At 65.7% G+C, this 225,738-nt stretch carries 208 protein-coding genes, 1 tRNA gene, 2 pseudogenes and 2 riboswitches (2 of these 213 running past the window's edge); of the genes and pseudogenes, 108 read left to right on the forward strand and 103 right to left on the reverse strand.

The annotated features are described in order from the left end of the window. Both AOA14_RS01630 and AOA14_RS01635 read left to right on the forward strand, forming a co-directional pair. Positions 1–223, forward strand: partial view of an MFS transporter gene (locus tag AOA14_RS01630; RefSeq protein ID WP_062900507.1) — the final stretch only. 1,355 nt of this gene lie to the left of the window's left edge; only the last 223 of its 1,578 coding nucleotides appear in the window; the start codon falls outside the window, past its left edge; it ends in the stop codon at positions 221–223. Next, a complete protein-coding gene (locus tag AOA14_RS01635; RefSeq protein WP_062900508.1) occupies positions 223–1,581 on the forward strand; it encodes an alginate export family protein in 1,359 nt (452 codons plus the stop codon). Before AOA14_RS01630 ends, AOA14_RS01635 begins: the two co-directional genes overlap by 1 nt. On the opposite strand, the gene AOA14_RS01640 is transcribed toward AOA14_RS01635, so the two are convergent. After that, positions 1,578–2,507 carry a LysR family transcriptional regulator gene (locus AOA14_RS01640; RefSeq protein WP_062900509.1) on the reverse strand — a complete coding sequence of 310 codons (930 nt, stop codon included), beginning with the start codon at positions 2,505–2,507 and terminating at the stop codon, positions 1,578–1,580. The genes AOA14_RS01635 and AOA14_RS01640 overlap by 4 nt on opposite strands. A gap of 111 nt (positions 2,508–2,618) precedes the next feature. Here AOA14_RS01640 and AOA14_RS01645 point away from each other — a divergent pair, with 111 nt between their 5' ends. Both AOA14_RS01645 and AOA14_RS01650 read left to right on the forward strand, forming a co-directional pair. Further along, the gene (locus tag AOA14_RS01645; RefSeq protein ID WP_062900510.1) at positions 2,619–3,317 is read left to right on the forward strand and encodes a pirin family protein; all 699 of its coding nucleotides are present in this window, start codon (positions 2,619–2,621) and stop codon (positions 3,315–3,317) included. A gap of 53 nt (positions 3,318–3,370) precedes the next feature. Further along, complete coding sequence (locus tag AOA14_RS01650) at positions 3,371–4,069, forward strand: pirin family protein (RefSeq protein ID WP_062900511.1); 699 nt, start codon at positions 3,371–3,373, stop codon at positions 4,067–4,069. A 421-nt stretch (positions 4,070–4,490) separates the two neighbouring features. Here the strand turns inward: AOA14_RS01650 and AOA14_RS01655 are convergent, their stop codons facing one another. The 4 genes from AOA14_RS01655 to AOA14_RS01670 all read right to left on the reverse strand — a co-directional run bounded on the left by AOA14_RS01655 (position 4,491) and on the right by AOA14_RS01670 (position 10,595). Continuing rightward, positions 4,491–5,747 (reverse strand): cation:proton antiporter, encoded by a 1,257-nt coding sequence (locus AOA14_RS01655; protein WP_062900512.1) that lies wholly within the window; start codon positions 5,745–5,747, stop codon positions 4,491–4,493. A gap of 46 nt (positions 5,748–5,793) precedes the next feature. Further along, positions 5,794–7,071, reverse strand: coding sequence for a DUF2254 domain-containing protein (locus AOA14_RS01660; protein ID WP_062900513.1), 1,278 nt, complete (start codon positions 7,069–7,071; stop codon positions 5,794–5,796). 84 nt (positions 7,072–7,155) lie between these two features. Continuing rightward, positions 7,156–8,148: a cation diffusion facilitator family transporter gene (locus AOA14_RS01665; protein ID WP_062900514.1), complete on the reverse strand. Its 993-nt coding sequence runs from the start codon at positions 8,146–8,148 to the stop codon at positions 7,156–7,158. A gap of 50 nt (positions 8,149–8,198) precedes the next feature. Next, positions 8,199–10,595 (reverse strand): membrane-bound PQQ-dependent dehydrogenase, glucose/quinate/shikimate family, encoded by a 2,397-nt coding sequence (locus AOA14_RS01670; protein WP_062900515.1) that lies wholly within the window; start codon positions 10,593–10,595, stop codon positions 8,199–8,201. 266 nt (positions 10,596–10,861) lie between these two features. On the opposite strand from AOA14_RS01670, the pseudogene AOA14_RS20420 reads away from it, so the two are divergent. Then, positions 10,862–10,960, forward strand: a pseudogene (locus tag AOA14_RS20420) (IS5 family transposase); the annotation flags it as partial. A 260-nt stretch (positions 10,961–11,220) separates the two neighbouring features. Here AOA14_RS20420 and AOA14_RS20425 read toward each other — a convergent pair. After that, a pseudogene (locus AOA14_RS20425) lies at positions 11,221–11,889 on the reverse strand (MHYT domain-containing protein); the annotation flags it as partial. Between the two features lie 81 nt (positions 11,890–11,970). Here AOA14_RS20425 and AOA14_RS01680 point away from each other — a divergent pair. Further along, positions 11,971–12,489 (forward strand): carboxymuconolactone decarboxylase family protein, encoded by a 519-nt coding sequence (locus AOA14_RS01680; RefSeq protein ID WP_234178579.1) that lies wholly within the window; start codon positions 11,971–11,973, stop codon positions 12,487–12,489. 349 nt (positions 12,490–12,838) lie between these two features. On the opposite strand, the gene AOA14_RS01685 is transcribed toward AOA14_RS01680, so the two are convergent. Together AOA14_RS01685 and AOA14_RS01690 are read right to left on the reverse strand one after the other, a co-directional pair. Further along, on the reverse strand, positions 12,839–14,161 hold the full coding sequence (locus tag AOA14_RS01685; protein WP_062900518.1) for a sigma-54-dependent transcriptional regulator: 1,323 nt from the start codon (positions 14,159–14,161) through the stop codon (positions 12,839–12,841). Then, the gene (locus AOA14_RS01690; protein ID WP_062900519.1) at positions 14,158–15,840 is read right to left on the reverse strand and encodes a sensor histidine kinase; all 1,683 of its coding nucleotides are present in this window, start codon (positions 15,838–15,840) and stop codon (positions 14,158–14,160) included. The genes AOA14_RS01685 and AOA14_RS01690 overlap by 4 nt, the downstream gene beginning before the upstream one ends. 198 nt (positions 15,841–16,038) lie before the next feature. Here AOA14_RS01690 and AOA14_RS01695 point away from each other — a divergent pair, with 198 nt between their 5' ends. From AOA14_RS01695 to AOA14_RS01710, 4 genes are read left to right on the forward strand one after another with little or no spacing between them, the layout of a single operon-like run. Next, entirely contained in the window at positions 16,039–17,424 is a 1,386-nt protein-coding gene (locus tag AOA14_RS01695; protein WP_062900520.1) for a dicarboxylate/amino acid:cation symporter, read from the forward strand. Next, complete coding sequence (locus AOA14_RS01700) at positions 17,421–18,365, forward strand: alpha/beta hydrolase (protein ID WP_062900521.1); 945 nt, start codon at positions 17,421–17,423, stop codon at positions 18,363–18,365. The genes AOA14_RS01695 and AOA14_RS01700 overlap by 4 nt, the downstream gene beginning before the upstream one ends. A 29-nt stretch (positions 18,366–18,394) precedes the next feature. Continuing rightward, positions 18,395–21,460 carry a TonB-dependent receptor domain-containing protein gene (locus tag AOA14_RS01705; RefSeq protein ID WP_062900522.1) on the forward strand — a complete coding sequence of 1,022 codons (3,066 nt, stop codon included), beginning with the start codon at positions 18,395–18,397 and terminating at the stop codon, positions 21,458–21,460. A gap of 4 nt (positions 21,461–21,464) precedes the next feature. Continuing rightward, the gene (locus AOA14_RS01710; protein WP_062900523.1) at positions 21,465–22,667 is read left to right on the forward strand and encodes a M14 family metallopeptidase; all 1,203 of its coding nucleotides are present in this window, start codon (positions 21,465–21,467) and stop codon (positions 22,665–22,667) included. A 76-nt stretch (positions 22,668–22,743) separates the two neighbouring features. Here the strand turns inward: AOA14_RS01710 and AOA14_RS01715 are convergent, their stop codons facing one another. Then, positions 22,744–22,923 (reverse strand): hypothetical protein, encoded by a 180-nt coding sequence (locus tag AOA14_RS01715; protein ID WP_062900524.1) that lies wholly within the window; start codon positions 22,921–22,923, stop codon positions 22,744–22,746. Between the two features lie 272 nt (positions 22,924–23,195). Here AOA14_RS01715 and AOA14_RS01720 point away from each other — a divergent pair, with 272 nt between their 5' ends. Then, complete coding sequence (locus tag AOA14_RS01720) at positions 23,196–24,011, forward strand: hypothetical protein (RefSeq protein ID WP_234178577.1); 816 nt, start codon at positions 23,196–23,198, stop codon at positions 24,009–24,011. A gap of 16 nt (positions 24,012–24,027) precedes the next feature. Here the strand turns inward: AOA14_RS01720 and AOA14_RS01725 are convergent, their stop codons facing one another. After that, positions 24,028–24,861 carry a TauD/TfdA dioxygenase family protein gene (locus tag AOA14_RS01725; protein WP_062900526.1) on the reverse strand — a complete coding sequence of 278 codons (834 nt, stop codon included), beginning with the start codon at positions 24,859–24,861 and terminating at the stop codon, positions 24,028–24,030. 75 nt (positions 24,862–24,936) lie between these two features. Here AOA14_RS01725 and AOA14_RS01730 point away from each other — a divergent pair, with 75 nt between their 5' ends. Further along, on the forward strand, positions 24,937–25,587 hold the full coding sequence (locus tag AOA14_RS01730) for a Crp/Fnr family transcriptional regulator (RefSeq protein WP_062900527.1): 651 nt from the start codon (positions 24,937–24,939) through the stop codon (positions 25,585–25,587). 67 nt (positions 25,588–25,654) lie between these two features. Here AOA14_RS01730 and AOA14_RS01735 read toward each other — a convergent pair whose 3' ends face one another. Continuing rightward, positions 25,655–28,900, reverse strand: a complete 3,246-nt coding sequence (locus tag AOA14_RS01735; RefSeq protein WP_082819786.1) for a TonB-dependent receptor — start codon at positions 28,898–28,900, stop codon at positions 25,655–25,657. 343 nt (positions 28,901–29,243) lie between these two features. Here AOA14_RS01735 and AOA14_RS01740 point away from each other — a divergent pair, with 343 nt between their 5' ends. Further along, on the forward strand, positions 29,244–29,756 hold the full coding sequence (locus AOA14_RS01740; protein WP_062900528.1) for an RNA polymerase sigma factor: 513 nt from the start codon (positions 29,244–29,246) through the stop codon (positions 29,754–29,756). Then, positions 29,753–30,748 carry a FecR family protein gene (locus AOA14_RS01745; protein WP_062900529.1) on the forward strand — a complete coding sequence of 332 codons (996 nt, stop codon included), beginning with the start codon at positions 29,753–29,755 and terminating at the stop codon, positions 30,746–30,748. Before AOA14_RS01740 ends, AOA14_RS01745 begins: the two co-directional genes overlap by 4 nt. A 16-nt stretch (positions 30,749–30,764) precedes the next feature. Here the strand turns inward: AOA14_RS01745 and AOA14_RS01750 are convergent, their stop codons facing one another. Then, positions 30,765–31,400 (reverse strand): TetR/AcrR family transcriptional regulator, encoded by a 636-nt coding sequence (locus AOA14_RS01750; RefSeq protein ID WP_238929710.1) that lies wholly within the window; start codon positions 31,398–31,400, stop codon positions 30,765–30,767. Between the two features lie 177 nt (positions 31,401–31,577). On the opposite strand from AOA14_RS01750, the gene AOA14_RS01755 reads away from it, so the two are divergent. Together AOA14_RS01755 and AOA14_RS01760 are read left to right on the forward strand one after the other, a co-directional pair. Further along, the gene (locus AOA14_RS01755; RefSeq protein ID WP_062902957.1) at positions 31,578–32,435 is read left to right on the forward strand and encodes a metal-dependent hydrolase; all 858 of its coding nucleotides are present in this window, start codon (positions 31,578–31,580) and stop codon (positions 32,433–32,435) included. Further along, entirely contained in the window at positions 32,432–32,857 is a 426-nt protein-coding gene (locus tag AOA14_RS01760; RefSeq protein ID WP_062900531.1) for a DUF2147 domain-containing protein, read from the forward strand. The genes AOA14_RS01755 and AOA14_RS01760 overlap by 4 nt, the downstream gene beginning before the upstream one ends. 32 nt (positions 32,858–32,889) lie before the next feature. On the opposite strand, the gene AOA14_RS01765 is transcribed toward AOA14_RS01760, so the two are convergent. Beyond that, positions 32,890–33,828, reverse strand: coding sequence for a winged helix-turn-helix transcriptional regulator (locus AOA14_RS01765; protein WP_062900532.1), 939 nt, complete (start codon positions 33,826–33,828; stop codon positions 32,890–32,892). A gap of 100 nt (positions 33,829–33,928) precedes the next feature. Continuing rightward, the gene (locus tag AOA14_RS01770) at positions 33,929–36,214 is read right to left on the reverse strand and encodes a TonB-dependent receptor (protein ID WP_238929711.1); all 2,286 of its coding nucleotides are present in this window, start codon (positions 36,212–36,214) and stop codon (positions 33,929–33,931) included. A gap of 124 nt (positions 36,215–36,338) precedes the next feature. Between AOA14_RS01770 and AOA14_RS01775 the strand changes: the two genes are divergently transcribed. The 7 genes from AOA14_RS01775 to AOA14_RS01805 all read left to right on the forward strand — a co-directional run bounded on the left by AOA14_RS01775 (position 36,339) and on the right by AOA14_RS01805 (position 44,678). Next, positions 36,339–37,310 (forward strand): NAD(P)H-dependent flavin oxidoreductase, encoded by a 972-nt coding sequence (locus AOA14_RS01775; RefSeq protein ID WP_062900534.1) that lies wholly within the window; start codon positions 36,339–36,341, stop codon positions 37,308–37,310. After that, positions 37,307–38,803, forward strand: a complete 1,497-nt coding sequence (locus AOA14_RS01780) for a carotenoid oxygenase family protein (RefSeq protein ID WP_062900535.1) — start codon at positions 37,307–37,309, stop codon at positions 38,801–38,803. Before AOA14_RS01775 ends, AOA14_RS01780 begins: the two co-directional genes overlap by 4 nt. Positions 38,804–38,805: 2 nt before the next feature. Beyond that, positions 38,806–40,497, forward strand: coding sequence for a class I adenylate-forming enzyme family protein (locus tag AOA14_RS01785; RefSeq protein WP_062900536.1), 1,692 nt, complete (start codon positions 38,806–38,808; stop codon positions 40,495–40,497). A gap of 1 nt (position 40,498) precedes the next feature. Continuing rightward, complete coding sequence (locus AOA14_RS01790; RefSeq protein ID WP_062900537.1) at positions 40,499–41,728, forward strand: acetyl-CoA acetyltransferase; 1,230 nt, start codon at positions 40,499–40,501, stop codon at positions 41,726–41,728. Between the two features lies 1 nt (position 41,729). Next, the gene (locus AOA14_RS01795) at positions 41,730–42,896 is read left to right on the forward strand and encodes an acetyl-CoA C-acyltransferase (RefSeq protein WP_062900538.1); all 1,167 of its coding nucleotides are present in this window, start codon (positions 41,730–41,732) and stop codon (positions 42,894–42,896) included. Between the two features lie 85 nt (positions 42,897–42,981). Beyond that, a complete protein-coding gene (locus tag AOA14_RS01800) occupies positions 42,982–44,190 on the forward strand; it encodes a serine hydrolase domain-containing protein (protein WP_062900539.1) in 1,209 nt (402 codons plus the stop codon). Beyond that, positions 44,187–44,678, forward strand: coding sequence for a MarR family winged helix-turn-helix transcriptional regulator (locus AOA14_RS01805; RefSeq protein WP_062900540.1), 492 nt, complete (start codon positions 44,187–44,189; stop codon positions 44,676–44,678). Before AOA14_RS01800 ends, AOA14_RS01805 begins: the two co-directional genes overlap by 4 nt. A gap of 79 nt (positions 44,679–44,757) precedes the next feature. On the opposite strand, the gene AOA14_RS01810 is transcribed toward AOA14_RS01805, so the two are convergent. Further along, a tRNA-Trp gene (locus AOA14_RS01810) sits at positions 44,758–44,833 on the reverse strand. A gap of 141 nt (positions 44,834–44,974) precedes the next feature. On the opposite strand from AOA14_RS01810, the gene AOA14_RS01815 reads away from it, so the two are divergent. Next, on the forward strand, positions 44,975–45,907 hold the full coding sequence (locus AOA14_RS01815; protein ID WP_062900541.1) for a DMT family transporter: 933 nt from the start codon (positions 44,975–44,977) through the stop codon (positions 45,905–45,907). Then, entirely contained in the window at positions 45,904–46,536 is a 633-nt protein-coding gene (locus tag AOA14_RS01820; RefSeq protein ID WP_062900542.1) for a glutathione S-transferase family protein, read from the forward strand. The genes AOA14_RS01815 and AOA14_RS01820 overlap by 4 nt, the downstream gene beginning before the upstream one ends. Here the strand turns inward: AOA14_RS01820 and AOA14_RS01825 are convergent. The 33 genes from AOA14_RS01825 to AOA14_RS01985 all read right to left on the reverse strand — a co-directional run bounded on the left by AOA14_RS01825 (position 46,531) and on the right by AOA14_RS01985 (position 81,871). After that, positions 46,531–47,739: an acyl-CoA dehydrogenase family protein gene (locus AOA14_RS01825; protein WP_062900543.1), complete on the reverse strand. Its 1,209-nt coding sequence runs from the start codon at positions 47,737–47,739 to the stop codon at positions 46,531–46,533. The genes AOA14_RS01820 and AOA14_RS01825 overlap by 6 nt on opposite strands. Further along, a complete protein-coding gene (locus AOA14_RS01830) occupies positions 47,736–49,295 on the reverse strand; it encodes a fatty acid--CoA ligase (protein ID WP_062900544.1) in 1,560 nt (519 codons plus the stop codon). The genes AOA14_RS01825 and AOA14_RS01830 overlap by 4 nt, the downstream gene beginning before the upstream one ends. A 124-nt stretch (positions 49,296–49,419) precedes the next feature. After that, on the reverse strand, positions 49,420–50,055 hold the full coding sequence (locus AOA14_RS01835; RefSeq protein ID WP_062900545.1) for a DUF938 domain-containing protein: 636 nt from the start codon (positions 50,053–50,055) through the stop codon (positions 49,420–49,422). After that, entirely contained in the window at positions 50,052–50,576 is a 525-nt protein-coding gene (locus AOA14_RS01840; protein WP_062900546.1) for a CcdC protein domain-containing protein, read from the reverse strand. The genes AOA14_RS01835 and AOA14_RS01840 overlap by 4 nt, the downstream gene beginning before the upstream one ends. A gap of 7 nt (positions 50,577–50,583) precedes the next feature. Next, positions 50,584–51,033, reverse strand: a complete 450-nt coding sequence (locus tag AOA14_RS01845; protein WP_062900547.1) for an ABA4-like family protein — start codon at positions 51,031–51,033, stop codon at positions 50,584–50,586. Between the two features lie 12 nt (positions 51,034–51,045). After that, a complete protein-coding gene (locus AOA14_RS01850) occupies positions 51,046–51,390 on the reverse strand; it encodes a hypothetical protein (protein WP_062900548.1) in 345 nt (114 codons plus the stop codon). Further along, the gene (gene gcvPB, locus AOA14_RS01855) at positions 51,390–52,937 is read right to left on the reverse strand and encodes an aminomethyl-transferring glycine dehydrogenase subunit GcvPB (RefSeq protein ID WP_062900549.1); all 1,548 of its coding nucleotides are present in this window, start codon (positions 52,935–52,937) and stop codon (positions 51,390–51,392) included. Before gcvPB ends, AOA14_RS01850 begins: the two co-directional genes overlap by 1 nt. Then, a complete protein-coding gene (gene gcvPA / locus AOA14_RS01860; protein ID WP_062900550.1) occupies positions 52,934–54,292 on the reverse strand; it encodes an aminomethyl-transferring glycine dehydrogenase subunit GcvPA in 1,359 nt (452 codons plus the stop codon). The genes gcvPB and gcvPA overlap by 4 nt, the downstream gene beginning before the upstream one ends. Before the next feature lie 3 nt (positions 54,293–54,295). Further along, positions 54,296–55,111: a glycosyltransferase family 2 protein gene (locus tag AOA14_RS01865; protein WP_062900551.1), complete on the reverse strand. Its 816-nt coding sequence runs from the start codon at positions 55,109–55,111 to the stop codon at positions 54,296–54,298. Between the two features lie 45 nt (positions 55,112–55,156). Then, positions 55,157–55,528: a glycine cleavage system protein GcvH gene (gene gcvH / locus AOA14_RS01870; protein ID WP_062900552.1), complete on the reverse strand. Its 372-nt coding sequence runs from the start codon at positions 55,526–55,528 to the stop codon at positions 55,157–55,159. Between the two features lie 3 nt (positions 55,529–55,531). Continuing rightward, positions 55,532–56,686 (reverse strand): glycine cleavage system aminomethyltransferase GcvT, encoded by a 1,155-nt coding sequence (gene gcvT / locus AOA14_RS01875; protein WP_062900553.1) that lies wholly within the window; start codon positions 56,684–56,686, stop codon positions 55,532–55,534. Between the two features lie 53 nt (positions 56,687–56,739). Further along, positions 56,740–56,859: riboswitch (glycine riboswitch) on the reverse strand. Next, a riboswitch (glycine riboswitch) is annotated at positions 56,860–56,959 on the reverse strand. Between the two features lie 58 nt (positions 56,960–57,017). After that, a complete protein-coding gene (locus AOA14_RS01880) occupies positions 57,018–57,674 on the reverse strand; it encodes a Rossmann-fold NAD(P)-binding domain-containing protein (protein WP_062902958.1) in 657 nt (218 codons plus the stop codon). After that, entirely contained in the window at positions 57,667–58,839 is a 1,173-nt protein-coding gene (locus AOA14_RS01885; RefSeq protein WP_062900554.1) for a deoxyguanosinetriphosphate triphosphohydrolase, read from the reverse strand. The genes AOA14_RS01880 and AOA14_RS01885 overlap by 8 nt, the downstream gene beginning before the upstream one ends. Continuing rightward, on the reverse strand, positions 58,836–60,584 hold the full coding sequence (locus tag AOA14_RS01890) for an SPOR domain-containing protein (protein WP_062900555.1): 1,749 nt from the start codon (positions 60,582–60,584) through the stop codon (positions 58,836–58,838). The genes AOA14_RS01885 and AOA14_RS01890 overlap by 4 nt, the downstream gene beginning before the upstream one ends. A 57-nt stretch (positions 60,585–60,641) precedes the next feature. Then, complete coding sequence (ftsZ, locus tag AOA14_RS01895; protein WP_062900556.1) at positions 60,642–62,081, reverse strand: cell division protein FtsZ; 1,440 nt, start codon at positions 62,079–62,081, stop codon at positions 60,642–60,644. Positions 62,082–62,233: 152 nt separating this feature from the next. After that, positions 62,234–63,490 carry a cell division protein FtsA gene (gene ftsA, locus AOA14_RS01900; protein ID WP_003040016.1) on the reverse strand — a complete coding sequence of 419 codons (1,257 nt, stop codon included), beginning with the start codon at positions 63,488–63,490 and terminating at the stop codon, positions 62,234–62,236. Positions 63,491–63,495: 5 nt separating this feature from the next. Next, positions 63,496–64,434 carry a cell division protein FtsQ/DivIB gene (locus AOA14_RS01905; RefSeq protein WP_062900557.1) on the reverse strand — a complete coding sequence of 313 codons (939 nt, stop codon included), beginning with the start codon at positions 64,432–64,434 and terminating at the stop codon, positions 63,496–63,498. Positions 64,435–64,444: 10 nt separating this feature from the next. Then, positions 64,445–65,371, reverse strand: coding sequence for a D-alanine--D-alanine ligase (locus tag AOA14_RS01910; RefSeq protein ID WP_062900558.1), 927 nt, complete (start codon positions 65,369–65,371; stop codon positions 64,445–64,447). Continuing rightward, the gene (gene murB / locus AOA14_RS01915; protein ID WP_062900559.1) at positions 65,368–66,267 is read right to left on the reverse strand and encodes a UDP-N-acetylmuramate dehydrogenase; all 900 of its coding nucleotides are present in this window, start codon (positions 66,265–66,267) and stop codon (positions 65,368–65,370) included. Before murB ends, AOA14_RS01910 begins: the two co-directional genes overlap by 4 nt. After that, positions 66,264–67,694, reverse strand: a complete 1,431-nt coding sequence (gene murC, locus AOA14_RS01920; protein WP_062900560.1) for a UDP-N-acetylmuramate--L-alanine ligase — start codon at positions 67,692–67,694, stop codon at positions 66,264–66,266. Before murC ends, murB begins: the two co-directional genes overlap by 4 nt. Then, positions 67,694–68,872 (reverse strand): undecaprenyldiphospho-muramoylpentapeptide beta-N-acetylglucosaminyltransferase, encoded by a 1,179-nt coding sequence (gene murG / locus AOA14_RS01925; RefSeq protein ID WP_062900561.1) that lies wholly within the window; start codon positions 68,870–68,872, stop codon positions 67,694–67,696. Before murG ends, murC begins: the two co-directional genes overlap by 1 nt. A 10-nt stretch (positions 68,873–68,882) precedes the next feature. After that, positions 68,883–70,133 carry an FtsW/RodA/SpoVE family cell cycle protein gene (locus AOA14_RS01930; protein ID WP_062900562.1) on the reverse strand — a complete coding sequence of 417 codons (1,251 nt, stop codon included), beginning with the start codon at positions 70,131–70,133 and terminating at the stop codon, positions 68,883–68,885. Beyond that, positions 70,126–71,433, reverse strand: a complete 1,308-nt coding sequence (gene murD / locus AOA14_RS01935) for a UDP-N-acetylmuramoyl-L-alanine--D-glutamate ligase (protein WP_062900563.1) — start codon at positions 71,431–71,433, stop codon at positions 70,126–70,128. Before murD ends, AOA14_RS01930 begins: the two co-directional genes overlap by 8 nt. Next, entirely contained in the window at positions 71,430–72,500 is a 1,071-nt protein-coding gene (gene mraY / locus AOA14_RS01940; protein WP_062900564.1) for a phospho-N-acetylmuramoyl-pentapeptide-transferase, read from the reverse strand. The genes murD and mraY overlap by 4 nt, the downstream gene beginning before the upstream one ends. After that, the gene (locus AOA14_RS01945; RefSeq protein ID WP_062900565.1) at positions 72,500–73,876 is read right to left on the reverse strand and encodes a UDP-N-acetylmuramoyl-tripeptide--D-alanyl-D-alanine ligase; all 1,377 of its coding nucleotides are present in this window, start codon (positions 73,874–73,876) and stop codon (positions 72,500–72,502) included. Before AOA14_RS01945 ends, mraY begins: the two co-directional genes overlap by 1 nt. Next, the gene (locus tag AOA14_RS01950) at positions 73,873–75,312 is read right to left on the reverse strand and encodes a UDP-N-acetylmuramoyl-L-alanyl-D-glutamate--2,6-diaminopimelate ligase (RefSeq protein ID WP_062900566.1); all 1,440 of its coding nucleotides are present in this window, start codon (positions 75,310–75,312) and stop codon (positions 73,873–73,875) included. The genes AOA14_RS01945 and AOA14_RS01950 overlap by 4 nt, the downstream gene beginning before the upstream one ends. Beyond that, complete coding sequence (locus AOA14_RS01955; protein WP_062900567.1) at positions 75,312–77,006, reverse strand: peptidoglycan D,D-transpeptidase FtsI family protein; 1,695 nt, start codon at positions 77,004–77,006, stop codon at positions 75,312–75,314. The genes AOA14_RS01950 and AOA14_RS01955 overlap by 1 nt, the downstream gene beginning before the upstream one ends. Then, entirely contained in the window at positions 77,003–77,599 is a 597-nt protein-coding gene (locus AOA14_RS01960; RefSeq protein WP_062768706.1) for a hypothetical protein, read from the reverse strand. The genes AOA14_RS01955 and AOA14_RS01960 overlap by 4 nt, the downstream gene beginning before the upstream one ends. Then, positions 77,593–78,585 carry a 16S rRNA (cytosine(1402)-N(4))-methyltransferase RsmH gene (rsmH, locus tag AOA14_RS01965; protein ID WP_082819788.1) on the reverse strand — a complete coding sequence of 331 codons (993 nt, stop codon included), beginning with the start codon at positions 78,583–78,585 and terminating at the stop codon, positions 77,593–77,595. The genes AOA14_RS01960 and rsmH overlap by 7 nt, the downstream gene beginning before the upstream one ends. Beyond that, a complete protein-coding gene (locus AOA14_RS01970; protein ID WP_062900568.1) occupies positions 78,582–79,082 on the reverse strand; it encodes a division/cell wall cluster transcriptional repressor MraZ in 501 nt (166 codons plus the stop codon). Before AOA14_RS01970 ends, rsmH begins: the two co-directional genes overlap by 4 nt. A gap of 274 nt (positions 79,083–79,356) precedes the next feature. Further along, a complete protein-coding gene (locus AOA14_RS01975; RefSeq protein WP_062900569.1) occupies positions 79,357–80,511 on the reverse strand; it encodes a Gldg family protein in 1,155 nt (384 codons plus the stop codon). Then, positions 80,508–80,894 (reverse strand): hypothetical protein, encoded by a 387-nt coding sequence (locus tag AOA14_RS01980; protein ID WP_062768711.1) that lies wholly within the window; start codon positions 80,892–80,894, stop codon positions 80,508–80,510. Before AOA14_RS01980 ends, AOA14_RS01975 begins: the two co-directional genes overlap by 4 nt. Further along, positions 80,891–81,871, reverse strand: a complete 981-nt coding sequence (locus tag AOA14_RS01985; RefSeq protein WP_062900570.1) for a cysteine synthase A — start codon at positions 81,869–81,871, stop codon at positions 80,891–80,893. Before AOA14_RS01985 ends, AOA14_RS01980 begins: the two co-directional genes overlap by 4 nt. A gap of 195 nt (positions 81,872–82,066) precedes the next feature. On the opposite strand from AOA14_RS01985, the gene AOA14_RS01990 reads away from it, so the two are divergent. Continuing rightward, positions 82,067–84,139: a TonB-dependent receptor gene (locus tag AOA14_RS01990; protein ID WP_062900571.1), complete on the forward strand. Its 2,073-nt coding sequence runs from the start codon at positions 82,067–82,069 to the stop codon at positions 84,137–84,139. 65 nt (positions 84,140–84,204) lie between these two features. Here AOA14_RS01990 and AOA14_RS01995 read toward each other — a convergent pair whose 3' ends face one another. From AOA14_RS01995 to AOA14_RS02010, 4 genes are all read right to left on the reverse strand, one after another. Next, positions 84,205–84,744: a hypothetical protein gene (locus AOA14_RS01995; protein ID WP_186402663.1), complete on the reverse strand. Its 540-nt coding sequence runs from the start codon at positions 84,742–84,744 to the stop codon at positions 84,205–84,207. A 29-nt stretch (positions 84,745–84,773) separates the two neighbouring features. After that, complete coding sequence (gene fabG, locus AOA14_RS02000) at positions 84,774–85,514, reverse strand: 3-oxoacyl-[acyl-carrier-protein] reductase (protein WP_003040073.1); 741 nt, start codon at positions 85,512–85,514, stop codon at positions 84,774–84,776. A 22-nt stretch (positions 85,515–85,536) separates the two neighbouring features. Then, positions 85,537–86,475, reverse strand: a complete 939-nt coding sequence (fabD, locus tag AOA14_RS02005; protein ID WP_062900573.1) for an ACP S-malonyltransferase — start codon at positions 86,473–86,475, stop codon at positions 85,537–85,539. Between the two features lie 125 nt (positions 86,476–86,600). Further along, positions 86,601–87,428: an LD-carboxypeptidase gene (locus AOA14_RS02010; RefSeq protein WP_062900574.1), complete on the reverse strand. Its 828-nt coding sequence runs from the start codon at positions 87,426–87,428 to the stop codon at positions 86,601–86,603. Positions 87,429–87,530: 102 nt separating this feature from the next. Here AOA14_RS02010 and AOA14_RS02015 point away from each other — a divergent pair, with 102 nt between their 5' ends. The 4 genes from AOA14_RS02015 to rplI all read left to right on the forward strand — a co-directional run bounded on the left by AOA14_RS02015 (position 87,531) and on the right by rplI (position 90,322). Then, entirely contained in the window at positions 87,531–88,919 is a 1,389-nt protein-coding gene (locus AOA14_RS02015; protein WP_062900575.1) for a Mur ligase family protein, read from the forward strand. A gap of 158 nt (positions 88,920–89,077) precedes the next feature. Continuing rightward, positions 89,078–89,443, forward strand: a complete 366-nt coding sequence (gene rpsF / locus AOA14_RS02020) for a 30S ribosomal protein S6 (protein WP_003040085.1) — start codon at positions 89,078–89,080, stop codon at positions 89,441–89,443. An 11-nt stretch (positions 89,444–89,454) separates the two neighbouring features. Beyond that, complete coding sequence (rpsR, locus tag AOA14_RS02025) at positions 89,455–89,679, forward strand: 30S ribosomal protein S18 (protein ID WP_003040094.1); 225 nt, start codon at positions 89,455–89,457, stop codon at positions 89,677–89,679. Between the two features lie 13 nt (positions 89,680–89,692). Then, on the forward strand, positions 89,693–90,322 hold the full coding sequence (gene rplI, locus AOA14_RS02030; RefSeq protein WP_058812625.1) for a 50S ribosomal protein L9: 630 nt from the start codon (positions 89,693–89,695) through the stop codon (positions 90,320–90,322). Positions 90,323–90,495: 173 nt separating this feature from the next. On the opposite strand, the gene trxB is transcribed toward rplI, so the two are convergent. Continuing rightward, complete coding sequence (gene trxB, locus AOA14_RS02035; RefSeq protein WP_062900576.1) at positions 90,496–91,461, reverse strand: thioredoxin-disulfide reductase; 966 nt, start codon at positions 91,459–91,461, stop codon at positions 90,496–90,498. Positions 91,462–91,562: 101 nt separating this feature from the next. Between trxB and AOA14_RS02040 the strand changes: the two genes are divergently transcribed. From AOA14_RS02040 to AOA14_RS02055, 4 genes are all read left to right on the forward strand, one after another. Then, on the forward strand, positions 91,563–92,189 hold the full coding sequence (locus AOA14_RS02040; protein WP_062900577.1) for a class I SAM-dependent methyltransferase: 627 nt from the start codon (positions 91,563–91,565) through the stop codon (positions 92,187–92,189). Positions 92,190–92,253: 64 nt separating this feature from the next. Next, entirely contained in the window at positions 92,254–92,724 is a 471-nt protein-coding gene (locus tag AOA14_RS02045; RefSeq protein ID WP_062902960.1) for a hypothetical protein, read from the forward strand. Between the two features lie 184 nt (positions 92,725–92,908). Then, on the forward strand, positions 92,909–93,154 hold the full coding sequence (locus tag AOA14_RS02050) for a hypothetical protein (RefSeq protein ID WP_062902961.1): 246 nt from the start codon (positions 92,909–92,911) through the stop codon (positions 93,152–93,154). Between the two features lie 58 nt (positions 93,155–93,212). Beyond that, complete coding sequence (locus tag AOA14_RS02055; protein WP_234178569.1) at positions 93,213–93,974, forward strand: alpha/beta fold hydrolase; 762 nt, start codon at positions 93,213–93,215, stop codon at positions 93,972–93,974. Here the strand turns inward: AOA14_RS02055 and AOA14_RS02060 are convergent. Both AOA14_RS02060 and AOA14_RS02065 read right to left on the reverse strand, forming a co-directional pair. Further along, positions 93,919–94,962, reverse strand: a complete 1,044-nt coding sequence (locus AOA14_RS02060) for an alpha/beta fold hydrolase (RefSeq protein WP_062900579.1) — start codon at positions 94,960–94,962, stop codon at positions 93,919–93,921. The two genes, AOA14_RS02055 and AOA14_RS02060, sit on opposite strands and share 56 nt — an antisense overlap. A 49-nt stretch (positions 94,963–95,011) precedes the next feature. Continuing rightward, on the reverse strand, positions 95,012–96,400 hold the full coding sequence (locus AOA14_RS02065; protein ID WP_062768744.1) for a DEAD/DEAH box helicase: 1,389 nt from the start codon (positions 96,398–96,400) through the stop codon (positions 95,012–95,014). Positions 96,401–96,733: 333 nt separating this feature from the next. On the opposite strand from AOA14_RS02065, the gene AOA14_RS02070 reads away from it, so the two are divergent. Next, positions 96,734–98,206 carry a glycerol kinase gene (locus tag AOA14_RS02070; protein ID WP_062900580.1) on the forward strand — a complete coding sequence of 491 codons (1,473 nt, stop codon included), beginning with the start codon at positions 96,734–96,736 and terminating at the stop codon, positions 98,204–98,206. A gap of 33 nt (positions 98,207–98,239) precedes the next feature. On the opposite strand, the gene rpmE is transcribed toward AOA14_RS02070, so the two are convergent. From rpmE to rpsB, 12 genes are all read right to left on the reverse strand, one after another. Continuing rightward, the gene (gene rpmE / locus AOA14_RS02075) at positions 98,240–98,467 is read right to left on the reverse strand and encodes a 50S ribosomal protein L31 (protein WP_003040127.1); all 228 of its coding nucleotides are present in this window, start codon (positions 98,465–98,467) and stop codon (positions 98,240–98,242) included. 139 nt (positions 98,468–98,606) lie between these two features. Next, entirely contained in the window at positions 98,607–99,080 is a 474-nt protein-coding gene (gene fabZ, locus AOA14_RS02080) for a 3-hydroxyacyl-ACP dehydratase FabZ (RefSeq protein ID WP_062900581.1), read from the reverse strand. Between the two features lie 6 nt (positions 99,081–99,086). Continuing rightward, complete coding sequence (locus tag AOA14_RS02085) at positions 99,087–99,770, reverse strand: OmpH family outer membrane protein (RefSeq protein WP_062900582.1); 684 nt, start codon at positions 99,768–99,770, stop codon at positions 99,087–99,089. Continuing rightward, a complete protein-coding gene (gene bamA / locus AOA14_RS02090; RefSeq protein ID WP_062900583.1) occupies positions 99,770–102,463 on the reverse strand; it encodes an outer membrane protein assembly factor BamA in 2,694 nt (897 codons plus the stop codon). Before bamA ends, AOA14_RS02085 begins: the two co-directional genes overlap by 1 nt. A 73-nt stretch (positions 102,464–102,536) precedes the next feature. Continuing rightward, positions 102,537–103,670, reverse strand: coding sequence for an RIP metalloprotease RseP (gene rseP / locus AOA14_RS02095; protein ID WP_062900584.1), 1,134 nt, complete (start codon positions 103,668–103,670; stop codon positions 102,537–102,539). Beyond that, on the reverse strand, positions 103,663–104,823 hold the full coding sequence (locus AOA14_RS02100) for a 1-deoxy-D-xylulose-5-phosphate reductoisomerase (protein WP_062900585.1): 1,161 nt from the start codon (positions 104,821–104,823) through the stop codon (positions 103,663–103,665). The genes rseP and AOA14_RS02100 overlap by 8 nt, the downstream gene beginning before the upstream one ends. Before the next feature lies 1 nt (position 104,824). Next, positions 104,825–105,502: a phosphatidate cytidylyltransferase gene (locus AOA14_RS02105; RefSeq protein ID WP_062900586.1), complete on the reverse strand. Its 678-nt coding sequence runs from the start codon at positions 105,500–105,502 to the stop codon at positions 104,825–104,827. Positions 105,503–105,505: 3 nt separating this feature from the next. Next, positions 105,506–106,150, reverse strand: a complete 645-nt coding sequence (gene uppS, locus AOA14_RS02110) for a polyprenyl diphosphate synthase (RefSeq protein ID WP_051066323.1) — start codon at positions 106,148–106,150, stop codon at positions 105,506–105,508. A 164-nt stretch (positions 106,151–106,314) separates the two neighbouring features. Next, complete coding sequence (frr, locus tag AOA14_RS02115; protein ID WP_003040152.1) at positions 106,315–106,869, reverse strand: ribosome recycling factor; 555 nt, start codon at positions 106,867–106,869, stop codon at positions 106,315–106,317. A 23-nt stretch (positions 106,870–106,892) separates the two neighbouring features. Further along, the gene (pyrH, locus tag AOA14_RS02120; protein ID WP_062768759.1) at positions 106,893–107,615 is read right to left on the reverse strand and encodes a UMP kinase; all 723 of its coding nucleotides are present in this window, start codon (positions 107,613–107,615) and stop codon (positions 106,893–106,895) included. A 115-nt stretch (positions 107,616–107,730) separates the two neighbouring features. After that, positions 107,731–108,657 (reverse strand): translation elongation factor Ts, encoded by a 927-nt coding sequence (gene tsf, locus AOA14_RS02125; protein ID WP_062900587.1) that lies wholly within the window; start codon positions 108,655–108,657, stop codon positions 107,731–107,733. Positions 108,658–108,787: 130 nt separating this feature from the next. Further along, on the reverse strand, positions 108,788–109,597 hold the full coding sequence (gene rpsB, locus AOA14_RS02130; protein ID WP_003040161.1) for a 30S ribosomal protein S2: 810 nt from the start codon (positions 109,595–109,597) through the stop codon (positions 108,788–108,790). Positions 109,598–109,919: 322 nt separating this feature from the next. Between rpsB and AOA14_RS02135 the strand changes: the two genes are divergently transcribed. After that, the gene (locus tag AOA14_RS02135) at positions 109,920–110,168 is read left to right on the forward strand and encodes a hypothetical protein (protein WP_058812614.1); all 249 of its coding nucleotides are present in this window, start codon (positions 109,920–109,922) and stop codon (positions 110,166–110,168) included. Here the strand turns inward: AOA14_RS02135 and AOA14_RS02140 are convergent. Then, positions 110,152–110,925 carry a CDP-alcohol phosphatidyltransferase family protein gene (locus AOA14_RS02140; RefSeq protein ID WP_062900588.1) on the reverse strand — a complete coding sequence of 258 codons (774 nt, stop codon included), beginning with the start codon at positions 110,923–110,925 and terminating at the stop codon, positions 110,152–110,154. The two genes, AOA14_RS02135 and AOA14_RS02140, sit on opposite strands and share 17 nt — an antisense overlap. Next, positions 110,925–111,659: a phosphatidylserine decarboxylase gene (locus AOA14_RS02145; protein WP_003040171.1), complete on the reverse strand. Its 735-nt coding sequence runs from the start codon at positions 111,657–111,659 to the stop codon at positions 110,925–110,927. The genes AOA14_RS02140 and AOA14_RS02145 overlap by 1 nt, the downstream gene beginning before the upstream one ends. 146 nt (positions 111,660–111,805) lie before the next feature. On the opposite strand from AOA14_RS02145, the gene AOA14_RS02150 reads away from it, so the two are divergent. Together AOA14_RS02150 and AOA14_RS02155 are read left to right on the forward strand one after the other, a co-directional pair. Then, positions 111,806–113,020, forward strand: a complete 1,215-nt coding sequence (locus AOA14_RS02150) for an NADP-dependent isocitrate dehydrogenase (protein WP_062900589.1) — start codon at positions 111,806–111,808, stop codon at positions 113,018–113,020. A 78-nt stretch (positions 113,021–113,098) separates the two neighbouring features. Then, positions 113,099–114,874 (forward strand): cation:proton antiporter domain-containing protein, encoded by a 1,776-nt coding sequence (locus tag AOA14_RS02155; protein ID WP_062900590.1) that lies wholly within the window; start codon positions 113,099–113,101, stop codon positions 114,872–114,874. On the opposite strand, the gene AOA14_RS02160 is transcribed toward AOA14_RS02155, so the two are convergent. Continuing rightward, positions 114,875–117,817 (reverse strand): M16 family metallopeptidase, encoded by a 2,943-nt coding sequence (locus AOA14_RS02160; protein WP_062900591.1) that lies wholly within the window; start codon positions 117,815–117,817, stop codon positions 114,875–114,877. It lies immediately after the preceding gene. Positions 117,818–117,944: 127 nt separating this feature from the next. Here AOA14_RS02160 and AOA14_RS02165 point away from each other — a divergent pair, with 127 nt between their 5' ends. After that, positions 117,945–118,763, forward strand: coding sequence for a carbon-nitrogen hydrolase family protein (locus AOA14_RS02165; RefSeq protein WP_238929712.1), 819 nt, complete (start codon positions 117,945–117,947; stop codon positions 118,761–118,763). Between the two features lie 125 nt (positions 118,764–118,888). Here AOA14_RS02165 and AOA14_RS02170 read toward each other — a convergent pair whose 3' ends face one another. Both AOA14_RS02170 and AOA14_RS02175 read right to left on the reverse strand, forming a co-directional pair. Further along, positions 118,889–119,224: a hypothetical protein gene (locus tag AOA14_RS02170; RefSeq protein WP_202988360.1), complete on the reverse strand. Its 336-nt coding sequence runs from the start codon at positions 119,222–119,224 to the stop codon at positions 118,889–118,891. Between the two features lie 73 nt (positions 119,225–119,297). Then, the gene (locus AOA14_RS02175) at positions 119,298–120,089 is read right to left on the reverse strand and encodes an NUDIX hydrolase (protein ID WP_062900593.1); all 792 of its coding nucleotides are present in this window, start codon (positions 120,087–120,089) and stop codon (positions 119,298–119,300) included. Between the two features lie 125 nt (positions 120,090–120,214). Here AOA14_RS02175 and AOA14_RS02180 point away from each other — a divergent pair, with 125 nt between their 5' ends. Then, positions 120,215–120,844, forward strand: a complete 630-nt coding sequence (locus AOA14_RS02180; RefSeq protein ID WP_062902962.1) for a DUF4126 domain-containing protein — start codon at positions 120,215–120,217, stop codon at positions 120,842–120,844. A 3-nt stretch (positions 120,845–120,847) separates the two neighbouring features. Here the strand turns inward: AOA14_RS02180 and AOA14_RS02185 are convergent, their stop codons facing one another. Beyond that, positions 120,848–122,071 (reverse strand): NAD(P)/FAD-dependent oxidoreductase, encoded by a 1,224-nt coding sequence (locus tag AOA14_RS02185; protein ID WP_062900594.1) that lies wholly within the window; start codon positions 122,069–122,071, stop codon positions 120,848–120,850. A gap of 133 nt (positions 122,072–122,204) precedes the next feature. On the opposite strand from AOA14_RS02185, the gene AOA14_RS02190 reads away from it, so the two are divergent. After that, complete coding sequence (locus AOA14_RS02190; RefSeq protein ID WP_062900595.1) at positions 122,205–124,016, forward strand: diguanylate cyclase; 1,812 nt, start codon at positions 122,205–122,207, stop codon at positions 124,014–124,016. A 39-nt stretch (positions 124,017–124,055) separates the two neighbouring features. On the opposite strand, the gene AOA14_RS02195 is transcribed toward AOA14_RS02190, so the two are convergent. From AOA14_RS02195 to AOA14_RS02215, 5 genes are all read right to left on the reverse strand, one after another. Beyond that, complete coding sequence (locus AOA14_RS02195; RefSeq protein ID WP_062900596.1) at positions 124,056–124,682, reverse strand: SCO family protein; 627 nt, start codon at positions 124,680–124,682, stop codon at positions 124,056–124,058. Further along, positions 124,669–125,154 (reverse strand): copper chaperone PCu(A)C, encoded by a 486-nt coding sequence (locus AOA14_RS02200; protein ID WP_062900597.1) that lies wholly within the window; start codon positions 125,152–125,154, stop codon positions 124,669–124,671. Before AOA14_RS02200 ends, AOA14_RS02195 begins: the two co-directional genes overlap by 14 nt. 170 nt (positions 125,155–125,324) lie before the next feature. Continuing rightward, a complete protein-coding gene (locus AOA14_RS02205) occupies positions 125,325–125,828 on the reverse strand; it encodes a DUF2244 domain-containing protein (protein WP_202988361.1) in 504 nt (167 codons plus the stop codon). A gap of 77 nt (positions 125,829–125,905) precedes the next feature. Beyond that, a complete protein-coding gene (locus AOA14_RS02210) occupies positions 125,906–126,316 on the reverse strand; it encodes a DUF2946 family protein (protein ID WP_082819792.1) in 411 nt (136 codons plus the stop codon). Between the two features lie 79 nt (positions 126,317–126,395). Beyond that, a complete protein-coding gene (locus AOA14_RS02215) occupies positions 126,396–127,724 on the reverse strand; it encodes an MFS transporter (RefSeq protein WP_003040213.1) in 1,329 nt (442 codons plus the stop codon). A 188-nt stretch (positions 127,725–127,912) separates the two neighbouring features. On the opposite strand from AOA14_RS02215, the gene cyoA reads away from it, so the two are divergent. From cyoA to AOA14_RS02280, 13 genes are all read left to right on the forward strand, one after another. Continuing rightward, positions 127,913–129,097 carry a ubiquinol oxidase subunit II gene (gene cyoA, locus AOA14_RS02220; RefSeq protein ID WP_062900600.1) on the forward strand — a complete coding sequence of 395 codons (1,185 nt, stop codon included), beginning with the start codon at positions 127,913–127,915 and terminating at the stop codon, positions 129,095–129,097. A 20-nt stretch (positions 129,098–129,117) separates the two neighbouring features. Next, positions 129,118–131,127 carry a cytochrome o ubiquinol oxidase subunit I gene (gene cyoB / locus AOA14_RS02225; protein ID WP_062900601.1) on the forward strand — a complete coding sequence of 670 codons (2,010 nt, stop codon included), beginning with the start codon at positions 129,118–129,120 and terminating at the stop codon, positions 131,125–131,127. Between the two features lie 3 nt (positions 131,128–131,130). Continuing rightward, positions 131,131–131,760, forward strand: coding sequence for a cytochrome o ubiquinol oxidase subunit III (cyoC, locus tag AOA14_RS02230; RefSeq protein ID WP_062900602.1), 630 nt, complete (start codon positions 131,131–131,133; stop codon positions 131,758–131,760). Further along, positions 131,757–132,137 carry a cytochrome o ubiquinol oxidase subunit IV gene (gene cyoD, locus AOA14_RS02235; RefSeq protein WP_062900603.1) on the forward strand — a complete coding sequence of 127 codons (381 nt, stop codon included), beginning with the start codon at positions 131,757–131,759 and terminating at the stop codon, positions 132,135–132,137. Before cyoC ends, cyoD begins: the two co-directional genes overlap by 4 nt. Next, a complete protein-coding gene (locus AOA14_RS02240) occupies positions 132,134–132,859 on the forward strand; it encodes an SURF1 family protein (protein WP_062900604.1) in 726 nt (241 codons plus the stop codon). The genes cyoD and AOA14_RS02240 overlap by 4 nt, the downstream gene beginning before the upstream one ends. Then, positions 132,856–134,163, forward strand: a complete 1,308-nt coding sequence (locus tag AOA14_RS02245) for an ATP-binding protein (protein ID WP_062900605.1) — start codon at positions 132,856–132,858, stop codon at positions 134,161–134,163. The genes AOA14_RS02240 and AOA14_RS02245 overlap by 4 nt, the downstream gene beginning before the upstream one ends. Beyond that, a complete protein-coding gene (locus AOA14_RS02250; RefSeq protein ID WP_062900606.1) occupies positions 134,160–134,690 on the forward strand; it encodes a response regulator transcription factor in 531 nt (176 codons plus the stop codon). Before AOA14_RS02245 ends, AOA14_RS02250 begins: the two co-directional genes overlap by 4 nt. Before the next feature lie 116 nt (positions 134,691–134,806). Next, positions 134,807–135,358, forward strand: coding sequence for a thermostable hemolysin (locus AOA14_RS02255; RefSeq protein WP_062900607.1), 552 nt, complete (start codon positions 134,807–134,809; stop codon positions 135,356–135,358). A gap of 1 nt (position 135,359) precedes the next feature. Continuing rightward, entirely contained in the window at positions 135,360–137,414 is a 2,055-nt protein-coding gene (locus AOA14_RS02260) for an AMP-binding protein (RefSeq protein WP_202988362.1), read from the forward strand. Continuing rightward, positions 137,401–138,156, forward strand: a complete 756-nt coding sequence (locus tag AOA14_RS02265) for an SDR family NAD(P)-dependent oxidoreductase (protein ID WP_062900608.1) — start codon at positions 137,401–137,403, stop codon at positions 138,154–138,156. Before AOA14_RS02260 ends, AOA14_RS02265 begins: the two co-directional genes overlap by 14 nt. A 22-nt stretch (positions 138,157–138,178) precedes the next feature. Further along, complete coding sequence (locus tag AOA14_RS02270) at positions 138,179–138,823, forward strand: tetratricopeptide repeat protein (RefSeq protein WP_186402636.1); 645 nt, start codon at positions 138,179–138,181, stop codon at positions 138,821–138,823. A gap of 1 nt (position 138,824) precedes the next feature. After that, positions 138,825–139,445: a class I SAM-dependent methyltransferase gene (locus AOA14_RS02275; protein WP_238929713.1), complete on the forward strand. Its 621-nt coding sequence runs from the start codon at positions 138,825–138,827 to the stop codon at positions 139,443–139,445. 46 nt (positions 139,446–139,491) lie between these two features. Then, positions 139,492–139,944, forward strand: a complete 453-nt coding sequence (locus AOA14_RS02280; RefSeq protein ID WP_062900609.1) for a potassium channel family protein — start codon at positions 139,492–139,494, stop codon at positions 139,942–139,944. Positions 139,945–139,948: 4 nt separating this feature from the next. Here the strand turns inward: AOA14_RS02280 and AOA14_RS02285 are convergent, their stop codons facing one another. Beyond that, positions 139,949–140,857, reverse strand: a complete 909-nt coding sequence (locus AOA14_RS02285) for a hydroxymethylglutaryl-CoA lyase (protein WP_062900610.1) — start codon at positions 140,855–140,857, stop codon at positions 139,949–139,951. A 137-nt stretch (positions 140,858–140,994) separates the two neighbouring features. Between AOA14_RS02285 and AOA14_RS02290 the strand changes: the two genes are divergently transcribed. The 7 genes from AOA14_RS02290 (at position 140,995) to AOA14_RS02320 (ending at position 148,228) form a co-directional block, all read left to right on the forward strand. After that, positions 140,995–142,161 carry a CaiB/BaiF CoA transferase family protein gene (locus AOA14_RS02290; protein WP_062900611.1) on the forward strand — a complete coding sequence of 389 codons (1,167 nt, stop codon included), beginning with the start codon at positions 140,995–140,997 and terminating at the stop codon, positions 142,159–142,161. 161 nt (positions 142,162–142,322) lie between these two features. Continuing rightward, positions 142,323–144,476 carry a prolyl oligopeptidase family serine peptidase gene (locus AOA14_RS02295; protein ID WP_409372275.1) on the forward strand — a complete coding sequence of 718 codons (2,154 nt, stop codon included), beginning with the start codon at positions 142,323–142,325 and terminating at the stop codon, positions 144,474–144,476. Next, on the forward strand, positions 144,473–145,024 hold the full coding sequence (locus AOA14_RS02300) for a GAF domain-containing protein (RefSeq protein WP_238929714.1): 552 nt from the start codon (positions 144,473–144,475) through the stop codon (positions 145,022–145,024). Before AOA14_RS02295 ends, AOA14_RS02300 begins: the two co-directional genes overlap by 4 nt. Positions 145,025–145,150: 126 nt before the next feature. Beyond that, on the forward strand, positions 145,151–145,993 hold the full coding sequence (locus AOA14_RS02305) for a glycine zipper domain-containing protein (protein WP_062900612.1): 843 nt from the start codon (positions 145,151–145,153) through the stop codon (positions 145,991–145,993). 178 nt (positions 145,994–146,171) lie between these two features. Then, a complete protein-coding gene (locus AOA14_RS02310; RefSeq protein ID WP_062900613.1) occupies positions 146,172–146,723 on the forward strand; it encodes a hypothetical protein in 552 nt (183 codons plus the stop codon). Positions 146,724–146,923: 200 nt separating this feature from the next. Beyond that, positions 146,924–147,463: a hypothetical protein gene (locus tag AOA14_RS02315; RefSeq protein ID WP_062900614.1), complete on the forward strand. Its 540-nt coding sequence runs from the start codon at positions 146,924–146,926 to the stop codon at positions 147,461–147,463. 327 nt (positions 147,464–147,790) lie between these two features. Further along, the gene (locus tag AOA14_RS02320; protein ID WP_062900615.1) at positions 147,791–148,228 is read left to right on the forward strand and encodes a PilZ domain-containing protein; all 438 of its coding nucleotides are present in this window, start codon (positions 147,791–147,793) and stop codon (positions 148,226–148,228) included. 88 nt (positions 148,229–148,316) lie between these two features. Here the strand turns inward: AOA14_RS02320 and ctrA are convergent, their stop codons facing one another. Both ctrA and AOA14_RS02330 read right to left on the reverse strand, forming a co-directional pair. Next, complete coding sequence (gene ctrA / locus AOA14_RS02325; RefSeq protein WP_003040277.1) at positions 148,317–149,024, reverse strand: response regulator transcription factor CtrA; 708 nt, start codon at positions 149,022–149,024, stop codon at positions 148,317–148,319. Positions 149,025–149,160: 136 nt separating this feature from the next. After that, positions 149,161–150,087, reverse strand: a complete 927-nt coding sequence (locus tag AOA14_RS02330) for a LysR family transcriptional regulator (RefSeq protein WP_062902968.1) — start codon at positions 150,085–150,087, stop codon at positions 149,161–149,163. A gap of 124 nt (positions 150,088–150,211) precedes the next feature. Here AOA14_RS02330 and AOA14_RS02335 point away from each other — a divergent pair, with 124 nt between their 5' ends. The 7 genes from AOA14_RS02335 (at position 150,212) to AOA14_RS02365 (ending at position 154,527) form a co-directional block, all read left to right on the forward strand. Continuing rightward, positions 150,212–150,910, forward strand: coding sequence for a pirin family protein (locus tag AOA14_RS02335; RefSeq protein ID WP_062900616.1), 699 nt, complete (start codon positions 150,212–150,214; stop codon positions 150,908–150,910). Positions 150,911–150,997: 87 nt separating this feature from the next. Continuing rightward, on the forward strand, positions 150,998–151,600 hold the full coding sequence (gene wrbA / locus AOA14_RS02340; RefSeq protein ID WP_062900617.1) for an NAD(P)H:quinone oxidoreductase: 603 nt from the start codon (positions 150,998–151,000) through the stop codon (positions 151,598–151,600). A 5-nt stretch (positions 151,601–151,605) separates the two neighbouring features. After that, the gene (locus tag AOA14_RS02345) at positions 151,606–152,430 is read left to right on the forward strand and encodes a DODA-type extradiol aromatic ring-opening family dioxygenase (RefSeq protein ID WP_062900618.1); all 825 of its coding nucleotides are present in this window, start codon (positions 151,606–151,608) and stop codon (positions 152,428–152,430) included. A 7-nt stretch (positions 152,431–152,437) separates the two neighbouring features. Continuing rightward, positions 152,438–153,121: an RluA family pseudouridine synthase gene (locus AOA14_RS02350; protein ID WP_062900619.1), complete on the forward strand. Its 684-nt coding sequence runs from the start codon at positions 152,438–152,440 to the stop codon at positions 153,119–153,121. Then, positions 153,114–153,515, forward strand: coding sequence for an alternative ribosome rescue aminoacyl-tRNA hydrolase ArfB (gene arfB / locus AOA14_RS02355; RefSeq protein WP_003040293.1), 402 nt, complete (start codon positions 153,114–153,116; stop codon positions 153,513–153,515). The genes AOA14_RS02350 and arfB overlap by 8 nt, the downstream gene beginning before the upstream one ends. A gap of 12 nt (positions 153,516–153,527) precedes the next feature. Next, on the forward strand, positions 153,528–154,115 hold the full coding sequence (locus AOA14_RS02360) for an SOS response-associated peptidase family protein (protein WP_062900620.1): 588 nt from the start codon (positions 153,528–153,530) through the stop codon (positions 154,113–154,115). A gap of 88 nt (positions 154,116–154,203) precedes the next feature. Beyond that, a complete protein-coding gene (locus tag AOA14_RS02365) occupies positions 154,204–154,527 on the forward strand; it encodes a PilZ domain-containing protein (protein WP_062900621.1) in 324 nt (107 codons plus the stop codon). Here AOA14_RS02365 and AOA14_RS02370 read toward each other — a convergent pair. Next, complete coding sequence (locus AOA14_RS02370; protein ID WP_003040303.1) at positions 154,524–154,949, reverse strand: EVE domain-containing protein; 426 nt, start codon at positions 154,947–154,949, stop codon at positions 154,524–154,526. The two genes, AOA14_RS02365 and AOA14_RS02370, sit on opposite strands and share 4 nt — an antisense overlap. Before the next feature lie 152 nt (positions 154,950–155,101). Here AOA14_RS02370 and AOA14_RS02375 point away from each other — a divergent pair, with 152 nt between their 5' ends. Beyond that, positions 155,102–156,031 carry an isopenicillin N synthase family dioxygenase gene (locus AOA14_RS02375; protein ID WP_062900622.1) on the forward strand — a complete coding sequence of 310 codons (930 nt, stop codon included), beginning with the start codon at positions 155,102–155,104 and terminating at the stop codon, positions 156,029–156,031. A gap of 42 nt (positions 156,032–156,073) precedes the next feature. On the opposite strand, the gene AOA14_RS02380 is transcribed toward AOA14_RS02375, so the two are convergent. Both AOA14_RS02380 and AOA14_RS02385 read right to left on the reverse strand, forming a co-directional pair. Then, positions 156,074–158,971, reverse strand: coding sequence for a M16 family metallopeptidase (locus AOA14_RS02380; RefSeq protein WP_062900623.1), 2,898 nt, complete (start codon positions 158,969–158,971; stop codon positions 156,074–156,076). A 43-nt stretch (positions 158,972–159,014) separates the two neighbouring features. After that, a complete protein-coding gene (locus AOA14_RS02385) occupies positions 159,015–160,139 on the reverse strand; it encodes a GGDEF domain-containing protein (protein ID WP_062900624.1) in 1,125 nt (374 codons plus the stop codon). Positions 160,140–160,315: 176 nt separating this feature from the next. Here AOA14_RS02385 and AOA14_RS02390 point away from each other — a divergent pair, with 176 nt between their 5' ends. Further along, positions 160,316–162,310, forward strand: a complete 1,995-nt coding sequence (locus AOA14_RS02390) for a lipoxygenase family protein (RefSeq protein ID WP_062900625.1) — start codon at positions 160,316–160,318, stop codon at positions 162,308–162,310. Between the two features lie 157 nt (positions 162,311–162,467). On the opposite strand, the gene purC is transcribed toward AOA14_RS02390, so the two are convergent. Next, positions 162,468–163,247, reverse strand: a complete 780-nt coding sequence (gene purC / locus AOA14_RS02395; RefSeq protein WP_003040316.1) for a phosphoribosylaminoimidazolesuccinocarboxamide synthase — start codon at positions 163,245–163,247, stop codon at positions 162,468–162,470. Positions 163,248–163,481: 234 nt separating this feature from the next. Between purC and AOA14_RS02400 the strand changes: the two genes are divergently transcribed. The 3 genes from AOA14_RS02400 (at position 163,482) to AOA14_RS02410 (ending at position 167,077) form a co-directional block, all read left to right on the forward strand. Beyond that, on the forward strand, positions 163,482–164,405 hold the full coding sequence (locus AOA14_RS02400) for a crotonase/enoyl-CoA hydratase family protein (protein WP_062900626.1): 924 nt from the start codon (positions 163,482–163,484) through the stop codon (positions 164,403–164,405). A gap of 287 nt (positions 164,406–164,692) precedes the next feature. Then, positions 164,693–165,091, forward strand: coding sequence for a DUF3597 domain-containing protein (locus AOA14_RS02405; protein ID WP_062902969.1), 399 nt, complete (start codon positions 164,693–164,695; stop codon positions 165,089–165,091). A gap of 129 nt (positions 165,092–165,220) precedes the next feature. Continuing rightward, a complete protein-coding gene (locus tag AOA14_RS02410) occupies positions 165,221–167,077 on the forward strand; it encodes a DUF885 domain-containing protein (protein ID WP_062900627.1) in 1,857 nt (618 codons plus the stop codon). Between the two features lie 70 nt (positions 167,078–167,147). Here AOA14_RS02410 and AOA14_RS02415 read toward each other — a convergent pair whose 3' ends face one another. The 3 genes from AOA14_RS02415 to AOA14_RS02425 are packed head-to-tail and all read right to left on the reverse strand — an operon-like array spanning position 167,148 to position 169,644. Next, positions 167,148–167,504: a hypothetical protein gene (locus AOA14_RS02415; RefSeq protein ID WP_062900628.1), complete on the reverse strand. Its 357-nt coding sequence runs from the start codon at positions 167,502–167,504 to the stop codon at positions 167,148–167,150. A 37-nt stretch (positions 167,505–167,541) separates the two neighbouring features. Then, positions 167,542–167,994 carry a hypothetical protein gene (locus AOA14_RS02420; protein WP_062900629.1) on the reverse strand — a complete coding sequence of 151 codons (453 nt, stop codon included), beginning with the start codon at positions 167,992–167,994 and terminating at the stop codon, positions 167,542–167,544. Between the two features lie 48 nt (positions 167,995–168,042). After that, positions 168,043–169,644 carry a phosphoenolpyruvate carboxykinase gene (locus AOA14_RS02425; protein WP_062900630.1) on the reverse strand — a complete coding sequence of 534 codons (1,602 nt, stop codon included), beginning with the start codon at positions 169,642–169,644 and terminating at the stop codon, positions 168,043–168,045. Positions 169,645–169,890: 246 nt separating this feature from the next. Here AOA14_RS02425 and AOA14_RS02430 point away from each other — a divergent pair, with 246 nt between their 5' ends. The 8 genes from AOA14_RS02430 (at position 169,891) to AOA14_RS02465 (ending at position 175,960) form a co-directional block, all read left to right on the forward strand. Further along, positions 169,891–170,601, forward strand: a complete 711-nt coding sequence (locus AOA14_RS02430) for a response regulator transcription factor (protein WP_062900631.1) — start codon at positions 169,891–169,893, stop codon at positions 170,599–170,601. Next, positions 170,591–172,183 carry a sensor histidine kinase gene (locus AOA14_RS02435; RefSeq protein WP_409372276.1) on the forward strand — a complete coding sequence of 531 codons (1,593 nt, stop codon included), beginning with the start codon at positions 170,591–170,593 and terminating at the stop codon, positions 172,181–172,183. Before AOA14_RS02430 ends, AOA14_RS02435 begins: the two co-directional genes overlap by 11 nt. 59 nt (positions 172,184–172,242) lie before the next feature. Then, positions 172,243–172,689, forward strand: coding sequence for an HPr kinase/phosphorylase (locus AOA14_RS02440; protein ID WP_003040343.1), 447 nt, complete (start codon positions 172,243–172,245; stop codon positions 172,687–172,689). Further along, a complete protein-coding gene (gene rapZ, locus AOA14_RS02445) occupies positions 172,686–173,624 on the forward strand; it encodes an RNase adapter RapZ (protein ID WP_062900633.1) in 939 nt (312 codons plus the stop codon). Before AOA14_RS02440 ends, rapZ begins: the two co-directional genes overlap by 4 nt. Before the next feature lie 38 nt (positions 173,625–173,662). Further along, positions 173,663–174,067, forward strand: coding sequence for a PTS sugar transporter subunit IIA (locus tag AOA14_RS02450; protein ID WP_062902970.1), 405 nt, complete (start codon positions 173,663–173,665; stop codon positions 174,065–174,067). Then, positions 174,064–174,342: an HPr family phosphocarrier protein gene (locus AOA14_RS02455; protein ID WP_003040349.1), complete on the forward strand. Its 279-nt coding sequence runs from the start codon at positions 174,064–174,066 to the stop codon at positions 174,340–174,342. The genes AOA14_RS02450 and AOA14_RS02455 overlap by 4 nt, the downstream gene beginning before the upstream one ends. Positions 174,343–174,346: 4 nt before the next feature. Further along, positions 174,347–175,177 (forward strand): TrmH family RNA methyltransferase, encoded by an 831-nt coding sequence (locus AOA14_RS02460; protein WP_062900634.1) that lies wholly within the window; start codon positions 174,347–174,349, stop codon positions 175,175–175,177. Between the two features lie 72 nt (positions 175,178–175,249). Beyond that, positions 175,250–175,960 (forward strand): META domain-containing protein, encoded by a 711-nt coding sequence (locus AOA14_RS02465; protein ID WP_062900635.1) that lies wholly within the window; start codon positions 175,250–175,252, stop codon positions 175,958–175,960. A gap of 37 nt (positions 175,961–175,997) precedes the next feature. Here the strand turns inward: AOA14_RS02465 and AOA14_RS02470 are convergent, their stop codons facing one another. From AOA14_RS02470 to AOA14_RS02480, 3 genes are all read right to left on the reverse strand, one after another. After that, a complete protein-coding gene (locus AOA14_RS02470; protein ID WP_062900636.1) occupies positions 175,998–177,353 on the reverse strand; it encodes a DNA recombination protein RmuC in 1,356 nt (451 codons plus the stop codon). A gap of 85 nt (positions 177,354–177,438) precedes the next feature. Continuing rightward, the gene (locus AOA14_RS02475) at positions 177,439–179,070 is read right to left on the reverse strand and encodes an alkaline phosphatase D family protein (protein WP_062900637.1); all 1,632 of its coding nucleotides are present in this window, start codon (positions 179,068–179,070) and stop codon (positions 177,439–177,441) included. A gap of 55 nt (positions 179,071–179,125) precedes the next feature. Continuing rightward, positions 179,126–180,259: a DUF3667 domain-containing protein gene (locus tag AOA14_RS02480; protein ID WP_062900638.1), complete on the reverse strand. Its 1,134-nt coding sequence runs from the start codon at positions 180,257–180,259 to the stop codon at positions 179,126–179,128. A gap of 79 nt (positions 180,260–180,338) precedes the next feature. Here AOA14_RS02480 and AOA14_RS02485 point away from each other — a divergent pair, with 79 nt between their 5' ends. The 16 genes from AOA14_RS02485 to rplQ all read left to right on the forward strand — a co-directional run bounded on the left by AOA14_RS02485 (position 180,339) and on the right by rplQ (position 193,309). Continuing rightward, positions 180,339–181,634 carry a glutamate-5-semialdehyde dehydrogenase gene (locus AOA14_RS02485; protein WP_062900639.1) on the forward strand — a complete coding sequence of 432 codons (1,296 nt, stop codon included), beginning with the start codon at positions 180,339–180,341 and terminating at the stop codon, positions 181,632–181,634. Then, a complete protein-coding gene (locus AOA14_RS02490; RefSeq protein WP_062900640.1) occupies positions 181,598–182,293 on the forward strand; it encodes a nicotinate-nucleotide adenylyltransferase in 696 nt (231 codons plus the stop codon). Before AOA14_RS02485 ends, AOA14_RS02490 begins: the two co-directional genes overlap by 37 nt. Beyond that, a complete protein-coding gene (gene rsfS / locus AOA14_RS02495) occupies positions 182,290–182,700 on the forward strand; it encodes a ribosome silencing factor (RefSeq protein ID WP_082819794.1) in 411 nt (136 codons plus the stop codon). The genes AOA14_RS02490 and rsfS overlap by 4 nt, the downstream gene beginning before the upstream one ends. Positions 182,701–182,732: 32 nt before the next feature. Further along, positions 182,733–183,161, forward strand: coding sequence for a 23S rRNA (pseudouridine(1915)-N(3))-methyltransferase RlmH (locus AOA14_RS02500; protein ID WP_003040374.1), 429 nt, complete (start codon positions 182,733–182,735; stop codon positions 183,159–183,161). Then, positions 183,158–184,381 (forward strand): murein hydrolase activator EnvC family protein, encoded by a 1,224-nt coding sequence (locus tag AOA14_RS02505; protein ID WP_062900641.1) that lies wholly within the window; start codon positions 183,158–183,160, stop codon positions 184,379–184,381. The genes AOA14_RS02500 and AOA14_RS02505 overlap by 4 nt, the downstream gene beginning before the upstream one ends. A 134-nt stretch (positions 184,382–184,515) precedes the next feature. Beyond that, positions 184,516–185,904 (forward strand): S41 family peptidase, encoded by a 1,389-nt coding sequence (locus AOA14_RS02510; protein ID WP_058813107.1) that lies wholly within the window; start codon positions 184,516–184,518, stop codon positions 185,902–185,904. 16 nt (positions 185,905–185,920) lie between these two features. Further along, positions 185,921–186,403: a disulfide bond formation protein B gene (locus tag AOA14_RS02515; RefSeq protein ID WP_062900642.1), complete on the forward strand. Its 483-nt coding sequence runs from the start codon at positions 185,921–185,923 to the stop codon at positions 186,401–186,403. Beyond that, complete coding sequence (locus AOA14_RS02520; RefSeq protein ID WP_058813105.1) at positions 186,400–186,921, forward strand: demethoxyubiquinone hydroxylase family protein; 522 nt, start codon at positions 186,400–186,402, stop codon at positions 186,919–186,921. The genes AOA14_RS02515 and AOA14_RS02520 overlap by 4 nt, the downstream gene beginning before the upstream one ends. A gap of 84 nt (positions 186,922–187,005) precedes the next feature. Beyond that, positions 187,006–187,608, forward strand: coding sequence for a hypothetical protein (locus AOA14_RS02525; RefSeq protein ID WP_058813104.1), 603 nt, complete (start codon positions 187,006–187,008; stop codon positions 187,606–187,608). A 362-nt stretch (positions 187,609–187,970) separates the two neighbouring features. Then, positions 187,971–188,291: a hypothetical protein gene (locus tag AOA14_RS02530; RefSeq protein WP_234178554.1), complete on the forward strand. Its 321-nt coding sequence runs from the start codon at positions 187,971–187,973 to the stop codon at positions 188,289–188,291. 59 nt (positions 188,292–188,350) lie between these two features. Continuing rightward, positions 188,351–189,694 carry a TldD/PmbA family protein gene (locus AOA14_RS02535; RefSeq protein ID WP_062900644.1) on the forward strand — a complete coding sequence of 448 codons (1,344 nt, stop codon included), beginning with the start codon at positions 188,351–188,353 and terminating at the stop codon, positions 189,692–189,694. Between the two features lie 12 nt (positions 189,695–189,706). After that, positions 189,707–190,498: an inositol monophosphatase family protein gene (locus AOA14_RS02540; protein WP_062763912.1), complete on the forward strand. Its 792-nt coding sequence runs from the start codon at positions 189,707–189,709 to the stop codon at positions 190,496–190,498. 202 nt (positions 190,499–190,700) lie between these two features. After that, positions 190,701–191,069 (forward strand): 30S ribosomal protein S13, encoded by a 369-nt coding sequence (gene rpsM / locus AOA14_RS02545; RefSeq protein ID WP_003040400.1) that lies wholly within the window; start codon positions 190,701–190,703, stop codon positions 191,067–191,069. Between the two features lie 106 nt (positions 191,070–191,175). Next, positions 191,176–191,565, forward strand: coding sequence for a 30S ribosomal protein S11 (gene rpsK / locus AOA14_RS02550; RefSeq protein ID WP_003040416.1), 390 nt, complete (start codon positions 191,176–191,178; stop codon positions 191,563–191,565). Positions 191,566–191,668: 103 nt separating this feature from the next. Then, the gene (locus AOA14_RS02555; protein ID WP_003040418.1) at positions 191,669–192,727 is read left to right on the forward strand and encodes a DNA-directed RNA polymerase subunit alpha; all 1,059 of its coding nucleotides are present in this window, start codon (positions 191,669–191,671) and stop codon (positions 192,725–192,727) included. Positions 192,728–192,886: 159 nt separating this feature from the next. Next, positions 192,887–193,309, forward strand: a complete 423-nt coding sequence (gene rplQ, locus AOA14_RS02560; RefSeq protein ID WP_003040421.1) for a 50S ribosomal protein L17 — start codon at positions 192,887–192,889, stop codon at positions 193,307–193,309. A gap of 97 nt (positions 193,310–193,406) precedes the next feature. Here the strand turns inward: rplQ and AOA14_RS02565 are convergent, their stop codons facing one another. Further along, positions 193,407–194,408 (reverse strand): NAD(P)H-quinone oxidoreductase, encoded by a 1,002-nt coding sequence (locus tag AOA14_RS02565; protein ID WP_234178552.1) that lies wholly within the window; start codon positions 194,406–194,408, stop codon positions 193,407–193,409. 113 nt (positions 194,409–194,521) lie between these two features. Here AOA14_RS02565 and AOA14_RS02570 point away from each other — a divergent pair, with 113 nt between their 5' ends. The 7 genes from AOA14_RS02570 (at position 194,522) to glnA (ending at position 203,788) form a co-directional block, all read left to right on the forward strand. Next, a complete protein-coding gene (locus AOA14_RS02570) occupies positions 194,522–194,719 on the forward strand; it encodes a DUF1192 domain-containing protein (protein WP_062900646.1) in 198 nt (65 codons plus the stop codon). A 138-nt stretch (positions 194,720–194,857) separates the two neighbouring features. After that, positions 194,858–195,997: an energy transducer TonB gene (locus AOA14_RS02575; RefSeq protein ID WP_062900647.1), complete on the forward strand. Its 1,140-nt coding sequence runs from the start codon at positions 194,858–194,860 to the stop codon at positions 195,995–195,997. A 187-nt stretch (positions 195,998–196,184) separates the two neighbouring features. Then, positions 196,185–198,521, forward strand: coding sequence for an ATP-dependent Clp protease ATP-binding subunit ClpA (clpA, locus tag AOA14_RS02580; protein WP_058813119.1), 2,337 nt, complete (start codon positions 196,185–196,187; stop codon positions 198,519–198,521). Positions 198,522–198,605: 84 nt separating this feature from the next. Continuing rightward, the gene (gene map / locus AOA14_RS02585) at positions 198,606–199,445 is read left to right on the forward strand and encodes a type I methionyl aminopeptidase (protein WP_062900648.1); all 840 of its coding nucleotides are present in this window, start codon (positions 198,606–198,608) and stop codon (positions 199,443–199,445) included. Between the two features lie 109 nt (positions 199,446–199,554). Beyond that, positions 199,555–201,735 (forward strand): PQQ-dependent dehydrogenase, methanol/ethanol family, encoded by a 2,181-nt coding sequence (locus AOA14_RS02590; protein WP_062900649.1) that lies wholly within the window; start codon positions 199,555–199,557, stop codon positions 201,733–201,735. A gap of 229 nt (positions 201,736–201,964) precedes the next feature. Continuing rightward, positions 201,965–202,303 carry a P-II family nitrogen regulator gene (locus AOA14_RS02595; RefSeq protein WP_003040441.1) on the forward strand — a complete coding sequence of 113 codons (339 nt, stop codon included), beginning with the start codon at positions 201,965–201,967 and terminating at the stop codon, positions 202,301–202,303. 72 nt (positions 202,304–202,375) lie between these two features. Next, positions 202,376–203,788 carry a type I glutamate--ammonia ligase gene (gene glnA, locus AOA14_RS02600; protein ID WP_058813096.1) on the forward strand — a complete coding sequence of 471 codons (1,413 nt, stop codon included), beginning with the start codon at positions 202,376–202,378 and terminating at the stop codon, positions 203,786–203,788. A gap of 78 nt (positions 203,789–203,866) precedes the next feature. On the opposite strand, the gene AOA14_RS02605 is transcribed toward glnA, so the two are convergent. Then, positions 203,867–204,529 carry a hypothetical protein gene (locus tag AOA14_RS02605; RefSeq protein ID WP_062900650.1) on the reverse strand — a complete coding sequence of 221 codons (663 nt, stop codon included), beginning with the start codon at positions 204,527–204,529 and terminating at the stop codon, positions 203,867–203,869. Continuing rightward, entirely contained in the window at positions 204,529–204,738 is a 210-nt protein-coding gene (locus AOA14_RS02610) for a helix-turn-helix transcriptional regulator (RefSeq protein WP_003040449.1), read from the reverse strand. Before AOA14_RS02610 ends, AOA14_RS02605 begins: the two co-directional genes overlap by 1 nt. A gap of 178 nt (positions 204,739–204,916) precedes the next feature. On the opposite strand from AOA14_RS02610, the gene AOA14_RS02615 reads away from it, so the two are divergent. From AOA14_RS02615 to AOA14_RS20345, 4 genes are all read left to right on the forward strand, one after another. Further along, positions 204,917–206,230: a M20/M25/M40 family metallo-hydrolase gene (locus tag AOA14_RS02615; RefSeq protein ID WP_062900651.1), complete on the forward strand. Its 1,314-nt coding sequence runs from the start codon at positions 204,917–204,919 to the stop codon at positions 206,228–206,230. 92 nt (positions 206,231–206,322) lie between these two features. Further along, on the forward strand, positions 206,323–207,762 hold the full coding sequence (locus AOA14_RS02620) for an aldehyde dehydrogenase family protein (protein ID WP_058813093.1): 1,440 nt from the start codon (positions 206,323–206,325) through the stop codon (positions 207,760–207,762). Between the two features lie 137 nt (positions 207,763–207,899). After that, positions 207,900–209,132 (forward strand): bifunctional glutamate N-acetyltransferase/amino-acid acetyltransferase ArgJ, encoded by a 1,233-nt coding sequence (gene argJ, locus AOA14_RS02625; protein ID WP_062900652.1) that lies wholly within the window; start codon positions 207,900–207,902, stop codon positions 209,130–209,132. A gap of 61 nt (positions 209,133–209,193) precedes the next feature. After that, on the forward strand, positions 209,194–209,448 hold the full coding sequence (locus AOA14_RS20345; protein ID WP_202988363.1) for an SEC-C metal-binding domain-containing protein: 255 nt from the start codon (positions 209,194–209,196) through the stop codon (positions 209,446–209,448). A 47-nt stretch (positions 209,449–209,495) separates the two neighbouring features. Here AOA14_RS20345 and trxA read toward each other — a convergent pair whose 3' ends face one another. The 9 genes from trxA to ahcY all read right to left on the reverse strand — a co-directional run. Beyond that, complete coding sequence (gene trxA / locus AOA14_RS02630) at positions 209,496–209,816, reverse strand: thioredoxin TrxA (RefSeq protein ID WP_003040459.1); 321 nt, start codon at positions 209,814–209,816, stop codon at positions 209,496–209,498. 41 nt (positions 209,817–209,857) lie between these two features. After that, positions 209,858–213,325, reverse strand: coding sequence for a double-strand break repair helicase AddA (addA, locus tag AOA14_RS02635; protein WP_062900653.1), 3,468 nt, complete (start codon positions 213,323–213,325; stop codon positions 209,858–209,860). Next, entirely contained in the window at positions 213,322–216,282 is a 2,961-nt protein-coding gene (gene addB, locus AOA14_RS02640) for a double-strand break repair protein AddB (RefSeq protein ID WP_202988364.1), read from the reverse strand. Before addB ends, addA begins: the two co-directional genes overlap by 4 nt. A 124-nt stretch (positions 216,283–216,406) precedes the next feature. Beyond that, positions 216,407–217,126, reverse strand: coding sequence for a nucleotidyltransferase family protein (locus tag AOA14_RS02645; RefSeq protein ID WP_062900654.1), 720 nt, complete (start codon positions 217,124–217,126; stop codon positions 216,407–216,409). Between the two features lie 4 nt (positions 217,127–217,130). Beyond that, positions 217,131–218,123 carry an aminoglycoside phosphotransferase family protein gene (locus AOA14_RS02650; RefSeq protein WP_238929715.1) on the reverse strand — a complete coding sequence of 331 codons (993 nt, stop codon included), beginning with the start codon at positions 218,121–218,123 and terminating at the stop codon, positions 217,131–217,133. Beyond that, positions 218,108–218,557, reverse strand: coding sequence for a tRNA (adenosine(37)-N6)-threonylcarbamoyltransferase complex ATPase subunit type 1 TsaE (gene tsaE / locus AOA14_RS02655; protein WP_062900655.1), 450 nt, complete (start codon positions 218,555–218,557; stop codon positions 218,108–218,110). Before tsaE ends, AOA14_RS02650 begins: the two co-directional genes overlap by 16 nt. Further along, positions 218,554–220,902 carry a sensor histidine kinase gene (locus AOA14_RS02660; RefSeq protein ID WP_409372277.1) on the reverse strand — a complete coding sequence of 783 codons (2,349 nt, stop codon included), beginning with the start codon at positions 220,900–220,902 and terminating at the stop codon, positions 218,554–218,556. Before AOA14_RS02660 ends, tsaE begins: the two co-directional genes overlap by 4 nt. Positions 220,903–221,090: 188 nt before the next feature. Beyond that, the gene (locus tag AOA14_RS02665; protein ID WP_062900657.1) at positions 221,091–224,168 is read right to left on the reverse strand and encodes a TonB-dependent receptor domain-containing protein; all 3,078 of its coding nucleotides are present in this window, start codon (positions 224,166–224,168) and stop codon (positions 221,091–221,093) included. A 158-nt stretch (positions 224,169–224,326) separates the two neighbouring features. Beyond that, positions 224,327–225,738 carry the 3' portion of an adenosylhomocysteinase gene (ahcY, locus tag AOA14_RS02670; RefSeq protein ID WP_409372288.1) on the reverse strand. 25 nt of this gene lie beyond the right edge of the window, so only the last 1,412 of its 1,437 coding nucleotides appear in the window; its start codon lies off the right edge, out of view; its stop codon occupies positions 224,327–224,329.

Raw genomic sequence — 225,738 nt, forward strand, 5'->3', positions numbered from 1 at the left:
GGCGATGCGCCGCATTCGCCGCCGCGACGGCGCAATCCATTGGGGTGTTTACGAGGATACCGCGGCGCCCGGCACAGTGGTGGAAACCTTCACCGTCGAAAGCTGGCTTGAACATCTGCGCCAGCATGATCGCGTCACCAACGCCGACCGCGTGCAGCAGGACGCGCTCGCTGCCTTTCTGAACGGCGAGGCGCCAGTCGTGCGCCATTTCGTCACCCGCTGATGCGCCACCTCCTGCTCCTCGCCGCGCTCGCGCCCGCAACGGCCTTTGCGCAATCGGTCGAGCAGACCAATTTGCGCTACGACGAGGATTGGTCGCTTCTGCGCGACGTCCCGCGCGAAGGCTGGCGGCAGCCCAAATATGTGCCGCTCGATGACACGGGCGATGCCTATCTGACCCTCGGCACCGAAGCACGGGCGCGCTTCGAGGGCTTCGGCAACAATCTGTGGGGCGATCCGCCGGCGCCCGACGATGGCTATCTCTGGCTGCGTGTCATGCCGCATGCGGATCTTCACGCCGGCCCGGCGCGCGTCTTCGTGCAGGGTATCGCCGGCTATGCACGCGGTGTCGCTGCGGGCAAGGGCCCAGCCGACGAAAGCGGGATCGACCTGTTGCAGGGTTTTGCCGACGTCCGCGTCGCACTGGGCGGCGCCGGCAAGCTGACACTGCGCGGCGGGCGTGAACTCGTTGCGCTCGGGTCAGAGCGCCTTGTCGGCATCCGCTATGGCCCCAATATCCCGCAGGCTTTCGACGGCGTGCGCGCAATCGCGGATATTGGCCCGGTCCGCCTCGACGCATTTCATCTCCGCCCCGTGGCGATCGGTGCCGGCGATTTCGACGACCGCACGTCAACGACCCGGCGGCTCGACGGGCTTTACGTGACCGTCACGCCCGCCAAGGACATCGGGGTCGACGCCTATTGGCTGGGATATTCCAATGAAGCCGCGCGCTTTGCCAGTCGCGCCGGGCGCGAGATGCGCGACACATACGGGCTGCGCTTCTTCGGACGCCGCGGCGACCTGGGCTGGAATTGGGAAGCGATGCTGCAGCGGGGCCACTTCGCGGGCGACCGTATTCGCGCCTGGTCGCTCGCGACCGAAACCAGCTGGAGCTTTCCGCAGGCGGCCCTGAAGCCGCGCCTGCGCCTTCGCGCAAACATCGCCAGCGGCGACCGCGATGCCACGGACGACAGACTCGGCACCTTCAATGCACTATTCCCGAAGGGCAAATATTTCGGCGAACTGTCGCCGATCGGGCCGCGCAACATCATCAACCTCCATCCCAGCATCGATTTCGACCTTGGCGATGGGGCGTCGCTCGAACTCGTCGCCGCACGCTTCTGGCGCGAAAGCCGCGGCGACGGCATCTACGACATACCGGGCGGCCTCATCCGTCCCGCTGGCGGCAGCGAAGCGCGCCACATCGGCGACCAGCTGGAAATTTCGGTTGCTTGGCAAGCGACGACGCTTCTGTCCTTCGCCGCCTCGCTCTCCGCCTTTCGCCCCGGCTCTTATATCCGCGACACGGGACCAGCCCGCACGATCCAAATGGTTGGAGCCGAGGCAATGCTGAAGCTCTAGAGATCGATCATCCCGGCAAGCTCGGCGTCATCCTGTCCGAGCTCGACAAATTGTTCGAGCAGCCACAATGCCGCCGGGCCGGGCGGCGTGTCACGGCGCCAGACGCCCGCAAAGCGATAGGTCCCTCCTGGATGATCGGGCATCGCAAGCTGGATCAGCGTTCCCGTGACAAGATCGGACTCGATCATCGGCAGCGGCATATTGCCCCAGCCTATGCCTTCGCGCAGCAACGCGTGCTTGGCGCCGAGATCGGCAAGTCGCCAGGTCTTGGGACTCATCACCGAATAGTCGCGCCCCTCGGTGAACCGCGATCGGTCGGTCAGGACAAGCTGCGTATAGTCGCGTCCCGCGCCCGGCGGGATACGTTCCATCCGGCTAAGCGGGTGGTCAGGCGCGGCGACCGGGACCATTGGGATCGATCCCGCCGCTATGCATTCGACCCCCTCGACCCCGGCGGCCAGCGGCCCCGATATGCCAAGGATCGCCTTGCGATCGAGAACCATTGCGGTAATCGCCCCGAGCGCTTCGACATGAAGCCGCAGCTGCACCGTCGGGAACTCGGCCGCAAAAGCACGCAGCACCTTGCCGAGCCTTTCGGACGGCAGCATCACGTCGACCGCGAGATCGACCTCGGCCTCCAAGCCGTCGAGCATCCCCTTTACCTTGGCGCGCAGGCCATCGATACCGACGGAAATCGCGCGAACTTCCGACAACAGCGCGCGGCCCGCGACGGTGAGCTGCGGTTTGCGCGTTCCCTCGCGTTCGAAGAGCGTGAGGCCGAGCTGCGCCTCAAGATTGGAAATACCGTAGCTGATCACCGAAACCGCGCGATTGAGCTGACGACCCGCCGCCGCGAAGCTGCCCGTGTCGACGATAGCAAGGAAGATGCGAAGCTGGTCCAGCGTCGGGGTGCCGGGATTGTTCACTTTTCCACTTCCTCGAACAGTTCGATGCAATTTATCCCACTGAACCAAATGGCGGGCAATGTCTAAAAGCTTTTCAACGGCAGCCACCCCGGCGCGCCCTGGAGACACAAAATGATCGAACTTCGCCCTTTCGACAGCCTTGGAGGCGCCAATCACGGCTGGCTCGACGCCAAGCATCATTTCTCGTTCGCGGGCTATCACGATCCCGCGCGCACCAGCTGGGGCAATTTGCGCGTCTGGAATGACGACACGATCCAGCCGCAAACCGGCTTCCCGCCGCATCCGCACCGCGACATGGAAATCATCACCTATGTCCGCGAAGGCGCGATTACGCATCAGGACAATCTCGGCAACAAGGGCCGTACCGAAGCCGGCGACGTGCAGGTCATGAGCGCCGGAACGGGTATCCGCCATTCGGAATATAATCTCGAGGACGTCACCACGAAGATCTTTCAGATCTGGATCGTTCCGACCCGCAGCGGCGAAGCGCCGCAGTGGGGCGCCAAGCCTTTCCCCAAGGGCGAACGCTCGGGCAAATTCGTCACGCTCGCCTCGGGCTACGACAATGACAATGACGCGCTGCCGATCCGCACCGACGCGCGCGTCGTCGGCGCGACACTGCGGGCCGGCGAGACGGCCGAATATCCGCTCGGCAAGGACCGCAAGGCCTATCTCGTCCCGGCGAGTGGCGCGGTGCAGATCGACAACCTCCGCGTGAATGCACGCGATGGAGCCGCAATCAGCGATGTGGACATATTGCGCGTAACAGCGATCGAGGACAGCGAGATCGTCCTCGTTGACGCAGCATGACGACAGGTTGGAGCGTCGCCATCGCGGCGGCGCTCCACCCCAGGAGAAAATAGATGATCCAGTTCAGGGATCGCGGCGCGCGTGGTCGTCACCAAGGCGGCCAGATCGACGCCCATCACAGCTTCTCCTTCGCTGACTATAACGACCCAAGGCATATGGGATTCCGGGCTCTTCGCGTGCTTAACGAAGACCGCGTCGTCCCCGGCGCTGGCTTCCCCGAGCACGGCCATCAAGACATGGAGATCGTGACAATCGTCCTGAAAGGTGCCGTTGTGCATCGCGACAATCTGGGCAACAATGCGATCATTCGCGCGGGCGAGGTGCAGCGGATGAGTGCCGGCACCGGCATCCGGCATAGCGAGCGCAACCCCAGTACCGACGAACCCACCCATCTGCTCCAGATATGGATTATTCCGGCCGAGGCTGGCGGCGCGCCTTCTTACGAACAAAGGTCGTTTGCCGACGACGGTGCGCGCAACCGCTGGGTCACGATAGCAAGCGGTGATGCGCGCGACGAATCGCTGACGCTGCGGCAGGACGCGGTGATGGACGTCGCGCGCCTTGACGACCGCCATATCCTAATGCGCTCGCTCGACCCGACACGCGGCTATTGGGTTCAAGTCGTCGCAGGAATCGTCAGCCTCAACGGAACCGAAATGCGTGAAGGCGACGGCGCCGCGGTCACTTCGGAAGACAGACTTGCGATCGAAGCGGAAACCGACGCGGAGGTGCTGCTAATCGATCTACCTTGACCCGTACGGTACGCCGAAGCCCCGATCACAGCAAGGAAAATGACCATGTGGTCAAGCATCGACCCCGCCGACCGAGCGGCTCCTGTCGACTTCGACTGGCTCTTCCCCGCAGATCTTCAGCGTGTATTCAACGCGCGTGACGCCGGACTGCGGGCCGCTGCAATTAAGACATCAATGTCGCGGAGCCGATAATGTTCGAGGCTGATGCCTTGCGATCTGCTCCCGAGGCCGACGGCGTCTACCACCACGGCATAGGGGCAATGCTCGGGCATGCGGGACCCCTATCCACTCCGCATATGGTGACGGGAAAGGGATGTCGGCGAAATAGTCCACGGCAAAATAGCTCGCCTTTGAATAGTGCTGAACTCAACGGTCTAACTCCCCGCTCTGCCAGATGCTCTATCACCGTCGCGCCCTGGCCCTAGGACCGCGCTTCGCGCCATTTGATGGCCCGTCCGATCGTACCGCCCTGCACGATGACCGAAAAGAGAACCGCAATATAGGTTGCCGCGAGAATATAGGGGCGCTCCGGGCCGTCCGGCAGGCCGAGTGCGAGGGCGATTGATATGCCGCCGCGCAGCCCGCCCCAGATCAGCGTAATCGGCGCCAGCCTGCCCAGCGGGAGCAAGGTTCGCATCACGCCCAGAGGGGCCAGCACGGACAGGCAGCGGGCGGCAAATATGAGCGGAATCGTGAGTGTACCCAGCAGAATAATCCGCGTGTCGGAGGGAATGGTAACGACCTCAAGCCCGATCAGCAGAAACAGCAGCGCGTTCAGAATGTCGTCGATCAGACTCCAGAATTTGAGCAGATAATCGCGCGTCATGTCACTCATCGCGTGCGCGACGCCGTGGTTGCCGATGATGAGCCCCGCGACGGCCATCGCGACTGGACCGCTGACGTGCAGCTGGCTGGCAAGAGCGTAGCCGCCCATCACCACTGCGAGGCTGATCATTACCTCGGTCTTATACTCATCGATAGACTGCATGGCCCTGAAGGCTGTCCAGCCGATGACAAGGCCCAGAAGAATCCCGCCGCCCGCCTCGGCCACGAACATCCGCAGGGCGTGCGGCGGCGAAAGGGGGGCGCCGCTTGCCGCTGTAGCAAGTAGAATCGCGAATATCACGACTCCCACGCCATCGTTGAACAGGCTTTCCCCCGCCACGGTCGCCTGCAGCGTGGGTGGAACGTCGGTTTCGCGCAGGACACCCATGACGGCGACCGGGTCGGTCGGGCTGATGAGCGCCCCGAAAACCAGGCACCAGATCAGGGGTATGGCGATACCCATCCAGCCGGAAAGCAGGTGAAGTCCGGCACCGACGAGCGCCGTCGAAAGAAGGACGCCGATCGTCGAAAGCGCCAATATTGCCCAGCGCCCCCTGCGCATTTCGGTCCAGTCGACATGGAGCGCGCCCGCGAACAGCAGGAAAGAGAGCATCCCGTCCATCAGCGCTGCGTGGAAATCAATGCCGGCGATAAATTTCACGATTTCGTCCGCCACCGATGGCCCTGACAGCAAACGGTCGAGCGCGACGACGAGAAGCGACGCAACGGCGCCCATGATTGTCAGGCCTATACTGGTCGGCAGGCCGATGAAGCGGTGATTGATATAGGCAAGCGCCGCCGCGAGGACGATCAGGATTGCCGCCGCATCAAAGGGCGTGATGACGAAGCTCATCGGGTCCCTTCCTTTCTTGCTGTCCGCTGCGGCCGTTGCACCGCTTCTATTTGTCGGGCAGCGCGTCGACCCAGGCCGCGCGTTTCTTGAGGCGGTCGAAATCATGGTCGAACATCCCGGCCTTGCCTGCCCGTTCGAGCGCCCGCGCCGCGTGCGACCGCGCGCAATCTGCATAAAGCGCCCGATTGTTCCTCGCCAGCGCCTCGAGGGCGAACTGGAGGCGCATCTGGACTTCGACCAGTGCCGCACCGTCGCGGGCGATCGGATTGAAGAAATCGTCGAAGAGGTCGCGCGCTGCCAGATCATGGGCGTGAAGCCTCTCGAAACAGGGCTCCTGTGGCTCGGACCGGGCATCGCCATAGGCGAGCATGACCCGCAGCCCGGCACCGATGACTTCGATTGCGGTGCCCGGGTCGTTGACCGCGGGCGACAAGGCTCGCGACGCGATTTCGGAGAGTACGATCAGCCCGAAGCGCGGATCCTGATCATATTCGCGATCGGCACCAATGGTGATGCATTTGGCGATCCGGGCGGCGCAGTCATCGTGCGCGGGCGGCGACACGTAGGCGACGGGGCGCGCGGCATGAACGAAGGATCCCGCGACAACGTCTATATGAATGGTAACGCCGGCATCGGCGGCGATGTCGGCGAGCGCGGCCATGTCGATGTGCCGAACATAACCGACGTCCGGGCACATAACTTCGGACGCGCCATAAGGGATCATCATCCAGGGCCGCGCCCCGAGGCGCGGGCGGTTCCCCCATTGCCCCGCAGGCGCTGTCGCGGCCTCTTCGACACGCTTGATCGTGTCGCCTACGCGCCCGAACTTGCCCAGTTGCTCGATCCAGCGCAGCAGGGTGCCGGCAATGATCAGGAGGACGGCAAGCGTGGCGCCGAACAGGATGATGCGGCCCTTGTCGCTGTAGAAGCCGGCGGCAATGCCGATGATCCCCACGATGCTGAAGAGGAAACTGCCGATGAAGGTCGCGAGCGTGTTTTGCGCGACAGAATCGCTCAGCAGCAATTTGGTCGACCGAGGGGTGACGTTAGCCGCCGCCGCCGAATAGGCCGACACCATGACCGAAAGCGAAAAGGTCGTCACCGCCAGCATGCTCGAAGCGAGGATATCGAGGATATTGCCGACCGAGCCTGCCGCCAGAGTGAGGTTGAAGTCATAGGGGATCAGGGGCTCGGCTATCGCGGCGAGCACCGCAGTTGCTACCGCCGCGAGGCTGAACATTGCCGCGCGGACCCATATCTGCTTCCTGAACTGGCGCAGCAGCCAGCTGGTCCGGCCGATGAACGGCCCGTCGAGCGGCATCATTATGGCCTTCCGAACGCCGTGGCAGCGTGCCGTGTGGGCGGATATTGCACCTTCATCCTCCTGTCGCTGCTGCCGTTCCCTCGGCTATCGGGTGGAGGGAGCGCTGCCGGTATTGGTAGCACAGGCGGACGCCGACTGCATCAGCCGCGCATCCTCGCGCCGTTCAGGCCGGATGTAGATGGAGCTGATGTCGGGGGCGGCCGCCTTGAGTTCGGCCTCGATCGCCGCGATGAGCGTCTCAGCGTCGCCCATGCGCAAGTCATCCTCGAAATCGACGCTCACCGCGACGAATATCGCCTTTGGCGCGGTGTGAATGGTGCGGACATGGTTGACAGCACTGACGCCCGCACGCGCGCCCACCGTCTGCTGGATCATGGCAATCAGCGCCGGATCGGCGGCTTCACCGATCAATAGCCCTTTCGCTTCGCGGGCCAGCAGCGCGGCAACTGCGGCGAGGATGAGGCCGATCGCGATCGATGCGGCCCCATCGATCCGCGCATCGCCGGTCGCATGACTGAGCCAGACTCCTGCCGCGGCGATGAGGAGCCCGGCAAGCGCCGCGCTATCCTCGAACAGGACGATGAAGGCCGCGGGATCCTTTGACTGCCGGATCGCCTGCCACCAGCTGCGTCCGCCGCGCCCGGCATCGAAAGCCCGCACGGCCAGCGCCCAAGATGCACCTTCGAGCAGGAAGGCAATCGCGAGTACGATATAGTTTATCGCGGGATCGCGAAGCGGAGCAGGAGCGCGGATATGGATCCAACCCTCGTAGATCGACATGCCCGCGCCCGCCGCGAAGATGAGGATCGCCACCACGAACGCCCAGAAATAGAGTTCGCGGCCGTAGCCGAAGGGATGGCGGGCATCGGGCGAGCGGCTCGCCCGGCGCTGGCCATAGAGCAGCAGCATCTGATTGCCGCTGTCGACGAGCGAGTGAATGCCTTCGGAGGCCATCGATGAGGACCCGGTGATGGCGGCGGCGACCAATTTGGCCGCAGCGATGCCAAGATTGGCGAAGAGCGCGCCAAAGAGCACGATATTCGCCTTTAGATGACGAAGGGAAAGCGTGTTACTCATCGGTCCACCCCGACGAGCATCGACGGCCTGACTGTCAACATATCCCGCGATCAGGGCAGCGCATAGGCCACGACCTCATCACCGACGGGTGTCTCCATGAAATGATGGCCACCGGCATAGATCACGAGATACTGTTTGCCATTGGCTTCATAGGTCATCGGCGTCGCCTGCCCGCCTGCGGGCAGCACGTCGGACCAGAGCGTTTTTCCGGTCGCAAGATCGATTGCCCGGATCAGATTGTCGGTAGCCGCCGCGACGAAGATCAGACCGCTCGCCGTCACCACGGCGCCGCCATTGTTCGGCGTGCCGATGGTAACGGGCAGCATCGAGGGGATGCCGAACGGACCGTTGGTTCGGGCGGTGCCGAGCGGGCGGTCCCAGATCGTCTTGCCGGTCGCGATGTCAATCGCGCGAATGCCCCCATAGGGAGGCTGCTTGCACAGCAGCCCTGTAAAGGGCAGCCGCCATCCGGCGTTGACGTCGATCGCATAGGGAGTATGCGCCTGGGGATCGCCTGCCCCTTCGGCTCCGCCGATATTGCCGCGTGCCTGATCGCGCGGTGCCCAACCCATTTCATTTGCTTTGCGCCGCGGCACGAGGCGGACATAGTTGGGCATGTCGTTATAATTGGCAACGATCACCCCGCGCGCGGGATCGACAGCGACCCCGCCCCAGTCCGTGCCGCCGTTGTAGCCGGGATATTCGATCGAGCGCCGCATGCTTTCGGGAGGCGTGTAAAAGCCCTTGTAGCTCGCCTGGCGGAACTGGATACGGCAGATCATCTGGTCGATCGGCGACATGCCCCACATATCCTTTTCGGTAAGGTCGGGCTTGCGCAGCGTGTGCCAGAGCGACACGATCTGCGTCGGCGCGCGATCCTTGGGCTCGACGCCGCCGCCGGGCGCCCTGATCGTCCCGATCGGGGTCAGCGGCTTGCCCGTTCGCCGGTCGAGCACGTAGATGTCGCCCTGCTTCGACGGCAGCACGATCGCTGGCACGGTTCCGGTCGCCCCCGGATAATCGATCAGTGTCGCCTGCGCACCGAAATCATAATCCCACACGTCCTTCTTGACCGCCTGGAAATGCCAGCGCGGCTTGCCCGTCGTTACGTCGAGCGCGACGAGCGAGGTTGCAAATTCATTCTCCGCGGGGCGCCGCAGGCTCGAATAATAATCGGCCGCGGCATTGCCCATCGGCAGATAGACGAGGCCAAGAGCTTCATCGGCCGAAGCGATCGTCCACATGTTCGGGGTTCCCCGCGCCCATGTTTGGCCTGCGGGAGGATAGCCGTCCCAATCGGGATGCATCATGTCCCATGCCCATTTGAGCTTGCCGGTTACCGCGTCGAAGCCGCGGATCACACCCGATGGTGCCCAGCGGTCCTGTCCGTCGAGCACCTGGTGCCCGGTCACCACGACCCCGCGCACTATCGTCGGTGGCGAGTTGATCGAGACATAGCCCGGGGGCGTGTTCCCCATGCCGATTTTGGTATCGAGCTGACCGTTCGCGCCGAAATCCTGGCAGGGTCTGCCGGTGGCGGCGTCGAGGGCGAAGAGCCGCGCGTCAAGCGTTCCGAAGATGATCCGCCGCGCGCAGGGCTGACCGGCAGCTGCTGTCGGAACGGCATAATAGCTCACGCCGCGGCAAGCCGCTGTATAGGGGATTGCATCATCGGGGACCTTCGGGTCGAAACGCCATCGCTGCTTGCCGGTCGCCGGGTCGAGCGCCATGACGATATTCTTCGGTGTGCAGATGTAGAGGCTGTCGCCAATCTTGAGCGGCGTATTCTCCGCGCCATAAGTCCCTTTGGCGGCGCTGGACGGTAGATCGCCGCTATGGATCGTCCAGGCGCGCTTGAGCGTGCCGACATTGGCGGGCGTTATCTGTGCGAGCGGCGAATAGCGACGCGCGCTTTCGGTGCCGCCATAGGCAGGCCAGTCGACCCCGGTCTGCATGAGCGCCGGGTCGGTCATCGCCATCCGGCTCGCCGGCAACGGCCCGAGCGGGCGCGATGCATTCAGCCAGCCAAGGGTGGCGCCGCCTGTGGCCAGCAGGAGAAGGACGAGCCCGCTTCCTGCAAGCGCAAATCGCCAGCGCCGGGGCCGCGCCGACAGCGCGGCCATCGCGAACAGCACAGCGACAAGGAGCACGGCCGGCGCGACGACGCGCGGTACGAGCGCCCAGCCGTTGCCGCCCACTTCCCAGAACGCCCAGAGCAGCGTGAACAGCATGACGGCGCCGTAAAGCCAGCCGCCAAGCATCCGCCCGCGCATCAAGAGCAGGCCCGCAGCCAGCATTGTAGCGCCTGTGGCAAGATAATAGAGGGACCCGCCGAGCAGCGCGAGCCAGAGCCCTCCTGTCACAAGCACAAGCGCAATGAGTGTCAGGAGCGCGCCGACGAAGAGCGCGATAAGGGGAGCCGGAAAAAGCGTGCGGAAGCGGATCATCGCCAGTCCTTCTTGTGGGGCGCGTATAAAGCACCGGACGCGCGGCAGGGCGGCCGCATCGCGCACCCCGACAAGGCAGTAACACGCCGCAGCGCCGAACGATGCGTCGCGCCGAAGTAAATGTTGCGCGGGCGGGCCTCCCCCGCGACCGCGCCGCCGACAGATATTCAGGGGCGGGCATTATTCTGGGAGACCTAGGCCGTGTTGACAAAAGGGATTCCCAAGCCCGCCTCCTTCTGATTCAAGACTGCTTTTGAGGAGCAGTCATGGGTCGCGGGGATTTGTCGGATGCGGAGTGGGAACTGATCGGGCCACTGCTGCCGCCTGAGCGCGGCCGTTGGGCGCGGCCCGCGGGCGATAACCGGTCGGTCAGCAGCCGATCGAGAAAGGCGCCAATAAGCACGAGGCCGATAAGCGCGATCGTCGCGACGACGGTTGCGGCGACGAGCCAGCCATCGCCGGTTCCGGCCGCCGGAGGCCCGCGGGCCGGATCGGGCACGAGCAAGGTCGCCGACATGGCGGTAAAATGCAGCAGCAGCACCGCCGCGACCGCCAGCGACGCGGGCAGCAGGATACGCCATTTTTCCTTGAGCTTGCCGAACAGCCAGAAGGCAGCGACAAATATCATCGCGGTAAGCACGAAGGCAGCGGCGATCGCCGGCCAGTCGTATTGCACCGCGACCGGCGCATCGATCGCGGCCATCCCGGCAAAATGCATCGCTGCGACCCCGATTGCCGCCATCAAGCCCGCCATCCCGCTCGCGGCGGGCCGAAATTCCCTGCCGAGAACAAGAAAGGCCGACCAGAAGGCGAGGATCGCAATGACGACCGAAGTTGCGGTCATCCCGGGCGCGAAACGCAGCGGGACCGCGCCGCGATAGGCCAGCATGGCAATGAAATGGGTTGCCCAAACGCCGACCCCGGCGGCCAGCGCGGCGATCGCGAGCCATTGACGCCGCCGGGCATCGACGCAGTCGAGCGATCGGCCGAGCAGGAGGAAGATCGCGGCGCTCCCCAATATCCAGACAAAAGCCGCGAGAAGGACGAGCCGCATGTCATGCTCGCCTGAAATGCATTCGAGAACCTTGAACATCGAGCTGCCCCTTTCACAAGGCGTCCGGCTTGCCTGCAAAGCGGTAAATCGCCTTCTAGCAGCAGCGCGCGAGACTGGTCCGAATTGAATGTTTGCCGCGCGCTCCCAATCAAAAATGCAGGTTGATTGCTTGCCCATGTCGATTTGCCGGTGGGTCGGCGCGCCGGGCTGGCGTGGAGTTGGGAACCGCGATCCTGCCATTATGGACGCAAAAGCCGGTCTCCCTGCGCGGCAAGCGGACAATGGCTTTAACGGGACTGCAGACGAAATTTTTCGGCTGCGATGTCACAGTCTGCCTCTCTCCCTCGTCAAGCAGGTGATGCCGCCACCGGCTCGACAGGAAAGGATGATGATATGAAGCGCTTGAACTGGTCCGAAGTCGCTCCCGCCGGAGCCAGGGCATTCTTCGGCGTGCATCAGTATGTGACAAACAGTAGCGCGCTTCCTGCAGAATTGATCCACCTGGTCTTCCTCAGGGTTTCCCAGATCAACGGCTGCGCGCATTGCATCGATCTGCACACGCGAGACCTTCTCCAGACCATGCCGGTCGACAAGGTCGCTCTGCTTCCCGTGTGGGAAGAAGTCCCTCACCTTTTCCCGGAACAATATCGCGCAGCGCTCGCTTGGGCGGAAGAGGTCACGCGCATCAGCGAGACGCATGCGTCCGACGCAGCCTATGCCGCCGCGTCCGCCGCATTCGAGGCGAAAGATCTTGTCGATCTGACAATCGCGATCGCTGCAATGAACGCCTTCAACCGGCTGGGCGCGCCCTTTCGCCTCCCGGTGGCGGCGAAGCCCTGAGCACCGGAACGCAAGCCTGCGAGCCGGCTCCTGGCCCGCGCTGGCCGAACCGGTCCGATTATTTTAGCAGGAAAAGCGGACGCTAGGCCGCTGCGAGCGGAACAAGAGCGCTGCGCCGATGAGCACGAAGCAGAGGCATAATGCATATTTCCACGCGAAGCGCTGCAGATCGCCCAGCTCGATCCCGAGAAGAGCACATTTCATATAGACCGCCGCGACGAGCGGGCTGGGCCACATTAAGGTCACACATCCAGAAACCAATAATTCGACATTTTGTTTCAATATATTAATGGCTTAGATAGGCTCCGGAAGCCGCGCCACCGTTCCTCCTCCGATACGACAGTCCGAATTACCGTCGATAATCCTTGGCCCTGAGGCCATATTTCGTCAATCGGTCGTAAAGCGTCTTGCGCGGCAGCGACAACCGTTGCTGCACCTCGTCCACCTGTCCCTTTGCATCGCGCAGCGCGTCCTCGATCACTGCGCGTTCAAAGCGGGCGACCAATTCACGTAGGCTTTGCGGCTCCGCATTGTAGGCTGAGCCCTGTGCGATTCGCGTCAGACCAGTGGCGAAGTTGCGCGCAAAGGTGCGCAGTTCGCGTATATTGCCCGGCCAGTCGTGACTCAGCAGATGGCGCCACTCGGCCTCGCCGAGTTCGCTTGTCTCCAGTTCCAGTTCGGCCTCGAACGCGGCCACAAATTCGCGGAAGAGATCGGGAATATCCTCGCGCCGGCTGGCCAAATTGGGCAGCGCGATAGCAATGCCGCCGAGCCGGTGGAGCAGTGCGGGATCGAGCGGCCGCGCGCCTTCTCCTTCGCCCGCGCTGCGCGAGATGGCGATGATACGGACGTCCACCGAACGTGGTCGCTCGGCGCCGATCGCGAGGAAACGGCGCGTGTCGATCAGGCTCAGCAACTGCCCTTTGGCGCGCTCGGGAATGCTCTCGATCTCGTCGAGAACCAGCGTGCCACCCTGCGCCCGTTCGACGAGGCCCGACCGTGACAGCGCCACCGAAGGATCGCGCCCGAACAGGATCAGATTCGCGTCGTCGTGCATCAGAACGCCTGCATCGACGGTCACGAAAGGCCGGTCACGCCGCGGGCTGAGGTCGTGGACCAGCCGCGCGACGAAATTCTTGCCCACACCCGTCGGCCCGGAGATCACCAGATCAACATCGGCACGCGCCACTTCGGCGATCAGGCGCTGCAGCCGCTCGGCGGTCTGCGAGGAGCCGCCGATCCGCCGATGCTCCCGCTCGCGCAGCACGTCGCGCAGGCGCCGGTTTTCGAGCACCAGCGCGCGCCGGTCGTGCGCCCGGCGGATCGCATGCACTAGCCGCGAGACCGAATAGGGTTTGGTAAAAAAGTCCGCCGCACCATTTTTCATCGCCTCGACGGCCATCGCGACATCGCCATGCGCGGTCGTGAAAATCACCTGCATTTCGGGATCGAGCGCGCGCAGATGGTCGAAAAAGGCGATCCCGTCCATTCCGGGCATACGGATATCGCTGACGATCACGCCGGCAAAGGCGGGGGTGACGGCACGCAGCGCGGATGGAGCGTCGGCGTGGGCCGACACCTCGAAACCTTCGAGCGTCAGCGCCTGCACCGTCGCCTCGCGCAGCGTCTCGTCATCCTCGACGAAAAAGATCGTGGGCGGCGCGCCGGTCATGCGCGCGGGATCGTCATGACGAAGGTCGTCGCGGATGCGTCCGCTTCATAGGCAAGCTCGCCGCCAAGATCGCGCATGATGTCGCGCGCGATGACAAGTCCGAGGCCGAGGCCGTCGGGCTTGGTCGTCGCGAAGGGCCGGAACAGATCGTCGGCCTGCGCCAGCGAAAGCGGCGTCCCGCTGTCGATCACGCGCAGACAGACGGCATCTCCCCCTGCCTCGACGGCGACGGTCACCCTGCCCCCTTCTCCGGCGGCATCGAGCGCATTTTGCAGCAGGTTGACCAGCACCTGTTCGAGCCGGACATGTTCGGCGGCGACGACGACCTGCGTTGCCTCCTCGGGCGGCAGGGCAATGGCGACGTGCATCGACCGGATGCGATCGCGCAGCAGCAGCAGCGCCCCGTCGATCGCCTCGCCGAGCGGCATTTCGCGGCGGTCGGCGGGTTGCCGCCGGCTGAAGCGCCGCAGTTCGCCGGTGATCCGCCCGATCCGGTCCGCCAGATCGACGATGCGGGCAAAATTGCCCGACGCCTGCTCGACTTCGCCGGCCGCGAGCATCTTTTGCCCATTTTCCGCAAAAACCCGCGTCGCAGCGACCGGCTGCCCGATCTCGTGCCCGACGCCGGCCGATATCTGGCCGAGCGTCGCCAGTCGGTTGGCCTGCGACAGCTGTTCGCGCAGCGTGCGGGTTCGCTCGTCGAGCAGCGCCTGCGCTCGCGCATCGCGGCGGCGGCGCATCACGACGCCCGTCGCAGCAAGGGCCGCCAGCACCAGAAAGCCGAGCGCGAGCGCCAGCCGCCCGGTCGCCACCGCCGCATCGACGCGCTGCGCCGGATCGGCGAGAAGGTGCAGCACCCATCCGTCGGGAAGGATCGGCTGCCGCGTGTCGAGCAGCGGGATGCGCACCGCCTCGCCCTCGTTGGGCGAAACGATCGCGAGCGGGCGCAGCGTCCGAATGCCGAACTGCCGCAGATCGGCCTCGGCGTCGCGCGCGTAGGCGCTCGCGCCTTGGGCCAGATGAAACCGCCAACGCTCGTCGCTTGCCAACAGCACCACCCCGTCGCGATCGGTCACATAGACGCGCTGGGCCGTGTCGCGCCAACTCCTCTCGAGCCCGTCGAACTCGACCTTCACTGCCACCACACCCAGCGGCGCGGCGCGCGTCCCGATGCGCCGCGCGATGTAGAGCCCCGGCTCGCGGCTGACAGTGCCGAGCGCGAACTGGGTGGCCGAGCCGTTGGCGAGCGCATCGTGAAAATAGCGGCGAAAGGCATATTTCGACCCGACGAAACTGGTCGGCAGCCGCCAGTTGCTCGCCGCGAGCGTCGTGCCGTCGGCGCGCATCACATAGATCGCCGCCGCCGCCGATTGGCGCGCAAGCGCCTCGAGCCGCCCGTTGAGCGGCGCCACTGAAGCACCGTCGCCCGCGGCCAGCGCGCGCACCTGAGGATCGTCGGCGAGCGCGATCGGAAGCAGGCTGAACTTGTCGAGCTCGCTGCGCAGGCTCGACGCCAATATCGCCGCATCGTTACGCGCGAGCCCGGCCTGCTCGGACAGCGCGCGATCGTGCATTACCCGATCGGTGATCGCGACCGCGAGCGCGATGACGAGCAAGGCACATAGCCCCGCAGCCAAGGCCCAGCGCCGCGCGCGCAGATCGATTCCCAGCACCGTCATCGGCCGATTGATGTGCGAATATCCGCACTTTGTATATCCAAAATATGCGGAAATCTGCACAAAACTGATAGGAGATCATCGTAAGCTGTTGTTTTATATAGAGCCGAAGGAAGGCAGCGCGATCGTTGCGCCCGCCGCGAACCATCCTAGAATTCCCGCAACAGCCGGTTCGAGCCGGCGGACAGGGGACAGGATGGCATGGGGTCGATCAGCATCGCGGCAGATAAAGGCATGGCCGGACGCAAGCGCGTACCGCTCTATCGCCAGCTCTATTTCCAGGTTGTCGTGGCGATTTTGCTCGGCGCGCTGCTGGGGCATTTCTATCCCGATGCCGGCGAGGCGCTGAAGCCGCTGGGCGACGGCTTCATCAAGCTGGTGAAGATGATCATCGCGCCGGTGATCTTCCTGACGGTCGCGACCGGCATTGCCAGCATGAAGGACATGTCGTCGATCGGCAGCGTCGCGGCCAAGGCCTTCATCTATTTCCTGACCTTTTCGACACTGGCGCTCATCGTCGGCCTGGCGGTCGCCAACATCGTGCAGCCCGGCGCCGGGCTCAACATCGATCCCGCCGCGCTGGATACCACCGCAGTCGCGACCTACGCGCACACCGCCGATGAACAATCGCTCGCCGGCTTCCTGCTCAACATCATCCCGACGACGCTGTTCAGCGCGATGACCGACGGCGAAATCCTGCAGATTCTGCTCGTCGCGATCCTTTCGGGCGTCGCAATCTTCACGACGCGCCCCAAAAGCGACCTCGTGCTCGATCTGCTGACGTCGTTCAGCGAAGTGATCTTCAAGCTTGTTCACATGCTGATGAAGTTCGCGCCGATCGGCGCGTTCGGCGCGATCGCCTTCACCATCGGCAAGTTCGGGATCGGGTCGCTTGCCAGCCTCGCGACGCTCGTCGCGACCTTCTACCTCACCTCGCTGCTGTTCGTGATCGTTGTGCTCGGGTTGGTCGCACGCTTCACCGGCTTTTCGATCTTCGCGCTGATCCGCTATCTTCGCGAAGAGCTGCTGCTGGTACTGGGCACCTCGTCGTCTGAAGCGGCGCTGCCCAGCCTGATGGAAAAGCTCGAAGTCGCTGGCTGCCGCAAGACGGTGGTCGGGCTCGTCGTGCCGACCGGCTATTCGTTCAACCTCGACGGCACCAACATCTACATGACGCTCGCCGCGCTGTTCATTGCGCAGGCGACGGGCATCCACCTGTCGCTCGGCGAGCAGCTCGCGCTCGTCCTTGTCGCGATGGTCAGTTCAAAGGGCGCGGCCGGGGTGACCGGCGCGGGCTTCGTGATCCTTGCCGCGACGCTCTCGGTCGTCCCGTCTGTTCCCGTCGCGGGCATGGCGCTGATCCTCGGGATCGACCGCTTCATGAGCGAATGCCGGGCACTCACCAACTTCATCGGCAATGCGGTGGCGACGATCGTCGTCGCCAAATGGGAAAAGGCGCTCGACACCGATCGGCTGGCGGCGGCGATGGCCGGCACGCCGATGGCGCTGCCGAGCGAGGATAGCGAGCGCCACGAACGCTCCGGCCCGCACAGCCTTGCGATGGCCAAGTCAGGAGAAGGCGCATGATCTCGCGGCGGTCAATCCTTGCCGGCAGCGCGGCGCTCGCAGGTGCCTTCGGCGCTGCCGGATCGGCCCCGGCGCTTGCCTTTGCGGTTGAGGAAATTCCGCTCTGGCCCGGCAAACCGCCGGGGGGCAACGGACCCAGCGGTCCCGAAAAGATCGGCGGCGCGGGGTCCGGCTATGGCGCAGTCTCGAATATCGCGACCCCGCGGCTGCGCGTCTACCGGCCCAATATCGCCAACGGCCGCGCGGTGATCGTCTGCGGTGGCGGCGGCTATTTCCGTATCCAGCTGTGGAAGGAAAGCACGCCCGCGGCGAAATGGCTCCAGCTGCACGGCTATACCGTGTTCGAGTTGATCTATCGGCTTCCGCGCGACGGCTGGGACGCAAGCGCGCCCTTCGCCGACGCGCAGCGGGCGATGAAGATCGTGCGCACCCGCGCCGCCGATTTCGGCATCGCGCCCGACCGCATCGGAATCATGGGCATGTCGGCGGGCGGGCACCTCGCAGGCTTCACTGCGCTGCGGCCCGACCAAAAATTCTACGACGGCACCGATCGTTTCGAAAACGCCCCGGCACGCCCCGACTTCGCGGCGCTGCTCTTTCCGGTGGTGCAGTTGCGCAAGCCGTTCGACACGACGCGGACGCGGCGCGAGATGATCGGCGAGCATCCGACCAAAGTCGCCGAAGATGCCTGGTCGCTCGATACGTTGGCGAACAGCGACGCGCCGCCGATGATCCTATTTTCGGCATCCGACGATCCGATCGCACCGCCCGGCCATAATCTGTCGCTGTTCCAGGCGATGCTCGCCAAGGGCGCGAAGGCCGAGCTGCACATTTTCGAGGAGGGCGGCCACGGATGGGGCCTCGGCACGCCCGACCAGATCCTCAGCCAATGGCCCGATCTGTTCGAAGCCTGGATGACCAGGCGGCCATTCGATCGATGAATACAGACAACAGGGGAAGGGAAATATCCATGCGTGCAATCACCATCGCAAAGCTGGCGCTACTCTGCGGACCGAGCTTGCTTGCGGCGACCGTCGCACAGGCACAGGAACCGCTCACCGCCGAAACCGCGGCGGACCAGAGCGCCGACCAGCCGGCACCGCCCGCAGACGCGAATGAGGCGATCGTCGTTACCGGCTCGCAGATTCAGGGTGCGAAGATCAACGACGTCCTGCCCGTCACGGTGCTCGACGAAACGGCGATCGAAAACACCGGGGCGTCGTCGGGCGACGAGCTGTTCCGGGCGATCCCGCAGGCCGGCACCGTCGCGTTCAACGAACAGAATTCGTCGACCGTCAACAATGTCCGCGGCGACGTCGGCTCGATCAACCTGCGCGACCTCGGCACCGGCAACACGCTGCTGCTGATCAACGGCCGCCGGATGACGCTTCACCCCGGTTTCCAGACCGAACTGCTCGTGCCCGTGGTGAGCTCCGACACCAACGAAATCGCGCCAGGCAGCGTCAAGCGGCTCGAAGTGCTGCGCGACGGCGCGTCGGCGATCTATGGCGCGGACGCGGTGGCGGGCGTAATCAACACCGTCCTCAAGGGCGACATGAAGGGCGGCTTCCTCGAAGGCGACTGGCGCGCCTCCGACGGCACCAGCCTCTACAGCTACCAGATTTCAGGCGGCTATGGTTTCGACTTCGGCGGCGGACGCGGCAACCTGACCGTCTATGGCGGCTATTTTTATGAGAACGGGCTATCGAATGCCGCGCGCGACTATGCCGCGGACGATAATCGCCTGCCGCTGGTCGAAGGCACCGATTTCGAAGGCGACGCGTCGTTCAACAATCGCAACACCTTCGGTCCGTTCGGGCAATTCGACATCCAGGGCTCGTCGCCGTCGAGCCGGACGCCGATCGGCGACGATGATTTCTATCTCCAGCCGTCGAGCTTTCCCGGCTGCAAGATGGACTTCGGAGACGGCCTCTGCGCCCGGAACGGCACGACGCCGACCACGGACGTCCGCTACAACACGATCTACGGTAACAGCCTGATCAGCCAGAAGCGTCGCTACAATGCGATGGCGTTGCTGAGTTACGAACTCAGCAACAATGTCGAGGCCTATTTCGAAGGCAGCTTCTACCGGTCGGAAAACAACCGTCAGCTCGACGCTTCGGCCATCCTGAGCGCGGTGCCGGTCGGCATTTCGAAAAATGCCTATTGGAACCCGTTCGGCCCGGTCGGCAGTCCCAACCGCCTGCCCGGCACCACCATCGCCGCGAGCGGTGTGGATGTCATCATGGAGCGCTATCGCTTCGTCGATGTCGGCAATCGCGACGTATCGGTCGACAAGAATGTCTATCGTCTCGTCGGCGGGCTGCGCGGCAATATCGGCGCGTGGGACTTCGATACCGGCTTCGTCTATTCCGAAGCGAAGCTCAACGATGTGACGCGCAACCGCGTGTCGCTCACGCTGATGCAGAACCAGATCAACCTGACGACGCCCGACGCCTATAATCCCTTCAACGGCGGCTGCGTCACCTCCGATCCCGGCATCGGCGACTGCACGCCCAACCCCGACTCGTCGATCGATCCCTTCCGTATCGACGTCTACCGCAAGGGCGGTACCAGCCTCGCGCTCGGCGATTTCAAGATCAGCCGTAACGATCTGCTGTCGCTGCCGGGCGGCGATCTGGGTATCGCCGCGGGCGTCGAATGGCGCCGCGAAACCTTTTATGACGACCGCGATCCACGGCTCGACGGGACGATCACCTTCACCGACAGCGTGACCGGCGAAGTCAAGGGCAGCGACGTTGCGGGCACCAGCCCCTCGCCCGATACCAGCGGCTCGCGCGAAGTCTATTCGGCCTTCGCCGAACTGCTGGTGCCAGTCGTCAGCCCCGAAATGAATATCCCGCTGATCAACCGCTTCGATGTCCAGCTTGCCGGCCGCATCGAGCATTTCAAGGATATAGACGAAACCGCTGCGGTGCCGCGCATCGCCGCATCCTGGTCGGTCTTCTCCGGCGTGACCTTCCGCGGCGCCTGGTCGCGCGGTTTCCGCGCGCCCAATCTGGTGCAGGTCAATGACGCGGGAACGACGCGGTCGAACACGCGCGACGATTTCGTCCTGTGCCAGGCGCAGCTCGAGAAAGGGCTGATCTCCAGCCTCGGTTCCTGCACCGGCGCGGGCACCATCAGCTATCGTTCGGGAACCGAGAACCTTAAGCCCGAGGACAGCACCAGCATCAATCTGGGTATCGTGCTCGAACCGCGCTTCATCCCGGGGCTGACGCTGACCGCCGATTACTGGCGCGTCAAGCAGACCGGGCTGGTCGGTACGTTCGGCGATGACAATGCCATCGCGCTCGACCTGCTGCGCCGCCTGAACGGCAGCAGCAACCCCAACGTCATCCGCGCCGATCCGACCGCGGAGGACATTGCGCTGTTCACCGGCACCAGCCTCGCCCCCGCAGGCAAGATCACCCAGGTGCTCGACCCCTATCTCAACCTCGACAGCCGCGTCTCGAAGGGCTGGGACTTCGGCCTGTTCTACAAGGTCCCCGATTTCGGGATGGGCAAATTCCGCCTGAGCCTCAACGTCGCGCATCTGATGAGCTTCGTCCAGTCGGCGGGTCCCGACGGTCAGGAAATCATCGACGGCATCGCCTCGGGCGTCCTGCCGCTCGACGTTACTGTCGGCGGTCTGGGCGAACTGGTCGAGATCGAGGGTCGCCCGAAATGGCGCGCGACCGGCGCGATCAACTGGGGAAGCGGCCCGGTCGATATCGGCCTGTTCGGCCAATATACGGGCAAGGTATATGACACGAGCGTGATCCGCGACGTGCTGATCGATTCCGACGATCCGAATGCAAACTATTACCCGGTGCACGATCAGTTTACGCTGAACCTCTCGGTCGCCTACACGATAAAGAATGACACCCCGCTCGACGGCACCCGTTTGCGCTTCGCGATCAACAATCTGTTCAACGAAGATCCGCCGCTGGCTGACGAAGATTATGGCTTCTTCAGCAGCCTCTACACCGCGCGCGGCCGCGTCTTCCACGTCGAGTTGCGCAAGAAGTTCTAGCGCAATGCGACTGTCCAGCGCCCTGGCGCAGCGCGTCGCGCTTGCGCTGGTCATCGGAGGGACGGGGGCGTGCAGCGGCACACCCCCGCTTCCGCCGCCCCTCGCCGCCGCGACGGTCGAGCGCGGTTCGGGATGCACGACGAGCACGGTGCGGATCGACTTCGATTTCGACGAAGCGCCCGCATCGCGCTGCGTCATCCGGGGCGAGCGATCGTTCACGATATTGATCGGCCCCGAACATGCGCCGCCGATCAACCCGAGCCCCTGGTACGCCTTCCGCTACCGGGCGAGCGGGTCGGCGGACATTTCGGTCGAACTCGACTATCTTGGCGCGGCGCATCGCTATGCGCCCAAATTGACCGTAGGCGGCACCGCCACGCCCCTTTCCGCCAGCGTTGCGGCGGACGGGATGAGCGCCACGCTCTCGCTGCCCGCCGGCGAAGGGATCGTCAGTGGGCAGGAATTGTTCGGCAGCGACCGCTATGATGCGTTGCTCGACCGGCTTGCGGCGCTACCCGCAGCCGAGCGGCTGACACTTGGCGCGTCGCTCGACGGTCGGCTGCTATCGGCGGTCCACATCGGCGACACGAAGGCGCCGCGGCTCGTCGTCTTGATCGGACGCGCCCATCCGCCCGAAATTACCGGCGCGCTCGCGATGGATGCCTTTTTGCGCGCGCTCGCGGACGAGATCGCCGCGGGGCGCGTCGACACCGCAGCGACGCAATTCCTTATCCTGCCCTTGCTGAACCCCGACGGTGTCGCGCGGGGTCACTGGCGCGCGAACCGCGGCGGCGTCGACCTCAATCGCGACTGGGGCATCTTTTCGCAGCCCGAAACGCGCGCGGTCAAAACCTGGCTTGATCGCCTGCCCGCAGGCGTGCGCCCGGTCGCCATGGTCGATTTCCATTCGACGCAGCACAGCCTCTTCTATGTGCAGGGCGCCGACGAAACGACGCCCGCGGAGGAGGCGTTCCTTGCAGCATGGCTTGGCGGGAAGGAGAAGGCGCTGCCCGGCTATCCCTTCACGATCGAACGCCGCAACGCCAACCCCGGCTCGGGCACGTCGAAAAACTGGTTTCACGCGACCTATGGTATCCCCGCCTTTACCTATGAAGCCGGCGACGAGGCCGACCGCCCCGGAATCGATGCCGCCGGAGAGAAACTCGCACGCGCCTTTCTGAGCGCACTTCCGCTCCTCGCTCGATAATCTTCCGGCGCCGGACGCCGAAAGGCCGGTCCGCATCGGCGGACCGGCCTCGGCGACCGGGAACTGACGCTGGCGATCAGCCCTTGGTTGCGGCCTTCTTTTCGGCCTTCTTCATCTTTTGCGCGTGGTGCGTCGCCTTTTTCGCGGGCTTCGACGTCGCCGCCTTGGTCGGCGTCGCGTCAGCGGCGAAAGCCGAGCCGCTCACCATGGCGAGCGAAAGGACGGCGGCGGCAGCGAGTTTGCTATAGTTACGCATGAGACTTCCACTCCTTGACAGTTCAACCACCCGCAATCGGGGGCTGTCAGGGCGGCCGATCCGTTCCAGGGACGGGGGAAACGGTTCGGATCGGCCTTGCCCGACGACCGATCAATAGACCCGGGGCCCTGCCCAGCCGATGGCGGCGGGATTACAAGTTGGTCATCTGTCGGCGCGCTCAGGTCGCGGCGAGCGACCGCTTAGCGAGTAGCGCCCGCTGCGGGCTTGCAGGCACCCTTGTCAAAAATCGCCCTCCCGCCTATCGCTCGCGCGTGCCTCCCCGGCCCGCGACCAGCGCGCGCCGCCACCGAAGATTGCGTCCGCTGAACCCTGTTCCAGCCACTCCCTACGTCGAACAGCTCAGCATCGGGGCGGGGCGCCGGCTGTTCGCGATCGGCCTCGCTGTCCTGATTCCGGCGCTGCTGCTCCTGCTGCTTCTCACCACGGGCCTGGGATCGCTGCCCGACAAGCAGCAGGAACGGATCACCATGGTGAGCCTGGAAGCCGCCGAAGTCGCCGAGCAAGCACCCGAGTCCGCCAGCAAGGCGCGCGAACAGCAGAAGGAGGCGCCGACGCCGCCGGTGACGAGCCCCCCCGTTCCGGCGCCACCGCCCACCCCACTGCCGCCACAAGTCCCGCAGCCCGCGACGCCCCCGCAACCACCAGCGCCGCCAGCCACCCCGCCGACGAAACGCATCGGCGTCCGCCTCAACAGCGGGCAGTCCTTTGGCCCGCCAGACAGCGGCGGGTCGGCGGCATCGCGCGACACGCCGCGCGTGGGGAGCGCTCCAAACGGCGAGCCGCTTTATGCGGCGGCATGGTATCGCGAGCCGAGCCGCGACGAACTGCGCGGCTATCTGTCCACCGCCAGTGGGCCGGGATGGGGGCTGATCGCCTGTCGCACCGCCCCCGAGTTTCGCGTCGAGGATTGCGTCGGGCTCGACGAATATCCGCAAGGATCGCAGATCAACCGCGCGGTGCTGGCGGCGGCGTGGCAATTCCGCGTGCGGCCGCCGCGGGTCGGCGGGCGCTCGATGGTCGGGGCCTGGGTCCGGATCAGGATCGATTACGGAATCGAACGACCCTAGGGTCTGGCCCCATAAATCAGGCGAGCGGTTCGCCCGAAATGGTGATGCGGTGCATCAGGCGGCGATGGCCGTGATAATCATTCATCGCATAATGCCAGGTCGACCGGTTGTCCCAGATTGCCAGCGATCCGGGCGCCCATTGGACGCGGCAATGAAACTGCTCCTGCATCGCGACCTGATAGAGATAGGTGAGCAGCGGCACGCTCTCCTCGCGCGTCCAGCCGTCGAAATGCAGCGTGAAGGCCGGATTTACGTACAGGATCTCGCGCCCGCTTTGCGGGTGCCGGATCACCACCGCATGCACCGCGCGCGTTCGTTCCTCATGCCCCTTCAGGTCGACACCCTGATCGGTCTTCGAATAGAGGCCATCGGCGCTGTAGATATGATCGGCCGAGTGGACGGCGCGAAGCGTCCGCAACATGTCCTTCAGGCCCGGTGACAACGAATCGAAAGCCGCGCCCATCCCCGCGAACAATGTATCGCCGCCGCTGGGCGGAGTTTCGCGGGCGAGCAGGATGGAGCCCATTGCGGGGATCTGGTCATAGCTGTGATCGGTGTGCCACCCGCCGCCGATATTGGTCTGCTGGCTCTCCGACTTGCGGACCTCCGCAATTTCCGGGTGCCCGCCATTTGCAGGGAAATATTTGTTGATGTCGATCTCGCCCCAGCGGCGGGCGAAAGCGATATGCTGTTCGGGGGTGAGCGTCTGATCGCGCACGAAGAGGACGCCGTGCTCGGCGACGGCCTGCCGCAGAAGCCCGATATCCTGCTCGTCGAGATGGTTCAAATCGATCCCGGTCGCTTCGACACCGACGTGCGGCGACAGGGGGTGCATCTGTATCGACGTCATGGAACTCTCCCGCATTATCCCGGCGACGATAGCGCAAACGCTGGCATTCAAATGCCACCTTCGTTACAATTCTTCATGACGATCGGCGATCAGCTCCGGCAATGCAGATGGTTTTGCCGCTGCGATCCTGCGGTGCAGCAGGCGATCGCCGCCGATGGCCGGCTGGCAACGCTCGCGCGCGGGCAATGGGTCTATGGCGAGGGGGACATGGCGACCGGCATCGTCATCGTGCTCGACGGGATGCTGCGCCTCGAAGCCGCGGCGGGGGAAAAGATCGTGCTGGTCGGCATCGCCCGCGCCGGCGACGCCTTCGGTCAGTCGCGCCAGATAGGCGGCGGTCCGCGTATCGTGACCGCGATCGCCAGCCGGCCGAGCCGCGTCCTGACGATCAGCGACACGATGCTCGACCGGATCGGGCATCGCCTCCCCGCGCTCTGGAAGGCGACGAGCGAACTGGTGTACGGGCAACTCGACGCCAGCGTGCACGGGCTGGCGCAGATGCTGTCGCTGAGGCCCCGCGGACGCATCGCCGCGCGGCTCCTGACCTTCGCGCGTGACGCCGAGGTACCGCTCAGCCAATCGGATCTGGCCGAACTCTGCGGCCTGTCGCGCAAGGTCGTGAGCGCTCATCTTGCCGCGCTTGAGCAAGCGGGCGCGATCCGGCGCGGCTATCGCACCATCCGCCTGCGCGACATGGCTCAGTTAAGCCGTCTGGTCGGTGCTTAGCAGACCCGAATCCCAAAAAAGAAGGGCGCGCCCGAAGACGCGCCCGAGGCGGAGCGGCCGTGCCGGATCAGAACCGCTTGGTGACGTTGAATCCGATGATCCGGGGGTCGAGCGTGAAGATATTCGCGCTCAGCCCGGTGTCGTCGCTGTTGGTAAAGGTGTTTGTGATCGGCGTGTCGTTGAACAGATTCTTGACATAGAGTTGCACTGCGAACTGCGATTTCGGTCGCTCGATCGTGATCGCCAAATTGGCGTTGTCCCAGGCGCGAAGCCGATCATATTCGGTGTTGTATATGCGCGCATAGCTTTTCGCCTGGCGATAATAGTCGCCGCGCAGCGTGACATTCCATTCGCCGGCAAAGACCGTGTATTGCGCGCCGATATTGAAGGTATAGCGCGGTGAATTGGGAAGTTCTTTTCCGCTGAGGTCCGCATAAAAGCCGCGCCCGCCATTCGGCGCGTCGATCAGCGGGTCATAGGTAAAGCCAAGGAACTGGTCCCAGCGCAAATTTGTCTCGACATTCGGGTTGAAGCTGCCGTAGCGCGCCGACCCCGCACAAAGCGCCGAGAGCATGAAGTCCCCGAGCCCGCCCGGCCCCGCAAAGAAGGATGAGAGGATCGCCTCGACCTTGTCCTTGGGCGCGATGCAGTTCGACGGCACACCGAGCTGTGGACGCACGACGACCCAGTCGGGATTGCCCTGCGTTCGGTTCATCACGTCGATCGACTGCTCCCCCTTGCCGATCCGCGTGCGCAGATAGCCGAAGTTGGAATCGACACGGAAGTTGCGCGAAGGCTGCCACGCCGCTTCAAGCTCGAGTCCCCAGGTCGTCGCGTCGAAATTTTCGTTGAGCGAGATGCGATCGACGATCTGAGAGACCTGATAGTCCTTGTATAGATTGAGGAATGCGGTCGCGTTGAGCATGACCTTGCCGCCGGCGAGACTGTTCTTCATCCCGATCTCGAACGCATTGACATATTCGGGCTCGAAGGTTTCGGCGAGCGGCTGGTACTGGATTACCTTCGGGTCGATGTCGACGCGTGGCGGATTGGAGCCCCCACCCTTGTAACCACGCGAATAGGACGCATAGACCAGCGTGTCGTCGGTGAACGACGTCTGCGGCGACCAATCGACGACAAGACGACCGGTGAAGGCATTCCATTCCTGGTTGATCGGCGGAAGGGCCGGATAGCCGCGACTTACGCGGCCGCCGCTCGAGGGGCCGCTTTCGGTTCCGAATTTGAACCCACCGAGCAAAAGCTGGCTCGGAATCGGGGTCGAACGCTTGCGGTCGTTGGTATAGCGCGCGCCGGCAGTGATCTTCACATCATCGGCGATCTGCCAATAGGTTTCTCCGAACAGCGCCCATGAGCGCGTCTGCACGACATTCTTGCTGCGGAAATAATTATGGCCCTCGCCGTTGATCTGGTCGATCGGATTGGGATCGACATAGACGCATTCGCGAAATTCGTTGCCTGCATCGCAATTGCGGGTGCCCGTCCCGATCTCGCCGGGCGCATCCTCGCGATTGTAGAAATATTCGGCGAGCAGGCTGAACAGGTTGCTGAACACATAATAGTCGTCCTGCGATTTGAAGTTCAGCGCATTCGCTCCCACGCTAAAGTTGAAGGGGCCGCTGAAATCGGACTGAAGCCGGAGTTCCTGCGTCCACTGACTGTTCCGCGACTGGCTGACGTCGACGGCGAGCATCCGGTCGGATGGACCAAGCTGCGGATCGGTGTAGACGCCGCCGGGCGTCGGCCCCGGTATGTTGTTCGGTCTGCCGAGCACGTCGACGAGCCGCGGGTCCAGTGAATCAGCGAAGACCGGAGCAGAGACGAAGCGGTTGTAATCCTGCGACGAATAATAGCGATCGCGCGCATAGGCGGTTTGCGACACCAGCTTGAGATCGCCGAGACCGGCCTCCAGATTGAGCTGGAAGACGTCGTTTTTGGCGCGAAATACAGGATCGTAGCTTGTCGAAATTTCGCGCAGATTGCGCGATTGATTGATCCCTGCGTAGGGATCGGACAAATTGTTGACGATCGGCACCGGCGCCAGGCCCAAGACGGGATCGGGCAGCAGCCCGACGTCGATCAATCCCGCTGTGTAATAAAAGGCAAAGCTGGTCGCGTTCGGTGCGCCAAAGGCAGCCTCGCTGTAGAGCGATCCCGGAAGGCACCCCTGGCTCAGCTTGCCGCGAAGATGATCGGGAACCGGGGTATCGCCGACCATTTCGGGGCCGGGATCGCGGGTGCAAAGCTGCTTGCCAGTCCGCGATCGCCGATCCTTCTCCTGGAAATGCTGCCAGACGAAATTCGCCTTCAGGTTATCGCTCGGCTCCCACTGCGCCGACAGGCGCGTCGACCACAGATCGCGGTCGTTGACGTGACGATTGGTAAAGCTGTTGTAGTCGAAGCCTTCGCGCTTCGTCATGGCCGCGGCGCCGCGGATCGCGAACCGGTCGCCCAGCGGGATGTTCAGCATCCCGTTGAGGCGCATCGTCCCAAAGCTGCCCACCTCGGCCTTCGCCAGACCCTCGAAGCTGTATTTCGGCATTGCGGTGATAATATTGACGACGCCTCCCGTTGCGTTGCGGCCATAGAGGGTACCCTGTGGGCCGCGCAGCACCTCGACGCGTTCAAGGTCGAAAAACTCCTGTTCGAACAATCGATTGCGGATCAGCGGCGTATTGTTGAAGCTTACCGCGACGGCCGGGTCGCTCGACGCGGATATCGCTTTGGTCCCGATCCCGCGGATCGTGAAATCATAGCCCGAAAAATTGCTCTTCGAAAAATTGACGTTGGGCACCGCGCGAACGAGTTCGGCCCCTCCTTCGACCTTCTTGTCGTCGAGTGCCCGCGGCGTGAAGGCACTGATCGCAATCGGAACGTCGATGATCTTTTCCGCACGCTTCTGGGCGGTGACGATGATTTCATTGTCGCCGTCGGTCACCGCCGCGGCGGTCGGGGTCTCGTTTCCCACAGGCTGCACGACGAAAATATTGCCCTCACGGCGATAGCCCAGCCCGGTTCCGCGGAGCAGCACGCGCAACGCGGTTTCGGGATCGGACCGGTCGCTATATCCGCCGCTGCGCTTGCCGTTGACGATCATAGCGTCGGCCATGATTGTCATGCCGCTCTGTAACCCGAAATCCCGCAGCGCGCGGCCCAGCGGCTGGGCGGGAATCTTGTAGCTGGTCGCTTTGTCCTGTCCCTCGCGCGCCTGCGCCGTGCCGACCGATAGCGCGAGGCATCCGATGGCGACCCCGCTCAGAAAAATCTTGCGCAACCCACATGCCCGAAATTGCATGCTTCCTCTCCCTAGCCCATGTTCCGCGGGTCTTCCCGCTAGATGCGACGGAGTTCCCTCCCGTCATATGCTAGACGCCCATCCCCTTGTTTCGGGGGGATGAGTGCGTGATAATTTTCAACGATGTTAATGTTAACAACGCACCAACGCATGATAAAATTGTACAATTATGGTTATTTGCTCCCCCCTCTCTTCGCGCGCGGGCGTCTATCTTAACGAGCCTTGCCCCGGTTTGCCGGGTGAGGAGGAAAAATGGATTGGACCGATAGCTCAATGACGGCGATGAAGGCGATCAACGCGCAATGCCTTTGCGGGCGCCCCTGCCGAGCGGGCACGGTCTGACATGGGCGTGCCGCGCCCTGACCAGGACCTGGAGGCGTGGATGCACGCCTATGGTCCGGGATTGCGGCGCTATTTCCGGCGGCGGGTCAACGACGGGGACGTAGATGATCTGGTGCAGGACGTATTTCTGCGCCTGCAGGCGGCTCAGTTCGGAACGCCAGTGGAAAATGTCGAAGGCTATCTGTTCGCGACCGCGCGGAATGTGCTGATCAGCCGCTACCGCAAACAGGCGCGCAGCAGCGCGGTCCTCCAGGCGGCATGGGCGGACGGCGTCGAAGAGGCCGACCAGCTTTCGCCCGAACGCATTGCGATCGGCCAGGAGGAATATCGCCGCGTGGTGGCGGCGATCGTCAATTTGCCTCCACGGGCGCGACAGGCGTTCGAATTGCACCGGTTCGAACATCTGACCTATCAGGCGATTGCGCAGCGCATGGGGATCACCAAGGATTCGGTGAAGGAATTGATGCACCGCGCGCTGGTCAGGATTGCCGAAGAAATGGAGGCCGAACTGTGAGCGCCACCGACCATGGCAATCGCGCGGCCGCGCGTTCGGAAGCCGCGCATTGGCTGAACCTGCATCTTGCCGGCGACATGACGGTCGACGACGAACGCCGCTTTCACGAATGGCTCGATCATTCCGACTTGCATCGCGACGTCTATCGCCGGGTCGAACGGGCGTGGGCGCTTGCGGGCGCCGCTGCCGACGATCCCGCGTTCGCAGCGTCGCGCGCGGAGCCGGACATCGACGACAGACCGTCTTCACGCCCTATGGGCTGGTGGATGGCGATCGCGGCGTCGATCTTGCTTATGGTCGCCGCAGCTTTTTTGGCGCCGCCGCTGATGCGCGGCGAACCGGCGCAGCTTGCTCAGACATTCCGTACAGAAACCGGACAGCGCAGCACCGTCACCCTACCCGACGGGACGGTGGTAACGCTCGATTCCGAAACCGACATGCGGTTTCAGGAGCGCGGTGGCCGGCGCTTGGTCGAACTGATCGGCGGCCGGGCCTTTTTCCGGGTCGCGCACGACAAATCGCGTCCCTTCATCGTTCATGCGAACGGCAAGAGCGTTCGCGCCGTCGGCACAGCCTTCGAAGTCAGCCTCGATGGCGGCAATGTCGTCGTGGTTCTGGCCGAGGGTAAGGTGCGCGTCGAGGAGAGCGCCTCAGGGACCGGTGATGGCGCCGATATGGTCCCCGGTCGCAAGCTGACGATCGGGACCGATCGCAATTGGACCCTGCGGCGTGTCGATGTCAGCAAGGAAACGAGCTGGACCGAAGGTCGCCTCGTCTTCATGCAGGACCCGCTGGCCGAGGCGGTTGACCAGATGAACCGCTATTCAATCCGCAAGCTGACGTTCGCAAACGGCGTGGTGCCGGATCGCCGCATTGTCGGCGTGTTCGAGGCGGGCGACGTCGACGGGTTCGTCAAGGCCATGGAACTCAACGGCATTGCGCATCGCGTGTCGACATCCGACGATAGCATCCTGCTCGCGGCTGGCCCCTGACCCCTGGATACTGACCCTAGTCCTCGGCCAGCCCCAGAAAGCCGGGAGACAGGAACAGCGGCAGAAAGCGGGTGACGAGATCGCGCATCGCATCATCCTTCTGGCCCAGCATATCGCGTAGATAGGGGCCGATCACCGCATCGCCGAACGCGCTGACAGCTACCATCAGCACTGCGGCGCGGACGCGCTCGCGCGCGGCGGCATCCTTCGACTGACCGAGGATCGCGGTGACGAGCGAACCGACCGCTTCGCGGATCGGCTCGAGGCGGCCGACATCGCCCGACAGAACGATCCACGCCGCGAGCGGCCCGGCGCCGCCCTTGTCAAAGGCATCGAAAACATTATCGGTAATCGTGCGCGGCGCCGCATCGTCGGTTTCCAGCAGGTCGACGACATTATCCAGCGCGCCCGTCAGATCCTGGATCATCGATCCCATCAGCGCCGATTGCAGACCCGCCGCTGAACCGAAATGATGCAGCACATTGGCGTGCGACATGCCGATTGCTTCGCCGACGTTGGCAAGCGTCACGGCACCCGGACCGCCGTCGAGCAGCAGACGACGCGCCGCGGCCAGCCCTTCTTCGCGCACCTCCGCGCCCGATCGCTTGCGGCGTTTCGGGGCGGGCCGCGCCATCTTGTACATTCGCGCCATCGCTCTTTCCTCCACCTGCGGTCCACATGGCCTTAGACCAATGTACGCAAGCGAAACAGCCTTCCGATCGGCTTCCGAAAAAGCCGTTCTGAAACAGGATAGTAGCATCTCTTGCGAATGGCGAATATTTGCATTATAAACATTGATGTTAATGTTGATGATTCGCAGGAGCTGTTCATGACCCTCGATACGCCCACGCCTCCTGATCTCAGGATCGAGAAGCGCGACATGAAGTTCGGCCGCGAGCAGGCCCCGCCGCGCTGGTGGCACAGCGGCGACCCCGGTCGCACCGCCTTTTTCAACGCGCTGTCGTCCACCTTCCCTGTCGGCGAGAAATTCTTCATGACATCGGTCCGGCAGTATCGCGAAGGCACGCCGCAGCCGCTGCGCGGCCAGATCGACGATTTCATCTATCAGGAATCGATGCATTCGCGCGAACATGTCGTCTTCAATCGCCAGGCCGAAGATGTCGGTTACGACATCGCCCCACTCGAAGAACGCGCGCGCCGGACGATCGCATGGGCGAAACAGCGCCCGCCGCTCCAGCAATTGGCGGCAACCTGCGCACTCGAACATTTTACCGCGACGCTGGCGCATGACGCGCTCGCGAATCCCGGGCATCTGGGCGGCGCGAGCGAGGAAGCGCGGCGTTTGTGGCGGTGGCACGCGATCGAGGAAATCGAGCATAAGGCGGTCGCCTACGACACCTATCTTCATGCAACGCGTGACATGATGCCGCTGCGGCGCTGGTTGAAGCGCTGCGCCGTCATGGGCGTTACGACTTTGCGCTTTCACTATGTGATTTTCCGCAATACCGCAGATCTGTTGCGGCAGGACGGGCGCAACGACTGGACGACGTGGCGGCACTTGCTCGCCTATCTCTATGGAAGGCACGGCCTGATGCGGCATCTGCTCAAAGGTGTGGTCGGCTATATGCGGCCGGGCTTTCATCCCTGGCAGCACGACGACCGCCCCCTCCTGGCCGAAGCGCTCGCTTTGCTGAACGCGCCCGCGAGCCGGGAGCAGGCGGCATGAGCCGCCGCGCGATTGCGATGGGCCTCGCTGCCGCCGCCGCTCTTGCCCCCGCAAGCGCCATGGCTGCCGATCCCGTTGGGCTGTGGGCGACGGGCAGCGAAGGCGGACGGGTCGAAATCTATCGCTGCGGCGCGGCGCTATGCGGCAAGGTGGTCGATGCAAAGCGGCTGCGCGCCAATCCCGATCTGCGCGACGTGCGGAACGGCGATCCCAAGCTGCGCCAGCGTCGGTTGATGGGGCTGGTCGTGCTCCAGAATTTCAAGGGCGGCCCGTCCCAGTGGAAGGGCGGCCCCGTGTACGACCCCGAAACCGGCGACGGAGCGTCGCGCGGCGAACTGCGACTGCTCGGCAACGGCAAGCTGGAAGTGAAGGGCTGCCTCGCCTTTTTCTGTCGAACCAAGACGTGGACGCGGCTTAACTAGCGCGGCTGCGCATTACTATCGGCTCCGGACGCTCATTCGATCTCGAACGTCAGATTGTGGATGCCGATTTCGCCGTCGCAATGGTTGCAGGCAACGATCATCCGAAGGTCGTGGCCGCATGGCTTGTGCGTCAGGATCAGCGGCGGGCCGCGTTCGTCGGAAAACCAGCGGTCGCCCCACTGGAGCAGCGCCAGCAATACGGGATAAAGGTCGCGGCCCTTTTCGGTCAGCCGATATTCGACGCGGTCGGCGTGCGCCGAATAGGGAATGGTGCGCAATATGCCCTGCCGGATCAGCCGTTCGAGGCGGCCGGTCAGGATATTGGTCGCCATCAACGTGTCGCGCTGAATGTCATCGAAGCGGTTGATGCGCGTGAACATCGCGCGCACCACAAGCGTCGCCCATCGATCGCCGAACAATTCGATCATCGTGTCGACCAGCGGGCGCCCGCCCGGGCGGCGCGCCGTCACCGCGCCGTTGAAGCGCCGGCGTTCATAGTGCGGAACGACCTGGGCCAGCCCCGGCCCTTCGCGCCAGTCGACGTCGCGCGGGTCGATTTCCTTCCGGCAATGGGCGCATATCGGCGTCGGCTCGGTTTCCGCGCCGCACGCGCTGTGCCGCAGACGAACGCGAAAGTCGCGGCTTGCGGCTTCCCAGCGATGCTGCCAGCGCAGCATCATCAAGGCGTTGGGAAACTGGTCGCGCCCCTTCTCGGTCAGCGCATAATAGGAACCGCGCCCTTCCTTCTTCGGCCGTTTGGCAAGGCAGTCCTCGTCGACCAGCTTGCGCAGCCGTCCGCTGACGACCGATCGCGCGAGCCCGGTCCGCGCCACGAATTCGTCGAAGCCATGGGTGCCGAGAAAGGCCTGCTCCATGATGAGCAGCACCGGAACGTCGCCGACGACATCGAGCGCGCGCCAGATCGAACAGGCGCGGATGGTGCGATCTTCTTTCACGGCTGATGCGTCCATTGCTGGGCCCGCCCTACTCCGCGGAACAGCACGCGACAAGGCCGGTCCGACGGAAGATGGGCGGTGCCCGCGCCCATGCTTCCGTCGGGGGAGAGCTGGTTCAAAAGCGCCCCGTAACCTGCACCGCAATCGTTCGCGGCCGATCGACGATCCCGTTATAGGCATTGCCCGCCCCGCCCGTAATCGTCGTCGCAAGCGGCATCGCGCTGCCGGTCTGAAGGATCCGCTGGTCGGTCAGATTGCGGCCGATCAGCGCCACTTCCCAGCGATTGTCGATCTGTCCCAAGCCGATGCGGGCGCCAAGCTTCGCATAGCTGCCCTGATAGGTCCGCGGGTCGAGGTTCGCCGCCGCGATATAGGAGGAGGAAAAGTCGGCGTTGACGTTGAATGACAGCTTGAGGTCGCTGCCGACCGGCGTCCAGTAATCGACATTGAGATTACCCGACCATTTCGGACTCAGCGCGTTACGCTTGCCGCTATAGTCGCAGAAGCCACCCGGTCCCGGCGTCTGCAGATAATAGCATTGGCCGTCGGTGAAGTTGGTGAATTTGAAATCGAGATAGGCGATCGCGCCGCTGATGGTCAGGCCTTCGGCGAGCGCCGCGCGAAAATCCGCTTCGATCCCCTGCGTCCGCGCCGCCGCCGCATTGCGGACGTTGAAGTTGAGCGTCCCGTCGAAGATGTTGACCTGCAGATCCTTGTATTTGGTGCGATAGAAGGACAGGTTGAAGGCGACGTCGCGGCCCTTGTATTTCAGCCCCGCTTCGAAATTGTCGGCGCTTTCGTCCTGGAATTCGAACGCGCCGGGCTTGGCGACCGTGGTCGACGTCGGCAGCGAGTTCGACCGGATGTCGAAGCCGCCAGCCTTGGTTCCGCGCGCGTAGGACGCGTAGAGCATCAGGTCGTCGGTCGCGTCGAACTGGACGTTGACCATCGGATTGAAGCTGTCCTCGCTCAGCTTGCCGGCGATGCTGTGCGCCTCGATGTTGAGCGCGCGGAACACCGCAGCGACGACGGCAGCGGGCGCGGTGCTGAGCGGGCCTTGCACGATGGCGAGCGATCGGCGGCCGCTCTTCTTCTCATGGTTGAAGCGCGCGCCGGCGGTAACGCGAAGCTGGTCGGTCAGCGACAATTCGCCTTGCGCAAAGGCCGATATCAAGTCCGACGTCTGGCTGTAGTCGCGGTCGTTGCGCGTGTCACCGAGCGCGTTGAACGGTGCGCCCAGCCCCAGGAAGGTCGGATTGAAGAGGGTGAAATCCTGAACGTCCAGCTTGGCGTGCTGATAATAGACCCCGCCGATATAGTTGAACGCCTCGCCGCCGGGCGAGGTCAGGCGGAGCTCTTGCGAAAACTGCCGATAATCCTCGCGCAAATTCGTACCGTCGAGAAAGCTGATCCCCGAAAAGTCGACATCGACGATCTCGCGCGTCTTATAGTCGAGCAGCGACGTGACCGAGGTCAGCGTGTGCTCGCCGATTTCCAGATCGGCGTTCAGCGTCGCCCCGAACACCTTGTTGCGGCTTTCATAGCCATTATCCTCGCGCACATAGTCGGGGACGGTGCTGACGAAGAAGGGGCCCTGGAAGACCGCATTGTAATTCCCGACCGCGCCGAACACGTCGCGTGGCTGGCCCTTCATCGCGAAGTCTGCATATTCGAGCTTCAGTTCGGCCGCGAGCGGCCCGCCCTTGTCGAACTCCACCTTGCCGCGGACATAATATTCATCGACGTTGGGCTCGTTGCGCTTCAATTTCTGGTTGTAGAAATATCCGTCCATCGAGCGATGATAGCCAACCACGCGCGCTTCGATGCCGTCGCTCAGCGGCCCCGACAGAACGCCGGTCAGCTGCAGTTCCTTGTGATTGAATTCATAGAGGCCGCTCACCGTCCCCTCGAATTCGTCGGTCGGGCTGCGTGTCGTGATATTGACCGCCCCTGCGATTGCATTCTTGCCGAACAGCGTCGGTTGGGGGCCTCGCAAAACCTCGACCCGCTCCATATCGACGAGCGGCAGGCGCGAAAGCTGGTCGCGTCCATAATAGACGCCATCGACGAACATCGCGACCGACTGTTCGAACCCCTTGTTGTCGCCCGAGGCGATGCCGCGGATCGCGATGCGATTGGCGATCGCGGTCTGGGTGATCTTAAGATTCGGCACCGACGAACTGATCTGCTCAAGGTTGGTCTGCCCATAGCTTTCGACCTGCTTGCCGCTGACCGCGGAAATCGAGATCGGCACATCGGACAAGCCCTCGGCGCGCTTCTGGGCAGTAACGATGATGTCGTCGAGGCCGCCCTGGCTTTCGGCGGGGGCCTCCTGCGCGAACGCAGCCGCGGGACCGGCAAGCGCCGACGCAGCCAACAGCATGGCAAGTGAATGCTTCATGATTCTCCCTCTCCCCACTGCCGGCGACGGGCCGGCATGTTTTGCTTGCAAATGCCTCTTGAACGGGCATAAGTTCTGTTACGCAAGTTAGTATCACTATGCAAGTAAGTTTTGGGAGACAGGAATGAAGCCGAAGCACGGCCTTCCCGCAGCTTTGACGCGCAATTTGCGCCTGCCCGCAATCGCGGCGCCGATGTTCCTCGTCTCGGGCCCTGATATGGTCATCGCCGCCTCGCGCGCCGGAATGATCGGCAGCTTTCCCGCTCCCAACGCGCGGACGACCGCCGATCTGGAAGCCTGGGTGAGCCGCATCGATGCGGCACTCTCGAACGATCCCGACGCCGCCGCCTGGGCGGTCAATCTGGTGGTGCATCCGTCGAACAGCCGGCTTGCCGACGACCTCGCCTGCGTCGTGCGGCACAAGGTTCCGCTCGTCATCACTGCGCTCGGCAGTCCCGCCCGCGTCGTCGAGCAAATCCACGCCTATGGCGGCATCGTTTTCGCCGACGTCAATTCGGTGGGCTTCGCCCGCAAGGCCGTGGCTGCGGGCGTCGATGGACTGGTGCTCGTCGCGGCGGGAGCCGGCGGCCATACCGGCGCCACCGCCGGTTTCGCCTTTGTCGAGGAAGTGCGACAGTTCTGGGACGGGCCCTTGGTGCTGGGCGGCGCAATCTCGACCGGCCACGCGATACGGGCCGCCGAAATATTGGGAGCCGACTTCGCCTATCTTGGCACGTCGCTGATCGCCTGCACCGAGAGCATGGCGGCGCAGCCTTACAAGGACATGGTGGTCGCGGCAGGCGCCGAGGACATCGTGCCGTCGAACGGCATCACCGGCGTGACCGCCAACTGGCTGAAATCGAGCCTGATCGCTGCGGGCTACGACCCAGCGAACATGCCCGAGGACAAGCGCCCCAATTTCTCCGATGCGCAGGACGACGCCAAGGCATGGAAGAATGTCTGGTCTGCGGGTCAGGGCGTCGGCGCGGTGCGCGCGACCGAACCCGTCGCGGACATCGTCGACCGTCTCTTGAAAGAATATGATGCGGCCGCCGCCAGGCCGCGCTTTGCAGCCGCCGAAGGAGTCATCGCATGACCGCTCAGCTTGTCGACACGATCCGGACCACCGTTCAACCGAACGACCATCCCTATATGAAGGGCGCGTGGCGGCCGACCTACAATGAGTGGAATGCGGTCTTCGCCAATGGCGATGTCGAGGTGATCGGCACGATCCCGACCGACATCGACGGCGTTTACGTCCGCACTGGCGAGAACCAGATTCACGAACCGATCGGCCGCTATCATCCCTTTGACGGTGACGGCTTCATCCATGCGATCTCGTTCAAGGACGGCCGCGCGAGCTATCGCAGCCGCTTCGTGCGCACCAAGGGGTTCGAGGCCGAGAAGGAAGCCGGCCGCTCGCTCTGGGCCGGGCTGATGGAACCGCCGCACAAATCGACCCGCCACGGCTGGGGTGCGCAGGAATGGCTCAAGGATTCATCGTCGACCGACGTCGCGATCCACGCGGGCAAGATCATCTCGACCTTCTACCAGTGCGGCGAGGCCTATCGGCTCGACCCGTTCACGCTCGAACAGTTCGGCACCGAAAGCTGGGTGCCGCTCGACGGCATTTCGGCGCATTGCAAGGTCGATCTCGCGACCGGCGAACTGATGTTCTTCAACTATTCGAAGCACGCGCCCTATATGCATTATGGCGTCGTCGGCGCAGACAATAAACTCAAACATTATATTCCCGTGCCGCTCGCCGGACCGCGGTTGCCGCACGACATGGCATTCACCGAAAATTACACCATCCTCAACGACATGCCGCTCTACTGGAACGCGGAACTGCTCGAAAAGAACCTGCACGTCGTCCAGTTTCACCCCGACGAAAAGACGCGCTTCGCGATCATCCCGCGGCACGGAACCCCTGAGGATATCCGCTGGTTCGAGGCCGAACCGACCTACACGCTCCACTGGCTCAACGCGTGGGAGGAAGGCGACGAGATCATCCTCGACGGCTATTATCAGGAAGAGCCGATGCCCAAATCCTATCCCGATGCTCCCGAGGGGCTGGAGCGGATGATGGCCTATCTTGACCAGGGCTTGCTCAAGCCGCGCCTTCATCGCTGGCGCTTCAATCTCAAGACCGGAAAGACGACCGAACAAAGGCTCGACGAGCGCGACCTCGAATTCGGCATGTTCAACCAGCGCTATGCGGGCAAACCCTATCGCTATGCCTATAGCGCCATCCCCGAGCCGGGCTGGTTCCTCTTCCGCGGCCTCGTCAAGCATGACCTCGATGCCGGCACGAGCGAGGAGTATCTTTTCGGCCCCGGCCGCTTCGGCAGCGAAGCGCCGTTCGCGCCGCGCATCGATGCCAAGGACGAGGACGACGGCTATCTCGTGTCCTTCATCGCCGACCTTGAAACCGACACGTCCGAATGCGTGCTGGTCGACGCGAAGAATATCGCGGCGGGGCCGGTGTGCCGGATCATCCTGCCAGAGCGCATCTGTTCGGGCACACACACCGTCTGGGCGAGCGGCGATGACATAGGCATGGGTCCGAACAGCGTGCTGGCCGGCTGACGATGATCGTCGCGGGAGAGGATAAAAGGCGGCGCTACCGCGAAAGTGGCTGGTGGGGCGATCGCACCTTCGACGATCTGTTCGCAGCCAATGCGGCCGCCCATCCGGACCGGCTCGCACTGGTCGATGCCCCCAATCGCGGCGGCTTCGCTTTCGGCGATCCGCAGCGGTTGACCTATGCCGAGCTGACGGCGGAGATCGATCGGCTCGCGGGCGCGCTCGTCGCGGCGGGGATCGGCAAGGATGATGTACTGCTCGTCCAGCTTCCGAACATCAGCGAGTTCGTCGCGCTCTATTTTGCGGCGGCGAAGATCGGCGCGATCGTCAGCCCGGCGGCGGTGCAATATCGCAGCCATGAGCTGAAAGGCATGATCGGCGTGGTCGAACCCAAAGCCTTCGTCTGCGCGACGCAAATGAAGGGTTGCGATCATGTCGGCGTAGCAGCGCCGCTGCTGGATGGTATCCGGCTGATGACCTTCGGCCCCAAGGCGCCCGTCGGCGCGATCGACCTGTCGACCGCCAGCGGCGACGCCGAGGCTCTTGCAGCCCATGTCGCCGCCAACCCGGTCGATGCCGACGACATCTTCACCATCTGCTGGACCTCGGGAACCACCGGCGTGCCCAAGGGCGTCCCGCGCAGCCATAACCACTGGATCGCGGTCGCAGGGGCAGGATACGAGGCGATGAAGGTCGGGCCGGGCGATGTCCTGCTCAACCCCTTCCCGCTCATCAATATGGCGAGCATCGGCGGCATCACCATGTGCTGGCTGACCAGCGCGGGCACGATGGTGCTGCATCATCCCTTCGATCCCGGCGTCTATTTGCAGCAGATCGCGACCGAACGGCCGAGCCTGACGATCGCCCCGCCCGCCGTGCTCAATATGCTGCTGCAGAATGAGGCTTTGCTGGCGAGCGTCGATCTCTCCAGCCTGCGCGTCATCGCCTCGGGTTCGGCACCGCTAGCGCCCGCGATGGTGCGCGGCTTTCAGGAAAAGCTCGGCATCGTCATCGTCAACGTCTTCGGGTCGAACGAGGGGATGAGCTTCATCACCGGCGAGGGCGACATGCCCGATCCCGACAAGCGCGCGAGCCTGTTCCCGCGCCGCGGCACTTATCGGCGCCCCTATGGCGAGGGCCGCGCGCCCAATATCGAAAGCCGCCTCGTCCCGCCCGGCGGCGGCGATCCGATCGAGGCGGACGGCATCTCGGGCGAACTTCAAATCCGCGGACCGACCTTGTTCGAAGGCTACCACAACGTGCCCGAGCGCACCGCCGAAGCCTTCACAGCCGACGGCTGGTTCCGCACCGGCGACCTGTTCGAAATTGCCGAAGGCGGCGATTTCTACCGCTTCGTCGGGCGCTGCAAGGATCTGATCATCCGCGGCGGCGTGAACATCTCGCCCGAGGAGATCGACCAACTCTTGGGCGGCCATCCCTTGCTGGCCGAGGCCTGCTCCTTCTCGCTGCCTTGCGCGAAGATGGGCGAGCGGATCGGGCTCGCCTATGTCCCGCGCGGCGGCGTGGATGTGGGGCTGTCCGACGTAACCGACTATCTCCGCGAAAAGGACCTCGCGGTGTTCAAACTGCCCGAACGGCTGTTCCGCTTCGACGCCTTGCCGCGCAACGTCACGAACAAGGTGATGCGCAGCGAAGTGCGCGAAATGGCGCTCGCCACTCTCGAAAAGGAAGCCTGACATGGCGAAAGATGTCTTCATCCTCGGCGGCGCGCAAACCGACTTCGCGCGCAATCTCGAACGCGAGGGCGGCGGGTTGTTCGAGCTGTTCCGCGACGTTGCGGAGGCCGCCTTCGCTGCGACCGGTATCGAACCCCGCGAGGTCGAAACCGCGCACGTCGGCAATTTCGTCGGCGAACTGTTCGCGGGCCAAGGCCAGCTCGGCGGCTTCTTCGGCCATGTCCACCCCGACCTTGCGGGCATCCCCGCCTCGCGCCACGAGGCCGCCTGCGCCTCGGGCAGCATTGCGATCCTCGCCGCAGCGGCCGAGATCGAGGCCGAGCGCTATGGCCTCGTGCTCGTGCTCGGCATCGAACTGATGCGCAATGTGCCCGGCCAGCGCGCCGCCGAATATCTCGGCGCCGCCGCCTGGGCCGGGCGCGAGGCGCAGGAGGCGCGTTACCTGTGGCCGTACATGTTCGCGCGCGTCGCCGAGGAATATGACGAGCGTTTCGGGCTCGATCGCGCGCATCTGCGCGCCATTTCGGCGAATAACTTCGCCAATGCGAAGAAGAACCCCAACTCGCAGACGCGCGGCTGGGCGGTGACCGACGATCATCTCGGCGAGAATGATGAGGTCAATCCGCTGATCGAAGGAAGCCTGCGCAAATCCGACTGCGGACAGGTGACCGACGGCGCTGCCGCCATCTTCCTCGCCTCGCGCGAGGTTGCCGAGGCTTATGCGAAGCGCCGCGGCATCCCGCTCGAAAGCATCCCGCGCATCAAGGGCTGGGGCCACGCCACCGCCCCCCTGCTCTATTCGACCAAGGTCGCCGACAGTCGCGGCGGCGACTATGTCTTCCCCAGCGTGCGCAAGGCGATGATGGACGCGCTGCGCCGCGCCGAGATGCCCGATATCTATGCCTGCGACGGGGTCGAGGTGCATGATTGCTTCTCGATAACCGAATATATGGCGATCGATCATTTCGGCATCACCAAGCCAGGCGAAAGCTGGCGCGCGGTCGAGGACGGGACGATTGCGCTCGGCGGCAAGCTGCCGGTCAATCCGTCGGGCGGGCTGATCGGGCTCGGCCATCCGGTCGGCGCGACGGGCGTGCGGATGCTGCTCGACGGCTGGCGGCAGGTAACGGGCAATGCCGGCGACTATCAGGTCGAAGGCGCGCGCAATTTCGCGACCTTCAACGTCGGCGGCAGTGCCACGACCGCAGTCAGCTTCGTCGTCGGCACCTGATTTGACCGACGTCTATATCTACGACGCGGTGCGGACACCGCGCGGCAAAGCGCGGCCGGACGGCGGCCTTGCAAAGCTCAGCCCGCAGGAACTGGTTCGCCAGCAGATCATCGCGCTGCGCGCGCGATGCGGCGATGCGGCGGCCGCGCCCGACGCGCTGCTGCTCGGCTGCGTAACGCAGAGCGGCACGCAGGGCGGCCACATCGCGCTGGTCGCCAAACTCCACGCCGGTCTGCCGCACGAAACCATCGCACACAGCATCAACAATTACTGCGCATCGGGCCTTTCGGCCATCGGCCAGGCGATTGCGAAGGTGGCGAGCGGCGAGATGAATTCGATCCTCGCCGGCGGCGTCGAATCGATGAGCAGCGCGCCCTTTCTGGGCGACCGGGCGAGCTTCTACACCAACGCCGAGTTGCCGCCGCATGCTCGCTTCGTTCCGCCGGTTCTCGGCGCCGACCGGCTCGCCCATGCCGAAGACATTGCGCGTGCCGACCTAGACGCTGTCGCCCTCCTGTCACAGCAGCGCGCGGTGGCGGCGGAGGACAGCCTGGCGCTGCAACGCTCGCGCATCGACACCGGGGCGCTGTCGCGCGAGGAATGCCTGCGCCCGCAAACCAGCGCGGAGACCCTCGCCGACACACCGCCAGCTTTTGGCGACCTGCAGGATCAATATGCTGGGGCGCTCGGCGGCGTGCGCTTTGCGCCGCTGCACAGCGTCGCCCACACGCCGCCGATCTGCGACGGCACCGCCCTCGCGCTTCTCGGAACCGACGGGCTCGGCGACGCCCCGCGCGCGCGCGTCGTCGCCTTTGCCGAATGCGGCGGCGATCCGGCCGCGTCGCTGACCGCCGGCTTCGCCGCGATGGACAAGGTATTGGCACGCACCGGACTGACGATCGACGCCATGGATCGCATCGAATTCATGGAAGCCTTCGCGGTCACCATCGCCAAATTCCTGCGCGATTATGATGTCGATCCGATGCGGGTGAACGTCGGCGGGGGGCATCTGGCAAAGGGACATCCAATGGGCGCCAGCGGCGCGATCCTGACGTCGGCACTGCTCGACGCGCTCGATGCGTGCGACGGGCGTTTGGGGCTCGTGGTCGTAACGGGCGCGATGGGGGTTGGCGCCGCCCTGATCGTGGAACGGATCGATCGCTCCTGACGCAGCGGCAATGCGACGGCGAGTGCATAGGGACGCGCGAATTACCTGTCTTGACAATATATGTAGGTGCCTACATTGATAGCCAATGATCGATGATCCTTCGGCCGCATCGACGGCGTCCATGCATGCGGCGGTTGGCCGCCGATCCTTTCTTGCCGGAGCGCTTTCGGCCGTTGCGCTCGCGCCACCAGCGCTCGCGCGCTCCCCCGCCGCCGAGAACCTCGACCGCTTCCTTGCGGACCAGAGGCGCAGCGGCGGGATGACAGGCCTTGCCGTCGGCCTTGCGCGATCGGGCAAAGTGCTGCTGTCGCGAACCTGCGGCCATGCCGACATTGCCATGCGGCGGCCTGTCACCGTCGATTCGATGTTTCACCTCGCGTCGGTGACGAAAACGATTACCGCCACCGGGATCATGATGCTGGCGGAGGAGGGACGGCTGGATATCGACGCGCCGATCAACCGCTACCTCGACTTCGCGGTCGTTTCTCCGGCAGCGCCCGAGCAAAATATTACCGCGCGCCACCTTCTCATGCACATGTCGGGCATCTCGGATGCGACCTATTATGCGGTCGATTTCCGGACGCACGGCGGCGATTCGCCGCTCGCACTCGGCGATTTCCTGCACAGTTACCTGGTTCCCGGCGGAACACATTATTCTGCGACCGGAAGCTTTTCCGGCGCGCCACCGGGACGGGCCTATGACTATTGCAACGTCGGCTATGGCCTGCTCGGCTATATCGGCACGCGCGTCGCCGGCGTCGATTTCAGGACCTATCTGCAGCGCCGGCTGTTCAGCCCGCTCGGCATGGATCATCTGTCGTGGACCCTCGCCGATGTTCCGGCCGCGCTTCGCGTCACGCCCTATGAAAGCGACGCGCAGCGTCTTGTCCCTGTTGCGCCCGTCGGATTTCCCGATTGGCCTGCGGGCATGCTCCGCGCCTCGATCTCGGGCCTCATGCCCTTCGTCGCGGCGTCGGCAAATCGCGGCCGCACCGGGTCTCACCGGATGCTCGCCGAACCCTCGATGGATGAGATGCTCCACATGCAAAAGCCGCCAGGTCTGCCGGTTTGGCTGACCGGTCAAGGGCTCGGCTGGATGGAATCCGAGGGCGAAGGCGCGCCGCGCATCAATCATTGGGGCGGCGATCCCGGCGTTTTCACGGCGGTCTACCTCGATCCCGCGACGACGACCGGGATCGCAATCCTCACCAACGGCTCGGCGACCGCATCCAGCAAAGCCGCGATCAAGGCCATCGCACGCAAGTTGTTCACGCTCGGGAACGCGCTCTCATGAGCGAACAACCCGATTACAGCCGACTCGCCGGCGGCGCGGCACTGGGCGCCAGGCTGCGCCGGCTGTCCGAACGGATCGATCGCGAGAGCGCTCAACTATACGCCGCATACGGCATCGAATTCGAGCAGCGATGGTTCGGGATTCTCAATCAGATCATGCGCAACGGGCCGATGACCGTAGGCGACATCGCGTCGGCGCTACGTCTAACCCATGTCTCGATAAGCCAGGCGCGGCGTTCGCTGGAGGCCAAGGGCTTCGTCCACAGTCTCACCGACGGCAAGGATGCGCGAAGACGTCCGATAGCGCTGACGCCGAAAGGCGAGGCGCTGACCAGAGAACTCGCCGGACTCTGGCAGGCGCTCGGCGCCAGCGCGGCCGAACTCAATGCCGAAGCCGGCGATCTGATACCGCTCCTCGACCGCCTGGACGATGCGCTGGCGGAGCGCTCGCTTCTCGACCGCGCTTTGGCACATGCGGCGCGGCCTTGAGCGCGACGGCACGAAAGCCCCTATCAATTACAATATTCGCTGGAACGGCGCACACTTCGAGAGCCGCCGTGGTCCGGCCTGGCAGGGGCAGCAGGATTCGAACCCGCGACCCTCGGTTTTGGAGACCGATGCTCTACCAGCTGAGCTATACCCCTAGGCCGGAGTGCGCCCTTAGCCGTAACGGGGGGCCGCGCGCAAGGGGATTGCACGATCGATCCCAACATTGTTGTCGCCGCTTGGCTCGGGCCGGAACCCTAGCTTGCAAAGCATCGGCAGGCTGATATGCGAAACGGCGCATGAGCACCGCCCCGTCCCCCGAGGTTCCGCAGCATTATCTGGGCGGCATCGCGCTGCGGCTGCTCGCCATGCTCAGCCTCTCCTTGATGTTCGTGCTCGTGAAGCGGATCGACGCCGCGGGCATCCATATCGTCGAGAGCCTGTTCTGGCGGCAGGCGATCGTGCTGCCGATGCTCGTCGGCTGGGCGCTGACGCGGGGCGGCCTTGCCATCTATCGCACCCACCGGATCGGCACCCATGCGCGGCGAGCGATGATGGGGCTGACCGGCATGGCGCTCAACTTCGGCGGGATGATCTTTTTGCCCATGGCCGAGGCGACGACGATCAACCTGTCGGTGCCGATCTTCGCGGTGATCTTTGCCGCGCTGTTCCTCCGCGAGCCAACGGGGTGGCAGCGGTGGAGCGCCGTGCTGGTCGGTTTCCTTGGCGTCCTGCTCGTCCTCAATCCGACGACGCTCGTCGCGCAGGGCTTCACCGGCCATCACGGGCTCGGCACGCTGATTGCGCTCGGCGGGGCGGTGATGACCGCGCTGATCACGATCCAGGTCCGCGATCTGGCGCGCACCGAAAGTCCGATGACGATCGTCTTCTGGTTCAGTCTGATCTCGATGCTCCCGCTCGGTCTGGCGCTGCCGTTCGTGATGACCGCGCATGGCGCCGGCGAATGGGCGTTGCTGATCGGGCTCGGCCTGCTCGGTGCAGTGGTGCAATTGTCGCTGACCGGCGCGCTGCGCCTCGCGCCTGTCGCGGTGGTGACGCCGATGGATTATTCGAGCCTGCTGTGGTCGATTGCCTGCGGCTGGTTCTTCTTTGGCACCCTGCCTGCGGAGACGACCTGGGTCGGCGCGCCGCTGATCGTCGCGAGCGGGCTGTTCATCGCCTGGCGCGAGCATCGCCTGCATATCGAACGGATGAAGGATATCACCGCATGACCCCGCCCATCCTCTACCATTGCCCCGATGCCCGCTCGCTGCGCTGCCTGTGGGCGGTCGAAGAGGTGGGCGCAGACGTCGACCTGCGCGTCCTGCCCTTTCCGCCGCGCGCCTTTGCGCCCGAATATCGCGCCGTCAATCCGCTGATGACGGTGCCGGGCTGGGTCGAAGGCGGACGGGTGATGACCGAATCCGCGGCCATATGCGAACGCATCGTCGAGGACAGTGCGCTCGAGGTGCGCCGCGACGAAGCGGATTATTGGGACTATCGCAACTGGCTGCACCGCAGCGATGCCACGCTGACCTTCCCGCTCGCGGTCATGATCCGCTACACGCGCGTCGAACCCGCCGAGCGCCGGCTCGCGCAGGCGGTCGACGATTACAAGGCCTTCTTCGGCGGCCGCGCCAAGAGCATCGAGGCGGCGCTCGCCGACGGGCGCGACTGGCTGGTCGCCGGCCGTTTCACCGCCGCCGACATCGTGATCGGCTATGCCGCCTTCCTTGCGACAACGCTGGGCGCGGCCGACGTGCTGGGCGAAGCGACGACCGACTGGCTGCATCGCTGCACTGCCCGCCCCGCCTTCCTTCGCGCCCGCGAACGCCAGCGCACCGACGCGCCGCAGCTATAGCCCCAGCATCAGCTTGGCCATGATATTGCGCTGAATCTCGTTCGACCCGCCATAGATCGACGCGGCGCGACCGTTGAAATAGCGCGCCGAAGCGGTGAGATCGTCTTCGGGTCCGACGAAGGGCAGATTGCTGCCCGGCGCGCGCGCCGCGAACTGGTGCGGCGCCGCGTAGGGACCGGCGATGTCGACCGCCAGTTCCTGTATCCGCTGCTGCGCCTCGGTTCCCTGCACCTTCAGCATCGATGACGCCGGACCGGGGCTGCGCCCGAGCGCGATTGCCGCCATCATCCGCTGCTCGGCGGCATGGATCGCGTGGACATCGGTATAGAGCCGTGCGAAACGCCGCCGGATCGCCGGATCGTCAAGCAAGGTGCCGCCCTCGCCGAAATCGCGCGCCGCCGCGCCGGCCAGCAGGCGATCGAGCGCCGCGGTCAGCCCCGCAGCGTAAGCCGCCGAGCGTTCGAACTCGAGCAGATATTTGGCGACGCCCCACCCCCGATCCTCTTCGCCGAGCCGCCCCGATTGCGGCACGCGGACATTGTCGAAAAAGACCTGGTTGAAATCATGGTCGCCCGACAGCGTCAGGATCGGCCGCACCTCGATCCCCGGCAGCGTCATGTCGAGCAACAGGAAGGTGATGCCCTGTTGCGGGCGGCCGTCACGGCTGGTGCGCACCAGGCAGAACATGCGGTTCGCGAAATGGGCGTGCGTCGTCCAGATCTTCGACCCGGTCAGCACATAATCGTCGCCATCGCGCTCGGCGCGGAGCGACAGGCTGGCAAGATCCGATCCTGCCTGCGGTTCGGAATAGCCCTGGCACCAGAAATCCTCGCCCGACAGGATACGCGGCAGATAATGCGCCTTCTGCTCGGGGGTGCCGAAGCGCATGATGCACGGCGCGACCATGCGCAATCCCATCGGCGACAGGCTGGGCGCGCCGGCAGCGGCGAGTTCGGAATCGAAGATATGCCGCTGTGTCTCGTCCCAGCCGGTCCCGCCATATTCGCGCGGCCAGTGCGGCGCCGCCCAGCCATGGCGATGCAGGATCGCCTGCCACGCCATCGCATGCGGCTTGTCGACGAACACGCTCGTCGCGCGCGCCGCGGCGTCGCGCAGATCGTCGGTCAGATTGGCCGCAATCCAGCCGCGAACCTCCTGCCGGAAGGCCTCCCGCCCCTGCCTCTGGATCGGATCGGCCGTCAATTCACCATCCGCTCATAGCCTTCCCAATAAGGGGCGCGGAGATCCTTGCGAAGAATCTTGCCGCTGGCGTTGCGCGGCAGCGCCTCGATCACGTCGACGCTGCGCGGACATTTGAATGGCGCTATGCGCTCGCGCGCCCAGGCAATGATGTCGGCCTCTTCCACCGTCGTCCCGGGCTTGGGCACGACGACCGCCTTGACCGTTTCACCCCATTTGAGATCGGGGATGCCGATCACGGCGACTTCCTGCACCGCCGGGTGGCCGTAGATCGCGCTTTCGACCTCCGCCGGATAGACATTCTCGCCGCCGGTGATGATCATATCCTTCACCCGGTCGTGGATGTAGAGATAACCGTCCTCGTCCATATAGCCGGCGTCGCCGGTGTGGATCCAGCCGTCGCCCGTCATCGTGCGCGCGGTCGCCTCGGGCAGGTTCCAGTAACCGAGCATATTGTTCGAAGAGCGCGTGACAACCTCGCCCACCGCGCCCACGGGCATATCCTGCCCGTCGTCGCCGATGATCCTGATCTCCACGCCGGGCAGCGGCTTGCCCGCCGACCGCATGCGCTTGTTGCCTTCGGGATCATGATCCTCGGGCGGCAGCATGCAGATGGTGCCTGTCGTTTCGGTCATCCCATAAGCCTGGATGAATTCCGCCCCGAACATCTTGATGCACTGGCGCAGCAGTTCGAGCGGGATCGGGGCCGCGCCATAGAGGATATATTTGAGCCGGCTGTAATCGACCGTGCCGCAGCGCGGGTGGAGCAGCAGCATCTGAAGCGCCGCGGGAACGATGAAGAAGCGCGTCACGCCATGTTGTTCGACCGCATCGAAAACCCCGTCGGGATTGAATTCGGCGAGGATGATGCCGGGCAGCCCTGCCGCCAGCGCCATGATCCCAAGCCCCGTTCCGCCGATATGCGCGCAGGGCATCGCGACAAGCACCGCCTCGTCATCGTCCCATTTCGTATAGGCCAGATCGGCGTCGGCCGAGTTTTTCCGCAACGCGAACAAATTGCGGTTCGACAGCACGGCACCTTTGGGACTGCCGGTGGTCCCCGAGGTATAAAGTTGCAGCACGGCATCGTCGGGACCGGACGGGGTGAAGGGCGCGCGCGGCGTCGCCTCGATCAGCGCGCGTGCCTCGGTATCGCCGACGATGCGCGGCGCATGGTCGAGCTTGCCCGCCAACTGATCGGGCACCGCGTCGAAACCGGGGCCGGTGAAGACGATCTTCGCCCGGGTATCGTTGATGATATAGGCCCATTCGACGGGCGAAAGCCGCCAGCCGATCGGCGCCATGACGATCCCGGCGCGCGCGGCGCCAAAGAAGAGCGTGAAATAGAGGTCGCTGTTCTTGCCGATCCACGCGATGCGATCGCCCTTCTCGAGCCCCGCGGCGCGCAGCGCGCTTGCCACGCGCGCCGTCCGCTCCTCAAGCTCGGCATAGGTGAACAATCGGTCCTCTTCGCGCATCGCAATGCGCGACGGCCGGTCGGCGGCCCAGTGGGTGATGAATTCGTCGAAACTGACAAGGTCCGAAACGTCGGCAGCCATCGATCCTCTCTCCTCGAATCGCGTTGCTATTTGCAATCGAGAAGGACGCTAAAGCTTCGGCGGCCAAGGTAAAGCGCCGAACGCCCAACCTGACAGCAGTGACAGCTTGGGCGCGCCGCCGGACTCAGCTGTGTTTGCGGAACAGCAGCATCAAATTGTTCGCCGGCATGGTGCGGCGCTCGGTTAAGCCAAATCCGTGCGGCGCGGCCGCATCGACGACCGCCTCCACTTCGCGCAGCCCCCAGGCGGGATTGCGGCTGCGCAGGCTCTCGTCAAAGGCAAGGTTGCTGTCGGCGGTCGCGACATCGGCTTCGAGATAAGGGCCGTAAAGGATCAGAGGGGCGCCCGATCCCAGCAATCGCGCCGCCCCCGCGAACAAGCCCAGCGTCGCCGCCCACGGGCTGATATGCACCATGTTGATGCACAAGAGGGCATCGGCATGTCCCAGCGGCCAGTCCGGCGCCGATGCGTCGAGGTGCAGCGGCGCGGCGATGTTCGGCAGCCCTGCCTCGGCGCTCCAGGCCGCGATCGAGGCGAGCGCGGCTGGGTCGGGGTCGCTCGCCTGCCAGTCAAGCTTCGGGAAGGCGGCGGCGAAATGGACGGCATGCTCGCCCGAACCGCTCGCCACCTCAAGCACCGTGCCCGACGCGGGGAGCCAGTCGCCGAGCACCGCGGCGATCGTGTCGCGATTGCGCAAGGTTGCGGGGGCATGGCGCTTGTCGCCCTCGCCGCCGTCCGAAGGCGTCCACGGCCCCTTCATCGCCGCGACGAACGCGCTGCCGCGAGCAGGCGCCGGGCGCGCAGCGCGATCTCGACCCGCTGAAAAACGATGAAGCCGAGCGCGAAGGCCATCAGGATATCGGTAACGGCCATCAACCCCGCCTGTCCGTGGCCGGCGACGCCTTCGGCCATGTTGCGCGACACACCCCGGATGAAGATGAGCGCGACGAAGAAAAGCAACGCTGCGGGCGACACGGTCTGGCTGAGTTCATGCGTGTCGGGATCGACCGCAACCTGCATCAACTTGCCGCGCATCCAGCCGAGGCCGCTGCCGACCGCGAGCGCGACAAGGCACCATATCCACACCAGTCCGTGCGGCGGAGCGTTCCAGAAAATGAAACCCAGCAATAGCGCGTAGAAGGTCGGCAATATCCAAAGGCGTTCGAGCCGCAACCGCCGTGCCTTGCCGACCGAGCGCAGCCTAAAGAACAGCACGAGCAGAACGACCCCGGCGGGGATCAGATAATGCAGCAGCGGCGACGGGGCGGTTCCGGCGTTCATGACCGCCTCACTTCGCCTTTGCCTGCGCCCGCGCGCGACGTTCGCGCACGATCAGCCACGCCAGCAGCCCGACCGGCCCGACCATCAGCGTCAGGAACAGGAAAGGGAACTGGACGATCCGGCTGAAACCCTTGGCATCGGCATCGCGGGCAATCCACATGCCCGTGAACAGGTCGAAGGCCAGATAATGCGTCCAGCCGAGCGCCGCGCCGCCGGGACTGTCGAATAATTTCATCACCCCCGCCAGCGTCGTGAAATTGCCGCCGCCGGTTCCGCCGGCATCGATCGTGCCGGAGAGGAAGCCGCCGAGCATCACGGCATAGGCGAGGCAGAGCAGGAAGACCCCGGCATAGAGGATCAGCGCCAGCACTTTCGGCCCGCGCGGCGCGAAGGCGAGAAGCAGCCAGCCACCGATCGCCCAATAATTGGCCAGCAGGAAAACGCTATCCCAGCTCATCGCTTTTCCCCTTCAGATCAGTCCGCCGACGCCGAGAAAGATGATTCCGCCGAACAATGCAACCAGCCCCGCCGACAAAATCAGCAGCGTCATTCGCGCCGCGGCCCGCCGCCGCATCACGACGAAGGCGGTGAGCAGCGCGAAACCCAGCGCGATGAGCGGCGCATAGCCGAACACCCAGTGGTGCGCGAGCGCGCGGCGGGGCCGGACGATTTCCCATTGTTCGGCGACAAGGCCGTAGCCGGTTACCGCGGCCAGCCAGATCGCGGCGAAGACGACGAGCGACAAGGCGGCGGCGAGACCGCAGCCGCCCCGGCGCGGCGCGGCACCGCTTTCATCCTCGCCCGCGGCGCGCATCAATCCTCCCAGCGAAGCACCGGCTTGCGCGCCGCCAGCGTCTCGTCGAGCCGCGCGCGCGGGGCGAAATGCGGCGCCGACTTGAGCGCCGGATCGCCGTTCTTTGCGCGAAGCGCGATGCTGCGCAGCGCACCGACGAACTGGTCAAGCACCGCCTTCGATTCGGTCTCGGTGGGTTCGACGAGCATCGCGCCGTGGACGACGAGCGGGAAATAGACCGTCATCGGGTGATAGCCTTCGTCGATCAGTCCCTTGGCGATGTCGAGCGTCGAGAAGCCCTCGGCAAGCCCGCGATCGCTGAACAGCGCCTCGTGCATGCATGGTCCCGACGCGGCGAAGGGCGCATCGAGCACATCCTCCAGGCTGCGCAGGATATAGTTTGCGTTGAGCACCGCATCCTCGGCGACCTGCTTCAGCCCGTCGGCCCCGTGGCTGAGAATATAGGCCAGCGCGCGGGTGAACATGCCCATCTGGCCGTGGAAGGCGGTCATGCGACCGAAGGTGTCGGGGTGCTCGGCGCCCGCGCTTTCTTCCTCGACCAGCTTGAAAGACCCGTCGGCGTAGCGCGCCGAATAGGGGATCGGGCCATAGGGCGCGAGCGCCTTCGACAGCACGACCGGCCCCGAACCGGGACCACCGCCGCCGTGCGGGGTCGAAAAGGTCTTGTGCAGGTTGATGTGCATCGCGTCGATGCCAAGGTCGCCGGGGCGAACCTTGCCGACGATCGCGTTGAAGTTGGCGCCGTCGCAATAGACATAGCCGCCCACCGCGTGCACCGCGTCCGAAATCGCTTTCATGTCGCGTTCGAACAGGCCGCAGGTGTTGGGGTTGGTGATCATCACGCCCGCCACATCGGGGCCGAGCCGCGCCTTGAGCGCCGCGAGATCGACGCGCCCCTCCGCGGTCGCCGGAATATCCTCGACCGTGAAGCCGGAAAAGGCAGCTGTTGCGGGATTGGTCCCATGCGCGCTTTCGGGGACGAGCAGCACCCGCCGGTCCTCGCCGCGCGCTTCGAGCGCCGCCTTGATGCACAGGATCCCGCAAAGCTCGCCGTGCGCGCCCGCCTTGGGCGACATGGCGACGCCGTACATGCCGGTGAGTTCGATCAGCCACACCGCGAGTTCGTTGATGACCGCAAGCGCGCCCTGCACCGTTTCCTGCGGCTGGAGCGGATGCACGTCGGCAAAGCCCGGCATCCGCGCGACCTTTTCGTTGAGGCGCGGGTTATGCTTCATCGTGCAGCTGCCAAGTGGGAAGAGGCCGAGGTCGATCGCATAATTCTGGCGCGACAGGCGCGTATAGTGGCGCACCGTTTCGGACTCGCTGAGCCCCGGCAGGCCGATGGGATCGCGGCGCATCAGCGCGCCGAGATCGGCAGCGGGCGCCGCCTCGTCGAAGTCGACGCCGGTGGTCGCGGTCGAGCCGATCTCGAAGATCAACGGCTCCTCGAGCAACAGCGCGCGGTTGCCGGTAAATGTCGCGGTATCGGCGGCACCACCAGCGCCGTGCATTTCGGGGCGCCAGCCGGCGGGGTTGAGCGCGGTCATGCCAGCACCTCCTTCAGCGCCGCGGCAAAGGCGGCGATATCCTCTTCGGTCGCGGTTTCGGTGACGGCGACGACCAGGCCGTTCGCCAGCGCGTCATTGTCAGGATAAAGGCGCCCGAGCGACACGCCGCCGAGCACGCCCTTTTCGGCGAGCTTGTGAACCGTCGCGCGCGCGTCGACGGGCAGCCGCAGCGTGAATTCGTTGAAGAAGCCGCTGTTGACGACCGACACGCCCGGTACTTGCGCCAGTTCGGCCGCTGCCACCCTGGCGCGCCCGTGGTTGATGCCGGCAAGCTGCCGCAACCCCGCTTCGCCGAGTAAGGTCATGTGGATGCTGAAGGCCAGCGCGCAAAGCCCTGCATTCGTGCAGATATTGCTCGTCGCCTTCTCGCGCCGGATATGCTGCTCACGCGTCGACAGCGTCAGAACGAAGCCGCGCTTGCCATTGGCATCGACCGTCTCTCCGCACAGCCGCCCCGGCATCTGGCGGACATATTTCGTCTTGCACGCAAACAGGCCAACATAGGGACCGCCGAACTGGAGCCCGACGCCGATCGCCTGCCCCTCGCCCACCACGATATCGGCGCCCATCTCGCCCGGCGACTTGATGAGACCCAGGGCAACGGGTTCGGTAACGACCGCGATCAGCAGCGCACCGGCCGCCTGGCATGCCGTAGCGAGCGCGCTCATGTCGTCGATGCGGCCCAATATATCGGGATATTGAACGACGACGCAGCTTGTATCCTTGTCGATAGCGGCGGCGAGCGCGGCCCAGTCGGTACCGGCTTCAAGCGTCGGGTCGCCGTCGACAAGCTGGTCACCGGTATATTTCGCCATCGTCCGCGCGACGCTGCGATAATGCGGATGGAGGCCGGTCGAGAGCAACGCCTTGCCGCGCTTGATGATGCGCCGCGCCATCACGATCGCCTCCCAGCAGGCAGTCGAGCCGTCGTACATGGACGCATTGGCGACGTCGGTGCCGAAAAGACGCGCGACCTGCGTCTGGAACTCGAACAGCATCTGCAGCGTGCCCTGCGCGATTTCGGGCTGATAGGGCGTGTAGGCAGTCAGAAACTCGCCGCGCTGGATCAGATGGTCGACACTCGCGGGCACATGGTGGCGATAGGCGCCCGCACCGAGGAAGAAGGGACCGTCGCCGGCGGCGCGATTCTGTCGCGCGAGCGCTGCCATATGGCGCTCGACCGCCAGTTCGCTGGCATGACCGGGAAGGCCGGCGATCGGGCCGTCGAGCCGCGCTTCGGCAGGCACGTCGACGAACAGATCGTCGATCGAGGCAGCGCCGACCGCCGCGAGCATCGCGCTGCGGTCATCGGGCGTGAGGGGGAGGTAACGCATGAACTACTCCGTCGAAGAAGCTGATTTTATGGCAAGAAGCTGGGCCAGATCGGGAAGCGATCCGGTAAAGATCGCCGGCCCGCTGTGCGTGGTCTTCACCCAGGGGGCGAGCCAGATGCGAAGCCCCGCATCGCGCACGCGGCGGCAAAAGGCATAATCGTCCGACAACTGCGCCCGCGTGTCGGGTTCGATCATCGGCAGGAAATAGGCATAGGCCTCCTCGCCGATCCCGTGCGCGGCGCGCTCGGCGGGATCGGTGCGGAAGACCAGTTCGGGATGACGCGCGCGCAACCTGTCGAACACGTCGCGGCGGATCATCATCATCCCGCTGCCGACCCGCGTCAGTTCGACCAGATCGGTGAGCGCGAAGGATTGGTCGGGATGCAGGAAATGCAGCGCAAACTCCCCCGAAAAGCGCCCGAGCGCCGCCGGATCGGCGTCACCCAGCCCGGCTTTGGCGGCCAGCGCCGCATTGCGCCAGTTGAGCATCCGCCGCGGACAGGCAGCCCCCAGAATCGCGCAATCGTCGCGGCCGACCATCGCGCGCAGCATCGCGAATACATCCTCGGCACCGAAGTCGATGTCGGCATCGACGAACAGCATGTGGGTGCAGTCGCTTTCCGCGAAGATCGCGGCGAGCATGTCGCGCGCGCGCGTCACCGACGGCTGGTAGAGGATGAACTCGAACCGCACCGTCAGGCCGATCGCCTGCGCGCGTAACGCAAGGTCGAGCAGCGCGCGGACATAGCTACCCTGCGCCCCGTCATAGATGGGCGTCGCCACCATCAGGCGGCAATTGGCAAGCGCAGGGTCCGTCATGGTCTTGCGGCCTTTCCCCCTCCCGCGACCGGAAGGAGTTTGCGATCACAGATCGGCGATGAATTCCTTGTACGCCTGCGCATTCATCAGCCCGTCGAGCTGGCTCTTGTCGCTGAGCGTCATGCGAAAGAACCAGCCTTCGCCTTCGGGGTCCGAATTGACGAGCGCGGGGTCCTCCTCAAGCTGGCCGTTGCCTTCGGTGACGGTGCCATCGACGGGCGCGTAGACGTCGCTCGCCGCCTTCACCGATTCGACCACCGCGGCGTCGCCGCCCTTCGACAGTTCGGCGCCGGTGTCGGGAACCTCGACGAAGACGATATCGCCGAGCTGGCCCTGCGCGAAGTCGGTGATGCCGACCGTCGCCACATCGCCATCGACATCGATCCATTCATGCTCTTCGGTATAAAAACGCGGCATCGATCAGCCTCCCTGTTTGCGCACGTAACGATGTGGAACGAAGGGCATCGGCGTCACCGTCACGGCGACGCGCTTGCCGCGGACTTCGGCGGCGAGCGCCGTGCCGGGCTCGGACAGGCCGGTGGGCACATAGCCCATCGCTATGGGGGCGCCGACGCTCGGCGCAAAACCGCCCGAGGTGACGACACCGACTTCGCGGTTCCCGTCGAAAATCTTGGCGCCCTCGCGCACCGGCATCTTGCCATCTACGGTCAGGCCGACGCGCTTGCGCGGACTGCCATCGGCAAGATGGCCGAGGATGCGCGCGGCGCCCGGAAAGCCGCCTTCCTCGCGGCGGCGCTTGCTGATCGCAAAGGCCAGATCGCCCTCGACGGGGTCGATGCCTTCGTCGAGGTCGTGGCCGTAAAGCGGCAATCCCGCTTCGAGCCGCAGCGAATCGCGCGCGCCGAGGCCGATCGGTTTTACCGCCTCCTGCGCGCACAGCGCATCGGCGAGGGCCGAGACGTCGCTCGCCGGCACCGAAATTTCGAACCCGTCTTCTCCGGTATAGCCCGAACGGCTGATCCCCAGCCGCACGTCGCCCCACAGATAGGGGCCGGCCTGCATGAAGACGAGGCGATCGACGGGAAGAATATCGGAAAATTCGGGAACCACGCCGAGCGCCGTCAGCGCGGCCGCGGCCTTTGGCCCCTGCAGCGCAAGCAGCGCCTGTTCGTCGAGCAGGTTCATCTCGATCTCGTCGGGCAGATGTTCGCGCAGATGCGCGATGTCGTCCCACTTCACCGCGCCATTGACGACCATGTAGAGGCCATGCCCCGTATTGGTGACCATCAGATCGTCGAGGATGCCGCCATCGTCGGCGAGCAGCAGCGAGTAGCGCATCCGCCCCGGCTTCAACGCCGAAATATCGCCCGGAACCAGCGCCTCGAGCGCTTCGGCGGCGCCTTCGCCGCTGAACACAAGCTGCCCCATGTGGCTGACGTCGAACAGACCCGCATTGTCGCGCGTCCACAGATGTTCGGCCATGATGCCGTCATACTGGATCGGCATGTAATAGCCGGCGAATTCGACCATCCGCGCGCCCCTTGCACGGTGCCAGGCGTCGAGCGGAAGCGTTTCGATCGCGACCGTTTCGGCCATTTCTTCGGTTTCGCTCATATCGGCCTCCCGTCGTTGACATGACGCGGCGCGGCCCGATGCCGTTCCTTCGCCACGCCCCCTCTGTCACGGGAACCTGAGAGTTTTCGTCCATGCGCCCACGATGACGGGTCGGCATGGAGTTACCCCTTCGGTGGTCCGGGCGACGCCCGAACGCTTTCCAGAGTGTCCGTTCCAGCCGCGCGGTCCGTTGACCTGAGAGTTTCCGGGGCGGTTGCTCCTTCGGTGGCGACGGCCGGTTTCCCTGCCCCCGCGCTCTCCCGCGTGGCCGGTCGAATCTCTTGGAGAGGCTCGACAGACGCCTGAGCCTTGGCGCTCGCCTTCGGCAGAGTCAATCGGCGAGCTGTTGCATCGCGTCATTTTCGTGGACGAAGTGTCCAGGCGCCGCGAGCGACGCCGCGGCTACGATCGCGCGCGCCACCGTTTCGGCCGGAATCGAGCGATAGCGGCGCAGCGATCCGTGCAACAGCGCGTCGGTGAACGGCGCGGCAAGCATCGCCAGCCCCTCGCCAATCCGCTTCGGCCCCCGCCGGTCGCCGGTGAGCAGGCCGGGGCGCATCAGGTCGAGCCGCAGGAAATTGAGCGCGCGCAGCTCCTCCTCCACCTCACCCTTCGTCCGCAGATAGAAGTTCGCGCTATGCGCCGCCGCGCCGACGCTGCTGACCGCGATCATGTGCGCCGTCCCCGCCGCCTTCGCCGCACGGGCGCAGGCGAGCAGCAGATCATGATCGACCGCGCGAAACGCGTCCTGCGACCCCGCCTGGCGGATCGTGGTGCCGAGGCAGGAGATCAATATCCCGGGTCGCTCCGCCGCGATGATCTCGGCCCATTCGCCCGGATCGGCGGTCATGGCGCGATGGCCGGCCCCCGCCTCGACCAAGCGGCGCGCCAGCAGGGTAAGCGGCAGGGAATGGCCGCAGCGGGCAACCGCCTGTCCGACAAGCCCCGTCGCTCCGATCAGAAGCGCGCGGGGTGCGGCATCAGACATGCGCCAGCGCCTCGGGCACCGCGGCCCGCCCATTCATCTCAGCAAAGCGATCGATCGCGAATCGGTCGGTCATCCCGGCAATATAGTCGCCGATGTGGCGCACCGTCGCCCCGTCCGTATCGGGCAGCCGCGATGCCCATTCCTCGCCCATCAGCGCAGGATCGTCCCTGTAGGCCGCAAACAGCCCCGAAACGACGGTGCGCGCCGCGTCGGCGGCCGCGATCTGCGACGGATGGTGATAGAGGTTCGCATACATGAAGCGTTTGAGATCGCGCTCCTGCCGCGCCAGCGTATCCGAAAAGCCGCCGAGCGTGCGGCCCGCCGCGCGCACTTCCGCTACGCTCTCCACCCCCGCATCGGCGACATTGGCCTTGGTCGCGGCGATCACGTCGTTGACCATCACGCCGATCTGGTCGCGCACCAGCTCGCGCAGCAACCGGTCGCGCGGCGCGCCCGGAAAGCGGGCTTCGACGAGGCGGAAATTCTCGGCGACGAAGGGCTGCGCCATCAACTGGTCGATCGTCAGCAGTCCCGCGCGCAGGCCGTCGTCGATGTCGTGATTGTCGTACGCGATGTCGTCGGCGACCGCCGCCACCTGCGCCTCCAGGCTGGCATGGCTCGTCAGGTCGAGCGGAAATTCCGCGTCGATTTCCGCCAATGCCCAGCCGGGGTGACGCACCGGACCATTGTGCTTCGCCAACCCCTCCAGCGTCTCCCACGTCAGATTGATGCCATCGAAGCGCGGATAGGGACATTCGAGCCGCGCGAGCGTGCGCAGCGTGTGCCCATTATGATCGAACCCGCCATGCGCCATCATCGCCGCTTTCAGCGCGTCCTCGCCCGCATGACCGAAGGGCGGGTGACCGATGTCATGGGCAAGGCACAAGGCCTCGGTCAGATCTTCGTTCAGCCCCAGCGCCCGGGCGATTCCGCGACCAATCTGCGCGACTTCGATGCTGTGCGTCAGCCGGACGCGATAATGGTCGCCGTCGGGCGCGACGAAGACCTGCGTCTTGTGACGCAGCCGGCGGAAAGCGATCGAATGGATGATGCGGTCGCGGTCGCGCTGAAAGGCATCGCGCGGCCCGCGCACGACGCGGCCCGGTTCGTCATGGCGGCGTCCGCGTGTCGCCCTGGGGTCACTCGCACAGGCCGACAACGTCATTTGAAGAGATCGACCTCTTGCCCCGCATCGCTGGTAAAGACGAAACCATCGCCGCCCGCCTTCTTATATTGCGCGAGCCAGTCGGCAGCCGCCTTCTTGTCCTTGAACGGCCCCACGAGCAGGCGGCGGGTGCGGCCCCATTCGGTCGAGCCGCCATCCTTGCCCTTGAACAGCGCGGCATTCTTTTTGGCGAAGCGGTTGAAATCGAAGGCGAGCGCCTTCTGGTTCGACCCCGCCGCAACTTGCACCCAGATGCGCGAGGGATTGGCCTTTTTCTTCGCGGCCTCTTCCTTCGCCTTGGCGTCGGCCTCCGCCTTGGCCTTGGCCGCGGCTTCTTCCTTTTCGCGCTTTGCCGCTTCGGCGGCATCTGCCTTGCGCTTGTCCTCGACCAGCTTGGCAAGCGTATCGGCGCCGACCGCGCCGCTGGTGCGCTCAAGCTCCTCGGGCGGAATCTCGATCGAGCTGACGATCTGCGCCAACGAGGCGAGCGGAGCCGCAGCACTCGGCGCTGGCGTGGTCGTCGCCGACGGCGGCGCAGCGGCAGCGGCCGGCGGCTGGCCGACATCGCTCAGCGAGAAGCCCGGACCGACCGGACCGGCACCGCTGTTCACCGCGACGCCCACCGGTTGGGCCGCCGCTGGCGCCGGTGTCGGCGCGGGAGGCTTCGCTGCCGGGACGGACGGTGTATCAGCACGGCGCACCGGCACGGCGGCTGGCGGCTGCGCCAAGGTCGGCGCAGGCGCTGGCGTGGGCGCAGGTGTCGGCTTCGGGGTCAGCGTCGGAGCCGGTCGCGTCGCCGGTGGCGGCGTGGCAGTGGCCACCTGCACCGGTTTGCCCTTGTCGCCGCGCCGTTTGCTCGGCGTCGAAGTCGGGGAAGGCGCTGGTGTCGGGGCCGGAGCGGCCGCAGCGATCTGCACGGGCTTGCGCACCGGGCCAAGTTCGCCAGCCGGGAAGCGCCCGAAATGCGCGGCGGCGGCCTGCTGCGCCGGATTGAGCCGGTCCATCTGGGTTAGATAGGGCAAAATGCTCTGCGCCAGCAGCGCCGGCATCGTCGCCTTGACGATCTCGGTCGCCTCGTCATTGCGGCCGTTGATCGCTAGGATCATCGCGCGCGACCGCCATGCGGCACGGTCCTGCGTGCGAAGCTGCGGCGTGAGGAGCTGAATCGCGCGGTCGGCCTGCCCCGTGATGCCGAGCGAGATCGCATAGCGGCGGATCACTTCGTCGCTCGGCGCGATCGACAGGGCGAGTTGATAATCGCGCTGCGCCCCATCCTGCTGGCCCAGCAAATCGCGCGCAAGCCCGCGGTCGGCAAGGAATAGCCGCTCGGGGGCGCCGAGAAGCTGCGCCTCGCCGAAATAGTCGAGCGCCCGCGACGGCTTTTCGAGATGGAGCATCGCCGACCCGAGCGCCGCCTTGACCCCGCCGTCGCGCGGGCTCGCCTGCTCGGCACGGGTCAGAAAGCCGAGCGCGGCGCGATAATCCTCCAGCTCGATCGAAGCGCGTCCGGCATCAAGCAGCGCGGCGCTGTCGGCGGCGTTCGAGGCGAGCCGAGCGATCGCCGACGACAGCATCGTCCGCGCGGCGGTGCGTTTTTCCATCGCCGCCTTGGTGGCCGCATCGGGCGGTGTCACCTGAAATGCATGCGCCGCTGCGAAGGGGGCAGCGGACAGGAACAGCAGGCCGAGCGCGCCGACATGAAGTCGAACGCGCCGCGGCCCCGCCGTCAATATGGATCGCCGCATGGGCAAATCATCCCGTGTTCGGGCCGCCTGCCCATCGGGCGGCCGCGATGAACCCTGTTACTGGTTGTTCTGACGGCCCAGGAAGCGCGGAATATCGACTCCGTCTTCCTTGTCGCCTTCTTCGGCAGGGGCCGAACCGCCACGCGACAGACGCGACATGCGTTCGAACAAGGTGCCGCCACCGATCGGCCGCGCAGGCTCGGCCGCGGGGGCCGGGTCGGCAGCCGGCGCGGGCGCCGGTTCGGGTGCATCAAGTACGAGCTCGTCGCTGGTATCGTCATAGGTCGCGGCGACCTGCGACAGTTCCATCGGCTCTTCCTCGGCCGGCGCCGGTGCTTCGGCCGCGGGAGCATCGCCCAGCGAGAAGCCCGGTGCGGGGTCGGTGTCGACTTCGGGTTCCGCAGCTTGGACCGGCGCTTCCACAGCCGCCGCCTCGACCGGCTCCTCGGCAAAGGGCGCCGGCGCCGGGCTGCGCGCGGGGGCGAAGGAGAAGCTGCGCGCCGCCGGTGCCGCCGGAGCCGCCGCGTCGCCAGAACCGTCGATGCCGGTCGCGACAACCGATACGCGAATCTTGCCTTCCAGCCCTTCGTTGAAGGCGCTGCCCCAGATGATGTTGGCGTCGGGATCGACGAGTTCGCGAATATGGTTCGCCGCTTCGTCGACTTCCATCAGGCGCATGTCTTCGCCGCCGGTGATCGAGATGATCACGCCCTTCGCGCCCGCCATCGACACGCCATCGAGCAGCGGGTTGGCGATCGCCTTCTGCGCAGCTTCGAGCGCGCGACCGTCGCCTTCGGCTTCGCCGGTGCCCATCATCGCCTTGCCCATTTCGCGCATCACGCTGCGCACGTCGGCAAAGTCGAGGTTGATGAGGCCGGGCATGACCATCAGATCGGTGATACCGCGCACGCCCTGCTGGAGCACTTCATCCGCCATGGTGAAGGCTTCCTTGAAGGTCGTGTTCGGGTTGGCGACCAGGAAGAGATTCTGGTTGGGAATGACGATCAGCGTGTCGACATGGTCCTGAAGCTCGGCAATGCCGGCTTCGGCCGACCGCATGCGGCGGTTGCCCTCGAAGGTGAAGGGCTTGGTCACGACGCCGACGGTCAGAATGCCGCGGTCGCGGGCCGCCTTGGCGATGACCGGAGCCGCACCGGTGCCCGTGCCGCCGCCCATGCCGGCCGCGACGAAGCACATATGCGCGCCGTTCAGCGCCTCTTCGACCTGCGCAATGCTTTCCTCGGCCGCCGCCCGGCCGACTTCGGGACGCGAACCCGCACCCAGACCCTGGGTGATCTGCGTTCCGAGCTGGATGCGACGCTCCGCCGGCGAGGCGTTGAGCGCCTGCGCGTCGGTGTTGGCGACGACGAAATCGACGCCCTCGACCTTCGCCGCGATCATGTTCGCGATGGCATTGCCCCCCGCGCCGCCGACGCCGATCACGGCGATACGCGGCTTCAGTTCATCGACCTGCGGCGGGCCAATATTGATGCTCATCAACCAATCTCCCTGTAGCGGCGGACCAACGCCGCTTCCCTCACCTTGCGACCCATTCGGGCGGTAGTCCGGCCGCCCGTCATTGATTTATCGCATTGCACTATTGTGACGCCGGAATCACCCAAAAAATTAACCTTTCGCGCAACCGCGCGTCAGAAACTGCTCTTCAGCGCGGTGATAAGTCGGTTGATGATCGACGACCCCTTGGGACGGTACACATCCTGCGCCATCGTGGGCAGGTCGCGCAGATCCACGGGATCGGATGCGGCATAAAGAACCAGACCGGCAAGCGTCGCGAAAGCCGGTCCCGAATGGGCATCGGGCAGGCCGTGCAAGCCGCGCGGTCGCCCGACGCGCGCCGCCCGGCCGAGTGCGATCTGGGTATAATCGGCGATGCCTTTCAGATCGGCGCCCCCGCCGACGAGCACGACCTGGCGGCCGATCGGGCCGACGAAGTGAAGATCCTTCAGCGTCCGTCCGATGTCGCCCATCATCTGGTCGAGCCGCTGGCGAATGACCGAGATCAGCTGCGCGCGCGTGATGCGCGGCGCATCGCTGCCCGCGGGCGCGCCGGGATCGAGTTCGATCAAATCATTGTTGTCGCGCGGGCTGGCCGAGGCCGAGCCGTAGAAGCTCTGCAGCCGCTGCGCCTGGCTGCGCCGGATACCGAAGGCCGAGGCGATGTCGTCGGTGATGTCGCTCGCCCCGAACGGCAGCGAAACCATCTCGACGAGCATTCCGCCCGCATAGAGCGATACCGTCGTCACCGCCGCGCCGAGCTCGACAAGCGCCACGCCAAGGTCGCGTTCTTCTTCCGACAGGCAGGCGAGCCCCGCCGCGATCGGCGAGGCGACCACCGCATTGACGTCGAGATGCGCCTGCCGCACCGCGGCTTCCAGATTTCGCACCGGGGCGCCGTCGGCCATGATGATGTGGATGTCGACGCCCAGCCGGTCGGCGTGCAGGCCGATCGGATTCTTGACGCCGGTCAACCCGTCGAGCGTGTAGAGCGCCGGCTGCGCGTGCAGGATCATCCGCCCTTCGGGATCGATCCCCGCGCGCCCGGCGGCGAGCAGATCGTCGATATCTTCCTGTTCGATGCGGTGACCGCCCAATTCGCTCTCGATCGGGGCGACGTCGCTCAAGAGGCTGCCCGCCGAGAAGCTGACCCAGACGTCGTCGATATTGAGACCCGCGATACGCTCGGCCTGTTCGATCGCCTCGCGCACGATATGCTCGGTCTGCTCCATGTCGGCGACATAGCCGCGCTGGACGCCGCGGCTTTCGCGCTGGCCGGTGCCGAGCACGTGCAACTGCCCGTCGGCAGTCTGGCCCGCGATGAGCGCACAGACCTTCCACGACCCGACATCGAGCGCGGTGATAATCTTTTCGATGCGCGGCGGCGCCATCGCTTCTATCCCTCGTTCGCCTGACCCGCCGACACCGCGTCGGCGGCGGCACGCGCGTCGTCGATCTTCGACGGCGCCACCTGCCCTTCGTGCGGCATGCGTAGCACGAAACGGCTGGGGTCGCGCATGTCGAAACGCAGGATGCCGCGGCCAAGGAGGCGGTTCGCCCCGTCCATGTGCGCGAATTTCGCGAGCGCCGCCTTCGCTTCGGCATCGCCTTCGGGCAGCGACAGCGTTTCGCCGCTGCGGAAGCGCAGATCCCAGCGGCGGTTGCCGACCCAGGTCGCGCCCGCGAGCAGTTCCTTGAGCGAACTGGCCTCGGCGAGCAGCGCGTCGAGATCCTGCGCGCGCCGATTGGCATTGGGGCCGATGACGAGCGGCAGGTCGGGCATGGTCGCGACCGTCACGGGTTCCAGGACGACCCCGCTGTCGTCGATCAGCGACAGGCGGCCGTCATTCTGCCAGATCGCTGCCGGGGTGCGCTCGACGATATCGACGACCAGCGTATCGGGCAGGCGGCGCGACACGCGCGCATCCTTGATCCAGCCATACTGCATCAGGTCGCGGCGCACATCGTCAAGCTCGACCGCGGCCATCGAGCGGTCCTTCTGCGCCAGCGCGATATCATAAACCTTCAGCCGGTCGATGCGATCGGCACCGACCACTTCGACCTTCTTTACCTGAAATCCGGCGCGCCCGACCGCCTGCGCCCACTCTTCGTGGATTTTCGCGGTCACACCCGTCACCTCGGCACCGAGCACCAGCACGCCCGCCAGGCCGATACCGATCGTCCAGTTGGCGACGCGCTGAAGCTGCGCCGGGCTGATCGGCAAGGCGTTGATGACCATGTTGAGGCGCGAATGCTTGACCGACCGGCGCCTTTTGGGCGCGCGCGACGGACGGCGCGGCGGCGCCTTCGCGCGTTTGATCCTGGTGCTGCTCATACTCCGCTGCTCATGCCAATGCTTCCCCCACGATGCGTTCGACGAGTTCGGCATAGTCCATGCCGATGGCGCGCGCCTGTTCCGGCACGAGGCTGAGCGGTGTCATCCCCGGCTGCGTATTGACCTCGAGCAGGAAAATGCCCGCAAGTCCATGCTCGTCGTCCCAGCGAAAATCGGAACGCGACGCGCCCTTGCAGCCGAGCAGGCGATGCGCTTCGACCGCCAGATGCTTCATCCGCTGCGCAACGTCGGCGGGGACATCGGCAGGACAGACATGTTCGGTCAGACCGTCGGTATATTTGGCGTCATAGTCGTAGAATCCCGACTTCACGCGCAGTTCGGTGACACCGAGCGCCTCATCGCCGAGTACCGCGACGGTCAGTTCGCGCCCCTTGATGAAAGGCTCGGCGAGCAGCCGATCGAACTCCTGCCACGGCCCCACAGCTTCGCGCGCAATCGGGTTGCCGTAGTTGCTGTCGTCCTTGACAATCGCGACGCCGACCGACGATCCTTCGTTGACGGGTTTCAGGACATAGGGGCGCGGCAAGGGATCGGCTGAAAACAGGCTTTCGCTGTCGACCATCGTCCCCGTCGGCATGGGAATACCATGCGGCACCAGCGCCTGTTTCGTCAATTCCTTGTCGATCGCGATCACCGACGTGACGAGCCCGCTGTGGGTGTATTTGAGGCCCATCAGGTCGAGCATGCCCTGCACGGTGCCGTCTTCGCCCGGAACGCCGTGGAGGGCGTTGAAGACGACATCGGGCCGCGCTTCGGCAAGCCGCTGCGCCACATCGCGGCCCATGTCGATGCGCGTGACCTTGTGCCCGCGGCTTTCGAGCGCGTCGGCAACGCCCTTGCCGCTCATCAGCGACACTTCGCGCTCGGCGGACCAGCCGCCCATCAGCACGGCGACATGCCACGGACCCCGGCTCACTTCGCCACTCCCACGCGCTGAATCTCCCATTGCAATTCGATGCCGCTCTTCGCCTTCACCCGGCGGCGGACTTCCTCGCCGAGCGCTTCGATGTCGGCGCTCGTCGCCGCACCGGTATTGATCAGGAAATTGGTATGCTTCTCGCTCACCTGCGCGCCACCGATGGCGAAACCGCGGCAACCGGCCTCATCGATAAGCTGCCACGCCTTGCGACCGTCGGGGTTCTTGAAGGTCGAGCCGCCGGTCTTCGAGCGCAGCGGCTGCGACGCCTCGCGGCTCGCCGAGATGCGGTCCATTTCGGCCTGGATGGCTTCGGGTTCACCCGGACGCCCGCGGAACGTCGCGCCCACGACGACCGCACCTTCGGGCAATTCGCTGTGGCGATAAGTGTAGCCCAGATCGGCAAGCGGCAAGGTCCGGCGCTCGCCCGAGCGCAAGACGATGTCGGCCTCGACCAATATGTCCTTGACCTCGCTGCCATAAGCGCCGCCGTTCATCCGCACGAAGCCGCCAACGGTGCCGGGGATCGACCGCAGGAACTCCATCCCCGCGATCCCTGCGTCGCGCGCGGTCGACGAGACGAGGATGCCCGAGGCACCGCCTCCGCAGCGCAAGCTGGTCGCGTCGACGGCTTCGACCTTAGCAAAGGCCTTGCCGAGCCGGACGACGACGCCCGGAAAGCCGCCGTCGCGAACGATGAGGTTCGAGCCAAGGCCGAGTGCCATCACCGGAATCGCGGGATCGAGGTCGCGCAGGAAACCGGCAAGATCATCGGCGTCCTTCGGCTCGAACAGCCAGTCGGCAGGACCGCCCGACTTGAACCAGACGAGCGGCGCCAGCGGCGCCTTTGCGGTTAGCTTGCCGCGGACCGCCGGAAGCGTATCGGCGGTGCTCATACCGCCTCCACCGCGCTCGCCAGCCCCGCCGCCATCTTGGTGATGTCGCCTGCGCCGAGGCAGATGATCATGTCACCCGCGCCGAGCGTTTCGGTGCGGATCGCGTCGGCGATCGTTGCAGCGAGCGCGCCGGCGTCGGCAACGGTCGATGCATGGCGATGGCCGCGGTCGCGCAGCCCCTGCGCCAGCGCATCCGACGACACGCCCTCGATCGGGCTTTCGCCCGCTGCATAAACGGGCAGTGCGAGCACCATGTCCGCGTCGTTAAAGGCCTGCTGGAAATCGTCCATATGATCGCGCAGGCGGGTAAAGCGATGCGGCTGGACGACGGCAACGACGCGTCCCGCCCCGGCACCTTCGCGCGCTGCCGACAGCACGGCCCGGATCTCGACCGGATGATGGGCATAATCGTCGATCACCGTCACGATGCCGTCCCCGGCTGCAATCTCGCCGACCTTGGTGAAGCGGCGCTTGACCCCGGCAAAGCCGTTGAAGCCCGACGCGATCTTTTCGTCCGACACGCCCATGTGCAGCGCGACCGCAATCGCCGCGAGCGCGTTCTGGACATTGTGGCGCCCCGACATCGGCAGGTGGATACCCTCGATCGTACGGCTATTGCCGTCGCGGTCGCGCACGACGACGTCGAAGCGATTGCCGTCGGGCCCCGGTGTCACATTGGTGCCGCGCACGTCGGCCTGCGCCGAAAAGCCGTAGGTGACGATGCGGCGGTCGCGGATGCGCGGGATGATCGCCTGCACTTCGGGATGGTCGAGGCAGAGCATCGCCGCGCCATAGAAGGGCACATTTTCGATAAACTCGACGAACGCGTCCTTGATCGCGTCGAAGCTGCCATAATGATCGAGATGTTCGGGATCGATGTTGGTGACGACCGCGATCGTCCCGTCGAGGCGCAGAAAGCTGCCGTCGCTTTCATCGGCTTCGACCACCATCCAGTCCGACGCACCGAGCCGCGCGTTCGAGCCGTAATTGTTGATGATGCCGCCGTTGATGACGGTCGGGTCGATGCCGCCCGCATCGAGCAAGGCGGCGACCAGGCTGGTCGTCGTCGTCTTGCCGTGCGTGCCCGCAATCGCGACGGTGGATTTGAGGCGCATCAGCTCGGCGAGCATTTCGGCGCGGCGGACGATCGGGATGCGATGCGCGAGCGCGGCCTCGACCTCGGGGTTGCCGCGCTTCACCGCCGTCGAGGTCACAACCACGGCGACGCCATCGACGTTCGCGGCTTCGTGCCCGATCGCGACTTTGATGCCGCGTTGGCGCAGGCCCTCGACAACATAGCTATCAGCAATGTCGCTGCCCTGCACCTGATAGCCAAGGTTGTGCATCACCTCCGCGATGCCCGACATGCCGATGCCGCCGATCCCGATGAAGTGGATGATGCCGATATCGGTCGCAACGCCGCGCATCAGTTCGCCTCCCGCCGCGCGGCGGCGACACCCGAAGCGGCGCGCTGCGCGCCGGCACCAACGCGGATGACATCCATCATCGGCGGCGCGGCAAAGCTTTCGACAAGGTCGGCAAGGTCGCGGGTCGCATCGGGCAGGCCGCAGCTCGCCGCCCGGTCGGCAGCTTCTTCGAGCGCACCGGGTTCGAGCGCCATGCGCTGGATATGCTTGGCGAGCGCAGCGGGATTGAAATCGCTCTGCTGGATCGAGATCGCGCCACCCGCCGCGACGAGATCGCCGACATTATAGGTCTGGTGATCGTCCATCGCGTGCGGATAGGGCACGAAAACCGCCGGCCTGCCGGCGCAGGCCAGCTCGGCGACGGTCGACGCCCCCGCCCGCGCTATGACGAGGTGCGCCCAGCGCAGCCGCTCGGGAAAGTCGGTGATATAGGGAGCACACTCGGCCGCGACGCCAAGGGCGGCATATTTGGCGCGCACCGTTTCGATGTCAGTCTCGCGGCATTGCTGGACCACCTGCAAGCGGTCGAGCAGCGCGCGCGGGAGCATGGCGACGGCAGCGGGAACGACGTCACTCAGCACCGTGGCGCCCAGACTGCCGCCGACGACGAGCAGACGAACGATGCCGTCCTCGGGCAGCGGCGGATAGCCGTCCTCGCGGATCGCGATAATTTCCTCGCGCACCGGATTGCCGATCAGGTGGCGCTTGTCGGCACAGGCGGGCGGGAAACGGCAGATATGATGGTAGGCGACCGCAATCGCATCGACCCGTCCCGCCATCAGCCGGTTGGTCCGGCCCAGCACGGCATTTTGTTCGTGGATGACGCTGGGCGTCTTGGTCGCGCGCGCCGCGAGCAGGCTGGGCAGCGACGGATAGCCGCCGAAGCCGACGACCACCGCCGGGTCGAAATCGCGGATCAGGTCGATCGCCATCGCGCGCCCCTTGCGGATCGCCAGCGCCGCCTTCACCCAGCCGACGGGACCGCCCTGAACGCGGCCGGCGGGCAGAACATGCGTTTCCAGCTCGGCCGGCGCGCCCGGAATCCTGAGGCCGCGGTCGTCGCTGACCAGCGCGACGCGGTGCCCGCGCGCGATCAGTTCACCCGCCAGCGCATAAGCGGGCAGCATATGGCCGCCGGTGCCTCCGGCGGCGAGTAGATAGTGGCGCGTCGCGGTCATGGCCGGGCCGTCATTTCCTGTTCCAGTTGCGGGTCATCGATACCCGCGCCGCATAGGGGTTTCGCCGGGTCAGCGACAAGAGCAAACCCATGCCGATCGACAAGGCGATGAACGACGAACCGCCATAGCTGATAAAGGGCAAGGTCATCCCCTTTGACGGAAAGAGCTGGGTATTCACTGCCATGTTGATCGTCGCTTGCCCGCCGAACTGCGCAATCAGACCCGCGACGGCGAGAATGAGAAAGCTGTCCTCTTCGTCGAGCAGCCGCACCAGAACGCGGACGATGATCGCCAGATAAAGGACGGCGATGGCGATGCAGGCGATGATCCCGAATTCCTCGCCGATGACCGAGAAGATATAGTCGGTGTGCGCCTCGGGAAGCTGGAACTTGGCAAGTCCCGCACCCGGCCCCGTGCCGATCAGCCCGCCGGCGGTCAGCGTCGCATGCGCCTTGTCGACCTGAAAGCTGTCGCCCTCGGCGAACAGCCAGATGTTGATGCGCTGCTGCGCCACCGGGTAGAAGAAATAGGCAAGGACCAGCCCCGCGAGTCCCGTGCCCGCGAGCCCCGCCATGATCCGCATCGACAGGCCGGCGACCATGACGAGAACGAACCATGTCCCCGCGAAGATGATCGTTTGCCCCAGATCGGGCTGGCTCATCAGCAGGATCGCGATGATCCCGGTAAAAACGAAGGACAGCGGCACGACCGGCAGATTCTGATCGTGCAGCCGCAGCGACAATATCCAGGCCAATGACACCGCGAAGAAGGGCTTGAGAAATTCCGACGGCTGGAGGCGGAAGATGCCGCTGCCAATCCAGCGCTGCGCGCCGTTCACCGTCGTGCCGATCAGCGGCACCATGAACAACAGGAAGACGAAGGTGATCGTGCCATAGATGGCAAAGCGCCGCGCCTGCGGTTTGGGCAGCATCGATACCGCGAGCATGACCGGCACGCCGACCATGACCCACATGAGCTGGCGATAGAAATAATACAGCGGATCGAGGCTGGCGGTCGCAGTCGACAGCTTCTGCGCGGCGACCGGCGATGCCGCCGCCACGGCGACGAGGCCGATGGCGATCAGCATCGACACAAGCAACAGCAATACGCGGTCGATTTCCCAGAACCACAGGCCCAGCGGCGTGCGGTCGGCGCGGCTGAGGCGCGGGCCGCGGCGCTTCGTCGTCCGCGGCGTCGCGATGACGGGCCGCTCCGTGACCGCATCCATATTGTCCGCCCCCCCGTTCATATCGTCATCCATTCCCCAACGCCTGCACCAGTTCGCGGAAGCGATCGCCGCGCTGTTCGTAATCCTTGAACTGATCGAACGAAGCGCAGGCGGGCGACAGCAACACGATGTCGCCGGGCGTCGCAGCGGCGGCGGCGGCTGCGACCGCGGCGGCCAGATCGCCCGACCGTTCGACGGGCAGCGCGTCGCCGATCTCGGCCGCGAAAGGCTCCATCGCCTCGCCGATCAGGTAGGCGCGCTTGACGTGGCCGAACCAAGGACGACAGGCGGTCAGCCCGTCGCCCTTGGCCTGCCCCCCGGCAATCCAGTGGACACGCTGGTCCGGCGCCGGCGGAAATGCCGCCAGCGCCGGTGCAGCGGAAGCCGCGTTGGTCGCCTTGCTGTCGTTGAACCAGCGGACGCCAGCGACTTCGCCGACCAATTCCATACGGTGCGGGAGCGCGCGATAGCTCGCGAGTCCGCGTTCGATCTGTTCGTCGTTCAGCCCCAGCACGCGGCATACCGCGATCGCGCACACGGCATTCTGCGCATTGTGCGGACCCTGCAGCGCGGGCCAGCGCGCCTGATCGGCGGGATCGATGTCCTTCGCCGAAACGCGGTGGAGCCGGTGATTGATGCGCCCCGCGATCATCCGCGACGGGTCATCGTCGACCGCGACGATCGCGACCTGATCGCGGTGCTGGAGCGCGAACAGCCGCTCTTTCGACGCGGCATAGCCGGCGAAACCGTCATAACGGTCGAGGTGATCGGGGCTGATGTTGGTCAGCACGGCGACATCGCACGCCAGGCTGTGCGCCAGGTCGATCTGGTAGCTCGACAGTTCGAGCACATAGACGCCGTTTTCGGGGAGCGGATCGCGGGCAAGGATCGGCAGCCCGATGTTGCCGCCCATCAGCGCCGGAACGCCCGCGCTTTCCAGCACATGGGTGACAAGCGCGGTCACCGTCGATTTGCCGTTGGTGCCGGTGATGCCGACGATGCGGTGCGGCGGCAGATCAGCCGCGGCTTCGGCAAACAATTCGATATCGCCGAGGATCGACACACCGGCTTCGCGGGCATGGTCGGCGATGGGATGGCGGTTGAGCGGCACGCCCGGCGACACGACGACGCCGGCAAAGCCGACAAGGTCGATCTCCAACGGATTGCCGATGTCGGCGCCGAGCGCCATCGCGGCATCGCGCGCCGCTTCGCGCTCGTCCCACGCGGTCACCCCCGCGCCGCTGGCGATCAGCGCCTCGCAGGTCGCCAGCCCCGAGCGCGCCAGTCCCAGCACCGCATAGCGCCGACCGGCAAAGGCGCGCGCGGTGATCACCGCAGCTTGAGCGTCGCGAGTCCGGCGAGCGCGAGGACGATCGAGACGATCCAGAAACGGACGACGACGGTGGATTCGGGCCAGCCCAATTGTTCGAAATGATGGTGGATCGGCGCCATGCGGAAGATGCGTTTGCCGGTCCGTTTGTACCAGAAGACCTGGATGATCACCGACAAAGCCTCGACGACGAACAGCCCGCCGACCAGCACCAGCACCAGTTCGTGCTGCGCCGTCACCGCAATCGTCGCTAGCGCGCCGCCGAGCGCGAGGCTGCCCGTATCGCCCATGAACACCGCCGCGGGCGGCGCATTGAACCACAGAAAGGCAAGGCAGGCCCCGATGATCGCGGCGGCGAAGATTGCAAGCTCACCTGCCCCCGGCACATGGGGAATGCCCAGATAGCCCGCGAATTTCACGTTACCCGACAGATAGACGATGACGAGGAAAGCAAGGCTGGCGATCATCACCGGAAAGGTCGCGAGCCCGTCGAGCCCGTCGGTCAGGTTCACCGCATTGCCGAAACCGACGATCAGCACCATCGCGAAGACATAATAGAGCGGCCCCAGGGGAATATAGACTTCGCTGAAAAAGGGCAGATAAAGGTCGGTGCCGGTCCGCGATACGATCAGCAGCACCGCGATGCCCGCAATCACGAATTCGACGAGCAGGCGCACGCGCCCCGGAATCCCGCGATGGCTCGACTTGGTCACCTTGTCGAGATCGTCGAGAAAGCCGACCAGCGCGAACCCGCCGGTGACGAAGATGCAGGCCCAGACGAAGCGGTTGGACAAATCCATCCACAGCAGCGCCGAAATCATTAGCGAGATCAGGATCATCAGCCCGCCCATCGTCGGCGTGCCCTTTTTCGCAAAATGGCTTTGCGGTCCGTCCTCGCGGATCGGCTGCCCCTTCCCCTGCCGCATCCGCAGCATGAGGATGAAGCGCGGCCCGATCCACAGACCGATGATCAGCGCCGTCGCAACCGCGGCGCCCGAGCGGAAGCTCAGATAGCGGATGAGGTTCAGAACCCCCGGAAAGCCAAGCCATTCCGCCAGCCAATATAGCATCAATAATCCCCATTGGTCAGCGCGGTCACGACATGCGACAGTCCCACGCTGTTCGATCCCTTAACCAGCACCGTATCGCCGGGCCGGATCAAGGCTCCCAGCCGCCCTGCCGCAGCCGAGTGGTCGGCCACATGCTCGAAATCGATCCGCCCCTCAAGCGCTTTGGCGAGCGGCGCCATCTCTTCGCCGACAAGCAGGGCGAACTGCACACCAGCTGCGACGAGCGGAGCGGCCAGACCGGCATGATAGGCCTCGCCGCCGTCGCCAAGCTCCTTCATCGCGCCCAGAATCGCGACCCTGCGCGCACCGGATTCGCTGCCGAGCTGGCCGATGGTTGCGGCCATCGATGCGGGATTGGCGTTATAGCTTTCGTCGATGACGAGGATCGAACCGCCCGGCACCTCGACGCGGGTGCGCGCGCCGCGACCCGCAAGACCGCCCATCTCGGCGAAGGCCAGACCCGCGGCGGGCAGGTCACCGCCAACCGCCTTGACCGCAGCAAGCACCGCCATCGCATTGGCCACCCAATGCGCGCCGCCTTGCGCGATGACGAAGCAGAGCAGCGCGTCCTGAACCTGTGCCGTAACGAGCGATCCCCCCTGCCCGTCGGGCAACCAGTCGACCGCGCGCACATCGGCCCCTTCGCCCAGCCCGAAGCTGACGACATGCGCCGCATGCTGTTCGGCCTTGGCGCGCAGCCGCGCGTAATGCGGGCTGTCAAAGGGAAGGATTGCGGTGCCGCCCGGCTCCAGCCCCTCGAATATCTCGCCCTTCGCGTCGGCGATCGCTTCCTCGCTGCCGAAAAATTCCATGTGCGCAGGCGCGATGGTGGTCACGATGGCGACATGGGGGCGTACCATCCGCGTCAGCGCCGCCAGCTCGCCCGCATGGTTCATCCCCATTTCGAAGATGCCGAAATCGGCGGTCGAGGGCATGCGCGCCAGGCTCAAGGGCACGCCGACATGGTTGTTGTAGCTTTTGACCGAACGGTGCGCTTTGCCCGGGCGAAAGCGGTCGAGCGCCGCGAACAGCGCCTCCTTGGTCCCCGTCTTGCCCGCCGAGCCGGTGACGCCGATGATCCGCCCATGGCTGCGCGCGCGCGCCGCGGCGCCGAGCGCGTTCAACGCTGCGGCGCTGTCGGCGACGCGGATGTGCGGAAAGTCGATATCGTTTTCGCAGATGATACCCGCTGCGCCGGCAGCAATCGCCTTGTCAATGAAGTTATGGCCGTCGGTCGCCTCGCCCTTCATCGCGACGAACAGGTCGCCCTTCGTGACTTCGCGCGAATCAAAGGCAACACCTTGCACCGTGAAATCGGCGCTAGCGGTGCCGCCGCACGCCGCCGCGATCGCGCGCGCCGTCCACAGCGGGGTCATGCCGCCACCTCGCGCGCGACGCTCACATCGTCGAAGGGGATGATGCGCAGCGCGTCACCGCGTCCGACAATCTGCCCCTGTTCGTGCCCCTTGCCTGCGACGCAGATAATGTCGTCGGCGCGCGCCATCTCGATCGCGGCAGCAATCGCGGCGCGGCGGTCGCCGATCACCTGGGCACCCGGCGCGCCTTCGGCGATGGCGGCGCGGATCGACGCGGGATCTTCGCCGCGCGGATTGTCGTCGGTGATGATCGCGATATCGGCCTTGGCGGCGGCGATGCGGCCCATTTCCGGGCGCTTCGCCTGATCGCGGTCGCCGCCCGCACCGAACACCAGGATCAACCGCCCCGTGGCGTGCGGCCGCAACGCATCGAGCGCCGCCTCCAGCCCGTCGGGGGTGTGGGCATAGTCGACATAGACGGGGGCGCCCGCGCGCGTGATCGCCGCACGCTCCAGGCGTCCGCGTACCGGCTGGAGCCGCGCCAGATTGGCGAGCGTCTGCGCACCATCGCCGCCGGTCGCGATGACCAGCCCGGCCGCGACCAATGCGTTGGCGGCCTGATAGGCGCCGATCAGCGGCAGATCGAATTTCTGCGTCAGAGCCCCCGCCGCAACGGTCAGCGTCTGCCCGAGCTGCGTCGGCGTCCGCGCGACAAGGCGGAGTTCCTCACCCTTCGTTCCCACGGTAAGCAGACGCAGTCCGCGCGCGCGCGCCGACTCTACCACTTTGGACGAATGGGCATCGTCGGCCCAGACCACCGCGGCTCCGCCGGGTTCGACAACCTCGGTGAATAGCCGCAACTTGGCGCCCAGATAGGCTTCCATCGTGCCATGATAATCGAGATGATCGTGGCTGAGATTGGTGAAGGCCGCCGCCTTCACCGGCAGGCCTTCGGTGCGATATTGATCGAGCCCGTGGCTCGACGCCTCGAAGGCCGCATGGGTCACGCCCTCGGCCGCCAGGCCCGCCATGTTCGACAGAAAGGTCACGATGTCTGGCGTCGTCAGTCCGGTGACGACCCGGTCGGCGCCGGTGGTCACGCCAAGCGTTCCGATCGATGCTGCGTGAAGGCCCGCCATTCGCCAGAGCTGACGCGTCATCTCGACCGTCGAAGTCTTGCCATTGGTGCCCGTGACCGCGACGCAGGTTGCGGGAAAACGGTGAAAGAAGCGCGCCGCAAGCCGCGCGAAGGCGCGCCGCGGATTGGCATCGGCGATATGCACCGCGCCCTCGACCACGGCTTCGGGCCGCGCGACGACGGCGACGGCGCCCGCCGCCACCGCGGCGGCAATAAAGTCCTCACCGTTGAATTTTTCGCCGACGAAGGCGCCGAAGACATTGCCCGGCGCAACCTTGCGATGATCGATGGCAAGCCCGGTCACCACCGGACCGTCCCCATCGACATGATCGCCGCCGGTCAGCGCCGCGAGCCGCATTATTCGCTTTCCCCGTTCTTCCACAGCAGCGGCGTCAGTTCCGACACGTCGACGTCGCGGCTTTCGTCAGGGAACACGCCGAGCATCGGTCCCGCACGCATCACTACCTTCTTGACCACCGGCGCGGCGGTGTAGCCAGCGGTGCGCTGCCCCGAGCTGAAGGCGTTGCCCTTGGGTTCGTCGATCATCACCAGCACCACGTAACGCGGATTGTCCATCGGGAAGACGGCGGAGAAGGTCGACACGAGCGAATGGCGACGATAGCCGCCGGCGCCCGGCTTTTCGGCGCTGCCGGTCTTGCCGCCGACGCGAAAGCCCGGGGCGTCGGCCTGGCGGCCCGTGCCGTCGGACACGATCAGGCGCAGAAGCTGGCGCATCCGCGCACTCGTCGATGCCTTGAACACGCGGCGTCCCTGCGGCGGCGCCTTGTCGCCCAGCTTCAGGATCGTCGCCGGACGCCAGATGCCGCCGTTGACCAGCGCGGCATAGGCGCTGGCAAGGTGCAGCGGAGTGACCGCAATGCCGTGGCCATAGCTGGTCGTCATAGTCGACAGCCGGCCCCATTCGCGCGGCCACAGCGGGAAGGCACGCTCCTTGAGTTCGATTTCAGGGCGCTTGTTGAATTCGAGGCTACGGAACATCGCCTCCATCTTTTCCTTGCCGAGCTGGTCGGCGATCTGCGCGGTGACGATGTTCGAGCTGTGGATGAGCGTTTCGGGGACGTTGAGCCAGCGGTTCATCATGTGCGAATCGCGGATGCGGAAACCGGCGATCGCCAGCGGCTGCGTTGCATCATAGCGCTTCGCCATGCTCGTCACGACGCCATTGTCGATCGCGGCGCCGATCGAGAGCGGTTTGACGACCGATCCAAGCTCGTAGAGATTATAGGTCACGGCGTTGCGCCGCGTCGTCGGATCGCTACCCGCCAGCTTGTTCGGATTATAGGTGGGCAGCGACGTCATCGCCATCACTTCGCCCGTGTGGACGTCGAGGATGATGCCCGCCCCGCCGATCGCCTCCAGATTGGTGACAGCGTTCGACAACTCGCTTTCGAGCACGCCCTGCACGCGCGCGTCGATCGACAGCGTCAGCGGATCGCCGCGCGTCGCCTTGTCGATCAGCCGCTGGTCAAACGCGCCCTCGACGCCAGTGACGCCATGGCCTTCGGCGTTGGTGAAGCCCAGCACATGCGCCGCGAGCGACATCTGCGGATAGAGGCGCTCCTTTTCGCGCGGAAAATCGAACCCTACATCGCCGATGGCATTCACCGCCGCCACCTGATCGGGCAGCGCCCGTCGCCGGATATAGGTCGGGCGCGGGCCCGTCAGCTTGGCGAGCAGGTCCTCGCGCGTCATGTCGGGAAAGATCTTGTGCAGTTCGTCGGCGAGATACTGGCGATCGTTGAGCAGTTTCGACGGCATCACACGGATCGAATAGCCGTCGATCGTCCGAGCGAGCGGCACGCCATTGCGATCGACGATATCGGCGCGCGCGGGCACGAAGGCCGTGCTGTTGCCGCCGCGGCCGGCATCGCTATCGAACAGCGCAAAATAGAGCAGCCGCACCGAAACGAGGAAAAATGCCGCCATGAACAGCAGCATGAGCATCATCAGCCGCTGTTGCGCGGTCAGCAATATCTGCTGCCGCACCCCAGCGGTTCGAACCCGGGTCGGACGGACGACCAGCGTGTTCATTGGCCCGATTTGCCCTCCTTCGCTTCACGCGCCGCGGCACGCTTGAGGTCGGCGAGCGTCGATTCCGCAAGGAGCTGGTCCTCGATCATCTTGAGCTGTTCGCGGCGACGCGTCGGCGCCAGACGCGGCGCGCTGTCGCTGCGCACCGGCGTTTCGGCCTGCGCCAGTACGACGGGCTTTTCGGCGGCCGGCTTCGCCTCGGCCTTCACCGGCGTCGCGGCGGGTTCGGGTGTTCCGACGGGGCTGACCATTGCCATCAGCACCGGCGCGACTTCATTGGCGCCGCGAGCGCGCGGCAAACCGTCGAGCGAAGCAAGCTGGCGCTCGCTCGACAGATATTGCGAGGCATCCGGCGCCGAGTAGCCGAAGCTGTCGGCGTTCCACTGTTCGAGCTGGCGCATCGAAGCGCGCACCGCGAGTTCGGATTCAAGGTAGCGGATATTGTCGCGCGTGCGCTCGATCTGATGATTGATGCGCGCGAGTTCGCTGCGCGTCGCAGCGACCTTCAACGAGACCGGATAGAGCATCATCGCGAAGATGAGCACGAGCAGCACCAGGCCGATCCCCTGAAGCTTGCGGGCCGCCATCAGCATGAGATTGCCTCCTTCGTCGTCAATTGGGTCGGCCAGGCCGGGGCTGCGGTGCGCACGGCGCTGCGCAGCGTCGCGGAGCGCGCGCGCGGGTTGCGCGCCTCTTCGGCCTTGCCGGGGCGCACCTTGCGCGCCGGCGGCTGAAAGGTGGCGGCCCGCGCCGCTCCGATCGGCGCGGGCCGGTGGCGCGAGCCGGCGGCGTCGCCGCCGCTACGCTCGCGCAGAAAGTTCTTCACGATCCGGTCTTCGGTGCTGTGGAAGCTGACCACGGCAAGCCGGCCGCCGGGGCGCAGGACGCGCTCCGCCGCGGCGAGCCCCTCCATCAGTTCGTCGAGCTCGCCGTTGATGTGGATGCGGATCGCCTGAAAGCTCTTCGTTGCCGGATCCTTGGGCGCGCCCGGCGGATGGCGCAGCGCCTTGCGGATCACCGTCGCCAGTTCGCCGGTGCGCGACAGCGGGCGCGCAGCGACGATTGCCCGCGCGACGCGGCGCGACTGACGTTCGTCGCCATAATGATACAGCACGTCGGCGATCTCGGCCTCGTCGGCGCGATTGAGCCATTCGGCGGCAGTCTCGCCCTCCTGCGCCATGCGCATGTCGAGCGGGCCGTCCTTCTGGAACGAGAAGCCGCGCGCATCGCGGTCGAGCTGCATTGACGAAACGCCGATGTCGAAGGTGATGCCGTCGACCGCGCCGATGCCCCGTTCGGCGAGCAGGCGGTCTATTTCGCCGAAGCGGCCGTGGATCAGCATCAGCTTGCCGTCGGCTTCGGCGACGAGCGCCTGCCCCTCGGCAATCGCATCGGGGTCGCGGTCGCACGCGATCACCTCGGCCCCCGCGGCGAGCATCGCACGCGTGTAGCCGCCGGCGCCGAAGGTCGCGTCGACATGCCGCTCGCCCGGAGCGATGGCAAGGGCGGCGATGACTTCTTCGCGGAGGACCGGATCATGGCGGGGATCCCGAGGCAGGTCGGGGGAAAGATCGGTCACTTGCGCCCCTTCCCCTTCGTCTCTTCCCAGGCCTTGGCAAGTCGCTGGAGCACCGGATCGGCATCGACGCAGTCAGCGAGCGTCGGCAGCCACCATACTTCGAACCGGCGGCCCGACCCGACAAAGGCGGTCGCGCCGGCATCGCCGACGCGGTCGCGCGCGGTAAAATTGGGAAGGAAGCGCCCGCTGTCGTCGAGCGTATAGGCCTCGGTATAGCTGAACCGCTTCTTGAACGCCTCGTCCTCGTCGAAATCGATATTACGGGCGAGCGCGGTGTCGCGGTCGCGCTCGATCTCGTCGGTCAGGCGATCATATTGATCCTGGCCATAGGCGACCAGACAAGGCAGCTTTTCATGGAAACCAACCCAAAGCACGCGCTGACCGTCCGCATTGAGGGGCACATTATTGCGGAACTGCGAAGGGACGGCGATGCGTCCCTTGCCATCGATCGCGGCGAAGTTGGTACCCGAGTACCGGCCGGGCGTCACAACTGCCATCGCTGAAGCCCCCCGTTTCGCGCCTCCGGACAAAACTTCCCCGTCCGCGAGAATCGCAGGATTTCGCGCCAAAAGACTCGGGTGGAGATTGCCCCTCTCCGATTCCTGAGTATCAAGAGTCGATTAGGGTGAAAAGGGGTATTTTAGGGTGAAACAGGGTAATTGCGCCCCAAATGGGCAAAAATGTGCTCAGTTGATCAAGCAAAGCGGGCTCCGGCGCCGAAACGCCAGCCGCGGGAAGCCGAAATTCGGGTTGTAATGGGGCCGCGACCTCTCAGTCGGCGGCGGCGCCTATCCAGAGCGGGCGCAACCAGCCGCGCGCGTCGGCTCCGCGCAAGCGCGCATCCAGCCACTCCATCGTGTCGGCATGGCGCAGATGCGCCGCCCAGCGGGGCTGCGGCTGCCAGAGCGGGGCGAACAGCATATCGGCGTCACCGACCAGCCACGCTTCGCCCTGCCCGATCCGGCAATGGAGCAGATGACCGCCCGCGATCCGCACGCAGGCAGGCGGCACCTGCGTAAAGCGGCCGGCGCTGAACAGCCGCAGGCGGGCGCCGCCGACATCGACGGCGATCGGCCTTGTCTCGGCATTGGGCGCCGCGGCGAGCGTGATGCCCCAATGGTCGAGCAACGGGGTGAGCAGACTCGTCACCGGCGGATTGCGCGGATCGCCCAGCGGGTGGCGCGGCGGCCAGCCCGAAAGCGCATCGGCGAGGATCACCGCGCGCCCGCCGCCACGCACAAAGGCGTCGATCGCGACAAGATCGCGCGGTGCAAGCGCGGGGGGATGCGCGAGCAACAGGGCATCGCCGCGCGCGAGCGGGTGGTCGGCAAGACTGTCGACGAGCCGCAGCGGCCCGCCGCGCGCGATCCGGTCGAGTGCGGGGTCGTCGCGGGCACCCTCGGCAAGCATCGCGGCCAGATCGCCGCCCGACCAGCGCAGCGGCAGGCTTGTCATCATCGTCACCGGCACGGCGCGCGGCGCCGGAGCGCGATAGGCGATCTCCAACAGCCCGTGTGCGGCGGCAAACCAGCCAAGGATCGCGGCGGCAATCAGCAGCACGCGAAAAATCCCGCGCGGCCGCGCGGCCTGGACCATACAGTCCGCACCAACTGCCATCACACTCCCGCCAACCGCGCTTAGCACGAGTTGCAGCCAGGGGAAGGCTCCCGCGAGCCAGACCGCGAGCAGCGCCTGACCAATCAGCGTCAAAGCAATGGCGACGCCAAAGGCGGCTCGGCGTTCAGTTCGGGAGGCGCGGCGCGCCGTCCACGCCAGCGCCGCCAGCGGCAACGGCCATAGAGGCAGCAGCAGCGCGGGATCGATCCGCCCGAGCATCGCCTGTCCGCCGACGAACCAGCCGAGCGCCAGCACCAAAGCCGCCGCCAGTGCGCCACGCAGCAGAGCGCCGGGAGGCGGCAATGTCACTGTTTCGACTGGCGAACGCGCTCGAGTTCAGGATCGGGTTCGAGGTCGGGGACGGCGGGCGCGGTCGGCACCTTCGCCGCCGGGTCGTCATTCTGCTCCTTCGAAACCGGCTGCACGCCCAGTTCCTCGAGCGGCGCGCTCGCGGGCTTCTGGTCGGCGCCCGGCACCTTGACCTCTGCCGCAGTGTCGGGGTCGGCGGCGGCGCGTTCGCGCGCCCGGTCGCCGATCAGTCCCGCCATCCCGACGAGCAGCAGGACGGTCAGCACCCCGGCAATGCCGATCTGGAGCCGCCGCATCGCATCGTGCGGCGGCGGCGGTGGCGCTTCAGCGGGCGCCGCGGGGTTCGGCGCGATCGCTGGCTTGATCTCGGGCTTGCTGCTCATGCTGCCGCCTCGGCGAGGCCTTTGCTCGCCAGCCATTCGGGATTGTAGAGCGTCGACAGATAGCGAAAGCCGCTGTCGCACAGGATCGTCACGATGCGCTTGCCGGGACCAAGTTCGCGCGCGAGCGCCATCGCGCCCGCGACATTGATCCCCGACGACAGGCCGACGCACAACCCCTCGTCGTCGAGCAGGCTGCGACAGACCGCGAGGCCTTCGGCATCCGAAATGCGGAATTGCGTGTCGATCGGCGCGCCGTCCAGATTGCCGGTGATGCGGTTCTGCCCGATGCCTTCGGCGACGCTCGACCCTTCGGGTTTCAGCTCGCCGCACTTGTAGTAATTATAGAGGCCGGCGCCGTGCGGATCGGTCAGCGCAATGGTGATCCGCTCGTCCTTGGCCTTGAGGCCCAGGCCGGTTCCCGCGATCGTGCCGCCGGTCCCCGCCGCGCAGGTGAAGCCGTCGACGCGCCCCTCCATCTGCTGCCAGATCTCCTCGGCGGTGCCGCAGATATGCGCCTTGCGGTTTGCGATATTGTCGAACTGGTTGGCCCAGATCGCATTGTCGGTTTCTTCGGCGATGCGGCGCGAGGTGTGGACGAAATGGCCGGGGTTTGCGAAGGGCGCCGGCGGGACCAGCACCAGCTCGGCACCAAGCGCGCGGATCGTCGCCATCTTCTCGGCACTCTGATTGTCGGGCATGACAATGATCGTCCGGTAGCCGAGCGCGTTGCCGACGAGCGCCAGCCCGATACCGGTGTTGCCCGCCGTGCCCTCCACGATCGTCCCGCCCGGCCGCAGCAGGCCGTTCGCTTCGGCATCGCGGACGATGTAGAACGCGGCGCGATCCTTCACCGATCCGCCGGGGTTCGCATATTCGCACTTGGCCCAGATTTCGCAGCCCGTGGCTTCGCTGGCGCCCCGCAGCAACACGATCGGCGTGTTGCCGATCAGGTCGAGGCTGTTCTTCGCATTGATCATGTCCTTGATCTAGGCCCGCGCCCCTGCGCCTGCAAGACAGCTTCGCTTGCGGCTTGTATGGCCGCGCTTTGTCGACGAACGGGGCACCGGCGCCGACCAACGACGGGATCCGGTCCCAGCGCGGGGTTGCATCTGTAACAGTATATCATTACTGCGCCCGTCGAACTCGTCACGATATAACAGGAAATTGTCGCCATGCGCTTGCTCCCCGCCACCAGCCTGACCCTCGCCCTGCTCCTCTCCACCCCCGCTTTCGCGCAGCAGGGCGCCGCCCAGTCGGGCAGCGACGATGATTTTCACACCGACCAGGGCATCGTCGTCACCGCGCCCTATGTCCGTAGCCTCGACATCCTGGGCAATGTGTCGGTGATGCAGGGCGAAAAGCTGGCACAGGATATTCGCGGCCAGATCGGCGACACGCTCGCATCGCAGCCCGGCGTATCGTCGAGCAGCTTCTCACCCGGCGCGTCGCGCCCCATCCTGCGCGGCTTCTCCGGCGAACGCGCCGCGGTCCTTGTCGATGGCCTCGGCGCGATCGATGCGTCTTCGACGTCGGCCGATCATGCCGTGTCGATCGATCCGCTGACCGCCGATCGTATCGAAATTCTGCGCGGCCCGTCGGTGCTGCTCTTCTCGAGCCAGGCCGTCGGCGGGGCGGTGAACGTCTTCGACCGCCGTATCCCGCGCGCCATCCCCGAAAGCCCCGCCCACATCGATGCGCTCGCCAGCTATGGCACCGCGGCGCAGGACAAGAGCATCGGCGCCTCGATCGACGTGCCGCTCGGCCAGCGCTTCGTCGTCCATGCTGACGGCAATTATCGCGATTCGAACGACGTGCGCGTCGGCGGGCTGATCTATGCGCCTTCACTGCGCGCGCATCTACTCGACCTCGCCGCCGATGCGAGCGCCGGCGGCGACGCCGAGGAAGCGGCGCGGCTGACTGACGCCGCGAACAGCCGCGGCCGCGTGCCGAACAGCCAGAGCACGAGCAAGAGCGCCGGCGTCGGAGCCGCCTTCGTCGACGACGGCGGGTCGCTCGGCATCAGCTTCGGCTACCTCGAGGACGAATATGGAATCCCGCCGCGCGCCGACATCAACGAGCTGCCGACGATCAAGGCGCGCCAGTATCGCGTTGATGTGCGCGGCGAGGTCAATCTGGGCGACGGCCTGTTCGACAAATTGCGTATCCGCGGCGCCTATGCCGACTATGCCCACACCGAATTCGACGATGGTCAGCCCGGCACGCGCTTCACCAATCGCGGCATCGAGGCGCGCGCCGAACTCGCCCAGAATGATCGTGGCGACTGGCGCGGTGCGAGCGGGGTCCAGTACAGCTTCCGCGATTTCGCGGCGATCGGCGACGAAGCCTTTCTTCCCGCCAACGAAACGACGCGCCTCGCCGCCTTCACGCTGCAGGAGCTCGAACGCGGCCCGGTGACGCTCGAAGGCGCGCTGCGTTTCGAAAATTCCAAAGTAGCGGCGAACAGCATCGGCTTCGACCGCTCGTTCGACAGCCTGTCGGGCGCGGCCGGCCTGTCGTATCAGCTCGCCGACGGCCTTAAGGCCAGCGTGTCGGTTTCGCGTAGCGAACGCGCGCCCTCGGCCGAAGAGCTGCTCTCGGACGGGCCGCATGCCGCAACGCTGACCTATGAACGCGGCAACCCCGATTTCGCCAAGGAAACGAGCTGGGGCGGCGAGGCATCGCTCAAGTTCACCCGCGACGGCTGGTCGATGGGGCTGACCGGCTATGCAAGCTGGTTCGACAATTTCATCTATGAAACCGACACCGGCCTGATCGCCGACGACTTGCCGCTGTTTGAATTCCGCCAGAACAAGGCGCGGGTATGGGGATTTGAATTTCAGGGCACCGCCCCGCTGGCGCAGGCGGGGGGCTTCAACTTCGTTGCCGACGCGACCGCCGACATGACGCGCGCCAAGATCGTCGACGGTCCCTATGTCCCGCGCATCCCGCCGCTGCGCATCCGGGGCGGGCTCGAAGCGCAGAGCGACCGCGTCGATGCACGCGCCGAGGTCGAATGGACCGACGACCAGACCCGCATCGCGCCGTTCGAGACCGCGACCAAGGGCTTTACGCTGGTCAACGCCTCGCTGACCTGGCGCCCGCTTCCCGACACGAAGAATCTGTCGCTGACGCTGGCAGCCGACAATATCTTCGACGTCGATGCCCGCCGCCATGCGAGCTTCACCAAGGATTATGTGCCGCTTGCCGGCCGCGACATCCGCATTACCGCGCGCGCCAGCTTCTGACCGCGTGCCGAAAAAGGGGCCGGGTTTCCGTGCGAAACCCGGCCCTCTTTTTTGCCCCTTGGCTTCTAGTGGCTCAGAAACTGCTGGCGGCGGTTCCAGTAAATTGAACTGGCCGCGGCATAGGCGCCGACTTTTTCCCATACCGATTGATCGACGCTTTCGACATCGACGCCGGCGGCGGTATAGGCATTAATGATCGTGTTGATCTGATCCTCGGTCATCTCGCTGCTGAGATCCGGGTTGGCCCCCTTCGGCCCGAAGTCGAGCGAGCGATCGACCGGGTCGACCGACAGGCCGGCCTTCCTGATCTGACCTGCGAACCATTCGCGCGACACGCGGGCAAGATTATAGTCGAAATAGACATCCTTGCGATCGGCCGCGATCCCGTTCTTCGTCATACAGTCGGTCGAGAGCGCACCGAACTGTTCGAACAGCGGCCGCGCGGCGTCGCTGTCACTACCCGCCATCGCCGCGCCGATCTGCGCGCGCAGGTCGGGCGAAACCGTCTTGGCGACGCAATCGAGCGCGGCTCCGTCCTGCGCCAGCGCGGCGCCGGGCACGCCCGCGAACCCGAGTGCAACCGCCGCTATCCAAATCCTTGTCATTTCTGCTTTTACCCCCTGAAACGCGCCCCTCAGGACAGCATGGCCATGCCGCCGTTCACGTGCAAGGTCTGTCCGGTGACATAGCCCGCTTCTCTCGACGCGAGATAGACAACGGCGGCGGCGATATCGCTCCCCTCGCCCATGCGGCCCGCGGGGATGCGCTGGTTGAGCGCTTCCTTCTGCGCATCGGGCAAATCGTCGGTCATCGCAGTTGCGATGAAACCGGGAGCGACGCAATTGGCAGTGACGCCCCGGCTCGCCAGTTCCTGCGCCAAGGCCTTGGTCATGCCGGTCACGCCCGCCTTCGACGCGGCATAGTTCGCCTGCCCCGGATTGCCGGTGGCTCCGACGACGCTGGTGATCGAGATGATGCGGCCGAAGCGCGCCTTCATCATCGGCTTGGCGGCAGCGCGCGCGAGGCGGAAATTGGCCTCGAGATTGATGCGGATGACGTCCATCCACTCTTCGTCCTTCATCCGCATGATCAGATTGTCGCGCGTCACGCCCGCGTTATTGACGAGGATATCGAGCTGACCAAGCGCCTCGACCGCGGAGGGCACGAGTGCGTCGACCGCCGCGGCATCGCCCAGGTTGCACGGGAGCGCGACATGATCGCCGCCCAGACTATCGCGAAAGGCATTCAGCTTGTCGGCATTGGACCCCGACACCGCAAGCCGCGCGCCCTGCGCCGCAAGCGCCTGCGCGATTGCGGACCCGATGCCGCCACTGGCGCCGGTAACAAGCGCGGTCATACCGGTGAGATCGAACATATTATTCTCCTGGAATCCGTTTTCAGAGCGTCTTGAGCAATGCCTCGATGTCGTCCATCGATATCACGCTCACCGTCTCCACATCACCCGATGCGCTGCGCTTGACCATCGGGCCGAGCACCTTGCCGCCGAATTCGACGAACTGTGTCACCCCGATTGCTTCCATGGCGCCGACGCTTTCGCGCCAGCGGACACGGCCCGTCACCTGTTCGACGAGCAGGTTGCTGATGGTATCGGCATCACTCACCGGACTGGCGGTGACGTTCGCGATCACCGGCACCAGCGGCGCCGTCGGCGGGTTGGCTCCTAGCGCCTCGGCCATCGCATCCGCGGCGGGCTGCATCAACGGGCAGTGGAAGGGTGCGGACACCGGCAGCAATACGCCGCGCTTGATGCCATAATCCTTTACCATCGCCACGGCGCGCTCGACTGCGCCCTTGTGGCCCGAGATGACGACCTGCGACGGATCATTGTCGTTGGCGACGGTGCAGACCTCGCCCTCGGCCGCGGCGTCGGCGAGCTTCTGCGCAGTGTCGATGTCGGCGCCGAGCAGCGCCGCCATTGCGCCGACCCCGACGGGGACCGCCGCCTGCATAGCCTGCCCGCGCGTTTTCAGAAGCCGCGCAGTCGTCGCCAGGTCAAAGGCACCGGCAGCGCACAGCGCGCTATATTCGCCGAGGCTGTGGCCCGCGACATAAGCGGCCTTGCCCGACAGCGTCACGCCGCCGTCCCGTTCGAGCACGCGCAGCGTGGCGATCGCGTTCGCCATGATCGCGGGCTGGGCGTTTTCGGTCAGCGTAAGCTGATCTTCCGGCCCTTCGCTCATCAGCTTGAAAAGATGCTGGCCGAGCGCCTCGTCGACCTCCTGAAACACCTCGCGCGCATGCGCCGACGCCTCGGCGAGCGTCTTGCCCATGCCCACGGCCTGGCTGCCCTGACCCGGAAAGATGAATGCGCGCATGACCTAGCCCCTTCTCGTCGGCCCCGCGAAGGCGGGGGCCGCTGTCGTTTTACACCTTGCCGTCGACCAGGCCGACGACGCCCCCCGCCTTCGCGGGGGCGACGGAAAGTGCCGCGCCTATTCGCTCACCCCGCGCGATGCAAGCCGAAGGGCACGACCTTGTTGGCCACGTCATGGCCGATGTCGGCGCGGCCAAGCCAGGTGATGCCGGTCCGCGCGCACCAGTCCTGCGCGATTTCCTCGGCCTCCATTCCGAACGGCCGGTCGTTTTCGGGAATGTCGCTGACGCGTCCCAGCCGGATGCCCGCCAGACCGCGCGGCGCCAGACAGGTCGCGACATGGAAAAAGGCGCGGTCGAAGGCGTAGAGATATTCGCTCACTTCTTCGACGATCAGCAGATGCCCCGACAGATCGGGCTCGAGCGGCGTGCCGAGAAGCATCGACAGCGTCATCAGGTTGAACGCGGCATGGCGCGCGCCGTGCCGCAGGCCGGGCTCGCAGGCCGCCGGATCGCGCGCGACGAGCCAGTCGAGCGCCCGCGTCACCGCCGCTTCACCGCCTTCGCGCCGGATGTCGGCGACCATCGGGCCGTGCGCGACATGATCGAAGCCCTCGCGGTACAGGCAGCCGAGCAGATTGCCCTGATCCGAATAGCCGAGATAGGCCTTGTGGCGCGCCGCCTCGCCCATGGCGGCGACGGCATCCTCGGCGATGCGGCAGGCACCATAGCCGCCGCGCGCGAACCAAATCGCGTCGATGTCGGGGCGGTTGGCCATCGCCACCAGCGCTTCGCGCCGCACCGCATCGGCGCCCGCAAAATGCCCGTGAACGACAAAGCATTGCGGATCGAACACCAGTTCGACCTCGGGATAGCCCAGCGCCGCAATGGCCCGCACCGCTTCCGCATCGTCGGGAAGAATGGGGGTGGAGGGGGCAATGATGCCTATGCGCATGACTTGAAATAACCCAACGATCCGTTCGCATCGAGCGAAGTCGAGATGCCCCTCGGCCTTGCGCCAGTTGCAAACCCTTCGCCAACGCCATATCGCGCCGGCATGGCCGAAAACAAATCCTATTTCTTCTGCGGCATCGGCGGATCGGGGATGCTGCCGCTCGCGATGATTGTCGCGGCGCGCGGCGCGGCGGTCGCGGGGTCCGATCGCAGCCGCGATCAGGGTCGCAGCGCCGACAAGTTTCACTGGATCGAAAGCCGCGGCATTGCGCTGTTCCCGCAGGATGGCAGCGGCGTTGCCGCCGGGCAGACGCTCGTCGCTTCGGCGGCGGTCGAGGACAGCGTGCCCGACGTCGCAGCGGCAAACCGGCTCGGCCTGCCGCGCCTGACGCGCGCCGAACTCAACGCGGCCCTGTTCAACGAAGCGGGCCGCGCGGTCGGCGTCGGCGGGACAAGCGGCAAGTCGACCGTCACCGGCATGATCGGCTGGATCCTCGATCGCGCGGGCGCCAATCCCACCGTGATGAACGGCGCGGTAATGCGCAATTTCGCCGACGATCAAACCCCCTTCGCTAGCGCACTCGTCGGCGATACCGCGACTTATGTCAGCGAAGTCGACGAAAGCGACGGGTCGATCGCCCTCTACCAGCCCGACGTTGCGGTCGTCACCAACATCAGTCTCGACCACAAGAGCCTTGCCGAACTGCACAGCCTGTTCGGCGATTTCGCGGCCAAGGCGCGCGTTGCCGTGGTCAATGCCGACGATCCCGAATCGGCGCCGCTGCTGGCGGGAGGAAACGTCCTGCGCTTTGGATTTTCGGAGAGCGCCGCGATGCGCGGCAGCGACTTCGAGGCGCTTCCCGACGGGTGCCGCTTCAAGGTCCATTTCGCCGGCGACACCCACGCGGCGGTGCTGCGGATGCCCGGCCGACACAATGCCGCCAATGCGCTCGCCGCAATCGCCGCCGCGCGCGCGCTCAACATTCCGGTCGTCCGCTCGGTCGAGGCGCTCGCCAACTTCGCCGGGCTCGCGCGCCGGTACGAGGTGCTCGGCCAGGCGAACGGCGTCACCGTGATCGACGATTTCGCGCATAATCCCGACAAGGTCGCCGCGACGCTCGCCGCAGTTGCCGAGCTTCCCGGCCGCGCTTTGCTCTTCTTCCAGCCGCACGGCTATGGCCCGCTCCGCCAGATGGGGCGCGAGCTTGCCGCCAGCTTTGCGCGCGGCATGCGTCCCGGCGACCGGCTCTTCGTCTGCGATCCCGTCTATTTCGGCGGCACCGTCGATCGCAGCATGGGGAGCGAAACGCTCGTCGCCGACATCGTCGCGGGCGGTGCCGACGCTGTCCATGTGCCGGTCCGCGCCGATTGCGGCGCTGCGATGGTGCAGGAGGCGGCGCCCGGCGACCGTATCCTGATCCTCGGCGCGCGCGACGACACACTCACCGATTTCGGGCGGGAATTGCTGGAAAAGCTTGCATCGCGCGCTTGATTAATCCCCGCGAATCTGTATAGGCGCGCTCATTCGGGGCGAGGCCACGTTGCCATCGCCCCGTTTGCTTTGCACCAATACGCAAAGCCGGACGACAGCCGGAGGGGTTTCGCGATTGGCGCGAAATCAGCGATCGGCCAAATCGAAGGACGCAAACCATGCCGTTTTACGAGCATGTTTTTATCGCGCGTCAGGATCTGAGCCAGGCTCAGGTCGATGCGCTCGCCGAAGGCATCACGAACATCGTGACCGAATTTAAGGGTCAGGTCCACAAGACCGAAACCTGGGGCCTGAAGCAGCTCGCCTACAAGATCGCGAAGAACCGCAAGGGTCATTACGCGATGCTGTCGGTCGAAGCGCCGGGCGAAGCCGTCGCCGAAATCGAACGCCAGGCGGCAATCAACGAAGACATCATCCGCTGGATGACCATCAAGGTCGACGAACTCGAAAAGGGTCCGTCGGTAATGATGCGCAAGCAGGAACGTCGGGGCGGCCGTGGCCGTGACCGCGACGGCGAAGAATAAGGAAAACGACCATGGCACGACCCTTTTTCCGTCGCCGCAAGACCTGCCCCTTCAGCGCGAAGGACGCACCGGTCATCGATTACAAGGACGTCCGCCTGCTCCAGGGTTACCTGTCGGAGCGCGGCAAGATCGTCCCGTCGCGGATCACCGCGGTGTCCACCAAGAAGCAGCGCGAGCTGGCGAAGGCGATCAAGCGCGCCCGTCACATCGGCCTGCTCCCCTACATTGTGAAGTAAGGAGCGCGGACCGATGGAAATCATCCTGCTCGAACGCATCGAGAAACTGGGCGGTATCGGCGACGTCGTCACCGTCAAGAACGGCTTTGCCCGCAACTATCTGCTGCCCAACAACAAGGCACTGCGCGCGAACGAAGCCAACAAGAAGCTCTTCGAAGCCAACCGCGCGAAGATCGAATCGGACAACGCCGACCGCCGCGCCGCGGCAGAAGGCCGCGCGAAGGACATCGACGGCAAGCAGGTCGTCCTGATCCGTCAGGCGTCGAACACTGGCCAGCTTTACGGTTCGGTTTCGGTGCGCGACATCCTCGACGCGCTGATCGAAGACGGTGCGACGAACCTGACCAAGGCGATGTTCGAACTCGAACGTCCGATCAAGTCGCTCGGCCTGTTCGACGTCAAGGTGAAGCTGCATCCCGAAGTCGCGGTCACCGTGGGCGTCAACGTCGCCCGCTCGCCGGACGAAGCCGAAATGCAGAAGCAGGGCATCGACGTCATTGCCGCCATGTTCGAAGAAGAACAGGCTGCGGCGGCTGCGGTTGCTCTCGAACCCGACAGCGAAGACGAATTCGACGACGCCACCCCGCCGTCGGACGCTCCGGCCGCGGAAGCGCCAGCCGCTGACGAGGACGAAGACGCTTAACGCATCTTCGGCTCGCACGAAACAAAAAGGCCCCGGAACCACATCGGTTCCGGGGCCTTTTTCGTGCGCGGGCTATTTCGGGAGACCGGCTTTGGGGTGGGAGCCTGCGCCGGGATGACGATGGAAGAAAAGTCGGCCAACCTCCACAATCGGTCGCTGTCCGCCCTCAGCGTTCAAGCATCAACCATCGCATGATACTCCGCTTCCGCAAGGAAGCGTTCGGCGTCGAGTGCGGCCATGCAGCCCATACCCGCCGCGGTGATCGCCTGGCGATACACCTTGTCGGTCACGTCACCCGCCGCGAAGACGCCCGGCACCGCGGTCAGCGACGTGCCCGGCGTCACCGCAAGATAGCCGTCGGCGTCGAGCGGCAGCTTGCCCTTGAACAATCCGGTCGAGGGGCTGTGGCCGATGGCGACGAAGCCGCCGTCGGTGCGCTCGTGGCTCGCCTCGCCCGTTACCGTGTCGATCAGGTCGACTCCAACCAGCCCCGCCGTCCCTTCGCCCGCGACGAAGCGATCGACCTTCTTGTTCCAGAGCACCTTGATCTTCGGATTGGCGTGCAACCGGTCCTGCAGGATCTTTTCGGCGCGCAGGGTGTCGCGACGGTGGATCAGCGTCACGTCGTCGCTATGATTGGTCAGATACAGTGCCTCTTCGACCGCGGTATTGCCGCCGCCGATCACCACCACCTTTTTGCCGCGATAGAAAAATCCGTCGCAGGTCGCGCAGGCCGAAACGCCCTTGCCGCCCAATTCCTGTTCGCCGGGAACGCCCAGCCATTTCGCCTGCGCGCCGGTCGCGATCACCAGCGTTTCGGCGACATAGACGTCGCCGCCGTCGCCGATCAGACGGAACGGCCGCTGCGACAGATCGACGTCGACGATCGTGTCCCAGATCATGCTGGCGCCCACATGCGTCGCCTGCGCCGTCATCTGCTCCATCAGCCAAGGGCCCTGGATCACTTCGGCAAATCCGGGATAGTTTTCGACGTCGGTGGTGATCGTCAACTGCCCGCCCGGCTGCAGCCCCTGCACCACGATTGGCTGCATCCCGGCGCGCGCCGCGTAGATGGCGGCCGAAAGCCCTGCAGGGCCGGAACCGAGGATCAGCATCTTGGTGTGGTGCGTGGCGGGCATGACGGTCTTTCGTTGTTGGCGGCTATGAGCGAGGACGCCCAGATGGGTGTTGCCAATCGCGCTAGCAAGGGACAGGCTGCACGCCAAGGGGAGAGACGGGAATGGCGAGTTGGTGGGAACGTCATGGGGTGCCGCGGCTGATCAAATGCGCCTGCTCGCAGGGGCAGATCATGAAGGCGCGCAGCAAGGTGGTGCCGGCGGCATCGGGCGACGTGCTGGAGCTTGGCTGCGGCGGCGGCATCAATATGGAATTTTACGATTGGAACCGGGTGACGCGCTTCACCGGGCTCGATCCGTCGCCCGAACTACTCGCGATGAGCCGCGCGGCGGCGCAGGCGCGCGGCATCGCGGCGACGATCGAAGGTGGCATCGGTGAAGCGATGCCCTTCGAGAGCGGCCGATTCGACACCGTCGTCACTACCTTCACCCTCTGTTCGGTGCACGATCAGGCGGCGGTGCTGGCCGAGATCCGCCGCGTGCTCAAACCGGGCGGAACCGCCTTGTTTCTGGAACATGGCGGCGCCCCCGACGCGGGGGTTGCGCGCTGGCAACGGCGGATCGAGCCCGTCTGGAAACGCATCGGCGGCAATTGCCATCTGACGCGGCCGATCGCCGACGCCTATGCGGGCGCGGGCTTTGCGGTGGAACGGCAGGCGGCACATTATATGCCCAAAACCCCTCGCCCTTTCGGCTGGGTCGAATATGGAACCGCGCGCGCTCCTGCCTGATTACCGAGCGCAGCAATTCCTTAATATGGGCCGCCTAGACTTGGGGGCGAAGGATCGGATTCGCGTGCGTCATCAATACCCTCTTCCGCTGCATCACAGCTGGCCGCTTTTCGAGCGGGGACATCATTTCGATCTGGGCTGGGTCGACCGGCGATCGATCCGTCCGCCGGGCCGCACGCCAGCGATGGCCGACGACGCGGCCGCAGTCATGGAGCGCCACGGCGTCGGCAGTTGGACCTGCGACCTTGCCGACGATCATCTTGTCTGGTCCGACACAGTCTATGACATCTTCGGTCTGCCGCGCGGCGTCGAAGTCGCGCGCAGCGATGCCGTCGCGCTCTATCGCGAGGAATCGCGCGCCGCGATGGAAAAACTGCGCGCGCACGCGATCACCCATCGTCGCGGCTTCACCCTTGATGTCGCGATCGAAGCGTCGCGGCGCAAACCACGCTGGGTCCGGCTGATCGCCGCACCGGTTTGTGAAGACGACCGCGTGGTTGCGCTGAACGGCTTCAAATATCTGATCGGCGCTTAATTCGAACCCGATTCTCGTTCCGGCATGGCCACTCCCGGTTCCTATCCACGAAACCCGCTTCATAGACGGTCAATTACCGCCGCCCTTCCCTAACATGTCGGATTAACTTACAGTTTACCATAAGCCGGTGGCGGCGAATCCCTGATTTGCGCCACTGGCACATCCCTTGCTTCGGATGGTGGCGATGCTGAAGAAAATCGGACGGCTGTTTATCATCAAGACCAGGTTCGAGGCCTGCCTGATCATCTATGCATTGGCGGCGGGTGCCATGGCGCGCGGAACAGCCTATCTGCATGAATTTCCGGGGTACGGCGGCCAGTTGCTGCTCGTCGCGTGCAGCGGTTCGGTATTTCTTGCTGGCGGCAAAATCTTCGACTGCCTGCGCTACGAGCAGGCCGAAAGGCGGGCGGCCGAGCCACCCGCCGGCTAGGATCAGGAAACTGGCGAGGTGCTTCCGTCCACGGCCAAAACATGCCAAAGCCATGGGCATGAGCAGGATCAGCGGCCGCCCGGTCATCGGCACCGAACATCTTTATGGCCTCGCGCTTCGCACGGCGCGCTGGCGTAAAGGCAGCACCGGGGTGCCGTTGCTGTTCCTCAACGGGATCGGCGCCGACATCGCCGCCGCGGCACCGCTGCTCGCGCAGATACATGGGCGCGAGGTGTGGACGCTCGACATGCCTGGCGTCGGCGGGTCGCCCGACGCAATCCTTCCCTATACCGCGCCGACAATGGCCGCGATCGTGATGGAGATTGCCGAACGCTTCGGCCACCCGCAGCTCGACCTTGCCGGCTTCAGCTGGGGCGGTGCGTTGGCGCAGCAGATCGCGGTGCAATTTCCGGCACGTATCCGGCGCATGGTCCTGATGGCAACGACGCCGAGCGTGGGGGCACCGGGAATCGGGTGGGCCGCGCTGCTCGACGACGACATGCTGGCGAGCGGACTGAAGCTTCCCGCCGCAACGCCGCTTGGCCTCACTTATCAGGCGATGGCAATGGCCGGCTGGACCAGTGCGCCTATGCTGCCGCAGCTCAAGAACATGCCGACGCTGATCCTGATGGGCCGGCGCGACGGCGTCGTGCCGGCCGCGCACGGCCAGGCGATCGCCGACCTGATCGACGGCGCGATACTGGAAGTCGTGCCGGGGTCGCACCTTTTCCCCTTCACCCACGCCGCGAACACGGCGGCGCGGATCAGCGCTTTTCTGGAGCAGCCGGCAGAGGCGACGGCGGAGCAAGCCGCCGCGTAAGGAAATCCGCGATCGTCATCGCGGTGGCGTCGGGCGCTTCCTCCATCGGCAGATGGCCGACATCGTCGAGCAGAAGGACCTCCGATCCCGCAATCCGGTCGCGAAAGGTCAGCGCGGCGCTCGGGTTGATCAGCCGGTCCCGCTTGCCGAAAAGGATGAGCACCGGCACCTTTATCTCGCCGATCCGGTAGGCCATCGCGGGCTCGCGGTCGAGCGTGGCGCGCAGCGCCGTCGCCTCGCGATTGCCCGGAAAGCGGAGCAACTCCCAATAGCGGTCGACCATCGCATCATCGACGATGCCGGTTTTCGCGACCGATTGGCGGAGCGACTTTTCGACCAGCGAGCGCGGCGTGATCTGTCCGGCGAGCCAGCGTCCGACCGGATTTTTGAGAAGCCGGAAGCCGAGATTCGATTGGGGCGCCTTTTCGGCTTTTCGCAGCGGCATGCCCGCCGCATCGAGCAACAGGAGCGCATCGACGCGTCCCGGCTCGGCGAGCGCATAGCGCCACGCCACCCAGCCGCCCATCGAATTGCCGCCCAGGATGAAATGATCGAGGCCGAGCTTGGCCGCCACCACATCGACCGCGGCAATCATCCCCGCAGCGCTGTAATCCTTGTCGGGCGTGCCGCCGGTCAGGCCATGCCCCGGCAGATCGAGCGTCACGATCCGGTAATCGCCGCCGAGCCTTTTGACGAGCGGCTCCCACGTCTGAAGGCTGCTGTTCGACCCGTGGAGCAGCACGATGGTGCGGCCGTCGCGCCTGCCCTGATCGCGATAATGGATTCGCTGCCCTGCCGGCCCCGCCGCGAAGCTCGCGTCGGGGCCGCCATATTTGGCGATCATGGCATCGCGGTCGGTGTCGGGCGTGCGCAGCGCAAGGAAGATCGCTGCGATGACGAGCAACACCGCCAGCGGGATGAGCACCCGCTTGCGGCGGAAGAGCGGCCGCCGCGGCGGCAGCGGTTCATATTCGTCGTCGTCGATCATCGTCCGTCCCCTCGACCCGCGCGCAAACCTAGCGTGCCGGGGGCGGGCGTCAACCGACCCGCTTCACCGATCCCTTGTGCGCCCCGACCCCGCCGCGCGGACGAAAGCGACGCTTGCGCTGCGGCTGTGCGCCGTCGCCGGCCGCTGCCTCGCGGCGCGGGCCGCGATGGCCGCCGTCGCGCGAACCGCCCTCGCCATGCCCCTTGCGGCGCTGCGCATCGTCGCGCTGGCGCTGCGGGTCACGACCCTTGCTGCCGGTGTCGCGCGGCGGCTGTGCCGGCTTGGGCAGATTGCGAACCATCTCGCCGAAATTGTCGGGCAGCTTCGCCGGCTCGGCCTTGGTCCGCGTCACGCGTTCGATATCGCGCAGATAGGGGCGCTCGTCAGGCGCGACAAAGCTGATCGCAACACCCTCCGCCCCGGCGCGCGCGGTGCGGCCGATGCGGTGAACATATTGTTCGGGGACGTTCGGGATCTCGAAATTGATCACATGGCTCACCCCCGACACGTCGATGCCGCGCGCTGCAATGTCGGTCGCGACGAGCAATCGGACCTGACCCGAACGGAACGCCTGCAGCGCGGTCGTGCGCTGCGCCTGGCTCTTGTTACCGTGGATCGCAAAGGCTTCGATGCCCGCGCCCTTCAAATGGCGGACGACGCGGTCGGCGCCGTGCTTCGTGCGCGTAAAGATCAGGGCGCGGTCGATGTCCTCGCTACGCAGCACATGATGGAGCAGCGCCTGCTTTTCCTTCTGCTCGACGAAGGTCACGCGCTGGCGAATCTTTTCGGCAGTCGTCGCCTGCGGCGCGACCGACACGGTGACCGGATCGTTCAGGAACTGATCGGCAAGGCCCGCAATCTCCTTCGGCATCGTCGCCGAGAAGAAGAGATTCTGGCGCCGCGACGGCAGCAGCTTGGCAACGCGGCGCAGCGAATGGATGAAGCCCATGTCCATCATCTGGTCGGCTTCATCGAGAACGAAGATTTCGACATCGTCCATGCGCAGCGCACGCTGATCGATCAGGTCGAGCAGGCGGCCCGGGGTGGCGACGAGAATATCGACGCCCTGCGCGAGGTCACGGATCTGCTTGTTGATCGGCACGCCGCCAAACACGGTCGAAACGCGCAGCTTGGTGAAACGACCATAGTCGCGGCAGCTTTGCGCAATCTGCGCCGCGAGCTCGCGCGTCGGCGCCAGCACCAGCATGCGGCAGCCGCGCGGATTGGCGCGATGCGGATAGGTCAGCAGATGGTGGATCGACGGCAGCGAGAAACCGGCCGTCTTGCCGGTACCCGTCTGCGCGATGCCGCATAGATCGCGGCCCTTCATCAGCGGCGGGATCGCCTGCGTCTGGATCGGGGTCGGGGTTGTATAATCCTTGGCGGCAAGCGCGCGATTGATGTCGGCGTGCAGGCCAAAGTCGTTGAAACTCGTCATAACATACTCTCAATGGGCGACGCGCACAGCGCCCGTTCGCATCGAACGGACGGCGCACGGCCGCGGGTTCGAAACGACCCGCGTGAAAGGGTGCCTCAAGGGACAAAGCGCGGTGCCGGCTCGTCCCGCGCTGGCGGCCTTTACGGCGCCTCGGGCGGGAAAATCACGCTGCCGGTGGTTGCGGCGGTGAAGTCCGCCATGCTGCGCTGCACAAGCATATGGCGAATATTACGCGAAATTGCAAGATGATTACTCGGGCCGGGATTGCCCCCCTCGCCGGTTCGTGCTGATCTTGATCCTGCAAGACCGAATAAAGGGGAGAGCCGGAGCGCCATGCCGGAAAAGATTATCGTTATCGACGAAGGCACGACATCGACCCGCGCCATGCTTTTCGACGCGAGCGGCACGCCGCTCGGCAGCGCGCAGCGCGAGTTTCGCCAGCATTATCCGGGCCCCGGCCTCGTCGAACATGATGCCGAGGAAATATGGCAGGCGACCCTCGCGTGCACGCGCACGATGATCGACAAGGCGGGCGGCGCGGCCAATATTGCCGCGATCGGCATCACCAACCAACGCGAAACGATCGTGTTCTGGGACCGGACGACCGGCCGGCCGCTCGCCCCCACAATCGTGTGGCAGGATCGGCGGACCGCCGCCGATTGCGCGAAGCTCAAGGAGGCCGGTCACGAACCGGCGGTACAGGCCAAGAGCGGTTTGCTGCTCGATCCCTATTTTTCCGGCAGCAAGATCGGCTGGGCGCTGCGCAACTGGCCGCAGTTGGCCGAGGCGGGCGATCGGCTTGCCGTCGGGACGATCGAATCCTATCTCGTCTATCGCCTGACCGGCGGCGCGCATGTGACCGACGCGACCAATGCCTCACGCACGCTGTTGATGGCGATCGACGGCGATGAGGGCTGGGACGGCGGCCTGTGCGACCTGTTCGGCGTTCCCATGCGACTGCTGCCCGAAATCGTCGATTGCACTGCCACGGTCGGCACCACCGACCCGGAGCTGTTCGGCGGCGCGATCCCGATTGCGGGGATGGCGGGCGACCAACAGGCGGCAACGATCGGCCAGGCCTGTCTGGCTTCGGGCCAGACCAAGGCAACCTTCGGCACCGGCGCCTTCATCCTGTCGGCGAGCGGCACGGAACGGCCGCATTCGGCCAACCGGCTGCTCGCGACAATATTGGTTCAGGAAAACGGGCGCCGCAGCTATGCGCTCGAAGGATCGGTATTCGTGGCGGGAAGCCTGATAAAGTGGCTCCGTGACGGCCTCGGCCTGCTTGCGAACGCAGGCGAGAGCGAGGCGCTGGCCCGCTCGGTTCCGGATAATGGCGGTGTCTATCTGGTCCCCGCGCTTGCAGGACTGGGTGCACCGCACTGGCGACCCGATGCGCTCGCTGCAATATCGGGGCTGAGTTTCGCGAGTGGCAAGGCGCATGTCGCCCGCGCCGCGCTGGAAGCACAAGCCTATCAGGCGCATGATCTGAAAGCCGCCTTCGCGGCCGATGGCGTCGATTGGGCCGATCTGCGGATCGACGGCGGCATGGCGGCGAACGACTGGATGGCGCAGGATCTGGCCGACATGCTCGCCTTGATCGTCGAGCGGCCCGAATTTGTCGAAAGCACCGCCCTCGGCGCCGCGATGCTGGCGGCCTGCGGCGCAGGACTCTACCCCGACCTCGCCACCGCAGCGGGGACGATGCGCGGGCGTGCGACACGCTTCATCCCGGCGTTGAACGACGCGCAACGCAAAACGCGCCTTGCCGGCTGGCAAAGCGCGCTCGCGAAAATTTTGACGTGATCGTCGCTCCCGCGAAGGCGGGGGCAACGTCGATCAACGCTTGAGGGTAAGACCGCCGAAGCGCTTGTTGAACTTGGCGACCTGACCGCCCTGATCGAGCAGGCGCTGGTTGCCGCCGGTCCACGCCGGGTGCGCAGTCGGGTCGATTTCGAGCGTCATCACGTCACCTTCGCTGCCCCAGGTCGAGCGCGTCTGATATTCGGTGCCGTCGGTCATCTTGACCGTGATCATGTGATAAGCGGGATGGATGTCTTTTTTCATGTCTTAAGCTCCTGTGCCGCTGGTTTCCGACCAGCGGCGTGAGTCGGTACGATCCCCGCAGGGGGCCGCGAAGCGGCTGCCCCTAACGACGAACGGAAGGAATTGCAACCCGCCGTATTGCCGGGCGGGCGCGTATCATTCAATCGCTGGGCGGGTCGGCGATCATCGCGGTGAACTGGCATTCGGTTGCCAGTTGATCGCCCAGCATCGCCCGGCCTTGGAACTTGCAGATGTTCCGCTTGGCCTGCAGGATCGTGACGTGCAGGTCGAGCAGATGGCCCGGCTCCACGGGTTTGCGGAACTTAACCCCGTCGATCCCCATGAAATAGACAAGCTTGCCCGACCCCGCGAGACCCAGCGATTCGATGGCGAGCACCCCGCCCGCCTGCGCCAGTGCCTCGATAATGAGGACACCGGGCATGATCGGCCGGCCGGGAAAATGACCCTGGAAAAAGGGCTCGTTGATCGTGACCGCCTTCACCGCATGGATGCTGGTGTCGCGGACCATCGATTCGACGCGGTCGACGAGCAGCATCGGGTAACGATGCGGAAGCAGACTCAGGATCCGGCGGATATCCGCCGGACCCATCGTCTTGTCGTCACTGTCGGTCATGCGCGCTTAGCGGGTGACCGGCGGCGTGCCGCCCGACGCGGCCGGCTGGGCAGCCGCGGCGGCGCGCGCCTGGTCCATCGCCTGCTGGTTCTTCTGCTGCACGAGCTGGCCGGGCTTGTAACCCGCCGGCGGCGTGATCGACACGTTCGGCAGAATGCGGTTAAGTTCGGTAACGACCGCATCGGTGATGTCGGTGCTCGGGTCACGCGCCAGCACGGCGTCGGGCTGCAGCAGCAGGTCGACCTTCTTGGCGGTCATCGCGGCGCGGATCGCCTCGTTCATGCGAACGCTGATCTGATCCTCGACATAGGCGATCGCGAGGTCGACGGGTTCGCCGATCTTGTTAAGCTCGGCGGAAGCCGCCTGGCGCTTGTCCTGCACGGCCTTGGCAGCGGCCTGGAGCGCAGCCTGATTCTGCGGCGTCTTCTTCGCTTCCTCATTATATTTGGCCACCAGCACGTTCAGTTCGGCCTGCAGCGTCTGACCGCGGGTTTCCTGCTGGTCGATCTGCGCCTTGTAGGTCGTCTGGATCTGCTGCGATGCGACGGTGAAGGCGTTCGAACGCGAGGCCGCGACGCGAACGTCGGCGAGCGCGACCGATTTTGCCTGTGCAACGGCCGGAGCCGACAGAAGCGGCGAAACCGAAAGCGCGGCAATGGCGAGCGCCGAGGCGGCAATAATTTTCTTCATCAGAATTGTGTTCCTACATTGAATGAGAAGCGTTTCGTATCGTCACCCTCTTCTTTGCGAAGGGCGTAAGCGAAGTCGATCCGGAAAGGACCAAACGGAGAGTTCCAGTTGACGCCGGCGCCAATCGCGACGCGCGGTTTCCAGCTGTCGCCCAGATAGCGTTCCTCGAATGGTGCCAGCGGCGTGAAGCCGTTGGTGGCGTCGCAAGTGGTATATTGCCCAGTCGGCGTCACCACACCGGTCGTTGTGTCGGTGACGACGGTCTGACTCGCAAATGTCGTCGCGCCGGTCGAGGCATTACGGCAAAGATATTTGGTGATACCATCGGCCGGGTCTCTGAAATCGGCCAGCGTTGTCAGCGTCGGGCGCTTAACGCCCCAGACCGACCCGAAGTCGAGGAATACCGACGGGCGAAGGCCGAGCTCCTTGGCGCCGCTGCCGAGCGGAATATCGACCTCGAACCGCCCCTTGTAATAGGCGCGTCCGCCCAGGGCGTCGTCGACGCGGGCATTGTCCGACGTGTCGAGGATCGGGTTCATGGGATCGGTCAGATCGACATTGCCGTAGCGCACGACGCGGGGGCCGACGCCGCGGATGTCGAAGCCGCGCAGTTGCGGTTCGCCAAGGAAAAAGCGGTCGGTCAAACGCACCTTGTCGCTGGTCGGCGACGGAGCATCGCCAAGGGGATAGATATAGCCGCCTTCGGCCGAGATGTTCAGGATGAACTTGCTGCCGAGGTTGAAATGCTTGCTCGCCGTCGCGGTCGTCCGGACATACCGAACACTGCCGCCGAGGCCGGCAAAATCCTGTCCGAGCGTGAAGGACTGACCGCGCGTCGGGCGCAGGCGGTTGTCGCGATCGTCATAGGCGATGGTGTATCCTACGAGCGACGTCGTGCGCTTGCCGATCGCGTCGCAAAGATAGCGGCCGGCGACCAGCGGGTCGCAATTGCCCCCGAAATAATAGAGATTCTTGTCGAGCGTCACATCGTCGAGATTGAGGCTGTAGCGGCCGAACACCGACATGAATTCGGTAAGCGGAACACCCATATTGACCTGGAAGCCCGTCGTAATCTGCTGGAAGGTCGTCTGGCGGTTGTTGTTGATGAAGTTGAACGAGTTGAGGTCGCGGCGATAGATGCTGCCGCCAAGCGAGATGTTGCGGTCGAACAAATAAGGCTCGGTGAAACCAAGTTCTACCGACTTCGAATAGCTCGAATAATTGACCGATGCCTGAAGCTGCTGGCCGAGACCGCGGAAGTTGCGCTGGCGGATCGACGCCTGGAGCAGAAAATTCTCGATCGACGAGAAACCAGCGGAAAGCGACAATTCGCCCGTTGGCTTTTCCTCAACATTCGTTTCGAGGATGATGCGATCTGGAGTCGAGCCTTCCTTGCGCTCGATCTCCAGCTTGTCCTGGAAATAGCCAAGGCTGTTCAGGCGGTTCTCGGTGCGCTTGACGCCGAAGCTGTTGAAGGCGTCGCCTTCGTTGAGGCGAAACTCGCGGCGCACCACCTTGTCATGCGTCAGCGTGTTGCCGTTGACGTCGATACGCTCGACATAGGTGCGCGGACTTTCGCCGACGTCGAAAGTGATCGCCATCGTCCGCGTTTCGGGATCGCGGCGGAATTCGGGATTGATGTCGGCGAAGGCATAGCCGAAGAGGCCGGCGGTTTCGCTCAGGCTTTCCACCGTATCTTCCACAAGCTTGGCGTCGTACCAGTCGCCCGTCTTCATCGGCAGCAGGCGCTTCAGCGTCTCCGGCTTGAAGTCGCGCAGCTGGCTCTTCACGTCGATGTCGCCGAATTTGTAGCGCTCGCCTTCTTCCACCACATAGGTGATGATGAAGTCCTGCTTGTTGCTGGTCAGCTCCGCCACCGCCGAAATCACGCGGAAGTCGGCATAGCCGTGCTGGAGATAGAAGAGGCGCAGCTTCTGCTGGTCATAGGCCAGACGATCGGGATCGTAGGTCGTGTTCGACGACAGGAGATTGCCGAGGCTGGCCTGCTTCGTCGCCATTTCGCCGCGCAGTTCGCCGTCGCTGAACTGTTCGTTGCCGATGATGTTGATCTGGCGGACCTTCGACTTCGGCCCTTCGTCGATCTCGAACACCACATCGACGCGGTTCTGATCGAGCTGGACCATCTTGGGATCGACGGTCGCGGCGAAGCGGCCCTGCCGCTTGTAGAGTTCGATGATGCGCGCGACATCGGCGCGGACCTTCGAGCGGGTGAAAATCTGCCGCGGCGCAAGCTTGATCTCGGGCCGGATCTTGTCTTCCTTCAGCCGCTTGTTGCCTTCGAGGATGACGCGGTTGATGACGGGGTTTTCCGTCACCTGGATCGTCAGCGCGCCATTGTCGTCGCTGATCTGATAATCCTTGAACAATTCGGTCGACGCCAGATCCTTGAGCGCCTGGTCGAGCACCGAACGGTCATAGGGCTGCCCCACGCGCAGGCGCAGATAGGAGAGGATCGTCTGCGCCTCGAGCCGCTGGTTGCCAACGACGGTGATCGTCTTGATCGTCGCCGCGGTCGGCGCCGCCTCGGTCGGCGGAACGGGCAGCGTCGATGTCACGGGCGGCGGGGTGACTTGCGCCAGCGCCGCAACCGGCCACGCCAGCATCGACCCGGTCATAAGCACCGCGGTCAGTCGCGTCCGTGCCGAAAATTTCTGTGAAGCCACACCGTTCATCCCGCAAAAATCCGTATCCCTGCGCCCAGGCCCCGCTCCGGCCCAAGTGCGCGCTCTCCCTGCCTTAGTCTGGCTATCCAATCAAGCGGGCGATCCTGTCCCAAACGCCAATTGAGCCCAAATCGTTGAAAGTCACGACCAGCATCAACGTCACGATCACCGCAAAACCGAATCTGAACGCCCACTCCTGCGCCTGCGGCGGTGCCGGCCGCCGCCGAATTGCTTCATAGCCGTAGAAAAGCAGATGGCCACCATCGAGCATGGGCAATGGCAACAGATTTATGAACCCCAGATTGATGGAAACGAAAGCGACGAAGAAGATCAGGCTGGAAAGCCCCAGCGTCGCCATCTCGCCCGATTGTTTCGCGATCTTGAGCGGGCCGCCCATTTCCTTGACCGACCGCTGCCCGGTGAGGAATTGCCCCAATATATCCCCGGTCAACCGCACGATACCCCAGGTCTGGGACGCGCCAGCCTGAACGGCCGCGAGCGGATTGACAGGTTCCAAGGCAATCTCGCCCGACCGGATGCCGATCACCGCGCGTTCGCCCTTGTTGCCGAAGCGATCGGTTTCGGTGATGACGCGCGGCCGCAGCAGCACATCGATGCGTTCGCCGCCGCGCTGGATCGCAAGCTCGGCGGGTTTGCCAAGGTCGAAGGCCACCGCCATCGGAATGTCGTCGAATTTCTCGATCGCGCCGCCGTTGATCGCCACGATCCGGTCGCCGACCCGCAGATCGGCGGCTTCGGCCGCGCTGCCCGGCTCCACCGCGCCGACGACGGGGGGCGTCGTCGGGACGCCATAGGCCATGTTGAAGGCGGCAAAGATCGCGATGGCGAACAGGAAGTTGGTCACCGGCCCCGCGAGCACGATGAGAGCGCGTTTCCAGACCGGCTGCGCGGGAAAGCTGTGCGAGCGTTCTTCGGCGGGCATGTTTTGCCAGTTGGCGTCGGGCTGGCTCACCGCATCACGGTCGCCCGCGAACTGGACATAGCCGCCGAGCGGCAGCCAGCCGATCTTCCATTCTGTGCCGCGCTTGTCGGTCCAGCCGAGGATCTTGCGCCCGAAACCGATCGAAAAGGTGTCGGCTTTCACGCCGCACCAGCGGCCGACGATGTAATGGCCATATTCGTGCACGAACACGAGCGGGCCGAGCACGACCAGAAACGCAAGAATGGTGAACAGGAAACCGGGCGACTCAAGCATGTTCGAGTTGGTCCACAAAATGCTGCGCGACCGCGCGGGATGTCGCGTCGACGCTGAATATGTCCTGAAGCGCGCCCGGCACGGCGGGCGCATCGGCATCGAGGACGCGCTTTACCGTGTCGATGATTACCGGAAAGGATATCCGCCCTGCAAGGAAAGCGGCGACCGCCACCTCGTTGGCGGCGTTGAGCTGCGCGGGCCGCGCGCCGCCCTCGGCGATCGCGGCGCGGCAGAGCGCCGTTGCCGGGAAGCGTGCTTCGTCGGGCGCTTCGAAATCGAGCCGCGCGATGGCGGCAAGATCGAGCGGCGCGCACGGCGTCGCCATACGCTGCGGCCAGGCGAGCGCGCTCGCGATCGGAATGCGCATATCGGGCGATCCAAGCTGCGCCAGCGTCGAACAATCGACATATTCGACGAGGCTGTGGATCACCGATTGCGGGTGAACGAGGATTTCGATCCGGTCGAGGCCGACGGGAAAGAGATGATGCGCCTCGATCAGTTCGAGGCCCTTGTTCATCATCGTCGCCGAATCGACGCTGATCTTGGCGCCCATCGACCAATTGGGATGCGCGACCGCCTGCGCCGGGGTGACGCGCGCCATCGCCTCGGCCGACATGGTGCGGAACGGGCCGCCGCTCGCGGTCAGAATGATGCGTCGCACCTGATCAAGGCGCCCGCCCGCCAGGCACTGAAAAATCGCATTATGTTCGGAATCGACCGGCAGGATCGTCGCGCCGGACCGCTGCGCCGCCGCGATCATCAACTCGCCCGCCGACACCAGCGATTCCTTGTTCGCGAGCGCCACGTCGCACCCGGCTTCGATCGCCGCCATCGTAGGCGCGAGCCCGGCGGTACCGACAATCGCGGCGAGTACGAGATCGGCCGGCAACCGCGCAGCGTCGACCAATGCGTCGGCGCCCGCCGCCACGCCGATATGCGTGTCCGCCAGCGCCGTCTTGAGTTCGTCATGACGCGCGGGATCGCCGATCACGGCGACTTCGGGGGTGAACTCGCGCGCCAGACGCGCCAGTTCGGCAACGTCGCTGTTGGCGCTGAGCACGACGATCTGCCACGCGTCGCGGTCGCGGCGTACGAGGTCGAGGGCCGATTGCCCGACCGAACCCGTTGCGCCAAAGACCGAGAGGCGGCGCATGTCAGCCGGCCGCCCGGACCGCGATCTGGCCCGCGACGGCGAGCGCACCGAGAATGAGCGCGACCGGCAGCAGGCCGTCGACGCGGTCGAAAATGCCGCCATGCCCCGGAATCAGCTTGCCCGAATCCTTGACCCCGGCGCGGCGTTTCATCCAGCTTTCGCCAAGGTCGCCGAGCTGCGCGAGGAGGCCCATGAACAGGCCGATCCACAGCGGGACACCGATAATCTGGCCGCGGTCACCGATCGTCGCGCTGGCAATCAGCGCCGCGATCATGCCGCCGACGAGCCCTGACCAGGTTTTCGAAGGGCTGATCGTCGGCGCGAGCCGCGCGCCGCCAAAGGCGCGTCCGGCAAAATAGGCGCCGATGTCGGTCGCCCAGACCATGCCGAACACCCACAGCGCCGCCGTCATTCCCAGATTCTGCCGGATATACCAGAGCCCGCCGATCGCACCGATGACGAGCAGCAATCCGAGCGCCGAGAAGGCCGCCTTGCCGCCGCTGCCGAGCCCCATCGCGCGGACGAGCTGGAACCATTCGACCAGCAGCAGCGCGCCGCCGACGAGCAGCAGCAGGCCGAAGGCGATGCCGCCGAACCACAGCGCGGTGCCGGCGATCGCGAACAGGATGATCGCCGACCCGATGCGCACCCACAGATCCGACTTCGCTGCGTCCGCCATGCCTTATAATCCTCCGAAACGGCGCTCGCGCGCCGCAAAATGATCGAGCGCCGCCTTGAGGTCGGCGGGTTTGAAATCGGGCCATAGCCGATCGGTGAAATAGAGCTCGGCATAAGCCGCCTGCCACAGCAGGAAATTCGACAGCCGCACTTCGCCCGACGTGCGGATCAACAGGTCGAGCGGCGGCATGTCGGCGGTGTCGAGATGCGCCGCGATCGTCTCGGCGCTGATCTCGCCTTCCGCCGCGGCGGCCTTCGCTGCCCGCACCAGTTCGTCCTGCGCGCCATAATTGAGCGCGACCGCCAGCGTGGTGCGCCGGTTATGCGCGGTGCGCGCGATCGCATCCTCGATCAGTGCGACGACATCGGGCGCGAGCGCGCGCCAATCGCCGATGATCTTGAGCCGCACGTCATTGGCGGCAAATTCGTCGATATCGCTGACGATGAAGCGCTTGAGCAGGCCCATCAGATCGCTGACCTCGTCCTCCGGCCGCTTCCAGTTTTCGGACGAAAAGGCGTAGAGGGTCAGCGCTTCGATCCCCAGGTCGCCGGCCGCGCGCACAATCGTACGCACCGCCTCAACCCCCGCGCGATGACCGGCGATGCGCGGCAGGTGGCGCTTCTTGGCCCAGCGGCCGTTGCCATCCATGATGATGGCGACATGGCGGGCATCGTGATGCGTTTCGGACACCGGAAAAGCCTAAGACTCCGTTCGCCCTGAGCTTGTCGACGGGCCGTTCTTTCCTGGGCAAGAAAAGGACGGGGCTTCGACAGGCTCAGCCCAAACGGCCGAGAGGGCAGCGCGGAGGAGCACTAGCCCAGAATTTCCTTTTCCTTCGCCGCCGCCGCCGCATCGATTTCGGCGATCGTCGCGTCGGTCAGCTTCTGCACTTCGGTTTCGGCGCGCTTGCGCTCGTCCTCGCTGATTTCCTTCTTCGCCTCGTCCTGCTTCAGATTGTCCATGCCGTCGCGGCGGACATTGCGGGCGGCGACGCGCGCCTTTTCGGCATATTGCCCGGCAAGCTTCGACAATTCCTTGCGGCGTTCCTGCGTCATTTCGGGGATCGGCAGGCGGAGAAGCTGACCATCGACGATCGGGTTGAGGCCGAGCCCGGCCGAGCGGATCGCCTTGTCCACCGGGCCGACGTTCGACTTGTCCCACACCTGCACCGCCAGCATCCGCGGTTCGGGCGCGCTGACCGAGGCGACCTGGTTGAGCGGCATATGGCTGCCGTAGACCTCGACCGTCACCGGATCGAGCAGCGCCGAATTGGCGCGACCGGTGCGCAGCCCCGCAAGGTCGTGCTTCAGCGATTCGACCGCGCCGTGCATGCGGCGTTCCAGGTCGGCCTTGTCATATTTCGCCATCTGTCTTTCCTCTCTTGATCGTTTCAGGCCGCGCCGCCGACCACGGTGGCGACGCCCTCGCCGGCCAGCACCCGCGCCAGATTTCCGGCTTCGCGAATGTTGAACACGACGATCGGAATATTATTGTCGCGGCACAAGGCCACCGCGCTCGCGTCCATCACCTTCAGATTGTCGGCGAGGACACGGTCATAACTCAGGCTGTCGTAGCGCACCGCGCTCGGATCCTGTTTCGGATCGGCGTTATAGACGCCATCGACGCTGGTGCCTTTCAGCAGCGCATCGCATTTCATTTCCGCCGCGCGCAGCGCCGCGCCGCTGTCGGTCGTGAAATAGGGTGCACCGACGCCCGCGGCAAAGATGACGACGCGGCCCTTTTCGAGGTGGCGTTCGGCGCGGCGGCGGATCACCGGTTCGCACACCTTGTCCATCTCGATCGCCGACTGGACGCGGGTCTGGACGCCGAGCTGCTCGAGCGCATTCTGCATGGCAAGCGCGTTCATCACCGTCGCCAGCATGCCCATATAGTCGGCCTGCGCGCGGTCCATGCCCTTCGCCGCCCCCGCCATGCCGCGAAAGATATTGCCGCCGCCAATGACGAGGCAGATTTCGAGGCCGCGATCCTTCGCTTCCTTGACCTCGGCCGCCATGCTCGCGACCGTTTCGGGATCGATCCCGAAGGGCGTCGGCCCCATCAGCGCCTCGCCCGACAATTTGAGCAGGATGCGTTTCATGCCGGGCAATGCCATGTCGGGGGGAACCTCTTGCAAACTCGTAATATGCGAATGGCGCGCACCCTAGAGAGAGTGCGCGCCATTGCCAAGCGGACTGCGGCGCCCCAGGCGCAGCAATCCGGTTCTGCTTTTAGACGCCCGCGGCGGCGGCAACTTCGGCGGCGAAGTCGCTCTCTTCCTTCTCGATGCCTTCACCGAGCTGGAAGCGGATGAAGCCGGTCAGCGTGATCGTCGCGCCGACGTCCTTGCCCGCAGCGGCGACGACTTCGGCGACCGGCGTCTTGCCGTCCATCACGAAGAGCTGCGACAGCAGCGCATTTTCCTTGCGGAACTTGGCGATCGAACCATCGACCATCTTCGCGACGATCTCGGCCGGTTTGCCCGACTGGGCCGCCTTTTCTTCCGCGATCGCCCGTTCACGCGCGACGAGATCGGCGTCGAGATCGTCGCCGTTCAGCGCCAGCGGGTTGGCGGCGGCGACATGCATCGCAAGCTGCTTGGCCAGCGGTTCGAGAACATCGGCGCCAGCGGTCGATTCGAGCGCGACGAGCACGCCGATCTTGCCCATGCCCGGCGCCGCGGCGTTGTGGACATATCCGGTCACGACGCCCGAGTTCACCGACAGGATCTCGGCGCGGCGCAGCGACTGATTCTCGCCGATCGTGGCGATATTGTTGGTGAGCTGTTCGGCGACCGTGCCGCCCGTCGGGTAGCCGGCAGCGGCGAGCGTTTCGATGTCGGTGATGCCTTCGGCGAGCGCAACCTGCGTCACGTCGCGAACGAACGCCTGGAACTGTTCGTTCTTGGCAACGAAATCGGTTTCGCTGTTGACTTCGACGACGGCGCCCTTGGTGCCGTCCGCGGCAACGCCGACCAGACCTTCGGCAGCGACGCGGCCGGCCTTCTTGGCCGCGGCGGCGAGGCCCTTGGTGCGCAGCCAGTCGATCGACGCTTCGATGTCGCCGTTGTTTTCGGCAAGCGCCTTCTTGCAGTCCATCATGCCTGCGCCGGTGCGGTCGCGCAGTTCCTTGACGAGAGCGGCCGTAATTTCAGCCATCGGATGTTCCTTTCAAAAGGGCGGGCGCAATTGGACCCGCGGGACGCCCGCGCGCATGGCGGGGCGATAAGTCAAAGGGATGACAGGGGCGACCGCCGGTCGGCGCGCCGCCCCGTCATGCCGCACGGGCTCAGGCGTCGGCCTGGCGCTCGGTTTCGGCAGCCGCTTCGGCCGGGACCTGTTCGTCCTCGGTCAGCACGGGCTCGGCAACGGGTTCGACCGCCGCACCCAGATCTTCGCCGCGATCGGCGCGGGCCTGCTGGCCGCCGCGGGTCGCCGCCTGGGCAACCGCTTCGCAGTAAAGACGGATCGCGCGCGCCGCATCGTCGTTCGCCGGAACGGGGAAAGCGATGCCATCGGGCGAGACGTTCGAATCGAGGATCGCGACGACCGGGATCCCAAGGACGTTGGCTTCCTTGATCGCCAGCTCTTCCTTGTTCGCGTCGATCACGAACATCACGTCGGGAATGCCACCCATGTCGCGGATGCCGCCGAGGCTGAGCTCGAGCTTGTCGCGTTCGCGGGTCTTGTTGAGCACTTCCTTCTTGGTCAGACCCGAGGTGTCGCCCGAAAGCTGTTCTTCGAGCGACTTGAGGCGCTTGATCGAGTTAGAGATCGTCTTCCAGTTGGTGAGCATGCCGCCCAACCAGCGGTGGTTGACGAAGTGCTGACCCGAAGCGCGGGCCGCATCGGCGATCGGGCCCTGCGCCTGTCGCTTGGTACCGACGAACAGCACCTTGCCGCCGGCGGCCGAGGTCGACGAGATGAAGTCGAGCGCACGCGCGAAGAGCGGCACGGTCTGCGACAGGTCGAGGATGTGGATGCCGTTGCGCGCGCCGAAGATATACGGCTTCATGCGCGGGTTCCAACGGTGGGTCTGGTGGCCGAAGTGGGCGCCAGCTTCGATAAGATTCTGCATCGTGACGACAGGAGCCGCCATAGTCTTTCTCCTTCCGGTTAGTCCTCTGAAAGGCAAGAACCGAGCGATCCGCTAGAGAATCATCCCGGCACCGGTATGTGCGCCTTCCATGTGGAATGGGCGGGCCGTTAGACGGCTTGCCCGCGAAAAGCAAGGCCCAAGCGTCGATTAGCCCCCCTATTGGCTCGGCGCGCCTTGCACCGCGCCCGACTCAACTCATCGACAAAACATAACGCTTCGCCGCATTAGCATTGAGAACAAATAGAGAACATGGAACGAAAAGGTCAGCAAAACCGTAGCTCCGGGCGAAGGTTTCGCACAGGGAAGCCGAAAGGACAAGAAAATGGTTCAGGTCGCCGCCGCTCTTCTCTTCGCAAGTGCCGCCGGACTGGGTGTGCTGGTGATTCTCGCCATGCTGCGCACCAATGGCGATGCGATCTTGTCGGCGCTTGCCGGCGAAGGCGCCTTCCCGCACGGCTCGTCCCCGCAGACCGGCCCGGCCGCGACCGTCGTGCCGCTGCGCCGCCGCGACATGCCGCGCGGCGTTCGCACCCCTGTTCGCGTTCAGCCGCTGATCAGCCGCGCCGCCTGACTTTCGCGTAGCTCGCAAGTCCGAAGGGCAGCAGAGCGACATAGAAGACGCAGATCGCAAGCAAGGTCGGCCACGGCGCGGTGACGAGCGCTGCGCCGAGCAGCCCCACCCCCGCCAGCGCGAACAGCCGCCACGACCGGCGCAGGCGGATCGACGACCAGCTGTATGTCGGGATTGCCGAGATCATCAGCATCGCGACGCCAAGCGCCCACGGCATGACGACATACCATTCGCGGAACATGTCGTTGCCGGTCGAAAGCCAGAGATAGACGGGAACAAAGGCAAGGCCAGCCCCCGCAGGCGCCGGAATGCCGGTGTTGAAGCCCGCCGACTTGTGCGGCTGGACATCGGCGTCCATCCGCGAATTGAACCGCGCCAGCCGCAGCGCGCAGCCGACCGCGAGCGCCAGCGCCGCAGTCCAGCCGAACTTGGGCGCGTCGTCCAGCGACCACAGAAACAGGATCATCGCCGGCGCAACGCCGAAGGCAATGACATCAGAGAGGGAATCGAGTTCGGCGCCGAATTTGCTCTGCGCGCGCAGCAGGCGCGCGATGCGCCCGTCCATCCCGTCGAGCACCCCGGCGAAGATCACCGCCGCCAGCGCCTTTTCCCATTCCTCGCCGATCGCGAAACGCACGCCCGTCAGGCCGAAGCACAGGGCGAGCGCGGTAATCGCGTTGGGCGCAAAGGCACGCAGCGGGATGCCGCCGATACGGCGCGGGTCGACACCCGTCCGGGGATCGCGATCGCCCGCCATTATTGCCCGATGCCGTCGATCGTGTCGCCCTTGCCGAGCCGGGCAACAATCGTTTCGCCGGCCAGCGTGCGCTGCCCCAGCAACACCTGCGGCGCGGTGCCTTGCGGCAGATAGACATCGACACGGCTGCCGAAGCGGATCAGGCCGACGCGTTGGCCCGTCGCAAGCTCGGTTCCCATGCTCACGAAGGGCATGATGCGCCGCGCCACCAGCCCCGCAATCTGGGTGAAGCCGATGCGCACCCCGTCAGCGCGTTCGACGACGAAATGCTGGCGCTCGTTTTCCTCGCTCGCCTTGTCGAGATCGGCGTTCACGAACTTGCCGGGGATATAAACGAGCTTGCGCAGCGTCCCGGCAACCGGGGTACGATTGATATGGACGTCGAACACGCTCATGAAGATCGATACGCGCAGCATCGGCGCATCGCCCAGCCCGTCGGCCCCAGCGATTTCGGGCGGGGGCGGGACTTCGGCAATCTGGGTGACGAGCCCGTCGGCAGGCGCGATGACCAGGTCGGCACTGGTCGGCGTCACGCGCACCGGGTCACGGAAAAAGGCGCCGACCCACGCGGTGATTCCGGCCATCAGCCAGCCGGCGATTTCCCAGCCGAGCAGCCAGAAACAGACGGTGACGATCGCCGCGATCAACAGGAATTTGCGGCCCTCGGGGTGAATCGACGGCCAGCGCCACTTGATGCCGCCGCCGGGGCGGTTGGAAGAGATGGTGGTGGACATGCCGATTGTTCTAGGGCGCGCATCGAGCACTGACAATCGCTTATCCCGCCCCGCCCGCTCGCGGGACGGCACCACGGCGGTTGAACATTGCCCCGGCTTTGCCTAAGGCCCCCTGCAATTCGACTCCCCAAGGAAAAGGCAGCAGCATGGGCAAGATCAAGGTAGTCAACCCGGTCGTCGAACTCGACGGCGACGAAATGACGCGGATCATCTGGCAGTGGATTCGCGAACGGCTGATCCTGCCCTATCTCGACGTCGACCTGCATTATTACGACCTCGGCATCGAGGAGCGCGACCGCACCGACGACAAGATCACCGTCGAAGCCGCCAATGCGATCAAGAAATATGGCGTCGGCGTGAAGTGCGCGACGATCACCCCCGACGAAGCGCGCGTCGAGGAATTCGGCCTCAAGAAGATGTGGAAGTCGCCCAACGGCACGATCCGCAACATCCTGGGTGGCGTCGTGTTCCGCGAACCGATCGTCATCAAGAATGTCCCGCGGCTTGTCCCCGGCTGGACCGACCCGATCGTCGTCGGCCGTCACGCCTTCGGCGACCAGTATCGCGCCACCGATTACCGCGTCCCCGGTCCCGGCAAGCTGCGCCTGGTGTTCGAAGGCGAGGACGGCACGATCATCGACGAGGAAGTGTTCCAGTTCCCCTCGTCGGGCGTCGCAATGGCGATGTACAATCTCGACGATTCGATCCGCGATTTCGCGCGCGCCAGCATGAACTATGGCCTCGCGCGCGGCTGGCCCGTCTATCTGTCGACCAAGAACACGATCCTGAAGGCCTATGACGGCCGCTTCAAGGATCTGTTCGAGGAAGTCTATCAGAACGAATTCAAGGCCAAATTCGAAGCAGCCGGCATCATTTACGAGCATCGCCTGATCGACGACATGGTCGCCTCGGCCCTCAAATGGTCGGGCAAGTTCGTCTGGGCCTGCAAGAATTACGACGGCGACGTCCAGTCGGACACGGTGGCACAGGGCTTCGGCTCGCTCGGCCTGATGACCAGCGTGCTGATGACGCCCGACGGCCAGACCGTGGAATCCGAAGCCGCGCACGGCACCGTCACCCGCCATTACCGCATGCACCAGCAGGGCAAGGCGACCTCGACGAACCCGATCGCGTCGATCTTTGCCTGGACCGGCGGGCTCAAGCATCGCGGCAAGCTCGACGGCACGCCCGAGGTGACGAAGTTTGCCGAAGACCTTGAGCGTGTGTGCATCGAAACCGTCGAAAGCGGCAAGATGACCAAGGATCTGGCGCTGCTGATCGGTCCCGATCAGAACTGGCTGACCACCGAGGGCTTCTTCGAAGCAATCGTCGAAAATCTCGAAAAGAAGATGGGCTCCTGAGCCAGCGGGCTTAAACAACCGAAAAGGTTGGGATAGGCATCTAGCCAATCGGGGCCGGCCTGCATAAGGTCGGCCCTTATGGTAAGTGAACAGGACACATCGGCTATCGGCAACGCGCTGGTGGTGCTGGGGGCGGCGGGAATCGTCATCCCGGCCTTTGCGCGCTTTCGCATCTCGCCGGTGATCGGGTTCATTCTCGTCGGGCTGCTCGTCGGGCCATCGGGGCTCGGGGCGCTCGCCGCCGATTATCCGTGGCTGCGGCACATCACCATCGCTTCGAGCGAAGACATCGCGCTGTTCGGCGAATTCGGCATCATCCTGCTGCTCTTTTCGATCGGGCTCGAACTGTCGTTCCGACGCCTGTGGCAGCTGCGCAAGCTGGTCTTCGGCATCGGGGCTGCCGAACTGTTGCTGGGCGGCGCGATACTGGGCACGGCGCTGTTCCTGCTGGGCGATCATTCGACCGCCGCGGCCTATGGCCTCGGCATCGCCCTCGCCCTCTCATCGACGGCGCTGGTGCTGCCGATCGCGGGCACCAAATCGGCCGTCGGCCGCGCTTCCTTTGCGATGTTGCTGTTCGAGGATCTGGCGATCGTCCCGATCATCTTCGTTCTCGGCGCGCTGTCCCCCATCGCGGCGAGCGACAATACCGAGCTTATGCTGACGACGCTGTGGCAGGGCGCGCTGGTCGTGGCGATCCTCGCGGTCGCGGGCTGGTTCCTGCTGCCGCGCATCTTCGCGCAGGCCGCGCGCGCAAAGGATCCCGAGCTGTTTCTGGCGGCGAGCCTGCTGGTCGTGATCGTCGCGGCGCTGGCGACCGCCGCGGTCGGCCTGTCGCCGATCGTCGGCGCGCTGCTGGCCGGCCTGATGATCGCCGAGACCGAATATCATAGCGAAGTCGAAGCAATCACGGCGCCGTTCAAAGGCCTCGCGCTCGGCGTGTTCCTGATCAGCGTCGGCATGGGGCTCAACCTCAAGACGATCGCGGCGCAATGGCCCGAGCTGATCGCCGCCGTAGTCGGCGTGGTCTTGATCAAATCGATCGTGACCGCGGCGCTGCTGCGCTTTTCGGGCGCCGCGCGGCGCGGCACGGCGGCCGAGGTCGGATTGCTGATGGCCAGCCCGTCGGAAACGACGCTGATCGTTCTTGCAACGGCGCTTCAGGCGCAGCTCATCAGCCGCACCACCGCCGAATTCTGGCAGCTCGTCACCGCAATCGGCCTGACGATCACGCCGCTCCTCGCCCGCGTGGGCCACGATGTCGCGCGCCGGATAGAGATGCGCAGCGGCGACGCGCAGGAAGAAGAAACGCCCGAAGGCCGTACCGTCGTCGTCGGCTTCGGCCGCGTCGGGCGCACCGTCGCCGAATTGCTGCGCGAACATCAGCGACCCTATGTCGCGGTCGACGCCGATATCGACACCGTCGCGGCTGCGAAGCGCGACGGTTTTTCGGTCCGTTTCGCCGATGTGGCGCGCCCGGGCAGCCTCGACCGGATGGGGATCGAAAATGCCGACGCGATCGTGCTGACGATGGACGATCCGGTGCAGCAATTGCGCATGACGCGCCAGCTTCGCCAGAAATATCCCGAGCTGCCGATCATCAGCCGCGCGCGCGACGCCGATCATGCCGCGGCGCTCTATCGGGCCGGCGCCACCGACGCAGTGCCCGAAACGCTCGAAAGCTCGCTGCAACTCGCCGAAGCGGTGCTGGTCGATCTGGGCGTTGCGATGGGCCCCGTCATCGCCTCGATCCACGATGTCCGGGCGCGCATGCGCCACGACATCATGACCAAGGGCGAGCTCGCCGACGAACCGCGCATCCGCAAGCTGCGCCGCCCCGAAGGCAGCGCCTGACTATTTGCCGCCGCCGATCGCCCCGCCATCGAGCGCCGCCGCCTGCGCCAGCGTCATTCCCTTCGGCAGCACCGCCAGCGACCATTTCCGCCCCGGCACCAGATATTGCCGCGCCAGACGCTGAATATCGGCGGCGCTGATATTGGTCACATCGTCCTCGATCGCCATCGCCGCCTTGATATAGCGCGGATCGCGCGTCGCGCCCTCGAGCAGATACATCCAGTAGAGATTGCCGGTCGTCGCGCGCGCGACCTGTTCGCGGATCGGCCCGGCATTGCGCGCGAGTTCGTCGGCGCTGACGGGCCGCGCGACGAGATCGGCGGCAATGTCGTCGGCGATGCTATAGAGCCGGTTAACGTCCTTCGGCGCCAGCAGGCTGCCGACCAGCAGATAGCCGCCGCTCTTTTCGAAACCCGTCGGCCAATGGCTGTCGACGACCGGGCCATAGCTTGCGCCCTGTTCGGCGCGCAGCCGGTCGAACAGGCGGTCGTTGAAGATCGCAGCGAGCACATCCATCGCCCGCGCATCGCGCATATTGTCGATCCCGCCGCTCGTCGGCCAGGCGATCATCGCCGCCGCCTGCCCCTTGTCGCCGGTATGATAGGCAACGAACGGCTTTGCATTATGCTGCGCGAAGGCGACGCTCTGCCCGCCCGCCGGTGCGAGCGGCTGGCGCGGCGCAAGCGCTCCGAAACTTTCGGCAAGCAACTGCTTGTAATCGACCGATTCGAGATCGCCGAATATCTGGACCTCGATCGGGCCGCTCTTGAGGCGCGGTTCCCAGAAAGCGCGGAAGGCGGCGGGCGTAAGCCCTTCGATCGCGGCGCGCGACGGCGGCGCCCAGCGCGTGTCGCCGCCCGCCAGCCAGCCGCGCAGATTGCGGTCGAGTACCGCATTGGGCGTCGCGTCATTGAGGTCGAAACCGGTCAGCAGGCCAACGCGCAGCCGCTCGATCGGCGAGGCATCCCAGCGCGGCGCCGCGAGCTTGGTCGCCATGAGGCGCAGCTGATCGCGCAGATCGGCGGGGTTGCTCTCTGCGGTCATCTCAAAGGCGTCGTCGTCGATATCGAAGCCCATCTGGATCTGGCGACCGTTGGTTGCCTGGTCGAGCTCGTTCTGGCCCCACGGACCGACACCGCTTGCCATCAACGCATAATCGCCGGTCCACAGCAGATTGGGTGCGTTCCCCGCGACGCTGCGATTGCCGCTGCCGAAGCGGACGTTGACGCGCACCTTGCCGGGTTCGACCTTGTTGTCGGCCACCAGCGCGGTCACGCCATTGGCGAATTCGAGACGCTGGACATGCAGGCCGGGGAGCGGCGTTTCGGATTCGATCGTGCCGGGATGCCCCAGCGCGGGAAGCTGGCTGAAATCGACCTTGGCCGCCGCGACGCGATCGTCGCGCGCGGTGACGGGCGCGGCAAGCGCGGCCAGCAACGCCTTGTCGCCGCCTTCGATCGGCGTCGGCGTCGTCAGCACGAGCCGCGTGACGGGCGCCGCGAAAATCGCCCGGCTGATGTCGAGCATCACCTGCGGCGTCGCCGACGCGCGGATCGCGGCGAACATATCGACCTGCCCCTTGGGGCTCGTTACCGTTTCGCCGATATCGACCGCGCGGACCATGTCGTCGGCGAGGCGCGATCCTGGCTCGTTGGGCGCATTTTCCAGTTCCTTGCGCAGAAAAGCCTCGATCTCGTTCGCTTCGCGGTCGATGTCGGCCTGCGACGGCGGGGTCTGGACGGCATCGGCGATAACCCCGCGCACGTCGGCAAGCGCGGCCTTCCAGTCGCCGAGCGGCACGATTTCGGCCGAGGTGACATCGGCGCTGCGGCTGACATAATCCTGGCTGACGGTGGCAACCAGATAGCTGCCGCCGCTGCGCGCGCGATTTTCCAATCGGCGATTGACGAGCGCCTGCGCGAGATATTCGAGATAAAGCCGCCGCGTGTTTTCGACGGTGTCGATGCGCTTTTTCCACGGCCGGATCATCGCGAGCGTCAGCGCGAGCGGCTGGTTTGCCTCGACGATTTCCTTCGCGACCGGTTGCGACGGATCGGGCTTGCCAAAATCGGGCTGCGCCGGGTTCGGTCCGGGCTCCTTCCAGTCCCCGAAATATTTGCCGATCAGCGCGGCGAACTGTGCGGGGTCGCCATCGCCGACCATCACGACGACGGCGCGGTCGGGACGATACCAGCGATCGTGAAACGCCTGAACGCTTTTCGCGCTGGCGGCACCGAGCGCCGCGGTCGTCCCGATCGGCGACCGTTCGCCGAGCAATTGCCCGGCGAACAGATGCCCGCTCGTCGCGTCGGCGATACGCTTTTGCGGCCCGTCCTGTTCGCGCAGTTCGGACAGCACGACGCCGCGCTCGGCCGTCACCGCGGCATCGGTGATCCGCGGTTCGCGCACCATGCCCGAGAGCAACTTCATGCTTTCGTCGAGCGTCGTCGGCGTGACGCTGGGCAGATCGAGCTGATAGACGGTCTGCGTCGGCGTCGTTTGCGCATTTGAATCGCTCCCGAAGGTGACACCGAAACGCTGCCAGATGCGCTTCGTCTCTCCGTCGGGAATATGCAACGAGCCGCGAAATGTCAGATGTTCGAGCAGATGCGCAAAGCCGCGTTCGCTGTTCGATTCGAACATCGACCCGACATCCATCCGCACCCGGATCGACACCTGACCCGGTGGCACGCCATTGTTGCGAACGGCGTAGCGCAAGCCATTGGGGAGAACCCCGAAGCGCCAGCCCTCGTCGCGCGGAATATCGCTGCCTTCATAAAGCCAGTCGCTTGCTTGCCCCGCGAGCGTCGATGCGGCCGCCGGTGCCGGAGTCGATTGCGCCGTAGCGAGCGGCGCGATCAGGAGCGCCAGCGCGCTGGCGCAGGCCGGAAGCAGGAAAAGGGAAAGCGATCGACGCGCGGTCGACGGGGGAGAGACGGACATCGCGGCTATTTATCGCTTTCGAACCTTGCTGGCCACTGAACTGTCACAGCTTGTCCTTCGCGAAGGAGGCGCCTAGCCAGAACCGATGCAACGCCCACCGCACGCCCCGGTTGCCGCCATCGTTCAAATGACCAGCGGAATCGATCCCGACGCCAATCTGCGGGTGATCGATCGCGCGCTGGCCGCGGCGGCCGCCGAAGGCGCCGCGATGGCCTTTTTCCCGGAGATGTCGCTGCTGCTCGACCGCGACCGGCAAAGATCGGCTGCGCATATGCAGCGCGAGGCCGACAGCCCGTGGCCCGCAGCGCTCGCGGACATGGCGCGGCGCCACCATATCTGGCTCCACAGCGGATCGATGCCCCTGCTCGCCGACGGCAGCGAGCGCCGCGTCAACCGCAGCCATGTAATCGACGACAAGGGCGAGATCCGCGCACGCTACGACAAGATCCACATGTTCGACGTGACCCTGCCGACGGGCGAGAACTGGACCGAGTCGGCCGCCTATGCGGGCGGTGACGCGATTGTCCTCGTCGATACGCCGCTTGGCCGGCTGGGCTTTTCGATCTGTTATGATCTACGCTTTCCCGAGCTCTATCGCGCCCTCGTGGACGGTGGCGCCGAACTGATCGCGATCCCGGCCGCCTTTACCGTGCCGACCGGCGAAGCGCATTGGCACCCGCTGCTCCGCGCCCGGGCAATCGAAACCGCCTGCCACGTCATTGCGGCGGCGCAAGCGGGAACGCACGCCGACGGGCGCGCGACCTTTGGCCACAGCCTCGCCGTCGATCCCTGGGGGACGGTGCTGATGGACGTGAGCTTGCAAAAGGATGACGGCGCCGCGGGCTATGATATCGGCTTCGTGGCAATCGACGCGCAGGCGCGGAAACGGGCTCGCGACGCCATCCCCCTCGCCCGATCGCGCTCGGTGCGGAATATAGAGATTTAGGCCGGGGGCTCTAGGCCGGGGGCTCTAGGCCGGGCGCTGTCACCGCGCAGAAGACAGCCTGCAGAATCACAAAGGGCTCCGAGCAAAGCCCGGAGCCCTTTGGTATCGGTTTGACCCGGAGCCTGTTACGGGCTGGTCGGGCTGTCTTCGTTGTTATCCGAAGCGATGATGATACCGCCGATGATAGCCGCGAGAGCGACAACAGCGATGATCCAGCCGGAGCCTTCCAGCTTGCTTTCACCGTTGAGTTCCGAATTGGCGCGTGCCGAGTCGAACGACTGAGCCGAAGCGGCGATCGGCGCCGCAAGCATCGAGGTCGCCGCGAGGGAGATCGCAGCCTTCTTAAGCAGGTTCATCTTATTCTCCGTCCACTGGATATATCGTCTCGATCCACACCGCGAAATGGCTTCCCCGCCATGGACCTGCCCGATCGGTTTAAGCGTAATTGCCGTCGATTGCAATCACCATTTCCCTATTTCGGTACTAGTTAGGAAATTGCTAAATATTGCAAAAGTTGCGCAGCTGGTCGCGATTCTAACCCCGCCTGACTTGCTCGAACGCTTCGCTCGTCACGGGATAGCCCAGATGACCCGGAATGCACAGATGCGGGGTGCCGTCCCGCTCCTCTATCCACGGCGTTACCAGTTCGACCGGATAATTTTCCGCGTGGCGCGCGAAGCCCGCAAAATCGTCGGCCTGCGCGATTCGTTCGAGGTTGCGGCGCGTGGGAAAGATGACCGACACCTCGCCGCGATCGGCGAGCGTCAGCGTATCGCGGGCGCTGGACCAGAATATGTGGCTATGCTCGGCCTCCTCGACCGTCAGTTCGTGCCCGTGCGGCGGCGCCGCAACGGCATAGAAGCGTGTGTCGAAGGTTCGCGCTTCCTTGAAATTGGGGCACCAGCGCGCAAAGGGCACCAGCCCGCCGAGCTGGATCGGCGCCCCATGCGCGGCCAATATGTCCGACAGCAACGTGCCGCCCAGAAGCGCGCGGCGAACATCGGCAAGGTCGGGTTCGGCAAGGTTGGGCAGCCCGACGCCAAGCCCCGTTTCCTCAAGCGTTTCGCGCAACGCAGCGACCCGCGCCGCGCCTTCGGCCGGATCCTCGCCAAAGCCGTAACGCTCGGCGACCAGATGATCGTCGGGATCGACGCGACCGCCGGGAAAGACCACCGCCCCCGCCGCGAACGCCATGTTGCTCGCGCGTTTGACCATCAATATCTCGTCGGGATCATCGTTGCCGGAGGGCCGCATGATGACGAGCGTGGCGGCCGGGATGGCCCCGTCGGGTAGCTTGGGCGATTGCGGTGGCGCGAGATCGGTCATGAAAATTCGATAACTAGGCTTTGCGCGCTTGTCATCTGCCATTGCCGCCAGCGACGACGGCCCCATTGCCGCGGCATTCAAGAGGGTGCAAGATGCCGCAACTTGGCGCGGCCGGAGGCAAGGCAATGGGATTGGCCGAAATATTGGGGGTCGCGGGCAGCATCAGCCTGTTGTCGGGCTGGCGCCTCTACCTCACGATCCTGGCGACCGGCGTCGCGATGCATTTCGGCTGGCTGCCGCTGCCCGAACATTTGCAGGCGCTGCAGATATTGGCGAACCCCTGGGTCATGGGCGTCGCCGCAGTCGGTACGCTCGCCGAGTTTCTGGCCGACAAGATCGCGTGGGTCGACAGCATCTGGGACAGCGTACACGGTATTGTCCGCCCGCTCGGCGGCGCGTTGCTGACGCTCGCGCTCGTCGACAGCGCCGATCCGGCGTGGCAGATGATCGCTTTCATCCTCGGCGGCGGCGGCGCGCTCATCAGTCACAGCGCCAAGGCAACGACCCGCGCGGTGGTCAACATCAGCCCCGAACCCTATAGCAATGCCGCGGTATCAACCGGCGAAGACGTCGCGACGACGGGACTTCTCGCGCTGGTAATCGCCTTTCCCGCGGTCGCCATCGTCATTGCCCTATTGCTGCTGATCGCCGCTGTCCTCGTCATCATTGCGCTGCGAAAATTGCTCCGCAGCGTCAGAGGCGGGCTCAAACGCGCGCTCGGCGACCCCGCAGACGCCCCACCGCCCATCGTCTGAGCGTCAGGCGGTGAGCAATTCCTTGAGGGGCGTTTCGCCATCGGCGAGCTGCTCGGGGGTTGCGGTGGTGCCGGCGGTGACGAGCATGCGGCCCTGGACATAGTCTTTGGTGGCATTGACGCAGTCGAGCGCGATGACCTTGCCGGCCTTCAGGTAGACGACCGAGAAGCTGCGGCTGGCGGGATCGCCGCGCAGCACCGCCTGGTCGTGGTCCGTCGAGAGGCCGACAGTCTGGAGCTTGAGGTCATATTGGTTCGACCAGAACCAGGGGATCGCATGATAGGGCGCTTCGGCGCCGCAGATGCCCTTGGCCACGACATTCGCCTGGTCATTGGCATTCTGCACCGATTCGAGGCGGATCACCGCGCCTTCGGCAAAATCGTTCGCATGCGCCGCGCAGTCGCCGATCGCATAGATGTCGGGCAGGCTCGTCCGGCAGAGCGGATCGACCAGCACGCCGTTGCCGCCCTCGGCCCCCGCCGCGAGCAGCGGTTCGACCGCCGGCACGATGCCGATGCCGACGATGACGAGATCGGCGGGGATCACCGCGCCATCCGCCAGCCGCACGCCAGTGACATGCGTGTCGCCCTCGATCGCCGCGACCTGGGCGCCGAGCCGCAGGTCGACGCCATGAGCGCGGTGCTCCTTCTCGAAGAAGCGCGACAGATCCTTGCCCGCGACCCGCGCAAGCACGCGGTCCAGGGCCTCCAGCAGCACGACCTTCTTGCCCGCCTTGGTCAGCACCGCCGCCGCCTCCAGCCCGATATAGCCGCCGCCGATCACCACGATCTGCTGCGCGCTTTCCGAAGCCGCCTTCATCGCGTCGGCATCGGCGCGCGTGCGCACCCCCTGCACGCCGGGCAGGTCGCCGCCGGGGATCGGCAGCATCCGCGGATGGCCGCCGGTCGCCCAGACGAGCTTGCCATAGCCGATGGTCTCGCCGCCGTCGGTGGTGACGCGGTGCGCGGCCGGATCGACCGCCACGACGCGCTTGCCGAGCAGCATCGTCACGTCGCGCTCGTCCCAATAATTAGCGGGGCGCAGCTGGATGCGCTCGAACTCTTTCTCGCCTGCGAAATATTCCTTCGACAAGGGCGGCCGCTCATAGGGAAGCTCCGCCTCCTCCCCCACGATCGCTATGCTCCCGGTAAACTTCTGCGTCCGCAGCATGATTGCCGCCTGCGCGCCCCCGTGGCCCCCGCCAACTATCAACACGTCGAAGTTCATGGTCCGCCCATCTCCCGGATCGCTGCTTGCGCTGCGCGCCCCGTGACACGCACGGCGAGGCTGCGCAAGCGCGGGCTGCGCCGATCGCCGCATTAACATTTCCCAATCGATGCGATCCTATTAGGGGGGCAGCATGCGTTTGGCGACAATCACCAACTGGGCCTATGCCGCGACGGTCGTGCTGACGATCGCGTCGAGCACGACGATGCTGCTGGCCTCGAACGCGACCGACCGCGAACGGGCGGCGGTCGAGCAGCGATACCGGCTCGATCAGGCGACCGCGACGCTGGAGGAGGATGTTTTCCTGCTCAGCGACCGGGCGCGACAATATGTGAACACCGGCGATCCGACCTATCTGGTCGGCTATCGTTCCGAAGAGGCGGCGCTCAAATCGGTCGAGGAGCGCATTTCTCATATCGGCGATGCCGGGGCATCGACCGGCGAGATCGAAGCGTTGGCCGATGCGGTGCGGCTCGCCGATCTGCTCCATGACGAACAGCATGCGGCAGTCGCCTCGCACGAGGGCGGCGACGAAGCGAAAGCGCGGCAATTGCTGTTCGGTGCCGAATATGAACGCCAGCTCGACCGCGCCGAACTCGAACTCAAACGCTTCCGCGACCGGCTCGACGCGCGGGTCCAGTCGCAGGTCAATTCCGCGACCGAGGTGGCGCGGCTGTGGAAGGGCATTTCGGAGATCACGCTGGCGCTGACCGCATTACTGGTGCTGTGCGTGCTGTATTTCGTCTTCAAGCAGCGCGTGCTGCACCCGGTCGTCAAGCTGAGCGACGTCGTCAACCGGTTGGCGGCGCAGGACTTCGCCGCCGAGCCGCCCGCCTTCGACCAGGTCGACGAGATCGGTGACATGGCGCAGGCGATCCGCATTTTCCGCGAAAACGGGTTGGAACGGCAAAGACTGGAAAGCGAACGCGACGCCGATCGCGCGATGCGTGACCTGCTGTCGCGGATGACACAGCGGCTGCAGGGCTGCGACACGATGGACGATCTGAAAGACGTCGTGCAACGCTTTGTCCCCGAAATAACGCCGGGGCTTGCCGGGCGCCTTTATCTGCTCGACCGCCAGCGCAACATGGTGGTCGAGGCGTGCGGGTGGCAGAACGCCGGCCATTCGCGCGCAGAATTTTCGGCGCTCGCCTGCTGGGCGCTGCGCCGCGGACTGCCGCACCGTCCCGCGGGCGACAATGTCGATGTGCCGTGCGACCATGTCGACCGCAGCGATGCCGCGGCGCCCATCGACACGCTGTGCCTGCCGCTCACCGCGCAGCGCGAGACGCTGGGCCTCCTTTATTTCGAAGCGCCGGCGGGCAACCCCGGCGCGCTGTCCGGCCCCGAAATCTATCTCGATATGCTGGCGGAGAATATCGGGCTGGCGATCGCCAATCTGCAATTGCGCGAAACGCTGCGCGAATTGGCACTCGCCGACCCGCTGACCGGCCTGTCGAACCGCCGCCAGCTCGACCAGCTGCTCGGTATCCAGATCGCGCAAGCCGAACGGCTGGGGCAGGATCTGGGCTGCCTGATGATCGACGTCGATCATTTCAAGCGTTTCAACGACGTCCACGGACACGACGCGGGCGACACGGTGCTGCGCGAAGTCGGCAAGGTGCTGGCGGGCGTGAAGCGCGATGCGGGCCTCGCCTTTCGCTATGGCGGCGAGGAGTTCATGCTGCTCCTCCCCGGCCTGTCGGTCGAGGGCGCGACCGAGCGCGCCGAGGAAATCCGTACCCGCGTCGCCGCACTGGCGCTGGGATCGGAGGCTGGGAATATGGGGCCGGTAACGGTGTCGATCGGCGTTGCGATCACCCCGCTGCACTGCCCGCCCGACCGGCTGGTCCGCACCGCCGACGCCGCCCTGCTGCGCGCGAAGGCGATGGGCCGCGACCGGGTCGAGGTGGCGCAACAGCGCGATTCCTTCGCCGCGGTCTGACGGGCCGCGCCGCGAGGGCGCGGCCCGCCGAAGCCAGGATCAGGCAATGATGCGCTTCAGCTTTTCGAGCGCCGTCTTGTCATTCTCGTGATAGTCGATGGTGGTGACGAAGTGGCCGTCCTTGTCCATCAGATAGATGGCGGCGGTGTGATCGACCGTATAGTCGCCGCCCTCAATCGGCACCTTGCGGACATAGACGCCATATTCCTTCTGGATTTGGGCAAGCTGGGCATCGGTTCCGGTCGCCCCGATGATCGGCGTCTTGAACAGCGCGACATAGCTGCCGATGTCGGCGGGCCGGTCGTGCTGCGGATCGACCGAGACGAAGACGATGTCGAACTTCATCCCGTCGGGACCGAGTTGTTCGCGAAGCTGCGCCATGCGCGCGAGGCTGGTCGGGCAGACGTCGGGGCAGCGGGTGAAACCGAAGAAGATCGCGAAGGGCCGGCCCTTCAGCGTCCGGTCGGTGAGCGTCGAGCCATCGGCCGCGGTGAGCGTGAAAGGGCCGCCGATCGCGGTGCCGGCGGAGGCGGCCGGCGCGCTCTTGCTGCCGTCTCCGCCACCAACCGCCAATATGACGCCGAAGACTGCGGCGACGGCGACGAGCACCCACAGGATGCGACGAACGACGACCATCGGCGGGGTGCCGCCCTCAATGTCCGCCATGACCGCCCTCCATCGGTGCGGTCGATGCGATCGGTTGCACCTTGAAGCGCACGGCGACCTTCCCCTGCCGCGCGAAGACCAGCGTCGCGGGGATCATGTCGCCCTGCTTGAATGGCTTTTTGAGGCCCATGAACATGATGTGATAGCCGCCGGGCTTGAGTTCGAGCGTGCCACCCGCCGGGATGGCGAGGCCGCCGTTGACCCGGCGCATCCGCATCACCCCGTCCTCGACCTTCATCATGTGGATCTGGACGTCGGCGGCGGCGGGCGAAGTCGCCGAGATGAGCCGGTCTTCGGTCTTGCCCTTGTTCGTTATGGTCAGAAAGCCGCCGCCGGCCTTTTGCCCCGGCGCGGTTTCGCGCGACCAGGGGTGGCCGATGGCGAGCGCGCCGGCGGCGACGCCGTGCGCGAGCAGCGGCGGCGCGGCGACCAGCGCCGTTGCCGCCAACATGATGCGGATTGAAGGTTTCATCGAACGATCTCCTGTTGAAAAACTATTGTCTGCGCGGGATGCGCGGCGGCCCAGTTTTGAGCGGCTGCCGATCCGACCTGCATCAGCAGGCACAGACCGACAGCCGCCCAGCAGCGGCGGCGAAACCGGCGCAATGCGGCAATGCGGCGAGGCGGAGATGGGGCCATGTCCTACCTCATGTGGTTGCTTGCCGCGAGCGCACGGGCGAGGATCGGGGCGATCTCGCGCCGCTCGTCGAGGTTCAGGCAATGCCCGACCTCGAAGCGCTGCATTCGGTGGTGGAAGACGAGTCGGCAGTCGGTCGGCCCGCGCCGCTCCAGCTCGAAGCGAAGCCAATAGGACGGCAGGTCGACGGCCGCCCTGCTGCGCCCGCGCCAGACGAACCGGCCATCCGACAGTTCGAGCCATTCCTCGGGCGGCGGATTGCGCTGGTGCCATTCGAGCGCCAGCACCAGCGCCGCCATCGTCGACAACGCGAACAGCGGCACGAGCCAGCGCCCCTGCAGCGCTGGCAGGATCGCCATCGCCATGAACAGCAGGATCAGAACGGTAAAGGTCTCGCGCCCGTGCTCCGTCAGGCGCGACCGGTTCTCGCGCATGCGCAGGCGGATGCCATCGGGCGCATCGAACGCGGACGCTTCATCGTCCGCATGCCACCCCTCGGGACGGCGCATTATTTCGTACATGGACAATCTCCGGCAGGACCGCGCGATCAAGGCGCGCGGCTGTCCGACACAGCGGGTTCAGCGTGTCAGGCGTGCGCCGGAGGGCCGCGCAGCGGCGGGCGGAGACGGGAAAGACGACGCAGCGGCGGCACCGGAAGCGGCGCGAAACCGAGCGCGAACAGAAACGCGATCGCCGCAAGCAAAAACGCCGGATCGGCGGCGGCGACGGCGCCATGTGCGAGCGCGGTAAAGGCGCATTCGCCCTTGCCGCCATGCTTGGCGGGCACATCTTCGCTGCCCTTTTCGAAGGGAATCACGATCTGCTGCGCGAGCGCCTGACCGCCGGGGTCGGAACACAGGACGACGTCGATCGTCCGCGATGCATCATGGCCGGGCATATAGCCCGCGGGAACCAGCGCTTTCGAAAGCAACGCCAGCGCGACCAGCCACATGGCCAGCCCGCGATGACGTGCAATCCAGGCGCGTACCCCCGTCATTGGTCCCCTTTACGCTGGCGCGCGACGCTTGTCACCGGCCGCGCGTACCGCGGCGGCCGGACAAATTGTCTCAGGCCGATCAGCCGATGGTGCGCGCCAGTTCGCGGTTGAGCCACAGGGCGACGAGCGTGCCGACCGCGCCCGACAACAGATAGCCGCCGGCGGCGATCAGGCCGAAGCTGCTCGACAGCCAGAGCGCGACCATCGGCGCGAAGCCCGCGCCGAACAGCCAGGCAAGGTCCGAGGTGAAGGCCGATCCGGTGTAGCGGTGCCGCGGCAGAAATTCGGACGAGAGCGCACCCGACGACTGGCCGAACGACAGCCCGAGCAGCGCGAAGCCCAGGATCATGAACACCGCCTCGCCCGCTTCGCCCGCGTCGAGGAGTTGCGGCGCGAAGCCGCTGAACGCGGCGATGGCAGCGGCGGTCGCGCCCAGCACGGTGCGGCGGCCGAAGCTGTCGGCGAGCCGGCCCGACGCGATGATCGCGAGCACGCCGACGAACGCGGCCACCGCCTCGATCATCAGGAAGCGCGCCGGTGTTTCCTCGGTGAACAGGAACACCCACGACAGCGGGAAAACCGTAACCATATGGAAGAGCGCAAAGCTGGCGAGCGGCGCGAAGGCGCCGGTCAGGATGACCTTCCATTCCGACCGTACCGTTTCGGTGAGCGGCGCGGGTTCGAGCGACTTGTCCTCGAACAGTGCGGCATATTCGGGCGTGACGACGATGCGTAGCCGAGCGAAAAGCGCGACGACGTTGATCGCGAAGGCGACGAAGAAGGGATAGCGCCAGCCCCAGTCGAGGAAATCCTGCGCGGGCAGCGCCGAGATCAGGAACATGAAGAGCAGGCTTGCGACGATCAGGCCGAGCGGGGCGCCGAGCTGCGGAATCATCGCATACCAGCCGCGCTTGCCCGCCGGCGCGTTGATCGCGAGGAGCGAGGCAAGCCCGTCCCACGACCCGCCGAGCGCCACGCCCTGGCCCATGCGGAACAGCGCGAGGAGCAGCGCGGCGCCGATACCGATGGATTCATAGCCGGGCAGGAAGGCGATCGCTGCCGTCGACCCGCCGAGCAGGAACAGCGCGGTCGTCAGCTTTGCGCCGCGGCCATAGGCGCGGTCGATCGCGGTGAAGATCACCGTGCCGACGGGGCGCGCGACGAAGGCGAGCGCGAAGATCGCGAAGGACCAGAGCGTCCCCTGCAGCGGATCGAGCTGCGGAAAGATCAGCTTCGGGAACACCAGCACCGATGCGATCGCATAGACGAAGAAGTCGAAAAATTCCGACGTGCGCCCGATGACCACGCCGATGGCGATCTCTCCCGGCGCGATCGGATGGCCGTCATCGTGAAGCGCGCGGGCGTCCCGTTCGGCCTGGGTGGTGGTGGGCGCGGTATCGGCAGACATGGATAGGCGGTCCTGCATCGGGCGCCGCCGCCGGCATGCGCGACGGGCATGCACGGAGGGATGGCGCGAGTCGGGTTATAGGGCGCGGCGCCCCTTCATGAAAATGCCCCTGCGTCATTGATCACGATCAAGGGATTGGACAAAATGTCCTATGTGCGGTGCAGCAAAGCGGGCCTAGGCGCGCCGCCATGCCAGAAAAGCTCTCCCGTCCGTCCACCCGATTCCGGTTGCTGCCGCTGCTCGCGGTGTTTCCGCTGCTCGCCGGTTGCAACATGGTCGTGCTCGATCCTGCGGGCGACGTCGCCCAGCAGCAGGGCAATCTGATCCTGGTTTCGACCGTGCTGATGCTGCTCATCATCGTGCCGGTGATGGCGCTGACGATCTTTTTCGCCTGGCGCTATCGCGCCGCGAACAAGGCCGCGACCTACAAGCCCGACTGGGACCATTCGACGCAGCTTGAGCTGGTGATCTGGGCAGCGCCGCTGCTCATCATCATCTGTCTGGGGGCGGTGACATGGGTCGCGACCCATTTGCTCGATCCCTATCGCCCGCTGGCGCGCACCGCGCCGGGTCAGCCGGTCGCGGCGGCGACACAGCCGATCGACGTGCAGGTTGTCGCGCTCGACTGGAAATGGCTGTTCATCTACCCCGAACAGGGCATTGCGACGGTAAACGAGCTGGCGCTGCCCGCGCATCATCCGGTGCGGTTCCGCATTTCGGCATCGTCGGTGATGAACAGCTTTTACATCCCCGCGCTTGCCGGCCAGATTTATGCGATGCCGGGCATGGAGACGAAGCTCCACGGCGTCTTCAACCAGACCGGCGACTTCACGGGCTTTTCGGCCAATTATTCGGGCGCCGGCTTTTCGAACATGCGCTTCGCGGTGAAGAGCCTCGACGATGCTGGTTTCGCCGCCTGGGTCGCCGCCACAAAGGCCGAGGGCAAGACGCTCGACCGCAACGCCTATCTCGCGCTCGAAAAGCCCAGCGAAAGGGCGCCCGTACAGCGCTTCGCGGCGGTCGAACCGCAGCTATTCGACGCCGTGGTCAACATGTGCGTCGAAGCCGGCAAGATGTGCATGCACGACATGATGTCGATCGACGCCGCGGGCGGTGCCGGCATTGCGGGCATCCACAATGTTCGCAGCCTGGCCTATGACAAGTTCGCCGCGCGCGGCTCCGAGCCCGGATATTGGGGCAAGCGCTATGTCGCCGCGCTGTGCAGTGCGCCGCTGATGGCGAAGGCCGACACCCCCGACGCCGCGCCGGCGAGCCAGGCGCCGCTGACGGGCGCCGGCCTGCCCAGCCCCGGCAAGCGCGCCGCACCCGCGCAGACCGCGCTCAACGCCGCCTCGCCCCGCCCGCTTTCCTGATTTTTGTCGCCGAGATCGCCATGACCCCGCACCCCGCCCCCGAAACCGGCCCTTTCCTCGGCCGCCTGTCGCTCGACGCGATTCCGATCCACGAACCGATCCTGATCTTCACTTTCGCCGCGGTGGTGATCGGCGGGATCGCGGTGCTCGGCCTGATCACCAAATTTCGCCTCTGGGGCTATTTGTGGAAAGAGTGGTTCACCACCGTCGACCACAAGCGCATCGGGATCATGTACATGATCCTGGGGCTGATCATGTTCCTGCGCGGCTTTGCCGACGCGATCATGATGCGGTTGCAGCAGGCGATGGCGTTCGGCGGGTCCGAAGGCTATCTGAACGCGCACCATTATGACCAGATCTTCACCGCGCACGGGGTGATCATGATCTTCTTCGTGGCGATGCCCTTCATCACCGGCCTGATGAACTATATCGTCCCGCTGCAGATCGGCGCGCGCGACGTCAGCTTTCCCTTCCTCAACAATTTCAGCTTCTGGATGACGACCGCGGGCGCCGTGCTCGTCATGATCTCGCTGTTCGTCGGCGAGTTCGCGCAGACGGGCTGGCTGGCCTATCCGCCGCTGTCGGGCATCGCCTACAGCCCCAATGTCGGGGTCGATTATTATATCTGGGCGCTGCAGATCGCGGGGGTCGGCACCACGTTGTCGGGGATCAACCTGATCGTCACCATCCTGAAGCTGCGTGCGCCCGGCATGGGCCTGATGAAGATGCCGGTCTTCACCTGGACCAGCCTGTGCGCGAACATCCTGATCGTCGCGTCCTTTCCCGTGCTGACCGCGGTGCTCGCGCTGCTGACGCTCGACCGCTATCTCGGCACCAACTTCTTCACCAACGACTTCGGCGGATCGCCGATGATGTATGTGAACCTGATCTGGATCTGGGGGCACCCCGAAGTCTATATCCTGATCCTGCCGCTATTCGGCGTGTTCAGCGAAGTGACCTCGACCTTTTCGGGCAAGAAGCTCTTCGGCTATACCTCGATGGTCTATGCGACGATCGTCATCACGATCCTGAGCTACCTCGTCTGGCTGCACCATTTCTTCACCATGGGATCGGGCGCGAGCGTCAACAGCTTCTTCGGGATCACGACGATGGTGATCTCCATCCCGACGGGCGCCAAGCTCTTCAACTGGCTGTTCACCATGTACCGCGGCCGCATCCGTTTCGACCTGCCGATGATGTGGACGGTGGCCTTCATGCTGACCTTCGTGGTCGGCGGGATGACCGGCGTGCTGCTCGCGGTTCCGCCCGCCGACTTCGTGCTGCACAACTCGCTGTTCCTGATCGCGCATTTCCACAATGTCATCATCGGCGGCGTCCTGTTCGGCCTGTTCGCGGCGATCAACTATTGGTGGCCCAAGGCCTTCGGCTTCAAGCTTAACGTCTTCTGGGGCAAGATCAGCTTCTGGTGCTGGGTCGTCGGCTTCTGGCTTGCCTTCATGCCGCTCTATATACTCGGCCTGATGGGGGTGACCCGCCGGATGCGCGTGTTCGACGATCCCAGCCTGCAAATCTGGTTCGTCATCGCCGCCATCGGCGCCGCCGTCATCGCGGCGGGGATCGCCGCCATGCTCGTCCAGTTTGCGGTCAGCATCTGGAAGCGCGACGAACTGCGTGACGAAAGCGGCGATCCGTGGGGTGGCCGGACGCTCGAATGGGCCACCAGTTCGCCGCCGCCCGACTATAATTTCGCTTTCACGCCGGTGATCCACTCGCTCGACGCATGGCACGACATGAAGACGCGCGGTGCCGAGCGACCGGTCGGCGGCTTCCGCGACATCCATATGCCGAGCAACACCGGCGCCGGGATCATCCTTGCGGGGATCAGCCTGGTGATGGGTTTCGCGCTTGTCTGGCATATCTGGTGGCTCGCCGCGCTAGGCTTCGTCGGCCTGGTCGGCGGTGCGATCACCCACACCTTCAACTACAAGCGCGACTTCCATATCCCCGCCGCGACAGTGGCCGAGGTCGAGGATGCGCGCACCCGCCAGCTTGCGGCGGCCGGAGCCTGATCGATGAGCAGCACCACCCTCCCCGCCGTGGGCGAAGCGCCCGCCTTCTACGAACTCGACGAGCATCCCCATCCCGAAGGGCACAGCACGATGCTGGGCTTCTGGATCTATCTGATGAGCGACTGCCTCATCTTCGCGATCCTGTTCGCCTGCTATGCGGTGCTCGGCGGCAATTATGCCGCGGGGCCGGCACCCAAGGATCTGTTCGATCTGAAGCTGATCGCGCTCAACACCGCGATGCTGCTCCTTTCGTCGATCACCTATGGCTTCGCCGTGCTCCAGATGCAGCAGGGCAAGGTGAAGGGGACTCAGTTCTGGCTGGCGATCACCGGTCTGTTCGGCCTCGCCTTCCTGAGTATCGAGCTATACGAATTCCACCATCTGATCGAACTTGGCGCGACGCCGCAGCGCAGCGCCTTTCTGTCGGCCTTCTTCACGCTGGTCGGGACCCACGGGCTGCACGTGACCTTCGGGATCATCTGGCTGGTGACCCTGATGATCCAGCTCGGCAAGCATGGGCTGATCGCCGCGAACAAGCGTCGCGTCATGTGCCTGTCGATGTTCTGGCACTTCCTCGACGTCGTGTGGATCGGCGTCTTCACGATCGTCTATCTGATGGGAATGCTGCGATGAGCGCGAACCACGACCACCACGCCGCCGACCACGCGCATCACGAGATCGAGATGCCGCACGCGTCGATGCGCGATTATGCGATCGGTTTCGTCCTGTCGGTGATCCTGACCGCCATCCCCTTCTGGATGGTGATGACGATGCCGCTGTCGACCGGTGTGACCGCGGCGATCATCATGGGCTTCGCGGTGGTTCAGATCGTCGTCCACATGGTGTATTTCCTGCACATGACGCCGAAGGCGGAGGGCGGCTGGTCGATGACCTCGCTGCTGTTCACGATCATCGTCGTCGTGATCATGCTGGCGGGGTCGCTATGGGTGATGCACCACCTCAACACCAATATGATGCCGATGCCGCACGACATGAGCCAGTTGCCGTGACCCGGCCGCGCCGCGCGGCCTTTGCCGCGGCGGCGCTGGTCGTGGCGGCGCTGCTCGCGGCGCTGGGCGTCTGGCAGCTCGAACGGCGCGAGTGGAAACATGCGCTGGTCGCGGCGGTCGATGTGCGCATCCACGCCGCCCCCGTTCCCGCGCCACCACCGGCCGCATGGCGCGGCATCGACGCGGCCCACGACGCCTATCGCCGCGTCACCGCGACGGGCCGCTTTCGCCACGACCGCGAGACGCTGGTTCAGGCGGTCACCGATCGCGGTGCCGGCTATTGGGTGATGACGCCGCTCGAAACGCCCGGCTTCACGCTGCTCGTCAATCGCGGCTTCGTGCCGCGCGAGCGCCGCGATCCGGCAACGCGCGCCGCGGGCAATACCGCCGGACCTACGACGGTAACCGGACTGCTGCGGGTGACCGAGCACGGCGGCGGCTTCCTGCGCGCCAATGATCCCCACGCGAACCGCTGGTATTCGCGCGACGTCGCCGCGATCGCAGCGGCGCGCGGTCTCGGCCGCACCGCGCCCTATTTCGTCGATGCCGACGCTGCGCCGAACCCCGGCGGCCTGCCCGTGGGCGGGCTGACCGTCGTCAAATTCCCCGACAATCATCTGGTCTATGCGCTGACCTGGTTCGCGCTGATGCTGCTCGCGCTGTTTTTTACCTGGCGGCTGTGGCGTCCGGGCGCCGATGCGTCCAATATGCCGGACGAATGAGCGAAGCCACGGCCCCACCGATCGCGCTTCCGGCGGCCGACGCCGGCCAGCGGAACATGTCGCTGCTGATCCAGCTGCGCTGGATCGCGGTCGGCGGCCAGCTCGCGACGATCGAGGTCGTCAACGGGCTGATGGGCATCAAACTGCCGCTTGCGCCGCTGCTCGGCGCGATCATCGTCCTCATCGCGATCAATCTCGCCAGCCTCGCGCGGCTACGCGGCGGCCATTCGGTCGCCAACCGCGAGCTGACGGCGGTGCTGCTGTTCGATGTCGCGGCGCTGGGGTGGCAGCTTCACCATAGCGGCGGCCTCACCAACCCCTTCGCCTCGCTGTTTCTGCTTCAGGTGGTGATGGGCGCGATCCTGCTCACGCCGCGTTCGTCCTGGGCCGTGGTGGCGGGCGCGATCGTTGCGATGGTCGCGCTGCGCATCGATCCGACGCCGCTCGTCCTGCCGCAACCCTATGCCGCCGATCCGCTGGCGCTCTATCTCAAGGGCAGCCTCGTCTGCTTCCTGTTGATCGCGGTGCTGCTCGTCGCCTTCGTCACGCGGATGAGCCGCAACCTGCGCGAACGCGATGCGGCGCTGGCCACCGCCAGCCAGCGCGCGGCGGAGGAGGATCATATCGTTCGCATGGGCCTGCTCGCCTCGGGCGCCGCACACGAACTCGGGACGCCGCTGTCGACGCTTTCGGTGCTGATCGGCGACTGGCGCGCGGCGCCGCGGTTGGCGGACGACACCGAATTGCAGGAGGATCTGGCGGACATGGATGCGGCGGTCGGCCGCTGCAAATCGATCGTCAGCGGCATTCTGATGTCGGCGGGTGAAGCGCGCGGAATCGCACCGCAGCTAACGACTGCGCGCCGTTTCGTCACCGACATCGTCGACGACTGGCGCGCCGGGCGCCTGCCTGGCACGCTCGATTTCAGCGACCGGATCGGTCCCGATGTCGATATCGTCTCCGACCCCGCGCTGCGTCAGGTGATCGACAATGTCATCGACAATGCGGCCGAAGTCTCGCCCGACTGGATCGGACTCAGCGCACTGCGCGACGGCGAGATGCTGGTGATCGAGATCGCCGACCGCGGCCCCGGATTCGATCCCACTATGCTCGAGACGATCGGTCAGCCCTATCGGTCGACCAAGGGCCGCCCCGGCGGCGGGCTCGGCCTGTTCCTACTGGTCAATGTCGTGCGCAAGCTGGGCGGTCTGGTCAGCGCCGACAACCGCGATGCGGGGGGTGCGGTGGTGCGGATCACGCTGCCGATCGCGGCGATCGCGCGGGGCGAAGGGAGAAGGGGATGACCGAACGGCGCCTGCTAATCGTCGAAGACGACGAAGCCTTTGCGCGGACGCTGAAGCGGTCGTTCGAACGGCGCGACTATGATGTGCGGGTGGCGCATGGGCCCGAGGGGCTGGATGAGCTGCTCGCCGGATTCCATCCAGATTTCGCGGTGGTCGACCTGAAGCTCGGCGCCGCATCGGGTTTGGGCTGCGTCCAGACGCTGAGCGCCTTCGACCCTGCGATGCGCATCGTCGTCCTGACGGGATTCGCCAGCATCGCCACCGCGGTCGAGGCGATCAAGCTCGGCGCCTCCTATTATCTCGCCAAGCCGTCGAACACCGACGATATCGAAGCCGCCTTCGGCCGCGCCGAGGGCAATGTCGACGCGCCCCTCGACGGGCGCCAGTCCTCGATCAAGACCGTCGAATGGGAGCATATCCACCAGACGCTCGTCGAAACCGGGTTCAATATTTCCGAAGCCGCCCGCCGCCTCGGCATGCACCGCCGCACGCTGGCGCGAAAGCTGGAAAAGCGGCAGGTTCGCTGAACGCGGGCACCGCCGGTTTGCCGCCGTTTCGGGGCGCCCCACCGGAAAATTTTCGCATTCCTTTGCGGGGTGCGTGTCATCGCGGCGTCTCATCCCTGTAACATAGGGAGATTGGCATGACGCCAGGCGACGACTTCGGAATGATCCGCCAACGGTATCGCGATTGCTTCGCTGCCGAACTGTCCCCCGGCTTTTCCGACTATATTCATCGTCCTGGTAGCGACGGATCGACCGCCGCGCTGGGCTATGCGCGCGCCGCCGATGCGCCACTATTTCTGGAAGCCTATCTCGATGCGCCCGTCGAAGAGCTGGCGTCGATCGCGCTGGACCGGCCCGTTGCGCGCCGCCAGATCGTCGAGATCGGCAATCTGGCAGCCGTCAATCCGCTGGCGATGATCGCGCTTTGGGGCGCGGCGGCGAACGATCTTGCCGCGCTTGGCGATGTCGCGGTCGCGACGCTGACCGCCCCGCTGCGCGCCATGTTTCGCCGCATCGGCATCCCGATCGCCGCCATCACCCCTGCCCGCGGTGAGCGGCTGGGATCGGCGGCATCGGCGTGGGGACGCTATTACGATCAGGATCCGTGGGTCTGCGCCGGCAGCATCGCCGACGGGCAAGCCGCCATCAACAGCTTCCTCGAACGCCGCGCCGCGCGGCAGGCGGCCTGACATGACCATATTCGACATTCTGACCGCCCAGGCGGCCGCGCGCCCCGATGCCGTCGCCATCGATGCGCTCGACGGCCAGCCGCTGCCCTATGGCGCACTGCGCGATCGCGTCACGGCGCGTATCGCCGACCTCGCGCCGCGACTGCAACTGGGCGTCCCGGTCGCGTTGCAGCGCGACCATGGCCGCGAAAGCGCCGAACTGGAACTCGCGCTCCTCGCGGCCGCCATTCCGGTGCTGTCGCTTCCCGGCTTCTTCACCGCCGACCAGTCGCGCCACGCCACCGGCCTGTGCGGGGCCGTACCCGATCCGACGATCCGTTCCGTCGGGTCGGGCAAGCCCCGCCAGTCCGCGCCCGTCCCCCTCCCCGGTGGGACGGCGCGGATCAGCTTCACCTCGGGGTCGACTGGCACGCCCAAGGGCATCTGCCTTTCGGCCGACCATATGCTCACCGTCGCCCGCGCGATCGTCGCCGCGGTCGGGACCGAGCACGCCGGACGGCACCTCGCACTGTTGCCGCCGGGCATCCTGCTGGAAACGGTGGCGGGCTTTTTCCCGACGCTGATCGCGGGCGGCACCTATGTCTGTCCGCCGCAGGCCGAGATCGGGATGGCCGACCCCTTTCGGCCCGATTTCGCCAGGGCGGTCCGCCTGATCGCCGAACAGCGCATCACCTCGCTGATCCTGGTTCCCGAATATCTCGACGGCATCGTTCGCGTCATGGAGGCGGCGGATATCCGCCTGCCGCTTTTGACGCTGGTCGCGGTCGGCGGTGCGCGCACCCCTGTCCCCTTGGTGGAGCGCGCCCGCCGACTCGGCCTGCCCATCCGGCAAGGCTATGGCCTGACCGAATGCGCATCGGTCGTGTCCCTGCAGGACGCAGCCGATGACGATCCGACGTCGGTCGGCCGACCGCTTTCCCATATGCAGGCGCGTGTAGCCGACGATGGCGAGATCGTGCTCGAGGGTCCGATCTGCCTCGGCGCGGTCGGCGGCGCTGCGCCGCACGCGCCGCTCCACACCGGCGACATCGGCACGATCGACGCCGCGGGACGGCTGCACATCGACGGGCGGAAATCGAGCCTGATCATCACCAGTTTCGGCCGCAATATCTCGCCCGAATGGGTCGAGGCTGCGCTCACTCGGCAACCGGCGATCGCGCAGGCAATGGTGTGGGGCGACGGCCGACCGGCGCCCGAAGCGCTGATCGTGCCGGCCCATGCCGACGCCGATCTGGATGCCGCGGTCGCCGCCGCCAATGCCCTGCTGCCGGCCTATGCCCGCGTCCGCAGCTGGCGCGAAGCCGCGCACTTCACACCGATGAACGGGCAGCTCACCGGCAACGGCCGCCTGCGCCGCGCCGCGATTGCCGCCGCCTATCTGGACGGCACGGCCGACTTTTTCACCGAACTCGAGGCGCAAACGGTGCGCGAGCGCCTGCGCTTCCTGACCATTCCGCAATTGCAGGCGGGACTGACGGGCACGATCACGCGCGACGTGTACCTCGCCTATCTGGCGCAAGCCTATCACCATGTCAGCCACACCGTCCCGCTGATGCAGGCGGCGCGCGCGCGGCTCGGCGGACGCCCTGCGATCGTGGCCGCGCTCGACGATTATATCGCCGAGGAAACCGGCCACGAGGAATGGATATTGTCCGACATCGCGGTTGCCGGCGGCGACGCCGCGGCGGTGCGCGCCAGCGCACCTGCGCCCGCAACGGCCGCAATGGTCGATCACGCCTATCGCCGGATTGCGACGGGCAATGCCATGGCCTTTTTCGGCATGGTCTATGTCCTTGAAAGCGTCAGCGTAGCGCTGGCGACGCGCGGCGCCTCGGCGGTCGCGAAGAATCTGGGACTGCCGCCGCAGGCCTTCACCTATCTGACCTCGCACGGGGCGCTCGATCAGGATCATATGGCCTTTTTCGCAGAGCTCGTGAACGGGCTCGACGATCCCGCCGACCGCGCGGCGATCCTGGGGATGGCGCGCGAGATGTTCGCGCTTTTCGGCGGGGTTTTCGCGGGCATCGAAATGGAACCGGCGCGTGCGGCGGCTTGACGGACAGCGAGTCGCCATCACCGGCGCCGCTGGCGGCCTCGGCGCCCCCGTCGCCATTCTGCTTGCGCAGGCTGGTGCCCATACGATCGGTATCGACCGCAGCGAAAGCACCGCGTGCCACGACAGCATCGTCACCGATCTTTCCGACGACGATGCGCTCGCCGCGCTGGCCGAACGGCTGGCGGGCGACACCCCCGATATATTGATCAACATCGCCGGGGTCATGCGATTCGGCCTGCACGAAAGCCAGCCCGTCGAGGCGCTGGCGCTGTGTTACCGGATCAATCTGCTCGTTCCCGCGGTGCTCGCCCGGGCGGTCGCGGCGCCCATGCGGCAGCGCGGGAGCGGGCAGATTGTCAATATCGGATCCGTGCTTGGCGCTATCCCCTACCCCTGGTTCGCCGCCTATTCGAGCAGCAAGGCCGGGCTCGCCGCGTTCAGCCAGGGATTGCGGCGCGAATTGGGCGGCAGCGGCGTCAGCGTGACGCACGTCAATCCGCGCGCCGCGCGCACCGCCTTCAACAATGCCGAGGTCAACCGCTTCCTCGAAATTACCGGCATGAAGGCCGATGCCCCCGAATGGGTCGCGCAGCGGATCGTCGCCGCGATCCTTGCCCGGCACCCCACGCTCAGCATCGGCGCGATGGAGCGCGTCTATGCCGCGCTCAATGCCATTTCGCCGCGGCTGATCGACACCGGCCTCGCGCCGCAGATCCGGCGCGCCCGCGCAGAATTTTCGTGAAGCACGACAAAGGAGTAGCCCGATGAAACTGCAGATGACGCGCGCCGCGGCGGTCGCGGCGATGGTGCTCGCGGCCGTGCCGGCCGTGGTGATGGCCGGTGCCGCCGAAGATGTGAAGTCGATCAACGACGGCTGGGCGCACATCGTATACGAGGTGCACGGATCGAGCACCCAGACCAAGGCACTCGACGCGCTCGCCAAGCAGGCCGCCGTGCTGGTCGCCCGCTATCCCGGCCGCGCCGAACCTTTACTGTGGCAGGGCATCGTCACCAGCGAGCAGGCGAACCGCGCCAACATCTTTCACAAGCTGGGCCTTGCGACGCGCGCGCGCGACATCATCGCCCGCGCCTATGCGCTCGATCCGCATGCCGCCAAGGGCGGCGCGGCGATGAGCCTGGGCGTCCTCTATTACAAGGTGCCGGGATCGCCGATCGGCTTCGGCGACACCGACAAGGCGCGCAAGCTGCTGAAGGAAGCGCTCGCGCAGGATCCGGGCGGGCTCGACGCCAATTATTTCTACGGCGACTTCCTGCTCGATCAGGGCGACAAGGCTGGCGCCCGCGCCTTTCTGCAAAAGGCTTTGCGCGCGCCGCACGATGGCACGCGGCCCGTGTGGGATGCCGGACGCCGCCGCGAGGTGCAGGCGCTGCTCGCCAAGACGCGCTGACATGGCAGCCCGCATGGCCGCCGCCTTCGCGGGACAGCTCGCGCGCCCGCGCGGTATCGCAGGGCGGCTGCTCGGCCGGGCAATGGATCTGGCGAACCGCCGGCCGACGCGGCTCGCGATCGACCTGCTGGCGCCGCGCGCGGGCGAACGCGTCATCGACATCGGGTGCGGGACCGGCGCCGCGCTTGCGGCGGTGCGGCGCCGCGCCGACGTGGACGCTGCGGGGATAGACCCGTCGCCCGTCATGGCCGCGATGGCCGCGACCCGGCTGGGAGAGGGCGCCGATATACGCTGCGCCGAGCTTGCCGCGATGCCCTTTCCGCCGACCTCGTTCGACGCCGCGCTGCTGCTTAACATGCTTTATTTCTGCGATCCCGACGGCCGCGACCTTGCGCCTCTCCACCGGATATTGCGGCCCGGTGGCCGCGCGGTCGCCTATGTCACGCACCGCGACACGATGCGCGACTGGTCTTTCACACGCGTCGGCTTGCACCGGCTTTATGACGAGGCGGCGCTGGAGCGCATCTTCATGGGCGCGGGCTTCGCGCACAATCGCATCACGATCGCGCGCGTCGCAATCACCCCTTCGATTACGGGGTTGCTCGCGCGGGCCGCGCGCTAGGGTCAAAGCCGCTTGCGCGCGGAAGGCAATCTGGGTGAATAGGCGCATGACGCTTATCCATCAGCTCATGCTCGCCACGCTCGTCGTCGGGACGACGGTCATCGTGCACCTTGTGGGGCTGGCGATCCTGCTCGCGGTCCTGCGCCGCTATCGCCGCGCCGAGCGCCGCGTCCTGATCGTTCTGCTGAACGGTGCCGCGATCCTGGTCGCCGCTTTCGGGCTGTTTGCGCTGCATTCGGTCGAGATATGGATATGGGCGGGGGTGTTCCAGTGGCTCGGCGCCTTCGCCGATTTCGAGCATGCGCTCTACTTTTCAACCTCGACCTATGTGACGATCGGATATGGCGATATCGTCCTGCCGCCCGGTCTCCGCATCCTGGGCGCGATCGAGGGGGCGAGCGGCATCATCCTGATCGGCTGGTCGACCGCCTTCTTCTTCTCGATCGTCGATCGCATGAAATTGCTCGAACGCCATTTCGACGCCGACCATCCCCGCTGAGCGCTCAGGACGCCGGAAAGGCCGGCGCCTTGCTGACCATCGCGGGCAGCGGACGCCCCATCACCCCGGTGAACCATGCCGCCGCCTCGACGAGGTCCAAGAGCGCGAGACCGGTCGCGATGCCGCTGCGTTCGAGCATATAGACGACATCCTCGGTCGCCACATTGCCCGCCGCGCCCGGCGCGAAGGGACAGCCGCCGAGCCCACCGAGCGAGGCATCGACGATCGTCGCCCCTGCGGCGACCGCCGCCCAGACATTGGCAAGCCCCGACCCGCGCGTGTTGTGAAAATGCACGCGCACCGGCAGCGGCCCAACCGCTTCGCGCACGCGCGCGACCGTTTCGGCGACCTGTGCAGGCACCGCGACGCCGATGGTGTCGGCGAGCGCAATCTCGCGCGGCTGCGCATCGGCGACGCGCTTTGCCATGTCGATGACGCGCCCCATCGGAATCTCGCCCGCAAAAGGACAGCCGAAGGCGGTGGCGATGGTGATCTGTGCGCTCCGTCCCGCGGCATGGGCGAGCTCGACTATTTCGATCGCCGCCGCGAGCGATTCGTCGGAGCTTTGCCCCTGGTTGCGGATGCCGAAGGCGTCGCTGGTGACGCAGACCGCGCCCAGCTCGTCGATCCGCCCCGTCGCCAGCGCACGCTTGGCGCCGCGACGGTTCAGCACCAGCCCGATATAGATAACATCGTCGCGATCGGGCAGCATCGCGACCAGCTGCTCGGCATCGGCCAGCTGCGGAACGCGGCTGGGATTGACGAAGCTCGTCACCTCTATCCGCCGCGCGCCATAGGCGATGGCGCGGCGGACCAGCTCGGCCTTGTCGGCCGTCGAAACGACGGTCTTTTCATTCTGCAGCCCGTCGCGCGGTCCGACTTCGACCATTTCGATGCGGGTTTTGCTGGCCATTTTCGCGCCTCGGTTCAAATGCTGTTAAAGCGGGGTTGAAAATTACATAGTATTCTAAGTATAAAGAGTCCATGGGCTGCGTTCGACGGGTCGCCGGCTAGGGCGACTTAGAGGATCGGAGCCGCGAAAGGAACGACATGACAGACAGCAACAGCGGCGGGGGAGCGCTGGACGGCCTTCGGGTGGTCGAAATGGGCCAATTGATCGCGGGCCCGTTCTGCGGCCAGCTTCTCGGCGACATGGGCGCCGAAATCGTCAAGCTGGAGCCGCCCGAAACGGGCGACCAGATGCGCCATTGGGGCCAGGGCGACCGGCCGAGCTGGTGGCGCGTCATCGCGCGCAACAAATATTCGGTCGCCGTCGACCTACGCAGTGCGGAAGGCCAGCAGCTCGCCCGCGACCTCATCGCCAAAGCCGACATATTGATCGAGAATTTTCGCCCCGGCACGCTCGAAAAATGGAACCTCGACCCCGCAGAGCTGCGCAAGACCAATCCGGGCCTGATCGTCGTGCGCGTATCGGGCTATGGCCAGACCGGCCCCTATTCGGCGCGCGCCGGATTCGGCGGCATCGGCGAAGCGATGGGCGGCTGGCGTGGTATCGTCGGCTATCCCGACCTGCCGCCCGCGCGCATGGGCGTGTCGATCGGCGACACCCTGGCCGCGACCTATGGCTGCCTCGGCGCGCTCGCGGCGCTGCATCACCGCAACAAGACCGGCGAGGGCCAGATCGTCGACTCGGCGCTTTACGAGGCGGTGTTGCAGGTGATGGAATCGACCGTCGCCGATTATTCGGCGAGCGGCACCAAGCGGCGGCGCACCGGGTCGACCCTGCCCGGCATCGCGCCGTCGAACGTATATCCCTGCAAGGACGGCGAATATCTGATCGGCGCCAATCAGGACGCCGTTTTCGCGCGGCTTGCCGCGGCGATGGGCCGCCCCGAACTTGCGAGCGACGAGCGCTATGCGACCCACCGCGCGCGCGGTGCGCGGCAGGAGGAACTCGACGCGCTGATCGGCGAATGGACGCGCACGATGACGATCGCCGAACTGGAGGCGAAGATGATCAAGGCGAGCGTCCCCGCCGGCCGCGTCTATGATGCCGAGGATATGCTCGCCGACCCCCATTTCGCGGCGCGCGAGGCGCTCGTCACCGTTTCCGACGCCGAATTGGGCGAGGTGACGATGCAGGGTGTCTTCCCCAAATTGTCGGACACGCCGGGCAGCGTGCGGCGCCCCGCCCCGCTCACTGTTGGTCAGGACAGTGCCGACGTTCTCGAGCGGTGGCTCGGCCGCCCGGCCTAGGGTCGAACGGGCAGCAGAAGAGACGCGCGGGCGCCTTTACGCCCCGAACGCTGGTGGCATGGCCGCGCCGCGATCTTCCTTGCAAATCCCCTTGCCCGTCAAAAAGCGATGCTTACAGTGTCGCGCACGATTATTACCCGAACAATGAGGATCGCCTTGCCATGCCCCGTAGCAAATTTCGCGCGCCGCTCGCGCTGGTCGCCCTGTTCATGACGCCCGCGGCGGCGCAGGCGGCCGAAGACGCCGCGGCGGCGGCGCCTGCGCCCGCGCTGCCCTATCCGGCCACCGAACGCGGCGACACCGTCGATCCGCAGTTCGGCGTCAATGTCGCCGACCCCTATCGCTGGCTGGAAGACGATGTTCGCGTCAATCCGAAGGTCGCAACCTGGGTCGCCGAGCAGAACAAGGTGACCGACGCCTATCTGGCGACGCTGCCCGGCCGCGATGCGTTCAAGGCGCGGATGACCGAGCTTTACAATTACGAACGCTTCGGCCTGCCGCGCAAGGCGGGGTCGCGTTATTTCTACACGCGCAACGACGGGTTGCAGCCGCAATCGGTGCTGACGGTGCGCGAAGGGCTGACCGGCGAAGGCCGCGTGCTGATCGATCCCAACACATGGGCCAAGGACGGCGCGACCGCGCTCGCCGAATGGACGCCGTCGGAAGACGGCAAATATCTGCTCTATTCCGTGCAGGATGGCGGCACCGACTGGCGTATCGTGCGCGTGATGGACGTCGCGACGGGCAAGGATACCGCCGACGAGATCCGCTGGGTCAAATTCTCGTCGCTCGATTGGGCGAAGGACGGCAGCGGCTTTTACTATTCGCGCTTCCCCGAACCCAAGGAAGGCGAGGCCTTTCAGTCGCTCAACGAAAATCACGCGGTCTATTTCCACAAGCTCGGCACGCCGCAGAGCGCCGACGTGCTGATCCATGCGACGCCCGACCAGCCCGAACTCAATCACGGCGCGCTCGTCACCGATGATGGCCAATATGTCCTCGTCGTTTCGTCCAAAGGGACCGACGAACGCTTCGGCCTGACACTGCATCCGGTGAAGGGCGGCAAGGCGATCACGCTGGTCGACGATTATGCGAACAATTGGGAATATGTGACCAACCAGGGCACGCGCTTCACCTTCCTCACCAACAAGGATGCGCCGCGTCAGCGCCTTGTTTCGCTCGACATTCGCAAGCCCGCGGCGCTCACCCAGATCGTCGGCGAACAGGAGGGGACGCTGGTCGGCGCGTCGCGCGTCGGCGACCGCATCATCCTGTCCTACCTCGGCGATGCCAAGTCGGAGGCCCGGATGGTCGCGCTCGACGGCAAGCCGGTGGCGAACATCAATCTCGGCGAGATCGGCACCGCGAGCGGTTTCGGCGGCAAGCCCGGTGATCCTGAAACCTTCTACGCCTTCTCCAGCTTTGCGCAGCCCACGACCATCTATCGCCTTGATACGGTAAGCGGGAAGAGTGAGATTTTCGAGGCGCCGAAACTGACCTTCGATCCCAAGGATTTCACGGTCGAACAGCGTTTCTACACGTCGAAGGACGGCACCAAGGTGCCGATGTTTCTGGTGATGAAAAAGGGGCTCGACCGGTCGAAGGGATCGCCGACTTTGCTCTATGGCTATGGCGGTTTCAACGTGTCGCTGACCCCCGGCTTTTCGCCCACGCGGCTCGCCTGGGCCGACAAGGGCGGGGTCGTCGCGATCGCGAACCTGCGCGGCGGCGGCGAATATGGCAAGGCGTGGCACGACGCCGGTCGGCTCGCCAACAAGCAGAATGTCTTCGACGATTTCATCGCGGCCGGCGAATATCTGATTGCTGAAGAAATCACCGGCCAGGGCGAACTGGCGATCGAGGGCGGGTCGAACGGCGGCCTGCTGGTCGGCGCCGTCACCAACCAGCGCCCCGACCTGTTCGCGGCCGCGCTGCCCGCTGTGGGTGTGATGGACATGCTGCGCTTCGATCGCTTCACCGCGGGCCGCTACTGGACCGACGATTATGGCTATCCGTCGAAAGAGGCCGATTTCCGCAATCTGCTGAGCTATTCGCCCTATCATAATATCAAGGGCGGCCGCACCTATCCGGCGATCCTGGTGACGACCGCCGACACCGACGATCGCGTCGTACCGGGTCACAGCTTCAAATATACCGCCGAGCTGCAGCACGAGGATATCGGCTCCAAGCCGCACCTGATCCGCATCGAGACGCGCGCCGGCCATGGCTCGGGCAAGCCGACAGACAAGATCATCGCCGAGGCGGCGGACAAATATGCCTTCGCTGCCAAATGGACCGGCCTCGACGTTGAATGATCGCGCGGCGGCGGCGGACGATAGCGTTCGCCGCCGCCCACCAGCCGAAAGCCATCGCCTTGTCCTACGCCCTCTCCTTCACCGCCACCGATCCTGCCGCGCTGTGGGCGGAGGCGGCCGACGCCGCCGCCGGTCTCGTCGCGGGTGAGCCCGATGCGATCGCCAATATGGCCAATGTCGCGGCGCTGATCTGGCAGGCTGTTCCCGATCTCAATTGGGCGGGCTTCTACCGCTTCGACGGCACCGAACTGGTGCTCGGCCCGTTCCAGGGCAAGGCGGCGTGCATCCGCATCCCGCTCGACAAGGGGGTGTGCGGCGCCGCGGCGCGGCTGCGCAAGACGCAGCGGGTCGAGGATGTCCACGCCTTTCCCGGGCATATCGCCTGCGATGCGGCCAGCCGCAGCGAGCTGGTGGTGCCGATCGTCGCCGAAGGCCGCCTGATCGGCGTGCTCGACCTCGACAGCCCCTCGCCCGCGCGCTTCACGGCCGACGATCAGGCGGGCGCCGAAGCGCTGATCGCTCGCATCGCCGCCGCGCTCGCGGGTTAAAGCTGCGTCAAAATGGGACGCGATCCGCACGGTTAACGGATTCGCGGAAAAGCGCCGATTTTGCTAACAGACTGTTAACCAAGCCATTGCCCCCACGGGCGATTCCGCTGGAACAGGGAGTTTAGCATGCGCACCGTTTTGTTGTTGGGGGCTGCCGCCGCATCGTTGCTGCTGGCCGGCCATGCGACCAGCGCCGAGGTCACCAAGACCCAGACCACCGTCGTCACGACCACCGACGAAGCGGCCCCGCGGCTCGACTATGAGGCGCCTTCCGCGCCCGATGTGCGCGTCTACACCGGCTATCCCGACCGGATGCCGAGCGAAGTCGAATATCGCCACATCGACGGCTACCAGTCCGAAGGCCGCTGGACGGGTACGTGGAACGGCACCTACGAAGATCGCGACGGCCGCCGTTACGAGGGCAGCTATGAAGGCAGCGTCGAGGGGCGCACCGGCGCCGACTATCCGCCGCCGCCCTATTATCAAGGCGGTTTCGATCCGCGCGAGGACATGGAAATGGGCCGTCGTTGCGGCCATGGCGGCGCGGCGACCGGTGCGGTCGTGGGCGGGATCGTCGGCGGTGTCGTCGGCAATCGCGTTGCCGGTCATGGCGACCGTACCGCCGGCACGCTGATCGGCGGCGGCGTCGGGGCGCTCGCCGGCGCAGCGGTCGGCAGCGAGGCGGACAAGAAAAAGTGCGACGAATGGTGGGCGCGGCGCGGCGGTGCCCATGGCGGCTATTATCCCGGCCATCCCGGCTATCCGGGCGGCTATGCCTATAGTTACGGCTATGGTTATGGCTATTACACGCCGGGCGTCGTCGTCACGACGATCATCAACGGCCCGCCGGTCGTCACCGAACGCGTCGTGACCACGACCAAGACCTATTATGAAAATGTGCCGGTGCGGAAACGCTATGTGGCCAAGCGGAAACCGAAACCCAAAGCCAAGCCGCGCTGCGTCTGCTGACGTGCCCTGAACTGGTCTGGTCGCCAGACTTGGCTTAGTGAGGCCCGCCGATCCGTCGAGGAACGGCGGGCCTTTCCTTTCGCCGCCCTTTCGCCACGGTTCAGCGGCGTGAAAGCATGGTGCGCCTAGATCATCGGGCGACGGCGGACGCCCCTGTCCGCGTTCTGGAGTGACTGAAATGCGCAAGATGACCGGCTTCACCGCAGCGGCGGCGGTTCTGGTTACGACGGTCGGGCTCAGCGCGACCCCCGCCGAAGCACGCGGACGCCACGGCGGCTGGCACAATCGCCACGACGACGGGATCGGCGCCGGCGAGATCATCGGCGGTATCCTGATCCTGGGCACGATCGCGGCGGTTGCCAGCGCGGCGAGCAAGCAAAGTCGCGAGACGCGCAACCGCGACTTTCGTTACGACCCGCCCTATCGCGACGATCGCGCGCAGGACGCCCCCGATTATCAGCGCCGCGACGATCGCGGTCCGGACGGATATGGCACCGGCGACGCCTATCGCGGCGGAGAGATCGAGCAGCGCGCGGCCGATGCCTGCGGCTGGGCGGCCGAGGGCGAAATGGGCGACGATGCCCGCGTCGAAAGCATCACCGACACGCGGCCCGCGAACGGTGGCGACGGCTGGTACGTCACCGGAAACATATCGCGCCCGGGCGGCGAGCTGCACAGTTTCGGGTGCAGCTATCGCGGCGGGCGCGTGGTCGACGTCAGCATCAACTGACCCCATTGCCATTGGATTTTCGGCCCTTCGCCAGCGATGGCGGAGGGCTTTTCTCTGCCCGCCTCCGTCAAGCTGAACCCACGCCGAACCAAGGCTGAACCGCAGATAAGCGCCGGGTTCAGCACCGCGTCACGGCGCCTTCGCTATCAAGGGGCATCGCAGGCCGCACGGGTGCCGCCTGCAGAATAGGAGACCGAACCATGGCGAAGAAGCCCATGAACTGGACCAAGGCCGCAATCGGGGCGGCCACCGCCGGCGCGATGTTGAGCGCCACCCCCGCGCTCGCGCGCGACCGGTACGATCACCGCGACCGCGACGGGATCGGTGCGGGCGAAATCATCGCCGGCGCCGTCGTCCTCGGCGGCCTCGCCGCCATCCTGTCGGCCGATAACGATCGTTACGACCGCTATGACCGCAACGATCGTCGCTATCGCGACCGGTACAATGATCCGCGATACGGCTATGGTTATGATTATGGCCGCTATGGCAACAGTCGCGCAGCGGTCGGCCAGTGCGTCCGTGCCGTCGAGCGCGGCACCAGCCGGTATGGCCGCACCGACGTGACGCAGGTCACGAGCATCGATCGCAAGCGCGACGGCTATCGCGTCAAGGGCCGCGTCGTCGTCAACGAAGGCTGGCGCGGACGCTGGGGCCGCGGCGGTTCCTATGATCGCGGCAAGTTCAGCTGCGACGTGCGGTATGGCCGCGTCGTCGACGTCGATTATTCGGGTCTGCGGTAACGCGGAGCCCCTTCTCCCGGCCCGCCCGCGCCTCGGCGTGCGGCGGGCCGCCTTGCACAAGAGCGTTGCCGGGCGCGGTTAACGCGGCGGTGGGCCGGAGGCGAGCGGCCCGGCCCACGCTCGGCAGGTCGCCAGAATATTCCCGCGTCAATTCAGATGCTTCGTGTCCGAAGCATATCGGTGGCGCCCGCACTCGGTCCGTCGCAAAAGTCGCGAAATCCGAAAAGACGCTATACGAAAATTTACCTTCTTTCGTTATGCGCGGAGATGGGACCACAATAACCGCCTGACGTGGGTGACAGGCGGCAGAAGCTTATTGGGTCGCCCATGCCGAATTTCGAGGCCGATACCGCCTCAACGGCTTCAGCCGAAAAGCGCCAACCGCGCCAGTCGCGACTGGTGAAGGCGTCGCTTGCGTGCGACCGCCTCGGGCGCTTCGATGTGACCCTGCGCAATATTTCCGAAACCGGCGTTGGCGGGCAGTCGCCGCATGTGCTGCAGGTTGGCGAGCGGCTGACCGTCTATCTTCCGGGTCATCAGCCGATGGAGGGCGTGGTCCGCTGGGTCAGCGACAAACGCTTCGGCCTGCAGACCGAACGGACGATCGAGCCGGCACGGCTGCGCGCGGCGCACGCCGATCAGCTCGTCGCCGCCGACAGCAAGGCCGAATTCCAGATCATGGCGCCGACGCAGATGTCGACCTGGCGCCCGGGACTGCGGCAGGTTTCGTCGCTGCCGGGTCATTACGGCAAACCGAAGATCTGACCCGCGCATCGCCGCGCCACAAAGGAAAACCGGCGCGGATCGCTCCGCGCCGGGTCCCCCGTTGATTGATTTTCGTCGGTAAAGCGCGTCAGGCGACCCGGCGCACTTCATTCCCTTCTTCGTCGATATCGCGCAGCACATAGCCGCGACCCCAGACCGTCTCGATATAATTTTCGCCGCCGCACGCGAGCGCGAGCTTCTTGCGCAGCTTGCAGATGAAGACGTCGATAATCTTCAATTCGGGCTCGTCCATGCCGCCATAAAGGTGGTTCAGGAACATTTCCTTGGTCAGCGTCGTGCCTTTGCGGAGCGAAAGCAGCTCCAGCATCTGATATTCCTTGCCGGTCAGATGGACGCGGACGCCATCGACTTCGACCGTCTTGGTGTCGAGATTGACCGCCAGCTTGCCCGTCTTGATGACGCTCTGGCTATGGCCCTTCGAGCGGCGGACGACGGCGTGGATGCGCGCGACCAGCTCGTCGCGATGAAAGGGCTTGGTGACATAATCGTCGGCGCCGAAGCCGAACGAGCGCACCTTGGAATCCATTTCCGAAATGCCCGAAAGGATCAGCACCGGCGTCTGCACCTTTGCGGTACGGAGCTTTTTCAGCACGTCATAGCCGTGCATGTCGGGCAGATTCAGGTCGAGCAGAATGATGTCGTAATCATAGAGTTTGCCAAGGTCCAAGCCCTCCTCACCCAGATCGGTGGTATAGACGTTGAAGCCTTCGGTCGTGAGCATCGTGTCGATCGCCTTCGCGGTCGTCGGCTCGTCCTCGATCAGCAGTACGCGCATTAGGCACCCCTTGACTGTTTCCCACGATGGACCCGCAACCCGTCCGCGGCTCCCTCGCAGTGCCACCAACGCCCCCGTTGCAGGGCTGGCGGAACATTAACCATGAAACTTGTGAAGGGAAAAGGTTAATTTTGATTTAACCCGCAGAAATCCACGAGTCGCGACCCGCGCAGCTGCGTTTCAGCGTATCGGCGAGATAGTCGGACAAGGCCCGTACCCGCGCCGGGCGGAGGCGCGACGGTGGCGACAACAGGTGCAGATAGGCCTGCGGCAGCGACCAGTCGGTCAGGATCGGAACGAGCCTGCCGGCGCGCAGTTCGGCGTCGATGATGAAGTGCGGCAGCACCGCGATGCCGCCCCCCGCGACCAGCATCGGCACGATCACATCGCCATTGTTCGTGAACAGCGGGCCTGCCGGAACGATCGTCGCTTCCTCGCCTTCGCGGTGGAAGCGCAGCGGCCGCGCCTTTTCGCGGTGGCCGTACCCAGCGAGCCGATGCCCCGCGAGTTCGAGCGGGTGGCGCGGCGTGCCGTGGCGCTCGAGATAGGCCGGGCTGGCGATCACCGACGTCGGGATCGGCACGATGGTGCGCGCGAGCAGGCTGCTGTCGTCGAGGCTGGCGACGCGCAGCGCGAGATCGAAACCTTCGGCGATCAGATCGTGGCGCGCATCGCTGAGCGTCAGTTCGATCTCGACCGCCGGATGCTCGGCCATGAAGGCCGCGAGCGGCGCGCCGAGCACCTTGATCCCGAAACTCATCGGCGCCGCGAGTCGGATCGGCCCTGCGAGGTCGAAGCGGTCGCCATGCGCCGCCTCGGTCGCGGCGGTCGCGGCGGCGACCATTGCCCGCGCCTCTTCGAGCAGCCCGGCGCCCGCCGTCGACACGGTCACCGACCGCGAACTGCGATGGAGCAAGGTGATCCCGAGCGATGCTTCGAGCCGGCTGACCGCCTTCGACACGCTGGCCTTCGACAGGCCGAGCGCGCTCGCCGCGGCGGTGAATCCGCCGCTGTCGGCCACCGCCACGAAGCAGGCCCAGCCTTCATAATCGGGAAGCGCCACAACATCCTCCAATTGGAAACGATAGGTTTCGATCTACGCTATTTCAGAAACAAATGCATCGCCTATCTTGGCCTCAACACGCCGCCCCCGATGTCCGGGATGGCGGCCAGAAAGGAGATGCCCGATGATCGACATTCGCAAGTTCGACACGCTGGGCCACGCCAATCACGGCTGGCTCGACGCCCGCCACCATTTTTCCTTCGCCGGCTATCACGATCCCGACCGCATGGGCTGGGGTGCGCTGCGCGTCTGGAACGACGATGCCATCGCGGCGCAGGCCGGCTTCCCGCCGCACCCGCACCGCGATATGGAAATCATCACCTATGTCCGCACCGGTGCGATCAGCCACCGCGACAGCATGGGCAACAGCGGCCGCACCGCGGCCGGCGATGTCCAGGTGATGAGCGCCGGCACCGGGGTGACGCACAGCGAATTCAACCTCGAGGACGAGGAAACCACGCTGTTCCAGATCTGGATCATCCCCGATCGCGATGGCGGCAATCCCGGCTGGGGCCAGCGCGAATTTCCGCAGGCCGACCGTTCGGGACGCTTCGTGACGTTGGCCAGCGGGATCGAGGGTGACGACGACGCGCTGCCGATCCGCGCCGATGCCCGGGTCGCGGCCGCGACCGTGACCGCGGGTAGCCGCGTCGCCTATGATCTGGGCGCTGGCCGCAACGCCTATCTGGTCGCCGCCAAGGGCCGAATCCGCATCAACGGACAGGATGCCGATCCGCGCGACGGCATCGCGATCCGCGATGTCGGAACGATCGAGGTCGAAGCGCTCGACGATGCCGAACTGGTGCTGGTCGACAGCCTCTGATCCCACCCCCTCGGGCCGCCGCCTGCCATCCCCCTCCCTTGCGGCGGCGGCCCACCCCTTCCCCTCCCGACTGAAAGGAAACCGAAGATGGCAAAGATTTTGGTGCTCTATTATTCGAGCTATGGACATATCGAGCAGATGGCCGACGCCGTCGCCGAAGGCGCGCGCTCCGCGGGCGCCGAGGTCGATATTCGCCGCGTCGCCGAAACCGCGCCCGAGGCGGTGGTGAAGGCCGCCGGCTTCAAGACCGACACCGCGCATCCGCTGCTCGGTGATCCCAAGCAGCTTGCCGACTATGACGCGATCGTCGTCGGTTCGCCGACCCGCTTCGGCCGCATGGCCAGCCAGATGGCGAGCTTCTGGGACACCGCCGGCGGCGTCTGGGCGCAGGGTCTGCTTACCGGCAAGGTCGGCGCGGCCTTCACCTCGACCGCGTCGCAGCATGGCGGACAGGAAACCACGCTGTTCAGCATCCTGACCAACCTCCTCCACTTCGGCATGACGATCGTCGGACTGGACTATGGTTATGCCGGGCAGATGGGCGTCGATGAAGTCAAGGGCGGTGCCCCCTATGGTGCGACGACGCTCGCCGATGGCGACGGATCGCGCCAGCCGAGCGAAGCCGATCTCGGCGGTGCCCGCTATCTGGGCGAACGCGTCGCGAAAACCGCGGCGAAGCTCGCGGCCTGACCCCGATGCGCCGTCTGCCGAGCCTCTTCCTCTCCCACGGCTCGCCGATGATGGCGCTCGAGCCCAGCCCGGCGCGGGACTTCCTCGCCGGGCTGGGCGCCCGCTTGCCGCGTCCGCGCGCGATCCTGGTCGTCTCGGCGCATCACGATGCACGGTTCGAGGGCGGCCAGGCGACGGTCACCGCCTCGCCCGCGCCGCCGACGATCCATGATTTCGGCAATTTCCCCCAAGCGCTGTTCGACATGCGCTATCCCGCACCGGGCGATCCGGCGCTTGCGCAGCGGGTCGTGGACCTGCTCGCCGCTCATCGCCTCGCCGTCGCCGCCGATCCCGACCGCGGGCTCGATCATGGGGCCTGGGTGCCCCTGTCGCTGGTCTATCCCAAGGCCGATATTCCGGTGGTCCAGCTTTCGATCGCCTCGCATGCGCCGCCCGAATGGCATTATGCGCTGGGCCGTGCACTCGCGCCGCTTCGCGATGAGGGCGTATTGCTGATCGGTTCGGGCAGCATCACGCACAATCTTCGCGCACTTTTTTCGGCGCGCCTGCCGATCGACGCACCCGCGCCCGCATGGGTCACCGGCTTCACCGACTGGGTGGCCGGACATATGGCGGCGGACGCCGTCGACGAGGTGCTGCACGCTGTAGAACGCGCGCCGCATGGCCGCGACAACCATCCGACGATGGATCATATCCTGCCCTTGTTCGTCGCGATGGGTGCGGGTACGGCAGCGGACGGCCTGCACGCCGCACGGCTCCATGCCAGCACGACCTATGGCCTGCTGGCGATGGACGTTTACGCTTTCGGCGAAGGGGCGGCCCGCCTATAGGCGAGAGATGCTTCTTTCCGACCATATTCTCTTCCTCGATGGCGAGGCGCTTGTCGTCGACAAGCCCGAAGGCCTGCCCGTCGATCCGCCGCGCGACGGCAGCCTCAGCCTCGAAAACCATCTCGACGGCCTGCGCTTTGGCTTCAAGCGCTGGCCGCTCGCCGTTCACCGGCTCGACCGTGACACCTCGGGTTGCCTGCTGCTCGCGCGCAATCCCAAGGCGCACGGCCGTTTCACCCGCGCTTTCGAGGGGCGCGAGGTCGAAAAACAATATCTCGCGATCATCGACGGCGTGCCTGATGGCGATGGCGGCACCATCGACCTGCCCCTCGCGAAGACGTCGACCGCGGAGACCGGCTGGCGCATGGTTGTCGATCCGAATGGCAAGCCATCGGTATCGCACTGGGAAAAGCTTGCCGTCGTCGACGGGCGGGCGCTGCTGCGTTTCCGTCCCGAAACCGGCCGCACCCATCAGCTTCGCGTCCATGCGCTCGAGGGGCTGGGTCTGCCGATCGCCGGCGATCCCGTGTACGGCAACGGCCGCGGCAAGGACCGCACCCTGCTCCACGCCGAGCGGTTGGTGGTAAAACGTGACGTCAAGCCGTCAATAATTGCCGAAGCCCCCTTCCCCGCGCGCTTCGCCGCGCTCGGCTTTTCGCCACCCGAAGGCGCCGCCCCGACCCGTGGCTGACATTCCCGAAGCCGCGATTTCGGAAAAATTCCTAGCCGGCACCGGGCCGGGCGGCCAGAATGTCAACAAGGTCGCGACCGCGTGCCAGCTTCGCGTCGATGTGTTCGCTCTCGGCCTCCCGCCCGACGCCTACCGCCGGCTCAAGACGCTCGCGGGAAGCCGGATGACGGCGGCGGGAGAACTCGTGATTCTCGCGCGCAGCTATCGCACCCAGGAAGCCAACCGCGCCGATGCGCGCGCGCGGCTGAACGAGCTCGTCGATGCGGCGCTGGTTCGGCCTGAAAAGCGGATCAAGACAAAGCCGAGCAAGGCGGCCAGGGCGCGCCGCGTCGACGGCAAAAAGGCGCGCAGCGCGGTCAAATCGATGCGCGGACGCGTGCGATCGACCGACTAGGGCCGGGCGCGCATGCACCTCTATCGCCTCGACGTGACCGCCGAAATCGCCGCGCAGGCGATCGGTGCCGATTCAGGGCGCGATCCCTGGGCCCGCGGCTATGTCACCCCCGGACGCCCGGCGCCGGTGGTCGTCGGCGACGGAAGCGCGCAGAGCCGCCCGTGGCTGCGCCCCAAGCTGTGGGGCGTCCCGCCGCCGCCGCGCGGCGACCAGCCGGTGACGACGGTGCGCAACCTTTCGAGCCCCTTCTGGATCGGCACGCTGCGTCATCCCGAACTGCGCTGCCTGATCCCCGCGACCCGTTTCGCCCTGTGGTCGGGGACGGCCGGCGCGCGGCAACAGCTGTGGGCCGCGCCCGCCGACCAGCCGGTCTTCGCCTTTGCCGGCATCCATCGCCAGGGCGAGGATTGGCCGAGCTTCGCGATCCTGACCGTCGAACCGAACCGCCTGCTTAGCCATCACGGCGCGCAAGCGATGCCGGTCATCCTCCGCCCCGGCGATTATGCGCGCTGGCTGACCGCCGACTGGCGCGACGCGGCCAGCCTCGTCCGTCCCTTTCCGGGGCAGGAGATGACGCTGGCCGAAGACCCCATGGTATAGGCGACTTTCACCAATTCCGTCGACTTTGCGTTCACCAGCGCGGCGCTAAAAATGCGAATCGATAATCCGACCAGTGGGATTGAATACAGTGGCCAACGCCTGCACGACCGACACCGAAGAGCTTTCGCCGCAAGCGCGCCGCGCCGAACGCGCCACCGTCCGCGGGCGCGCGCGCTATCGCGAAGCGGGCTTCAACCCATTCGACGTCGAACTGTTCGACCTGTCGTCGACGGGCTTTCGCATGATCACCTTTTCGCGGCCGCAGATCGGCAAGCAGATATGGGTCAACCTGCCGGGCCTGCAGCCGCTCGAAGCGGTGATCCGGCGCGCCGACGGCAACAGCTTCGGCTGCGAATTCGTCTACCCGCTCCACCCCTCGGTGGCGGCGCACATGCAGTCGAAACTGCGCTAAGCTTCCGGCTTCTCCGACTTTTCCAATATATGCTTCCACTCGTCGGGCGTCACGCGCCCGACCGACAGGCGCGACAGGCGGATAAGGTCCATGTCGGCAAGCTTGGGGTCGGCCTTGATCGCCGCCAGCGTCACCGGATGCGCGAGCGGGCGCACGGGCGCGACGCGCACGATGACCCACGGCGATCCTTCCTCGGCGGTTGGGTCGGGCGCGCTTTCCTCGGTAATGCGCATGATCCCCACGCATTCCTTGCCGATATTGCTGTGATAGAACAGCGCCTCGTCGCCGACCTTCATCGCCATCATGTTCAGCTTGGCGCTGTGGTTGCGCACGCCGTCCCACATCCCCGTGCCGTCCTTGACCAGGTCGTCCCAGCCATAGACGTCGGGTTCGGATTTCATCAGCCAATATTGCTTGCCCATGGCGGGGGCCTAGCCCAGCGCGCGCCGACGCGAAAGCATCCTTTTCCTCTTTCGCAACCGCCCCGACCCGCCTAAATCCTGATTCATGTCAAAGACGCGCCCCGGCGGGACCGGCATGGCGCGCCACAGCACCAACAAATGGACACCCCCTTATGACCGCTGCCGTTCCCGTTATTTCCATGTCGCTGTCCGACGATCGCTTCGCCCAGGATTTCGGCGGATCGTTCGAACGCTTCGGGTTCGCGATGATTACCGATCACGGCATCGATCCGGCGCTGATCGACGATGCCTGGACAAAAGCGAAGGAATTTTTCGCGCTCCCCGAAGCGGCGAAGCGGGCCTATCATATCGCGGGCGGCGGCGGCGCGCGCGGCTACACCCCTTTCGGCACCGAAATCGCGAAGGGCGCGAAGGAAGTCGACCTCAAGGAATTCTGGCATGTGGGCCGCGACCTGCCCGCCGGCCACCCGCTCGCCGCGCAACAGCCGAACAATGTCTGGCCGGCCGAAGTCGCGGGTTTTCGCGAGATCTATGACCGACTGTTCGCCGAATTCGACCGCGTCGGCGGCAAGCTGCTCTCCGGGATCGCGCGCTACCTTGGCCTCGCCCCCGATTTCTTCGACGACACGGTGAAGGACGGCAACAGTGTGATGCGCCTGCTGCATTACCCGCCCGTCGAAGGCCCGGCGAAGGGCATCCGCGCCGAGGCGCATGAGGATATCAACACGATCACCCTGCTGCTCGGTGCCGAGGAAGCGGGCCTCGAAATCCTCGACAAGGATGGGAGCTGGCTTCCGGTATCGCCGCCCGCGGGCGCCATGGCGGTCAATGTCGGCGACATGTTGCAACGGCTGACCAACAACCGCCTGCCCTCGACCACGCACCGCGTGCGCAATCCCGACGCCGGCCGCGCCAGCGTTGCGCGCTATTCGATGCCCTTCTTCCTGCACTTCCGTTCGGACTATCCGATCGTGACGCTGGATAATTGCATCGATGCCGAGCATCCGAACCTGTATCCGACGCCGATCACCGCCGACGAATATCTGCAGGAACGGCTCCGCGAAATCGGGCTGAAGAAATAGAACCGGGCCGCGGCCGCCCCGTGGGGCCGGCCGCGCGTCTCGCTATTTTCCGGCCTTGTCGCTGATCGCCCGGATCACTAGCGCCTTGTCGTCGACAAGATAGCGCTTGGCGAGCGCTTCAAGCTCGGCCGGCGTCGCAGCCTCGACTGCCGCGATGCCGTTGCGGCTGCGGTCGAGCCGGTCGGCGCGGCTCGTCGCCTCGGCGACATAGGCCAGCCAATAGGCATTTTCGCGCCGCGCCTTGGTCATCGCCTCGACCAGCGGCTTGCGCGCGCGGTCGAGCGTGTCGGCATCGACGGGTTTGTCGCGCAATTCCTTGGCGATCGCGAAGATCGCGGCGCGCGTCGTCGCCAAATCCTTGTAGTCGACATTGCTTGCGGCGACGAGCCAGCCATAGCCCGGATATTCGTCCGACAGGCTGGCTCCCGCCGACGGGCTGTAGGTTTCGCCCAGCTTTTCGCGCAGTTCGTCGGTGAGCATGAGCTGCATCACGCGCGACAGCAGGTTGAGGCGCATCGCCTCGGTCAGGTCGCTGTCGTCGCGCGCCGGCCAATAGACGCGCAGTTCGGCCTGGTCGGCCGGCCCCTTGTGGATCAGCGTGCGCTCGCTGTGATCGACCGGATAGTCGCGCTTGCGCGCGTCGCTGTGCGGATCGAACGCCGCGCGGCGTTCGGGCAGCGCGCCGAAGGTCGCCGCAATCGCGTCGATCGCCGCCTGTTCGTCGATATCGCCGACGACGCCGATCTCGATCGCGCCATGATCAAAGCTGTCGGCGACCGCCGCTTTCAATTTGCTCCAGTCGAGTGCCATCATCGTCGCAAGCGGCGGCGTCTCCTCGCGCGGGTCGCCATTGGCAAGGATGCCGGCGCTGTCGCGCGCCATCACCGCGCCCGGCGTCGCATCATTGGCGGCATATTGCTGCGGCAGATAGCGACGGATCAGCGCGAGCCCGTCGGCGCGGTAGCCGGGGTGCGTCAGATAAGCCGCCATCAGTTCGGCCTGCGCCGCGAAATCGTCGGGCGAGGTGACCGCTTTGCCCCCAAAGGCATCGGTATCGACGCCGAAGCTGGGGCTGACCGTCTTGCCCGCAAAAATGGTGCGCAGATCGTCGAGGCTATGCGCCTCGAGCCCGCCGAGGCTGATCGATCCCGCAAGCGCGACCTTGGTCGGGTCGTCGCGCGTCGCGAGCAGCGTCCCCCCGTCGACGCGCACCGACAGATAGACCTTGTCCTTCTGGAAATCGGTCTTCTTGATGTTGAGCATCACATTGTTGGCGAAGCGGATGCGCCGGATGCCGAGGTCGTCGATGCGATCATCGCTGACGACCGTGCCGGGCGTGCCGAAATTGTCATAGGCAAAGGCCGCGCTCCGTGCCTGCGCCGGGGGCGTCACCGCGACCGCGCGCGCCGTGTCGAGCGCGGCAAGGATCGCCTTGTCGCCGCCCTCGACGGGCGTCTTGGCAGTGACGCGCGCGAGCGGCGGGCTGAAGCCCTCCATCCGATTGCGGAAGGCCGCACTCACCGCATCGGCCGACAGCTGCGGCGCGACGGCATCGAACAGCGCCTGCGAGGTTTCGGGACGCACGACGACATAATCGCCGTCGGACGCGTCGACCAGCACATCGGCGAGCGCGTCGCTCCGCCGGGTCGTCACGCCGGCGACGGCATTCTTGAGCGCGGTGCGCCGATTGGCGATCTGTTCGTTGACCTCGGCCTGGGTGAAGCCGAACTGGACGGCGCGGCGCAGCTCGCGCTCGATCAGGCCGAGTGCCTCCGTCCACGCCCCTTCCTTGGCGATCGCCCCGACCGTAACCTGATCGAAGACCTTCCACCCGTCGGCTTCACTGAAATAGCCCGCGAGGATCGGAGAATTCTCGTCGAGCGCAATCTTGGCTAGCCGGCGGCTCAGGATCGCTTCGCCGATATCTTCGGCTAGCTTGCGCGCGCGCTTCGCCTTGGTGTCGGCTTGCTGCACCCAGGGTTTGAAGCTGGCGATCGTCACCGAATCCTGGATCGCCGGATCGACGAAGGATTCGGCGGCGACAGGGCGCTTGAAATCGAGCGTCCCGATGTCGGGATCAGCACCAGCCGGTCCGCGGCCCTGCCAGTCGGCGAAGCGCGCCTTGATCTTCGCCTCGACCGCGGCGGGATCGAAATCGCCGACCATCACCAGCGTCGCCCGTTCGGGCCGGTAATAGCGATCGTAAAGGTCGCGCAGGCGCGATGCGGGGGCGGTACGGATCACCTCTTCGGTACCGATCGGCATCCGGTTCGCGACCGTCATCCCCTTCATCTGGAAACCGAGCTGATCGACGATGTTGCGCAGCTGATAGGTATCCCGCGCGCGGCGCTCCGACAGGATGACACCGCGTTCGCGGTCGACCGCGGCGGGGTCGATCGTCAGTTCGCTCGCGGTTTCCCGCATCAGCATCAGCCCGGTGTCGATCAGATCGTCCGACGCGTTGGGCAGATCGAGCTGGTAGACCGTCTGATCGAAGCCGGTCGAGGCGTTGGTATCGGCCCCAAAGGCCAGCCCCTTCCTTTCGAGCAGCTTGATCATCTCACCCTCGGGCACATGGGTCGAGCCGTTGAACGCCATATGCTCGATGAAATGCGCCAGCCCGCGCTGATCCTCGGCTTCGGCAAAGCTGCCGACGTCGAAACGCATGCGCAGGACGACGCTGTCCTTCGGGGTGCTGTTCTTCAACAGCGCATATTTCATCCCGTTGGGAAGAACGCCGAAGACGATATTTGAATCGACGGGCACATCGCTGGCCGCGAAATTCCAGGCCTTGGCCGCGGCGGTCTGCGGATTGACCGGAACGACCTGCGCTGCGGCGGGGGCGGCGGCGGGTTTCGCGAGAACCGGCGATATGCTGACGGCGATAAGGGCAAGGGGCGAGAGCGCGGTCGAGATGCGCCAGAAAATGGTCCGCTTCATGGCGACCGGTCTGACCGCCCCATATGGGGCGGTCAAGCCCGCATCAGCTTGCGATGCCGATGCTTTCGACCGGCGACATGTCGGGTCGACCAGCCGCCTTTGCTGCATAGAGGGCGCGGTCGGCGGTGTCGAAAAGCCGGCGCGCGCTGCCACCGTCGCCGGGCCAGTTGGCGACGCCGACGCTCGCGCCGACGCGCAATGGCTGGCCGCCGATGCGGTAGGGCGCGACGAGCGCGGCGAGCAGATGATCGGCAAGCGCGGTGGCAAGCAGCGGTGAACGGCGCGGCACCAGAATGGCGAATTCGTCACCCCCCTGCCGCGCGACCAGCGCATGATCGCCGCACGCCCGGCGCAGCCGCGCCGCGACTTCGCACAGCAATTGATCGCCGGCGGCATGGCCGTGCCGGTCGTTCACCGGCTTGAAGCCGTCGAGATCGAGCAGCGCGATCGCGAATATCTCGCCATCCGCCGCGCGCGCGATTTCTTCCTCCAGCCTCAGGTCGAACGCACGCCGGTTGGGCAGCCCGGTCAGCGCGTCGCTATGCGCCAGATCGCGCATCTGCCGCTGCAATTCCAGCAGGTCGACAAGCTGGCCATGCTGCTGAAGGATCATGCGCACCAGGAACATCGTCGCGACGACCAGGCTGGTGCCCGCCGCAATCTCGGGCGCGTGGCCGGAGGTCAGCATCAGATAGGCGATCGGCACCATCCCGATGCCCAGATTGAGCAGCGCTGCAAAGCGCGTCGATGACAGGCAATAGGCGGTCGCCAGCGACCCCATCGCCATGATCATCGCATAATAGCTGTGATTTTCGGGCGGCGCGGCGAGCCAGTTGACCACCGTCCAGCTGCTGCACATCGCGCCCATCGTGCCCGACACCCACGCTGCCTCGACGATCACCCGCCGCGCGCGCCGCGGGCTCATGCGCCGGCCACGATAATGCATCTGCGCAGCGAAGCCGAGCAGGCACACCGCCGCCAGAACGACCGGAAAGCCGATCCGGATGATCGGATGGACGCTCGGCATGCCGCCATAGATGGCGGTCGGCGTCGTCGCCGCGAGCATCAGAAAAAGCATCGGGGTCAGCGTCTCGATACGATTGGCGCGCAGAATCGCGACATCGTCCCGGATCGCGTCCGGCAATGGCGGAAAAAAGCGCCGCCGCATCCATGCTATAACCCCCGTCATTCCGGCTGGGTATCAAGCGGGAGTAAAGCATGCGTTAAACAAAGGAAGGATTGTTTTTCATCGCCCTAACCGGGCCGCCCCCTCCCTGCGGCATGCCAAAAATTAACCATGTTCTGCGATCCCTCGCGCCGCGTTCATGTCGCAGGAGCTTTCGCATGTCCTTCCCTTCGCCCGATTTCACCGCCCCCAGCCAGATCGACGGCGCAATCCTTCCGCCCGCCGCACCCAGTCTGCCGCAGCAGGACACGCCGGCGGAGCAGGCCGCGCGTGCCGCGCAACTCGCTGCGACGCGGCAGGTCTATATGTGGACGACCGACGAGCCGTCGCTTCCCGGCGTTCCGCTCGCGACCGATGTGCCCAAACAGGATATGCCGACGATCGCCTGGTTCGCGATCCTGATCGGCGTCGGGCTGGCGATCGTGCGCAATGCACTCGCGGTGAAGCTGGACGGCGTCGACAAGGGCGAACTCGATACCCCGCGCAGCACCTATGAAGCCGCGCTGGCCGAATGCGACGCGATCGAGCTGTCGACCGCGCGCATCGCGGCGGGCCATGCGATGAAGGATGGCACGTCGCTCCTCGGCCATTTCGTCGATGAGGTCGAACATGTCGTGGCCGCGGTCGAAGCCGACACGCAGCTTGCGAAGCTGGAGGCGCATCGCCAGCGGATCGAAGCGCTGATCAAGGTCAGCGCGGCCGAAGTGGCGGGCCTCGGGGGAAGCGCGCCGCGCAGTCTCGACGCTTATCGCGCCCTGTTCCGGACGCTGCCCGTTCCCGGTGTCGCCTATGATTTTCAGGACGATGCCTGTTTCGCGCGGCTGCGCGTTCAGGGACCGAACAATATGCTGATCGCCGCGGCGGGCGACGCGCTCCCGACCAATTTCCCGCTCAGCCCCGCGCGCTATGCCGCGGTGGTCAATGGCGACACGCTGGACGCCGCGCTTGCCGAGCGCCGGCTGTTCCTGCTCGACTATGCCGAACTCGCAGTGCTGACGCCGGGCACCTACGGCAGCCTTGCCAAATATGTCTGGCAGCCGATTGCGCTGTTCGCGGTGCCGCCGGGCGGATCGGCACTCGTTCCGGTCGCGATCCAGTGCGGGCAGGATCCCGCGCTGCATCCGATCTTCACGCCCTCGGCCGCCGCCGATGCGCAATGGGGCTGGGAGATGGCGAAGCTGGTCGTTCAGGTCGCCGACGGCAATTATCACGAACTCTTCACGCATCTGGCGCGCACTCATCTGGTGATCGAGGCTTTCGCGGTCGCCACGCACCGCCATCTGGCCCAGGCGCATCCGCTATGGGCGCTGCTCGTTCCGCATTTCGAAGGGACGCTGTTCATCAACGATCAGGCCGCGACCTCGCTGATCGCCGCGAACGGGCCGATCGACCATATTTTCGCAGGCACCATCGCATCGAGCCAGGCCGCGGCGGCCGACGACCGACTGGCCTTCGACTTTTACGGCAAGATGCTGCCAGCCGATCTGGCCGCACGCGGCGTCGGGACCGGATCGACGCTCGCCGACTATCCTTATCGCGACGACGCGCTGCTGGTGTGGAATGCGATCCGCGAATGGGCGCGCCAATATGTCTGGCTCTATTATACCGACGATAACGCGGTTGTCGGCGACACCGAACTCGCCGCCTGGGCCGACAGCCTGGCCGGCGAAGCGCGGATCAGCGGCTTCGGCCCGATCGCAACGCGCGACCAGCTTGCCGATGTCTGCACGATGGTGATGTTCACCGCGAGCGCGCAGCATGCCGCGGTGAATTTCCCGCAAAAGGACATCATGGCCTTTGCGCCCGCCGTCACCGGTGCGGCGTGGCAGGCGGCACCCGACCGCGAGCGCGGACTGGACAAGCCGGGCTGGCTCGCGATGATGCCACCGATGGCGCTGGCGCTCGAACAGCTCAACGTGCTCGAACTCCTGGGTTCGGTGCATTACCGCCCGCTCGGCGACTATCGCAGCAACAGCTTCCCCTACCCGCCCTGGTTCCAGGACCCGCGCGTCACCGCGCCCGAGGGGCCGCTCGCGTGGTTCAAGGGGGCGCTGGCCAATGTCGAAACCGCGATCGCCGCGCGGAACGCGCAGCGGCGGCAGCCCTATCCCTATCTGCAACCCAGCCTAATTCCGACGAGCATCAATATCTGAGGCAGCGTCAACGACAAAACTTCGTCATGGCGAGCCCGGCAAGGCCGGGTGAAGCAATCCAGAGCGGTTTACGCGCGCTCTGGATTGCCGCGTCGCCCTCGGCTTTTCGCTATGGTGCCGCTGTAAACGCTCAGGCGCGCGCGGAGTCGGGGCGGCCTTAGCTGCCCTTCTTCTTGCGGTGCGTTTCGAGGTCGAGCACCGCATTGTCGCCGCCTTCGGGCATCAGGCCAAGGCGCCGCGCAACTTCCTGATAGGCTTCGACTTCGCCGCCGAGGTCGCGGCGGAAGCGATCCTTGTCGAGCTTTTCATTGGTGTTCATGTCCCACAGGCGGCAGCCGTCGGGGCTGATTTCGTCGGCCAGGATGATGCGGCTGTAATCGCCGTCGTAGAGCCGTCCGAATTCGAGCTTGAAGTCGACGAGGCGGATGCCGACCGCCGCGAACATGCCGCTCATGAAATCATTGATGCGGATCGCCATGTCCTGAATGTCGTGCAGTTCGTCCTGGCTGCACCAGTTGAAGCAGGCGATATGTTCTTCGGCGACCAGCGGATCGCCAAGCGCATCGTCCTTGTAGCAATATTCGATCAGCGTGCGCGGCAGCGGTGTTCCTTCCTCCAGCCCGAGGCGCTTCGACAGCGTGCCCGCCGCGACATTGCGCACGATCACCTCGATCGGGACGATCTCGACTTGACGGATCAGCTGTTCGCGCATGTTGAGGCGGCGGATGAAGTGCGTCGGCACGCCGATATTGCCGAGCAGCGTGAAGACATGCTCCGAAATCCGGTTGTTGAGCACGCCCTTGCCGTTGATCGTGCCGCGCTTTTGCGCGTTGAACGCGGTCGCATCATCCTTGAAATACTGGATCAGCGTGCCCGGTTCGGGGCCTTCGTAAAGGATTTTCGCTTTGCCTTCGTAGATCTGGCGGCGACGGGCCATGGCGCAAACACTTTCTGCCGGAACCAAAAGAATGACCCCGGCGAAAGCGACTCAGACAGAGCCGCGGCGCCGGGGCGATGGCGGCCCTATAGCGGCAAAGTGACGGCGCGTCACCCGTCCGTGTCGCGGGCCGGCCAAGCCTAAAACCGCATCTTTACGCTTACGTCCACGTAAACTTATGCTTGCACTCGCACGCCGCGCTTGCGACGCTGGGGCGAAGCAAGGGAGAGAGCCATGGGTTTCGAACAGATTCGTCTCGACAAGCATGAGGGTATCGCGCTGCTGACCCTCTATCGCCCCGACCGCATGAACGCCTTCACCGGCGAGATGATGCAGGAAATCATTACCGCGCTCGACGAATGCGATGCCGATGATGGCGTCCGCGCGGTGATCTTCACCGGTCACGGCGAAAAGGCCTATTGCGCAGGCGCCGATCTGGGCGCGGGCGCCGCGACCTTCGATTATGACAAGCGCGCCGACAAGCAGGCGCTGCTGCCCGACGGCACCCCGGCCAGCCCGATCGGCGAAGACGGCACGATCAACTGGTCGCACCCGCTGATCCGAGATGGCGGCGGCCGCGTGTCGATGCGCATATTCGAAGCGAAAAAGCCCGTCCTCGGCGCCATCAATGGCGCCGCAGTCGGCATCGGCGCGACGATGACGCTGTCGATGGATGCCCGGCTGGCGAGCGACAATGCCCGCTACGGCTTCGTCTTCGCGCGCCGCGGCATCGTCCCCGAAGCGGCATCGAGCTGGTTCCTGCCGCGCCTCGTCGGCATCCAGACCGCGCTCGACTGGTGCTATTCGGGCCGGCTGATCCCCGCCGCCGAAGCGCATGAAAAGGGGCTGGTCCAGTCGGTCCATACGCAAGGCGAGCTGGTCGACGCTGCGATCGCCAAGGCGCGCGAGCTGACCGGCGACAGCGCTCCGGTATCGGTCGCGCTGACGCGGCACATGATGTGGCGGATGCTCGGCGCCCCGCACCCGATGAGCGCCCACCGCTGGGACAGCCGCGTGATCTTCGCCCGCGGCCGCAGCCCCGATGCAGCGGAAGGCGTGACCAGCTTCCTCGAAAAGCGCGCGCCCAACTTCACCGCCAGCGTCTCCAATGACTATCCAGCGTTCGGGGAGTTCGAGGACGCACCGCCCTATAGCTGAGGCGACAGGCACGTCGTGTCAGGGCCGTTCGGGCTCTGACCCCGGCGTTCCGGCGCTAGCCCCAGCACGCGTACCATCGCCATTTGATGCCGCCGACCGGCTGCAGAATGTCGGTGAGATTCATGCAAATTCTCCCACCGCGGCGCGGGATCGAACTCAGCCGATGGGGGTTGGTATAGCAGCGCGGGCACCGAGGGGGAGCGGTTCATTCTCCTGTCATCCACCCGCCGCATAAATGAGTCTGGCGCGCTTCGAGCGAAGCACCGGGCCAAAGTGGGAGCATGAACATGAGCATTTTCAGCAAGATAAAAGACGCGATCTTCGGAAAGAAGGCCGAAGTCGCTACCCCCGCTCCAGCGACACCGGCAGCCCCCGCCGAGGTACCCGCTGGCCCGGCCGCGGCCGCGGCGCCCACTGCCCCGATCAGCGAAGTCGATGTCGAGGCGATCCTCGCCACCGAAGCCGCCAAAGTGGCACAGCCGCTCAGCTGGCGCACTTCGATCGTCGACCTGATGAAGCTGCTCGACATCGATTCGAGCCTCGCCAATCGCAAGGAGCTGGCGCAGGAACTGGGCTATACCGGCGAACTCAACGGCAGCGCCGAAATGAATATCTGGTTGCACAAGGCCGTGATGCGCGAACTTGCGGCGAACGGCGGCAAGGTTCCAGCCGACCTGACCGACTGACAAAGCGCCGATAATTTTCGACCGGGGCCGGGCGCACGGGGTGCGTTTCCGGCCCCTTTCGATTGACCCGGGGCCGCAGCGGCTCCAAATGATTTCTTCAGAAACGAGAATATCCAGGGGAGCCGCCGAATGCCCGAAGCCTTTGCCACGCCCGTCAGCCGCCGTCAGACGATTGCTACCCTAGGCGCCGGGGCCGCGGGGCTGGCCTTGGCTGCTCCGGCCCGCGCCTTCGCGTCCGCGGTCAGCGGCGATGGCGCGGCGGGCGCCGACGCACTGCTGACCTCGATCGCCGACAATCTCCTCGCCCATTCGCCCGAAGGTGCTACCTCGCTCGGCATCGATACCGGCGCGCGCGCCGCGATGCGGGCGCAGCTCGGCGATCGATCGGCGGCGGGGCAGCAGGCTCTGGCGGCGACGCTGAAGGCCGATCTGGCGCGCGTTCGCGCCTTCGACACGGCAGGGCTCGACCATGCGACACGGACCAGCCTTGCGGTCGTCGACAGCGCCTATGACGTCGCGCTCGCCGGCTTCGCGCAGCCCTATGGCGATGTCGCGGTGGGCGGTTGGCGCAACACGCCCTATGTCGTCATCCAGAATGTCGGCGCCTATCTCGACGTGCCGAAATTTCTCGACAGCGACCATCCGGTCAAGGCCAGCGCCGACGCCGAGGCCTATCTTGCCCGCCTCGCCGCCTATCCCGCCGCGCTCGACGGCGAAACCGAACGGCTCAAGGCTGCCGCCGCCCAAGGCCTCATCGCCCCGGCCTTTCTGATCGACAAGGCGGTCAAGCAGTTGGAGGCGAGCCTTGCCGACGCCCGCGAAGGCGGCGGGCTGGTCGAGAGCCTCGCGTCCCGGACGCGCGAACAGAATATTGCGGGGAACTGGGGTCCGCGCGCCGAGACGATCACGCGCGAGACGGTGGTACCGGCGCTCGAACGCCAGCTTGCCGAACTCAAGGCGCAGCAGCCAAAGGCGACGATGGACGCGGGCATGTGGGCGCGTCCGCACGGCGACGAATTCTATGCCTGGGCGCTGCGCGCATCGACCACGACGCGGATGACCCCCGATGAGGTTCACAAAATGGGTCTGGAGCAGCTCGAAGAGCTGCACGGGCGGATGGACCCGATCCTTCAGAAGCTCGGTTATACGCAAGGGTCCGTCGGCGACCGGATGAACGCTCTGGCGAAAGACCCGCGCTTCAAATTCCCCGACAATGACCAGGGCCGGGCCGAGATCGTCGCCTATATCCAGAGCTGGCTGAACAAGATTCGCGCCCAGCTGCCGCGCGCCTTCCGCACGATGATGAAGGGCAATGTCGAGGTGAAGCGCCTGCCGCTCGCCGAAGAACCTGGCGCGCCCGCGGCCTATGGCGGTGCCGGATCGATCGACGGATCGATCCCCGGCCGCTTCTGGATCAACCTGCGCACGACCGATCTGCACAGCAAATATTCGCTCCCCGACCTCGCGATGCACGAGGCGATCCCGGGCCATGCCTGGCAGGGCGAATATGCCAACAAGATGCCGCTGATCCGCTCGATGCTCGCCTTCAACGCCTATTCCGAGGGCTGGGCGCTCTATGCCGAGCAGCTTGCCGACGAGCTGGGGCTTTACGACGATTTCGAGGTCGGACGGCTCGGCTATCTTCAGTCGATCGCCTTTCGCGCCTGCCGCCTCGTCGTCGATACGGGGATCCACGCGAAGCGCTGGACGCGCGAGGAGGGCGTGCGCTTCTTCGTCGAACGCAATGGATCGAACCCGCTGGAGGTCGCGAGCGAAGTCGATCGCTATTGCAGCTGGGTCGGGCAGGCCTGCGGCTACAAAGTCGGCCACAGCGAAATCGTCCGCCAGCGCGGCCGCGCACAGACCGCGCTCGGTGCGAAGTATGACCTGCGCGATTTCGACGACACCGTCGTGCTCGGCGGTAATGTGCCGCTCGACGTTCTCGCGAAAAATGTCGACGAATATATCGCGGAAACGAAGGGATAGTGCCCGGAAAAAGGCAAGGCGATCCTTCGCTGACGCTATCGCCGACGGTAGGCGGACCTGACGGGTTCGCCTATTTCTTCCCGAACAGCGAGCCTGCGATGCCGCCCAGGTCGTTGAGCGGGTTGCCGTCGCGATCGCGGTCGAGCGCACCGAGAATGCCGGCGCCGCCGTCCTGCTGGACCATCTGCGCAAAGCGACCGAGCGAGCCTTCTCCGCCAATCTGGCCGATGATCTCCTGCAACTTGTCGAGCGGCAGGCCGGTGGTCGCGGCAGCGCCTTCGGCGGTGTCACCCTGCATCGGGTGATGCTTGGCGAGCGCGGCAATCGCCGATTCGACATGCTCGGGCGACAGACCGACCTTGGCGGCAAGGTTGGCCACCGTGTCGTTTCCGGAAATCTGTCCGAGAATATTGTCCAAGATGCTCATGGCTGCGCTCCTTCGCTTCGAGTCGGAACCGACGCTATCACGGCGCAGGCAGCGGCGCGAGGTCCGGCGGGACGAACCCGCGCCGCGCCGGCACCGAAAAGAGCAGGTCGCGGCTGTAGAAGCGCAGCGGCCAGTCGCGCGCGCCCATCGGCGATCGCAGCAACGCATTGACGCGGCTGGTCAGGCCCGTCTCCGCCGTTTCAGCGAGGAACAGCCGCACCCCCGCGACATAGGCGCGGGTGATGCTGTCGTGATAGCCCTGCGTGTCGTCGTTCACGCCGCCCACGCTTTCGTTGAAGCGGCGGATGATCGGCGCAATTTCGGCATCGACGTCGATGTCGGGGCGCTCGCTCAGCAACCAGAGGCACGCCGCCAGATGCGCCTCGTGCGTCCACGCCTCGCGCGGCAGGGTGCAGGCGAGCAGGCCTGCACCGATCGCGCGAATATCGGCATCGCGCTCGAACAGGCGCGGGGTAAAGTCGGTGGCCATGGGTCCAGTCCTTCCGGGTGAATGAGCACCCGGAAGTTTCCGGGTCAATCAGGCCGCGACGGCGGCCTGCGGTGCGGCGTTACGGACGCCCTCGTCGACATGGTCCGCAAATTGCGCGAAATTGTCGATGAATTGCTGCACCAGCGTTTGCGCCGTGCGGTCATAAGCCGCCTTGTCGGCCCAGGCTTCGCGCGGATCGAGCAGGCCCGAATCGACGCCGGGCACCGCAACCGGAACCATGAAGCCGAAATTCGGATCCTTGCGGAATTCCGCATTGTTCAGGCTGCCGTCGAGCGCCGCGTTGAGCAGTGCGCGGGTCGCCTTAATCGGCATGCGGCTGATCCCGTCCATCGTCGCCATGCCGCCGGTCCAGCCGGTGTTGACGAGCCAGCATTCGACGCCGCCCTTGGCGATGCGCTCCTTGAGGAGATTGCCGTAGACCGACGGATGACGCGGCATGAAGGGCGCGCCGAAGCAGGTCGAGAAGGTCGCCTCGGGCTCGGTCACGCCGATTTCGGTGCCCGCAACGCGCGCGGTATAGCCCGACAGGAAGTGATACATCGCCTGATCGGGGGTAAGCTTCGCGATCGGCGGCAGCACGCCATAGGCATCTGCGGTGAGCATGATGATATTCTTGGGCACCGGGCCCATATTCTTTTCCGACGCATTCGGGATGAAGTCGATCGGATAGGAGCCGCGGCTGTTTTCGGCGAGGCTGTTGTCGTCGAGGTCGAGTTCGCGCGTCGCGGGGTCGATCACCACATTTTCGAGCACCGTGCCGAAACGCTTCGTCGTCGCGTAGATTTCGGGTTCGGCCTCCGCCGACAGGCGGATCATCTTGGCGTAGCAGCCGCCTTCGAAGTTGAAGACCGCGGTGTCCGACCAGCCATGTTCATCGTCGCCGATCAGCGTGCGCGAGGCGTCGGCCGACAGCGTCGTCTTGCCGGTGCCCGACAGGCCGAAGAAAACCGCCGTATCGCCGTCGGCGCCGATGTTCGCCGAGCAATGCATCGGCATCACACCCTGCACCGGGAGGAGATAGTTGAGGATGCCGAACACCGACTTCTTCATCTCGCCGGCATATTGCGTGCCGCCGATCAGGATCAGCTTTTCGGAGAAATTGACCGCGATCACCGTTTCAGTGCGCGAACCATGCTTCGCCGGATCGGCGCGGAAGCTCGGCAGGTCGATGATAGTGTATTCGGTCGCGAAGGACGCCAACTCCTCGGCCGTCGGACGGCAGAGCAGCGTGCGGATAAACTGGCTGTGCCAGGCGAATTCGGTGATGACCTGCACCCCGACGCGATATTCGGGCTGCGAGCCGCCGAACAGCTGCTGGCGATAGACGCGGTCGCGCGACGCGAGATGGGCAAAGAAATCGGCCTTGAGGGCAGCGAAATGATCGGGCGTCATCGGCACATTGGTCTTGCCCCACCAAATGGTGTCTGCCGTTTCGGCGTCCTGGACGATGAACTTGTCCTTGGCGCTGCGCCCGGTGTGCTTGCCGGTTGCGACGACGAGCGGGCCGTCCTTGGCGAGCAGGCCCTCGCCATTGCGTACGGCATCCTCGACGAGCTGCGCGGTGCCCCAGTTTTCGGCCACATTCGCTTTGGTTTCGACGGTGTCGGTGCCGATCACAACCTTGGTCATTTGCTTCGCCTTTCCTCTGCGCCGCGCGCACCTTTGCATAGGTATGCAGGACATGCCATGCGAAAGCGATGGGCCCGCATGAACATGGGGTGCCGACGTCACGCCGATTCCGAAATCCCGGCCGCGTTAGCGATAGCCGAGGCCGAGGTCAAAAGATTAAAAGGTGAATCGTGGGCGGGACGTGCGCAGTTGTCGCTGGCCGGCAGATCGGCTAGTCCGGCGCCGGGTCCGCCCAATGGAAAGAGCATGACGGCAACCATCGCGCTGGTCGACGACGACCGCAACATCCTGCAATCCTTGTCGATCGCGCTTCAGGCCGAAGGCTTCGTCACGCGCGTCTATTCGGACGGCGAAGCCGCGCTGAAGCCGCTCATCGACAATCCGCCCGATCTGGCCGTCTTCGACGTCAAGATGCCGCGCATGGACGGGCTCGAGCTCCTGCGCCGCCTGCGCGAGAAAAGCCAGCTTCCGGTGATCTTCCTGACCAGCAAGGACGACGAGATCGACGAGGCGCTGGGGCTCGCGATGGGTGCCGACGACTATATCTCCAAACCCTTTTCGCAGCGGCTGCTGATCGCCCGCATCCGCGCGATCCTGCGCCGCGTCGACCTCAACCGCAATGCGGCGGCGGCGGACGACGAGCCTGCGGCCGAACCGATCGTGCGGGGCCGGCTCGCGATGGACCCGGCCCGGCACAAGGTGAGCTGGGGCGGCAAGGATGTGACGCTGACCGTCACCGAATTCCTGATTCTGGAGACGCTCGCCAGCCGCCCGGGCATCGTGCGCAGCCGCAACCAGCTTCTCGACGCGGCCTATCAGGATGATGTCTATATCGACGATCGCACCATCGACAGCCACATCAAGCGCCTGCGCCGCAAGTTCCGCGAGGTCGATTCGGACTTCGACGCGATCGAGACGCTCTATGGCGCGGGGTATCGCTTCTCCGATGATGGCTGACGCGTCGATTGCCGAACAGGAAGAAGCGCCGCTCGTCTGGTCGGCGCGCTGGTCGCTCACGACGCGCATCCTGGCCGTCAACATCCTAGCGATCGCGCTGCTGGCGGGCGGATTCTTCTATCTCGATACCTATCGCACCCGTCTCGTCGATACGCGCATTTCCGAAATGCAGGACCAGCTCGGCCTGCTCGACAGCGCGCTCGAGGCGGCGCGCCCCGACCAGCGTGCGCGGCTGATCGGCGAATTTACGCGCACAACCGAATCGCGGCTGCGCTTCTATGCTGCCGATGGCCGCAAGCTGTCCGACAGTTTCGATCATGGGCCGCCGACCTATACGCTGCGCGATCCCGATTTGCAGGCGTGGCAGCGCGATGCGGCGCGCGCGATGGACCGCGGCATCGACTGGATCGTCGGCGCGCCGAGCTACCCCGAATATACCGAACCGGCGCACGACACGCTCGCTGCCTGGCCCGAGGCCGAAGCGACATTGCGCAGCGGCGAAGCGCAGGCGCGATTCCGCTATGCCCCCGAACGCACCCCGCTGCTCAGTGCCACCCGCGTCGTCGATCTGGAGACGCCCGAGGTGATGCTGATGACGCTCAACGCGCGCGACATCACACGCACGGTGCGAGCCGAGCGCTTCCGCCTCGCGATCGTCATCGCGATGGTCGTGATCGCATCGGTCCTACTGTCGCTGTTTCTGGCGCGCACGATCGTCCGCCCGCTGCGCCGGCTGGCACGCGCGGCCGTTCGCGTCCGGCTGGGCCGCGCGCGCGAGGTGGTCGTCCCCCGCCTTCCGAGCCGCCGCGACGAGATCGGCACGCTGGCGCGCGCGCTGAGCGACATGACGCAGGCGCTGCGCGAGCGCATCGACGCGGGGGAACATTTCGCCGCCGATGTGACGCACGAGCTCAAAAATCCCATCGCATCGGTGCGATCAGCGATCGAAGGGCTGGGGCGCGTCACGTCCGACGCGCAGCGCACTCAGTTGCTCGCCATCGCGGACGAGGATGTCCGCCGGCTCGACCGCCTCGTCACCGACATCAGCGACGCAAGCCGGATCGACGCGCAATTGTCGCGCGCGTCTTTTGAACCCGTCGATGTCGGGCTGATGATCGAATCGATGCTCGCCGCGCGCTGCGCCCGCAACAGCCAAAGCGAAGATCGACCTCGCATCGCCTTTGCGCGGCCGCGCAAGGGGACGACTGCGGTGATGGGCGACGGCCATCGGATCGAGCGGGCGATCGACAATGTCATCGACAATGCGATCAGCTTCTCGCCCGCTGGCGGCCTCGTCTGTATCGCCGCCACCCGCCTGGGCGACGAGGTCCATGTGCGGGTCGATGACGACGGGCCGGGGATCGAACCGTCGCAGCGTGAAGCAATTTTCCGCCGTTTCCACAGCGAACGGCCGTCGGGGGAAGCGTTCGGCAAGCATAGCGGGCTGGGCCTCGCCATCGCGCGAACGATCATCGAGGGGCATGGCGGCACCATCTCGGCGCGCGACCGCGACGACGGCCGGCCCGGCGCCAGCCTGCTGATCACCCTGCCCGCGCGCGAAGGCTCCGATCCCACGGGCTGAATTTGCCGCGGGCGCCTATCGCCTTGCAGCCCCGCTTCGTCGCCGGTAAGCCTGCACCCATGTTCCCGAGCAGGACCAGGGCCGAGATCCACAATATCCATGCGAGCTGCGTGGCAGCAGGCAATGGCGGCGTCCTGATTCTCGGCAATTCGGGCCAAGGCAAGTCGGACCTTGCACTCCGCCTGCTCGACCGGGGCGCGCGGCTTGTCGCCGACGACCGCTGCGACATCTGGTACGAGCGCGGACGCCTGTGGTGCCGCCCGCCCGAAAATCTGGCTGGAAAGCTGGAAGTGCGCGGCATCGGCATCATCGAGCGACCGTGGACCGCTCCGGTGCCGCTGGCTCTCGCGGTCCGGCTTACAGACCATTATGATCGCATGCCCGCGGTGAATCAGGTCGAAATGGTCGTCGGCCATCCCCTGCCCGCGCTGCTGCTTTCGGCCTTCGAAGTATCGGCCCCGATCAAGATATTGCTCGCGCTCGAACGACTGGCGCCGGCTGCATGAGCGATCCCGCCGCGCCGCGTCTGCTGCTCGTCACCGGCCTTTCGGGCGCCGGCAAGTCGACCGTGCTCAAGGTGCTGGAAGATCTGGGGTGGGAGGTTGTCGACAATCTGCCGCTCGCGCTGCTCGACGCACTGATCGACGCGCCGGTGCAGCGCAGCGCGGCGAACCGGCCGATCGCGGTGGGCATCGACAGTCGCAGCCGTGGTTTCAAGCCGGCGCTGCTCGTCAAACGCATGAAGGAACTGCGCGAAGCGGGCGGGCGCGACATGCAGACGCTGTTTCTCGATTGCGCAGGCGCCGAACTCGAACGGCGCTTTTCGGAGACGCGCCGCCGCCACCCGATGGCGGAGGACCGCCCCGCCGCGGACGGCATCGCGCGCGAACGCGAGATGATGGAGCCGCTCCGCCGCTGGGCCGAGCATGTCATCGACACGACCAACTATACGAGCAACGATCTGCAGCAGGAGGTGCGCCAGCGCTTCGGCGGCGGCGGCGACGATGCACCGGTGCTCAACATATTGAGCTTCGGCTTCGCGCGCGGGTTGCCGCGCCACGCCGATCTGGTGTTCGACATGCGCTATCTGCGCAATCCGCACTGGGACGCGGCGCTGCGCCCGCACACCGGGCTCGACCCCGACGTCGCCGCCTATATTCGCACCGATCCCGCTTATGAAGCGACGGTGACGCAGATCGAAACCCTGCTCCTCACCCTGCTGCCGCGCTACCGCGCCGAAGGGAAAAGCTATGTCACCATCGCCTTCGGCTGCACCGGCGGACGCCACCGTTCGGTCCATGTCGCCGATCGGGTTGCCCGAACGCTACGCGCCGCGGGCCATGAGCCCACGGTGACCCACCGCAACCTTGACTCGGCCCCGCAAGATGGGCTTGAGGGCAAGCCCCCGCCCGCATCTCCCGCACCCGGCGGACAAACATAAGGGTCTCGCTTTTCATGCCCACCGATAAAGCCCTGCCGCTGCTCGGAATGGTTCTCGTCACGCACGGCCGCCTCGCCGAGGAAATGGTGACGGCGATGGAACATGTGGTGGGACCGCAGCGCGCGGTGGCGACTGTGTGCATCGGCCCCAATGACAATATGGAAGTGCGCCGCGGCGAAATTGCCGAGGCGATCCAGCGCGTCGACGAAGGGCGCGGGGTCGTCATGCTGACCGACCTGTTCGGCGGCACGCCGTCGAACCTTGCCATCAGCCTGCTGGAAAGCGGACGAACCGAAGTCATTGCCGGCGTCAACCTGCCGATGCTCATCCGGCTGGAAAGCGCGCGCAAGACGATGGACCTGCGTGCCGCGGTGATCGCGGCCAAGGAAGCGGGCCAGAAATATATTTCCGTCGCATCGGAAATGTTGGGGGTGGGGCCATGAACCAGATCAGCGAAACCGTAGAAATCACCAACCAGCGCGGCCTGCACGCCCGCGCCAGCGCCAAGTTCGTTACCTTCGTCAGCCGCCTGCCCGAAACCGTGTCGGTCGAGGTCGAAAAGGGCGGGTCGCGCGTTTCGGGATCGTCGATCATGGGATTGATGATGCTCGGCGCGGCGAAGGGCGACAGCATCACCATCCACACCAGCGGCGACGGCGCCGAAGCCGCGATGCTCAAGCTCGTCGGGCTGGTCAAGGACAGCTTCGGCGAGGATTGATCCGATGGCCCCGACCGGCCAGCAAAACGCCCGCCGTTCCCGAATCGAAAGCCTGTCGAACCCGCTCGTAAAGCGGATGCGGCTGTTGCGCGAAAAGCGGCATCGCCGCGCCGAAGGGCTGTTCCTGGCCGAAGGGCTGCGCATCGCGACCGAAGCGCGCGAGGCGGGCATATTGCCGCGCTGGCTGTTTCTGGCCGACGAGGGCGCCGCGCATCCGCTCGCGCGGACGCTGATCGACGCGACGCTGGCGAGCGGCGGAGAGGTGATCGACACGACGCCGGCAATCCTCTCCAAATTGTCGGGCAAGGACAATCCGCAGACGATCGTCGGCATCTATGCCGAGCCGCGGACCGCGCTATCCGACCTCGACCGCGACGCGGCGCCGATCTGGCTGGTTGCCGAACGGCTGCGCGATCCCGGCAATCTGGGCACCATGCTGCGCACCGGCGACGCGGTCGGCGCCGGCGGGTTGATCCTGCTCGGCGAATCGACCGATCCCTATGGTGTCGAAGCCGTGCGCGCGAGCATGGGGGCGATCTTCACCCAGCGGCTGGTGCAGGCCGAATGGGACGAGTTTCTGCCCTGGCTGCGCAGCGGGCGCGGCGAACTGGTCGCAACCTGGCTCGGCGACGACACCAAGGATTATCAGGCGGTGCGTTATGCCGCCCCCACCTTCATCCTGATCGGCAATGAATCGCAGGGCCTGCCGCAAGCCTATGCCGAAGCCGCCGACGTGCGCGTAAAAATGCCGATGATGGGCAAGGCCGACAGCCTGAACGCGGCCGTTGCGGCCGCGGTCATGGCCTATGAAGTGCTGAACCAGCAGCGAAGCTGAACGCCGGCCATGCAACCTGTTCAGCGGCCGGCCATTGGACCCGAGGTAACCGCCGCCGCGAAAGGATTTGTCATGAAGATGCTGCTTGTCCCCGCCCTCGCCGCCGCAGCGACGCTTGCCGGCTGCGCTGCCACCGGCACCGGACCCGCGACGCCCGCTCCGCCGGCCGAGGCCTATATGGCACTAGGGACCGAGCCGGGCTGGACGCTGGAAATCACGCCCGCGCGCCTTGCCTATAATGGCGATTATGGCGCGACGCGCATCGCGGTCGCCAACCCCGGCGCGCGGCCGAGTTTCAACGGCGAGCGCTATGTGACCGGCCGGCTGACCGTCGATGTGACGCACAGCGCGTGCAGCGACGGGATGAGCGACCGCCGGTATCGCGACACGGTGACCGTCACCGCCGACGGCAAGACGGTGAATGGCTGCGGCGGCGCGATCTTGCCGCCCGCCGACCTTACCGGCACCAGCTGGACCTTCGTGTCGATTGGTGGCACGCCGGTCGCCGCCGATCGCCCCACCGAGCTGTTCTTTGAGGGAGGACGGATGAGCGGCAGCGCGGGCTGCAATCGCTTCGGGGGCAGCTATGCCGTCAAGGACGGCATGCTGACCGCAGGACAGCTTGCGGCGACGCTGATGGCCTGCCCCGGCGCCGGCATGGCGCAGGAACGCGCCTTCTTCGACCTGATGAAAACGCCGGTGCGGCTGAGCTTCCCGTCCGACGGCACGATGGTGCTGACCGGCGAAAGCGGCCAGACGGCGGTGCTGAAGCGCGTAATCTGACGCGCCATATCGCTTCCGCCCGCGCGGGGGCGACAGGTCATTCGCTCGCGTCGTTTACCGCAGCCGGTGCCGCCGCAAGCTTCGCCAGCGGCCGCGCCGCCTGTTCGGCAACGGGCAGCACGGGAATTTCCTTGCCGCCCGTCTCGACGTCGAGCGCCTCGAAACGCTTCGCCTGCGTCAGCACCTGGCTTTCGAAGCTGCCCACAAAGGCGTTGTAGGCGCCGGTCGCCTGATCCAGATTCTTGCCGACGCGGGCGATATGCCCGCCCATCGTCGCCATGCGCGCATAAAGCTCCTTGCCGAGCGCGGCGATCTCGCGCGCCTGCCCCGCCAGCTTTTCCTGCCGCCAGACCGCCGCGACGGTGCGCGCAATCGCGATCAGGTTGGTCGGCGTGGCGAGCAGCACCTTGCGGTCGAAGGCATAATCCCAAAGCTCGGCGTCATGATCGAGCGCGGCGGCGAGGAAATGTTCGCCGGGAACGAACATCACCACATAGTCGGGCGTGTCGTCGAACTGGTTCCAATAGGCTTTGGCGCTCAGCGTGTTGACGTGCGCCTTCATCGCCGCGGCATGTGCGGCGAGATGCGCGGTCTTTTCGGCTTCGTCGACCGCGCCGAACGCGTCCTGATAGGCGTTGAGCGACACTTTGGCGTCGATGACCAGGCTTTGCCCGCCCGGCACCTTGACCACGACGTCGGGACGCAGCCGCCCGCCTTCGCCATCGGCGACGCTTACTTCGGTCTGGAAATCGGCATGTTCGGACAGGCCGCAGCTTTCGAGCACATTGCGCAGCTGTTGCTCGCCCCAGCGGCCGCGCGCCTTGGGCGCGTTGCGCAGCGCGTTGACCAGCTTCGCCGCCTCGCTCGACACGCGCTCGGTCCCTTCGCGCATGGCGGCGATCTGGCCGTGCAGCAGCCCGAAGGCGTCGCGACGTTCGGCCTCGACCTTGCCGACCGCCTCTTCATATTTGGCCAGCCGTTCGTGAACCGGCTGGAGCAGCGCCTTCAGATTCTGCCCCGCGCTTTCCTCACTCTGGCGGAACCGCTGATCGGCACGTTCGAGGAAGTTTTTCTGCGCCTCGCCCAGCATCGCCTGTCCGACCTCGCGGAATTGCGCGGTGAGCGCCGCCTGTGCCTCCTTGAGCTGCGCGATCTGCGCGTCGTGGGCCGCGTCGCGCGCCTTTTGTTCGGCGAGCAGCGACGCGAGCTGGATATCGGCGGCCTTGCGTGCCTCCGCTTCGGCGGCGAGATCGGTGACGGCGACCCTGAACCGTTCGGCGAGCCCGTCGCGTTCGGCCTTGAGCCCGCCCGCCTGCCGTCCAGCGAACAGCCAGCCGATCACGGCACCGACGACAAGGGCGGCAACGACGGCTAGGAGCAGGGGCAAGGTCATCTGCGGAACATAGGACGAACGCAGCGCGCTTGGCTAGCCGCTAATTTAGTGACCCGATCTGCCGGAGGCTCCCTCGCCCGGCGCGTCAGCCCTTGTCATAGGCATTGCGGCCGCGCGTCGCGGTCATCCGGTGCGACGAGGCGAGCGCGCGGTCGTGGCTGCGCACCGAGCTGACGAAATGCCAGTCGGCAGTGACACGCTCGGGCGTCAGCGCCACCGTCGCATAGCCGCGATCGCGCGTGTTCGCCCAGCGCAGCTGCGGCGACGTGGCGCGCAGGGCGGCGACCCGTATGTCGTCGGGGATGGCCGGCGTGTAGCTTTCGAACCCCGGCGAGGTGACGCTGTGTCCGCCGACCTCGATCCCCGCCGGTCGGCCGCCATGCGTCAGGTCGAAGGCCCAGGCATTGTGGCTGTCGCCCGACAGGGTGACGAGATTGGCGCCGGCGCGCTGCGCCGCGGCGAGCAGGCGGTCGCGCGCGGCGGGATAGCCGTCCCAACTGTCCATATTGAGCGGCAGCCCGGCCTTGGCGGCGAGCTGACCGATCTCGACCCGGCGCTGCACATAGTCGGGCAGGTTGGCGCCGAACCAGTTTTTCGATTCGGGCGGCGTGAACAGGCTGCCCATGACAATCTGCTGCGCGCAGACCTGCCAACGCGTGCCAGATTTCGCCGATGCCGCGAAGCCGTCGAACAGCCATTTTTCCTGCTCACTGCCCAGCAACTGCCGCGCTGGGTCGCGATAACCGGTTTCGGCAAATTGCTTGAGCGCGGCGGCCGCGTCGCCCTTGTCGGCAAGGATGTCGCCGATCTCGAACTGCTTGTCGCGCGCGGTGATGCGCGTTTCGGGCAGGAAGATCGTCGCCAGATCGCCGACCTGATAGCTGCGCCAGCGCGCGCCGCCGACCGGCATCCATTCGTCATAGGCGCGCATGGCGGCGGCTTCGCGCGCGCTCCAGTCGCCCTCGTCGGGTTGGTGGTTTTCGGCCCCGCCCTTCCAGGTGTCATTGGCAAATTCATGATCGTCCCACTGCGCGACGATCGGGAACAGCTGGTGAAGGCGCTGCAAATCGGCGTCGCTGCGATAGGCGGCATAGCGCAGCCGGTAATCGGCGAGCGCGATCAGCTCGTTCGAAGGCTGGATCAGGCGGCCGGGCACCGCCTCTTTCGCCGACGGATAGGTGCCGACCTTATATTCGTAGAGATAATCGCCGACGTGAACGACCAGATCGATGTCCGAACGGGCGGCCGCATGGCCATAGGCGTTGAACCAGCCGAAGGGCAGATTCGCGCAGGAGAACAGCGCCAGGGTGAAGGCGCCCGCTGCCCCTTCCGGCAAGGTGCGCGTACGCCCCGTCACCGACATCGTGCCGTCGGGCGCGACAAAGCGATAGAAATACCAGCGGCCGGGCTCGAGACCGTCGACGCGCAGCTTGGCGGTGTGATCCGCGTCGCCGGCGGCGGTGACGCTGCCGCCACCGACGATGCGCACGAAGTCGGCCGTGTCCGACACCTCGGCCGTCAGCGCGGTGTCGGCCGCAGCGGCATAGCGCGTCCATAGCAGCACCGACCGCGGACCGGGCTCGCCACTCGCGACCCCGTGGGTGAAGCCCTGTGCCGCCATCGCCTGCGCCGCGCCAGGCAAGGCCATGGCGGCAAGCCCTGCCGTGCCGAGCTTCATCAGCAGGCGGCGATCCATTTCGGCCCAAAGCTGGTGCATCGATTTTCCTCCCGTCTCGCCGGGTCTGTGCCCGGCTTTCATGACAATTATGCGCTCACCCGCTCATACCGAGCGCGAGCAACAGCAGCATGAAAGCGATGACCGCGAACAAGCTGAAGAAAAGCAGCAGGGTCGTCCGTGCAAGCGCACCGACGCGCGACGAGCGATAGGCGCCGCGAAGCTGGCGATACATGTGGAACGGAACATAGAGCATCGCGAAGAAGGTCGCGAGATCGCCCAGCAACGTCAGATTGAGCAGCCGCACCACGACGAAGAGTAGCAGCATGAAGCTGATCGAATAGGTGACGAAGACGAAATGGTCATAGGTGTGGAAACGCCGGCTGAACGGATAGAGCAGCCACATGAAGGGCAGCGACAACGGGATCAGCGCCCAGGCGAATTTATAGGCGTTGGCCTGCAATTTGTAGAGAATCAGCGCCGGGTTCGCGAACGCCTTTTGCAGACCATGGTCGATGAAGGGCACCCCCGTATCGACCTTGTTGCGCGTGACGAAATCGGCGCTGGTCTTCACCTGATCGACGGGGTTGTCGAGAACCGGCGGCCCCGCGGCGCGGTCGGCCGTGCGCTCATCCTTGCTGCGGCTCCGCGAAATGCCTAGATAGTCGGCACTTTTCTGAAGAGTGGCGCGCTCGTCCTGCAATTCCTGGCGCTGCGCCGCGGGGAGATCCTTTTTCGCAAGTTCGGTATCGATACGGTCGACCTCGACCTGCATGCTGTCCTTGATCGCGGCCGATCGCGTCTGTTCGGCCGCGGCCTTGTTCAGTTCCTCCCCGACACCGCCGCCCGCGCCGACCATCGCCAGCACCGCATACGTCAGGAACACCGCAAACAGGAACAGCGCCAGCGGCGAAATGAAGCTCGCCCGCTCGCCGTGAATGTAGCGGCGCGTCAGATCGCCAGGCCGCCATGTCAGGAGCGGCAGCGTGTTCCACAGCTTGCCCTCGAAATGAAAGATGGCGTGAACCAGATCATGTCCGATCGCGCCGAAGCTGCGATGGACATCGGCCTTCTGCCCGCAGCGGTGGCAGTGCGACCCGCGCAACACCGTCCCGCAATTGAGGCAGCGGGCGCCCGCGTGCGCGCTGCCTTCGCCATGCCCCGGCTCGATCGCGCGGCCTGCAAGCCCTGCCGTGATCGCCGCCCCGAATGCTTCGATGTCCCCGCTCATGCGCCCTGACTAGTGGGCCGAATGACCTCGTGCAACGGGGCTTTCGGGAATCACGCCAAAAGTGATATTGGCCCGTCGCATGAACGCTGAAACCTCCACAGCCCTCGGCGCCGCGCTGCACCATAACGACGCGGATACGCTGATCGCCGACATGGGCGCACGCGCACGCTTGGCAGCGAAGGCGCTCGCGGTGGCGACGACAGCCGAAAAGGCCAAGGCGCTGCGCACGGCTGCGGCCGAGCTGCGCGCGCGCGCCGCGACGATCCTGGATGCCAATGCGCGCGATATGGAGGCGGGGCGCGAAGGCGGCCTGTCGTCGGCGATGATCGACCGGCTGCGCCTCGACGAGAATCGGCTCGCCGCGATTGCCGACGCGGTCGAGGGTATTGCCGGCCTGCCCGACCCGGTCGGCGCCGAAATCGACCGGACCGAGCGCCCCAACGGCATGACGCTGGCCCGCGTGCGCGTTCCGCTGGGCGTCGTCGGCATCATCTATGAAAGCCGCCCGAACGTCACCGCCGATGCTGCGGCGCTGGGGCTGATGTCGGGCAATGCGGTAATCCTGCGCGGCGGCAGCGAGGCGGTTCACTCGAACCGAGCGATCCACGCCGCACTCGCCGCGGGTCTCGCCCAGACCGGCCTCCCCACCGATGCCGTGCAACTGGTGCCGACGCAGGACCGCGCCGCGGTGGGAGCGCTGCTCCGCGCGCAGGGCCTGATCGACATCATCATCCCGCGCGGCGGCAAGGGGCTGGTCGCCCGCGTGCAAGACGAGGCGCGCGTACCCGTGCTCGCCCATCTCGACGGGATCAATCATCTCTATATCGACGGCGCCGCCGATCCCGCCAAGGCGGTGGATCTTGCGGTCAACGCCAAGATGCGCCGCACCGGCGTCTGCGGCGCGACCGAAACGATCCTGATCGACCGGGCCTATCCCGCGCCGCTTGCCATCGTCGACGCGCTGATCGCCGCGAGCTGCGAAGTGCGCGGCGATGCCGCCATCGCGGCGCTCAGCTCCCATGTCACGCGCGCGAGCGCGACTGATTGGGACTGCGAATATCTCGACGCGATCGTCTCGATCGCCGCGGTCGACGGGATCGAGGGCGCGCTGTCGCATATCGACGCCCACTCCAGCCACCACACCGACGCGATCGTCACCGAGGATGTCGCGACCGCCGAGCGGTTCCTGTCCGAAGTCGACAGTGCGATCGTCATGCACAACGCCTCGACGCAATTCGCCGACGGCGGCGAGTTCGGCCTTGGCGCCGAGATCGGAATCGCGACGGGACGCCTCCACGCACGCGGCCCCGTCGCACTCGAAGGGCTCACCACCTATAAATGGCTGGTGCGCGGGAGCGGGCAGGTTCGACCCTGACCCGTCCGCTTACCACCGGCCTCCTCGGCGGCAGCTTTAATCCCGCGCATAGCGGGCACCGCGCGATCAGTCTTGACGCGATCGATGCGCTGAGGCTCGACGAGCTGTGGTGGCTCGTTTCGCCCGGCAATCCGCTCAAGGCGCAGGCGGGCATGGCGCCGCTTGCCGCCCGGTTGGCCTCGGCACAGCGCATGGCGCGGCGCTCGCCGATCCGCGCCACCGCGATCGAGGCCGAGCTGGGTACGCGCTATACGGTCGACACGCTGCGCGCGCTCATCCATCGCTATCCGAATCGGCGCTTCATCTGGATCATGGGCGCCGACAATCTGGTTCAATTGCCTCGCTGGCGCGACTGGCGGGAGATTGCGCGATTGATGCCGATTGCGGTTATCGCGCGTCCGGGCTATAATGGCCGCACCCATGCTGCAGAGGCGATGGGTTGGCTGCGGCGCTTTGTCCGGCCCGCGGACCAGAAACGTCTTTGGACAGACTGGAGACCGCCTGCCCTCGTGTTCCTGCGTTTTTCGCCCGATGTGCGATCCGCAACTGCAATACGGCAGGCCAACCCCCGCTGGTTCGAAAGCTATGCAGGCCGCGCGCTGCGCGACCCTGTCACGCATTCGCGGCTGGCCATGGATGAAAGGAATGAAACCGCTTGATAGCCGCCAGTAAGGATGCCGCGCCCGGCGCCGCGTCCGCACCCAAGTCTTCGGACGACAGCGTGGAAAGCCTCCACGCGCTGATCCTTCACCAGCTGGACGAGGATCAGGCCCAGGAAACCATTTCCATCCCGCTTGTCGGCAAGAGCAGCATCGCCGACCATATGGTGATCGCGAGCGGTCGGTCGACGCGCCATGTGTCGGCAATCGCCGACAAGCTGGCGCAGCGGATCAAGCAGGAAACGGGCCGGCCGGTCCGCGTCGAGGGGCTGCCCAATGCTGATTGGGTGCTGATCGACGCCGGCGACGTGATCGTCCACTTGTTCCGTCCGGAAGTTCGCAGCTTCTATAATCTCGAACGCATGTGGTCGTTCGGCGATGCACCGCCGGTTGCCGCGGTAAATTGACGCCTTTGCCTCGCTAACGTAGGCGAGGCGTCATGTTGCTGCACATCATCGCGCGCGGGCGCATCGGGCGCGGGCCCGAGGCCGAACTGGTCGAGCGCTATATGAAGCGCGTGACCTGGGCGCAGAAGATTTCGGAGCTTCCCGACACCGGCGGCCGCGTGCCCGCCGCACCCGTCGGCAGTCGCACCGTGCTGCTCGACGAAGGCGGCGAACAGATGTCGTCGCTCGAATTCGCCAAACTGCTGGAAAAATGGCGCGACGGCGGCGTACGCGAGGCACGATTCTGTCTTGGTGCCGCCGACGGCTTCACCCCCGACGAGCGCGAAGGGGCCGACAAGGTCATCGCCTTCGGCCGCGCGACCTGGCCGCATCTGATGGCGCGCGCGATGCTCGCCGAGCAATTGTGGCGCGCCACCAGCATCGTTGCGGGCCACCCCTATCACCGCGAAGGCCGCCAATGAGGGCCGCCTTGCTTGTCGTCGCCGCCTTTGCGGCGATCGCCGGCGGCGCGCTGGCGTTGGCGCAGAGCGACGTTTTCGATCCCGCCGCGATTGCGGCGCGCGAGCGCCAGCAGCTGCTCACCGCCAAGGCCCAGTCGGCCGCGGCAATGCGGCGCAGCGCGGTGCTTGAAGCGCAGGCAGGTGCCGCGCGCGACGAGGCCGACAGGCTGAAGAAACGCAGCGCCGCCCTCGCCGCGCGGATCCAGTCGGCCGAGGCCGACATCGACGCGGCGGAGGCGCGCGTCGCACTGGTCAGCCGCCGCCTTGCCGATCAACAGACGCGGCTCGCCGAACAACAGCAGCCCCTGCTCGCGCTCACCGCATCGCTCCAGCAATTGAGCCGCCGCCCGCCGGTGAGCGTGCTCGCGCAGCCGGGCTCGCTGCGCGACATGGTCCACGCGCGCGCCGTACTCGACGCGGTGATGCCGGTGATTCAAGAGCGCACCGCGGGAGTCCGGCAGGAACTCGCGCGGCTGCGCACTACGCAGCAGCAGCAACGCGTCGCGCTGCAGGCGCTTTCGGCAAGCAAGGCACAGCTTGCCGAGCGGCGCGACGCGCTGACGCGGCTCGAGAATGAAGGCCGGCTGCGCTCGCGCGACCTGATGAGCAGCGCGCAGCTCGAGGCCGACCGCGCGCTTGGTCTCGGCGAAAAGGCGCGCGACATCGTCGATCTGATGGACGCGCTGGAGGCCGACGCAGCGGTGCGCGGCGAACTCGCCGATCTGTCCGGGCCGCTTCCGCGCCCCGCCGACCCCGCCAGCGCGGCCCCGCAGGCCGCGCCCGTCGCGCCGGCCGCAAGCCGCGGCGCGGACCTCGGCGCGGGCGCCTATCGCCTGCCGGTCGTCGGGCGCATCGTTGCGGGGCTCGGCGAAGTGAATGACAGCGGCGTCCGCTCGCGCGGCATCACCGTCGCGACGCAGCCCGGCGGTCAGGTGGTCGCCCCCGCCGCGGGCCGCGTGAGCTTTGCCGGCGATTATCGCGGCTATGGCAAGATCGTCATCATAGACCATGGCGGCGGCTGGACATCGCTGATCACGGGAATGATCGCGCTGTCGGTTTCGGTCGGCGACACGCTGGACGCCGGGGCGCCGGTGGGCCGCGCGGGGTCGGACGACAGCCGCATCACGGTCGAACTGCGCCGCGCCGGGCGCCCCGTCGATCTGGTCGCGATGCTTGGCTGACGCCGCCGCCGTTAACGCGCCGTTCGGGCGACCTTTGCTAGGGCAATCGCGCGCTTGACGCCGATGCAAAGGCATTGGACGATGGCTTGCCGGGGATTATAGTGCGGCCTGTTCCGCGTGACTGAAAGACATCCATGACCGAATCGACCAAGACTCCCGCCTCCCCGAAGCGCCGCTTCGCCTTCTGGCAGGGGGCTGCCGCGCTCAGCACGCTCGCGCTCGTGCCGCTCGCAACCGGCGCGATGGCGACGGTCGATTCGAAGACCACCGAGGAAATCCAGCGCTTCATGGACGTGTTCCTGGAAGTGAAGGCCAATTATGTCGAACCGGTCAGCGACGACAAGCTGATCGAAGGCGCGATCAACGGCATGCTCGCCAGCCTCGATCCCCATTCGGGCTATCTCGACGCGCGCGACTATTCGACGCTGCGGACGCAGACCGATGGCGAATATGGCGGCTTGGGCCTGTCGGTGACGATGGAGGACGGCGTGGTCAAGGTGATCGCGCCGACCGCCGACACACCGGCCGACCGCGCGGGCATCAAGGCCGGCGACTATATCACCCATATCAACAAGCAGCTCATCTTCGGCATGACGCTCGACGAAGCGGTCGAACAGATGCGGGGCCGCCCCGGCACCGAGGTCGAGATTACGGTCGTGCGCGAGGGCCAGGACAAGCCGATGGAGCTGACCCTGAAGCGCGAGATCATCGACGTGAAGCCAGTGAAGTGGGAGGTCAAGGACGATGTCGGCGTGCTGACCATCGCCAGCTTCTCCGCCGACGCGGGCCGCGACCTGCGCGCCGCGATGGTCGCGGTCGAAAAGTCGCTCGGCCACAAGCCGCGCGGCTGGATCGTCGACCTGCGCTCGAACCCCGGCGGCCTGCTCGATGAGGCAGTGAGCGTCAGCGACGTCTTCCTCGACCGCGGCGAAATCGTCTCGCAGCGCGGGCGCCGCAAGAATGATATCGAACGCTTCTTCGCCGAACCCGGCGACCTTGCGCAAGGCGCGCCGCTGATCGTGCTGATCGACGCCGGATCGGCTTCGGCGTCCGAAATCGTCGCCGGCGCGCTGCAGGACCAGCACCGGGCGCTGATCATGGGCGAACGCAGTTTCGGCAAGGGATCGGTGCAGACCGTGCTGCCGCTGACCGATACCACGGCGCTGCGGCTGACGACGGCGCGCTATTACACCCCGTCGGGTCGCAGCGTGCAGGAAGGCGGGATCGAGCCCGATATCCGCGTGCCGCAGCTGTCCGACCCCGACTATAAGGACCGTCCGCGCTTTCGCGAAAGCGACCTGCGCCGCCATCTGATCAACGAGAAAAAGGTCGACAACAGCCTGCTCGAAAAGGACGAGAAGGACGATCCGCGCTTCACCGCCACCGCCGAGGAGCTGAAGGCCAAGGGCATCGAGGATTATCAGCTCTATTATGCGCTGCAGACGATCGGTCGCATCGGCCCGTCGACTTCGCGTATGGCGCAGGCGACCAAGCCCGCCGCCAAGCCGACGACGCGCAACTAAGAGGGGCTGACCGACGATGCGAACTTCGCGTTACGCCGCGCCGCTTGCCGCGCTTGCCATCCCGCTGGCGCTCTATGGCGGTGCGCTGGTGTCGCAATTCGGCTTCGGACTCCACCCGTGCGAGATGTGCTACTGGCAGCGCTGGCCGCATCAGGCGGCGATCGTGCTGGCGGCGCTGGCACTGCTGCTCTCCCGCAATACGGCGGCGATGCGCGGGCTGACTCTGCTCGCCGCAATCGCCATCGCGATCAGCGGCGTCATCGGCGTCTTTCACGCCGGGGTCGAATATGGCTTCTGGGAAGGGCTGACGACGTGCAGCACCGGCGTCAGCGGACCGGTATCGCTCAGCGACATCATGGCGGCGCCCATCACCCGCTGCGACGTCCCGCAATGGACGCTGCTCGGTGTTTCGCTCGCCGGTTTCAACGCGATCTTCTCGCTCGCCGGCGCGGCGCTCGTCTTGACCTTGCTGCGCCGCCGTCCCACATCGGCGGCATGATGACAGCTGACCGCAAAACGGCCTCGATGATCCGCGTCGATCAGGCGGGCGAATATGGCGCGACGCGCATTTATGCGGGTCAGCTCGCGGTGATGGGCGACCGCCATCCGATGGCGCGCGAGATCGCGCATATGGCCGAACAGGAAGAGCGACACCGCAAATTTTTCGACGCGATGGTCGCGCGCCGCGGCGTGCGCCCCACCGCGCTTCAGCCTTTCTGGAACGTCGCAGGCTTCGCGCTCGGCGCCGTCACCGCCGCGATGGGGCCGCGCGCCGCCATGGCCTGCACCGCCGCCGTCGAGACCGAGATCGATCGCCACTATCGCGAACAGCTTGATACGCTGGGCGACAGCGACCCCGAACTGAGCGCAGCGGTTGCCGATTTCCGCGCCGAAGAGCTGGAGCATAAGGAAGCGGCGATTGCCGCGGGGGCCGAAAGCGCACCCGCCTATCCGTTGCTCAGCCTCGCGATCCGCGCGGGCTGCCGCGCAGCCATCGCGCTGTCGAAGCGTATCTGATAGGGTTCCACAGGGAAAGCCTGACCGTTCAGCGCGGATGCAGGCAGCGGGTGGCAAGCCGCCCGAAACGAAAAGGAAATGACGATGACCCGCCTGCCGCTTGCCATGCTGATCCTCGCCGGGGCAGCGATCGCCCAGCCCGCCGCCGCGCAAGATACGGGGCCGGTGGGCCCCGCGAATGAGAAGATCAATCAGGTCATCGTCTATGGCAACGACAAATGCCCCGAGGCGAATGGCGATGAAATTCTGGTCTGCGCCGTGTTGCCCGAAGGCGACCGTTACCGCGTCCCGCAGATTTTCCGTGGCGGCGACCCGCTCGACCCGCGCAACGAAGCCTGGGTGAACCGGGTCGTATCGCTCCAGCGCGTCGGCCGCTTCGGCACCGACAGCTGTTCGCCGGTCGGACTCGGCGGCTTCACGGGCTGCACCCAGCAATTGCTCGCCGGCGCCAAGGCCGAACGGCAGGCCGCCGACAAGACCGACTGGCAGGCGATGATTGCTGACGAGCGCGCCAAGCGCCTCGCCGGGATCGATGCGGCCGCCGACACGGTCGAAGCAGCCGTCGTCGCCGAGGAAAAGGCGCTGGCCGACCGGCAGAAGCAGGCCGAAGAGACCGCGCCCGCAACCGACGCACCGGCAACCGACAATCCCGACGCCGAACCGCTGCCGGTCCCCCCGCCGCGCTGATTTGCGGCACGGCGCGCGGCGCGCGCCCCTCTCTACCGCTATTTTCGACTCGGGCAGAGTTCGGCCTCGCGACCGGGGCTGATGGCGCGCGCCTTCGCGCCCGGCTCCCGGTGAAACAACCGAATCTGCCGCAATATCAGCCGTCGGACCCGATTTTGTTGCGATTCTGCGGTGAATCGAACCCGAAAATTAACGAATCGCTGGCAACCTGTCTTGACTTGGGAATTTTCGGCTGAAAACTTCGCATTTATGGGAATCGCCAGCCGGGGAGGCTGAAAAACAACATGGCATCGACCTTCGAACCGCGCCTTTGGCGCCGCGCTACCGCCAGCGTTCCACCGGCACGCAGTCTAGGTCGTCGCATGACCTGGCACGCCGCCGCCGCGCTGATCGTTTTTGCGGCCCTCCAGGTCTGGCTGGTCATGAGCGCGGTTTCCGCCGGCGCCCCGTCGATGCTGGCGGTCGTGTCGCTGATCGTCGTCCTTGCGCTCGCGCTTCCCGTCGCGCGCTCGACCGAGCGGCGCTGGTATCATCTGAGCCGCCAGGCGCTGGCAAGTTGGGGGCTGCACGCCCGCTTCCGCCGCGATGTGCGCCGCCTGTGGGTTGCCGCGATCACCCTGCCCTTCCTGTGGGTCAGCGGTGCGATGGCGGCCACCGATGCCATCGCCGCCATCGCGCGCTGAAGCGCACGTCATCCGACTTTGATTTTGACGCCCCGCCGCGCGCCGTATAGGGCGCGGCCATGCTGAGTGTTTCCGAAGCCCTCGACCGCGCGCAAATGCTTTGCGCCGCCGCGACCAAGGCGGGCGCCGACGCCGCCGACGCGCTTTACTATTGCAATGCCGCGACCTCGGTCTCGATGCGGCTGGGCGCGCTCGAGGATGTCGAGCGGTCCGAGGGGCAGGATATCAGCCTGCGCGTTTTCGTCGGGCAGCGCAGCGCCAGCGTCTCGACCGCCGACATGGATGCCGCCGAACTGGCGAAGCTCGTCGAGCGCTGCGTTGCCATGGCACGCGAGGCGCCCGAAGATCCCTATGCGGGCCTCGCCCCCGCCGACCGCCTGTTCACCGGCCCGGTCCCCGATTTCGATCTCGACGACGGCAGCGAAGCCGATCCCCAGGCGCTGCGCGAGGCCGCGCTGGCGGTCGAGGAGGCTGCGCGCGCCGTCGCCGGCGTCACCAACAGCGAAGGCGGCAGCGCGAGCCACAGCCGCACGCGCTTCGCGCTCGCGACGAGCCATGGCTTCGCCGGCGGCTATGGGTCGAGCGGGCACAGCCTGTCGGCGAGCGTCATCGCCGGCGAAGGCGCGGCGATGCAGCGCGATTATGGCTGGCACAGCGCGCATCATCTGTCCGACCTCGAAAGCGCCGCCGAAATCGGCGCGCGCGCCGGAACCCGCGCCGTCGCGCGGCTGAACCCCGGCAAGGCGCCCGTCGGCAAGGTGCCGGTCGTCCTCGATCCGCGCATCGGCAGCAGTATCGTCGGCCATCTGCTCGGCGCGATCGCCGGCCCCGCGATCGCCCGCGGCACCAGCTTCCTGCTCGGCAAGGAAGAGCGGGCGCTGTTCGACAGCGCAATCGTCGTGCGCGACGAACCGCATCGTCCGCGCGGGCTGCGCAGCCGGGCCTTCGACGGAGAGGGCCTGCCGACCGCCGCGCGCGATATCGTCGCCGATGGCCGCATTACGGGGTGGCTGCTCGACACCGCGTCGGCGAAGCAGCTCGGGCTCGAACCGACCGGCCATGCGAGCCGCGGCGGCGGAGCGTCGGGGGTCTCTGCCAGCAATCTGCATCTCGCGGCCGGGTCGATTGCGCCCGACGCGCTGATCGCCGACATCGACCGCGGCGTCTATATCACCGAACTGATCGGCCAAGGCGTCAACCCCGTGACCGGCGATTATAGCCGCGGCGCATCGGGTTTCCTGATCGAGGGCGGGCGGATCGCCGGCCCGATCGCCGAATTCACGATCGCGGGCAATCTGATCGACATGTTCGCCGCGCTGGTCCCCGCCGACGATCTGGTCTTCCGCCACGGCACCAACGTGCCGACGCTGCGCATCGACGGCATGACCGTCGCCAGCAGCTAGGCCGGCCGCCCGATGCCCGCGCGCAACCTGGAAGCCGTGATCGCCGCGACGCGCGAGGTCGGCGACATGGCGATGGCGCGCTGGCGCGGCGAGGGCAAGGCAGTCAATGTCTGGCACAAGTCGGAAAATAATCCGGTCAGCGACGTCGATCTGGCGGTCGATGCCCGGTTGAAGGCGGTTCTCGGCGCGATGGTGCCGGAGGCCGGATGGCTTTCGGAGGAAACCGCGGACAACAGCGACCGGCTGTCGCGCCGTTTCATGTGGTGCGTCGACCCCATCGACGGCACCCGCGACTTCATCCGCGGCCGTCCGGGCTGGGCGGTGTCGGTCGCGCTGGTCGTCGACGGCGCCCCCGAAATCGGCGTGCTCTACGCGCCCGCGCTCGACGAACTGTGGGTCGCCCGCAAGGGTCAGGGTGCGACGCTCAACGGCGAAACGCTGCGCGCCAGCCGCCGGATGATCTTCAACGGATCGCGCGTTCCCGCCGACAGCCTGCCCAAGATCGACCGCGACCTCATCATGGTGACAAAGCCCAACAGCATCGCGCTGCGCATGGCGCTGGTCGCCGACGATCGCGCCGATCTGGTCGCGACGCTGCGCTGGGGTTTCGAATGGGACGTCGCCGCCGCGGCGCTGATCGCGACCGAGGCCGGCGCGACCGTCACCGACGCCTTTGGTGAGCCGCTCGTCTTCAACACGCCGCGCGCGCAGGCCTTCGGTGTCATCGCGAGCGCGCCGGGCATTCATGGCGCGGTCGTCAACCGGCTGCACGACCGGGCGGTGGCGCTGACCGCCGATGATTGAGGCGCGCCCCGGCAGGCTGCAAAAGCCGCCGCTTCGCTTGACAATTCGCCCGACTCACCTTAATTGCGCATCCATTCCAACACCCTGACCGGACGGCGAAACGCTCAGCGCGTCTTCGTGGTCCGTTTTTTGCGTTGGAAAACAGACGCTTTGAGATAGGGCTCGTTTGCCAGCGAACCCTGTGGAGCAGGAGAAAGAACAGATGGCACGTATCGCGGGCGTAAACCTGCCCACCAACAAGCGCGTAATCATCGCGCTCACCTACATCCACGGCATCGGCCGCAAGACCGCCGTCGACATCGCCGACAAGCTCGGCATCGACCACACCCGCCGCATCCAGGACCTGTCGGACGCCGAAGTCCTGCAGATCCGCGAAACGATCGACGCCGACCTCACGGTCGAGGGTGATCTTCGCCGCAACACGGCGATGAACATCAAGCGCCTCATGGACCTCGCCTGCTATCGCGGCCTGCGTCATCGCAAGGGCCTTCCGGTCCGCGGCCAGCGCACGCACACCAATGCGCGCACCCGCAAGGGCAAGGCCAAGCCGATCGCCGGTAAGAAGAAGTAAGAGCAGAGATTCGTCCGGGGGACGGATTTCCTTATTTCTCCGCCGGAGGTCGCCATCGCACTGGCACCACCGGTCGTTTTCAGGATTTAGGGTTTAGGAATTCAAAATGGCTCGTGAACCGCAGCGCCTTCGTCGGCGCGAACGCAAGAATATCTCGTCGGGCGTCGCCCACGTCAACGCGACCTTCAACAACACGATGATCACCATCACCGACGCGCAGGGCAATGCGATTGCCTGGTCGAGTGCCGGCATGATGGGCTTCAAGGGCAGCCGCAAGTCGACGCCCTATGCAGCGCAGGTTTGCGCCGAGGACGCCGGCAAGAAGGCCGCCGAACATGGCGTCCGCACGCTGGAAGTCGAAGTGAAAGGCCCCGGCGCCGGTCGTGAATCGGCCCTGCGCGCGTTGCAGGCGGTCGGTTTCCACATCACGTCGATCCGCGACGTGACGCCGATCCCGCACAACGGCGTACGTCCGGCCAAGCGCCGCCGCGTCTGACGTTTCCGGACTGGCGGTCTTCGGGCCGCTCTGCCGTCACCATATCTAACGCAGGACAGGCTCGACCCGCCCCGCCCGTCCCGCCCAAAGCAAAGGGAAGTCCATGACTGTCAATATCCGGAACTGGCAGGAATTGAAGAAGCCCAGCAACCTGGAAATCAAGGCTGGCAGCGACAGCAAGCGCAAGGCCACCTTCGTCGCCGAACCGCTCGAACGCGGCTTTGGCCTGACGCTTGGCAACGCGCTGCGCCGCGTGCTCCTGTCGTCGCTCCAGGGTGCGGCCATCACGTCGATCAAGATCGAGAACGTCCTGCACGAATTCTCGAGCCTGGCCGGCGTGCGCGAGGACGTGACCGACATAGTTCTCAACGTGAAGCAGATCGCGCTCAAGATGGAAGGCGAAGGCCCGAAGCGGCTGCAGCTTTCGGCGACCGGTCCCGCGACCGTCAAGGCCGGCGACATCATGGTGTCGGGTGACATCAAGGTGATGAACCCCGATCACGTGATCTGCCACCTCGACGACGGGGCGACGCTGAACATGGAACTCGTTGCCGACACCGGTAAGGGCTATGTTCCCGCGACGGCCAACCGTCCGGCCGACGCGCCGATCGGCCTGATCCCGGTCGATTCGCTCTACTCGCCGGTGCGTCAGGTCGCCTACAAGGTCGACAATGCTCGCATCGGTCAGGAACTGGACTATGACAAGCTGTCGCTGACCGTCGATACCGACGGCACCGTGACCCCGGAAGATGCCGTCGCCTATGCTGCGCGCATCCTCCAGGACCAGCTTCAGGTCTTCGTCCACTTCGAAGAAGCGATGAACGACAGCGGCCTCATCGGCATGGCGGCTCCGTCGGCTTCGACCGAGGAATCGGACGTCAACCAGCTCAACCGCTTCCTTCTCAAGAAGGTCGACGAGCTCGAACTGTCGGTTCGTTCGGCCAACTGCCTCAAGAACGACAACATCATCTACATCGGCGACCTGGTCCAGAAGACCGAGGCCGAGATGCTCCGCACGCCGAACTTCGGCCGCAAGTCGCTCAACGAGATCAAGGAAGTGCTCTCGTCGATGGGTCTGCGCCTCGGCATGGACATCCCCGGCTGGCCGCCGGAAAACATCGAGGAAATGGCCAAGAAGCTCGAACAGGAGCTACTGGGTTAAGTCCCGAACTGTTCCCCGGCGAAAGCCGGGGCACAGGTGCAACGCTGAATCTGGACCCCGGCCTTCGCCGGGGAACACAAAGGGAAAAGGGCTCCCCCGCAAGCGGGCCTGGCTTGGGGTTCCGTAAAACGGCCCCTCTGACAAACGAAGGAATGGATTATGCGTCATAAATCGGGTGGCCGGAAGCTTCAGCGCACCGGCGCGCATCGCATCGCGATGTTCCGCAACATGTCGGCTTCGCTCATCAAGCATGAGCAGATCACGACGACCGTCGCCAAGGCGAAGGAACTGCGTCCCTATGTCGAAAAGCTGATCACGCTCGCGAAGCGTGGCGGCCTTGCCAATCGCCGTCTGGCGATGAGCCGTCTGATGGACGAAGCGCAGCTTCAGAAGCTGTTCGACGTCCTCGCCGAACGCTACAAGGACCGCAACGGCGGCTACACCCGCATCATCAAGGCCGGCATCCGCGCTTCGGACGCCGCGCCGATCGCGATCATCGAATTCGTCGACCGCGACGTCGATGCCAAGGGCCAGGATTCGGGCCCGGTGCTGACCGACGAGGAACTGGAAGACGCGGCCTGAGCCGAACTTTCCATCGACACAAGGTCAAGGGCGGCGTCCAACCGGACGACCGCCCTTTTTCTTGGCCAGCCGCCGGGGACCAGCGCGCAGCAAGCGATTATCCGATCTTGAGGACGATCTTTCCGACGTGCGCGCCCGCCTGCATCCGCGCGTGCGCAGCGGCGGCATCGGCAAGCGGAAAGGATTGATCCATCGCGGGCTTCCAGGCCCCGCTGGAAAGGCGCGGCCACAACGTCTTGTGAATCTCGTCGGCCAGCGCGGCCTTGAAGTCGGCGCTGCGCGCCCGCAGCGTCGATCCGGTCATCGTCAGGCGGCGGCGCATGAGCTGCGACATGTCGATTTCGGCTTTCGCGCCCCGCTGGAAGGCGATGGTGACGTGCCGCCCGTCGTCGGCCAGACACGCAAGATTGCGCGGCACATAATCGCCGCCGACCATATCCAGCACGACATCGACCCCCGCCCCGCCGGTAAAGCCCTTTACCGCCTCCACATAATCCTCGGCCGAATAATCGATCGCGAGGTCGGCGCCGAGCGCCCGCGCCGCGTCGCATTTGTCGGCGCTGCCGCAGGTGACGATGATGCGGATATCGAATAGCTTGCACAGGCCGATCGCCGTCGTTCCGATACCGCTGGTCCCCCCGTGGACGAGCGCTGTCTCCCCTTCCTTGATCCAGCCGCGCTCGAACAGATTATGCCATACCGTGAACACCGTTTCGGGCAGTGCCGCCGCTTCGGCCATGGTGAATCCTGCGGGAACGGGCAGCACGCTGCCCACGGGCGCGACGCAATATTCGGCATAGCCCCCGCCCCCGACCAGCGCGCACACCGCCTGCCCCAGCATTTCGGGATCGCCGCCCGGTCCGGTCGCGACCACTGTCCCGGCGATTTCGAGGCCGGGAAGGTCCGACGCGCCGGGCGGCGGCGGATAGAAGCCCATGCGCTGGAGCACGTCGGGACGGTTCACCCCCGCCGCGGCGACGCGGATCAGCAACTCGCCCGGCCCCGGCCGCGGCACGGGTCGCTGCTCGGCAACGAGCACTTCGGGGCCGCCGGGTTCGCGGATCGCGACGGCGGTCATGCTCTCGGGCAGGCTGGTCACGCTAAATCCCCCACTTTGTTCGATTTCCCACTCGTCCCGCCTTATTGACAGCCGCGGCGCGGGGGTCAACAGTTCGCGCCCCACAAGGCCGCAATTCGACAGGGAGGATGGCCATGGACGACGACGACCTTCCCCGCCGCCGCGACGATGTGCTGACGGCGCTCGCCAAACAGTCGCTCGACCCCTTGTCGGTCGCCGAACTCGACGATCGGCTTGCGGTGCTGGAAGCCGAGATAGCACGCACAAAGGCGCACAAGGCGGCAGCGGGCAGCTTCAAGGCAAATGCGGAGGCACTGTTCCGCAAAGGATGACGGGGCGGCCGTCGCTGCAGCGCCATGAATCTGCAGGCAAAAGCGGCCGATTTGGCGGGGTCGACTCTTGCCCGCCGCATGGGCTCTGCCTAGCCTGTAGCCGAAATTTTCCCCCGAAATCAGGAACGGAACGAGCCCATGCCCCTTATTGTCGCGCTTTCGATTGCCGCCCTGGCCAGCACGCCGCCACCCCCTCCGCCCATTGTCATTCCGGCTCCTGTCGACAAGTCGCCCCTTCCGCTGCTTGAGTCTGCCGACGGTTGGCCGGCGCTGCTTTCCTGGGATATCGCCGATGCGCGCTGCAGCGACGGCGCCCTCGACACTGCGGGCGTAAAGGCCGTCCTGCGCGCGATGTCGAACCGGCCGATGCGCACCGCCGCCCAGATAATTTATCGTTTCGACATCGACGCCGACGGACGGCCGATTTCGATCGAGAGCGACGGGTCGCCTGGCGCTCTTGGTCAGGATCTACCGGCATCGCTGGCGGCAAGCCGTTTCCCGGTCGGGCAAGCCCGCACCCGATGCACGATACGCTATCGCATCAGCGCGCAGGCGGTCGGCGCCGCTGCACCCCCGGATCTGCTCGCTTATACGATGACGCCGATTTCGGGACCGTTGCCCAAAGAGGGATGGGCGCGCATCCGCGACATCGGCACTTGCGCCGCACCGCCGCGCCCCCGGCCGCTCCTTCGCGCCTTTCCGGACTTTTCGAAAATCCCGGCGACGCGGGGACGAAAAGACTGGTCCTTTGTCCTTTACGACACCGATGCGAAAGGGCGCCCCGTCAACCTGAAGACATTTGCGACGTCGGGCAATCGGGAGCTCGATGCGGCGGCGCGCGACGCCGTGGCACGATCGCGCTTCACCGGAGGCGTTCGCACGCAATGCCTCTACCCTTATCGGCGGGCGCCAGAGACGGTATCACCGCCGCCGATTCCCGATGCCGACGCATTCAGGCCGCAGGGCGCGACCTGCGGCGACGATCGCGCGTGGGACCGCAAGCCGGCCCTGATCTACCCCGCCGCTTATCGCCGGCGCGCAGTCGAAGGCTGGGCGGTGCTGACGTATGACATCGCCCCTTGGGGTGAAATCGGCAATGTCAAGGTTGCCGCGGCGCAGCCTGCTGCCGACTTCGGCACCCAGGCGCAGCGAATGCTCCTGTCCGCGCGGGCCGCGGCTTCGCCGCAAGGATGGACGGGCTGCGTCGAGCGGGTCCGTTTCCAGATGGGAACGGCGCAGGACGACGATGACAAACCCGACTCCGACGACGCGACCTAGCGCAGGCCCTGTGATTGAGCGGCGTCGCGCCCGCCAAATCGCAACGCTGCGTTAACCATAAGACAAGCCTGTCATCGTAATTTCACACGAGCTTCCGCTTTTCCCTTGCGGAGAGACGGGAGCATCGCCACGTTGTGTTCCTAGGGGCGGCCTCTCCCCGGCACGTCCCCGCAAGGAGATGAAGACCATGCCGTCCTTTTCGGAGTCCCTCGAAAAGACCCTGCACAACGCGCTGAAGGCCGCGTCGGAGCGCCACCACGAATATGCGACGCTGGAGCATCTGCTCTACGCGCTGATCGACGACGAACATGCTGCCGAAGTGATGCGCGCGTGCGGCGTCGCGCTGGGCGAGTTGCAGTCGGCGGTGGTCCATTATCTCGACACCGAACTCGACAGCCTGAAGGTCGAGGGGCACAGCGACCCCTCCCCAACCAGCGGTTTCCAGCGCGTCGTCCAGCGCGCGATCCTGCACGTCCAGTCGTCGGGCAAGGATGAGGTGACGGGCGCGAATGTCCTCGTCGCGCTGTTTTCGGAGCGCGAGAGCTATGCGGTCTACTTCTTGCAGCAGCAGGATCTGACGCGGCTCGACGCCGTTTCCTACCTCAGCCACGGGGTCGGCAAGGGCGGCAAGCCGTCGCCCACCGCCGAGCCCGAGGAAAAGGAAGAAGCGAAGGACAAGAGCGAAGGCAAGAACAAGAAGGAAACCGCGCTCGACCAGTTCACGGTCAACCTCAACGAAAAGGCGAAGGGCGGCAAGGTCGACCCGCTGATCGGCCGCAGCGCCGAGGTCGACCGCACGATCCAGATCCTTTGCCGCCGCAGCAAGAACAACCCGCTCTATGTGGGCGACCCCGGCGTCGGCAAGACCGCGATCGCCGAGGGCCTCGCGCGCAAGATCATCGAGGGCGACGTGCCCGAGGTGCTGAAGGAAGCGGTGATCTATTCGCTTGATATGGGCGCGCTGCTCGCCGGCACGCGCTATCGCGGCGATTTCGAGGAGCGGCTGAAACAGGTCGTCTCCGAACTCGAAGGCATGCCGCACGCGATCCTGTTCATCGACGAGATCCACACGGTGATCGGCGCCGGCGCGACGAGCGGCGGCGCGATGGATGCGTCGAACCTCCTGAAGCCCGCATTGTCGGGCGGTGTGATCCGCTGCATCGGTTCGACCACCTACAAGGAGTTCCGCAATCATTTCGAGAAGGACCGCGCGCTGCTGCGCCGGTTCCAGAAGATCGACGTGATCGAACCGAGCATCGAGGACACGAAGAAGATCCTCGCCGGCCTGCGCGACGCGTTCGAGAGCCATCATAATGTGAAATACACCGCCGACGCGATCAACGCGGCGGTCGAGCTGTCATCGCGTTACATCAACGACCGCAAGCTGCCCGACAAGGCGATCGACGTGATCGACGAAGTCGGCGCGATGCAGATGCTGGTGCCGCCGTCGAAGCGCCGCAAGACGATCACCGCGAAGGAGATCGAGGCGGTGATCGCGACGATGGCGCGTATCCCGCCGAAATCGGTGTCGAGCGACGACAAGAAGGTTCTCGAAACGCTCGAGACCGACCTCAAGCGCGTCGTCTTCGGTCAGAATACCGCGATCGAGGTGCTGTCGTCGGCGATCAAGCTCAGCCGCGCCGGGCTGCGCGATCCCGAAAAGCCGATCGGCAATTATCTGTTCAGCGGCCCCACCGGCGTCGGCAAGACCGAGGTCGCGAAACAGCTCGCGCATCTGCTCGGCATTCCGCTCCAGCGGTTCGACATGTCCGAATATATGGAACGCCACTCGGTGAGCCGCCTGATCGGCGCGCCGCCGGGCTATGTCGGCTATGACCAGGGCGGCCTGCTGACCGACGCGATCGACCAGAACCCGCACTGCGTGCTGCTGCTCGACGAGATCGAGAAGGCGCATCCCGACCTGTTCAACATCCTGCTCCAGGTGATGGACAATGGCCGGCTGACCGACCACCACGGCAAGACGGTCGACTTCCGCAACGTGATCCTGATCATGACGACCAATGCGGGCGCGAGCGACATGACGCGCGAGTCGATCGGTTTCGGCACCCAGACGCGCGAGGATGCGCAGGAAGAGGCGGTGAAGCGCATGTTCACCCCCGAATTCCGCAACCGCCTCGATGCGATCGTCCCCTTCGGCTATCTGCCGCCGGAAGTCGTGGCGCGCGTTGTCGACAAGTTCATCCTGCAACTCGAACTGCAGCTTGCCGACCGCAACGTCCACATCCAGCTCGACGACAAGGCGCGCGAATGGTTGACCGCCAAGGGCTATGACAAGCTCTATGGCGCACGCCCGATGGGCCGCCTGATCCAGGAAAAGATCAAGCAGCCGCTCGCCGAAGAACTGCTCTTCGGCAAGCTCGTCCACGGCGGCGAGGTCAAGGTGAAGCTGAAAACCGGCGAGGATGCCAAGGTCGGCAATCCGCTGAGCTTCGAAATCACCCCGGCGGCGCCCAAGGCGAGCAAGGGCAAGGGCAAGGCCAAAGCTGAGAAGGCGGCAGAGTAGAAACCGCTTCAACCCCTCCCGCTTGCGGGAGGGGTTTTGTTTGACCCCCTCGCTTTTTGGGGCTGCGGCGCCTATATCACCGGCATGTACAACTACATCTCCGTAACCGCCGACGAAGCGGCCACCCCCGCCCCCGTCCGCGACGGCACGATCAAGCTTCACGACGAATCCGGCTTTGCCGGAATGCGCAAGGCCGGCCGGCTGTCGGCCGAGATTCTCGACGCGCTCGTTCCTTTCATCCAGCCCGGCGTGACCACCGGGGCGATCGACGATCTGGTGCGCGAGATGATGCTTGCGGGCGGCGGCATTCCCGCGACGCTGGGCTATCGCGGCTTCACGCATAGCTGCTGTACCAGCATCAACCATGTCGTGTGCCACGGGATTCCCGACGACAAGCCGCTGCGCGAAGGCGATATCGTCAATGTCGACGTCACCAGCATCATCGACGGCTGGCATGGCGACACCAGCCGCATGTATCTGGTCGGCGAAGTTCCGATCAAGGCGCGGCGGCTGGTGGACGTGACCTATGAATGCCTGATGCTGGGCATCGAACAGGCGAAGCCCGGCAATACGATGGGCGACGTCGCGCACGCGATCCAGAGCCACGCCGAACGCCACCGTTATTCGGTGGTGCGCGATTTTTGCGGTCACGGGCTCGGCCAGATGTTCCACGATGCGCCCGAAGTGGTCCACGCCGGGCGCCCCGGCACCGGCCCCGAGCTGAGGCCCGGCATGTTCTTCACCATCGAACCGATGATAAACACCGGCAAATATGCCGTGAAGATGCTTGCCGACGGCTGGACCGCGGTGACGCGCGACCGGTCGCTTTCGGCGCAGTTCGAACACAGCATCGGCATCACCGAGGACGGCTGCGAAATCTTTACCGCAAGCCCCAAGGGACTCAACACCCCGCCCTGGGCCTGAAACCTGCCAGACTTTAGGTAGAACACCCTAAATTCCCGCTTGCGAATCCGCTTCGCCCGGCGCAGTCTTGACGTGAACGTCAAGCATAGGACGTCGAGGGAGAGCGAATATGGCGAAACGGGTCATGGCGACCGCGCTGCTTTGTGGTGCGGCCTTGGTTCTGGCGGGTTGCAACGCGTCGAAGTCGGGCGGCACGGGCAGGTCGCTCGACGATGCCGAGAGGGCGAGCGAAGCACTGCTCAAGACCGGCGGCAACGGCGACAACTGGGCCGGCATCGGCTATGGCTATGACGAGCAGCGCTTCAGCCCGCTCACCGACATAAACGACAAGAATGTGGGCGAGCTTGGCATTGCCTGGTTCGCCGATCTTGAGGACGCGCGCGGACAGGAAGCCACCCCGGTCGTCGTCGATGGCACCCTTTATGTCAGCCACGCCTGGTCGAAGGTCGACGCGTGGGACGCCGGGACCGGCAAGAAGCTCTGGTCCTTCGATCCCAAGGTGTCGGGCGACCGCGCGGTCAACGCCTGCTGCGACGTCGTCAACCGCGGCGTCGCGGTATGGGGCGACAAGCTCTTCGTCGGCGCACTCGACGGGCGGCTGATCGCGCTCGATCGCAAGACCGGCAAGGAATTGTGGTCGACGCAGACCTTCGATCCCCAAAAGCCCTACACGATCACCGGCGCGCCGCGCGTCGTGAAGGACATGGTGCTCATCGGCAGCGGCGGCGCCGAATTCGGGGTGCGCGGCTATGTCACCGCCTATGATGCCGATACCGGCAAGGAACGCTGGCGCTTCTACACCGCGCCGAACCCCGAAAAGAAGAAGGACGGCGCCGCAAGCGACGACATCTTCGCGTCGAAAGGCAATGCAACCTGGTCAGACCAAGGGGAATGGAAGACGTCGGGCGGCGGCGGCACGGTGTGGGACGCGATCGTCTATGACAAGGATCTCGACCAGATCTATCTCGGCGTCGGCAACGGCAATCCGTGGAACCATGGCACGCGTTCGAACGGCGAAGGCGACAACTGGTTCCTCTCGTCCGTGGTGGCGCTCGATGCGTCGACCGGCAAATATAAATGGCATTATCAGGAAACGCCCGGCGAGAGCTGGGACTATACCGCGACGCAGCCGATCATCCTTGCCGAGCAGGCGGTGAACGGCACGCCGACCAAAGTGCTGTATCATGCACCGAAGAACGGCTTTTTCTTCACGATCGACCGGACCACCGGCAAGCTGATCGACGCCAAGCCTTTCGTCGACGGGATCAACTGGGCGACCGGCTATGACATGGCCACTGGCCGGCCGATCGAAAATCCCGACGCGCGCTTCTACAAGACCGGCAAGCCCTTCATCGCGATCCCGGGCGCGCTTGGCGCGCACAACTGGCATCCGATGAGCTACAACCCTGCTACCGGCCTCGTCTATATTCCGGCGCAGCAGATTCCGCAGGGCTATATCCAGGATATGGATGAGCTGGACCGGCGCAAGGTACTCGGCTTCAACATCGGCGCCTCGCTGACCGCAGCGATGCTCCCCGACGACAAGGCTGCCTTCCGCGCGGCCGTCGCCGCGACCACCGGCCGTCTCGTTGCCTTCGACCCGCGCACCGGCAAGGTCGCTTGGGGCGTCGACTATCCCGCCGCATGGAACGGCGGCACGATGACGACCGCCGGCAATCTGGTTTTCCAGGGAACGAGCACCGGGCGCTTCCGCGCCTATGCCGCCGACACCGGCAAGCAGCTGCTCGACCTCGACATGCAGTCGGGGATCGTCAGCGCGCCATCGACCTTCCGCGTGGGCGGAGTGCAATATGTCGCTTTCCAGACCAGCAAGGGCGGCGCCTTTCCACTTGTCGCCGGGGTCGCGGGCGGAGTGACGCGCAAGGTGCCCAATATTCCGCGCCTCGTGGTGCTCAAGCTCGGCGGTACGGTGCAGCTCCCCGCCCCGCCCGCGACCACGACGCTGGCGTGGAATCCGCCCGCGCAGTTCGGCACGCCGCAGCAGATCGCATCGGGCAAGGCGCATTTCGGGCGCTATTGCCAAGTCTGTCACGGCGACAGCGCGATCGGCAACGGCTTCACCCCCGACCTGCGCGTTTCGGGTGCGCTGACCAGTGCCGATGCATGGAAGGGCGTGATCCTCGACGGCGCGCTGAAGGACCGCGGCATGGTGAGCTTTGCCAAGGTGCTCTCCCCCGCCGATGTCGAGGCGATTCGCGCCTATGTCATCGACCGGTCGAACTGGACCAAGGCTAACCTGCCCGACGCGTCGGCGCCCGTCGGGCGCTGATTGCACAAAATTTAATCACCTAAATCACGCCGCTGCCCAAAGGACAGGCAGCGGCGTAATTTCGTGCCAAATTTCTTACCGAAAGCTTGCGATTCGCCAATTGGCACGGGTCTTGATTGGTGCAAGATGGCCGCACACCGCACCGACTCACGGGGGAAACCGGTTCAGGCGTACCTGACCCGGCTTCGTCCACAGGCAAAGGTGGAAGGCCCAAAGGGGGACATGAAGCGTGAAGAAGATTGAGGCGATCATCAAACCGTTCAAGCTCGACGAGGTGAAGGAGGCGCTGCACGAAGTGGGTGTCAGCGGCATCACCGTCACCGAGGCGAAGGGCTTCGGTCGCCAGAAGGGTCACACCGAACTGTATCGCGGCGCTGAATATGTCGTCGACTTCCTGCCGAAGGTGAAGCTGGAGGTTATCGTCGATGACAATATGGCCGAACGCGTGGTCGAGGCGATTGCCGCGGCGGCGCAGACGGGCCGCATCGGCGACGGCAAGATTTTCGTGATCCCCGTGGAAACCGCGCTGCGCATCCGCACCGGCGAGCGCAATGAGGACGCGCTCTAAGCTTCCATCGCTCCATCCCGTTCAACAGACGCCGGTCCAGCCGGTACTATTCGCAAAAAGGAAGAAGTGACCATGGCCACCAAGCCGAAGGATATCATCGCCCGGATCAAGGATAATGACATCGAGTGGGTCGATCTGCGTTTCACCGATCCCAAGGGCAAATGGCAGCATCTGACCATGTGCGCCGGCGTGATCGACGAAGACGCCCTCGAAGACGGCCTGATGTTCGACGGTTCGTCGATCGAAGGCTGGAAGGCGATCAACGAAAGCGACATGATCCTGAAGCCCGATCTCGAAGCGGTCTATGACGATCCCTTCTCGGCAACCCCGATGCTGGTGATGTTCTGCGACATCGTCGAACCTTCGACCGGCGAAGGCTATGCCCGCGACCCGCGCACCACCGCGAAGCGCGCCGAAGCCTATGTCGCCTCGACCGGCATCGGCGACACCGTCTATGTCGGCCCCGAAGCCGAATTCTTCATGTTCGACGACGTCCGCTTCGAAACCGGCTATAACAAGTCGGGTTTCGAAATCGACGATATCGAACTGCCGACCAACACCGGCCGCGCCTATGAAGGCGGCAACCTTGGACATCGTCCGCGCGCCAAGGGCGGCTATTTCCCTGTCGCGCCGGTCGACAGCGCCGTCGACATCCGCGCCGAAATGGTCTCGACCATGCTCGAAATGGGCCTGCCCTGCGACAAGCATCACCATGAAGTCGCCGCCGCGCAGCACGAGCTGGGCCTGACCTTCGGCACGCTGACGCAGACCGCCGACCGCATGCAGATCTACAAATATGTCGTGCATCAGGTCGCCCATGCCTATGGCAAGACTGCGACCTTCATGCCCAAGCCGATCAAGGACGATAACGGATCGGGCATGCACACCCACATCTCGATCTGGGAAAAGGGCAAGCCGCTCTTTGCGGGCAACGGCTATGCCGGCCTTTCGGACATGTGCCTCTATTTCATCGGCGGCGTCATCAAGCATGCGAAGGCACTCAATGCCTTCACCAACCCGACGACGAACAGCTACAAGCGCCTCGTCCCGGGCTTCGAGGCGCCGGTGCTGCTCGCCTATTCGAGCCGCAACCGTTCGGCTTCGTGCCGCATCCCCTATGGCGCGGGCGCCAAGGCGAAGCGCGTCGAATTCCGTTTCCCCGACGCGATGGCGAACCCCTATCTCTGCTATTCGGCGCTGCTGATGGCGGGGCTCGACGGCATCCAGAACAAGATCCACCCCGGCGACGCGATGGACAAGAATCTCTATGATCTGCCGCCCGAAGAACTCGCCGAAGTCCCGACCGTCTGTGGCAGCCTGCGCGAAGCGCTCGACAGCCTCGCGGCCGATCACGACTTCCTCTTGAAGGGCGACGTCTTCTCGAAGGATCAGATCGAAGCCTATATCGAACTCAAATGGGCCGAAGTTTACAACTTCGAACAGACCCCGAGCCCGGTCGAATTCGACATGTATTACAGCGCCTGATCTGCAGCGATCAGTCACGCTCGAAGGGCGTCCGACTTGGGGGAGCTCGGACGCCCTTCCCTTATCTGCTACCTGCGCTCAGCGCATCATCAGGCCGCGGCGACCGATCGCCACAAAGGCCCCGACAAGCATCATCGCCGCCAGCGTCGTCACCACGTCGATCGCGGTGAGCGCCGGTCCGAGCCCTAGAAAATCGGCGGCGCCCCAGAGGGTGAGCCCGATCCAGCTCAGGCCGAAGGCCCAATAGCCGCCTTCGATGCCCAATTGGCGGTTAAGCTCGTCATATTGCCACCGCCACGCCCAGCTCGCCGCGACACCGCCCGCAATCACGAGGGCCAGCACCGCCGCGGCCGCCTGCGCCGGAACGGGTCCGGTCGGAAAGGAGGGCGTGCGTGCGAGCGCGAGCGCAAGCAGTGCGGCCCCGATTGCGCCCATGACGATGACCGATCGCCCCATGCCCGCGCGCTCCTCGCGCAGTTCGTCGGCATCGGCGACGTTGAGCAGCCTGGCGCCGGTGCGCGGCACCGCCAGCCCGAAGCCGACAAAGGCCGCCATCAGGAGATAGAGGATGGCGACCCCGGCCAGCGCAACGCGCGATCCGCCCATCGCATCGATGAAATCGGTCCCGGCGACATGCATCAGCCCGGCGACCGTGCCCGCACCGACGATCGCGCCGACCAGCGCCCCGATCCCGCTCTTCTTCCACGCCGCAGCGCTATGTCCGGCCACCATCTTGTCCATCACTCGTCCTCCGGCATCCAATGATCGATAAACAGCTCGCGCACCTCCAGCCCGAACAGCCGGGCCATGCGCAGCGCGAGCGGCAGGCTGGGATCATATTTGTCGGTTTCGACGGCATTGATCGTCTGCCGCGAGACGCCGAGCCGGCGGGCCAGTTCGCCCTGGCTCCACCCCGCCTGCTCGCGGCAATCCCGAACGCGATTTTGCAATGACCATCCTTTCAGCCTGTCAGACACTCTTTACAGACGCGAAACATATGCTGTCAAACACTCTTTACAGGTCGTGCTCGAGATGGGGATCGGCAAGCGAGCGAATATTGCCGGGCGCGATGGCTTGCGGCGGCGGCCTTCAAGCGGCACAAGGGCGCCGACAAAGGAGATTGTGCAGATGAAATCAGCCCGCTTCGCCGCGTTCGCCGCCCTTGCCGCGCTCGCGCTCGCCCCGGCCGCGCATGCCAAGCTGAGCCCGACCGAAAGCCGGATGGCCGAAACGGTAAAGGCCGAGCAGGAACGGTCGATCGCGCTGCTCGAAAGGCTGGTGAATCAGAACAGTGGTACGTTGAACCTCGCCGGGGTCGAAAAGGTAGCCGAGATGATGCGCTCCGAGCTCGAGCCGCTGGGCTTTACGGTCACCTGGAAACCCACGCCCGAGACGAAGCGCGCCGGCCATCTGATCGCGGTGCACAAGGGGCGTGCCGACGGCAAGAAGATGCTGCTGATCGCGCATCTCGACACGGTGTTCGAACCCGACTCGCCCTTCCAGACCTTCACGCGCAAGGGCGGCTGGGGCGAAGGCCCCGGCGCGGGCGACGACAAGGGCGGCATGGTGGTGATCGTCGCGGCGCTGCGCGCGATGAAGGCTGCGGGCACGCTGAAAGACGCCAATATCGAAATCCATATGACCGGCGACGAGGAAGACGCGGGCGATCCGATCGAAAAATCGCGCGCCGACCTGATCACCGCGGGCAAGCGCAGCGACATCGCGCTCGATTTCGAAGGACTTGTCCGCGACAATGGCGCCGATATGGGATCGATCGCCCGCCGCAGTTCGGAAAGCTGGACCGTCACCGCGACGGGCATGAGCGCCCACAGTTCGGGCATCTTCAGCGCCGAGGTCGGCGACGGCGCGATCAACGAGCTGGCACGCATCATCCGCGATTTCCGCACCCAACTGCCCGAACCCAATCTGACCTTCAACGTCGGGCTAATCGCCGGCGGACAGGAAGCGACGCTCGACACCGGCGGTATCCGCGCGACCGCAAACGGCAAGACCAACATCGTCGCCCCGATTGCGGTGGCGCGCGGCGACCTGCGCACCCTGTCGCCCGAACAGTCGGCGCGGGTGAAGGACAAGATGGCGGCGATCGTTGCGCGCCATCTGCCCGGCACCGATGCGAAGCTTGCCTTCGACCCCGGCGCCTATCCGCCGATGGCGCCGACGGCGGGCAACAAGGCGCTGCTCGACCGGCTCAACGGCGTGAACCGCGACATGGGGCTCCCCGAAATGGCCGCGCTCGATCCGCTTAAACGCGGCGCCGGCGACATCAGCTTCGTCGCCGCCGATGTCGATGGCCTTGCCGGGCTCGGCACCTATTCGACCGGCGATCATGCGCCCGGCGAAAGGGTCGAATTGTCCAGCATCGCACGCCAGGCGACGCGCGCTGCGATACTCATGTCACGCATAGCCGCTGAAAAGCGCTGAGCTGGAAGAAATCGCAGCCGACCGCGCTTGATTCGCGCGGCACAGTGATTAGGTAGCAATCCGAGACGGAAGTTTCCGCCGATGGGAGAAAGATGATGAGCGATACCGAAACGCACCTGAAACAGAATTACATCGGCGGCAAATGGGTCGACAGCAAGGGCGGCAAGCTGCACGACGTCATCAACCCGGCGACCGAGGAAGCGGCATCGACCGTCGTGCTCGGCACCGCGGCCGACGTCGACGATGCCGTTGCCGCCGCCAAGGAAGCCTATAAGACCTATTCGCAGACGACGCGGGAGGAGCGCTTGGCGCTGCTCGGCCGTATCGTCGAGGAATATAAGAAGCGCGGCGCCGATCTCGCCAAGTCGATGGCGGCCGAAATGGGCGCACCGGTCAGCTTCGCGGGCACCGCGCAAGTCGGCGCCGGCATCGGCGGCTTCCTCGGCACGATCGAAGCGCTGAAGAATTTCGAGTTCAGCGAACAGCATGGCGCAAACAAGGTCGTCTATGAACCGATCGGCGTCGTCGGGATGATCACCCCCTGGAACTGGCCGCTCAACCAGATTGCGCTCAAGGTCGCGCCCGCGCTCGCCGCCGGCAACACGATGGTGCTGAAGCCGTCGGAAGAATGCCCCGGCAATGCCGTTATTTTCGCCGAAATCCTCGATGCGGCAGGCGTTCCGCCGGGCGTGTTCAACCTGGTTCAGGGTGACGGCCCGACCGTCGGCAATGCGATCAGCGCGCATCCGGGGATCGAAATGGTGAGCTTCACCGGATCGACCCGCGCTGGCATCCTCGTCGCCAAGGCGGCGGCCGACACGGTCAAGCGCGTCCATCAGGAACTGGGCGGCAAGTCGCCGAACATCGTCCTGCCCGACGCCGATCTGGCCCAGGTCCTGCCCCCGACGGTGCAGGGCGTGCTCGTCAACACTGGTCAGAGCTGTATCGCCCCGACGCGTATTCTGGTCCACAAGGACCGCAAGGAAGAGGCCGTCGGCGTCATCAAGGCGATGTTCGACGGAACGCAGGTTGGCGATCCGGCGCAGGAAGGGGGGCATATCGGCCCCGTCGTCAACAAGGCGCAGTTCGAAAAGATCCAGGGCCTGATCCAGTCGGCGATCGACGAGGGCGCAACGCTCGAAACCGGCGGCACCGGCCTGCCCGCGAACGTCAACCGCGGCTATTTCATCAAGCCGACCGTCTTCTCGGGCGTCACGCCCGACATGCGGATCGCCAAGGAAGAAGTGTTCGGCCCCGTTGCGACGATCATGGAATATTCCAGCCTCGACGAAGCGGTCGATATCGCTAACGACACCGAATATGGCTTGTCGGCCGTGGTATCGGGCGATCCGTCCAAGGCCGCCGAGGTGGCACCGAAGCTGCGCGCCGGCATGGTCGCTGTCAACGCCTGGGGCCCCGGACCGGGCGCGCCCTTCGGCGGTTACAAGGCGTCGGGCAATGGCCGCGAAGGCGGTCTGTTCGGCCTCAAGGACTTCATGGAAGTCAAGGCGATCAGCGGCATCCCGGCGTAAGCCGGACGATCCTCCTTGTGGCGACGCCGCGGGGAGGACGACCGCCGGGAAGCGCTCGTCGCTGAACTCCGGCAGCAAAGCCCCTTCCGTTCGCGGGAGGGGTTTTTCTTTGCCCCCCCAACGGCTATGCGCGCGCCATGACTGATCGCTCGCCGCTCGCGCCCGCTGCCTTCCCCGCCCTGCCCGAAATCGCCGGGGTGACGCGCCGTATCGCGCGCGCGCACTACAAAAATTGGGACCGCTGCGACCTCACCTATGTCGAACTGGCGCCGGGTACCGTCGTCGCGGGCGTGACGACGCAGAATGTCTGCTGTTCGACCGAGGTCGAAATGTGCCGCGAGGGCATCGCGCACGGCCGCGCCCGCGCGCTGATCGTCAATGCGGGCAATTCGAACGCCTTCACCGGCTATCGCGGACGCGAGGCGGTCGAGCAGATCGTCGATCAGGTCGCTGCGCATCTGGCGTGCGATCCGAGGGAAGTCTTCGTCTGTTCGACGGGCGTGATCGGCGTGCCGCTGCCCAAGGACAAGGCGCACGCCGGCGTCGCCAAGGTCATCGGCTTCGACACGCCGAGCGCAAGCTGGGAAGAAGCGGCGCAGACGATCACCACCACCGACACCTTCCCGAAGGGCGCGGCGGCAAGCGCGGTCGTCGGCGGCGCCACGGTGCAAGTCGCGGGGATCGTCAAGGGATCGGGGATGATCGCGCCCGACATGGCGACGATGCTCGGCTATATTTTCACCGATGCCGCGGTGGCGCCCGATCTGTTGCAAGCGATGCTGAGCGACGCGACGGCGGGGAGTTTCAACGCGATCACGGTCGACAGCGACACGTCGACCAGCGACACGGTGCTGTTGTTCGCGACCGGACGGGCGGGCAATCCGGTGCTGACGACGCGCGACGATCCGGGCGCCGACGCGCTTTATGCGGCAATCCAAAGCGTTGCGCTCGACCTTGCGCAGCTTGTCGTGCGCGACGGCGAAGGTGCGTCGAAATTCATCGAAATTACGGTGACCGGCGCGGTCAGCGATGCCAGCGCCAAGCGCGTCGCGCTGTCGATCGCCAATTCGCCACTGGTCAAGACCGCGATCGCGGGCGAGGATGCCAATTGGGGCCGCGTCGTGATGGCGGTGGGCAAGGCAGGCGAACCTGCCGACCGCGACCGGCTGGCAATCCGCTTCGGCGACCATTGGGTCGCGAAGGACGGGCTACCCGTCGACGGCTATGACGAGGGCCCCGTTGCGGCGCATCTGAAGGGCCAGGACATTCGCGTCGGCGCCGACCTCGGCCTCGGCGACGGGCGCGCGACCGTTTGGACCTGCGACCTGACCCACGGCTATATCAGCATCAACGCCGACTACCGGAGTTGACCGCGATCTTTTAGATCCGCCCCCTGCGCGCAATCAGGTGCGCCGACCACAGGAGGCCGTCATGGTACGGCAAAAAGACTTCGCCGACCTGCCTTGCTTTCGAGACACCTCGAAGCGGCCTAAGGGGTACCCGTCCGAAACGCAGGTCAAGCGTGGTCATCGCTTCGTCCGCGGCGATATCGAACTTATCGAAAAACTCGGCCGAAAAGACCCGTGCCCATGCGGATCAGGCCAGAGGTTTCCGCAATTTCCGCCTCGCTTCGGGCCGGTTTCGATGGCTCCGAACGGCACGACTATTGGCGTGACTGACCGATAGAAGGCTCCCCCCGACACCGATCACTCGGCGTCGGGGGCTAGCTAAAATCAAAGCGCGCCTTCGAGCCAGCCCTTAAGCGCGCTCTTCGGTGCGGCGCCGACCTTGGTGTCGGCGATCTGGCCATTCTTGAACAGGATCATCGTCGGGATGCCGCGCACGCCATATTTGCTCGGCGCGTCGGGATGGTCGTCGATGTTCAGCTTGGCGATCACCACCTTGCCGGCGAGTTCGTTCGAAATTTCTTCGAGCGACGGGCCGATCATCTTGCACGGACCGCACCATTCGGCCCAGAAATCGACGAGCACGGGGGTGTCGCTGTCGAGGACATCGGCCTGAAAGCTGGCGTCGGTGATTGCCTTGGTTGCCATCGTCTGAACTCCTGAAATTCTGAAAAATCGTTGATGCCAAGCTAGGACGTCGGGGCGCCCGGCTCAAGAGGCGGCGGCGGCAAATTCGCCTTGGCGGCAAGCAAGCCGGGCTTGTGCGGTGCCAGCACGGCATCGTCGAGCGCGATGAGGCGCGGCTCCGCCGTATAGAGCAGCGCCGTTTCGACGCGCCGGCCCGGAAAGATGACCGCCAGCGCATCGCGATAGGCCGCCATCTGGCGCAGATAGGCGGGCGCGACATCGGCCGCGCTCCCGGGTATCCGCCGCCCGGTCTTGTAATCGATCACTGTCACCGCGTCGTCTGTCACGCGCAGCCGGTCGACGATCCCCGCCACGACCATGCCGTCGACCACCGCCGAGAGCGGCACTTCGGCCAGACTGTCGGGGCCGAAGAGTGCGGCGTGCGCCGGATCATCGAGGATGGCGAGCACCTCGTCCGCCATCGCCATACGCGCCGCATCGTCGAGCGTCGGTGCCTGCACCGCGAGCCAGCGCAGCGCCGCCGCGCGCCGCCTATCGGTCGCGACCGGCGGCAGGCGTTCGAACAGCGCGTGGAGCAGCAGGCCGCGCGTCACCGCCGCGACGCGCGCCGCCCCCTGCGGCGGCACCGCGACATCGTCTTCGCCCAGCGCCGAGGGCGCGAGCGGACGCGGCGGGCGCGCCTCCTCGGGCGCCGGGGCGTGGGTCCAGGCGGGCAGCGCGAGCGGCGGCGGTGCGGCGCGCACAGCCGCATCCCTGCGCGCCCATTTGCCGTCATTGATGCGGTGGACACGGCGGCGGCCCCACAGCGGCCCCGCATCCTCCCAATCGCAACCAAGCCCCTCCAGCGCCATCGCGGCCGCGCTGTGCCAGCTTGTCTCGGGCACCGACAGGTCGGGCTTTTTGGTAACGCCCGCGACGATCAGCATCTCTTCGGCGCGGGTCATCGCGACGTAGAACAGCCGCCAATGCTCCTGCGCCGCGGCATCGGCCGCGTCCTGATAGGCCTGCGCCAGCGCACCCTGCCGCTCGTCGGCGGGCATCGCGAAGACGGGCAGCTTTTCCCAGGCGGCGACATCGACGGTGAAGGGACGATGACCGATCGCGGCATCGTCGGTCGCATCGGCGAGAATGACGATCGGCGCCTGCAAGCCCTTCGATCCGTGCACCGTCATCACGCGCACGACGTCGCTGCGCGCTTCGGTCTGCCGCTTGATATCGGCGCTGCTGCCCGCGATCCGGGTCAGAAAGCCGAGTAGCGACACGGTTTCGCGCGCCTCGAACGCCAGCGCCTGGCTCAGCAGTTCGTCGATCGGGTCGCGCGCCTCGCGCCCCAGCCGCGCGTAAAGCTTGCGCCGTCCGTCGATCGGCCCTGAGAGGATCGTTTCGAGAAAGCGGAAAGGGGTCGTGAAATCGGCCATGCCGAGCAGTGCGCGCAGCGCCGCCATCGTTGCGGGCGGCATAGTCTCCTCATGGGAGCGCAGATGTTCCCAGATGGCGGCGCGGCCGCGCTTTGCCGTACGCGCGTAAAGCTCGTCCTGCGTCCAGCCGAGCAGCGGCGACACGAGCAGCGCGGCGAGGTTGAGATCGTCGAGCGGCTGCACCGCGAAGCGCATAGCGGCGATCAGATCCTGAACCGCTAGCGGCTGGGTCAGCGCGAAGCGGTCGACGCCCGCGACGGGGACGTGCAGCGTCTGAAGCCGCGCGACGATCCGCGCCGCCAGATCGCGGCGCCGGCGTACGAGGATCATGATATCGCCGGGCGCCACGGGGCGGCCATCCTTGCCGTTCGCGATCCAGTCCTGCACCTCGCCCGCGATCGCCTTGGCCAACCGCATCGAGGCAGGATCGGAGGCGGGGGCGCTGCCGTCCCCCTCGTCCCCGCCGTCCTCCGCGGCTGCGGCATCGATCGCCTTGCCGACGGGCAGCGGCGCCCAGAGTTCGACCTGGCCGGCCTGCGCGCTTCGAAACGGACGGTGTGGCGGCTCTTCGCCGTCGAGTCCCATCGCTATCGTCCCGCCGTCGCCGAGCCAGCGGTCGACGACGTCGAGCACCGCGGGCGTCGAGCGATAGTTGGAAACGAGATCGACCTGGCGGAAGGGCTGGCCGCCCATCTCGCCCATCGCGTGGAACATGTCGCGCGCGTTCGCGAACGCCCTGGGGTCGGTGCCCTGAAAGCCGAAGATCGCCTGCTTGCGGTCGCCGACCGTGAACAGCGTCCGCAGCCGGTCGTCCTTCGCGCTGACGCCCGCGAAAAACTCTTCGGCGAGCGACAGGACAATGCCCCACTGGCGCATGTTCGTATCCTGCGCCTCATCGACGAGGATATGGTCGGTGCGCTGATCGAGCTTGAAGCGCACCCATTCGCCGAAGCTGCTGACACGCAGCAGCGTCCCGGCGAGCGTGATGAGATCGTCGAAATCGGCAAGACCCGCATCGCGCTTGGCGAGCGCATAGGCTTCGGCAAAGCGCGCGCCAAGCTTCCACCCCGCCGCAAGATCGTCGGCGACGCGCATCGCGGTCGCCGTCGCGCGCAGCCGCCCGGCGGCATCGACGATGCGCACCGCGCTATCGGCACAATCGGTCATCCGGCCCTTATCGCCCGCAAAATCGGCGCGCAGCTCGCCCTTGCCGGTCAGGAAACAGCCGAGCAGTTCATCGAGCATCGCGGCGCGCGCCGAGGCCTCGGCGATGAGCCAGCCGACCATCTTGTCCGAACAAGCCTCGCCGGTCTTGGTACCCCACGCCGCCCCGCTGGTCGCGACCGCCTTGATATCGGCGTCGGAAATCGCCCCGCCTGCAATTTCGGCAGCGAGCCACGCATCGGGATCGCCGCCCGGCAGGTCGAACGCCGCGCGCAGATCCTGCGCCGCGGGCGGCAACGCGGCGCGCGGGCCACCGAAGACCGCGGCGCAGCTCGACAGGAAGGCAAGCGCGGATTCCTGCCCCAGCCGCCGCGACAGTATCGCCGCAACCGCCCGCAGCGCCTCGCGGTCGGGATCATGCTCGAGCAGATCGCCGAGTATCTGCCGCTTCAGCGCCGCTGCTTCATCTTCCTCGATAGCGCGAAAGCCGGGAAGCAGCTTTGCCTCGAGCGGAAAGCTGGCGAGCAGGGTCTGGCAGAAGCTGTGGATCGTCTGGACGCGGATCGCGCCGCCGGGGCTGTCGATCACTGTCGCGAACAGCGAGCGCGCACGCGTCATCAGCCCCGGCCGCTCCCAGTCGAGCCCCAGCGCGTGGAGATCGAGCCGCAGATCGCCGTCGCTCATCCGCACCCAGGTCGCGAGCCGTTCGTGGATGCGGTGCGCCATTTCGGCAGCGCCCGCCTTGGTGAAGGTGATGCACAGGATCGCCTGCGGCGAAACGCCGTCCAGCATCAGCCGCAGCACGCGCGCCGACAGCACCTGCGTCTTGCCGGTCCCCGCCGATGCGCCGAGCCAGACATGGCTTTCGGGATCGGCGGCGGCGCCCTGCCGCGGGTCGAGGATGGCGAGGCCGGCGCTCTTGCTCACAGCCCGTCCTCCCCGCGCCCGAACCATTCGTCGCGGCGCATGAGCTGGTCAAAATCGCCATAGCCGCGGCCCTCGCCGGGCAAGAAGGGCGCGTCGCCGAGCAAATAATCGCGCGCCAGCCGGGTCAGCGTGCCGGCGGCATGGTCGATCGCCGCCTCGGCGGTCTTGAGCGTGCTGCGCGGGCCATAGCTGTTCGAAATCCGCCCCGCACCGTCGGCGCGGCGATCGGGACGCAAGCTCCAATATTCGAGCGCCACGACGGGGGCGGCATCGATACCCTCCATCGCCCCTTCGCGCGCAAGCAGGCCGAGCAGCCCGAGCTGATTGTCGAGCCCGTCGGCGGCGGCCTGCGCGCTCGGCGCGCCGCCCGATTTATAATCGATGATGGCAAGGCCATCGGGGCCGCGGTCGATGCGGTCGGCCTTGCCATGCAGCGTGATGCCGTCGTCGGTCCGTTCGCCCCGCGCCTCGACTGCGACCGGCTTGCGCTCGGCCTCCCAAACCTGCTCCGCAGCCCAGCGCAGCGCGGGTGCGATACGCGGCAGCCAGAAGGCGCGCGCAATCCCGTCGAGCGCCGGATCGGCGGCGAGCGCGGCCAGTTCTGCCTCGAACGCGTCGCGCGTGGCGCCGCCGCGCACCCAATCCTCGAACAATTTATGCACCCGCGTGCCGCGCCAGCGCGGATCGGGAGCGGCGCTCAATGGATCGAGCGCCGAAAGGCCGAGCATCCGGTCGGCATAAAAGGCAAAGGGATCGCGCGCGAGCTTGTCGACGCCGGTGACGCTGATCCGGCGCGGACGGTCGGCAGCGGGCGGCTGCGGCGCCGGACGACCGGCGGGCTGCGCGCCGCCCGGCGGCAGGTCGATTTCGGCGGCAAGGCGCGTGAGCGGCACCCCGCCCGGTGCGGGTTCGGGAAGCTCGCCCGCAAGCGCCGCGAGCCGCAGCCAGAAGCGCGAGGCGACGGCGGGATCGCCGCCGCTGCGCTGCGCGCGCGTGACGACGATCTTTCCGCCTCCGAGCGCGCCCGCGAAATCATGCGCCGCCATCCCCTGCTGCCGTTCGGGCGCGGCAAGACCGAGCAGACGGCGGATACCGGGCGCGAGCCACGGGTCGGGTTGCGTCGCGGCGGGCCAGCGCCCTTCGTCGAGACCGCCGAGAATCATCAGGTCGGCGCGCTGCAACCGCGCCTCAAGCAAGCCCCAGATGAACAGGCGCGGATGCCCGCCATAGGGCGGACGCACGCTCGCTTGCCCAAGCAATTGCCCGAGCATCGCGGGAAAATCGGCAGGATCGACAAGCGCCGGCCCGGCGCCGCGCGCCAGCGCCCACTGGTCGAACAGTTCGGCGAGCATCCGGCCCGCCGGCCCCGCCCACACCGCGTCGCCCGCCAGCCATTCGGCAGCGCGCTGCAACGCCGCGAGCAAGTCGGCGGGCGGCGCCGGCCCGGCACCAAAGGGCACGAGCGCGGCGGCGAGTTCGGTCGAAACACGCGTCCACCAGGGCGCCATCTGGACCACAATGGCATGACCGCGCGCCTTGGGATCGGCAGCGCGCGCCGCAATGCGCGCGCTCACCCCGTCCCATCCCGGAAGCAGTCCGGGCTCACGCAGCGTCAGGTCGAGCCGCCGCACCTCGTCGAGCCACATGGTGCGCTCCCCTCCCGCACGCACGAGCGGATGGCCGAGCAGCGCCACCAACGCGACCGGATCGAAGGCGGCAGCCAGGTCGGCAAGCAGCAGCAACAGCGCGCCCGGCGCGGTGCGCGACAGCGGTTGGCCGGCGCTGTCATCGACACTGATGCCCCAGCGCGTCAGCGCGGCGGCGACGCGCTCGGCGAGCGCGCGGTCGGGGGTTAGGAGGGCGGCCGTGCGCCCCGGCGTCTCGATCGCCTCGCGCATCAGCAGGGCGATTCCCTGCGCCTCCTGCCCGTCGTCGGCGAAGACGGCGCCCGACAGGCCGGCAACCGCCGCCGACAGATCGCCCGCCGCCTGCCACTGGGTGCTGTAGTCCGCGGGCGCGAAGAGCAGCGACGCGAAGGGCGTCCGCGCTTCGGGGCCATCGTGCGGCGATGCGGCATCCCATGGCTGCACTTCATCACGAGCAACGCCCATGCGATCGAGCAGCAGCTTCAGATGATATTGCGGATGCGTTTCGAGCGGGCGCCGATCGTCATCCGCATCGGGCCGCGTCGGGCCGAGCGCATCCCATTCATCCGCCGCCATCACCTGATCGAGCCCGGGCAGCACGACCATGCCGCGCGTCATATCGGCCACGGTGCGGAGCAACCGCGCGATGGCAGGAGCAGCGGTGGTAACGCCCGCCGCGACGACGAAGCGCGCCGGCGGCGCCGCACGCCATCCCGCGGCAACGCGATCGAGAAGCAAGTTGCGGCGCGCCGCGCGGTCGATCGCGCCGGTCCTGGCAAGCGTGGCCGGCCATTCATCGACCAGCAGCCGCAGTCGCGATAGCGACGCCCGCCAATGGTCGGCAAAGGCGCCGAGATCGAGGTCGACGAGCGCCGAAACCGGCACCTCTTCATAATGAAGCTGGTCGATCACGCGGCCGAGTCCGTCGGCAAGCTGGAACGCCGCTGCGCCGGTGATTGCCGGTTCGCCCGGCGGCGTATGCCGCTCGATGAGTTCGGTGAGCAGCAGGCGCCGGTGCAGCGGATCGATAGCAGGCGGCAGCGGATCGTCGTCGATCGCATCGAGCGACAGCGCGACCGATTCGTCGAGATCGGTATCGCCGATCACCGCCAGCCGCGGCATGAGAAGCCCCTGCCCGCCCGCGCGGACGAACGCCGCCTGCACCGCGCTGCGCGCCCGATTGCTCGGCAGCAGGATCAGGCCGTGCGCCAATCCCAGCGCGCCGTCGTCGAAGCGCGCGATTACCCCGGCGGCGAGCGCGTCGGCGAAGGCCCGATGAATCGGGATGGAATAGAGGGTGGGTTTGGACATCTCCGTCATTGCGAGCGCAGCGAAGCAATCCAAGGCGGCTTACGCAAGCTCTGGATTGCTTCGCGCAGTTCGTCCCGAGCGCCTGCAAAGCAGTCGAAGGGCTCGAAATGGCTGCGGAAAGGAATCAAACCTCGCTCAGCGCCGCTTCGGTCGGTGCAATGCTGGCGGGGGTGCCGACGTCGAACCATTGCCCCATGTGCGACAGGCCATAAAGCCGCCCCGCCGCGATCGCGCGGTCCCACAACAGGTTCGTCGAAAAGGGCCCTTCGGGCGCGCCAACGAGCAGGCGCGGCGAAATGAGCTGGATTCCGGTATAGACGAAAGGCGCGACACGGCCGGGCTTGCGCCGCGACAGCTTGCCGCCCGGGTCCATGTGAAAATCGCCCTTGCCACCGTGTCCCGTCGCACTCGCCTGACGGATTACGAGGAGCAGCGCTTCCATCCGATCGCCGTCCCAGTGGCGCGCCAGATTACGGATGCTGTCCTGCGGCCCGTCGGTCCAGATATTGTCGCTGTTGACGACCAGGATCGGATCGCCCTTGAGCAGCGGCAGCGCCTTGACCATGCCGCCACCGGTTTCGAGCAGTTCGCCGCGCTCGTCCGAAACCGCCAGGGTAAAGGATCGCTTCTGCTTTGCGAGATGCGCCTCGAGCGCGTCGGCGAGATAATGGACGTTGACGACGACATGGCCGATCCCCGCCGCCTCGATCCGGTCGAGGCTATGGTCGATCAGCGGCTTGCCGGCCACGCGCACCAGCGGCTTGGGCCGCGTCGCGGTGAGCGGGCGCATCCGCTTGCCGATCCCCGCAGCCATCACCATCGCGCTTTCGATCGTCGCGCTCATGCCGTCACTCGCTCCACGCCGCCGCGCGCTTGGCGGCGGGCACATTGTCGTCGAACCATTTTTTGACCGGTGCGAGCACCGGATGCGCAAGGTCGCGTTCGAGCAGACCCCACATGCGCGGCTGGAACTGGCGGTATCCGGGCTTGCCGTCGCGCTTCCACAAGCGCACGAAAACGCCCAGGATGCGCGTGTTGCGCTGCGCCGCGAGCGCCCAATAGGCAGCGCGGAACGCCGTGCCCTGTCCCGTCGCAGCGACATAGCGATCGAGCATTGCCGCCTCGACCATCGGGGTCACGTCGCGGCGCGCGTCCTCGAGCACCGAGGCAAGGTCATAGGCGGGATGGCCGACCAGCGCGTCCTGAAAATCGAGCAGGCCGAAATGTGCAATGCCGCTGCGTCCATCGACGAGCATGATATTTTCAGCATGAAAGTCGCGCAGTACGGTGACACGCGGCAAGCCGTCCTGCTCGACGGGCGCCAGCGCCGCCTGCCACGCCGCGCGAAATCCGTCGCGATCGACGGCAAGGTCCAGCGCGGGGCAGTACCAGTCGGTGAACAGCATCACCTCGTCCAGCCATTGTTCGATGCCGTGGACGGGCAGCCCCGGCATCGCGGGGCGCGCGTGCAGATGGACGAGCAGGTCGGTGAGCCCGGCGTAGAATTCGGCCTCCGCCGCCGGGCGCGCGTCGAGCGTTTCGCGCAGCCGCACGTCGCCGAAATCCTCGATCAGCAGCAGGCCCCGCGCCAGATCGCGGGCGAGGATCGCGGGCGCGGTCATCCCCTGTTCGCACAGCCATTCGGCGACCGCGATGAAGGGGCGCGGGTCTTCGTGCGGCGGCGGCGCATCCATCAGCACCGCCTGCCGCCCCTCACCGACAACGCGGAAATAGCGGCGGAACGAGGCATCGCCCGCGAGCGGCAGAATGCGGGCATCGCCCCAGCCATGCGCGGCAAGAAAGGCGGGCGCATGGTCGGGCGGAATCATCTGAGCGGCCATCGCGCTTCCCAAGCGGGCGGCACCGCCGCTGTCAAGACGCGCGCATCGCCCCCTCCCGAAATCGTCAGCGCCAGCGCGTCGGGCCATGCCTGGGCGCCCAATCGTTCGGGCCATTCGATCAGCAGCGCGCCGTCGTAGAGATAATCGTCGAGGCCGAGTTCGATCAGTTCATCCTCTCCGTCGATGCGATAGAGATCGACATGCGCGATCGGCAGATCGACTTCGGGCGGGGCGTAGGGCTGGACGATCGCGAAGGTCGGGCTCGGCGCCTCGCCCGCCAGACCGCGCGCTTTGAGCATCGCGCGCGCCAGCGTCGTCTTGCCCGCGCCGAGGTCGCCCGACAACAGCACGACATCGCCGGGCCTCAGCGCGGCGCCGATGGCGGCACCGATGCGATCGGCGTCTTCGAGATCATAGGCGCAGCTGAAGCTCATCCGCGTGGCAGGGTGACGCGGACCAGCGTGCCCTGTCCCTTTTCGCTGAGCACCTCCATCGTGCCGCCGTGCGCGGCAACGAGCTGGCGCGCGAGCGCGAGGCCGATGCCGCCGGTCTGCGTACCCGCCTGCTGCCCCTTCGTCACCGCGGCGACCGCATCGGGCATGCCGGGGCCGTTGTCCGACACGACGATCTCCACTCCGCGCGCGTCGCCGTCGGCATGGAGCAGCACGCGCCCGCCGCTGCGCTTGGCCGGGGCAGTAAAGCGGATCGCATTGTCGAGCAGCCCGCCCACGACCCGCGACAGGCGCGGCGCATCGCCTTCGATACTGCCAAGATTGTCGGACAGATTGCCGACGAGTTCGATGTTTTCGGTCTCGGCGAACGGAGCCGCGTCGGCGAGCGCCTTGCCGAGCAGCGCGCGGACGTCGACCGGCGCGCGTTCGACCGCCAGCGTCCCCGCCTCGCCCTGCGCGAGGTCGAGCACATTGTCGATCTGGCGGCCGAGCACCGCGACCGAATCCATGATCGCGTCGACATAGGAGCGCGCGGCAGGCGGAAGTTCGCCCGCATAACCCGCCTGCAGCATCTCGCCGAAGCCGCCGATCGAGGTCAGCGGCGTGCGCAGTTCGTAACTCATCCGCGACAGAAAGGCGGTCTTGACCTTGTCCGCCGCTTCGAGCGCCTCGTTGCGTTCGCGCAGCGCGCCCTCCATCTTCCGGCTGGCGGTGATGTCGAGCATGATGAGCAGCGCATTGCCGTCGGGCAGCGGGATCGAGGCGAAATCGAAATGGCGCCCGTCCTTGAACCGGATTTCGCCCGCGCGCTGCGTCCGCTCGAGCGTCGCGGCGCGGATCACTTCCTGGACGATGCTGATCTGGTTGGGCTTGGCGAGCCGGTCGGCGAGGCCGTTCATCAGCACATCGACGCGCGGATGCGCCGCAAGGGTCGATTCATCGACGCCCCACAGGCGGCGGAAGCGCTGGTTCCACAGATGCAGGCGGCCATCGGGAGCGAAGACCGCGATCGCCTCGAACAGATTGTCGAAGGTTGCGGTGCGCACGCGCAGCAACGTGTCGCGCGTCGAGGCCAGTTGCACCTGCTCGGTGCGATCCTCGGCGATCAGCAGCAGGCCGCCGTCGGGGGTCGGCTGGGCGACGACGTGCAGATGGGTGCCGTCGCGCAGGCGCCATTCCTCCTCGCTCGCGTGCGGCAGCGCGAACCAGTCGACATGCGCCTGCCGCCATTCGGGATAGTCGCGCACCTCGGGCGTCCGGCCGCCCTCACGCCATGCATCGAGCAACCGCGCGAGCGCCCGGCCTTCGGACACATCCTCGGCCGTCACGTCGAACAGCCGGCGAAAGGGCTGGTTCGCAAAGACAAGGCCATGATCGGGGCCGAACTGTGCCACCGCCGCCGACAGCCGGTCGAGCAATTCGCGCTGCGTATCGACGAAGCGGCGGTGCGCGCCGCGCTCGCTCTCCAGCTCCTGAATATCGATCGCATAGCCCGCGATGCCGATGACGCGGCCGCCCTCGGGCGCCAGCGGCACGTCGACGACCCGCATGATCCGGCGCTCGCCCTCGATCGTCACCGGGACGGTGCGCATATGCGCCGAGCCCGCGGCACGCGCCGCTTCGGCCGCGTCGGTCGCGCTGACCCCGGCGATTGGCTCGCACAATTCGGTGCCATCCTCGATCACCCGCGCCGCACTTTTCGCCTCGACCGCCCGGACATAGGCGGTGTTGACGAGCGCGAGGCGAAGATCGGGTTCGCGGAACCACATCGGAAACGGCGCCGCCTCGATCAGTCCCGACAGCGCCTCGAACGCCGCCATCGCCTCGTCGCGCTCGATCCGCGCCTTGGCGAGCGATTGCTGGCCGTCGGTCGCATCGCTGAGCCACAGCAGAACGCTGCCCGGTCCGCCGACCGACTGCGGCGCCGCCACGCCCTGACAGACGATCGTACGGTTGCTGCCCTGCGGACGCAGGCTGAGCGTGAAGGGTTTGGCACCGCGCTGGGCGCCGAGGATCGCCTGGCGCAACGCTTCGTGCGCCTGCGCGTCGAGCCCGGCGCCGAGTCCGCGAAGCTCGTCGAAACTGCGCGGTCCGGCATCGAGCCCGAGCCAGCGGCCGAGCCGCTCGCTCGCCTCGATGCGCCAGTCGCCGCGCACCACGACGGGCAGATAGGGCGACGCTTCGAGCAGGCTGGCGAGGCGTTCGGTCTGCCCGGCGACGAACGCCGAGCGCCGCTGCATCGCAACCCCGCGCCCGACCGCCCACAGCCCAGCGACCAGCCAGAGCGCGGCGAACAGGCCGAGCGCGAAGAGCAAGCCCGCGCTCATCGGCACGGGCATCGCGCCGATCGAAGCAAGAGGACGACAGGGACGCCGGATATCATCCGTCTGCCCCTATCGACTGCGCAGCCTCTATTCAATCGTCCGCCGCACAGGCACGGCGGAACAGGACGCCGGAAGGCCTCGTCCGGTCGAATATCCCCCGCACCCCGCGCGGATTGCGCGCCGGTACGCGGTCAGAATTTTGCCGTCGCCGATGCGCGGAAATAGCGTCCTAAAATGCCCGAATAATAGGTGATCGTGCCATTGGCCGCCGGCGCCGGGAACGGCGGTTTTGCGTCGAAGACATTGTCGACGATCAGGCGCAACGAAAACTGCTTCGACACGTCGACGCCGAGCGAGGCGTTGAACAGCCACCACGAGCCGACACCGCTATATTCCAGCGCGTTGGGCGCCGCGTCGGCGTTCCACACACTCTTGCCATAATATTGCGTTTGCCAGAGCAGATTTACCGGGCCGCGATCGACCGTGACATTCGCGGTGAACGAATGTTTGGGATTGCCGATTTCGCCGCGCGCGGTGTCGATATCGCCGGTTCCGACGCGCGTTTGGAGCTTGTCGAGATAGAAGTAATTGAGCGACAGGCCGAGCGCCGTGTCCGCCGCAATCTCGCGCCGATAGGCGATTTCGGCGGTCAGGCCGCGGAAGTCCATCGACGCCGCATTGGCATAGCCGGTGCGCACGAAAGTCACTTGCCCGCCCGGATCGCGGTCGATCTGGCCACAAACCGTCGCCGGATAGGCGACCGCATCATAGCAAGCGTCGAGCGTCTGGCCGGCACCGAGCAATATTATCGCATCGCGCAGCCGGATATCGACCCAGTCGGCGGTGATCGTCAGACCAGGCACGAAGCGCGGGCGGACAATCGCGCCGACGGTCCAGCTATCGGCGCGCTCGTTCTTGAGTGCGGCATTGCCCGAAACCGAGATCGGCGCCGTGAATCCGACGATGTTCGACGTGAAGGCATCGGGGTTCGCTATCCCCCCGGCAATGCAGTTTGCGCGCCGCTGCGCCGGGTTCGGTCCCGAATTGACGAAGCGGCGATCGCACGGATCATTGGCCGTTGCAAAGGCCAGCGACGTCGGGCTGAAGCTTTCGGTGATCGCGGGCGCGCGCACCGAGCGGGTGAAATTGCCGCGGATCGTCACATCGGCGACCGGCGACAATCGTCCGCCCGCGGTCCACGTCCAGTCGCCCCCCGCTGCCGAATGATCGATATAGCGCGCCGCGCCGTCGAGTTCGAACGCATTGACGAAGCTGTCCATCCCCGGCGTAACGACCGGAATCTTGAGCTCGCCGGAAAATTCATTCGTCGTGAAGCTGCCCCGCACCGGATCGATCGGGATGCTGCGGCCAAACGGCATCCGGAATCCGCCCCCGACATCCTCGCCATAATAATAGGCGCCGGGGTCGAAAGCGGTCTTCTCGTGCCGATGTTCATAGCCGAGCGAGGCGATGACATCGCCGCCGGGCAGCTGGAACAGCGGCCCGTTGACCGACGCGCTCAGCACGAACTGCGAATTGGTCGCGGTCGGATCGGCGATCGTCGTCACATAATCGAGCGCAGCCTGGCTGAAGCGGCCGACACCGAACAGGTCGAGCGGCGCGCAGGTGGCATTTAGCGTCGCGATGTTCGCGTTGCTGTATCCGGGGCGGCAGATGATATTGCCGTTGGCGGCACCGCCGCCGAACACGCCCTCATCGACGGCATCGACCGCGTTGAGGAAATTCTGCTGCACCAGCACGCGTTCACGCCCACGCGTTTTGGAATGGCCGTAGTTGGCCGAGACATCCCATTTGTAGATCCGGTCGCCGCCGCCGAGTTCGCCGTCGAGCCCGGTGACGAAGCGATAGAGTTCGACCGTCGTGTCGGCGCGGCCCGTCGTCAGGTCGGTATTGGCACGGGCCATCAGAAAGCTGTCGGGAGCCGTCGCAAAATCGGGATTGCCGTCGCCGTCGGCATCGATCGGAATCCCGCCGAGCAGACCATAGGCGGCCAGATTGTCACGGATTGTCGCCCGGTCGGCGTCGATCAGATAGGGATTGTCGAGGCTGAGCACCAGATTGCCGTTCGGCGACGTTCCCGGTCCGGCCAGCGCCGTGTTATACAGCGGCTGGGCCGCGATGTTCGTCCCTTTGCTGTGCGCATACCAGCCCTCGCCGAACCAGCGGACCGTGTCGCTCAGGTCGAAACTGCCGAGCGCGGTTGCGAGATAGCGGTCATTGTTCGTCGAGAGATTGCCATAATCTTTCGTCGCGAAGCCGTTGCCCCCCGAGCTTTCGAACAGGCTGCCCGTGCGCGTCCCGAAGTCGAGCGGGACGAGCCGGCCCGCGTCGTTGAACGTCAGGACATTGCCCGATGCATCGAAAATTCCGCCGAATTCGGGGATGCTGTCGAAGGCAAGCGGTACCCCGCTATTTGTAAAAACGTTGAGCCGCTGATCATAATAGAGCTGTTGCTGAAAGGGTGAGGCCGGATCGGCGGCGGTCGTGAAGAAGGGGCCGGCGGCGCTCGTCAGAAAGCGATCGCCCGTGGCGAGGCCGCGTGCGCGATTCCATTCGCCGCTCAGCGTGATATGGCCCCGCCCGTCAGCAAAATCGGCGCCCCAGATGACGCTGATGCGATAATCCGGCGCGTCGCCGCGCTGCGACACGCCCGCCTGGCCTTTTATTTCAAGCCCGTCGAAATCCCGCTTGAGGATGATGTTGACGGTGCCCGCAATCGCATCGGAGCCATAGATGGGTGCGCCGCCGACCGCGACCGTTTCGATGCGATCGACCAGCGTTTCGGGGATGACGTTAAGGTCAACCTGACTGCCCGGCCCCGCCGGCCCGAATACCGAGGCAGTATTGGACGACACGAAGCGCCGACCGTTCACCAGCGTCAACGTGCGCTGGCTGCCCAGCGAAAAGAAATCGACAAAGGTCTGCCCCGAACCGAACGGCCCCTCCTGCGCACCGACATTGCTGTTGCCGGGAACGCCGAAGGCGGCAATTTCCGACAGCGCCTGCGCGACATTGGTATAGCCGCGGCGGTCGATCTGGTCGGAGGTGGTGACAAGCGTCGGCTGGATCGTGTCCGCATCGGTGCGCGCAATGCGCGACCCGGTGACGATGATCTGTGTACTGCTGTCGGCGTCCGCCGACGCATCCGGCGCAACATCCTGCGCCGCAGCCGGCGCGGCGGCCGCCAGAATAGCCAGCGCGGACAGGCCGCCATAAAGCCCTGCTCGCATCGCGCGCACGGTAATCATTCCGGGAACTCCCTCGTTTAAGCGATGCCCCCCGGCTGCACCAAAATCTGAATCGAGCGAGCGTTGCCCCGAACCCCCAAAAGCAAAGGGCCACGCCCCCATCCGGTCTCCGGACGGCAGCGCGACCCTACAGTCTGCTTATGAAAAATTAGTAACGATCAGTAACGATAATGATCGGGCTTGAACGGTCCATCGACCGGCACGCCGATATAATCGGCCTGCTTCTGCGTCAGCGTCGACAGCTTCACCCCCAGCTTTTCGAGGTGCAGCGCTGCGACCTTTTCGTCGAGATGCTTGGGCAGGACATAGACGTCGTTCTTGTAATCGTCGGCCTTGGTAAACAGCTCGATCTGCGCGAGCGTCTGGTTGGTGAAGCTCGACGACATCACGAACGACGGGTGCCCGGTCGCACAGCCGAGGTTCACGAGGCGGCCCTTCGCCAGCACGATGATCTGCTTGCCATCGGGGAATTCGACGAGGTCGGTGCCCGGCTTCACTTCGGTCCACTTGTAATTGGCGAGCCCCGCGATCTGGATTTCGCTGTCGAAGTGGCCGATGTTGCAGACAATCGCCATCGGCTTCATCGCCGCCATATGGTCGGCGGTGATGACGTCGGCGTTGCCGGTCGCGGTGCAGAAGATGTCGGCGCGGGCGACCGCTTCGTCCATCGTGACGACTTCATAGCCTTCCATCGCCGCCTGCAGCGCGCAGATCGGGTCGATTTCGGTAACCAGCACGCGCGCGCCGCCGTTGCGGAGCGAGGCGGCCGAGCCCTTGCCGACGTCGCCAAAGCCCGCAACGCACGCAACCTTGCCGGCCAGCATGACGTCGGTCGCGCGGCGGATTGCATCGACCAGGCTTTCCTTGCAGCCATACAGGTTGTCGAACTTCGACTTGGTGACGCTGTCGTTCACGTTGATCGCCGGGAAGGGCAGCTTGCCTTCCTTGGCCAGCTGGTAAAGGCGGTGGACGCCGGTCGTCGTTTCTTCCGACACGCCCTTGATCGCGCGCACGCTCTTGGTGAGATAGCCCGGCTTGGCGGCAAGGAATTCCTTGAGCGCACGGACGAATTCGACTTCTTCGGCGTTGGTCGGTTCGAACAGCGGCTCGCCCGCTTCGACGCGCGCGCCCCACAGCGCAAACATCGTGGCGTCGCCGCCGTCATCGAGGATCATGTTCGCGGTCTGATCGTCGCCCCAGTCGAAGATCCGGCCGACATAATCCCAATATTCAGCAAGGCTTTCGCCCTTCACCGCGAACACCGGCGTGCCGCCGGCAGCAATCGCGGCAGCGGCATGATCCTGGGTCGAAAAGATGTTGCAAGTCGCCCAGCGCACGTCGGCGCCCAGCGCGATCAGCGTTTCGATCAGCACCGCGGTCTGGATCGTCATGTGCAGCGATCCGGTGATGCGCGCGCCCTTCAGCGGCTGCGCCGCGCCATATTCGGCGCGCAGCGCCATCAGGCCGGGCATTTCGGTTTCGGCGATCGCGATTTCCTTGCGGCCGAAGTCGGCGAGGCCGATGTCGGCAATCACATAGTCGGCGGCGCCGTCCTTGGTCTTCGCCGCCG

It is taken from the genome of Sphingopyxis terrae subsp. terrae NBRC 15098 (assembly GCF_001610975.1).
Lineage (GTDB): Bacteria > Pseudomonadota > Alphaproteobacteria > Sphingomonadales > Sphingomonadaceae > Sphingopyxis > Sphingopyxis terrae_A.

What these genes read in the sequence shown, in the direction of transcription:
- AOA14_RS01985 (WP_062900570.1), bottom strand. Translation starts at nt 81,871, where the DNA reads ATGATCAATGCGAAGAACAGCCTCGACCTGATCGGCAACACGCCGATC.
- AOA14_RS02105 (WP_062900586.1), bottom strand. Translation starts at nt 105,502, where the DNA reads ATGGCGGACGCAGCGAAGTCGGATCTGTGGGTGCGCATCGGGTCGGCG.
- glnA (WP_058813096.1), top strand. Translation starts at nt 202,376, where the DNA reads ATGGCCACCAAGCCGAAGGATATCATCGCCCGGATCAAGGATAATGAC.
- AOA14_RS02515 (WP_062900642.1), top strand. Translation starts at nt 185,921, where the DNA reads ATGCGAACTTCGCGTTACGCCGCGCCGCTTGCCGCGCTTGCCATCCCG.
- AOA14_RS01695 (WP_062900520.1), top strand. Translation starts at nt 16,039, where the DNA reads ATGGGGTCGATCAGCATCGCGGCAGATAAAGGCATGGCCGGACGCAAG.
- AOA14_RS02400 (WP_062900626.1), top strand. Translation starts at nt 163,482, where the DNA reads ATGGGTTTCGAACAGATTCGTCTCGACAAGCATGAGGGTATCGCGCTG.
- rpsM (WP_003040400.1), top strand. Translation starts at nt 190,701, where the DNA reads ATGGCACGTATCGCGGGCGTAAACCTGCCCACCAACAAGCGCGTAATC.
- AOA14_RS01945 (WP_062900565.1), bottom strand. Translation starts at nt 73,876, where the DNA reads ATGACCCCGCTGTGGACGGCGCGCGCGATCGCGGCGGCGTGCGGCGGC.
- AOA14_RS01670 (WP_062900515.1), bottom strand. Translation starts at nt 10,595, where the DNA reads ATGATCCGCTTCCGCACGCTTTTTCCGGCTCCCCTTATCGCGCTCTTC.
- AOA14_RS01885 (WP_062900554.1), bottom strand. Translation starts at nt 58,839, where the DNA reads ATGACGTTGTCGGCCTGTGCGAGTGACCCCAGGGCGACACGCGGACGC.
- uppS (WP_051066323.1), bottom strand. Translation starts at nt 106,150, where the DNA reads ATGGATGGCAACGGCCGCTGGGCCAAGAAGCGCCACCTGCCGCGCATC.
- purC (WP_003040316.1), bottom strand. Translation starts at nt 163,247, where the DNA reads ATGGCCCGTCGCCGCCAGATCTACGAAGGCAAAGCGAAAATCCTTTAC.
- trxA (WP_003040459.1), bottom strand. Translation starts at nt 209,816, where the DNA reads ATGGCAACCAAGGCAATCACCGACGCCAGCTTTCAGGCCGATGTCCTC.
- AOA14_RS02390 (WP_062900625.1), top strand. Translation starts at nt 160,316, where the DNA reads ATGTCCTTCCCTTCGCCCGATTTCACCGCCCCCAGCCAGATCGACGGC.
- gcvPA (WP_062900550.1), bottom strand. Translation starts at nt 54,292, where the DNA reads ATGCGTTACCTCCCCCTCACGCCCGATGACCGCAGCGCGATGCTCGCG.
- AOA14_RS02180 (WP_062902962.1), top strand. Translation starts at nt 120,215, where the DNA reads ATGGGATTGGCCGAAATATTGGGGGTCGCGGGCAGCATCAGCCTGTTG.
- AOA14_RS02370 (WP_003040303.1), bottom strand. Translation starts at nt 154,949, where the DNA reads ATGGGCAAGCAATATTGGCTGATGAAATCCGAACCCGACGTCTATGGC.
- AOA14_RS02420 (WP_062900629.1), bottom strand. Translation starts at nt 167,994, where the DNA reads ATGGCCACCGACTTTACCCCGCGCCTGTTCGAGCGCGATGCCGATATT.
- rseP (WP_062900584.1), bottom strand. Translation starts at nt 103,670, where the DNA reads ATGCTTGAGTCGCCCGGTTTCCTGTTCACCATTCTTGCGTTTCTGGTC.
- AOA14_RS02270 (WP_186402636.1), top strand. Translation starts at nt 138,179, where the DNA reads ATGAAACTGCAGATGACGCGCGCCGCGGCGGTCGCGGCGATGGTGCTC.
- AOA14_RS02490 (WP_062900640.1), top strand. Translation starts at nt 181,598, where the DNA reads ATGGCTGGTGCGCGGGAGCGGGCAGGTTCGACCCTGACCCGTCCGCTT.
- AOA14_RS02460 (WP_062900634.1), top strand. Translation starts at nt 174,347, where the DNA reads ATGGCCCCGACCGGCCAGCAAAACGCCCGCCGTTCCCGAATCGAAAGC.
- AOA14_RS02335 (WP_062900616.1), top strand. Translation starts at nt 150,212, where the DNA reads ATGATCGACATTCGCAAGTTCGACACGCTGGGCCACGCCAATCACGGC.
- AOA14_RS01650 (WP_062900511.1), top strand. Translation starts at nt 3,371, where the DNA reads ATGATCCAGTTCAGGGATCGCGGCGCGCGTGGTCGTCACCAAGGCGGC.
- tsf (WP_062900587.1), bottom strand. Translation starts at nt 108,657, where the DNA reads ATGGCTGAAATTACGGCCGCTCTCGTCAAGGAACTGCGCGACCGCACC.
- AOA14_RS02320 (WP_062900615.1), top strand. Translation starts at nt 147,791, where the DNA reads ATGCCGAATTTCGAGGCCGATACCGCCTCAACGGCTTCAGCCGAAAAG.
- gcvT (WP_062900553.1), bottom strand. Translation starts at nt 56,686, where the DNA reads ATGAGCGAAACCGAAGAAATGGCCGAAACGGTCGCGATCGAAACGCTT.
- AOA14_RS02210 (WP_082819792.1), bottom strand. Translation starts at nt 126,316, where the DNA reads ATGACGGGGGTACGCGCCTGGATTGCACGTCATCGCGGGCTGGCCATG.
- AOA14_RS02465 (WP_062900635.1), top strand. Translation starts at nt 175,250, where the DNA reads ATGAAGATGCTGCTTGTCCCCGCCCTCGCCGCCGCAGCGACGCTTGCC.
- AOA14_RS02470 (WP_062900636.1), bottom strand. Translation starts at nt 177,353, where the DNA reads ATGACCTTGCCCCTGCTCCTAGCCGTCGTTGCCGCCCTTGTCGTCGGT.
- AOA14_RS01635 (WP_062900508.1), top strand. Translation starts at nt 223, where the DNA reads ATGCGCCACCTCCTGCTCCTCGCCGCGCTCGCGCCCGCAACGGCCTTT.
- ftsZ (WP_062900556.1), bottom strand. Translation starts at nt 62,081, where the DNA reads ATGAGCATCAATATTGGCCCGCCGCAGGTCGATGAACTGAAGCCGCGT.
- AOA14_RS02485 (WP_062900639.1), top strand. Translation starts at nt 180,339, where the DNA reads ATGAACGCTGAAACCTCCACAGCCCTCGGCGCCGCGCTGCACCATAAC.
- AOA14_RS02360 (WP_062900620.1), top strand. Translation starts at nt 153,528, where the DNA reads ATGCACCTCTATCGCCTCGACGTGACCGCCGAAATCGCCGCGCAGGCG.
- AOA14_RS01760 (WP_062900531.1), top strand. Translation starts at nt 32,432, where the DNA reads ATGAGCCGCCGCGCGATTGCGATGGGCCTCGCTGCCGCCGCCGCTCTT.
- AOA14_RS02310 (WP_062900613.1), top strand. Translation starts at nt 146,172, where the DNA reads ATGCGCAAGATGACCGGCTTCACCGCAGCGGCGGCGGTTCTGGTTACG.
- AOA14_RS02205 (WP_202988361.1), bottom strand. Translation starts at nt 125,828, where the DNA reads ATGCGCCGTCCCGAGGGGTGGCATGCGGACGATGAAGCGTCCGCGTTC.
- AOA14_RS01980 (WP_062768711.1), bottom strand. Translation starts at nt 80,894, where the DNA reads ATGAGCAGCAAGCCCGAGATCAAGCCAGCGATCGCGCCGAACCCCGCG.
- AOA14_RS02275 (WP_238929713.1), top strand. Translation starts at nt 138,825, where the DNA reads ATGGCAGCCCGCATGGCCGCCGCCTTCGCGGGACAGCTCGCGCGCCCG.
- AOA14_RS02255 (WP_062900607.1), top strand. Translation starts at nt 134,807, where the DNA reads ATGACGCCAGGCGACGACTTCGGAATGATCCGCCAACGGTATCGCGAT.
- AOA14_RS02300 (WP_238929714.1), top strand. Translation starts at nt 144,473, where the DNA reads ATGATCGCGCGGCGGCGGCGGACGATAGCGTTCGCCGCCGCCCACCAG.
- AOA14_RS02165 (WP_238929712.1), top strand. Translation starts at nt 117,945, where the DNA reads ATGACCAGCGGAATCGATCCCGACGCCAATCTGCGGGTGATCGATCGC.
- rapZ (WP_062900633.1), top strand. Translation starts at nt 172,686, where the DNA reads ATGAGCGATCCCGCCGCGCCGCGTCTGCTGCTCGTCACCGGCCTTTCG.
- AOA14_RS01655 (WP_062900512.1), bottom strand. Translation starts at nt 5,747, where the DNA reads ATGAGCTTCGTCATCACGCCCTTTGATGCGGCGGCAATCCTGATCGTC.
- AOA14_RS02520 (WP_058813105.1), top strand. Translation starts at nt 186,400, where the DNA reads ATGATGACAGCTGACCGCAAAACGGCCTCGATGATCCGCGTCGATCAG.
- cyoC (WP_062900602.1), top strand. Translation starts at nt 131,131, where the DNA reads ATGAGCAGCACCACCCTCCCCGCCGTGGGCGAAGCGCCCGCCTTCTAC.
- AOA14_RS01660 (WP_062900513.1), bottom strand. Translation starts at nt 7,071, where the DNA reads ATGATGCCGCTCGACGGGCCGTTCATCGGCCGGACCAGCTGGCTGCTG.
- AOA14_RS02475 (WP_062900637.1), bottom strand. Translation starts at nt 179,070, where the DNA reads ATGCACCAGCTTTGGGCCGAAATGGATCGCCGCCTGCTGATGAAGCTC.
- AOA14_RS02650 (WP_238929715.1), bottom strand. Translation starts at nt 218,123, where the DNA reads ATGGCCGCTCAGATGATTCCGCCCGACCATGCGCCCGCCTTTCTTGCC.
- cyoD (WP_062900603.1), top strand. Translation starts at nt 131,757, where the DNA reads ATGAGCGCGAACCACGACCACCACGCCGCCGACCACGCGCATCACGAG.
- AOA14_RS02575 (WP_062900647.1), top strand. Translation starts at nt 194,858, where the DNA reads ATGCCCCTTATTGTCGCGCTTTCGATTGCCGCCCTGGCCAGCACGCCG.
- AOA14_RS20345 (WP_202988363.1), top strand. Translation starts at nt 209,194, where the DNA reads ATGGTACGGCAAAAAGACTTCGCCGACCTGCCTTGCTTTCGAGACACC.
- AOA14_RS01960 (WP_062768706.1), bottom strand. Translation starts at nt 77,599, where the DNA reads ATGCTGATGGCGGCCCGCAAGCTTCAGGGGATCGGCCTGGTGCTGCTC.
- AOA14_RS02065 (WP_062768744.1), bottom strand. Translation starts at nt 96,400, where the DNA reads ATGACGAGTTTCAACGACTTTGGCCTGCACGCCGACATCAATCGCGCG.
- gcvPB (WP_062900549.1), bottom strand. Translation starts at nt 52,937, where the DNA reads ATGACCGCGCTCAACCCCGCCGGCTGGCGCCCCGAAATGCACGGCGCT.
- AOA14_RS02285 (WP_062900610.1), bottom strand. Translation starts at nt 140,857, where the DNA reads ATGGCCAGCAAAACCCGCATCGAAATGGTCGAAGTCGGACCGCGCGAC.
- AOA14_RS02195 (WP_062900596.1), bottom strand. Translation starts at nt 124,682, where the DNA reads ATGGCGGACATTGAGGGCGGCACCCCGCCGATGGTCGTCGTTCGTCGC.
- AOA14_RS02185 (WP_062900594.1), bottom strand. Translation starts at nt 122,071, where the DNA reads ATGAACTTCGACGTGTTGATAGTTGGCGGGGGCCACGGGGGCGCGCAG.
- AOA14_RS01775 (WP_062900534.1), top strand. Translation starts at nt 36,339, where the DNA reads ATGAAGCCGAAGCACGGCCTTCCCGCAGCTTTGACGCGCAATTTGCGC.
- AOA14_RS02260 (WP_202988362.1), top strand. Translation starts at nt 135,360, where the DNA reads ATGACCATATTCGACATTCTGACCGCCCAGGCGGCCGCGCGCCCCGAT.
- AOA14_RS02055 (WP_234178569.1), top strand. Translation starts at nt 93,213, where the DNA reads ATGAGCAGGATCAGCGGCCGCCCGGTCATCGGCACCGAACATCTTTAT.
- AOA14_RS02440 (WP_003040343.1), top strand. Translation starts at nt 172,243, where the DNA reads ATGTTCCCGAGCAGGACCAGGGCCGAGATCCACAATATCCATGCGAGC.
- AOA14_RS01800 (WP_062900539.1), top strand. Translation starts at nt 42,982, where the DNA reads ATGATCGATGATCCTTCGGCCGCATCGACGGCGTCCATGCATGCGGCG.
- AOA14_RS01995 (WP_186402663.1), bottom strand. Translation starts at nt 84,744, where the DNA reads ATGACAAGGATTTGGATAGCGGCGGTTGCACTCGGGTTCGCGGGCGTG.
- AOA14_RS02040 (WP_062900577.1), top strand. Translation starts at nt 91,563, where the DNA reads ATGGCGAGTTGGTGGGAACGTCATGGGGTGCCGCGGCTGATCAAATGC.
- AOA14_RS02155 (WP_062900590.1), top strand. Translation starts at nt 113,099, where the DNA reads ATGGTAAGTGAACAGGACACATCGGCTATCGGCAACGCGCTGGTGGTG.
- AOA14_RS01725 (WP_062900526.1), bottom strand. Translation starts at nt 24,861, where the DNA reads ATGACGTCGATACAGATGCACCCCCTGTCGCCGCACGTCGGTGTCGAA.
- AOA14_RS02555 (WP_003040418.1), top strand. Translation starts at nt 191,669, where the DNA reads ATGACTGTCAATATCCGGAACTGGCAGGAATTGAAGAAGCCCAGCAAC.
- AOA14_RS02350 (WP_062900619.1), top strand. Translation starts at nt 152,438, where the DNA reads ATGCTTCTTTCCGACCATATTCTCTTCCTCGATGGCGAGGCGCTTGTC.
- AOA14_RS02140 (WP_062900588.1), bottom strand. Translation starts at nt 110,925, where the DNA reads ATGGCGGGCGATCGCGATCCCCGGACGGGTGTCGACCCGCGCCGTATC.
- bamA (WP_062900583.1), bottom strand. Translation starts at nt 102,463, where the DNA reads ATGAACGGTGTGGCTTCACAGAAATTTTCGGCACGGACGCGACTGACC.
- AOA14_RS01850 (WP_062900548.1), bottom strand. Translation starts at nt 51,390, where the DNA reads ATGCGCGCCGCGGGCGAGGATGAAAGCGGTGCCGCGCCGCGCCGGGGC.
- AOA14_RS01835 (WP_062900545.1), bottom strand. Translation starts at nt 50,055, where the DNA reads ATGAAGGGGCCGTGGACGCCTTCGGACGGCGGCGAGGGCGACAAGCGC.
- AOA14_RS01765 (WP_062900532.1), bottom strand. Translation starts at nt 33,828, where the DNA reads ATGGACGCATCAGCCGTGAAAGAAGATCGCACCATCCGCGCCTGTTCG.
- AOA14_RS02455 (WP_003040349.1), top strand. Translation starts at nt 174,064, where the DNA reads ATGAACCAGATCAGCGAAACCGTAGAAATCACCAACCAGCGCGGCCTG.
- AOA14_RS02380 (WP_062900623.1), bottom strand. Translation starts at nt 158,971, where the DNA reads ATGAAGCGGACCATTTTCTGGCGCATCTCGACCGCGCTCTCGCCCCTT.
- AOA14_RS02660 (WP_409372277.1), bottom strand. Translation starts at nt 220,902, where the DNA reads ATGAGCGCGGGCTTGCTCTTCGCGCTCGGCCTGTTCGCCGCGCTCTGG.
- rplI (WP_058812625.1), top strand. Translation starts at nt 89,693, where the DNA reads ATGGAAATCATCCTGCTCGAACGCATCGAGAAACTGGGCGGTATCGGC.
- AOA14_RS02085 (WP_062900582.1), bottom strand. Translation starts at nt 99,770, where the DNA reads ATGAAGAAAATTATTGCCGCCTCGGCGCTCGCCATTGCCGCGCTTTCG.
- AOA14_RS01730 (WP_062900527.1), top strand. Translation starts at nt 24,937, where the DNA reads ATGACGATCGGCGATCAGCTCCGGCAATGCAGATGGTTTTGCCGCTGC.
- fabG (WP_003040073.1), bottom strand. Translation starts at nt 85,514, where the DNA reads ATGTTCGATCTCACCGGTATGACCGCGCTTGTTACCGGCGCCAGTGGC.
- AOA14_RS02645 (WP_062900654.1), bottom strand. Translation starts at nt 217,126, where the DNA reads ATGAGCGCGACGATCGAAAGCGCGATGGTGATGGCTGCGGGGATCGGC.
- AOA14_RS01950 (WP_062900566.1), bottom strand. Translation starts at nt 75,312, where the DNA reads ATGCGGCTCGCGGCGCTGACCGGCGGCGATCATGTCGATGGGGACGGT.
- ftsA (WP_003040016.1), bottom strand. Translation starts at nt 63,490, where the DNA reads ATGGCGCCGCCGCGCATCGAAAAGATTATCACCGCGCTCGATGTCGGG.
- pyrH (WP_062768759.1), bottom strand. Translation starts at nt 107,615, where the DNA reads ATGGCATTGCCCGGCATGAAACGCATCCTGCTCAAATTGTCGGGCGAG.
- AOA14_RS02135 (WP_058812614.1), top strand. Translation starts at nt 109,920, where the DNA reads ATGGTTCAGGTCGCCGCCGCTCTTCTCTTCGCAAGTGCCGCCGGACTG.
- AOA14_RS02525 (WP_058813104.1), top strand. Translation starts at nt 187,006, where the DNA reads ATGACCCGCCTGCCGCTTGCCATGCTGATCCTCGCCGGGGCAGCGATC.
- AOA14_RS01830 (WP_062900544.1), bottom strand. Translation starts at nt 49,295, where the DNA reads ATGGCTGCCGACGTTTCGGACCTTGTCAGTTTCGACGAATTCATCACC.
- AOA14_RS02615 (WP_062900651.1), top strand. Translation starts at nt 204,917, where the DNA reads ATGAAATCAGCCCGCTTCGCCGCGTTCGCCGCCCTTGCCGCGCTCGCG.
- ctrA (WP_003040277.1), bottom strand. Translation starts at nt 149,024, where the DNA reads ATGCGCGTACTGCTGATCGAGGACGAGCCGACGACCGCGAAGGCGATC.
- rplQ (WP_003040421.1), top strand. Translation starts at nt 192,887, where the DNA reads ATGCGTCATAAATCGGGTGGCCGGAAGCTTCAGCGCACCGGCGCGCAT.
- gcvH (WP_062900552.1), bottom strand. Translation starts at nt 55,528, where the DNA reads ATGCCGCGTTTTTATACCGAAGAGCATGAATGGATCGATGTCGATGGC.
- AOA14_RS02245 (WP_062900605.1), top strand. Translation starts at nt 132,856, where the DNA reads ATGAGCGAAGCCACGGCCCCACCGATCGCGCTTCCGGCGGCCGACGCC.
- AOA14_RS01890 (WP_062900555.1), bottom strand. Translation starts at nt 60,584, where the DNA reads ATGCGGCGATCCATATTGACGGCGGGGCCGCGGCGCGTTCGACTTCAT.
- AOA14_RS01770 (WP_238929711.1), bottom strand. Translation starts at nt 36,214, where the DNA reads ATGAAGCATTCACTTGCCATGCTGTTGGCTGCGTCGGCGCTTGCCGGT.
- AOA14_RS01750 (WP_238929710.1), bottom strand. Translation starts at nt 31,400, where the DNA reads ATGGCGCGAATGTACAAGATGGCGCGGCCCGCCCCGAAACGCCGCAAG.
- cyoB (WP_062900601.1), top strand. Translation starts at nt 129,118, where the DNA reads ATGACCCCGCACCCCGCCCCCGAAACCGGCCCTTTCCTCGGCCGCCTG.
- AOA14_RS02250 (WP_062900606.1), top strand. Translation starts at nt 134,160, where the DNA reads ATGACCGAACGGCGCCTGCTAATCGTCGAAGACGACGAAGCCTTTGCG.
- tsaE (WP_062900655.1), bottom strand. Translation starts at nt 218,557, where the DNA reads ATGAGCTTCAGCTGCGCCTATGATCTCGAAGACGCCGATCGCATCGGT.
- AOA14_RS02510 (WP_058813107.1), top strand. Translation starts at nt 184,516, where the DNA reads ATGACCGAATCGACCAAGACTCCCGCCTCCCCGAAGCGCCGCTTCGCC.
- AOA14_RS01680 (WP_234178579.1), top strand. Translation starts at nt 11,971, where the DNA reads ATGTCACAGTCTGCCTCTCTCCCTCGTCAAGCAGGTGATGCCGCCACC.
- AOA14_RS01690 (WP_062900519.1), bottom strand. Translation starts at nt 15,840, where the DNA reads ATGACGGTGCTGGGAATCGATCTGCGCGCGCGGCGCTGGGCCTTGGCT.
- AOA14_RS02175 (WP_062900593.1), bottom strand. Translation starts at nt 120,089, where the DNA reads ATGACCGATCTCGCGCCACCGCAATCGCCCAAGCTACCCGACGGGGCC.
- trxB (WP_062900576.1), bottom strand. Translation starts at nt 91,461, where the DNA reads ATGCCCGCCACGCACCACACCAAGATGCTGATCCTCGGTTCCGGCCCT.
- AOA14_RS01715 (WP_062900524.1), bottom strand. Translation starts at nt 22,923, where the DNA reads ATGCGTAACTATAGCAAACTCGCTGCCGCCGCCGTCCTTTCGCTCGCC.
- AOA14_RS02160 (WP_062900591.1), bottom strand. Translation starts at nt 117,817, where the DNA reads ATGTCCGTCTCTCCCCCGTCGACCGCGCGTCGATCGCTTTCCCTTTTC.
- mraY (WP_062900564.1), bottom strand. Translation starts at nt 72,500, where the DNA reads ATGCTATATTGGCTGGCGGAATGGCTTGGCTTTCCGGGGGTTCTGAAC.
- AOA14_RS02480 (WP_062900638.1), bottom strand. Translation starts at nt 180,259, where the DNA reads ATGAGCGGGGACATCGAAGCATTCGGGGCGGCGATCACGGCAGGGCTT.
- AOA14_RS02100 (WP_062900585.1), bottom strand. Translation starts at nt 104,823, where the DNA reads ATGCGCCGCCTCTCGGTCTTTGGCGCAACGGGTTCGGTCGGGCAATCG.
- AOA14_RS02290 (WP_062900611.1), top strand. Translation starts at nt 140,995, where the DNA reads ATGACAGACAGCAACAGCGGCGGGGGAGCGCTGGACGGCCTTCGGGTG.
- AOA14_RS02295 (WP_409372275.1), top strand. Translation starts at nt 142,323, where the DNA reads ATGCCCCGTAGCAAATTTCGCGCGCCGCTCGCGCTGGTCGCCCTGTTC.
- cyoA (WP_062900600.1), top strand. Translation starts at nt 127,913, where the DNA reads ATGCCAGAAAAGCTCTCCCGTCCGTCCACCCGATTCCGGTTGCTGCCG.
- AOA14_RS01780 (WP_062900535.1), top strand. Translation starts at nt 37,307, where the DNA reads ATGACCGCTCAGCTTGTCGACACGATCCGGACCACCGTTCAACCGAAC.
- AOA14_RS01905 (WP_062900557.1), bottom strand. Translation starts at nt 64,434, where the DNA reads ATGAGCAGCACCAGGATCAAACGCGCGAAGGCGCCGCCGCGCCGTCCG.
- murG (WP_062900561.1), bottom strand. Translation starts at nt 68,872, where the DNA reads ATGACCGCGACGCGCCACTATCTACTCGCCGCCGGAGGCACCGGCGGC.
- AOA14_RS01685 (WP_062900518.1), bottom strand. Translation starts at nt 14,161, where the DNA reads ATGACCGGCGCGCCGCCCACGATCTTTTTCGTCGAGGATGACGAGACG.
- AOA14_RS01740 (WP_062900528.1), top strand. Translation starts at nt 29,244, where the DNA reads ATGGGCGTGCCGCGCCCTGACCAGGACCTGGAGGCGTGGATGCACGCC.
- AOA14_RS02070 (WP_062900580.1), top strand. Translation starts at nt 96,734, where the DNA reads ATGCCGGAAAAGATTATCGTTATCGACGAAGGCACGACATCGACCCGC.
- AOA14_RS01880 (WP_062902958.1), bottom strand. Translation starts at nt 57,674, where the DNA reads ATGTCTGATGCCGCACCCCGCGCGCTTCTGATCGGAGCGACGGGGCTT.
- argJ (WP_062900652.1), top strand. Translation starts at nt 207,900, where the DNA reads ATGACTGATCGCTCGCCGCTCGCGCCCGCTGCCTTCCCCGCCCTGCCC.
- AOA14_RS01785 (WP_062900536.1), top strand. Translation starts at nt 38,806, where the DNA reads ATGATCGTCGCGGGAGAGGATAAAAGGCGGCGCTACCGCGAAAGTGGC.
- AOA14_RS02145 (WP_003040171.1), bottom strand. Translation starts at nt 111,659, where the DNA reads ATGTCCACCACCATCTCTTCCAACCGCCCCGGCGGCGGCATCAAGTGG.
- AOA14_RS02415 (WP_062900628.1), bottom strand. Translation starts at nt 167,504, where the DNA reads ATGAGCATCTTGGACAATATTCTCGGACAGATTTCCGGAAACGACACG.
- AOA14_RS02435 (WP_409372276.1), top strand. Translation starts at nt 170,591, where the DNA reads ATGATGGCTGACGCGTCGATTGCCGAACAGGAAGAAGCGCCGCTCGTC.
- fabZ (WP_062900581.1), bottom strand. Translation starts at nt 99,080, where the DNA reads ATGACCGACAGTGACGACAAGACGATGGGTCCGGCGGATATCCGCCGG.
- AOA14_RS02150 (WP_062900589.1), top strand. Translation starts at nt 111,806, where the DNA reads ATGGGCAAGATCAAGGTAGTCAACCCGGTCGTCGAACTCGACGGCGAC.
- AOA14_RS02620 (WP_058813093.1), top strand. Translation starts at nt 206,323, where the DNA reads ATGATGAGCGATACCGAAACGCACCTGAAACAGAATTACATCGGCGGC.
- AOA14_RS01845 (WP_062900547.1), bottom strand. Translation starts at nt 51,033, where the DNA reads ATGAGCTGGGATAGCGTTTTCCTGCTGGCCAATTATTGGGCGATCGGT.
- AOA14_RS01665 (WP_062900514.1), bottom strand. Translation starts at nt 8,148, where the DNA reads ATGAGTAACACGCTTTCCCTTCGTCATCTAAAGGCGAATATCGTGCTC.
- AOA14_RS02375 (WP_062900622.1), top strand. Translation starts at nt 155,102, where the DNA reads ATGACCGCTGCCGTTCCCGTTATTTCCATGTCGCTGTCCGACGATCGC.
- AOA14_RS02500 (WP_003040374.1), top strand. Translation starts at nt 182,733, where the DNA reads ATGTTGCTGCACATCATCGCGCGCGGGCGCATCGGGCGCGGGCCCGAG.
- rpsF (WP_003040085.1), top strand. Translation starts at nt 89,078, where the DNA reads ATGCCGTTTTACGAGCATGTTTTTATCGCGCGTCAGGATCTGAGCCAG.
- AOA14_RS01990 (WP_062900571.1), top strand. Translation starts at nt 82,067, where the DNA reads ATGCGCTTGCTCCCCGCCACCAGCCTGACCCTCGCCCTGCTCCTCTCC.
- wrbA (WP_062900617.1), top strand. Translation starts at nt 150,998, where the DNA reads ATGGCAAAGATTTTGGTGCTCTATTATTCGAGCTATGGACATATCGAG.
- rpsB (WP_003040161.1), bottom strand. Translation starts at nt 109,597, where the DNA reads ATGGCGGCTCCTGTCGTCACGATGCAGAATCTTATCGAAGCTGGCGCC.
- AOA14_RS02315 (WP_062900614.1), top strand. Translation starts at nt 146,924, where the DNA reads ATGGCGAAGAAGCCCATGAACTGGACCAAGGCCGCAATCGGGGCGGCC.
- AOA14_RS02590 (WP_062900649.1), top strand. Translation starts at nt 199,555, where the DNA reads ATGGCGAAACGGGTCATGGCGACCGCGCTGCTTTGTGGTGCGGCCTTG.
- AOA14_RS01840 (WP_062900546.1), bottom strand. Translation starts at nt 50,576, where the DNA reads ATGAACGCCGGAACCGCCCCGTCGCCGCTGCTGCATTATCTGATCCCC.
- addB (WP_202988364.1), bottom strand. Translation starts at nt 216,282, where the DNA reads ATGTCCAAACCCACCCTCTATTCCATCCCGATTCATCGGGCCTTCGCC.
- AOA14_RS01930 (WP_062900562.1), bottom strand. Translation starts at nt 70,133, where the DNA reads ATGGATGACGATATGAACGGGGGGGCGGACAATATGGATGCGGTCACG.
- AOA14_RS02570 (WP_062900646.1), top strand. Translation starts at nt 194,522, where the DNA reads ATGGACGACGACGACCTTCCCCGCCGCCGCGACGATGTGCTGACGGCG.
- AOA14_RS02505 (WP_062900641.1), top strand. Translation starts at nt 183,158, where the DNA reads ATGAGGGCCGCCTTGCTTGTCGTCGCCGCCTTTGCGGCGATCGCCGGC.
- AOA14_RS02425 (WP_062900630.1), bottom strand. Translation starts at nt 169,644, where the DNA reads ATGACCAAGGTTGTGATCGGCACCGACACCGTCGAAACCAAAGCGAAT.
- AOA14_RS01805 (WP_062900540.1), top strand. Translation starts at nt 44,187, where the DNA reads ATGAGCGAACAACCCGATTACAGCCGACTCGCCGGCGGCGCGGCACTG.
- AOA14_RS02410 (WP_062900627.1), top strand. Translation starts at nt 165,221, where the DNA reads ATGCCCGAAGCCTTTGCCACGCCCGTCAGCCGCCGTCAGACGATTGCT.
- AOA14_RS02605 (WP_062900650.1), bottom strand. Translation starts at nt 204,529, where the DNA reads ATGGACAAGATGGTGGCCGGACATAGCGCTGCGGCGTGGAAGAAGAGC.
- rpsK (WP_003040416.1), top strand. Translation starts at nt 191,176, where the DNA reads ATGGCTCGTGAACCGCAGCGCCTTCGTCGGCGCGAACGCAAGAATATC.
- AOA14_RS02405 (WP_062902969.1), top strand. Translation starts at nt 164,693, where the DNA reads ATGAGCATTTTCAGCAAGATAAAAGACGCGATCTTCGGAAAGAAGGCC.
- AOA14_RS02305 (WP_062900612.1), top strand. Translation starts at nt 145,151, where the DNA reads ATGCGCACCGTTTTGTTGTTGGGGGCTGCCGCCGCATCGTTGCTGCTG.
- murC (WP_062900560.1), bottom strand. Translation starts at nt 67,694, where the DNA reads ATGCGCGGCGTTGCGACCGATATCGGCATCATCCACTTCATCGGGATC.
- AOA14_RS01790 (WP_062900537.1), top strand. Translation starts at nt 40,499, where the DNA reads ATGGCGAAAGATGTCTTCATCCTCGGCGGCGCGCAAACCGACTTCGCG.
- rpsR (WP_003040094.1), top strand. Translation starts at nt 89,455, where the DNA reads ATGGCACGACCCTTTTTCCGTCGCCGCAAGACCTGCCCCTTCAGCGCG.
- AOA14_RS01700 (WP_062900521.1), top strand. Translation starts at nt 17,421, where the DNA reads ATGATCTCGCGGCGGTCAATCCTTGCCGGCAGCGCGGCGCTCGCAGGT.
- AOA14_RS01755 (WP_062902957.1), top strand. Translation starts at nt 31,578, where the DNA reads ATGACCCTCGATACGCCCACGCCTCCTGATCTCAGGATCGAGAAGCGC.
- map (WP_062900648.1), top strand. Translation starts at nt 198,606, where the DNA reads ATGTACAACTACATCTCCGTAACCGCCGACGAAGCGGCCACCCCCGCC.
- AOA14_RS02665 (WP_062900657.1), bottom strand. Translation starts at nt 224,168, where the DNA reads ATGATTACCGTGCGCGCGATGCGAGCAGGGCTTTATGGCGGCCTGTCC.
- AOA14_RS01820 (WP_062900542.1), top strand. Translation starts at nt 45,904, where the DNA reads ATGACCCCGCCCATCCTCTACCATTGCCCCGATGCCCGCTCGCTGCGC.
- AOA14_RS01865 (WP_062900551.1), bottom strand. Translation starts at nt 55,111, where the DNA reads ATGACGGACCCTGCGCTTGCCAATTGCCGCCTGATGGTGGCGACGCCC.
- AOA14_RS01645 (WP_062900510.1), top strand. Translation starts at nt 2,619, where the DNA reads ATGATCGAACTTCGCCCTTTCGACAGCCTTGGAGGCGCCAATCACGGC.
- frr (WP_003040152.1), bottom strand. Translation starts at nt 106,869, where the DNA reads ATGGCGAAATATGACAAGGCCGACCTGGAACGCCGCATGCACGGCGCG.
- AOA14_RS01955 (WP_062900567.1), bottom strand. Translation starts at nt 77,006, where the DNA reads ATGAACACGCTGGTCGTCCGTCCGACCCGGGTTCGAACCGCTGGGGTG.
- AOA14_RS02280 (WP_062900609.1), top strand. Translation starts at nt 139,492, where the DNA reads ATGACGCTTATCCATCAGCTCATGCTCGCCACGCTCGTCGTCGGGACG.
- AOA14_RS02015 (WP_062900575.1), top strand. Translation starts at nt 87,531, where the DNA reads ATGGCCGAAAACAAATCCTATTTCTTCTGCGGCATCGGCGGATCGGGG.
- murB (WP_062900559.1), bottom strand. Translation starts at nt 66,267, where the DNA reads ATGAGCACCGCCGATACGCTTCCGGCGGTCCGCGGCAAGCTAACCGCA.
- AOA14_RS01735 (WP_082819786.1), bottom strand. Translation starts at nt 28,900, where the DNA reads ATGCAATTTCGGGCATGTGGGTTGCGCAAGATTTTTCTGAGCGGGGTC.
- AOA14_RS02200 (WP_062900597.1), bottom strand. Translation starts at nt 125,154, where the DNA reads ATGAAACCTTCAATCCGCATCATGTTGGCGGCAACGGCGCTGGTCGCC.
- AOA14_RS02540 (WP_062763912.1), top strand. Translation starts at nt 189,707, where the DNA reads ATGCCCGCGCGCAACCTGGAAGCCGTGATCGCCGCGACGCGCGAGGTC.
- AOA14_RS02050 (WP_062902961.1), top strand. Translation starts at nt 92,909, where the DNA reads ATGCTGAAGAAAATCGGACGGCTGTTTATCATCAAGACCAGGTTCGAG.
- AOA14_RS01815 (WP_062900541.1), top strand. Translation starts at nt 44,975, where the DNA reads ATGAGCACCGCCCCGTCCCCCGAGGTTCCGCAGCATTATCTGGGCGGC.
- AOA14_RS02010 (WP_062900574.1), bottom strand. Translation starts at nt 87,428, where the DNA reads ATGCGCATAGGCATCATTGCCCCCTCCACCCCCATTCTTCCCGACGAT.
- AOA14_RS01970 (WP_062900568.1), bottom strand. Translation starts at nt 79,082, where the DNA reads ATGGCAGTTGTGACGCCCGGCCGGTACTCGGGTACCAACTTCGCCGCG.
- AOA14_RS02385 (WP_062900624.1), bottom strand. Translation starts at nt 160,139, where the DNA reads ATGCGGCGGCGCTTTTTTCCGCCATTGCCGGACGCGATCCGGGACGAT.
- AOA14_RS02345 (WP_062900618.1), top strand. Translation starts at nt 151,606, where the DNA reads ATGCGCCGTCTGCCGAGCCTCTTCCTCTCCCACGGCTCGCCGATGATG.
- fabD (WP_062900573.1), bottom strand. Translation starts at nt 86,475, where the DNA reads ATGCGCGCATTCATCTTTCCGGGTCAGGGCAGCCAGGCCGTGGGCATG.
- AOA14_RS01705 (WP_062900522.1), top strand. Translation starts at nt 18,395, where the DNA reads ATGCGTGCAATCACCATCGCAAAGCTGGCGCTACTCTGCGGACCGAGC.
- AOA14_RS02190 (WP_062900595.1), top strand. Translation starts at nt 122,205, where the DNA reads ATGCGTTTGGCGACAATCACCAACTGGGCCTATGCCGCGACGGTCGTG.
- AOA14_RS02060 (WP_062900579.1), bottom strand. Translation starts at nt 94,962, where the DNA reads ATGATCGACGACGACGAATATGAACCGCTGCCGCCGCGGCGGCCGCTC.
- AOA14_RS02430 (WP_062900631.1), top strand. Translation starts at nt 169,891, where the DNA reads ATGACGGCAACCATCGCGCTGGTCGACGACGACCGCAACATCCTGCAA.
- AOA14_RS02535 (WP_062900644.1), top strand. Translation starts at nt 188,351, where the DNA reads ATGCTGAGTGTTTCCGAAGCCCTCGACCGCGCGCAAATGCTTTGCGCC.
- AOA14_RS01710 (WP_062900523.1), top strand. Translation starts at nt 21,465, where the DNA reads ATGCGACTGTCCAGCGCCCTGGCGCAGCGCGTCGCGCTTGCGCTGGTC.
- rpmE (WP_003040127.1), bottom strand. Translation starts at nt 98,467, where the DNA reads ATGAAAAAAGACATCCATCCCGCTTATCACATGATCACGGTCAAGATG.
- clpA (WP_058813119.1), top strand. Translation starts at nt 196,185, where the DNA reads ATGCCGTCCTTTTCGGAGTCCCTCGAAAAGACCCTGCACAACGCGCTG.
- AOA14_RS02530 (WP_234178554.1), top strand. Translation starts at nt 187,971, where the DNA reads ATGACCTGGCACGCCGCCGCCGCGCTGATCGTTTTTGCGGCCCTCCAG.
- AOA14_RS02215 (WP_003040213.1), bottom strand. Translation starts at nt 127,724, where the DNA reads ATGTCTGCCGATACCGCGCCCACCACCACCCAGGCCGAACGGGACGCC.